Genomic DNA, 230,686 nt, shown 5'->3' on the forward strand with positions numbered 1-230,686 from the left:
AAACCGTCCTGCGTGCCGTCCTCGTCGCACAATCGCAAAGGCTCCGAAGGAACCGTCGCAACAGGACTGTCGCGAACCTCTAATATGAGTTCAACGATTTCGTAACAACTACTTGTTAAACTGTATACTCTCGCCCAAACACTGTCATTGTATGGGTCATCATTTGTATATGGGTCCGGTAAGGGTAGTTGATCCAGGTCGGCATCTATAAAGGTTCCGTGATAGCTCACTGCCAAATCGGGATCGCCCAGGGTTAAATCGGCATCGGCATCCGTCAACATGAAGTCGGTAATACCATCATTGTCGGGATCACACTTCACCAGAGGTGCCGGAGTCATATTTACTGTTATGGGAGGTGCAAATTCTATAAAGACGGTACCTTCGGCCGTACAGACCCCTCCTAGATCGGCTACTAACTGATAAGTTCCAGTCGTAGAAATTGTCAAAGTAGGTCCTGTTTCAGCAGGCACAAAAGGCACGAAAGTTCCAGATCCAGGTGGATCTTCAAAGAACCATTCAAAAGTAGTTCCTCCTGGAGCATCCAAGTCGGGAACAATGGTATAAGGTTGTCCTTCACAACGGGCATTTCCATCAGGAACGGTTAAGTCTACCCCAAGGTCTACACTACCAATATCGAAACTCCCGGCTTCGATAAAAACGGCAGTGTCCAGTGTGCTATCCAAGAAGTCGGCTACTACCAACTTAATGGTATAGGTTTCTCCAGGGATTACGTCTTCCTGAGCCGTAAGCACAACAGTTCTTCCGTTGAAACCGGTATCTCCCATTCCACCACCAACACTATCATAAAATTCAGGAAATGCAAATTCTCCCAAAGTTCCAGCAGCACAGGGACCTTCGTCATGAATGTTGGTTATGGCAGCCGGAATATTGGTTCCAGGCAATAGCGCAATATTTTTTCCTCCTAGGTCTAACGTAAGATCGGGTGTTCCCGGATTTCCATCGTGATCGTAATCGTTCACATTCGGGATACCAGGACCCGTTAATATAAAGGCAAATACATCGGCAAATGTACAGGGGAATTGAGCTCCTGTTTCATATTCTTCAGAAGCCAGAAGGTAATTAAAAGTTAGTGTTGGAACAATGGGAACAAAATTGAAAACAATCTCGGTCGCATTGTTCGTATTTCCTCCAGAGATTAAATCCAATTGAGGATCCCCTGCCCAAGGTGGATTAGAACCTTGCGCGATTGGGCCCAATGGAACAGCCTGAATATCACCACTTAACATGACCACTCCTTCCTCGAACGGGAAGTTGGAAGTTCCTCTGTTAAAAAAGCCAAAGCTATTGAATCCTTCCCCAGAATCTTGACTGTTGTTCGGGGTGGTAATATCGGTCGCCTGGGTACAACTACCAGAGATCAATACATCATTTACCAATTGCTCCACGTTGTACGTTGTATCGTCTACGGTGATTTGGGAAAAGACAATACCATTGAAGAGCAAAACTAGCGGGAGTAATAGTTTCTTCATAAATAGGTCATTAAGTTGCCAAATATATTGAATACATTGGTTTTCTTTCCTAATTTTGCAAAAATATCTGATACCAATGCCTCAATTTAACATTTCCATCCAGCCCACTAACAACGAAAATATTGTTAAATTTATTGTAAATTCTTTCCTAACTCAGGCAAATAGTTACGAATTTGGCAATATTGAAGAGGCTGCACCCAGCCCTTTGGCACAACAATTATTTCACCTTCCCTTTGTAAAAACGGTATATATTTCGCAAAACTTTATTGCTATTGAAAAGTACAATATTGTGAGCTGGGAAGAAGTACAGGATGCGGTTGCAGAAAGCATTGAAACCTATCTGAATTCGGGCGAAGCGGTGGTTCAGGAAGCAGAAACTCCCAAAAAAATTCCTGTAACGATTTATGCGGAAAGCACGCCCAATCCCACCGTGATGAAATTTGTGGCCAACAAGCCCTTGGCCGATGGAGTTTTCGAGTTTAAAAATATTGATGATACCCAAGGGGCACCATTAGCACAAGCCCTTTTCGGATTTCCTTTTGTAAAAGAAATTTTCATTAGTGCCAATTACGTTTCCGTGATGAAATATGACATCGCGGAATGGCAGGAAATCTCTATGGAAGTAAGAGAATTCATACGTGCTTACATTGAAGAGGGAAAACCTGTGTTCAATGACCAGATTCTTTCACAAGCTAAAAATACATCGAGCAACACTTCCGAAACGGCCAATACAACTTCATCTGAAAGAGAACCCATTACCGACATAGAAAAGGAAATAGTCTCTATTTTGGACGAATATGTCCGCCCAGCTGTGGCTGGCGATGGAGGACATATTGCCTTCGATTCCTTTAATGAAGAGACCAAAACAGTTCGTGTTATTTTACAAGGTGCCTGTAGTGGATGCCCATCTTCTACCGTAACCCTAAAAAACGGTATCGAAACCATGCTCCGGGAAATGCTTCAAGGGAAAGTAACTACCGTAGAGGCAGTTAACGGTTAAGCCTAATAATACCCTGTGTGTTTTGGGAAATATTCTGTAACTTAAGCAGTATTATTAACCTTAAACCACAGTAAAATGGCAGTACTAAAAGTTATTGAAGTATTGGCTAATTCTAACGAGAGTTGGGAGGATGCCACGAAGAATGCGGTGAAGCAGGCCGCCAAAAGCATTAAAAACATACGATCGGTATATATAAATGAACAAAATGCTGTTGTAGATGGCGATGATATTGTAGAATACCGCGTAAATGTTAAAATCACCTTCGAAGTAAAGTAACCCTATTTCATTGTTTTTATTTGATACGCTTTTGATGGATCAAAAGCGTATTTTTGTTTTCTAAGACTTTTTCAATGATAAAATACATTGCGTTATTCCTTATTGTCCTTATCACCTCCTGTCAATCTACTAAAAAAGAAAAATTGGAAAATCACCTGTATACAAACGCCTTAGTTAACGAAACCAGCCCTTACTTATTACAACATGCCCATAACCCTGTGAATTGGATGCCTTGGAACGAGACCACATTGGAAAAGGCGAAGACAGAAAATAAATTAATGATTGTAAGTATTGGGTATGCCGCTTGCCATTGGTGTCATGTGATGGAACGCGAAAGCTTTGAAGATTCTACCGTGGCTGCCGTGATGAACAAAAACTTTGTTTCGGTAAAGGTAGATCGTGAAGAACGTCCGGATGTAGATCAGATTTATATTAATGCTGTACAATTAATGACGGGAAGTGCGGGTTGGCCACTTAACGTAATCACCCTACCCGATGGTCGTCCAGTATGGGGAGGCACTTACTTTCCGAAGGAAGATTGGATTCAGGCCATCGATCAGATCCAAACCTTGTACGCAGACGATCCCGATAAACTCCTTGCTTACGCCTCAAGATTGGAAGAGGGCATTAAAAGCATGGACCTCATCACCCTGAATACGGACCAAATGGACTTTGAGGCCTACGACACAAAATCTATCATTGATACCTGGAGTTACCGGTTTGATACCATTCACGGAGGGTTCCGGGGTGCTCCAAAGTTTATGACTCCCAGTAACTGGAATTTTTTGTTGAGACATGCCACTGCTACCCAGAACGAATCTTTGCTTCAACAGGTAGAGTTGTCCCTTGAAAAAATTGCTTTTGGCGGTGTTTACGACCATATAGGGGGTGGTTTTGCACGTTATAGTGTAGACGAAAGATGGCATGTTCCTCACTTTGAAAAAATGCTGTATGATAATGCTCAATTGGCAAGTTTGTACAGTCAAGCCTATGCAGTCACTGGAAACCCACTATACAAAGAAGTGGTAGAAGAGACCCTCACTTTTGTGGAACGTGAAATGACGAATGAAGAAGGTGCCTTTTATTCCTCGTTAGATGCTGACAGTGAAACAGAATCCGGTGAATTGGAAGAGGGAGCTTTTTATATTTATTCGGAAGCAGAATTGAGAACCCAATTGGCGGAAGACTTCTCCCTTTTTGCGGACTACTATAATGTGAATGACTTCGGAAAATGGGAAGAGGAAGGAGCTTATGTCCTTATAAGAAACCAAAATGACGAAAGTTTTATCGCCGAGCACCCCTCTTTGGATATGGAATCTTTATCCCAAAAGAAAAAGGAATGGAAAGCGAAGTTATTGGATTATAGAAACCGTCGTATTCGACCACGATTGGATGATAAGACATTGACCTCTTGGAATGGACTTATGATTAAAGGCTATGTAGATGCCTATAAAGTATTCCAAAACCCATCCTATCTGGAAAAGGCTTTGAAAAACGGTGCTTTTCTAATAGAACATCAACTTCAGGAAAGTGGAGCGCTTTTCCACAGTTATAAAGATGGAAAGAGTACCATAAATGGTTATCTGGAAGACTATGCTGCCGTCTCGGACGCCTTTCTGGCATTGTACGAAGTGACCTTGGACGACCGCTGGCTGCATACTTCTAAGCAATTGGTAGATTATGCTTTCGAAAAGTTCTTTGATGCTGAAAGCGGTATGTTCTATTTCACCTCTAGCGATGATCCAGAAATTGTGACTAGGAATTTCGAATACAGGGACAATGTGATCCCCGCCTCCAATTCCATAATGGCCAAAAACCTATTTGTACTATCACACCATTTCGATGAGAAGAAATACGCTGAGACTTCTCAACAAATGCTCAAAAACATTGCCCATGAGATGGAAAAGTATCCCAGTGGATTTTCGAATTGGCTGGATTTACTAGCCCATTATCAATCTAAATATTACGAAATCGTGGTGGTGGGAACCGAGGCGCAAAGCAAATTGAAAGAGTTAAATAAAAACTACTTGCCCAATACCCTTATTGCGGGAAGCGATACCGCAGGTGAACTTCCATTGCTAAAAGGACGTTTCTTAGATAACAAGACCTTAATTTATGTTTGTGTAAATAACACTTGTAAACTTCCAGTTACTGAAACAGAAGCGGCACTAAAACTGTTAAAATAGTAAACTCATTTCGGGAAAATGGGTTTTAAATTCCCAAGTTCTCATTTTTTACTCATTTTTAACACCTTAATATCCTAGATTTTATATATTCGCAGCTGCCTGTACAAAAGGTACACGCTGCGGTGATTTTTTGAAGTTTTCCCCCGCGTTTATAAACCATGGGTTGTAAAAGTTCGCTGAGCGATCTAACAAACCTATTTTTATCATCCTAATAAATAAATGCTATGAAAAAAGTTTTGGCAGTTTTAACTTTCGCCCTTCTTATTTGCTCCCAATTTGCCTATGGCCAGATGGCCACAGAAGAAACCTCTTCTACCCAATACGTAACGAACAGACCTATTAAAGCCTACCCTACAGTAGAGCGTATTTCTGGATCGCCTTACGAAAACCAAGAATTCGCTATCGGAAACATTCTTAAGGATGGAAAGATCCTTGCTGGAAATATTGCCATTCGCTACAACGCACTTCGCGACGAGATCGAAGTGAAAAGAAAAATAGAAGATCACAATCGTACTGCTCGAGTAATGACAAGGTCTCCTGAAGTCTATGCTAAAATCCTGAACAAATTATTCGTTTTTGTTCCTAATAAAGAAGGTTTAAGTGCTTCGGGATACTTCTTGGTATTACACGAAGGCGAGAAGTACGACTTGTACAAGAAAATAACTAAGGAATATGTTGAAGGGTCCGAATCTATGTCTGGACTTACCCGTGATATTCCTGCCATGTACAAGGAAAAAGAATTCTATTACTTAGCCGATAAGGAAGCCGGAACGATTAAAGCTTTCCCTAAGTCCAGAAATGGTAAATTCAGTTTACTGGGCAAAAAGAAAAAAGAGCTTAAGAAATACGCCAATGAAAACCGTTTGAATGTAAACAAAGAGTACGCATTGGTTAAATTATTAAAGTATTACGAAACGCTATAAGCGTCTCTATTGATAAACCAAGACCGCTATTCTCTCAAGGAATAGCGGTTTTTTTATATCTTGGTTCGAATTAAATCTGTATTGAAATAATGAAAAACCTTTTTTCTTTCTCCTTAATGATCCTAGGACTTCCCCTATGGATGAGCGCCCAAAATGTAAACACCGCAGAAGTTACCTCCAATTCCAATTACACAAGAATGAGTTCCGTTTATGTGGTTGGAGCTGCTAACGAGAATATTGACGATTCTGAAGATGTAAAGGGATCCGCTTACTTATATCCCAATTACAAGTTGGGATCCATCCTGAGAAACGACGAAGTGGTCACTCAAAATGTGGCTATAAAATACAATGTGTACAACGATCTATTTAAAGGGAAAATAAACATGACTGCCCCAGAGGAGCAGGCCCACCAGATCATAAAATCCAAAGAATACAAAATACGTATAGGCAATGAACTTTTTATGCTAGGTGACGACAATACCTATTATCAGGTTTTGTATTGGGGAGACAAGGGAAGCATTCTTAAAAAGCATTCTAAAACCTATTATGAGAGTGTACAGGCTACTACTTCGTTAACACGTACTTCGCCTGCCCGCTACAAGGACAAGCACATATATGTCATGATAGATGCGAGTGGTAACTATAAAGAGGTTCCTTCTTCGAAAAAGAAGTTCCTCAAACTATTTGGAGCGCAACAGGATGACGTGAAAAAATTCGTCAAGGACAATAAAATAAGTCTTTCTAAAGATGAAGGTTTAGCAAAGGTATTCGAATATTATAATAGCCTTTAGGTTATTTCCCAACAATAAAATCCTTTAAGTAATAAGGCTCAAAATAGGCGACATCTTCGAAGTCGCCTTTTTGGTATTTGGCATTTGCGATAGCAGCTATTTGTTGGGCAGACGGTAGTGCATCTACGTCGAAATGGGCATTGGAATGCGTACAGATATTTTTAAACTTCTCTACACCACTTCCCAAAAACGCCACCTTTCCCGAAGCCAGATATTGTTCAAAAGAATGTTCGTCCAGTATCTGGGCCTGAGTTTCCCGAATCTGATTTTTGTCCGTATCGAAAACCGCACTGTACACTTCCATTCTTCGGGCATCTAGCATAGGGATATAAAACATTGCTTCTACCGTAGATTGAGACATTAACGATTCTAAGGTTGCTACAGATAACAGGGGAATGTCTAGGGCAAAGCAAAGTCCCTTCGCAGCAGAAACGCCTATCCTAAGCCCAGTATACGACCCTGGCCCCTTACTAACTGCCACAGCATCCAGGTTCTTTTTTTCCATGCCTCCTTCCGCCAACACTTCTTCTATGAAAACATGAAGCTTTTCGGCATGCGAGTAACCCTTGGTGTTATCTTCCTTTAAAGAAATAACGCTTCCGTTAACCGAAAGCGCCACACTACAATTCGTTGTTGCCGTTTCTATACAAAGTATGTTTGCCATTACTCTTTTGTTTCGTCTTTATCCTCCTTCATTTCCTCCACCCGATCCCCGGATTTCAATGTTTTTGTAACCAAGTTATAGGGGCCTGTAATTACAGTTTGGTCCATGTCCAAACCAGAGGTTATTTCAATATTGTTTTCGTCTTGGATTCCCGTTTCTACCACTTGCAGGCTTGCTTCCTCCCCATCCTTAATAAATACACCTTCAAATTTATCCTCATCAGCCTTGGTTCTAGACTTCGTTTTATTTGCAATAGTATCTGAAGGCAATTTAACTACAATAGCACTAATGGGCACTCCAATAACACCCTCCTTTTTTTCCGTTATGATATCTACCGTAGCTGTCATTCCAGGTCGAAAGGGAGAATAAAATTCGGGTTTGTCCTTGGTAAGATCTCCATACGATTCCGGAAGAATACGCACCTTCACCTTAAAGTTAGTCACCTGATCTACACTAAGAGCCGTTTCGGCAGAATTGGCAATTTCAGTAACGAGTCCTTTGAATTCCCTTTTCAAATAAGCATCCACTTCTACGATGGTAGAATCCCCAATGGCCACCTTTACAATATCGTTCTCATTTACATCTACCTCTACTTCCATATTATCGAGATTGGCCACACGCACAATCTCAGTACCTGCCATTTGAGCCGTCCCTACAACCCGCTCTCCAAGCTCCACAGACAATTTGGAAATGGTTCCGTCCATGGGCGCAAAAATACTGGTTCGGGAGAGATTATCCCGGGATTGTTTTACATTGGCAGCCGCGCTCTGTACATTGAAGTAAGCCGATTGCTGATTGGCCTGTGCCATTTCAAAATCGGCCACAGATTGATCCCACTCGGATTTGGAAATGACCCCTTTTTCAAAAAGGGACTTATTCCGATTGTAATTGAGTTCTGAATTTCTTAGGCTAGCTTCGGACTGTGCCAGCAAGGCCCTTGTATTCTGTAAGGCTGCTTGCGCTTGCGATAAAGCACTTTGAATAAGGTCTGGATTGATCTTCACCAATAGATCTCCCTTCTTCACCTGTTGACCTTCCTTTACGGGTAATTCTATAATTTCCCCAGAAACTTCGGAAGAAAGGGCTACTTCTACTTCGGGCTGGATTTTTCCCGTGGCAGCCACCGTTTCAACAATGGTGATGGGCTCTATTTTGGAAAGTTGGACTTCTTTCGCATCATTCTTTTTGTTTTTCCCAATAAAAAGTAGAGCGGTAATTGCTGCAATACCCAGAAAAACAAAAACAATGTTACGGGTCCGTTTGGTCATGGTTAAAACTTTAAGTCCGTCGCGGGAACTCCAAAGAACAATTCTAACACTTTTAACTTAAATATATAATCGTACTTGGATCTATTCAATTCTATTTGTGCATTGTCGTACCTCAACTTAGATTGGCTGAAATCGAATGCATTGGTTAAACCTACATCGTAACGATCTTTCGCATACTGGTACGCCAATTCCTGAGACTCTGCCGCCTTTTGGGCAGCTTCGAAAGCCTTAAGCGACCCTCTGGCATCTACGTATGCTTGGTATACCGTAGACTCCAAATCCAATTTGGCTTGCTCCAAAAGGAACTCTTGGCGCTTTACGTTTACTTCGCTTCTCTTTACGTTGTTACGTGTAGAAAACCCATTAAAGATAGGCACATTAAGTTGAAATCCATAAGAGATACCGTCGTTTAAGTACAATTGCTCGGAAAAAGGTAATGGGTCCAACTCCCTAGCACCAATAATATTAGGTTCCAAACCGAAAACAGCTTCTCCTGTTCCATCCACTACTCCAATAGGGGTTTCACCTTGCACAATGGGATTATCTCCATCTAAAATGGTTTCGATACCACTGGGAAGGTCGGACTCACGCGTATTGTAATTGAAGAATCCACTTAGGGTAGGATAGTAAGCAGAACGAGCAATTTGAAGATCCTTCTGGGCCAAATCGAAATTCGCCTGAGCAATCTTTACTTCACTTCTGTTTTCTTCGGCAGAAGCGATAATTTCTGCAACGTCCTTAGCCGATATTCCTTCATCAATAATATCGTATCCTTCATCCTCAATATCGAAATTTTCGTAATCCTTGATCAATAACAACTGAGCCAAACTCACCAATGAAATCTCTACCGAATTTTCTGCCAAAGCGATATTCTGCTTTTCAGTAGCATCGGTTGCTTTAATCTCCAAAAGGTCTCCTTCTGGGAGCACCCCAGCATCTACCAATTCCTGGGTACGGGTAATTTGCTCCATGGTCACTCCGTTTTGAGAAATGGCCACCTCCAAATTGGCTTTGTTGGTAAGAACCTGCAAAAAACCATTGGCAACCAATAAGGAAATATCATCTTTCATTTTGGATAGACCATATTCTGATGCCAACTTCGAAATCTTTGCCCGTTGCATGGTCCTTAGGTTGCTTAACCCACTGAAAATATTGACCCCTGCGGTGATGCTGTAAGAGGAGTTTCTGGAAGTCTGATTTTCTAAAACTCCCGTGGTAATATTCTGGGTAAGACCCGTGTTCCACGAATTGGAAGCAGAACCGTTAATGGACGGAAGGTAGTTCCCTAAAGCATCACTTTTGGCAATTTCCGCCAGTTCTACATCCAGTTCACTTTGCTTAATGGAGATGTTGTTATCTAAGGCGTGCTGAACGCATTCCCCTAAAGTCCACTTTTTGGTTTGGGCTTGTACCGTTACGCTAAGGCACAGCAATAGTACTATCAATACAATATTCCTCATGATCGAATCTAATTGTTGGATTTGTCTTTTGATTGTTGAATGTGTTACAAGGTTACCGAATAAACCAAATTAGTTGGCCGCTTCTTCTTCCTCTTCTTCATCATCCTTCTTTATGGGCTCGGTCTTGTTCCATACCTTGATTTCATCTTCTTCCGTAATACCAGACAAGATTTCTATGTTGATTCCGTCCGAGATACCTACTTCTACATCTTTTCTTTCGAACTCCTGCTCGCCTACCAATATCTCTACATAAGGCTTTTGGTCTTTTTTATCGAACTGCAACAAAGCTTCTTTAATGGCAAAGGCACTGTCTTTCTTCTGAAGCACGATAGAAGCATTGGCACTATATCCCGCTCGAATGAAATAGCTCTCATCTAGGTATACTTCACCTTCAATTTTGAACTGAACGGCTCCTTGCTCCTCATTTCCTTTAGGTGCTACGAATCTTAGTTTGGCATCGAACTCCTTATCTTGAATGGCTCCCAAACTCACCTTAAGCGGCATATCAATTTCCAGTTTGCCCACTTCTGCTTCGTCTACCTTTCCTTCAAAAATCATCTTATTAAGATCGGCGATAGTTGCAATGGAAGTTCCTGCATTGAAGTTGTTACTTTCAATTACCTGATCTCCTTCCTTCACAGGAATTTCCAAAATGGTTCCGGCTACTGTTGCCCTAATGTTGGTGTTGGCAGCAGAAGATCCACCTGCAGACCCTACACGAATAATTCGGTAGTCGCTTTGCGCATTGGCTAGTTCCTGCTTGGCTTGATTATAGGACAATTCGAAATTCTGAAATTCGTTCAGTGAAATCACCCCTTTTTCGAAAAGCGCCTTGTTTCTGTTGTACACCACCTGTGCGTTATTCACAGATATTTCAGCATTCTGAACACGACCCCTAGAACTGTTCAAGCTCTGCTCATTAGGAACAACCTTTACTCTAGCAATGAGGTCTCCCGCTTTAATGGAATCTCCTTCTTCCACGAAGATTTCCTCAATGATCCCCGAAATTTGGGGTTTAATTTCTACCTCATCCTCTGGAACTACTTTACCCGTAGCCACCGTTTTTTCCTCGATAGCCGTGTAAAATGCCTTTTCGGTAGTATAGGTTATGGGTGATCTACTATTGGTCTTCCCAAAATAGATAATGGCAAATAGCCCTCCCAGAACTATAAATGCGATAAAAAAGTACTTCAAAAATTTTTTCATTCGTAAATGATTTTGATATGATCAGTTTGGTTATTATTCTTCTCTTAGTGCATCAATAGGCCGTATACTTACTGCCCTTTGAGCGGGTATTAATCCTATAAGTGTTCCTAAAATCACCATAATTAACAGGGCCCCAATTATCATGGGTATAGGAACCGTTGGATTGGTGTAAGGGAAACCATCCTGCCCGGATGTTAGTGCATTGATTACAGCAAGTGTAAATGCGCCAAAAATGATCCCAATAAACCCAGCGATGATCGTTAGAAAAACAGACTCAAGAATGATCTGCCCCCTAACCTCTCTTGGCGTAGCTCCCAATGCTCTGCGTATTCCCAACTCATTGGTGCGTTCTTTTACGGAAATCAGTAAAATATTTCCAATAGCAATTACCCCTGCAATAATGGTAGCTATTCCCACAATTAAGGATAGAAAATTCATTCCCTTAGAAAAGCCCATGATCTTCCCAAAAGCTTCTCCCAAATTAAAGGAACCGAAAGCACGCTCATCTTCAGGATGTGCTTTGTGAATTCTTTTTAAGGATTGTTTAATATCCTTTTCCAAGCCTACAATATCCGCATCGTCATAAGCGGCAATAGCAAACCAGGAAACATTGTCACCCATATTATAGATTTTCCGGTAGGTAGTAAATGGAATGTAGATGGCGCTGTCGTCTTCGAATCCACCACCATCTTCAAACTTCTGCACTCCTACTACTTGAAAATAAATATTATCTATTCTGATATATTGCCCCAAGGGGTTTTCATCCTTTTCAAACAGTTCTTTTTGCACACGCTCCCCAATAACACATACCTTTCGTTCCATCTCGATATCTTCATCATTCAGGAAACGTCCTCCATCGAAGATTTTCTTCTTGGCAATTTTATCGACTACTGGAAAATCCCCAAAAGTAGAATAGTTCCCCGATTTTAATCCTCGGACCACCTGCGCTGGGGCATCACCAAAAATCCCCTTTACATTTCTTGGAGCAATAAATTGAATTTCCGGGTTCTGATTTTCCAAGGCTTCTTTATCTCCTAATTTCAATTGCATGGGCCTTCCGATTTTAAATCCCTCGTAAGGCATGCTGGTACGTTGTGCCCAAACAAACATACTGTTGGTTGCAATATCTTTGAATTCCTTTTCGAAACCGTTGTCCAATCCTTTGGCGGCACCCGAAAGGCCTATGTATACGAAAATTCCCCATGTAACCCCAATTACGGTAATCACTGTTCTCAACTTGTTCTTCCTAATAGAACCGTAAATTTCTTGCCAAGTTTCTCTGTCGAAAATAAATTTCATAACTATTCGTCTCTTAGTGCAACAATCGGTTTTATCCTAGCGGCTCTTCGGGCCGGAATATATCCCGCCACTGCCCCGCAAAAGATTAAGAATAATGTAGCTTTTATAATGGTACTTGTTCCTACATAAGGGTTCTTGATGAAAAAGTCTTCCAGATCGAGACCAATCATATTCAATACCCCCATACCAATGACCAGTCCTACGATTCCAGCAATAGTCGTAATAAAAACAGACTCTTGAAGTACCATTCCTACGATACTTCTTGGAGATGCCCCCATAGCCTTGCGTATACCCAATTCCTTGGTGCGCTCTTTTACAACGAACACCATGATATTGCTAATTCCTATAACTCCAGCCAATAACGTTCCAATGCCCACAAAGGCAACCACCATTTGCAAAATGCTGGCAAACTGTAAGGTTTGCTTAACCCCTTCGGCAGCATTCCGTATGAACATTCCGTTTTGGTCGTCCATGGCAATAATATGCTTGTTACGCATGTACTTGTTTAGGCTGGTTTCAAAAGCTTTGGAACCAGCATATCCAATACTCAATTTAAACCCTACAATAATCTGGTCAACTTTATCGGTATTCTTTTCAATAAGCTGTCGTGTTGTATAGGGCATATAAATGTAGCGCTCTTCATTGTCCCCTCCATCATCCTGAAATACACCTACCACCTTATAAGCGATACCATCTATGTCTAGATATTTCCCTAATGCCCTTTCACCATTTTTGAACAAATCCTTTTCTACCAAGCGACCAATAACCACGTTCTTTGTTTTTCCGAGAATGTCGTTTTCATTGATATAGCGCCCTTCCATGATAATAGTCTTCTCACTGTGTTGGTGGGCTGGGCCTACGGCACGCGTCGTATAAGTGTTGGATTCTCCCTTGTACTTGGCAGTTCCCCCTCTAGAAATCCTAGGAGTGATATACTCCACGTACATAGCAAAGTCCTTTTTAATATCGTCTATATCATCATTTCTGAATTCGATCCTTCTACCCGTAGCAAATCCTTTGTAGGGCTTTGAGGTACGTCCTGGGAACAACCAGATAGTGTTCGTAGCATCATCCACGAAGAACTCCTGAAAGGTGTTTTTTAACCCATTACCAAAACCAAATAATATGGTGAAAATTAGAATCCCAAGAGTAATCGTAAATCCTGATAAGAAGGTACGAAGCCTGTTCTTACCAATAGACTGAAAAATCTCCTGCCAACGATCTCTACTAAACATATTGTTCTGCTCTTACCTGTTCTATGACTTTATCTTCCATGATAACACCATCCTTAAGGTGTACAATGCGTTTGCACATATGGGCAATATCTTCTTCGTGGGTAACTACCAAAATCGTATTCCCTTGATCATTTATCTTCTGAATGAGATCCATTACTTCATACGAAGTTGTTGTATCCAATGCCCCCGTAGGCTCATCGGCTAGAAGTACCTTGGGTTCGGCAGCCATAGCGCGGGCAATGGCCACACGTTGTTTCTGTCCCCCGGAAAGCTCACTGGGTAAGTGGGTAGCCCAATCCCTTAACCCCACTTGTTCTAAATATTTTAAGGCTTTCTCAATCCTTTCCTTTCTTTTAATTCCTTGATAGTACAAAGGAAGGGCAACGTTCTCGGCTGCTGTTTTGTAATTGATAAGATTGAAGGACTGAAACACAAAGCCTAAAAACTTGTTTCGGTACTTGGCAGCTTTGGTCTCGTTCAGGTTCTTTATTTCGACACCGTCCAGGGTATAATCACCGCTGTCCGATTCGTCCAGCATCCCCAATATATTAAGGAGAGTCGATTTACCGGAACCAGAAGAACCCATAATCGCTACGAGTTCACCTTCCTTAACACTGAAATTTATTCCTTTTAACACGTGGAGGGAATTGCTTCCCATCTGATAAGATTTGTGTAAGTCCTTAATTTCTATCATAATGAATATATTCCTATACAAAGTAAAGCGGTTTAAACCGCTATTATGCAAAAATCATGTTAAGACTTACTAGGGTTGGTTAGTGGAAGCCTTTACCATAAGACTTTTTTCTCCCGATTTAGTTACAAAAAATATGTGAAGGAAATGTTAATTTTCTTCTTGGTGCGCTTTTTTCCGCATTCGGTAGATAACATAACCCACGGTTCCTATAAGTAAATAGGGGAATAACATAAGGTAGGCGATCCCGTCATTTATACCTTTAGCGGCATGCCCACCCTCTTCAGATTCCAATACCGCACGGCACATGGCACACTGTGCTTCCGCTGGAAGGGAACACAACAAAACAAGAATAGCAAGGACGACGGCCGATCGTTTCATATTAATAGTAAGGTGAAATCATTAGATATACGATCACTCCCGTTACGGCCACATAAAGCCAAATGGGAAAAGTAATTTTCGCAATCTTCTTATGCTTTTGAAAATTTCCGGTCAAAGCCCTAACATAGGTAATCAACACAAACGGAATGACTCCAACGGATAAAAGGATATGGCTAATTAGGATTACATAGTATACATATTTAATAGCCCCTTCCCCTCCAAAAGGCGTAGATTCTGAAGTCATGTGATAGGCAACGTACATTCCCAAGAACAATACGGAAAGCAAGATACAGAACTTCATCATACGTTCATGAGCCACTCGGTTTCCTTTTTTGATCTGAACCACAGCCAAAATTAGCAGCAACGCTGTTAAACCATTAATGCTTGCATAGATGGGAGGCAAAAAGGTAAGGGGTTCTACATTGGGTATCTTAATCCCAAACAATGCAGCAACAACCAAGGGGATGGCAATGGAGAGTATCCATATCCAAGTATTGTATTTCTTTGTCGAAGTTTGAGCCTGTTCCATCTATTTTAAAAGTTGTTTAATGTCCTCAATAAGCATCTGGATCCCTTCGGTTTCCAATCCGTCGTAATAAATAATAGGATTATTATTATCGTCGTAACGGGACCTTATGTTTCCTTCTTTATCGATCAAGGCAAAATATCCACTATGTTCAAAACCTCCAACATCTTCGGACGCCTCACCTACATATAAATTAAATCCTTCGTTGGCCAATTTGAAAATAGCCTCTTTCTCTCCTGTAAGCATATGCCAATTGGGATTGGTAACCCCATAGCTTTCAGCATACTTACCCAATACCTCTGGGGTGTCGTATTCTGGATCTATAGTAAAGGAGGCAATTCCCAGATTGGGGTTCCCGTAAAATTCGTTCTGAATCTTTACCATGTTCTGATTCATGATCGGGCAAATAGACGGACAGGTAGTAAAGAAGAATTCAACCAAATAGACCTTGCCTTCATAATCAGCATTGGAAATGGTTTTTCCTCTGTGGCTGGTAAAACTGAAATCGGCTACCTTTCCGATCGTTGCCATTTCTGTACCACCAGACATGCGATCCACGATCTTGGGTACGGCCCAAATCCCGAACAACAATATGATAAACGATATGCCTACGTATGAATAGTTCTTCATAAATACATCACTTTAAATGGGTGTCCCGAAATTCATCTTTCCTGTCGGCCTTATACTTTTTTAGGGCCAATCTGTACTCCGCCAAAACGATTTTGATGTCGTCGTCCATCTTATTATTTATCTCGGCATAATCGCTAGCATTAAAGCCGTACATGATCCCATAATCTTCATCGTCGGTTCTGCCGCGAAGGTTCCTTTCCTTGTCTATAATAAAAACAGTGTTGGTCTGCAGTGAAGGAGTAAGCACGGAATTGCTCTTTAGGGAAGCGAAAACTTTTTGCATGTCGGCTTCTGTCCCGATGGCAAATCGCCAATTTTTTGGATTCTCTATTTCGGTAAGCTTTTCCTTAACCTGAAGGGCGGCCTCTTTCTGATCTTCTGAAATGAGCGCTACGAACTGAAATTCGCTAAACTGGTAGTTCTTTTTGTAGATCTTATGGGCCAGGTTAAAGGCATTTGCTTTCTTTCCTTCTACATCATTTCCGAAGAACATCAAAACCGTAATCCTATCTTTTAATTGAAGTGGTTTTCCGTCCAAGCTTTTAAAATCGGACAGTTCGTGCACACCGTACGTAAGAGTGGGTAGCTTTACAAAGTTGTTTTTGCCAGTGGCAAAGAACAGATAAACCGTGATGGGGAGAACAAATAGAATTCCGAGAACAATGAACTTTTTAACCTGCACGAAATAATTTTTTGCAAAAATACGACCCAAACACAGGCTGGGCAATTTTATATCAGTTTTTTAACTAGAAAAGGCGCATAAAAAAACCCTGTCACGGACAGGGTTTCATATATTTTGATGGCATTCAATTAGAAATTGAATTTCACATAATTCGATTTGTACACCTCATAGATATAATCCCCTTCAATTAAAAGGATTAGGATAAGGTAACAGATAAGGAATACTGCCGTCCATACTACCGATCTTCTCAATCCCATCAGCTCATCACGCATGTGCATGAAGTCCCAAGTAATATAGTATGCTTTTACTAGGGTAAGGATGATGAAGATCCAGTTAAGGTACTTCATGGCTAGGAAGCGTTCCTGAATTAAAAACTCCGGTTTTACAATACCCAAATAAACTTCGATGGCAGTAACAAAGCATAGGAAAAAGAAAACTCCCCAAATCTTTGTTACGTTGGATTTAAACTTCCAAAGCCCTCTAAATATTTCTAATTTATGTTCGTGTCCCATTTGTTTTTTTGTTCAAAGATTAAACCAGATAGAAGAAGGTGAATACGAATACCCAAACCAAATCTACAAAGTGCCAATAGAGTCCTACTTTTTCTACCATCTCATAACTCTTTCTCTTTTCGTAGGTTCCAATAATTACGTTGAAGAAGATGATGATATTAATAACTACTCCCGAGAATACGTGGAATCCGTGGAATCCAGTAATGAAGAAGAAGAAGTTAGCGAATAGAGGGTGACCGTACTCATTGTGTTTTAAGTTGGCCCCTTGTACTACCAATTTCCCATCGGCTTTCAACTTCGCCAATCCTACTTCACGACTGTAAATGGCTTTTTCTCCGGGTTTATCTAAGTTAATATATTCTCTTTCCAATCGGGTAATTTCGGCAGCGACCTTAGGGTTATTTTCGGCCTTCTCCCTTAATTTCTCCATGTTCGGCACCAACTCCTGGGAGCGGATCAACAAATTAGGATTTGCCTCGAACCCTTTCAGCACCTCTTGATAACTAACAGTCGTTTGGGTTTCTGGTTCCTGAACATACCAAATTCCATTTTTCTCTTCATGAGTCCCTCTTTCCGTGGGAATAGCGATCGCAAAATCGGTTACCGATGCGCGTTCACCATCTGTATCCAAGAACTGAAGAATCTTTCCTCCTTTGGTTTCTACTGCTCCATAATCCCCTTTAATGAAGGTCGCCCATTCCCAAGCTTGGGAACCAACGAAAACAGCACCTCCAATAATGGTGAAGAACATATACCATATCACTTTCTTCTTCTGCATTCTGTGCCCTGCATCTACCGCAAGTACCATCGTTACAGAAGAGAAGATAAGTACCAAGGTCATGAAAGCTACATAGTACATAGGTGCAGGAACACCGTGCAAGAAAGGAACGTGGGTAAATACCTCATCCGCAATAGGCCAAGCATCTATGAACTTAAATCTGGAAAATCCGTAAGCGGCAATAAAGCCGGAAAAGGTCAATGCATCCGATACAATGAAAAACCACATCATCAGCTTTCCGTAGCTGGCATTGAGTGGACGGTTTCCTCCGCCCCAAGTTTTTCCTTCTGTACCTGTTTTAGCAACAGTAGCTTCCATATAAAGAATTTGGTTTATTTAGTGTGCAAAAATAAGTATAATTTTTATCTAACGAAATAGAAAAACAAAAAGAGATACACCCACAAAAAGTCGATGAAATGCCAAAATGTAGCAGCTAGTTCTATACCAAGGGTTTTCCCGTTTTTGTACTTCTGTTTAAAATGATTATAAATTACGACCAAGAGCGCTATCAACCCAGCAACGACGTGGGCAATATGCACTACAGCGATAATGTAAATGAAACTTCCTTTAATGTTACTCGTTTTACCCGTAAAATTGACTCCCAAATCATTAATCATTTGAACAAACCCTTGAAATTGGAACCAAATGAACAATACCCCAAGGGCAAAAGTGGCACAAAGCAGTGCCATTCCCGTACCGGATTGTTCCTTTTGCACCAATTTCTTGGCGAAATGCATGGTAACACTACTCAACACAATGACAATTAAACTCCAGTAGAACGCTTGGGGAAGCTCGAGATCCTGTAACCAATCCCTTCTGTTCTTACTCACGATATAGGCACTGGTAAATCCGGCAAAGCTCATTCCCAAACTCACCATCCCAAACCAAAGCATCATCTTTTTGGCCCTACGGTGTTTCAATTCTTCAGTTCCTTCGGTATAATCTTTCATTAACGAATAAATTTATCGGCAACATAAATAATCTGCAACAGGGTGATATAGCTCACACTCACCAACATTAACTGGCGAGCCGCTTTGTCGGTCTTTTGGCGGTACAAGCGAAAGGCATAATAGATAAGCCAAATACCCAACCCAAGTATAATAACCCCAGAAACAGGCGTAAGATATAATCTTCCCGTCACTCCCGCTACCGGAATGAGCGAAGCCAAAACGGTCCAGATACAATACAAGATAACTTGAATGGCGGTCCCTCTATCCCTTTTTCCATTGGGCAACATAAAGAACCCTCCCTTTTCATAATCATCGAAAAGGAACCAGCCTATTGCCCAGAAATGAGGAAATTGCCAGAAAAACTGAACCATAAACAGCGTTCCCGGTTCAATTCCAAAATCATTCGTAGCGGCAACCCATCCTAGCATAAAGGGGATAGCTCCGGGAAAGGCCCCCACAAAGACAGAAAGCGGGGTTTTGGTTTTTAACGGGGTATACAAACTCACATACATAAAAATGGAGATGGCCCCAAACATGGCAGTCTTAGGATTAATATAATAGAGGATTGCTATTCCTGCCAGCGTCAATACACTGGCCAATGCAAAGGCGGCGTTCACTTTCATGCGTCCTGCAGGAATAGGCCTGTTCTTGGTCCTGTCCATTAAGGCGTCCAGATCCTTCTCAATGATCTGGTTGTACACATTGGAAGCTCCTACCATGCAGTAACCTCCCAGACACAGTAGCAAAAGCACGTTGAAATCGATTCCATTTTCAACCCCTAAAAGGTATCCGGCTACAGAAGAAAACACCACACTAATGGAAAGTCGCATTTTGGTGATCTCAGTAAAGTTTCTGATTGCTATGGCTGGTATGGATGTAGTCTGTGCTGTGGACAAAAGTGCCTGTTTTTGAAAACGCTGCAAAGATACATCACAACCCCATTTTTCGCAATATATATCTTACATTGTTGGCCTAGTATTTAAGCTATTTTATTAAATTCGCTGATACACTAAAAATAATACCGCATGCGATTTACAATTTTATGGATTTTGGCCCTAGTGGGTTCTTTCGGAATGATGGCACAAAATGTTACGCGCATAAAGGCCAGCGACAGCATCTATATGCTAAAGGGAAAGGGAGGAAACATTGCCGTTAACTTTGGTGACGATGGTGTTTTGGTGATCGATAGCCAATTTGCAGAGGCCACTCCGCAAGTACTTGCTACCATTAGACAGTTAAGCGATAAACCCATTCAATTTTTGGTGAACACCCACCATCATGGAGATCATGTGGGTGGTAATGAAAACTTCAACAAGGAAGGGGCCATTATCTATGCGCACGACAACGTATTAAAGCGGATTCAACAAAAAGATAGACAGGAAGCTTCCAAGGCTGTGGAAAAAGCCTACCAAGATGGATTGGAAAAGGCCCAAAAGGAAAACATGAGCGAAGAAGAGGCAGGGGCAAGTGCCAAACGTTATGCATCGAACATAGAAAAGACCTTTACATTCGACTACATCTCCCCCATGATTACCTTTTCAGAAAATTCCACTTTCTACTACAACGGGGAACAGATTATGCTCATTCATGTGCATAATGCACATACCGATGGGGACACGATGATCTATTTCACAGAAAGTAACGTAATTCACACAGGTGATGCGTACGTTAAAGGCAAGTACCCTTATGTAGACACTAAAAATGGAGGTAGCCTAGATGGTTATATTGCGGGACTTGAAAAAGTAATGCTATTGGCCGATGAGGAGACCGTGATCATCCCTGGACATGGTAGCCTCGCATCCATTAACGATGTGAAGGAGACGCACTCCATGATGAAGTACCTCAAAGACCGGGTAGCTTATTATTATTTAACAGGTAAGACCTTGGAGGAAATCCTTCCCTTAGAAGATGTTGCCAAGACTTTTGACGATAAAGGCTTTGGCGGTGGTTTTATTTCTACCGAAAGCTTTATCAATATGGTGTATGAGGCGGCAAAAAAGAAATACAAAAACAAAAGAGGGAAACCCAATAAATAGACTACACTTTTCTAAGAATTAGAAGTCGTAATACCAATTGAACAAGTCCGTTCTAATCCCGAAGTTCACCCAAGTCGTATTGTTTTGGAACACTGCGCCCGTATCCAATTCTGGACTAAAATCCCTAATGATAAGACTTCCATAAATCTTTAGGTTGGTCGCTGGGTTGATAAGATATCCCGCTTGTATCTCTGCATGGAAGAAATCGGTCGTATTTCCCTGGGCCAATTCGTTTCCGTTATCCGAAATACGATCGTCTTCGGTACCGTAAATGCTTCCCCCATAGAATCGGTCGTCATCGCTAGTATTAAATTCAAAGCCCCGTTTGGCCACGATTACTTTGGCATCCCCAAAGATCCTTCCGTTCTGGTAACGCGCAATCCCAATGAATTCCGAAAAGTTAGCTCCCAAGGTATGGGCCATGGATTGATTGTTATGCCCATAATTTAGCACCACCGTATTGTGGGAATAGGTATAAGGCCTTACTCTATTATACTCTGCCTGAAGATTCAGTCCTTTTAATCCGAAGGCGTCATAATACTTTCCTCCCACTTGATAGCCAATCTTGTTTTTATAACTGCCTTCTCCACCAAAGATGTCCGAAGAGGAGAACTCATCAATAATTAACTGGCTGTACATATTGAAGCGGTTGTTGAATTTGTATTTCGCGCTTAATCCGATAATAGCATTTCCACCGCGAGAACCGGTAGAGAATTCGATGGCACGATAAAAAATCACGGGGTTCAGATAATTGAAGTCGAAGCCCCGATCGTTATCATTTTCCCAGATGACCGATTCGAACAAACCTACATTCAATCGTTTCGTAACGTTAATGCTTAGGTAATGGTTCGCCATATACTTGGTTCGGAAAGAGCCGTCTGCTGTGACCTCACTTCTCACATCCCTTAAGGACATCCAGGTATTGGTATATTTCAATTTCCAAAAGGTCGTATTCAATTTGAAAAAGGGGTAAGGGCTTGCATTGTCACTTAAGAACAATGAACGATATCCATCTCCAATAAAATTCTTTCCATGTCCTAGCTGAAGGTTAAAATGCTCGCTCGGGGAAAAGGAAACATGGCCCGTCGCTATCGGATAATCGTAGGAATCGGTCTTAAATCTTTTGGCAATTCCCCTTCCTGGGATGATAGCAGGGTTCCCGCCATCGGGAGCGCGTGCCTCGGCAAAACGGTTGAAGTAATCTGCAAAGCGTCCCTGACTTTCATACACCACCGCAAAGAAATTGATTTTCTTACCCAATCCTCCTTGCGTATACACCAAACGGGTATTGTTATAGGTATCTATATCGCTATCCGTATCCTTACCCGCCTGCAGGTCTACTCCTGGATCTAACGTAAGCCAGAAGTCCTTTCCTTTTAAGGTTACCATGTGCTCGTTCCACCATTTTCTCCCAAACCAAGTAGATCGGGTTTTGGAAATGGCCGCATTTTCTTCCGCAAAGTTGTAGTACTTGTTTACATCGGCGTACAAAAAAGGTTTTTGCGCCGTATGGTTGTTACTGCCCACCTGATTCAACGCCGGATCGAAAAGCCCATAATTATGGTGCGATAGCGGAATATTAATATAGCTCGTATATTCGTCGTTTTCGTAGGGTAATTTTTCTATGGCATCGTACTCCGGATGCTCTTCGCTTCCTATAACCGCTTTTCTATCTTTTTTGGCGACGGTAGCCGTTTGTGTTGTTTCTACTTGTTCTTCGGCAAAGGTTCCAATAGGCACATTGAAGGTGAAGGTGTATTGCTGGCTCAATACCCGGCCGTTATAAGTTCCCGGTTCAATGATTGGAAAAGTCCCAAACACCCGCTTTACCTCTTCCTTGAGCTCTTCGTAAATGGCATCTATATAGAGCACTTCAAATTTTCCTGTATCGGTTACTTCAAACAGAACACTTACCTCACCTTGGTAGTTGTCTTGAGCAACAATTTCGGGTTCCTGAAAGTTTTCTGAAATGAGCTGTCGTACTTTGTTGTTAAAACACACTTTAAGTGCTCCTACATCTTCACTTTCACAATCGGGAAAAACAGGATACTTTTCGAAAGGGTCCTGCGCCGATACCACTGAACAAAAAAGAAAGGAAAGGATGAGGAGGGCCGGAAATTTCTTCATCGACAAAGGGCGTTTAGTTTGGCGAAAGATACGATTTTTACTATGCCCTTAAAAACAAAACCCGTTTCACTGTGGAAACGGGTTGTGACCTTTTAATATTCGGCTCTAAAGACGATTGGCATTCGGTACATGACCGGAACACTCCTATTTTTATCTTTAGCCGGTTTCATCTGTGGAAGCTTGGACATCACCTTGGTTGCTTCCCCTTCCAAATCCTTCCCTGAAGATCGCGCGAAGATGTTCGCCACATTGCCATTGACATCGATCGTAAATTGCACATTGATACGAAGTGTTTGTCCGGCGTACTTTTCGGAATACTTCTCCGTATCGAATTTTCTTCCCACAAAACCTCTTATCTTGGAAGAGAGGCACTCCAATTGCTCTCTTCTATCGGTTATACCTTCACACCCCGGAAAAACAGGAATCATATCTACATTATTAATTCCGGCAACCATGGGCGTGGTAGGTTCTGCTTTCTTTGTAACAGGAGTTGTAGGAGCCACGGGTGCATCCTTGAGTTCTGAAGAACCCGTATCGGTCTCTACAGTCTTCGCATTGTTATCTACCTCCTTGAATGTAGCCGCCAGTGTCACTTTCTGAATTACAGGACGCTTTTCAACGACGGGTTCCACTTTCTCTGGAATCTTTTCCGGTTCAACGGTATATTCGCCCATGACAAACTCTTCCATTTCAAAGTTGGGTCCCTTATACCCAATCTGTTTAGGTTTGGTTTCCCACTCCATTTCCATGGCTGCAATGGAAAGCAGTAAACTGGCGATGAGACCTATTTGAAAGAAGAGGCCCGAATTCCAGCGAATGTTAATTTGCTTTTTTTGTTCTCTTTTTGAAGGTACCTTTGTTTTGGCACCGTCCGACTTTTTAATAGATGGTAACATAGTGTTTATATTTAAGAGTTATAAAACCTAGTTACACAAGGGTTGTGCCAAAAGGAACCGCCTCCCAATGGGAGGCGGTTTACTTTGTCGTATATCTTAAAAAATACTGTCTAGTTCTCTACTTGGAAAAGAATTGGCAATGCGTACAATACCCCTACTGCTTTTCCACGCTGCTTACCAGGAGTCATCTTAGGTAGTGACTTTACTACTTTGATAGCTTCCTGCTCTAAACGTGGGTGTGGAGCACGTGCTCTTACGTTCACAACATTTCCATTTCTATCTATCTTAAATTGTACGGAGATACGCTGTCTTCCTTCCAATCCAAGGTCGTTAGCCAATTCGGTGTCGAATTTCTTTTGTACAAACTTCTGTACTTTATCCGACATACATTTCTTCTTGGCTTCGTTGTTTCCAGCTTTTTCACAACCAGGATAGATCGGCACATTCTCGATTACCGCGAAAGGTACATCGGCAATTTCTTCCTCTTCTACCTCTTCGATTTCTTCGATCTCAACGATCTCTTCCTCCTGATCGGATTCTGTAGACTCTATAATGGTTTCTTCCACTTCTTCTTCATCCTCTACTACCTCGATAACCTCTGGCGCTGGTGGCGGTGGTGGCGGTGGTGGCGGTGGAGTAATGGTTTGGGTAATTGGGATTTCTTCTTCAAGATCATCACCAACATCCAAAATGTCTCCCGCTAAATTGCTTTTGTCAAATGTCTTGTGTTCAATAACCTGTAAGGAGATAAACATCATTAATGCCAGTCCTGCAAGGAGAAACACGGTATTCCATCGACCCAGGTCTGCTTTCGGATTTTTCTTAGGTTCCATAATAGAGTATTTATGTAGTTGCTAAAATATGTAAAAGGATTTGTTTTTTAAAATGAAAATTTAAGTTTTAAGACTAATTCTTTTTTTCATCATAACGAACACCAAGCAGGCCAGCAAGATACCTACAGCATCGGCTATTGTATCCCATACGTCCGCACTTCGTGATTCAAAAAACCCTCCCTGTAACGCCTCAATTATTATGCCATATAATAGCGCCCAAAATGACACCCAAAACACCCTGTTTTTTCGCAGCCAATGATTCTTCCACGTAATTAAGAGCCACAGGAATGTGAGGATAAAGAAAACCAGTATATGGGCCCACTTATCGCCAAACTCGATTCCCATATCTGGGATGTCCGGAGCGGGCACCATAAACAAAACAGTAAGGATCAGGGTGTAGAGTAGTCCTGAATAAAAAAGGGGCCTAGGCCCCAATAACTTCTTTATAAGCTTGATCATCCAAAAGTTCTTCAAGTTCTTCTGGGTTCGAAATCTTAATCTTGATCATCCAACCTTCTCCATAAGGATCGGAGTTTACCTTTTCGGGTTCCGACTCCAAAGAGTCATTAAATTCTACGACTTCACCGGACAAAGGCATAAAAAGATCGGAAACGGTCTTCACGGCTTCTACCGTACCAAAAACCTCTTCCTTATCTAGGGTTTCATCCAATGTTTCAACTTCAACATATACGATATCTCCCAATTCTCCCTGAGCAAAATCGGTGATTCCAACCGTAGCTACATCACCTTCAATTTTCACCCACTCGTGGTCCTTGGTGTACTTTAATTCTGAGGGTAAGTTCATGAGTGTTTAAATTATCTTAGTTTGTTATTTAGTTTCCAAAATTGTATCGAAGTGTTAATCCACTTCTAATGGTGGTCTGTGGGAATGCTGTAGAAATAGCATACTCCGAGAACGTATGGTCGTAGTAGAACAAGGCCGTTAGGTTTTTGCTCAAGGCATAATCTGCCGAGAATTGCAATCCATAAATAGTCTGTCCTGCCGTTACCTGATTATTGTTAATGTCTAAGTATCGGATAATGGTCTTGTTATCACGAACGGACATATCTAACTTAAAGTTAAGGTCGCTGGTAATGATCTTCTTCTTACCACCAAAATTGGTTCCAATCTTAAGGTCCTTAACTCGGTATCCCAACCCTAGAATGATTTCGTCTCCGATAATTTCCGTAAGGAGGTTGTTAGCAAAACTCAAAGAAAGCGCTCTATCCTTTCTGTACTCCGCCAATATCTTCACAGAGTTCTGCATTTCGAAGTCTACACGAACCAGTGGAGAGAACTGCTCTGTAAGGTTCACGTTGTTCAAGAACGTTTCACTTTTGAAGTTCCCTGCCTGATCCAAGGCTGTAGGATCATTTCTATCAAAATCCAAGTTCGTCTGGAACTGATTTACCGTATACGAGGAACGATATCCATGCTGAATGGAGAATCGCTTAAAGTTCTTTTTGAACCACTTTATATTCATGAGTCCCGTATACTTCAAGTCCCAGTTAGGCATTGGGAAATCCCTGAATAAACCGGTTTTCTCTTTAGAGGCATCACTTCCTTTATATGCCGAAAGGAAGGAAGTCAATAATACATTCTGACTTGTAGGCCCAAATCCAACAGGGAAATTGGTCTCAGGATCGATCGAATACTGATACTCCCCTGGATTTTCGGCCGCAAAATTACGCGCCAAACGATCGGCTACCGTAAATCTATTGTTTCGGAAATCCTCGAACGCATCACTTCCATTCTCATCACTGTTTCCAAAGGCTGTCTTAATAAGCACCGTAGAAATATTGAAGTTACCAAAGGTATTCGGAGTTAAGGAACGATACAGTCCGTCTTCCACAATATAATTCTCGGCATAGTTTTCTGAATAAGCACGGTTACCGTTAATGTCGATCTTAAGGTCGGGGATCAGCTCAATATTGGCTTGATAATCCAACTGTCGACTCTCCACTTCGGTATACTGCTCGTTAAACTCTGGATAAAGGGTTAACCAACCTTTTCGGGCCGCGAGGTCCCTAATCTCCGCCTGACTACCAAACACAAAGCCAGTGGTAGGCTTCAATGTTCCAGCAAAACCAATGGAAGGTGTATAACCCGGTAAGAAAATACCGTTGTTTTCTTGGTAGTTAATTCCCACTTTCTTCACCATAGTAGCCAAGCCAATCAAAGTATTTGCTGCTTTGGCTCCTACACTCAATGAACTGGATGAACTACCAGCATTTTGCCCACCAGTACTTCTATTAATTCTCCCTATTCTGGAAAGCTTATCATTCACTGCTTTTCCAGTTTCAGATTCAGCACTTTCTTCTTTGCCTCCATCTTTACCTCCGCCATCTTTTCCACCACGGCCACCGCCTCGACTGTCTCCGCCACGCTCATTTCCACTACCTGCCCCATTTCTGGCATCACGACCACGTCGTGTACTCTTCTTAATCTTTGTCAACCCAATATAACGATAGAAGTTTTTCATATCGAAGGTAGAGTTGATTCTGTGCGTACTGGCATTCTGAATGGAGTTCCCCAAGTTATATACAATGGGATCTCCATTGTCTTGAGGTATTACAACATTGCTGAAAAGATCACTTCCATCCTGCCATTGGTAATCCCCTTGATAACTATAGGTAGCTCGTATCCACTTTAACCAAGGGAACTTCGCTGTCGGCAAATCGTAATTGATCTGTAACGATTGGAAATGCTGGTTGGGATCTCCAATGTCGAAGAAGCCATCCCAAATACCTACCGAATTATCTGTAATGTAGCTTATACTTCCATCGGCTTGTTGCTCTGGATTAATGTAGTTGGTTACAATTCGGTTGTTAGCCGCATTGAAATTGAAACGCAGCGACTTGGTCAAATTGTAGTTGATCGCGTACTGCCAATCGAACAAGAAGTTACGTTGGTACAAGGTCGGAATACCAATGTTTCCAGGTAATAAATTAAGCTCACGGAACTTCTGCTCGTTGTATTGACGCACAATATTGGAACTTACAGAAATATTAGACGGCAACGGATTAAAGTTCAAATCCTTAAGGAACTGCCAGTATTTACTTCTGAAAATAGAATCGTTTTTCTTGAACGGCTCAATGGATTTTTGAGGGAAGCTATAATCATAGGTAGCTCCTACACGTACATTCTGATCCAGAGATTCTTCAATTTCGAAATCATTATGATCCACTTGATTATAAGAATACGAGAAAGTAAAGTTCTCGATATCGTACGGCATAGGTTTCTTATCTGTAGACGTACGCTCTTTACGAACCCCAATAAAGTTGATACTTTGACGCTTGGTATAATCTACCGCTTGGTCCTTATACGCATCCTTAAGATTTTCGTCCGTCTCATTATCGATACGTGTATCCAATTCTATATCCTGTAATTCAGGGTCGAATTTCGGGGTAATAAATTCTTCTCCAATTCCGTAGTTAAATGGTAGGTTGATTCCCCATTTCTTCGGTAATAATTGACCTAAGTTGAAGTTGGTTACCACATCGTACAAACGGGTATCTTCTAGACTACGTTGATTCGGTCCTTGGTCTATAGAACCAAATCCGATAGTACTAATACTTCCTGTTGCACTTACATTGGCGAAATCGGCAAGGTTGGCATCTACATTGGCTACAGCAGCCCATCCACCTTTATTGTCCAATTCGGAAAGACGCAATTCGTTAAACCATGCTTCTCCACAAATGTTAGAATTGGTACGATTACGAAGACCAATCATGATGACACGTACATTTCCGAAACTTGGATTTCCTTTAATACCGAATCTAAATTTAGGATCGGCATCAATAACTCCTTCGTCTGCATAACGTACACCAGCCGCATCGGCGGGCATCAATCCATCTTGGGTAGAACTTACGGCAATACTCTTCAGTTCCTGAAGTGCCGATAATGGGAACTCCATACGGTTATCACTTGGCCAAACAATTTCGGCATCTGCATCGGTCGGGTTCGGTAAATTAGGTGAAACCTTCAACGGCATTTCAATTTCGTAGAAACTGGTGTTCAAGTCGGTTCCCAATCGGATGAATGCATGCATCTCATCATCTGCCAAACCAAACCCCGATTCTTCATCGGCTTCGGCATGAATGAACATCTCCAAGTTTTTATACTGACGCATATCCACATTAAAGTTCTTGTACACTGCACGGGCATCGTCTGGCTCTAATTCGCAAACGCGAAGTGCCAAAGATTGTTCATCCTGACGGATGATGTTATTATTTTGATTCAATTCCTCACGGAATACCCCTGGAGGAATTACATAATTACTGTTCTGAATAATACCAACCGCTTCGTTTTCGAAAGTGGTGTTATCGTTCTCGTTAGGTTCCAGATTATTCGCCACATCCAAAGAACCAGCATAACGTCTATAGTCACCGCGGAATAGCTCAAGGGTTCCCAAACGAAGTACTGTGGGCTGCTCAAATTCAGACACGAACATACGCATGAAACGGATCGATCTAAAGTCGGCAATACCATTCACCGCTTGAGTCGGTTCATTCAACGGAATACGGAACTGAATCCAACGTACTGGAATTTCATCGTTAGTTTGGGTGGTTACCTGAATTTCCTTAACATCGGTTACATACTGCGTATTATCGGCGTTCATTCCCGGCACTAAGTCAATCTCGTACTGGAAGTAACTATCTACCGTGTTCATGGTATTGTCACGGTTCACATCCTCCACATCGGGCTGGGCATTGTTACCACGATCTGTATTACTTACAGCCTCAGGAGAGTTACCATCCGTACCATTATAACGACGGTAACGATTCAAAATAGAACCGTCTGCTTGAAGGAAATACTGATAGTTATCACGAGCTGGATCTTCTCCAGCGAATCGCGATACAATAGCATTCACATTTGGGAATGCACTGGTGGCCTCAAAGGCATCACTCTTTCCATCGAATCCAACATCCTGATTGGTTCGCTCTTCCCCTAAGGTACTAAAGGTATAGATGAGCGATTGGTTAAGCGGCACTTTAGCGACATTGGTCTCTAAGGTATTTAACGTACCTCCGTCTTCTGGTAATCCGTTCTCATATTGCTTACGACCATCTTTCAGGATATCCTCGGAAACATTACCAAGGTTGAAGGTTAATTTTCCACCCTGATTGGTTCCGGTTTCATCGTAAATAAATGGATCCATTAACCAGAACTGAATGTACTCCACATTAGAGCGCTCAAAATCGGTAGTGGTTAATTGACGCATGATCCCACCAAAGTTTCTTTCCGGGTTTTGAAGCGTATTCAAATCACCCAAATTACTTTCGGTAGATCGGTAGTTATAAGGTCCCCTTTCGTTCGGGTAGTATGCCAAGTCTAAGGTAAATAAAGCTTGCGTCTGCCCCTGAATCAAATCCTGATCTGGGAAGATTTCGTCTCGGAATACCCTTCTGGTGAACGGAGAAGAAAGATCCGTATCCGTTATTCCGTCGGGACGCTGCCCGCTATAGAAAACAGGGTCGATTGTATACCAGTTTAACAAGGCACGACGGTCGTTAGAACCAATCGCATCTACAGGAACTTCTTCTACACCATTGTCTGCTATGCGTCCAAATCCGTTAGGTACACTGGAAAGCGTCCAAGTAAGCGGTGCACTAATATCAATAGCGGTTTGTGCCGCTTCGAAATCATCGATATACGAGGTGGTTTTTCCATCGAAATCGGAAACCCTAGGTGCTCCAGGTAGTAGGTAAGCTGCTTCTGCTCTTACGGCTACATTAGAAGCAACATCGGTGTCGATGTTTGGTAATTTGTTTACCAATCGGGTTAGGAAAGGAACTTCAGTAGAATACTGAAGGTTCAATCCAAACATGGTATTGTTGATAGGCTCTGTATTGAAAGCCGACTTTTGGGTAAGTGGGCGTTCGTTCAAATTCAAGAAAGTACCTCCCAATTGGAAGTTGTTACTGAATCTGTGTTGCACATCGAACCCAGTAAATCTTCGGGTTTGCTGTCCGAACAACGTATTGTTCTCCGTGGTAATATTAATAGGAGTATTCGAATTTTGAAGTGCTGGGTCTAAGATCTGAACACGTCCTAACTGATAGTTTACGGTATAATCTACTCCCTCTACAAGGGTTCTTCCTCCAGCCGTAACGGTTACAGATCCTGGTGGAATGTTAAAGGCTCCAATCGGAATTCCATCGGATCCCGTGGATTTATACGTTCCTCGTAATTGGAATTTGTTCTTATCACTGTCTTCCTGCTCTGCCACAATCTTCGTAGAACGGTACATCGTTCTAAATACATACTTGGCTTGGTTGGCGTTGTAACTGGAAGGTATATCATAGTCCTGACCTCCTCCGGGCGCATCCAGCTTATTAAATAAGAACTCCCCGAATGGCTCAACACTGGTAAAGATGATACGTCCATTTTGCTGATCGACCGTAATGCCGGGATAGAAATCGAAGAAACCGTCTCCCCCGTCTTGTGGGTCATTGTTAAAGTTCAATTGATCTACATTGAACAGTCGTAATAGCACTTCATCGGTAAGCACCTCATCGGGAATATCACCGGGAATTTCTTCCACTGGGAAACCATCACTTCCATCGGCAGGTGTAATGTAGTTTAATGGAGAAGGGTCTGTATACAATATATTCAATCGGAAATCTTCTTGTTCCAATTGGAAAGCACCGATAGGATAGATGTTTTTCATCATGATATCCCAAACTGGCTCATTTACATTGGTGATATTACTTTTTAGAAGTTTTACTACCAAGTTTTGCGGGATCCCGATTTCGTTCTGATCCGGGTCTGGATCAGGATCTGGAATTCCGCCAGGAAGTGGTCCTCCCGTGGCATCTACACCATCGGTAGAAAACTCCCCTACTTGGAACACCCTTCCGTTAACAGTGAACTGGAAAGCCACCCCTAATACCTCATCATTGTTAAGGCGCTGGTTTAGGGAGATATATCCTAATTGGGAATTCAGTTGATATTCATTGGTCTGTAGTCTTCTTGCGTTTTCCAAGGTCACATAATCGATCCCATCGGCCACCTGAACCCCGCTAAAACCATTGGAAACACTAGCGATGTCACGGATCTGCTCCGTAAGAATACTTTGCTCACTGGCATTGTCAATTCCAAAAGGGTTGAAGTCGTTATTGCCGTTATCGGGGAAGGCATTACGCGAAGCATTGATAAATCCACCCGGCACATTATTCAAACCAATATTGGAAATATCGGATTCCCCAATATCCTGAAGTGCGACAATATTACGCACATCGTTGGTCGTATTGTTTCGGTTGGTAATCCAAACTTCGATACGGGTAATCTGAACGTTGGAATTAATGAAAGGATACTGTTGCAATACGCGATCGTAGTTATCCCTAAAGTAATGCGAAAGGAAGAAGTGACGGTTTTCGTCATAGTCCAAAGCAAATAGTTCGTATTCTGTAACGGTCGCTCCTCCTTCGGCCACTACCGAACGGGTTTCCGATCGTTGTTCCGAAAATACTCCGGTAATGGTGGTCTTACCAAATTGCAATTCGGTCTTTACCCCAAAAAGACTCTGCGCTCCCTGAATTAGGGAACTATTCAATGGCATACTTACGTTACCCACTTCAATCTTCTGAATGATATCATCCTCGGTAGGGGTATACTCCAATTTGATGATATTCTGAAAGTCGAAGGTAGACTGCGTATCGTAATTCGCTGTTACCTGAAGTCGTTCTCCCACTTTACCCAATAAACTTAGACTAATTCTCTGATCGAAATCGAAAGAAAGATTACTTCGGTTTCGCGGGGAGAAGGATGGGTTATCCTGTTTCGTGTACAGTATCCCCAAGTCCATTTCTACGGTACCTTGAGGAATTACTTCGATGGTATTTCCGCCAAATACGCTTTCAAAAAAGCTGGAGTTAACGTAAAAAGTAGGTAGTAAATTCTTTTGAGCTTCTTCGGCCCCGTCCTTACGACCATCGGCTGCGTCTATCTTTTCTTTGAAGTACGCCTTCATTTGCTCCTTCATCACCAATTCCTGGTATTCTTCGGGCGTTAGGATTACAGGGTAAGAAATATTGATGTCGCCCAAGGTACGCGTTAAGATGTAACGCTCCGTAATGGGGTCGTACGTGTACAGATTTTGGATGCTATTGGGGTCGGGAAGATCCAAACGGCCCATGGTAGAGCCTGTAGCTGTGGTATCCTGTGAGAATAATTGATTCGTAGTTAGAAGCAATATCCCCAAAATTATAATTTTCGCTAAACTGTATCTCGAATCGTAATGTTTTGTACTCAATTCCTACAAATTTTTTAAGGCCTGTTTAATGATCATTTCCACCGATGCATTTGGATCTTCTTTGATGACCAAATTACAAGCTTTTTCGGCTTGTTTTCTTGCAAAGCCCAAGGTCTCCAATGCAGATAACGCTTCATTCTTATTCGTATTGCTCGAAACGGAAGAAACATCCTCTAAGCCATATACTTTTAAAATCTTATCCTTAATGTCAAGAACTACCCGCTGCGCTGTTTTGGCCCCAATCCCTTTGATGGATTGAATGGTGGCCACGTCTTCGCCGGCGATTGCTTCTTTTACCTGATCTGGACTTAGGGAAGAAAGCATGGTCCTTGCTGTACTTGCCCCAACTCCTGAAACGGAAATTAACAATCTGAATATTTCGCGTTCCAATTGACTGGAAAATCCATACAAAGTATGAGAATCCTCGCGAACCAACAAATGTGTAAACAACTTCACATTTTCGGATTCGGGGAGTTGCGAAAATGTGTGTAACGAAATGTTCAAAAAATAACCCACACCATTGCAGTCTACAACAACACTGGTCGGGTTTTTCTCAACAAGTCTTCCCTGTAAATGGGTAATCATTTGTTAACATCAAGTTAATTGCCCAAATATAGTATAATTATTTGCAAGTGTTAACATCGCAAATATGAAATTAAAACTGTTATTTTTTGCCTTTTTTCGCGGCTTCTTTGGCTCGTTTTTCCTTCTGCTGGGCGTCTACCACGGCGATTGCCGTCATATTTACAATTTCCTCTACGCTAGCGCCTAATTGTAAAATATGGACTGGCTTCTTCATTCCAAGCATAATAGGCCCGATGGACTCCACCCCTTTTTGCTCTTTCAGCGTCTTGTAATTACTGTTGGCAGAATCCAAATTTGGGAAAATGAGGGCATTCACTTTTTTGCCGGCCAACTTGGAAAAAGGGAACTTGCTTTTCATCATTTCCATGTTCAAAGCAAAATCGGTTTGCACTTCTCCATCTACGATCATATCGGGATTGGACTTATGAAGCATAGCTACCGCCTGTCGTACTTTTGCGGCATGTGGATCTTTGGAGGAACCAAAATTGGCATAGGAAATCATAGCAATGACAGGCTCAAGACCAAACATCTTCAACGTATAGTTGGTCATTTGGGCAATATTCGCCAATTCCTTGGCGGTTGGATCAATGTTGATGGAAGAATCCGAAATAAACACAGGCCCTTTTCCGGTAAGCATCAGGTTAGTCGTGGCCACTTTATCCACTCCCTCGAATTTACCAATGGTTTCCAGAACGGGTCGTAACACCGTTGGATAAGCCCGTGCATATCCGGAGATCATCCCATCGGCATCCCCTTCGTTAACCATCATGGCTGCGAAGTAATTCCGTTCACGCATTAATCGTTTGGCGTCGTAATGAGTTACTCCACTGCGCTTGCGTTGTTGCCAATATTGCATGGCGTATTCGTTCCGCTTATCCCGCTGCTCGTCACTCTTAGGATCTAAAATCTCCATTTCTTCTTCGAAATCCAGTTCCCTCATCAATTCTTCGATAACGGCTTTTCTTCCGAGAAGTATAGGAATTGCCACTCCTTCTTCGTGTACAATCTGAGCAGCTTTCAAGACATCCAAATGATCGGCTTCCGCGAATACAATCTTCTTAGGATTGGTTCGCGCACGATCCATAAGCAAGCGTGTAATTTTATTATCGCTTCCCATGCGTTCGCGAAGTTCTTCTTCGTATCGCTCCCAATCTTTAATAGGTTCTGTGGCCACTCCACTTTCCATGGCAGCTTTGGCCACTGCGGGTGGTATCTTCTCGATCAACCGTGGATCGAAAGGCTTAGGGATAATATAGTCGTCCCCAAAGGCCAATTTTGTTTCACTATAGGCAATATTTACTTGTTCCGGCACCGGTTCTTTGGCCAATGCAGCCAACGCTTGCACAGCGGCCATCTTCATCTCTTCGTTAATCTTGGTCGCACGCACATCTAAGGCACCCCTAAAAATGAAAGGGAATCCGAGTACATTGTTCACTTGGTTGGGATGATCGCTTCGCCCCGTAGCCATAATGATATCATCCCTTGTCTTACAGGCCAGTTTATAGCCAATCTCTGGATCGGGATTGGCCATTGCAAAAACGATAGGACGAGCGGCCATGGTGGTAAGCATTTCCGGACTTACGATATCGGCAATGGAAAGCCCCACAAAGACATCGGCATCTTTCATGGCTTCCTTTAAGGTGTCAATCTTTCTGGCTGTAGCGAATTCGGCTTTTTCTTCAGTAAGGGTATCGCGATCCTTTCGGATGACTCCCTTACTATCCAACATCACAATATTTTCGGAACTAGCACCACAGGCTTTGTAAAGGCGCGTACAAGAAACGGCAGCGGCACCCGCACCACTGATCACAATCTTCACCTTAGCGATGTCCTTTTCGGCCAACTCCAAAGCATTCAAAAGCGCGGCAGCAGAAATGATGGCTGTTCCATGCTGATCATCATGCATTACAGGAATATTCAATTCCTCTTTCAGTCTTCTTTCTATTTCAAAAGCTTCGGGCGCTTTAATATCTTCCAAATTAATCCCTCCGAAAGTGGGAGCAATATTCTTCACCGTAGCAATGAACTCATCTACATTTTCGGTGTTCACTTCCACATCGAACACATCGATATCCGCAAAAATCTTGAACAGCAGTCCTTTTCCTTCCATGACCGGTTTGGATGCCTCAGGACCAATATTCCCAAGACCCAATACTGCTGTTCCGTTAGAAATAACAGCTACAAGGTTTCCTTTGTTGGTGTATTTGTAGACATTGTTGGTATCCTTATCTATTTCCAAACAGGGCTCTGCTACCCCGGGAGAGTAGGCCAAGGCCAAATCCCTTTGGGTTGCATATTTCTTGGTGGGAACTACCTGTATCTTACCCGGCTTGGGCTTAGCATGATATAATAGCGCTTCCCGTCTTTTACTTTGCTTACTCATGGAAGTATTTTTAAGACTTACAAAGGTAACTGACCCTTGGAAATAGGGAAAGTTATTTCAAAAAATTTATGTTGCGTTGTAGACCGGAGAATTTGGTACGTTTTACGGCACTTTTTCTGAAGATTTCGCGAAAGACTTCCTCGGTAATTTCCTTCCATTCGCTTCGGGACATGCTTAATAGCTTCGGATTGGGATCGAACAGGGGTTCTTTATGACTTTTACTGAAGCGATTCCAAGGACATACATCTTGGCACACGTCGCAACCAAACATCCAATCATCGAACATGCCCGAGAAATCATTGGGGATTTCATCCTTCAGCTCAATGGTGAAATAAGAAATGCATTTGCTCCCATCTACCACATAGGGTTCAACGATAGCTTGAGTAGGGCAGGCATCGATACAGGCGGTACAACTTCCGCAATGATCCGTGACCGGGGTATCGTATTCCAATTCCAAATCCACGATCAATTCGGCAATGAAATAGAAGGACCCTACTTGTTTGGAAAGTAAATTGGTGTGTTTTCCCATCCACCCCAGACCACTTTTGGCTGCCCAGGCTTTGTCCAATACTGGAGCAGAATCTACAAAAGCCCGGCCATGGACCTCCCCGATTTCGGTTTGGATGCTATGCAATAGTTCTTTCAACTTGTCTTTAATCACAAAGTGGTAATCGGTTCCGTAGGCGTATTTCGAAATCTTATAGCTGTCATCGTGTTGGGTTTCGGAAGGGTAATAATTCAGTAATAAAGAAATCACGCTTTTGGAACCTTCAACCAACAAGGTTGGATCTAAACGCTTGTCGAAATGATTTTCCATATACTTCATCTCGCCGTGCATCCCGTCTTTGAGCCATTGCTCTAATCGAGGGGCTTCTTCTTCCAGAAAGCCTGCTTTACTAATACCACAGGAAAGAAACCCAAGGCGTTTTGCTTCAGATTTTATGAATTTGGTATGTTTCTGTGCGTTTGTGTTCAAGAAATATAACTTGCACCACAAGATAGCACCTTTAGAAAATATTGGACAACAAAAAAGGCGCCTATTGCAGACGCCTTTTTCCCCATGATGTGACTCTAAATTCCTATTGAATCACTAATTTTTGAATGCTGCTGCTCCCTTCTGGGGTGGTAAGCTGCACCAAATAAATTCCTTGTGTAAGTGTAGAAACGTCTAAGCTGCGGTTCTCCTGAATGTTCACGCCCTCCATTACCACCGTTCCATTTAGAGCCAGAATGTTTGCAGTTACTGTGCTGAATCCTTCAGCAACGATTTCTACATTCTCCCTTGCAGGATTTGGAAACATTTGAAAGGCATTTAGATCTTGATCGACCGTGCTCAAAATACTACAGGTAGCATCGGTAAAGGGAACGTAGGTTCCAAAGTCCCAGAATTGATCGAATTGCAAGCAGTAGAAAAATACCTTATCGAAATCCTGAATGTCATTTCCAGCAGGAAGATCGATGGTAAAGGATTTAGCCCCATTTTGAGGCACTGTACTGCTTCCTACCAAACCAAACTGAACGTTTTGCAAACTTGCGATAGGAGTGGTTGTAAGTTGGGCATCACTAAGTCCGCCAGAATTCACTAAGTACGCACGGATATCGGGACCGGCAGCGGTCATGAAATCATCACCCAAATCCAAGGTGACCGAACCGTCTGGGTTAAGGGTTACCTCGACCGTCCCCTCTATATTGTACATAGGAACGCTGGTGTTGTTTCCGAAACCTGTTACTGCCTCAAGGCACTGTGCACTAATAGTGAATGCTGAGAATAATGATAAACCAAAGAGTATTACTTTTTTCATTGTCGTCTTTTTGAATTGTTTGAGGGTTTTGGTCGTAGTAAACCCAAAACATTTCACGACTATGAGAAATTTATGATGTTTCTTTTACTTTTTTACCCGTTTTTCGAAGGTTACATAGGTTTCGAGTGGCTTTAAGGTAATGAGTGGATTCAATTTAATGGACTCTTTTTGTGTTGTAATGGAATGGTGCTTTACCAAATGAGCCACGGCCAATACCATTTCGTATATGGCGAAGCCTAGTCCAATGCACAATCTAGGACCTGCCCCGAAAGGATAGTATACCCCCGCCGTTTTTTTCTTGTTTTCTCCCAAGAAGCGTTCGGGCATAAAACGATCCGGTTCTTCCCAATAATCGGGATGTCTATGTAGTTCATAAAAGGAAATGCCTACCAAGGTGTCTTTTCTAATATGGTAATTGCCCAAGGTGTCGTCTTCCAAATTCTCCCTGTCCGTTATCCAAGCCGGTGGATATAAGCGCATGGATTCATCGATCACTGCTTTGGTGTATTCCAATTTCTGAATTTGTTCGATTGGATTATCGGTTTCTTCCGAAACTTTAATCGCCTCTTCATACACTTTTTGCTGCACTTCGGGATAATTTGCCAACAACCAAGAAGTAAAGGAAAGGGCATTGGCCGTGGTTTCATGACCCGCCACAAATAGAATGGTAATCTCGTCGATGAGTTGTTTAATGGTCATGGGTTCACCTGTATCCTCGTATCGTGTAGCCAGCAACATGTCCAATAGATCGTCGTGATTTTCTTGGGATTGTTTTCGTTCTTCAATAATCTCCCGAAGAATGGCCCTACTTTCCAAGGAAAGATCTAGGTGTTTTTTTACTTGCCCCGTTAAGCGAAACCACCAAGCTTTGTGCGGCAATCTTACTTCTTTTACCAAAAATTCCTGCACTTGTTGAATGATATACTGCAATCGCTCCAGGGTTTCGTCGGCTGCTGAAACGTGGAACAAGGATTTGGCTACGACCTGGAATGCCAATCGGTTCATGATGGGAAAGACATCGGTTTCCTGTTGAAGGGGAAGGGCTTCCAATTCCTTTTCTATGGTTTTTTGCATCAATCCCACCAATTGTTCCATCTTCTTTTTGTGGAAGGCGGGTTGAATTAACCGTCTTTGTTGCAACCAATAGTCTCCGTTAATAGTTAGGAGTCCGTGTCCTAAATATTTAGAGAGGTAATCGGTTTGTATTTTGGACTTGTAATAGTTTTTGTGGTTTTTCCGAAGGATATATTCTACCACTTCCTTATCTCGGGAAAGCAAAAGATACCTTTTTCGATTTAGACGTACCGAAAAGGTGTCTCCATATTTTTCGAAAAAGCGATGGTGAAATGGAATCGGATTTTTACGGATGGCTTCGGCATTCCAGAAGAACTTGAGGATGGACAGAGATTTGGGATAGGTGTATTTTTTGGTTTCTGACATGTATTGTCCGGTCGAGCTCACATGCACAGGAATAGCGGGCCGTAGACCTTCTTTTTAAATTAACACTCCGACAGAACCCTTCGACTGCCTGTCCGTCCGACAGGCGGACGCTCGGGGAGACCTGTCAATTTTTATTAAAACAATCCTCCCTGCGAAGGACCTTTCAGTTTTCCAAGGTGTTTATAGGCATGCTCCGTTACTTCCCTCCCCCTAGGTGTTCTAATAATGAATCCTTGTTGAATGAGAAATGGTTCATATACCTCTTCGATGGTTTCGGCACTTTCGGAAACGGCGGTTGCCAAAGTGGTAATTCCAACTGGGCCACCCTTAAATTTATCGATGATGGTACTCAGAATCTTGTTGTCCATTTCATCCAAACCATGGGCATCTACATTCAGCTGTTGCAGGGCGTACCTTGCAATTTTAATATCTATGGTTCCATCTCCTTTGATCTGGGCAAAATCACGTACCCTTCTCAATAATGCATTGGCAATACGTGGAGTCCCACGACTTCTGCCGGCTACTTCGATGGCTGCTTCCATAGTAATGGGAACATCCAGAATCTTGGCGCTTCGCTGTACGATGGTCGTTAATAGATCGGTAGTATAGTATTGCAGACGGGAAGAAATACCAAAACGTGCTCGCATGGGAGCCGTAAGCAATCCCGATCGGGTGGTAGCCCCAACCAAAGTAAACGGTGCCAAATTAATTTGAACAGTACGCGCATTGGGCCCACTTTCGATCATGATATCGATTTTGTAATCTTCCATGGCCGAGTACAGATATTCTTCCACAATGGGACTTAGTCTGTGGATTTCATCAATGAACAATACATCCCTTTCATCTAAATTGGTAAGCAGTCCAGCTAGATCTCCAGGTTTGTCCAACACTGGCCCAGAAGTAACCCGTATGTTTACATCAAGTTCGTTGGCAAGGATATGCGCCAAAGTGGTTTTTCCCAATCCCGGAGGACCGTGAAAGAGGGTATGGTCTAAAGCTTCATCCCTCATATTGGCAGCCTGTACGAACACCTGCAAATTCTCTAACGCCTGATCCTGCCCCGTGAAGTCATCGAATGATAACGGCCTCAGCTTTTTCTCTATATCCAGTTCTTGAGGGGACAGATGATCTCCCGTGGGATCGAGGTGTTCGTTCATATAACAAATATACGAAGTGTTGGGCACTGTTTCCCTCTCCCAAACAGAAAACCGCACCTTTTACAGTGCGGTTTGCTACAGCAGTTCTCCTCAGACCGCCATAAGCGGTTTGCGTCTAAAAATAATGATCATCTTCCCTATTGAAAATCCCCAATATGGGTTATTTAGCAAAAAGCCGCAGTTGTACCGCGGCTTCTTACACCAATAGGCTCCCCAGCCTGTGATGTTCTAGTATTATGACATAAAAGTAATTTGTAACTATAGGAAAGGCAATACGTAAAAATACGTATTTCGCTATCTGCTGAAGATTATACCTTTACTTCTTTCCACTTTCCTTTTCGGAACCAAATAATCCCAACGACGGCTATCAAGGCTTCGGCTATGGTGATAGCCAACAATACCCCAAGTACCCCCCAGCCAAAATAAATAGCGGCTGCATACGCAAAGGGCAACTGGAAGAGCCAGAAACAGAAGAAATTGATTACCGTAGGTGTCTTGGTATCCCCAGCACCATTGAATGCCTGAATGATCACCATCCCGTAAGCATAGAATACATAGCCTGCTGCAATAATGCGGAGACTGAGTGCTCCATATTTAATCACCTCAGGATTGCTGCTAAAGATTTTAATAATCCAATCTGCAAAGAATAGGTAAAACAGGGATACAAAAATCATAAACCACGCATTGTACTTACCCGTTTTCCAAACGGAAGTTTCTGCTCGATCCGGTTTGCCGGCTCCCAAATTCTGCCCCACAAGGGTGGCAGCGGCGTTACTCATTCCCCATGACGGCATTAACGTAAACATCAATACACGAATGGCAATTGTATATCCTGCCAATACTTCACTTCCGAATTCGGCCATGATACGCATTAAAAACACCCAGCTAGATGTACCAATAATGAACTGCCCTATTCCCCCAAGGGAGACTTTCACCAAATTCATCATAGTGGCAGCACGGATTACAAAATCCTTGAATCCCACCTTGATCTTCGTCCAACCGAAAAACAGAATGAACAACTGAAAGATCACCGCACTTCCTCTTCCTATTGTTGTAGCGATAGCGGCTCCTTTTACCCCAAATGCGGGTACTGGTCCCCACCCAAAGATGAATAATGGATCTAGAACGATATTCAAAAGATTGGAAAAGATAAGTACTTTCATAGCTGCTGAGGCATCTCCTGCCCCTCGAAACACGGCATTGATAAGGAACAGCAACATGATCGTGACATTACCTCCCAAAAGGATTTGGGTATAACCGTAACCTTCGGCCACCAAATCGGGTTCCCCTCCCATGAGTGATAAGATTTCCCTTGGGAACAAAATTCCAATGATGCTTACCACAATGGCAACAGCTACCCCTACAAAAATAGCCTGTACGGCTGCTTGGGAAGCTCCTGGAATATCCTTTTCGCCAATCCTTCGGGCCACAATAGCCGTGGCTCCCATACTTAATCCTATGGCAATGGCATACACAAGTGTGAGTACGGATTCTGTTAAACCAACGGTCGCAATGGCGTTAGCCCCCAAACTGGAAACCCAGTAGGCATCTACCAAGAAAAAGATAGATTCCATCATCATTTCCAACACCATAGGAACAGAGAGCATAAAGACTGCCTTCCGAATGCTTCCAGAAGTAAATTCCTGCTCTTTCCCTGCAATGGCCTTGGGAAGGTGGTGGATTATTTTTTCGAGGACGGTCATAACTGGTTGGTTTAGCGGGGCTAAAGATAACAAAAAACCCTTCCGAGCCAGTCGAAAGGGTTTTTCTATTGAATTTATTTTTCCTTTAGTGATTCATCTCTTCTTCGTTCTCTTGAAGAGGAACATGCTGCGGAGCAAAATCCTGTCCTGGAATCACATAGTCGCTTTCGTCTTTGTTCAGCTTACTGTAGTCATACGCCCAACGGTATACGTGAGGAATAGGACCATCCCAGTTTCCGTGAATGTGCTTCACCTCTGCTGTCCACTCCAGTGTATTAGAATTCCAAGGGTTCTTAGATCCTTTCTTACCGAAGAACATGGACGAGATGAAATTGTACAAGAATAGCACCTGTGCCGCTGCTGCGATGAAGGCAAATACTGTAATCACAACATTCACATCGGTCAAATCATCAAAATATGGGAACGCCGTGTTGGTATAGTAACGTCTTGGTAGACCTGCCATACCGATAAAGTGCATTGGGAAGAATACTCCGTAAGCACCGATTGCTGTTACCCAGAAGTGAATATACCCAAGATTCTTGTTCATCATTCTTCCTTCGAACATTTTTGGGAACCAGTGGTATACCCCAGCGAAAAGTCCGTACAAAGCACTAATACCCATTACCAAGTGGAAGTGAGCCACTACGAAGTAGGTATCGTGTACGTTAATATCTAGAGCACTATCCCCTAATAGGATTCCTGTAAGACCCCCTGTGATGAAGGTAGAAACCAGCCCGATAGAAAACAGCATGGCCGGGTTCATTTGCAGGTTCCCTTTCCAAAGGGTAGTGATATAGTTAAATGCTTTTACTGCAGATGGAATTGCAATCAATAGGGTTGTAAAGGTAAACACAGACCCTAGGAATGGATTCATCCCCGAGATAAACATGTGGTGTCCCCATACAATCGTAGAAAGGAATGCAATTGCCAATATAGATGCCACCATCGCTCGGTAACCGAAGATCGGTTTTCGGGAGTTAGTCGCAATAATTTCTGATGTGATCCCCAATGCAGGTAATAGTACAATATATACCTCTGGGTGACCCAAGAACCAGAAAAGGTGCTCGAAAAGTACAGGAGAACCTCCTTGGTTATGCAATACCTCACCCGCAATGTAAATGTCCGAAAGGAAGAAGGAAGTTCCGAAACTTCGATCCATAATAAGCAATAGTGCTGCAGACAATAGTACCGGGAAAGAAACCACACCAATTACAGCCGTAATGAAAAATGCCCAGATCGTCAATGGAAGTCTAGTCATAGACATTCCCTTGGTTCTAAGGTTCAATACGGTAACGATATAGTTAAGTGATCCTAATAATGAGGAGGCAATAAAGATTGCCATAGAAACCAACCAAAGCGTCATACCCGCACCAGAACCTGGAATGGCTTGTGGCAAAGCACTCAATGGAGGATAAATGGTCCATCCTGCTGATGCAGGACCTGCCTCCACAAACAATGACATCACCATGATCACACTAGATAGGAAGAACAACCAGTAGGATATCATGTTCAGGAATCCTGAAGCCATATCCCTCGCTCCAATCTGTAGTGGAATAAGAAGGTTACTAAAGGTACCACTCAGTCCCGCCGTAAGTACGAAGAATACCATGATGGTTCCGTGAATGGTTACCAATGCCAAGTAGACACTTGGATCCATTACACCACCTTCTCCCCACTTACCTAGAAGAACTTCGTAGATAGTGAATTCTTTATCTGGCCAGGCTAGCTGCAATCTAAAAAGAAGCGACATGGCAATCCCGATGATTCCCATAAACAACCCTGTAATAAGGTATTGCTTAGAGATCATCTTGTGATCCTGACTAAATATATACTTAGTTATAAAAGTCTCTTTGTGATGATGCCCGTGATCGTCGTGGTGATCTACTGCTAAATCGTGTGCGTGTGCTGACATATCTTTCTAAGCTATTTTTTTGTTATTGTTTAAGGGTTTCCGCCAAGGTGGCCTGTTCTGCTATCCAAGCATCATATTCTTCTTGGGTCTCTACGATAATCTTCATTTGCATGTTATAGTGGTTGTTACCACATATCTTATTACAAAGAAGTAAATAATCGAAGGTATAAGGCTCTAGTGGCTCTTCCCCTTTGGCTATTAAAGCCTGACTGTTCTCTCTTCTAATATTGTTGATCTTCGTAACCTTGGCTACGATCTCATCGTTCTCTCTCATTTCCGCAGTTGTCTTGGTAGGTGTGAAAGCGAATTGAGTAATCATACCAGGTACACAGTTCATTTGTGCTCTAAAGTGAGGCATGTAGGCAGAGTGTAGCACATCCTGCGAACGCATCTTGAACAGCACCTTTCTTCCTACAGGCAAGTGTAATTCGTTTACAACGATATCGTCCTGTGCATTCGGATCGGCTGCATCTACCCCCAATTGGTTGGCTCCTTCGATCAAACGAACATTAGCCTCTCCTAGAGTATTATCTTCACCTCCATAACGAGCTCTCCAATCAAACTGATAGGCATACAACTCAACTACCAAAGGATCGTCTTCGGTATCGATGTTCATGATATCGGTCCAAGTGAAAAGTCCGTAGATAATCAATCCCGCCAATACAATTACCGGAATGATCGTCCAGATGAACTCCAATTTATCATTATCGGCAAAGAAAACGGCTCTTTGTCCTTTTCTTCCACGATATTTAAATGCAAAATAGTGAAGCAACCATTGGGTAACAATTCCAACCACGAAGATTAGAATCATGGATATTAACCAAAGTTGATCGATCCCAACACCGTGTTCCGATGCCGATTCTGGCAACATTACATCGCCCCACAACCAAAAACAAACAATGCTGAGTATGTAAATAAAGAGGACAAACCCTAACATGAGCCATCCGTTCATGTTATTGTCCTTGTCATTAGCTACTTCGGAATCTTCTTGTCTGTTCTTGGACAACTGGAATATCTTTCCCATCTGCCAAACAGCAACTCCAAAAAGTATGATTACTAGTACAACTAAAAATGCGGTCATCGTTATCTGTCTTCTTTAATTTAATTAATAATGAAAATGCTTACTCTCCTTCATAAACGGACTTCCTTTCGCCAGTAGCGACTCCTTGGTCAATGCCGTAAATACTACGAATATAAACAGCCCAAAGAAGAATAGTAGGGATCCTAGTTCTGGCAATCCAATGAACCAAGATGTTCCTACAGTACCTGGCATCACCATATTGAACACATCAATGTAGTGTCCTGCCAAGATCACCACCCCAGCCATGATCACGAACCAGTTTACACGCTTGTAATCACTGTTCATAAGAATCAATAATGGGAAGATGAAGTTCATAGCAAGCATTCCGAAGAACGGTAATTTGTAATCTTCTATACGTGTTACGAAATACGTTACTTCTTCTGGGATATTCGCATACCAGATCAACATAAATTGTGAGAACCACAAGTACGTCCAGAAAATACTGAAAGCAAACATGAACTTAGCCAAATCGTGAATGTGGCTATCGTTCACAAATTCTAAATATCCTTGAGATTTTAGGTAAATGGTAATCATCGCGATTACAGTGATAGCACTTACCATCATTCCTGCAAACACATACCATCCAAATAGGGTAGAGAACCAGTGCGGATCGAAACTCATAATCCAATCCCATGACATCATGGATTCTGTGTAGATAAAGAATACCAAGAATCCAGCAGCTAATTTAAAGTTCTTCTTAAACCAACGGTTGTCGGTAGCATTGTCCTGATTCAAAGACCATTTTCTAGAGAAGTAACGGTATGCATTAAATCCTGCTAGGTAGATTACTGCACGGATCAAGAATCCAGTGGTATTTAACCATCCGCTCTTACCGGCAATCAATTTATCGTATTTATCACTTTCAGGATCTATCAATTCTGGTTCCATCCAGTGGAATATGTGGTTTACATGGAATACTGAAAGCAGTAATAGTATCAATATAATTACAGATGCCCATGGCAAATAGGCGGTAATACCTTCCATTACCCTAAAGAGAACGGGAGACCATCCTGCTTGTGAGGCATGTTGTATGGCGTAGAACGCTAAGGTTCCCAATGCGATCATGAAGAAAAAGAACGATGCAATGTAAAGTGCGGACCAAGGTCTGTTTTGCATTTGGTGCAATACATGCTCGTAATGCGCATCGCCTCCGTGAGCGTCATCTGCATGGTCACCTCCATGAGCGTCGGTTGTAGCGTGGCCTCCACCATGTCCATCGCCATGATGGCTCGCCTCAATCTCCTTCACCTTTTCAATGGTTTTAGGAGTTAAAGCATATCCGGTTATAAAACCAATCGCTCCCAACAACATGCAGGCGATTGCGAATATTCTTAATTTATTAGGTAGCTTATACTTATACGTATCCATATCTGTAGCTATTCTCTTTGTTCTTCAGTTAGTGTTGTTCTTCGTTTTCGTGATCGTCACCTTCTTGGGTGTCTCCACCTTCAAGGGTTTCAGTCTCGTCGGTGGCTGCAATACCTCCATCTACATCTTCCGCAGGCGCAACGATTTCTAAAGGAGCTGTTCCTTCCAAAGCCGCTTTCAAATTCATTACGTGCATGGTGATTTGCCAACGCTCTTCTTCATTGGTTTGTGAAGCATACGATCCCATAGAGTTTAGTCCGAACATCTGAACGTGGTATGTTCCACCTTCAGTAATTACCCTTCCTGGATCTGCATAACTTGGTATACCCAATATCTTTTCATTCTTCACTAAGATTCCTTGTCCATCCCCTTTATCTCCGTGACATACGCCACAGTAGATATCGTACATCTCTTTTCCTTTATCCAGGTTCTTTTGAGTAACGGGTAATGGGTTGGTCAATTCCACTTTCGCTAATTCCCTTCCTTCATTGGTATCGGGATAGTCATAAGGCTGCCATCCTCTTGGAATGGAATTTGGAGCAGGAAGCATAGCTTCTGATCCTCCTGTAACATTATCGAACACCTCATACTCACCATAGGTTTCGTAACCTACCGGCTTATACATATTAGGCATGTATTGATAGTTGGGTTTATCGCTATCGAAACACGATACCATCGTGATGGACGCGGAAAACAGAAGTGCTATGGTTAAAATACGTTTCATATTAGTGATCGTCTTCTTTATCGTGTAAACTAATTTCAATGGCACCTGTATCGCTCAAAAATTTGGATACGTCGTCCACATTGTGGTGACCTGCATCGATAGCCATTAGGAAATGGTCATCGGTTGTGCGAACATCAGGATTCTCTGCTTTTTTGAAAGGCCACAACTTGCTACGCATGTAGAAAGTGATAACCATAAGGTGAGCAGCAAAAAATACAGTCATCTCGAACATAATAGGTACGAATGCCGGCATGTTTTCCAAATAACTAAAGCTCGGCTTTCCACCAATGTTCTGGGGCCAGTCCTCGATCATGATATAGTTCATCATGGTAATAGCTACAGCCAAACCTACACATCCGTACATGAAGGAACAGATGGCGATTCGGGTATCTTCCAATCCCATGGCTTTATCGAGCCCGTGCACTGGGAATGGAGTATATACTTCATCAATATGATAGTGCTCCTTACGAACCGCCTTTACCGCGTTCATTAGGATATCATCGTCGTTATAGATAGCGTGAATTACTTTCGAAGCCATACCTTAACTATTTTTAAGTTTAGCAGCCTGTCCAGCCCAGTCGTCGCGCTTGGCACGACCTGGGAACTCTCCAGTGATGCTGTCTAATAAATCGTATTCTCTATCGGTCATTTTACTTACTTGCTCGAAAGTATAAATGCCCAATTGGTGTAATTTTCCTTCCATTTTAGGACCTACACCGCTAATTCTCTTTAAGTCATCGGCCGTTTGCGTATCCGGATCAAAGGTTCCGATACTGCTCAACAACGAATCTGCTTTTGCTGAATGATCTTCTTCTGAAGCTTCCGCACCACCTGATGCTTCTGCTCCTCCAGCCTCTGCTCCACTCACTACAGCTGCTGCACCTTCTGGCATTTCATAATGCTTGGCATCATCTCCTTGCTCAGATCTCAGGTTCTTGTAACGATCTCCAGATGATTTCAAAATCGACTTCACCTCTGCCTGTGCAATTACTGGGAAGGTTCTTGAATACAATAGGAAAAGGACAAAGAAGAATCCAATAGTTCCGATGAAAATTCCGATATCCACAAAGGTTGGGGAGAACATCGTCCAAGAAGATGGAAGGTAATCCCTGTGCAATGAAGTAACGATAATTACAAAACGCTCAAACCACATCCCAATGTTTACTACAATAGAGATGAAGAATGAGAACATGATACTTCTTCTCAATTTAGGGAACCACATAAACTGAGGCGAGAATACGTTACAGGTCATCATCGCCCAGTAAGCCCACCAGTAAGGTCCGGTAGCACGGTTCAAGAATGCGTATTGTTCATATTCCACTCCAGAATACCAAGCAATGAACAGCTCCGTAATATAGGCCACCCCTACAATAGATCCGGTGATCATAATTACGATGTTCATTAATTCGATATGCTGAATGGTAATATAATCTTCTAAGTTGGATACCTTTCTCATAATAATAAGAAGGGTATTTACCATTGCGAATCCAGAGAAAATCGCCCCAGCAACGAAGTACGGTGGGAAGATGGTGGTGTGCCATCCAGGAATTACCGAAGTTGCGAAGTCGAAGGATACAATGGTGTGTACAGAAAGTACCAGTGGTGTTGCCAATCCGGCCAATACCAAGGAAACTTCCTCAAAACGTTGCCAGTCTTTGGCGCGTCCACTCCATCCGAAGGATAGAATGCTATATACTCTTTTGGTAAATGGGGTAATCGCTCTATCACGAATCATCGCGAAGTCAGGAAGTAACCCTGTCCACCAGAATACCAAGGATACCGAAAGATAGGTAGAGATCGCAAATACGTCCCAAAGTAGTGGTGAGTTGAAGTTTACCCAAAGGGATCCGAACTGGTTAGGAATAGGTAGTACCCAGTATGCCAACCATGGACGTCCCATGTGAATGATCGGGAACAATCCCGCCTGAATTACCGAGAAAATGGTCATCGCCTCTGCAGAACGGTTAATTGCCATTCTCCATTTCTGACGGAATAGCAATAGTACCGCCGAAATCAGCGTTCCTGCGTGACCAATACCTACCCACCAAACGAAGTTGGTAATGTCCCAAGCCCAGTTAACGGTCTTGTTTAATCCCCAAACCCCGATACCGGTCGAGATGGTATAAATGATACAACCCAATCCCCATAAAAAGGCAACCAAGGCAATAGAGAATACTATCCACCACTGTTTATTGGCTTTTCCTTCTACGGGAGCTGCTACATCCACAGTAACATCGTGGTAGCTTTTATCTCCTGTAACTAAGGGTCTTCTAATAGGTGCTTCGTAATGCGACGCCATATCTATATATTCAATTTCTTAGTTAGATTATTATGCTTCGTTGGTATTTCTCACTTTGGTTTGGTAGAACACATTAGGTTCGGTTCCAACCGCTTCCAATAGGTGATACATACGTTTGTTTTCTTTCAATTCGAAAATCTCACTGTCGTGATCATTGATATCCCCGAATTGGATAGCTCCTGTCTCACAAGCCGCAGAACACGCTGTCTTAAACTCGTTGGTCTTCACAGGTCTTCCGTCACGCTTGGCATCCAAAATGGTCTTTTGTGTCATTTGGATACACATAGAACATTTTTCCATTACCCCACGGGAACGAACTACTACATCTGGGTTCAATACCATACGTCCTAGATCGTTGTTCATGTTGTAATCGAACTCATCGTTCTCTGCATACAAGAACCAGTTGAAACGACGTACTTTGTACGGACAGTTGTTCGCACAGTAACGGGTTCCTACACAACGATTGTACGCCATGTGGTTTTGTCCTTGACGCCCATGAGAAGTAGCAGCTACTGGACAAACCGTCTCACAAGGAGCGTGGTTACAGTGCTGACACATTACAGGCTGGAAGGCCACTTGCGGATTGGCCGCAGCGCTTTCCATTTCGTTGAATTCGGAAAGGGAACTTCCCAATCCAGAAATATTTTCTTTCTTCTCTAAATCATCTGCGAAGGAATCTTCAGAAGAGTAGTATCTATCGATACGTAGCCAGTGCATATCACGGCTACGACGCATTTCAGACTTACCAACAACAGGTACGTTGTTTTCAGCATGACAAGCAATCACACAAGCTCCACAACCTGTACATGAATTCAAATCGATGGACAAGTTGAAGTGATGCCCAATAGAACGATCGAACTCATCCCAAAGGTCGGCACCCGGATCTGTAACCTTGATTTCCTGGTGATCTTTGGAAACCTTTGGCATCGGGTTCCAAGCATATTCTCCGTGCTTGTCTTTCTTGGTGGTGTTGAAAATTTCCAAGGTGGTTTCGCGAATGATATCACGCCCCATCATGGTATTGTGCAACTGCACACAGGCGAACTCGTGTTCTCCAGAAACTTTTTCTAACGTAACCCCTCCCTGTGTAGTAGAGAAGTTATTATATAATCTATAGGCATTTACACCAGTCTGCATTTCGCTCTGGACAGAATCAGTACGTCCATATCCCAAAGCCAATCCAACGGATCCTTTTGCCTGTCCTGGTTGAATCAAAACAGGAACTCTTTCTATAGTAACCCCTGCCATCTTTACATTTACGTAGCTACCGTTCAATCCTCCGTTGGCTACGTTCCAGTTCTCCAATCCAAGATCTTTGGCATCAGCTGCAGAAACAGTTACGTAGTTATCCCAAGTAGTTCTGGTAATAGGATCTGGCAATTCCTGCAACCAAGGGTTGTTGGCTTGTTGTCCGTCTCCCAGTCCTGTCTTGGTATATAAGGTAAGTTCCATACCACCCTGAGTAGTACTCAACGCTCCATTGGATGTTGAGGACTCAGTAGTTTCGGCAGTATCAGCATCGGTAGTGATTTCTACCGCGCTTTCGTACACACCATCATGCAAAGCTTGGTTCCAAGAACCACCATCGGCTAGGATGGTTCCACTCCACATGTCCTTAATATAATTATAGTAAGAGTCTCCATTTTCGGTCCACTGTACCAAACAATCCTGGAATTGCTGGGTATTGAATAGCGGACGAATTGTTGGTTGCATCAAACTAAATACACCTTTCTTAAGTTGCGCGTCACCCCAAGACTCTAGGTAGTGAGGGGTTGCAGCGACCAATTTTGCTTTGGAAGCCGTCTCATCTTCTTTCATGGCAAATGCCAAAGTGAAGTCAAGATTTTCATAGGCAGCAGCAAACTCACTGTGCGGGAAAGAATACACTGGGTTAACCCCTACCGTGATCAATCCTTTTACGCTTCCGCTTACCACTCCGTTCATTACGTTGGCAACATCGGCTGCATTACCCATAGCCGTCATACGTGGATTTGCAGTATCCATTACTTCACTTCCAACAGACTCATTGTAGTTAAGCACAGCTTCTTGCATTTGTGCATCCTGTACTCCGGTAATGATTACTCCTTTAGCACCTGCCTTCGCCAATTGCGCTTTCGCTTTATTCACAGCTTCAGCAACATTGTCGGCCAAACCAGAAGCACTTCCTCCCATAAGAGCATTAAGCACTTTTGCTTGATCCGATGGAGTAACTGGAACACGCACATCGGCGTTAGCTCCAGAAAGTGTCATATTTGCTTCGAACTGATAGTGCTTGGACATTTTTCCGTCCTTAGGAACACGTCCTTTCGCATATCCTGCTTCGTAACCACCACCTTGCCAGTCACCGATGAAATCGGCACCTACAGAAACGATTACCTCAGCTTTAGAGAAATCGTAGTCCGCAAGGGCTCTAGTTCCATACTTAGCCTGGAAAGCATCCGCAGCAAAGCTGGAAGAAACGGCGTCATAGATTACGTGACGAATGTTCGGATATTTTGCTTTAAAATCGGCAATCAATTGAGACGTAGATGGACTTGCGAACGTCTGGGTCAACAATACTACATCCTGCCCAGCGGTCTCGTTCAACTTCCCAGCGACTGCGGTATGCAATTCGTCCCAAGAAGCATCTTCTCCATTTACTTTGGGTCCTTGCAAGCGATACTGATCGTACATGGAAAGTACAGAAGCATGCACACGGGCATTTACACTACCTCCGTGATTTGCTAGATCATTTCGCTCAATTTTGATAGGACGTCCTTCGCGTGTTTTTACCAAGACATTGGCAAAGTCGAATCCATCTGCAATGGTTGTTGCATAGTAGTTAGCTACTCCAGGAACGATTTCGTCCGGTGCCACTACATAAGGAATGGATTTGATAACAGGACCTTCACAGGCAGCCAAAGAAGCAGCTGCAGTTGTGAATCCAACATATTTTAAGAAATCGCGACGTGTGGTTGAGGAAGCTTCTAACGTTTCTTTGTCGCCCAAGAAATCATCCGTAGGAATGGGCTCTACAAATTCGTTTTGTTTTAGCGTCTCAACAATAGAGCTATTCTCGTTCAGCTCTTCAACACTTTTCCAGTATTTCTTGTTTGATGCCATATTATGATTGTAAAATAATATTCAAGATTAAATTAGTAGTGACACTTTCCACATTCCAAACCACCCATTTCGGCGGCCGTCAAACGCTCTTTTCCATACTTCTTGGAAAGCTCCTCGTGGATTTTCTCGTAGTACTCGTTGTCGGCTACATTAACATTGGTTTCTCTGTGACAGTTAATACACCATCCCATAGTAAGCGGTGCATGCTGCTCTAGAATCTCCATTTCTTCTACCGGTCCGTGACAGGTCTGACACTCTACCCCAGCTACTGTTACGTGCTGTGAGTGGTTGAAGTAAGCAAAGTCTGGCAGGTTGTGGATACGCACCCACTTCACAGGCTTTTCTTCCCCCGTGTAGGATTGCGTTGCTTCATCCCAACCCACGGCAGCGTAGAGTTTTTGGATTTCCGCATTGTAATCCACTCCGTATTCGCTTTGTCCTTCCGCCAAAGTTTCGGCAGCCACCTCACCAATATTTTTATGACAGTTCATACACACGTTCAAGGAAGGAATTCCTGAAGTCTTACTCTTGCGAGCCGAACTGTGACAGTAGTTACAGTCTATTTTATTTACCCCCGCATGGATTCTATGGGAGTAGTGAATGGGTTGTACGGGCGCATAACCCTGATTAACATCTATCTGCGACATCCATCCATAAGCGAAATATCCAGCCGCCAACAACAGGAAGATAGAAGTCGACAATACCAAGAACTGGTTTTCGACAAAGGCCTTCCAGATTGGGGTCGACTTTTCTTTCTCTTCCAATTCCACACCTTGAGCCTCTGCAAATCTTCGCAAGGTCTTGTTCACCAACACCAATACGATGATTAGCATCAAGAACATCAAAGCAAGAATCGCCAAAATGATGTTATTTGAAATTCCGCCACCTCCAGCTGTAGCTGGATCAACGGGTGGTGGAGCAACAGTCTTCTTTTTTGTGTACGTATACGCAATGATATTATCAATATCCTCGTTGGTTAAGGTTGGGAAAGCCGTCATTACGGACTGATTGTACTCATTGAAAAGTTTTACAGCCGTTGCATCTCCAGACTTCACCAATTCCTGGCTATTGCGAATCCACTTGTACAACCACTCACGATCGTACTTATCACCTACTTCGAACAAGGCAGGACCTGTAGCCGGTTTGTATAATTTATGACACGCCGCACAATTGGCCTTAAACAATTTCTCACCCGCAGCCGTATCGACAGCCTGAGTGGGCAGAAAAGAAGTAGAGGCAAAAGCGCTTTGGGAGAAAGAAAACGTTAGCAAAAAAACTAACGCAATAAATGACCATTTTTTGGGTAGATTTCGGTAAGGTACCTTTTCCATACGATCGGTTATATTATTATCCATAAGTTTGGCACGCAATTGGTTATAAAAAGTTGTCAATTCTAACAGATTTTACGTGCCTCAAATAACTGTGCAAAAGTACGCCATAAAGTCGATTTTAGAAATCCAAATGAACTGTTAAACCTAATTTATATAGATTCTAAATAATAAATTGACAACTAAAAAAGTTATTTAGATTTACATTTGCAAAAAAGAAAGAATATGTCTGTGTTTCGAAACCCAAACAAGTATTTGTTTTTTACCCTTTTCGCCGTGGTATTTTCGTTTTCCACTTTGGCACAAACAGCCACGGTAACGGTAAATCAAGATGAAAAAATACCCGAACTCCTAGAACTGAAAAAAGACATGGAGAAGGACAACGAATTGAGCGATGGATATACCATTCAAATCTATTCGGGTTCTTTACGAGGGGCAAACGCCACCATTTCAAAATATCGGAACAAATACGCCCAATGGCCGGCTTCCATAGAATACGAAACACCCAACTACAAAGTATGGGTAGGGAACTATAATTCTCGTATTCAAGCAGATAGAGCATTACTGGAAATCCATCGTAATTTCCCCAATGCACTTAAATTACCTCGAAAACAACAAAAGTAAATTTCAAGGAATCGCTTTCACGGTTCCTACTATTGCATAAAAAAGCTCCCAAATTTGGGAGCTTTTTTTAGTTTATGATATGCCTCTATTCTTAAAGAAGTGGAATATTAAAAACTCCAGAATTCACCGCGATCTGAGAATTATCCACCGGGTTTGTTGCAATAAATGAATAAGTAGCCCTTAGCACGTTAACGCCATTTTCTACCCCTACAGATTCTATAACCAAAGTACCGCTGGTTTCGTACTCTACCACTTCTTCCGCATTGATTATTTCAATAAACTCCATAGTATTGAATGCACTACCGTTATTGAATCCATACGTCCCTTCTACCAAATTGTTTCGGTCTATGGTTAATCCTATTTCATAAGGAGTTTCATTGTACCTCCATTTTGTTTCAATAGAACTTCCACAGCAGCCACCTGTTGTGGCCGATTTGGTACTGTACCATGGTGTCCCGTCGATTGTAGCAGAAACCTCAAGGTTTTCTACCTGAGGCGTCACGATCGTATAAGGAATATTATAGGATCCAGATACAGTAATCGTTGGTGATGTAACATCGAATTCATCTTCATAAAGCAATCCGGAGAACTCCCCAGATATGGTCTGTGCCGACTCATTGATATCTAAAATAGTATAGGAGAATGTGTTATCTGTAAAAAACACAGCAGAACCGTAGGATAGCGGTGTTCCTCCCGTGAGATAATCGATCTGTCCGTAATTCCCCAGTCTATGGAAAGGTAACTCAATAGCTCGACCATCACTTGCCAAACCGATGGCTGTAAAGCTGTCTTCCGAACGTTGACCAATTACGGTAGCAATAGGCACATTTTCACCATCGACCGTGAGTGTAAAGCTGTTTTCTTCTACAGCCGAATTACTATCCCCATCGTCCTTATTACAGGAAACAAAAAGAACAGATAACATCATAAAAACCAATACGTTTTTCTTCATTATATAGGATTATTAAAAAAAGAAACATCAAACGAAGCGAGCCTCATTTGATGTTTTCTTAGGGTTATAAAAATAAATTCTTATAGTTTCTTCTTCACTGCAACTTCTTGGAATGCTTCTAGGATATCGCCTTCCTTGATATCGTTGTAGTTCTTAATCTGCATACCGCAATCGTATCCTTTGGACACTTCCTTCACATCGTCCTTAAATCGCTTCAAGGAAGACAATTCCCCTGTGTATACTACTACACCTTCACGGATAAGTCGGATACCGGAATTTCTAAAGATCTTACCATTGGTTACCATACATCCTGCAATGGTTCCAATTTTGGAGATCTTGAAGGTCTCACGGATTTCGGCAGTACCTGTAATCTCCTCTTTCATTTCTGGAGACAACATTCCTTCCATCGCATCTTTCAGGTCGTTGATAGCATCATAGATAATGGAGTACATTCGGATATCGATTTCCTCCTTATCGGCTACCTGACGCGCATTCCCCATAGGACGTACGTTAAACCCGATTACGATCGCATCGGAAGCGGATGCTAACAACACATCACTTTCGGTAATGGCACCCACTCCTTTATGGATGATATTCACTTGGATTTCTTCCGTAGAAAGTTTCAAGAAGGAATCTGTCAATGCTTCTACAGATCCGTCCACATCCCCTTTCAGGATAATGTTCAACTCCTTGAAGTCTCCCAATGCAATACGACGTCCAATCTCGTCCAGTGTAATGTGACGCTGTGTTCTCACACTCTGCTCACGCTGTAATTGGGTTCGCTTAGTGGCAATATCCTTGGCTTCACGTTCGTCCTCGAATACGTTGAACTTATCACCCGCTTGTGGTGCTCCGTCCAATCCAAGAATGGAAACCGGCGTAGAAGGCCCTGCCTCTTTTATTTTGTTACCACGCTCATCGTGCATGGCTTTTACTTTACCACTGTGTTGACCAGCCAATACATAATCTCCGATCTTCAAGGTACCTCCTTGTACAAGGATGGTAGAAACATATCCACGTCCTTTGTCCAAGAATGCTTCCACAACAGTACCATTGGCAACTTTATTAGGATTGGCTTGCAATTCCAATAATTCAGCTTCTAACAAGACTTTTTCCAAAAGTTCGTTCACCCCTTGTCCGGTTTTTGCCGAAATATCGTGGGATTGGATTTTTCCACCCCAATCTTCTACCAATAGATTCATGGCGGCTAAGCCTTCCTTAATCTTATCTGGATTTGCTGTGGGCTTGTCAATCTTATTAATAGCGAAAACGATAGGCACCCCTGCAGCTTGCGCGTGGGAGATGGCTTCTTTGGTCTGCGGCATGATATCATCATCTGCCGCAACCACGATAATCGCTAAATCGGTAACCTGTGCTCCACGGGCACGCATCGCGGTAAACGCTTCGTGACCCGGTGTATCCAAGAAAGCAATCTTCTGTCCGCTTTCTAGCGTTACCCCATAAGCTCCGATGTGCTGTGTAATACCTCCTGATTCCCCCGCGATCACATTCTCTTCACGAATGTAATCCAGTAGGGACGTTTTTCCGTGGTCTACGTGACCCATTACGGTAACAATCGGTGCTCTTGTCTCTAAATCTTCTGGATTGTCTTCAACCTCCTGAATCGCTTCTTCAATATCCGCAGTAACAAACTCCACAGAGAAGCCAAATTCATCGGACACGATACTTAAGGTCTCTGCATCCAAACGCTGGTTCATGGTCACCATCATCCCTAAGGACATACATGCCGAAATTACCTGCGTTACAGGAACATTCATCATGGTAGCCACCTCACTAACGGTAACAAACTCGGTTACCTTCAGGATTTTGCTTGCTGCATCCAACTGTGCCAGTTCCTCTTCGGTCTTCTGTCTGTGGATATCACGCTTTTCCCTACGGTACTTGGCCGCTTTACCTTTGGAAGATTTTCCTTGCAGCTTCTCTAAGGTTTCCCTTACCTGTTTTTGCACTTCTTCTTCGCTCGGCTCTTCTTTAGGAATATGGGTTCTCCCTTTTCCTTTTCCTCTGTTATCGCGATAATTGTTTCCTCCTTGAGATGGGCCTTTACTAATTCTTCGACGCTTGGTCTTCTTTTCGGCCTTTTGCTTATCGTCCTTTTTAGGATCTTTCTTTTTCTCTGGCTTCTTGAACTTGGAAAGGTCAATTTTGTTCCCTGTAAACTTGGGTCCATCCAGTTTTTTGTACTGGGTTTTTACCTTTTCCGGCTCCTTGGGTGCTTCGGGCTCTTCTTTCTTTGGCGCCTCCTCTTTCTTGGGTGCTTCTTCTTTCTTAGCAACCGGTTCCTTCTTCTTGGCGACCTCCTCCTTCTTCTTCTCTTCCTTCTTTTCCTCCTTAGGAGCCTCTTCCTTTTTCTCTTCTTTAACAGGAGCTTCTTCTACCTTCTCTTCGGGAGCAGCAGGTTCTTCTTTCACCTCTTCTTTCTTCGCCTTCGCACCTTCCAAATCGATTTTACCCACTTGCTTGGGTCCTTCCAGTTTGGCTTCGGCTTTAATTATGCGAGACTCGGACGATTGTTTTTCCTCCAACTCTTTTTCACGTGCCAAACGAAGCTCTTCCTTTTCCTTACGCTTCTCCTCACCAACTTCTTTGGAGGCAACCTTTTTGCTTTTGTCGGTTTGAAATTCATCGAAAAGCACTTGGTATTCCACATCACTAATCTTGGTCGTAGGACGCGCCTCGATATCGTAACCATGTGTTGCTAAATGCTCCACGGCACGATCCAGTGAGATGTTGAACTCCCTTAGTACTTTACTAAGTCTCATTGTTTTTACTTCAGCCATAAACTGCTTTCCTGTTATTCTTTTTTATAAATGAATCGTAAATGTAGTCAAACTTTCGACTACTCTTCAAATTCTTCCTTTAATATGTTGACCACTTCCTGAATGGTCTCTTCTTCTAGGTCGGTACCGTTCACCAAGAAAGAAATGTCTTTTTCCAATACACTCTTGGCAGTATCCAACCCAATTTTCTTGAATTCATTGATGATCCAGTCTTCGATCTCATCGCTAAATTCAGTTAATTCTACATCCTCTTCTGCTCCTTCTCGAAGCACATCTATCTCATATCCCGTTAGTTGCCCGGCCAAACGAATGTTATGACCTCCACGACCAATGGCCTTAGACACCTCTTCCGGTTTTAGGATCACTTCCGCACGCTTGTTTTCATCATCAATATTAATAGATGTTACCTTAGCTGGGCTAAGCGCACGTGTAATGAAAAGGTTAAGGTTGTTGGTATAGTTGATCACATCGATGTTCTCATTACCCAATTCCCTAACGATTCCATGGATTCTCGAACCTTTCATCCCTACACAGGCTCCTACCGGATCGATACGATCGTCATACGAATCTACCGCTACTTTCGCCTTCTCTCCAGGAATACGAACCACCTTCTTCACATTGATCAACCCGTCGAATACTTCTGGAATCTCCTGTTCGAACAATTTCTCCAAGAAGATAGGACTCGCACGGGACATGATAATAGCGGGTTTGTTCCCTTTAAGCTCTACGCTTTCAATAATTCCACGTACATTATCTCCTTTTCTGAAGAAATCTGATGGGATTTGTTTTTCCTTCGGAAGGATGATCTCATTCCCCTCATCATCCAACAAAATCACAGCTCTGTGACGAATGTGATGCACCTCAGCGGTGTAAATATCACCTTCCAACTCCTTGAACTGCTTATAGATATTTGTATTATCGTGTTCGTGTATTTTGGAAATCAGGTTTTGACGCAAGGCCAAAATGGAACGACGTCCCAAGTCGATTAATTTTACTTCTTCCGAAACATCTTCTCCCACCTCAAAGTCGTCCTCAATCTTACGCGCTTCGCTCAAGGAAATCTCCTCATTGGGATCCTCTACTTCACCATCGGCCACAACCACGCGGTTTCTCCAAATCTCCAAATCCCCTTTATCGGGGTTAATAATGATATCGAAATTGTCATCACTTCCATACTTCTTCTTGAGTGCATTTCTAAACACATCCTCCAGGATCGCCATAAGCGTAACCCTGTCTATCATCTTGTCATCCTTGAACTCTGAAAATGATTCGATCAACGCTAAATTTTCCATATCATTCTAAATTAAAATGTTACCATAACTTTTGCTTCTACAATATTTTCGTAAGGCACTATCGCCTCTTTCTGAACGGTTACTTTTCCTTTTCCTACGGGTTTGGGCTCGCGAGCCTTCCACTGCAGGGTGATATTCGCTTCGTCGGCATTCACCAATTCTCCTTCTAAGGTTTCCTCGTCTGTCTTCACCTTGAGCTTACGCCCTACATTCTTCTTGTACTGTCGTACTTGTGAAAGGGGTTCAGACACTCCCGCAGAAAGGACTTCCAAAGAAAAATCCTCTTCCTCCCGATCTAAGTTATGCTCGATGGCACGACTCACGGCAATACAATCTTCAACCTTAACTCCTTGGTCCCCATCTATGATGACCCGTATCTGGTTTTCCGGTCTAAACTCTAGATCGATTAGAAACAAGGAAGGGTTTGCTTCCAGTACTTTTCCTAACAATTCTCTTACTTTCTCCTGCATCGATTTTGGCTATAAAAAGAGGGGACTTCCCGTCCCCTCGCCGTATTGCTCTTAAATTCGGTGCAAATATACTATATTTTTCGAGATAATAAAAACCCATGCGCTCAATATTATTTTGTATTTTAATTGGGCTAATTCCTTCCAATATATGTACTTATGAAACGCATCCTCGTCCCTACCGATTTCTCTGTTCAGGCCGAAAATGCCTTAAAGGTAGCTGCGCAAATTGCTCGTAAAAATAACAGTGAAATTTATTTGGAGCATTCACTCAATTTACCCTCACACATTAACGATGCGGGGCCTGCTGCTGCACTTCCCGAAGCCATTTACTTTATCCGTCTAGCGGAAAAAGAGTTTGAGAAAATCCTTGAGCTACCGTATCTAGAGGATTTAGACATTTACGAAGCCATTGGTCACGGAGAAATTTATGATGATGTAAAACAGACTGTTGAGGAAAAGGACATTGATCTCATCGTTATGGGATCGCATGGATCGAGTGGCTTTAAGGAAATGTTCATTGGGAGCAATGCAGAGAAAGTAGTACGCACTTCGAAAATACCAGTTCTGGTCATTAAGAATGAACACAAAAACTTTGAGGTAAAGGATTTTGTGTTTGCTACCGATTTTTCGGAAGAATGTAGACAGCCATTCGATAAGGCCCAAAAATTTGCGAAAGACGTGGGTGCAAAGCTACATCTCCTCTACATCAACACACCCAGTGGTTTCAAAACTACCACCGAGGCCAATGCCATGATGAATAACTTCATAAAAGGAATGGGCGTAGAAAACTATACGCTTAATATTTACAATGACACCTCGGTCGAAAAAGGCATCCTCGGTTTTGCCCGCGAAAACAATGCCCAGTTGGTAGGGATGAGCACACATGGAAGAAAGGGGATTTCTCATTTCTTTAATGGCAGTATTAGTGAAGACTTGGTAAACCACGCCAAGATGCCTGTGATTACTTTCAAAATTTAACTCTGGAGATAAAAAGGAATTCTTCAACATTATAAAAAACAAAAGGGAGTGCCCAAAAAATACACTCCCTTTTTTTAATGCGCTCCTTGGGGAAATTCACCAATTCGCGACATAAAATCCATTCCGTTTCCAAAAATTGGAACCTAAACCCCCATTTTGGTTCCCATGAGAAGAAAGAAGAAGAGGAAAGGAATGGAATTTTCCTTTTAAAGTTGCAACCCTTTAATCCTATCCAGCGATCATGTATTCACCCATGATCCCGGAACTCCCCTTGATCCGGCATGGATAGGATTAACTGTCTTCATAAACTCTTTGACCTACTTTTGCTCGATTAACAGTTGGGCTGAGGAGAATGCAAACCGGCCAAATCCTTCACAACAAACAAGGGTTGTAACGCAAAATTTCAAAAAACTTAACCAACCTATCTATTAGGCTCTTTGTCTGGAACAAAGGAAGTGCAAATGCTTCCACTGGCAATCCTAAATACGGTTAACGGTCTTTTATATTCCATTAACGGTCGTTATTTTCACTAAACGGTAAATTGGGTTGTTATCGATAAAATAATTGGGTCATGTATTGCCTTCCTCCGTCATCGGCCACAACTCCAATTCCGCAATGCGTATAATTCCCTTCCAACACAATTTTATGGGCAGGACTATTGGACCACGCCACCACAACATCACTGGCCCTTTGATAACCAAAGGCCACATTTTCTCCTACACTTTCGGCTCCTGCATTCTTTAATGCCCTTGTGCGATCGACAAAACCATAGTGGCTTATTCTTCCATCGGTACGCATATGCATACTATGTTGAATGGCCAAAGAAGTGGCGGCGTTGTCGTCCAAATACAATTCGTTCAATCCCTTTTCCCGCCTGTAAGCATTTACGGCCTCCCATAGGGCCATAGCAAATTCTGAATGGTTTTCTTCTAACACTGAAAAGTGAATTTCCACCGTTCCAGTTTCTGTCAATTCTTCTTTAGAACAAGAAGCACATAACATACCAATAATCATCAACAAATAACTCAGCTTTTTCATCTTTAGGGGTTTAGTATTCATGACAAAGCAAGAGCTAAACGCCTAACAATGAATGCGTTATTTGTTCTTCGGTCGTAATCTGAAATTAACGGTCATTATTACCATTTATCGGTTTTCGGGGTGATTTGGTCGATTAATTTTGTTTTCCACTTTCGAAAATGCCCGAAAGGCCCCGTATTCACTGAGTTTATAAAAATTTTAACACATTGATAACCATTTCATTAGTAACAAATTTGAAAAACCATCGTCATTTTGGCATACAACTTGATTTACACTAATCGAACCAATACCAAAATGTGTTATGAGAAGCCAACTAAATGACAATCCGTTCAGAATGCAATTGCAACTTGAAGGTCAGTTTAAGCTTGCACAGGAAATGAAAAATGAAGGTGCCTATAGTGCCGACGAATACCACAGATTGGTGGGTTATTTAACCCGGGACTTTATTTTGCTTCAAAATACAGAACCCGATGTGGCCATGCGATGGGATTTTAGTAACGATCCACTTGGAAAAGTCATGATGGAATTGACGTTGGAAGCCATGAAAAATCAGAATATCGAGAATTTAGGATAAATCAAAGTTTAGTTTAGTTTTTAGTTAAAAAATGGTTCCTTCGGGGGCCATTTTTTCGTTATGTGAAGTACGGGAAACCTTTCCATTCCAAAAATTCATGCGTTACATACCGTAGGTTTTAATTACTTTTAGGGATTCCAAAAAAGAACCTACTGCCATGAAAAGAAGGAACTTTCTAAAAAAAGCAGCCTTAACCTCCCTAACCACTTTGGTAGGTACCGAAATCGTATTTGGGAATTTAATCCCAGAAGGATACAGTCCACTGTTCCTGCAAGACCCCGATCCCTTTAAAATGTTCGATAAGGATACCCGCATGTCGGTTCTTAATGACAAACCTTGGAACATCGAGGCCAAAGCCCACCTACTGGACGAAAAAGTTACCTCAAACAAATTCATGTTCATTCGAAACAACGGTATCATTCCGCAAGACATCGATATAAACAACTGGACGATTACTTTTAAAGGAGAATCGGTGTCCCAAGAAAAAACATATACCCTTAACGAACTCAAGGAAAAATTTACGCAGCATACGTATCAACTTACCCTAGAATGTGGAGGTAATGGACGTAGTGAATTCGATCCTCCCGCCAAGGGAAACCAATGGACCGTAGGAGCCGTAGCCTGTGCTTCCTGGACCGGTGTTCGGCTGCGGGATGTCCTCGAAGATGTAGGCATTAAAGGCAATGCTGTCTATATTGGTTACCATGCGGCCGATACGCATTTAAGTGGCGATCCCAACAAAGAACCTATATCTAGGGGAGTTCCTATGGCAAAGGCCCTTCAGGATGAAACACTGCTCGCTTTTAAAATGAATGGGGAAGATATACCCTTGGCTCACGGATACCCCCTTCGATTGGTCGCTGGCGGATGGCCGGCCTCAGCTTCCGGAAAGTGGGTGAACGGAATAAGTGTTCGGAACAAAGTACACGATGGTAATAAAATGACCGGAACGGCCTACAGAGTCCCTTGCGATCCCGTAGAACCTGGAGCTAAGGTTAAGGATGAGGACATGTGCATTATAGAATCCATGCCCGTGAAATCCTTGATCACCTATCCTCGTACGGGCGCTGTTTTAAGCAACAAAAAGACCTTGGAAATTCGAGGACACGCTTGGGCAGGGGAACTTGAGGTCGCCAAAATGGAGTATTCTATAGACTTTGGGAGTACCTGGAATGCCTGTTCTTTAGAAAAACCCATTAACCGTCTCGCTTGGCAACATTTCTCTGCCAAGGTAACCCTTCCAAAAGAAGGATACTACGAAATCTGGGCAAGGGCTACGGACACGAATGGAAAAAGCCAACCCATGGTATTACCGGGATGGAACCCTAAGGGGTATTTGAATAATGCTTGTCATAGAATTGCAGTGAAAGTAGGATAAATGGATAAGCACGAAGAATTTAAGAAAAGCGTAACGATCATTTACAAAGGGTTTGTGGTCTTCTTTGCCTTTTTCGGAATCATTATCTGCTTCCTCATTTACCTCGTGGTAGACCCTACATTTTCGGCATTCAAATCGGATGAGACCCCTGCTTATACCGTTGCCGAAGACCTAGATGAAGATCGCATTGAAAATGGTATTCATGTACGCACTGGTTTGGTGGAAGCCGAAGGGCTCATGCAAGTAGTGAATAACTGTACGAATTGCCATTCGGCATTATTGGTGACACAAAACAGGATGGACAGCGAACGTTGGGCAGCTACGATCGATTGGATGCAGGAGACTCAGAATCTATGGGATCTTGGCAAAAACGAAGAAATTATCATCAATTATCTGGTGACCAATTATCCAGTTCAGAAAAAAGGACGAAGGCAAAATCTTGAAACAATTGAATGGTATGAACTGGAAGAGTAGCCCCTTAGTTTTCATATGTCTTCTATTCTTTTGCTGCAATGAGAAAGCCGAAGTAAAAGATGAACCCACTACCTCTCAAGTGGAAAACTCCTATTACCGAACCGATCACATCATCGAGGCTCAAGAGTTGGTTTCCACCTTAGACCGACCTCACATTAAGATCATCGACTTCAGAAAAGAGCAAGGCTATAACGATGGGCACATCGACGGAGCCATCAACATTTGGCGCAAGGATATGGAAGATACTTCTTACCCCTACAGCGGAATGATGGCTTCAGAAAAAAGTATTGAAGCACTTTTTCAAAAGCTGGGCATTAAAAACAATGACACACTGGTGGCTTATGACGATAGAGGTTCTTGTGAGGCAGCTAGGTTTTGGTGGGTATTGGGCAACTATGGTTTTAAAAACGTAAAAATCCTGAATGGTGGATTGGATGCTTGGAAGGAAATTGGAGGTGCGATAAGCACACAACCCACAGTCCTAGAAACCTCCTCTTTTACCTTCAAAAATGAAAAAAGCAATACACTTTTCATCAACAAAGACTCCCTTCGATATGTAAGGGCGACCCAAGATCAACTTATTGTGTTGGACACCCGCACCGAAAATGAATTTTCGGGCAAGCGTCAAAAAAAGGGAGCCACAAAAGCCGGGAGAATCCCAGGAAGTGTATTGATAGATTGGGTAGAAGCGGTAGATTTCGATAATAACGGAAAGCTCAAATCTTTGGAGGAACTGAAAGGAATTTACGCAGCTCTTGGCACCGATAAAAATCGGCCGATTGTAGTATATTGTCATTCGGGAGTTCGTTCGGCACATACTACCTTCGTGCTCACCGAATTATTGGGCTATAAAAATGTAAGGAATTATGATGGTTCGTGGACTGAATGGAGTCATATGGAACATTTTCCTGTAGAAACCGACAGTACCACCACCTTATTTCAATAACGCTATGGAAAAATATTTGGATGCTATTGTAAATGCCATTGTAGGAACAGCCGACTGGACTTGGAAGTCGATCATTTTTGAAGTCCCATGGTACAACAATTATTTCTGGGGACTCGTCCTTATTTCCCTGCTTATTTGGGGATTGGAAATTCTCTTCCCTTGGCGAAAGGAACAGTCCATTTTCCGAAAGGATTTTTGGTTGGATGGATTCTATATGTTCTTCAACTTTTTCATTTTCTCCATTGCCATTAGCGGAATCTATAAACTACTTGAGCTTGCCTTTGGCGAAGCCAATATTACCATGACTTCTTTGGCACTGATCGACATGAGTGCCTGGCCCTTGTGGGCACAACTGCTCGTTTTCTTTATCGTATTGGATTTTGTGCAATGGTTCACCCACATTCTATTGCATAAGTATCCCTTCCTTTGGCAATTTCATAAGGTCCACCATAGTGTGAAGGAAATGGGATTTGCCGCACACCTTCGGTATCACTGGATGGAAAATATCCTTTATAAACCCCTAAAAACTTTTGGTGTTATGATATTGGGTGGCTTTGAACCCGAACAGGCTTTCATTGTTCACTTCCTGGCCATTTCCATTGGTCACTTTAACCATTCTAACATCAAGATTACCTGGGGTCCCTTGAAATACCTCATAAACAACCCCGTCATGCACCTCTACCATCATTCCTATGTGTTACCCGAAGGCAAGTATGGCGTCAATTTCGGGATTAGCTTGAGCCTTTGGGACTATATTTTCAAGACCAATTATATCCCTGAAGATAGTGGTACTATTGAATTGGGATTTGAAGGGGATGAGCATTTCCCTAAAGGATTCTGGAAACAGATCATCTACGGATTTAGAAAAGTCAAATAAATGGAAAACCCCCAAACTCCGAAAAGTTTGAGGGCCACCTTAAAATTTATCTAATTCAAGCAATTAAGCCAAATCGTATCGATCTAGGTCCATTACTTTTGCCCAAGCGGCAACAAAGTCATTCACGAATTTGTCGGCACCGTCGTCGGCACCATACACTTCGGCAATAGCTCTTAATTCGGTGTTAGAACCAAATATTAAATCGGCACGTGTTCCTTTAAATTTCACTTCGCCTGTCACACGGTTACGTCCTTCGAAATGCGTATCAGCCTCAGAAGTTGCCTCCCAAGTATAGCTGAAATCCAATAGGTTAGAGAAGAAATCGTTGGAAAGGGTTCCTACATTATCGGTGAACACTCCATTGTCGGAACTATCGTGGTTGGCTCCCAATACGCGAAGTCCTCCAACCAAAACAGTCATCTCTGGAACCGTAAGGGTTAACAGGTTCGCTTTATCTACCAATAAGTCTTCTCCAGCAATGTCAAGATCCGACTTAATATAGTTTCTGAAACCGTCTCCTATAGGTTCTAAGTAACTAAACGATTCTAAATCGGTTTGTTCTTGAGACGCATCCCCTCTTCCTTGGGAAAAAGGCACCGTAACATCATAGCCTCCATTTTTGGCGGCTTCTTCGACCCCAGCATTTCCGGCCAAGACAATTAAGTCTGCCATGGACACTTCCCCACTGAACTCATTTTGAATACCTTCCAAAACATTCAATACTTTCGTTAATTCTTCCGGGTTGTTTACCGCCCAACTACGTTGTGGCTCCAGTCGCAAACGGCCTCCGTTGGCACCTCCGCGCTTATCGGATCCTCTAAAGGTAGAAGCAGAAGCCCAAGCCGTACTTACCATTTGGGATACCGTTAGGCCAGACGCTAAAATCATATTCTTTAAAGAAGCAATATCCGCATCACTCAAGGTATAATTCACTTTTGGAATTGGGTCTTGCCATAGTAATTCTTCACTGGGAACTTCAGGTCCCAAATAACGATCTATGGGTCCCATATCTCTGTGCGTTAATTTGTACCAAGCCCTGGCAAAAGCATCTTCGAAAGCCTTGTGGTCTGTATGGAAACGCTTGGATATTTCTAAATATGCTGGATCTGTTTTCAATGCAATATCCGCCGTGGTCATCATCAACGCTTGCTTTCCATTCGGGTCACTCGCTGTAGGAGCCATTCTGGCATTGGATTCGGCCGTAGGCGTCCATTGGTGTGCTCCCGCTGGGCTTTTTGTCAATTCCCAATCGTAGTTAAGTAGTACATCGAAATAATCGTGATCCCATTGGGTAGGGTTGGGTGTCCATGCCCCTTCAATTCCACTGGTAATGGTGTCTTCTAAAACTCCTGTTCCGTAAGAATTCTTCCATCCCGTGCTCATTTGTTCTATGGGCGCTCCATGCGGTTCTACGCCTACATATTTACCGGGATCGGCTGCACCATGCGCTTTTCCAAAGGTATGTCCTCCAGCGACCAATGCTACAGTTTCTTCATCATTCATGGCCATACGACCAAAGGTTTCCCTTACATCCTTCGCAGAGCCCATAGGATCTGGATTACCGTTAGGGCCCTCAGGATTCACATAAATCCAACCCATCATTACCGCAGCCAGCGGATTCTCTAATTCACCATCTTCGTAACGATCTTCGTTGGCTCCCCATTGGGTTTCACTTCCCCAGTATACATCTTGTTCTGGCTCCCAAATATCTTCGCGTCCACCGGCAAAACCAAAGGTTTTAAAGCCCATAGATTCCAAGGCACAGTTACCTGCCAAAATCATTAGGTCTGCCCAAGAAATCTTACGGCCATATTTTTTCTTAATCGGCCACAAAAGCAATCTGGCTTTATCCAAATTCCCATTGTCTGGCCAGCTGTTGATAGGAGCAAATCTTTGATTACCCCCTCCGGCACCACCACGACCATCACCCACTCTGTAGGTACCCGCACTGTGCCATGCCATGCGGATCATAAATCCACCGTAGTGACCATAATCCGCCGGCCACCAATCTTGTGAATCGGTCATTAAGTCAATAACTTCTTGTTTCAATTGAGCAAAATCCAAACTATTGAAGGCTTCTGCATAATTGAAATCCTCTCCCATGGGATCGGATTTTTCCGAATGTTGACGAAGAATATTCAATTTGAGTTCATTGGGCCACCAATCGCGATTTTTTACACCATCGCCGCCGGTATTTTTATTCGCCCCATTTAGAAAAGGGCACATTTCTGCCCCACCGGACATATTAGAGTGATCGTTATTTCCCATTTTGTGTAAGATTAAGTGGTTATGTTTTCCTCCAAATTTAGAATAATCCTATCTTATTTTGTTTATCGTTCCAATCGATAAAAACTATTAGAAGATTGGTGTGGTTTATCACTTCTTAGGGGTATTAAATTTACTGAAAGTTTTGGAGATTATTCTCATCTATGCCTTTTGAATTTTCTGTCTGTTTTTATAAGAACATGCCCCCTTTCAATTTCCATTCTAATGATGATGAAAACAGCCGACAAGGCATCTACTTCGATGTAAAACCCAAGGCTCTACCTATTCAAAAATTGTTTTAGCGAAAAAAAAATCAAAAATTGAATCCTTCGAATGAAAAAACTTTCTAATTTTACCCCATGATTTTGCAACACTATAAAATAGTGCCCACAAAGCCCGTACGCCGTCGCCGCTAATACTACTACCTAGCAGCCACGAAGTATCACTATTTTATAAAAATCAAATTGTCCACAACTTATTTCATATCACCTTTTACATTCCAAGTTATTTTTTCAAATAACAAAGGTTGTGTACGCCGTATATTCCCCCGTCGCCCGTAAGGGTGCGCTTCTATTCTAGGAACCCTAGGTGAGTCCGGTTCCATTTCTCAATCAACATCATTTCAAGTTTACTTTAAATCATCAAGATAATGGACATCATTATTGCCGATATATCGCATGCCAAGTATGCGGAAATCATTTGCAAAACCATAGAAGAGGCCGCTAACGTTCGGGGAACCGGGATTGCCAAAAGACATCCGGAGTATATCATTAAAAGGATGGAAAACGGTAACGCAGTAATTGCCCTAGATGGAGATGCCTTCGTGGGTTTTTGCTACATCGAAAAATGGGATCATGGCAAATTCGTAGCCAATTCGGGACTCATTGTGCATCCCGATTATCGCGGACAGGGTATTGCCAAACTGATTAAACAGAAAATCTTCGAGCATTCCCGAACCAAATTCAAAAATGCCAAAGTGTTTAGTATTACCACAGGACTGGCCGTCATGAAGATGAACAGCGACCTAGGGTATAAACCCGTCACTTTCTCCGAATTAACCAAGGATCAATCCTTTTGGAAGGGATGCCAAACCTGTAAGAATTACGACGTATTGCAAAGAACCTCGCAAAGCATGTGCCTATGCACGGGCATGTTATACGATCCCAATGCCAAAAACGGTGAGGAGCAAAAAAAGATAAAACCGAAAGTTTTTAAACGATTAAAGAGCATAAAACACCAGCTCTTTCTAAAAAAGAATAAAAAATGAAAAAGCTTGTATTAGCCTACAGTGGAGGTCTGGACACCTCCTACTGCGCTGTATATTTCTCCAAAGACTTAGGGTACGAAGTCCATGCTGTGAGTGTAAACACGGGAGGATTTACGAAAGGGGAAATAAATAACATAGAAGAAAAAGCCTATACCATGGGCGTAGCTTCCTATAAGAACATTGATGCCATTACCAGCTACTACCAAAAGGTGGTAAAGTATCTTATTTATGGCAATGTCTTAAAAAACAATACCTATCCCTTATCGGTAAGTGCCGAAAGAATCATTCAGGCCATGGAAATCATTGCCTATGCTAAAAAGATCAATGCAGATTGTATTGCGCATGGTAGTACGGGAGCAGGAAATGACCAAGTTCGATTCGATGTAATTTTCCAGGCCTTGGCACCCGAGATTGAGATTTTAACGCCCATAAGAGATCAAAAATTAACGAGGCAAGAAGAGATCGAATACCTGAAATCTAAAGGCATTGAATTGTCTTGGGATAAAGCAAAATACTCCATTAACAAAGGACTTTGGGGCACTAGTGTAGGAGGTGCCGAAACCTTAACCTCGCACCTACCCTTGCCAAAAAAAGCCTATCCGTCGCAATTGGAAAAAGAGGGCAATGAAAAAGTAAAGCTCACCTTTTTAAAAGGGGTTCTTACCGCGATAAATGGGAAAGAACAATTACCTCAAGAAAACATCGAAACCCTAAATGATTTGGCCTCTAAATATGCCATTGGCAGGGACATTCATGTCGGGGACACCATTGTAGGCATTAAAGGCAGGGTCGGTTTTGAAGCCGCAGCAGCCAGTATCATTATAAAAGCACATCATCTTTTGGAAAAGCACACCTTAACCAAATGGCAATTGCAGCATAAGGACTATTTATCCAACTGGTATGGCACGCACCTTCATGAAGGTTTGTTTTTGGATCCAGTGATGCGAGATCTAGAAGCCTTTTTGGAAAATAGCCAACAGCATGTTTCTGGAGATGTCATGGTCACTTTGAAGCCCTATCACTTTTCTCTGGATGGCATTACCTCAACCTACGATTTAATGAATTCTAATTTCGGCAGTTACGGAGAAGAAAACAAAGGTTGGACGGCCAATGATGCCAAGGGATTCATCAAAATTTATGGAAATCAAAGTAAAATTTACCAAAGCATAACAGGATGATACAAGTAGGAATTATAGGAGGCGCAGGGTATACTGCGGGAGAATTGATACGAATCTTATTGTTTCATCAATATGTTTCCATCAATTTCGTATACAGCACCTCGAACGCAGGAAATGCGTTGAGTGACGTTCATCAGGATCTCATCGGGTCTACAGATTTGATCTTTACAAACACCATCAACCCTGAGATAGATGTCTTGTTCCTTTGCTTGGGGCATGGAAACTCCAAGGCATTTCTGGCGGAACACAGTTTCTCGTCAGACACCAAAATCATCGATTTAAGTAATGATTTTAGATTGATGGAGGACGCTATCTATCAAGGGAAGCAGTTCGTCTACGGATTGCCGGAATTGCAACAGGAGTACATCCAAAAAGCAGATTATATAGCCAATCCTGGTTGTTTTGCAACGGCCTTACAGCTGGCACTCTTGCCCTTGGCTTTTCACCAGAAGATCGAGGGTGCTATTCATGCAAATGCCGTGACGGGGGCCACTGGAGCCGGAACATCCTTGTCCCCAACGACTCATTTTACATGGAGGGATAATAACTTCTCCCATTACAAGGTCTTCGAACACCAACATTTGGGCGAGATCCATCAGTCCATGGATCAAGTGCAGTCGCGTTTTGATTCAGACATACACTTTATCCCCTGCAGGGGTAATTTTTCAAGGGGAATTTTTGCTACAGTCTATACCCAGTTTGAAGGCAGTTTGGAAGAAGCCCAAACGATGTATAGGGATTATTACCAAGATGCGACTTTCACGCATGTTTCCGATAAACCCCTTCACTTAAAACAGGTAGTGAACACAAACAAATGTTTGCTGCACTTATTCAAACACAAAGATCAACTACTTATTACAAGTTGTATCGACAACTTGGTGAAAGGAGCCTCTGGTCAAGCCGTTCAGAACATGAACTTAATGTTCGGTCTTGAAGAAACGGAAGGATTACAATTAAAAGCAACCTATTTCTAAAATCGATTAAAAATGAATCTATTTAATGTATATCCATTGTTCGATATCACACCCGTAAAAGGGAATGATGTCCACGTTTATGACGAGAAAGGAGCTGAATATCTGGACTTATATGGAGGCCACGCGGTAATTTCTGTTGGGCATTCGCATCCTATCTATGTGAAGAACCTAAGCGATCAATTAAGTAAGTTGGGATTTTACAGCAACTCCATTCAAAACCCTTTACAACAGAGGTTAGCCAACGCTTTGGGAGCATTATCTGGCTGTGAAGACTATCAATTATTTTTGTGCAATTCTGGGGCTGAAGCCAATGAAAATGCTTTAAAATTAGCTTCTTTTCACACAGGCAAAAGCAAGGTGATCGCCTTTAAAAATGGCTTTCACGGAAGAACCTCAGCTGCCGTCGCTGCCACCGACAACCCAAACATTGTTGCACCGATCAATGCCCAACAGGCAGTAGACCTATTGCCCCTTGGGGACTTGGAGGCCTTAGAAAAATCGTTGCAGCACAAGGATGTATGCGCCATCATTGTGGAATGCATCCAAGGGATTGGAGGATTGGATGAAAGCACCACAACATTTTATCAAGGTGTAGCAAAGCTTTCCAAAAAATATGGAGCATTGTTCATTGTGGATGAAGTTCAGTCTGGGTTTGGAAGAACGGGGGATTTCTTTGCCTTTCAGAAGCATGACATCCAACCCGATATTATTTCCATGGCCAAGGGAATGGGAAATGGTTTTCCTGTTGGAGGTATTCTTATTCATCCGGACATAGAAGCCTCTTTTGGCTTATTGGGCACCACCTTTGGCGGAAATCACCTCGCCTGTGCCGCTTCTTTGTCGGTATTGGAAGTTTTGAAACAAGATGAGCTTTTGAAAAATGTGAAAGACATCTCGGATTACTTCTTTAGCAAAGCACAAACCCTTCCCGAGATAAAAAACGTAAAAGGAAGAGGGCTTATGTTGGGATTGGAGTTCGATTTTCCTGTGGCCGATCTCCGAAAAAAACTCATTTACGAGCATCGCATTTTTACGGGAAGTGCCAAAAATCCGAAGCTTCTGCGGATTCTTCCGCCGTTGACCATTCAGAAGAAACACATAGATCACTTTTTTAACGCCTTGAAAAAAGCACTACCATGAAATCCTATATAAACATACACGATTTGGGAACGATTCCCGAAGCCATTGAAAAAGCCATTGCACTGAAAGAAAAGCCACATGCTCATCCTTCGTTGGGAAAGCACAAGACACTGGTCATGCTATTTTTCAACGCTAGTTTACGAACCCGATTAAGCACCGAAAAAGCGGCTCGAAACTTAGGTATGGATGCCATGGTACTAAACCTTAGCGATGCATGGAATCTGGAATATGAGGACGGCAGTATCATGAACCTTAACACCGCAGAACATGTAAAGGAAGCTGCCAAGGTGATTTCGCAGTATGCGGATATCATTGCGATTAGGGCCTTTCCTAGCCTGAGTGACAAACAAAAAGACGAAGCAGAACAGGTGTTGACCAACTTTGCCAAGTATGCCACGGTTCCTGTCGTGAACTTAGAAAGTGCAACGGCACATCCCCTACAGGCCTTTGCCGATGCTATTACCGTAGAAGAATTCAAAATACGAAAGCGACCCAAAGTGGTTTTGTCATGGGCGCCACATCCTAAGGCATTGCCGCAATCGGTAGCGAATTCTTTTGTGCGAATGATGAAGGAACTAGATATAGAATTCTCCATCACGCATCCGGAAGGATATGAGTTGCATCCCAAAATCACGGAAGGGATTCCCGTTCATTACGATCAGGAAGAGGCATTAGAAAATGCCGACTTCGTATACACTAAGAACTGGAGTAGTTATTCGGACTATGGACAAATCCTGTCTACAGATTCCAACTGGATGATTACCCAAAATAAGTTGGGAAAAGCAAAGTTTATGCATTGCCTTCCCGTACGAAGGAATGTAGTGGTGGAAGATGCTGTGTTGGATGGAGAAAATTCCATTGTTATAGAACAAGCCAACAACCGAACCTATGCTGCTCAATTTGTACTTAAGAACATCCTTGAAACTATATCATGAAAACACTGAAAGTTGTAAAAATAGGAGGAAATATCATTGACGATGCCGCAAAACTAAACCCCTTTTTAGCCTCCTTTGCCGCCATAAAGGGTCCAAAAATCCTAGTCCATGGAGGTGGAAAATTAGCGACACAATGGATCGAGAAAATGAATGTCCCCGTTAAAATGATCGATGGCCGAAGAGTGACCAATCTACAAACGCTGGACGTCGTTACCATGATCTATGGTGGGAAAATAAACAAATCCATCGTGGCACAATTACAGGCAAACGATTGCAATGCTTTGGGTTTTTCCGGTGCCGATGGAAATACCATCCTTGCCCAGAAAAGACCGATACGGGATGTAGATTACGGATTTGTGGGTGATATAATCAGGGTAAATACAGAAGTGATAAAGCCATTGCTGTCGCAAGATATTACCCTTGCTTTCTGTGCCCTATCCCATGACGGTAAAGGTCAACTTCTCAATACCAATGCAGATACTATAGCATCAGAGTTAGCCACTGCGTTATCTAAAGATTTTGAGGTGGAACTGTATTACTGTTTTGAGAAGAAAGGAGTCCTTAGAAATGTGGACGATGATGATTCAGTAATCGAATGCATTGACGCATCAGCCTATAAGAACTTGCGCGCGCAGAAAATCATAGCAGACGGAATGATTCCTAAGCTCACCAATTGTTTTGATGCCCTCGATAAAAATGTACATAAGGTTTGCATCGGGAATACTGGTATGTTGTTTCAACCGAATTCAAAATTCACAAACGTAATAAAATGACACAAGAGAAATTAACTCAAAACGCCATATCGCTGCTCAAGCAATTAATCGCGACCCCGTCGTTTTCTTCTGAAGAAGATGGAACTGCCTTACGTATTGAAAAGTGGTTTCAGGCGCACAATGTTGCCTATGAAAGGACACAAAATAATGTTTGGGCCGTAAATATGCACTTCGATCGCAACAAGCCCACATTATTATTGAATTCTCACCACGACACGGTTCGTCCCAATAGTGGGTATACGAAGGATCCCTTCAAAGCAATTGAAGAAAATGGAAAATTGTATGGCCTGGGAAGCAATGATGCCGGAGGTTGTTTGGTTTCCTTGTTGGCTACCTTCATTCATTTTTATTCGAAAGAAGACTTGCGATACAATTTGGTAATGGTGGCCTCTGCTGAAGAAGAAAGTAGCGGGCCGAATGGACTGAATAGCATGCTTTCCGTTATTCCGGACATAGACGTGGCCATTGTTGGGGAACCTACCTTAATGCAATTGGCCGTGGCTGAAAAAGGACTTGTCGTGTTCGATGCCGAAGTACAAGGAACTCCAGGTCATGCTGCACATCCCAATAACGATAACGCCATTTATAACACCATTGAGGTTCTTGAGTGGTTTCAGGAGTATAGATTTGAGAAAACCTCTCCTACGTTGGGTGATGTAAAAATGACGGTGACACAAATTGAAGCAGGGAAACAGCACAATGCGATTCCGGCGAAGGTGAATTTGGTAATAGATGTACGTGTAAATGATCAATATAGCAATTCTGAGATAGCGCATATTTTGGAGAAGGAGTCTCCATGTTCCCCTATCGTTCCCAGAAGCCTTCGATTAAATTCATCTTCCATTCCCCTGGATCATGAATTGGTACAATCTGGAATTTCCTTGGGAAGAAAAACCTATGGCTCGCCTACCTTATCGGACCAATCGGTGCTTCAATGCCCTTCATTAAAAATGGGGCCCGGGGATAGCACACGATCGCATACGGCCGATGAATTTATTTACCTCCGTGAAATCGAAGAGGGCATTGATATATACATTCAGTTATTGGAAAAAATACTATTTAAAAAAGAAGAGAAATGAAACTTTGGGAAAAAGGATTTGAAATAGACAAACAAATTGAACAATTCACCGTCGGGAATGACCGAGAAATAGATCTTCATATTGCAAAGTATGATATTGCAGCCTCCTTGGCCCACGCCAAAATGTTGGGTAAAACGGGTATCATATCTCAAACAGAATCCGAACAACTACAAGAAGGTTTGCTAGCGCTAGCAAAACAGGTGGACTCCAAAACCTTTGTGATTGAGGCACAGTATGAAGATGTGCATTCGAAAATCGAAGCTGAACTAATTCAGAAATATGGCGATGTTGGCAAAAAGATACATACCGCTCGATCCAGAAACGATCAGGTGTTGGTGGCCCTTCAATTGTATTACAAAGAAAACCTGCTTGCCATAAAAACGTTGACCAAAAGCTTCTTCGAAACCTTATTGAATCTTGCCGAAACCCATAAAGATACTTTGTTGCCTGGGTATACACACTTGCAAGTTGCTATGCCGTCTTCCTTCGGACTTTGGTTTTCTGCCTATGCCGAAGTTTTAATCGATGATGTGCAATTACTGAATGCTGCCTTAAGAACGGTAGATCAAAATCCGTTGGGATCGGCGGCTGGGTATGGTAGCTCCTTCTCCATCGACAGGGAATTCACGACGAAAGAAATGGGCTTCCAAACCCTTAAGTACAATGTGGTGGCCGCACAAATGGGTCGGGGGAAAAACGAAAGGACCCTTGCTGCTGTCTTGGGAAGTTTGGCCAATACCCTATCGCGTTTTGCCATGGACATTTGTTTGTATTTGAGTCAGAATTTCGGATTCATTTCCTTTCCAGATACCTTGACCACGGGTAGTAGCATTATGCCTCATAAAAAGAATCCCGATGTGTTTGAACTGATCCGAGGGAAATGCAATAAAATTCAGGCGTTGCAGACCGAAATGATTTTAATTACCAACAATCTTCCCAGTGGGTATCATAGGGACTTTCAGCTATTGAAAGAAAACATGATCGGGGCCATTGAGGAGATGAAAGCCACACTGTCCATATTCAATCATTGTATGCAACAGATTCAGGTTGTTGATATTGATATGAATGACGAAAAGTACAAATACCTTTTCACAGTAGATGCTATCAATTCGCTGGTTGAAAGTGGAACTAGCTTTAGGGAAGCTTATAAAAAAGTAGGAACCCAAATTGAAGAAGGGACCTACCGATCGGGACCTCCGAAAAAGCATACACATATGGGAAGTACTGGGAATCTCTGTTTACAGGAAATTCGTAGGAAATGGGACAAGGTATAAATAGCTGTTAAATTACTCTTAAATGCAAGTATAGCAGCCTTTTAAGCTTGTATAGATGACATTTGGATTGTATATTTGTTTAATAATTTATCATATTACTTAAACAAAATAGTTATGGATTTACTTTTAAGAGCAGAAGAATTCGAAAAAAGAAAAATGAGCCATATGTCTACCAGTGATAGGGTAAAAGCTTCACGAGAGGCAAAAGAATTAGTACTATCCATCAATAAAATCTACAAGGCCACGAAGAATCCCAAATTGATGGATATTATGAAAAGGATTACCGTGAAAAAAAGAAAAATTGAAAAACGCATAAAGGGAATGCCCCTCATTTAGTCTCCCTCTAAGGAAAATTCTAAGGTCATCCTCCTAATCATTCAAGTGGATAGGAGGATTTTTACATATTACCATCTTCAATAGCATGGGCCGAAACTACAATACGTTCCACTATTTCCTTCGCTGTGGTCAGTGTAGATAGGTCGGAATTAATCTTTCCATTTTGTCCGGATTGATGTCCATGGCCTATGAGTTCCATTAAGTAGTACTTTTTACCGTCGTTCAAATCGACCTCAGCTTCGAAAACAATGGAAGGCTGTCCCAATTGTCCCGTCCCATTGTGAAAGACTTCATCGTTTGGAAAGTCAAATTCGGAATAGAATTCATTATCGTCGAACGCCACATTGATCTCAATTCTCAAACGAAATTTAGAACGGTGGTTCGTCGAAGAAATAAGTTTGAAATTATCGGCTATGGTGGCACCGGCAATAGCATCGGGCAAAGGGTCGTTGCTGGGAGGCACGTACATTCCATCCGCATATACCTTCCCTTTTTTATGAGACCAAACCGGAAGGGCATTCACCCTTCTGTAATCCCCGCTTGATTGCTTCTTCTCATCAAAACTCTTAAAATTCTCCTTGCTTCGTCCTCCAAAGAAAAGCCCTCTCGCTGTAGCTTTGGAAACGAACAGGGTTTCCATGTAGTTCCCTTGCATGTCTTCTAACCAAACCGCCATTTGCGGGTGCCAATAATGCTCCCCACGGAGCAAGTCCAATGTTAATTGAACCTCTCCAGAGGCACTCATTTCAATTATCTCGTATTCAGACAGGTTTACTTCCTGTTCCGAATTTGCCTTCAATCGTGCACCATAATCCATCATAGCACCGAACGGTTGTACTTGGAAATAAGCTCCCATTAAAAACAGGGATACGGCCAAGGTAATCAGGACTATCATTTTCCCTTTGCTATATACCTTAAGGGATCGGAGATTGTTTTTTAAGTGAAATAGAATGGCCAACGAAAACAGCACCCCAAAGACCGTATGTATGGTGGCTACCGTACGCGTATATTCGGTAAAATAAGAAAGGAGTCCGGTAATCAATAAAACCACAAAACTCAAGGCGATTGATAGGCTAACGATTTTTCTGAAGGTCATTTTGCTTTGCGATTTACTTTGAAGAAAACAAGGACCCCCAACGGCTCATTGAAGATCCTTGTGGCTTTGATTGAAGAAGCATTATAAATGCCCCATGAGGTCCTGAACTCTTTGCATCAAATACTGAACCTTCTTGGCTTTGTTTTCGGGGAGACTAAGCTTAGGGGCACTATAGGCTGTTCTTTCGGAAAAGGCCTTTTCCACTTTCTGTATTTCTTTGATTAGGATTTCGAGGCTTTCGTCATCGGTTTTGCCTACTATTCCATGAATGTCGTACGACTTGGCATCGAAGGATGGATTTTTCGATTTTTCCATATCGGCCTTTAAGGCAACAAGCTCTGTTCGTAGTTGGGTAATTACCTTGGCTTCTCCATACTTTGTTTTGGCGCCTCTACAGGCCGATGGAGCGCAGCCCGATGTTAGTTCTTTGCCTGCAACGGCTGTGGTACATTCCACCTTAGCTTTGTCACCTCCGGCGTGATGGGCGGCACATTTGGCTTCGTCATGGTTTTCTCCTCCACAACATTGTTTCTGAGCCAGGGCACTGGTTCCGAAAAGTAGAAAAGTTCCGAGTAAGGTCGTAAATAACAAGGATTTAAATTGTGATTTCATGGGTTTCAAATTTTTATGATTCATTGTTGAAGACAAAGTAATGGAAGGCAACTAACACTTTGGGTTATAGGGATGTTATACGAGGTTAAGACGAGGTTAAGATTCTGAATCGTCTTCAAATTATGGCTACATTTGACCCCAATGAAGCATGGAAAATCATACTGGTTAATCATTATCATTTCGGTCTTGCTTTTGAGTCTATTGGCCAATCAGATCGTCTATGTATATAAGGCCGCTATGGAGCAGGAAGCCCATTTTAATGATAAGGCCAATATTGCATTGGCATCTATTGTAGAAGAAGTTTCCGAGAATAACAAAGTATGCAAAACCATGAATTCTTGTATTAAAGGAGGCAAAGTAGGTTTTTGCAGCCTGTCTTTTAAGGACAAAGAGGAATGGCATTTTGTGGATTCCATCGTTCAAAAGAACCTTGCCAAGTCGAATATAGACCTCGCTTACAACTTCGACTTTTGCAGCACCGAACACAAAAGCACACAGCTTCCCGACAATAAAGAAACTTTTAGTAAGAACATAGACAATCGCCAGCAAGAATCTGGGCTTATCATGTATTTGGAATTTCCCAGTAAATCAAAATACGTTCTAAAACAGATGGGGCCTGCCTTTGTCTCTTCCCTACTCATCATCATCTTGCTCACCATTATCTTTATCGTAGTTTTCCGTTTCTACATTCGGGAAAAAAGGAATGCGGAGCGCACCCGGGATTTTTTAAATACCATGACCCACGAATTTAAGACACCGCTCGCCAATATCTCTTTTGCCAATAATATGCTGGCTCGAAGTGCTTCGGAACTGGATACGGAGAAAATCCAAAAGTACACGGAGATCATCCGGTCGGAAAACGACAAAATCGTAAAGAACAGTGAAGACATCCTTGAAATGGCGAGACAGGAGTACGATCTGAGCAAAGTGCAAGAAGAAATCATTAATGTGCATGAGCTCCTTGCAGAGCTTAAAAGCACCTTCTTATCTGCAAATCCAGATATTGCTTTCAACCTAAATTTTAGCGCCCACCAACCTTTTGTTCATGGAAAGATGTCCTTTTTAGGGAATGCGATTTCCAACATCATTGATAATGCAATAAAGTACTCGAAATTGGTTCCGGAAATTCAGATTTCGACTTCCAATGATCCTGACAATGGAGCCCTTCTCATCGCTATTGAAGACAATGGTATTGGCATTCACAAAAAAAACCAGCTAGCCGTTTTCGATAAGTTTTATCGGGTATCTACGGGAGATCAGCATGATGTGAAAGGATTTGGTCTTGGTTTGGCCTATGTAAAACAAATCATTGAGCATATGAAGGGTACAGTTTCCTTGAAAAGCCATGTAGGGAAAGGTTCTGTCTTTACCTTAAAACTTCCTTCTTCCCATGCCTCTTAAATCTAGAATATTGCTGGTTGAAGATGACACCAACCTCGGTTTCATGCTCATGGAATACCTAGAGACCAATGGGTTTGAAACAAAACTATATCGGGATGGGGAATCGGGTTATAGAGCCTATTCGGAAGGAAATTACGACTTGTGTGTTTTAGATCTTATGCTACCTAAAATGGATGGTTTTACCTTGGCACAAAAGATCCGGGAGGATGAAGTAAAAACCCCCATCATCATGCTTACGGCCCGATCCATGGATGAAGACAAAATAAAGGGGTTTAAAATCGGGGTCGATGATTATGTTACGAAACCCTTCAACGAAGAGGAATTGGTGTATCGCATCAATGCTATTCTAAGTAGATATCAACCCGAAGCTCCTTCACACCCCGAGGAATTTTCCATAGGTGGCTTTACCCTTGACACCAGTAGCCTATCCCTGAATGGATTTGGTCTATCCCAAAGATTGACTAAGAAGGAATTCGAGGTTCTGTTATTACTTTGCCTTGAAAAAAACAAGATCGTGAAACGTTCGAAAATACTTGAGGATGTTTGGGGCGAAGACGACTATTTCACAGGACGCAGTCTGGATGTTTTTGTAAGTAAATTGCGGAAGTACCTTCAAAAAGACACTTCTGTTTGTATTGAAACCGTCCCAAATGTGGGGCTTATGCTTAAGACGGAATAAAGAGCCCAAGTCATTTTCCCTCCCGTTAAATATTGAAATTTTCTTCTTCACATTTATAAATACGGAGAGAGAATCTTCCAATTTCAGTTATTTTCGGTATATCATTCAATAATTCAATCATGAAACAAATATTTACTCTATTCATCTTAATCACTTCTTTCGTACTCCATGGTCAAACCTATACCAATGCAGAGAGCGCAGAATACGATCCTGTAAACGATCAATGGCTTGTTTCTAACGGAAGCAACATCATTGCAGACGATGGTAATGGAAATCTCAGTTTTTTTGGCAGTGCTTCGGCCAATACGGGCATGGAAGTACTCAACGGAATTCTATTTGCCGTAGACGGCATGGACATTGCCGGCTATGACCTTGCCACTGCCAATGAAGTCATGCGATTAACCATAACGGGAGCACCTTTTTTAAATGGGTTGACCAATGACGGCAACAGTACTTTATACGTAACGGACTTTACTACTAGGACCATTTATGCTGTAGATGTTTCGGATATTTCGAACCCTTTCTATGTAGAATTCGTTTCGGACACCATTAATGCACCCAATGGAATTATTTATGATGCTGCCAACAATAGACTTATCTATGTATGTTGGGGAACCAATGCGGCCATTCGGGCAGTAGATATCGCTACGCAAGACGTTTCATTAATCATAAATTCTGGTATTACCAATTTAGATGGGATAGATGATGATGCCGAAGGCAATTATTATATCTCTTCATGGACCCCCGATCAAATTATTAAATACAACAGTGATTTTTCGGCCAGTGAAGTGATCCCTACTCCTAGTTTGAATTCTCCCGCAGACATAGGCTATAATCAGGCTACCGATATTATAGCCATCCCCATGTTCACAGACGTCATATTTTATGATAATTCCACCTTGGGGTTGGGTGAAAAAAAAAGTGAGGGATTCTCCATTGTTCCAAATCCCATAGATGCATCCCATAGATTCAGTATAGCACTTGGTGCTTCCCAATTGGAGAAACTAGAGGTTTTCGATATTACCGGAAAGAAAGTTTCCGCCATTAGGTATGAAGAGGACGCTACAGGAATCGTATCCTTTTCTCTTAGGGATCATTCACTAAAAAGTGGTGTCTATATGGTGAAATTGACCACGGAAGAAGGTATCTTTTTTGAAAAACTGGCAGTTAGATAATCTGAATATCAGATGGATGAACTCAAATCTATCTGTATTTCTGAAAAAAATCGAGACCCAGTAAAATTCCCTCAAAAGCGGTTTCGCTGTGATTTTCATCCTTCTGTGAATGGGATAGGACATGCTTAGAATCGGCACCATTATCGATCCAGCCAGCCCATGCGTTCAAAGATGTCCTAATAGGAACTACCTTATCGCCTTCTGAGTGAATGATGAGCAATGCGCTTAATTAAGATTTCGAAAATCATTAGGGCTCAGTCCTGTTTTATTTTTGAATAATCGGCTGAAGTGTTGTGGATATTTGAAACCCAACTCATACGCTATCTCACTAATATTTTTTTGGGGATCAAAAACTTTTTCCTTGGCCACATCGATTAGTTTCCCTTGAATATATTCCTGAGCCGTTCTACCAGTTTCCTTCTTTACCAAATCGCCAAAATAGTTCGGAGATAACCTAAGCTGTTCTGCAAAATGTGTCACCGATGGAAGACCTAATTTCTTCGGTTGGTCCGATGAGAAATATTCATTTAGAAGTACATCAAACTTTTCCAACGATGTAGTATGTGCTACCTCTCGAGTCAAAAATTGACGATCATAAAACCGAAGACAATAATCCAACAATAACTCCAAATTCGCCACAATTAATTTCTTGCTGTGCTTGTCTAAATTCTGTTCTAACTCGAATTGAATTTTTTCGAACAAGCTTAAAATTACCTTTCGCTCTTTAGTTGACAAGTGCAATGCTTCCTTTACCGAGTAAGAAAAGAAGTTATAAGCTTGAATTTTCTTGCCCAAATCCGTTCCCAGCAATAAATCAGGATGAAAGATTATAGCACAACCCTTTGGGACATAGTTTGGGTCTTTTGTTAAACCTACGGTTTGGTTAGGGCCAATAAAAACCATAGTACCTTCGTCATAATCGTAATGTTGCCCTCCATATTTCATTTTACACGCTTTACTATCCTTTAGGAAAACGGCATAACATTCAAATTGCAATCCATCGTACCCATTGTTTGAATACATATCTAAATTCAATTTTGAATAGTCCAAGGTACTGATAAGTGGATGTAAGAGTTCGTAGTTTCTCAAGTTAAAATATGTGCCTACAGAATCGATCTTTAAAATATTTTCCATCACCTTTTCTCTTTCAAGTAAATATAACTTATTCGCTTTCAACAATAAAAACTCAGCGTCCATATCGGTAATATTGGTATAAGTATCCGTAACTTGGGTAACTTTTGCGCCCAAAGAATCTCTTAAATTTGAGATATTGAGAAAACACCATCAACATGAAAGGAAGATTCCTTTATTATTTACTGTTTCTAACCACTGCCTGCTCATTTTATTCGAATGCTCAGAACACCCCTAAAAGCATCACTGCAAAATTCATTCAAGGAGAAATTACACTCGATGGAGAACTCAATGAAGCCATATGGGAAACCACAGATAAGAGCAGTGAGTTCTGGCAATATTTTCCTACAGACAGCATTCCTGCCAAATTCCAAACCACCATTCAGGTAGCTTATAACGAAACCACCTTGTTTGTAGGTATACGTGCAGAAGCACCCAACAGTGAATTCGTTGTAAGTTCGCTAAGAAGGGATTTTAGCGCGATAAGAAACGATAACGTGACGGTACTGTTCGATACCTTTAACGATGGAACCAATGCCTTTGGATTCGGGATCACACCTTTTGGGGTAAGGCGTGAATTCTTGGTCTCCTCTGGAGGTGCAGCCTTTGAGAATTTCAACTTCGCTTGGGACATTAAATGGCAGGGCGAAAGCAAAATGTATGACACCTATTACACGGCCGAAATGGCCATCCCCTTCACGTCACTCAAGTTTGAAGAAGGAGCTAAAAGTTGGCGAATAAAGCCCTACCGATTTAATATTCAATCTAATGAAATAAGTTCATTGGCGAGAGTTCCACAAACTCAGTTATTGGGTGTTCTGGCCTTTTCCGATGAATTGGTTTTCGAAAAACCATTGGGCAAATCGCGAACTCCTTTGGCCATTATTCCTTATGTGAACGGACTGGCACAAAAAGACTTCGAAAATGATGAAGATGACACCCAATTTTCGGTGGGTGGCGATGCCAAAATAGCAATTGGAGACGGCCTAAATTTGGACCTGACCGTAAATCCAGATTTTTCGAACGTAGAAGTAGATGATATTTTCACCAACCTCACTCGTTTTGAATTGCTTCTACCCGAACGGCGCCAGTTCTTTATAGACAATAGCGATCTTTTCGGTTCCTTTGGAAATCTCTTCGGCGAGGCGCGCCCCTTCTTTTCCAGGCGCATTGGCTTGGCTCGGGACGTCGATGACGATTTGATACAGAACGATATTATCGCCGGTGCGCGATTGAGTGGCAAACTTAACGAAGATTGGCGATTGGGCGTTTTGAATATTCAAACCGCTGCGGATGAAGCTAACGAAATTGCTTCGAACAACAACTCGATGATCGCTATTCAGAAGAAAGTGGGGCAACGCTCCAACATTGGAGCTTTTATTGTGAATAGAGAACGGTTTGAAAATTACGATTTTTCGGAGGACGAGGATCGGTACAATCGTGTGTTTGGAATAGACTACAATCTCGCTTCTTCAGATAACACATGGTCTGGACGGTATTATGTACATAAATCCATTAATCCGGACGATAAAGGAGGAAATTTTTCGGCACAAGCCGTTACAACGTTCAATAAAAACAATTGGGTCTTTATCAATGATTGGGTCTATGTGGATGAAGACTTTACAGCCGATTTGGGTTTCGTGCCACGAACGGATTTTTTTAAAGCGGGTAATTCTATACAACGATTTTTGATTCCCAAGAATAGAGCAATTATCAATAGAAACAATATTCGGCTTCTGTCTATCTTCTATTTCAGACCGGGATTGGACTTTAAGCTTTCCGACCATTTACTTAGGGGAACTTGGGAAACCGAGTTTACCAGCAATGCAAGCATCACCGCCAATCTATTCAATCAATATATTTTCTTGACAGAGGATTTTGATCCCACCCGCACTGATGACGGAACGCCCTTACCCGGTAATGAAGGCTATACGTTTAATTATGCCAATATTGAGTTCTCATCCAACAACACCAATTTGTTTACCTATTCTTTGAACACGACAGTAGGTGAATTCTTCAATGGTAATCGATATTCGTTTGGTGGAACACTGGGGTACAGATGGCAGCCTTGGGCACAGTTTTCTATCAATATAAACTACGATGGTATCAAATTACCAGAGCCCTATGAAAGTGCCGATTACTGGCTTATCACTCCAAGGGCAGACGTCACCTTTAATAAGTCTTTGTTCTTTACGGCTCTAGCACAGTATAGTAACCAAAGGGATAATTTTGGGATTAATGCCCGATTACAATGGCGTTTCGCACCACTTTCGGATTTATTCTTGGTGTATAATGACAATTACTTTACCGAAACCTTTGCGCCGCGTTTTCGATCGATCAACCTTAAACTGACATATTGGTTAAATTTATAGGGCAGTGATTTCAACAATTATTGCTTTTTAACGTAAAATAAAACAACTGGATATGAAAACTCTAATTATTGCATTTTTGGTTATTACTTCCGCGTATACTTTTGCTCAAAATTCTGAATACACCGTTTCTTCTTATCAAGACGAAGGCTTTAAAGCGCCAAACACCCATTACATTGGTGAAGCATGGCTAAATCGCTTATTAGAAGCCGACGGTGATTTAAACTATAATATCACAAAGGCAACTTTTAAGGCTAATTCAACCTTAGATTGGCATAAACATTCCTCACCACAAGTACTAATTTATGTTGAAGGGGAAGGATATTATCAGGAAAGGGGGAAAGACCCTATTATTCTTAAAGCTGGAGATGTGATTATGTGTGAAAAAGACACGGAGCATTGGCATGCTTCGACCAAAGAAAGTAATGTCACCTATCTAGCCATATATGGGGGAGAGCAGCCTACTATTTGGACTGAAGTACTTTCTCAGGAATATTACGATCAGGTAGCTGAAAAGCTTAAGAACTGATTTCGTATTCTCAAGTTTTTATTCTTATCGCTCAATCTGGAATTCCTATCCTCACGTTTTAAGACGGCCAAAACCTTAAAAATATTGAGTGATTTCGTGAACTAAAAAAGTCCCGAGCTTTCGCTCGGGACCCGGGCCAATAAAGGCCTCAATCTTAATTAAAAGTCACCTTGTTCAGAGGCTTAATTGTAATACAAATACATTGCGTATTTGTTGGCTAATCAAAATGATCATACTGCAAAGGTCAATCAGAGGCACAACAGCTCTCATTGGCGCAATTACAGTACTTTCTATTATAAAGATGCAATGCCACTAGGACCAACGAGGGAATGTAAATTATTTCCTCAACGATATGGACAAAAGCAAGTTTTTCATTGATAATAACGAAGGCTAAAAATCCCCAACTTAGCCACAACGCATAGCGCATCCAGTTTTTTGATGTGTTTTTTGCAGACCAATAGACTGCAACCATAGAGAGGACTATGAAACCCAGGTCCAGTACACCCCACCAAAAAGGGTGTTCATGGTGTCCGTGTACGTGTCCCGCATGTGCCGCAAACAAAAAAGGCGTGGCCAAACAATGTGCCAAGCACAATGTACTTGCTGTAGAGCCGAGGATATCGGATTTAGCGTTGAAATTGATGGTTTTTAGCATATAAACGAATGTTTTTATTGTAAACCTTTTTAAAAATGATTTTACCCCTGAATTAATTTGTGATTCCTATGGATGTTGCGCGATACCAGGAATCCTAGCCCCAACATTCCCAAGGAAAGCAACAGCAGTGGAAGTACCGCTGCCCTGGTTGCAGGCGATTCTGATTCGAACTGAAACTTGGGTAAATCCTTATAATTACTAGCCGCAAATTCCTCGTTGTTGTACAAGAAGGGCATAAAGTATTCTCTCCATGTTCCAGCGAAGGTTACCACTTGCTTCCGAAAGTTTTCATAATCGGATGTAGAATTACCCGCCAGCTTATTCAGGGACTCCTGCATGGTAAGTGCGGGAGAAATCCATTTCAGCTTTCTGACCAGCCCCTGCTGATTTTGAAGCTGCACTTCATAGGTTTCCACTATGGGGCTCAATTCTTCCCGAATCAATTTTTGAGAAGCCATATAGCGATGGTAGAATCCTCGAGACTGTGTGGTGTCGTTAATGGCATATTCTGGGTGATCGCGCAAAAAGTTATCCAATATTTCATCCTGTCGCTTGGAGACCTCGGTCTTCTTGGTGCGCATTTCGTTGATCATGAGGGTACGGGATGGCATGGGGTACAAGGAATTTCCCAATTGGTTCAATACCGAAGGAACCAACAATACAAAAATTACCCATAGGCCCAGCATGGAAACGGCATTTTTTGCAGAGCTGCCCACCCAAAGATTAATTAGGAATGCCAAGGCAAACCAAAAAAGCATATACGCCAAGGTGAGTCCCAAAAGCGAGAAAAACGCGCTTATTTCTGAAGCGAAATCAACTCCGAAAAGAAGAAAGATAAGCGTCATGGAACCTATGACCAATATGGATAACCAAAAGAAACGTAAACCGAGCTTTTGTAATAACCATTTCTGTATTCCGATAGGTTGCGAAAGTAATAATCGTAGGGACCCACTTTCCTTTTCTGCAGAAAGAACATTGTAGGAAAAGGCAATAATCAATAAAGGCAATAAGTAAACAATTACAAAGGCCAAATCGAAGCTACCAAACAACAACTGCACGGGGCTCGTCATTTCAGTAAAATTCAAAGCATAATCATCGCCTCTCACCTTAGGTTTTACGTAAGGGGTATACAGATCGGATTGTCCTGTAGCAATAAAAGAAAGGGACTGTGGTTCCATGGATGCCACCCTTGGATAGTAATTTCCCACGGCCATAGGACTGGTAGGTATGGTCCACCTAGGGACACTTACCTTGTGCCCTTGGGATACGGAATCCAACAGACTCAACATCATCACATCATTTTCTTCGACCTCGGTTTGGGCCTCGGAAATAACCTCCTTCCGCTTTTCTAACTTCTGCTTACCATTAAGCACCGAAAAACCGAATAGCAACAATAACAATAGACTCAATAATTGAATCCATCGACTCCTCAGGAGTAATTTCAGTTCATATTTAAAATTGTATTTCAGCATGGTTAGATATTTTTAGTGGTAAACAAAAGCAAACTAAAGGAGCCTAAAAGCCAAACCCCTAAAATCAGAATGTTAGAAGAATTTCGATCGATAATAGCGCTCAGTTCCGGAGGGTCATATTCGAAAGCAGGCAACTGCTTCCATAAGTCTGATTCTGCCCGATACCCCCAGTTTCCATATTCTGAATTTTCGGCGAAGTTGTTATTTAAAAATTTCTGGGTAGCGATTCTATAATTCTCTGCAGCATCCGAAAAATCCCAATGCGTTGCATAATCGGTATGTGCAATGGACATGCTCATAAAGCGAGTGGGTAAATACGGTGAGATCACCGCTAAACTTCGGTACACTCCGGATTGTTGTTCAAACTGCTCCTTGAGATAGCTGTAGTGTTTGAAATACACCCTGGCCTCGTGCTCTTCCCCCTTTTGCATGCGATACGCATCAAAATTGAAAGGCAGTTTATGAAGACTGTCTACACCATACTCTTTTAGGACTTCTTCCTGAAGCAGTTTGGCTTCCTTGCTCCATGGATTGTGTCCGTCCAATCCTTCCTTCTTATCCTTGAGTACCATAGCGGCAAACTCCTGTCTAGTAGGATAGGGATGTCTGGTTTCGGCAATGTTGCTAGCTGCTTTGGGTGCTGCTAGACAGGCTAGAATCCATAAGGAAAGGGAAAGTACCAGGGATATCCCCGATTTTTTCACCTTGGCAGAGATAAACAATACCAGATTGATAAAAATGATATAATACCCCATATAAACCAGAAAGAGTCCTATGAGGGAATTCCAACGAAAAACACCAAAATCGTCCAAATTGGAAAGCAGTATTCCAGCTACCAGAAATAAAGCAGCAGTGATAAGAAAAATGGGAAAGAACAGCGCCATCCATTTTCCTAGAATCCATTTCCGTGTGGAAATCCCTTGGCTTTTCAGCAGGGTGAGCGTTCCCATTTCACGTTCTTTGGTAAAACTGTTGTAACCCAAAAGGATGATAAGCAATGGCAAGATGAAAAGGAGAATGAAATCTGGGGTAAGGTCTCCAAATCGCGCCAATCCCGTTTGGTCTGCGGCAGCACTGAATTGGGCTTCATTACGATTGTGAGCTTCCAAAAAAATGGAGGTCCCAGCGTACTTGTCTACTCCTTGGTCTACAAGGGACAAAGGGTATTTCGGTTTAAAGGCATACGTCCCGAAATGAGCAGCAGAATGTGGATTCTTTTCACCTTGATCATCCCAAACAGTTCGTTCAGCAGCCGTGGCGGTTTCGTACTGCTCATTAATGTTCTGATATTGCTTGGCACTTACCCAAATAGCCATCCCTAACAGCAGGACAACTATTATGAAAGACAAACGCACCCGACCGTCACGCAGCAGCTCTTTGGTTTCTTTATTGAATGTTTTTAAAATCATGATACCTTTTCTTTATAGTCCATGGTGTCTAAATACGCCTTCTCCAATTCCGAAAGGGAAATATCATTGGCAGTGAATTGCTGTTTCAACTGGCCGTCTTTCATAATTCCGATATGTGTTGCAACTTCCTTGGCGCGGAATAAATCGTGCGTTGCCATGAGGGTAGCGACCCCCTTTTCCCTTAGTTTTTGAAGTAATTGGCCAAATTCATTACTGGCTTTGGGATCCAAACCAGAAGTAGGCTCATCGAGTAGCAATGCCTTGGCATCTTTAGCCAACGCTATGGCAATCCCTACTTTTTGGCGCATTCCTTTCGAAAAGGTCGAGATACGCTTTCTAAAGGCCTCCTTCTGCAATCCAGCCTCAGCTAGAAATGCTTCCAATTGTGATGTAGAAAGCTTCTTTCCAGCAATCCCTGAGAAATAATCAAGATTTTCCACGGCCGTAAGACTAGGGTAAAGCATTAGATTTTCGGGGATGTATGCCACTACTTTCTTGGTAGCTTTGTTGCTTTCGAATACATTCATCCCATCTATAGAAGCACTTCCCTCTGTGGGTGCAATGAACCCTAGCAGCAGATTAATGGTAGTGGTCTTACCCGCTCCGTTGGCCCCAAGAAGGCAAAATATGTCACCTTCCTTAACGGTGAGGTTAAGTCGATCGAGCGCTACTTGCCCTTCATATCTCTTTGTAAGATTGTTGGTATGTATCATAATGAATTATGGTTAAACTAAAGGCCATTTTGACCTTCAGTGAATTTAAATTGAACCGTTTGGTAAAGGGAAATTAAAAGATGTCTGGGTTATTTAGGGGGTACCAAATACTGCTGAAACAGTACATTGATTTTCTTTGTATAGAAAAACAATTACTTCGAAAAGCACGAAATTGATGTATTCAAACTTGTTGAAACAATGGTAAAGGTCCCCAACGATGGACACTTCTAGTAACCAAAAGAAAAAATCACTTAAACAAGTGGTGGAGGTTTGTTGTAAATGCTTGTAGGCGAAACAATCGTTTCCCTTGGAACATCATAGTGAGGGAGCACCACAAACGAGCAGGGAACTTGTTGCATGGCCACCTCAACATAGGAGGCTCCAGCTAAATCAAGATCATTTTGCTGGGTTTGTATCAAGTCATCACATAACTCACAGGAAATAGGGGTGTCTTCTTCGGCTATATGCTCCAGCGCATGCAGGTCTGCAACTCTCGGAATGAGAAAGACTATTGCAAAAAGTAAAGGGATTATATGTGTTCTTATGCGCTGTTTCACCTTATAAAGGTTTCAAAACCGAAGTCAACTTCCTTCGTGTGTAGTTAGAATATTAATTCGTTAAAAGTACAATTAATTTCCAGCAATAAAACCGTAGGTTCCATAAAAATGAATACCTTTAAATGTTAATTAAATCATAAAAAAATGAGAAGACCAATCACATTATTAATTTTCGTAATGGTATTATCAATGTTTTCCTGCAAGCAAAATCCAGCCGAAACTCCCGAACACAAGGCCATGGTAGAAGAGCATAAAGCCATGGAAGCATCTCACGATGCAATGAGCAAGGAACATGATGCTATGCAAGATGACCATCAAAAGATGATCGATGCACATAAGGGGATTGAGAACGATTCCATTCACATGGCTATGGAAAATCAGCACGGTGCCATTCTTTCCAAACATGCCGAGCTTATGGAAGCACACCAAGCTTTGATTGCAAAACATGCCGAACTAGAAACGAAACATGGAACGGGTGACATGACATTGGAAGAAATGACCGCAGAGCACGCATCCATGAAATCGGAACATGAGACCATGGAGAAAGAGCATCAAAAAATAAAAGAAGACCATGAGCGCATTACCCAGGAAGATGAAAGAATGATGGAAGAGGATAAGGAAAAAGAGGATCAATAAATAAGGTCCCGAAGGAAGAGATGCTATACCTTCCGTGGAGTAAAGACTTAAAAAGAAAAAGCGACTTCAAATTGAAGTCGCTTTTTTGTTGGATTACAATCCCTCCTATTGGATTTGGCAAGCTAGAAGGAATCGAAACCAACTTTCACTACAAGAAAAGTCATGCCTTTGTATTTTCAATTCAATGAATACTTTTCAATACAAATTAGATCTGAATATATGGCTATAAAGGTGTCATCATACCTATCATAAATCCGACCATTTATTTCGAAAGGGAAACGGAAAAAACTACATAGCTGAAGTCGCAATTCCCTTATTCTTTTATTCAAATAATACGACAGGAGAGCGAATTGACGATCCCCTGTTCGCCATGAAAGATCCGAATGTTCCTTTTGTTCCATAATTTCGTTGTAGAAAGTTTCCAGACCCCGAACCCCTGAAAAAAATTGTCCTTCCAATGCATCTAAGATAATTTCATTGTCATTGGAAAGAACAAAAGAGATTTTTCTAATGTTATGTTTTTCAATCAATTCCTTTATGCTTCTCAATGTTTCCAAATTCGAAACAAAAGAATTCCCAAGAGAAGTATAGAAATAATTCTCCTGCCTAAAAGTGTTATTCACCTTGGCTTCCAAGCAATCGGTTGGGCACAAAAGGAAAAGCGTTTTATGCATTAGGCTACGTCATCTGGGTTTGGAAATGGAAAGGAAGAATGATGCAAATCAATTTTTAAGGATCCCCCCATTAATTTATAACCGAACGTATATTCTACTTTCGCTTCATTGCCATCTAAATCGGTGAAAAAATAATTCCCCATTGCGATGGCACGATTATCTTCCAGAATGAAACCTGCATTTTCGAACCTAACCTTGGTCCAAGGTTGTATGGCAAACCCTTTGTCTTCTGCACAAGCTCTATCATCACCTGCAATGAAGTAAGAAAGGGCTTCTGCTTTTGTTGGTCTAAATTGTTGTATAGCGCACTTGGTGGGTTTAAATAGGACAGGGCCTGCTTCAAACGCATAACGTGCATCCAGGAATTCACTCGCATACGCCTCGCATTCGGGTCTGTTGTCTTTTAAGGATCCAATCTTTACCACACCACTTCCCCATTGATTTTGAGCATCTAATACTTGTTCTTTTGTTATCATCTTTACACTATTTGATTATTAATTGTACTTAAAAATTCATCTCGTTTTGCGCCGTTCTCGAAACAACCGCCATATTCTATGGTCGTCGTAAAACTATTTTTGTCCTTTATCCCTCTTGAAGAAACACAAAGGTGCTTGGCAGAAATCATGACAATTACATCTTCCGTTTCCAATGCACTTTGCAGGTCTTTAAGAATTTGCAGCGACAATCGCTCCTGAACCTGGGGACGGTGCGCATAGTAATCGACCAAACGATTTATTTTAGAGAGCCCTATCACCTTGTTTTTGGGAACATAGGCAACGTGCGCGTGCCCTACTATCGGCAAAAAGTGGTGCTCACAGGAAGAATCGATGGTGATGTTCTGTTCAACCAACATTTTACCATACCCATACTTGTTCTCAAATGTTGAAAGTTTTGGCTTGTTCTTCGGGTCAAGGCCATAAAACAGCTCTTTCACATACATCTTGGCAAATCGATAAGGAGTCCCAGACAGACTATCGTCCGACAGATCGAGTCCGAGTTCTTTCATGATCATGGCAAAATGATGTTGAATGCTTTCAATTTTTTCATCATCAGGTTTATCGAATGCATCTGGCAACAGAGGTGTCTCCACGTTATAGGAAATGTGATTATCCCCTATGCTTTCAATTTCTTCATAATTCATAGCTCGGACCGTTGTTATCGGTTATACATTTACTGCCATTCTAAAAGCGAGCAGGTGCATTAAATAATCTAGCGAGGAAAGCCTCCTTTATATATTTCTTAATGCAACTAAGTTGCAAATATAAAAATATGATTTGTCACTGCAACCCAGTTGTAATAACTTTGTGATATGGGAATCATTAGAAAAACGCAATCTGTTGAGATGCTCTTGGCCGAATTTCAAAAAGATGCCAGTGCTATTTCCGTTGTAGCATTGGTGGAGCGCCTGGCTTTACAAATGAACAAAACCACTGTTTATCGAATCTTGGATAGGCTTGAGGACGATGGGGTCGTACATTCTTTCTTAGACAAAAACGGAATTAAATGGTATGCAAAATGCCATAATTGTTCGGTGTCTGGGCATTCGGATACACATCCTCATTTTCAATGCACGAATTGCGGTAAGGTGGATTGTCTCACTGTAGATGTCTCCATTCCCAAAATACCCAATCGTGAAATCACCGTTTCCCAAATTTTGATTCAGGGGAAATGCGAAGCCTGTTTTGGTTAGTGTACGTGGCAGCATGACCTGAACTAGCGTAAAATACCCTTAGGGACATTTGGGATAAGAACGTAATAATTTCTTTGTGTTTTCTAAACATTAGGCAATTTTGTTCGAGTATCTTTATTACAACTATAGACATTCTTAGAATTTAAATTGAGCATTCATGAATAAGCTACTACTCTTCCTAGCATTCTTATTACTTCATACACCCGTCATTTTTTCTCAAGACTTGGTGCAATCGGGGCCCATGGTGGGGTATTCCACAATGCGTGAAGCATTGCTCTGGGTTCAAACGACAGAGACCGCAGCGGTTCACTTTGAGTATTTTGACAAAGAAAATCCTAAAGAGCGTTTCAGTACTGAGAAATATACTACACAGGCCAGATACGGATTTGTAGCAAAGTTAGTCGCTGATCAGATTTTACCTGGAAAAAAATACAGCTATGAATTATACATCAATGGGAAAAAAATTCGGAAGGGCTATCCCATGGAATTCCAATCCCAAACACTTTGGCAATGGCGCACCGACCCTCCAGAGGTGAATTTTGCCGTGGGGAGCTGCAACTATGTTAATGAAGAACGCTTCGACAGACCCGGGAAACCCTATGGAAGTGAGTTCGAAATTTTTGAATCGATTCATGATAAAAGACCCGATTTTATGCTTTGGTTGGGCGATAACACCTATCTGCGCGAGGCGGACTGGAATTCCCGTACTGGATTCCTACATCGTTATACCCACACCCGTTCCCTACCCGAAATGCAACCTTTACTCGCTTCGACCCATCATTACGCTATTTGGGATGATCACGATTACGGCCCCAACGATTCTGATGGCAGCTTTTGGCTGAAGGAAACGGCAGCAGAGATATTTAAGCTATTTTGGGGAAATCCCAATTACGATGTTACCGGTAATGGGGGAATAACGGGTTCCTTTCAATGGGCAGACCTGCAATTCTTCTTGTTGGATAATCGTTACCACAGGACATCCAACCGCAACTTTACGGAGGAACGTGAAATGCTTGGTAAAGCACAAATCGATTGGCTCATCAATGCCCTGGCATCCAGTAGGGCTCCATTTAAGTTTGTAGCCATAGGAGGGCAGGTTTTGAGTACAGAAGCCATGTACGAAAACCATGCAACGTTTTCAAATGAACGAAGATATCTACTTGACAAAATACGCGAAGCAAAGATCGAGGGAGTCATTTTTCTAGATGGTGACAGGCACCATACAGGTCTCAGTGTCATGCAGGAAAGCAGATACGTATATCCTCTATATGATTTGACATGCTCTTCATTAACGGCGGGAGCCTACGATGACAAGGAAAAACTGAACACCAACAAGTTGGAGGAAACCTTGGTAGGACAGCATAATTTTGGGATTTTGAATGTAAGCGGCCCTCGCACCGATCGTGTGCTCAACATTAAAATATTCGATAAGGATGGAAAAGAACTATGGACCAAGGATATCAAGGCAAAAGATTTGAAATATAAAAGGCGATAGGAATGGCTTGAACAATCTTCACAAAGTCCAGAAATAACAAAAACCCCTTAGAATCGTAGGCTCTAGGGGGTTAATTTATTAGCATCCTACTCATGGACCTCCCCTGAAAGAAAACTCCCTGATTCGTGCAAACCAGCGCGTGTTTTGCATTAGAATTACAAAAGCAACACAAAACTTTCGCTTATTATTTAACCAACTAAATACAACTTAGTTGCATTTAGGGATTTTTGTGGTTAGTTTTGCAACAATGTTGCAGTAATAGAATCAAAATATGAATGACAAACTACCGGTAACCGTTTTAAGTGGTTTTCTTGGTGCTGGAAAAACCACTTTACTCAATCATGTGCTACACAACAAAGAAGGTTTAAAAGTAGCTGTCATTGTAAACGACATGAGTGAGGTGAATGTTGATGCGGCGCTGGTAAAAAGTGAAAACACCTTATCCCGAACCGAAGAGAAATTGGTTGAAATGAGCAACGGATGTATTTGCTGTACGCTTCGAGAGGATTTAATGATTGAAGTTGAGCGCTTGGCAAAGGAGAATCGCTTTGATTACTTACTTATTGAAAGCACTGGAATTAGCGAACCGGTCCCTGTTGCCCAAACATTCTCGTTTGTTGATGAAGAAAACGGCATCGACCTATCCCGTTTCAGCTATGTGGACACTATGGTTACCGTAGTAGATGCGTTCAACTTTTTCAAGGACTTCGGAAGCCCCGAAACCCTAATGGACAGGGATCTCACCGATATGGAAGGCGACTACAGAACCATTGTAAATCTGTTGACGGATCAGGTAGAATTTGCCAATATCATTGTTTTGAACAAGGTAGATTTGGTGTCTACAGAGCATTTAAGTTTGCTCAAGGCGACCCTTCAAAAACTAAACCCATCGGCAAAAATCATTGAATCCACCTTCAGCAAGGTCCCACCCGAAAACATTCTCAATACAGGGTTATTTGATTTTGAAGAGGCCGAGCAGAGTGCCGGTTGGATTGAAGAACTGAATAAGGAGGAGCACACTCCAGAGACCGAAGAATATGGAATTTCATCCTTTGTCTATCGCACCAAAAAGCCATTCGACCCAGTACGATTCTGGAATTATGCGCATCATAAATTCCCAGCTAACATTATTCGTAGCAAAGGATTGTTTTGGGTAGCATCCCGCCCAGAGCAAGCATTGATCTGGGGGCAAGCGGGAGGATCGCTACGAACGGACAGTGCTGGTGTATGGTGGAGTAGCATGCCATTCGAAAAGCGAATCGAATTTTTGGGATTCGTAGAAAATCAAAAGCATATTGAATCCGATTGGGATATGGATTTTGGTGACAGAAAGAATGAAATCGTATTCATTGGACAACATATGAATGAAGCTCTTATTAGGTCAGACTTAGATGATTGTTTGGCCACCGACGAAGAGCTGGCCAGACAAAATTGGAAGGAAGGCTATGAAGATCGCTGGCCCATTCAAAGAGCATATCCCTTGAATTAGATACTTTCATTTGAAAAGGAAATATGATAACACACTTAAATTGAACAACTTAAATTTGTATTAAACGATAACAGCCGTTTCTATTTTTAGAATTTGAATTGATGTTTCAACGCATAGGAAAATCCATAACAGCACTATTATTTGTCCTTGCATTTCTATCTCCACAGATTGCAAACCTGCATATGTTGGATCACATTATGGATGGTGATACGCCAACGGTTTGTGAGTTCTACGATATTATATCCACTGCGAACCAACTGGATGTATTTTCTGGAGATCCATTTTCCTTCGATGTAGATCTACAGGATGTACCAAGTTCTTACGTGGTTTTCACCCAATATGATGTACCACACGCAAAAATTGCTTCCCCTACTTCTGTTTACAACAAACCCCCTCCCATTAGTTAGGGAATACCCATCTACACTTTTAGATTCGTAAGGCTATGGTGCGATGTACCAATGCTATTGCTTTATCCATCCTCCAAAACCATGATTATGAACCATTAGGTTTGGCAAAGCAGGATAGGATGTTACGTCAATTTTCCAGAATCTACAACTTCGGTAAGGGGTATTCCTCGTATTCACGGAATGAACAGAGGAACTGAATTCAAGGACTTTAGCAGTCCATAACATCTTACATTTTACACCATGCTAAAAGCAATAAACCTTACCAAAACATATGGTAAGCATCAGGCGCTTAGTCAGCTTAACCTTTCGGTTGATAAAGGCGAGATATTTTGTTTACTAGGTCAAAACGGAGCTGGTAAAACAACAACGATCAACCTATTTTTAGGTTTAATAGGAGCTACCGAAGGCGAAGCTTTAATAGATGGTATTGCTGTTCAACCCAATAACAACAAGACCTCTCAAAAGATCGCTTACATCCCTGAAGTGGTACAACTATACAGCAACCTTTCCGGAATTGAAAACCTAAACTTCTTCAGCAGATTGGCTGGATTTAAATACTCCAACACCGAATTATCGGACCTACTATTAAAGGTGGGGCTACAAGAAACAGCACATCACAATAAGATGTCCTCTTACTCCAAAGGAATGCGGCAAAAAGTAGGAATTGCCATCGCTCTTTCTAAAAATGCGGACTACATTTTTATGGACGAACCTATCTCCGGTTTGGATCCTAAAGCCGCATTGGAGTTTACCAAAATATGTAAGGGACTAAGCGATGAGGGTAAGGCCATTTTCATGGCCACCCATGACATTTTTAACGCGGTAAATGTAGGCACCAAAATCGGCATCATGAAAGAAGGAAAATTGGTTCATACCTCAACCACGGACCAAATTAGTGCCACCGAGTTACAAAATCTATACTTAAAAACCATCTAAACCAGAAAAACAACTATTACAATGAAAATATATAAATCATTAATCACAATATTATGCTTGCTGATAGGCTGCATATCCTTTGCACAGATAGAAGTAAAAGGAAAAGTGGTCGATTCGGAAGCCGCTCCCATTATTGGAGCAACAGTTTCATTACAAAGTTCTGATGATACCAAAGGACTGCTCACCGATGAATACGGAGAATTTAAAATGACCGTTTCTCCCGGGACCTACGCCTTAGAAATTCGTTACTTGGGATTTCAGTCCTATAGCAGCACCATTGAAGTGAGTCCAGGTTCTAACGTTGACGTAGGGACCATTCAATTGAATGAAGGAACAGAACAATTGCAAAGTGTAGAGGTGATTGGACGAGCCAGAACCGACTACAACAGTGATTATTCATTTTCCTCCACCAAAGTTGCGATTAAAAACAAAGAACTACCACAGGCTGTTGCCACGGTTACCAAAGAGCTTATCGATGACCGTTTGGCATTTCAATTACCTGATGCTGTTAAAACCGTAAGTAATGTTTCGGCAACAGGTTTGTACAATCATTACAACATTCGTGGTATTACACAAGCCGATGATGGCCAGGTACTTAATGGAATGCGGACACGTCAATATTACTTTTTACAACCCATTACCTCACATTTAGAACGGGTAGAAGTTATTAAAGGACCCTCTTCAGTAACCTTTTCCAGTGCTGACCCTGGCGGAACGGTAAACATGGTAACCAAAAAACCTTTGGCTGAAAAAAGAAATTCGGTGAGTTTAACCGCAGGAAGTTTCGGAACATTAAGAGCTACAGCCGATTTTACGGGGCCTTTAAACAAGTCTAAAACGTTACTGTATCGTTTCAATACAGCTATTCAAGAAGCAGATTCCTTTAGGGATATCGTAAACAACAATGCTATTTTAATCACCCCTTCCTTAAGTTATATTCCTAATGAAAATACGTCACTCAATGTGGAATTGATTTACAATAATGCAGAAGGCAATTTGGATAGAGGGCAACCCATTTTTGATGCCGTTGATGATGATTATGATCCAAACAGTACACCCATTACTTTGAACCCAGGTGCAATTAATGACTTCTATAAAACCAAAGAGTTAATATTCATGACAAGCTTTAGTAAAAAGTTTACTGAAAACTTTGGTTTCAATGCCCAGTATATGAAACAGACTTGGGACGAAGACTTACAAGAGCATAGAGCAGATGCCTTCCGCCAAGCGTATGATATCGACGGAAATGTGGTTCCTAATCTTATTGCTATGCGATATGCAGAAAGACAACAAAAATGGAATACCGATAACTTTAGTGGATATTTTGATTATAATATCGAATCCGGTAACATAACCAATAAAATATTAGTTGGATTTGATGCATCCCGTTGGGAAAGAAAAATTGGTGGCGCCAATAGCTCAAGGGATTATTTGTTAAACGATGGTACTACGGCAAGATTTAGACCTGGCACAAGCGATCCAAATGATTTTCAACAAACCGAGGATGGCCTATTGGTTCCTGCGGTTGCTCACCTAGATTTAACAAGCCCTTTTAACGGAATTAGAAATACAAATAATTACGTGCTTAGGCAATTTGAGATCCCGGCAAACCTAACCACTTCCAGTGGTATCTATCTTCAAAACCAATTTAAAATTGGAAAATTTTCGGCACTATTCAACTTAAGGTATGAATGGTTCACAGATATTTTTGACTATGAGGGTGAAGAACAAGAATTTAATACCAATGCTTTTGTCCCCAGGATCGGTGTAACCTATGAAGTAACTAATGATATTAGTGCCTATGCTACATATCTGGAAGGATTTCAACCGCATACAAACACGGTTTCGCTAAATCCAACAGCAGAAGGTTTCTTTTGGTCTGCATCACCCGGAAGGTTTGATCCTTTAGAGAGCAGCCTCATAGAAGTTGGTGCCAAAGGAGAATTTTTAAATGGGAGAATATTTGCCAACTTAGCGGTCTTCGATATTTCCCAAAAAAATATCTTACTTGGGGATACCTTCGATATAGACAACTTGACAACACGAGGGGAACAGCGCAGTAGAGGTTTTGAATTGGATGTTTCGGGTTATGTATTACCTAACTTACGTTTAACGGCTTCTTATGGTTATAATGATGCCATTATTGAAGAAGATGCTATCGAGGAATTTGTGGGAGAACGAATAGGGGGAGCTCCCGAACATAATGCCAACTTTTGGGGGAGATACGATTTTAAATCAAACTCGCCATTAAAAGGAATAGGGGTTGGTTTTGGTGCTCAATATGTAGACGAACGATATACATGGTATAATCCAACATATAATACCAATAGAGTGTTGTTGCCCTCCTATACGGTGTTCGAGGGAGCAGTTTTCTATAAGCCAAATAACACCGGTATTCAATTAACACTAAAAGTGAACAATCTATTTGACGAAACTTATTGGTTAGGTGGTCTTAGCCCTAATAGATTAGGACCCGGTGCACCGCGCAATGTATTAATTAACGCTGCTTATAACTTTTAATATATGAAGTGGGCAAATGTTCGGCTATTCGCATTGAATTTTTGGCATAATGCCAAAAAACCCAAAGCTTTTTATCTGCTTTATCTCATTTTTATACTGCTAACGGCCTACGCGGCTGTTAGCGGTATTCAAAATCATGTCGTACAAAATGATATTCGGGAAGAGCATCAAGACATGGCACGACAAAGTTGGGTAAACAATCCTGATAAGCATCCGCATCGAATGGCCCATTTTGGAACATTTGCCTTTCGCAAAAGTCCTCCCCTAGGCATATTCGATTTCGGATTAGAAAGTTTTACGGGAAATACCGTGTTCCTGGAAGCGCATCGACAAAATAGTGTCAATTTTTCCGAAGCAACGTTCTCAACTGGAACCTTACGATTTGGGGAATTAAGCCTAGCGCTACTATTACAATTAGTGCTACCGCTTATTCTCTTCTTTATAGGCTTTTCAAGTATAGCGGGAGATAAACAAAATGGAACCCTAAAGATTCTCCTATCTCAAGGAGCTAATTGGAAAGAAATTCTTTTTGGTAGGACACTTGGGCTATTTGCCATTTCCCTACTCTTTCTTATCCCCATTTTCTTGATAGTTCTTATTGCGATGCTGTTTCTTAACTCTGAAATAGGGCATGATTTCTATTGGGTAAGGTTACTAACGATAGTTTTGGGGTACTCACTATTTCTCTTTGTGGTTTCCGGGATCACTGTGGCTGTATCCGCAAGCAGCAATAGTCCAAAAAATGCATTATTGCGTTTATTGGGAATATGGTTGTTATTGGTTGTGCTTTTACCGAAAACAGCCCAAGCAATGGGAAGCTATTGGCATCCCACACCTACAAAATTAGCCTTCCAATCGGGCATTGAGAAAGAAGTAATTGAATATGGAGACAGTCATAATCCGGATGATCCGCACTATAATAAATTACGGGATTCGGTTTTAGCTGTTCATAATGTAAAAGAGGTAACCGATTTACCTTTTAACTACTCAGGTTTTGTCATGCGGGAAGGTGAAAAGATTACCTCCAAATTGTACAGAAAACACAATGAAGACTTAATAGCCACTTATGAAAAGCAAAACGACATCACTCGCTTTTCATCCTATTTAAATCCTTTTACGGCAATCAAACAACTATCTATGAGTATGGCGGGCACAGATTTTAGGTCGTATATCGATTTTCAGAATCAAGCAGATGACTATCGTTATGAATTGGCGCAAACCATGAATGAGCTACAAATGGAATACATAAGTCCTAAGAAGAAAAGCGGATCTGAAGGGAAAATACATGTTGTAGGACATGAACATTGGAAAGAGTTTCCCGATTTTAATCATCAACCTACTCCCTTTATTCAAACAATGAAAGAGGCGTTACCCGCATTAATTGCAATGCTATTGTGGTTGTTGATTACTGTTGAAATACTATTGTTCACATCTAAAAGAGCTAGGGCGATATGATGAAATTTAAATTATTATTATGGCAATGCATACGATCGAGAGAGGTATGGCTAAGTCTTGTATTAATAGCGCTTTTGGGTATTATTGGCATTCTCATAGGAAGTAAGCACCTATCAAAGCAGCAAGCGGCCATTGCCGAAGTAAAGCAGTATCAGGAACAGCATTTCGATCGCCAGGTTTCCCTTCACAATGAAGATTTGGGCTTGTTGTTGTATTATGCAAAATTCGCTTATATCAAAAACCTAGACCCGTTGGCAGGATTATCCATTGGCCAAACAGACGTGAACCCCACGGTGAAGCGGATTACCATAAAAACGTTTGAAGCCCAGAAATTCGATACCGACTTGGTAAATCCCATGAATCTATTGTCGGGTAACTTGGACCTCTCTTTCGTCATTATTTATCTACTTCCATTACTGGTTATAGTTTTAACGTTTAATGTGATTTCCGAAGAAACAGAAACAGGCACTTGGCAATTAGTCGCCATTCAAGCGAAATCCAAAGTAAGGTTTGTCATCTCAAAGCTTTTAATAAGGTTCTTTCTTCTGTTAATCGTATTGATATTCCTGTTCACCGTTGCCAAAATTGTACTGGGTATTCCGTTAAACATCAACTTCGTATTCCTTTTTTCACTTTCCATTTTATACGCCCTATTTTGGTTCACGCTGTCTTTTTTCGTGATTGTTTTCAAAAGGTCTTCGGGCTTCAACGCCCTTTCGTTATTATCGATTTGGTTAGGATTAATCATATTGCTACCGGCAGGAATCAATGCGTTTATTGCTTCAAAATATCCAGTTCCTGAAGCGTTAAGTACGGCCATTGCCCAAAGAGATGGTTACCACACCAAATGGGATACCGATAAATTGGCGACCATTCAGAAGTTTTACGACCACTACCCTCAATTCGAAAAGTATGGATATCCCACAGATGGATTTAATTGGCTCTGGTATTACGCCATGCAACAAATGGGCGACGATGATTCGAAAAAACAACAGGCTGCCTTAAGTGAGAAGATTACGTTGAGAGAAAAGACCAGCGAAGGAATCGCATCGATCCTTCCGAATATGCATATGCAGCTTGCTTTTAATCGGTTGGCGGGAACCAGTATGAGTCAACACATGAATTATCTAGATGCTACAGATACATTCCATGAAGACTTAAGACTGTTTTTCTATCCGAAAATTTTCGAGGAAAAATATGCCGACACTATCAACTGGGATCAATTCCCTCCAGCATATTATGAGATACAAACGAATAAAGGTTCGTTGAAAATTCTAATCCCACTTTTCATCGCTTCTTTGGTAATGATTTTTATGGCCATACCCATGGCGAGAAGGTTATAAGGGCAATGAGACAATGAGATATATTCCTACGTGGACTATGGCAGAATGCCTACGTTCATGATGGTATCATTCTTATTGATGGGAGGCGTTCCTATCATATAGAGAATCATTCCACTTTGCGGGGCTTTTACCTCCTCCAATCGATTGCCAAAGAAGTCCGTAATATACCCTACCAGCTCTCCAGCTTCAACACGATCACCAGCTTTTTTATCCGTGTAAAATATTCCAGTGGAATTACTCTTTATACTGAATCTTTTGGCTACGATCACCGGGGCGGTTTCTACTTTATTATCTGGATAGTCCATCATTCCCAAATGATCTAACAATAGAAACATTCCCTCTACGATTCGATCGGTTTCTACTTTTCCAGGCACACCAAGTCGACCACACTCAATATCTACGGAAGGGATTCGTCTGTGGAAGGCCTCTTGCGAACAATACACGCTAGGTTTTTCAAGGCGCTCTTCAGGAATATTAAAAATAATGGAGTAATCAAACCCCATGGACAATGCCATGGCACGCCCCTTTTCCGAAACTTCTGGGAGTGCTGTGCTTTGATACCATGCATTATAAGGACGTAGATCTTCCGGTGCATCTCCAGCATGCATATCGACAAAGAAATCGGATTTAGAAATCACCTCATTTGTAATAAGATAGGCTAACCTATCTGTTATGGTTCCGTCCTTACTTCCTGGAAAAGATCGATTCAGGTTTTTGCCGTCCAATGGATTCAGATACGGACTCCTATTCAGAAAAGCCGGTACGTTTGCTACTTGAACCAATAGTATTGTCCCCGATAGTTGTTTAGGGTCGATTTCTTGATTGAGTTGTTGTGCCGCCAGAATTGGAGGATACTCATAACCATGCACTCCCGCAGTAATTCCCAAAACAGGTCCCGATTTTGAACCATGAAATATGGTAACAGGTATTATAGTGCTATCCTTTTCACTTATTACCGGTATTTCAAAATTACTCTTGGTTCCTGGAGGAATCGATTTATTCAAAAAAACAAAAGGATTTTGGGCCTGTGCCAGAGAGGGAATAAATGCAATAACGAACAAAAGGATTTTTGCCTTCAACATATACACAAAGATAGGACATTTCACCCCCTCTTTTCCGTCAAAATTTATCTCACTTTAAATAAACAAAATGGAATAGATTATCGAAACCTAATTTTCCCACTATGCCCCTCTTGAATCTTCGGAAATCAAATATTTTTCAGCCATTCTTTTGATTATAAGGTAAATAGGGGATTTTTCCCCAAGATAATTGGAGTAATTCCCCTGTGTTTGAGTTGGATTTTCAGGGTACTTTCAGGTGTTAAACACAATACAGTCATGGAAGGAAAAAATTATTACAGCAATAGAGCAGATTTCAAGGAAGACATGCGAAGAAAGAAGCATTGGTTTCAAGAACAAAGAGGGATAGCTTCCCGTGAGGATTTTGATGAAAAAATACAGAAAGCGGTCGCCCACATTAAAGAAGCCCGAAAGGTAAAAGGTAAGCCCGTCGATCCCCTAAAAGGTAAATTAGACAAGGATATAAAGTACCTGGGAAAAGTAAAAGGACTATCACTAAAAAAGGTCGAAGTTCCAAAGAAAAAAGATTCTGAAAATTTCGTAAGCCATGGAATAGCGGTTTCTTCCGATTCTAAATTTCTTAAGGGCTCCATTGTTTTTAAGCCTATGAGAGGGAAAAAGAAAGATTATAATTTGCCCACGGCCAAGGTGTTCTATTTTGATGAGAAACAACGACAATGGAACATCATAGATGACTCTGGATACAATGCCAAAGACAACTACTTTTTCTGCAATGTATTTAGACCCGGGGTATATGCAGCAATCGCGCTTCCCTCGGATAAGGAGCAACTACGAAAGATTGCGCTAAGCCGTTTTGCTTTCCTAAACATTAAATTCGGTCAGGATGTGGGCATTGTGGATAGGGCCTCCGATTATTTCGATAAAAAAGTCTTCGATCAGTTGTGCAAACAGGCTGTAAGTCCGGATTTAAGTGTAAAAGACCGGAACGCATATATCAAGGCCAGCAAGAAGGTCCATGTAGAAAGTCTAAAACTAAAGAAAGAATGGCCCGATCAATTTGCCTTTAATGGACAACCCGAATGGCACCTTTTAGAAGATATGCAGGACAATTCCCCTCAGTTCATTCTAGATCTGGAACTCCAAGATATTCTCGATTTATTGCCCTTGCTTACACGCTTGTCAAATCGTGTTGGGAGATGGCATAGCCTAGGTCCTAACAATATTAACGGACGGGTTAAATCGCTTGTCATTCATCCCACCAATGGCAATATTCTCTATGCAGGAGCAGCCAATGGCGGAATTTGGAAGACTACCAATGGGGGCGACTCTTGGAGACATCTTTGGAAATTTGAATCGACCATGGCCGTGGGTAGTCTGGCTATATCTAAAAGTTCTCCAGGAACCCTTTACGCTGCCACTGGGGAGTATACACCGGGTTATGGCCCTAGCTATAGCGGGAAAGGTATTTATAAATCTACAAATAGCGGGGACTCTTGGACCAATATTGCACCCGAAGGTGACGTAGGATCGTTGTGTTCAAAAATTGATATTCACCCCACCAATCCAAATATTGTTTACGTAGCAACCAATTCGGGCGTTTATAAGACAACCAATGGAGGGAGCCATTGGGATAAAGTATTAAACGGTGGAGCCAGCGATCTGGTTTTAGATCCCGATACTCCCGAAACCTTATATGCAGGGATCCGCAATGACGGTCTCTACAAAACGACTAACGGAGGCGACGATTGGGATAAAATAACCGATGACAACGTAATCATACCCATCATTAGTTGGTTGTTTCCACATATAAGAGGCGACTTTCCTCAAGATAATGATGCTGGTTGGATTAAAATAGCCATGGGAAAAAATGGCGTTGGAGGAACAGGCTTTTTGGCAGTTAAATTAGGACAGCGGGGAGAACGCATTTTGACCTCCGGTAATGGTGGCGACACCTGGTTTCCTTTGCCGGGAACCGAAGAGGTTAGGTACAATGAGTGGTGTACGCTTATTGCCGTTCATCCCAATGACCATAAGTGTATCTATGCAGGTGGTGTTGGATTGGATTATACTTTCGATGGCTACAATTTCTCGAATACCAGTGGTACATGGGCAGACCATCATGTAATGGTCTTTCACCCCACCAATGACGATATTTGCTATGTATGTTGTGACGCAGGTGTATATAGATCTGAGGACAAAGGGAGAACGTATACACTTAAGAGCAGGTATCTAAAAGCAGCCCAACTCATGAGTTTGGGCGTGGCCGATACTGGCACATTTGTGGCGGGTTGTGCCACCCAGGATCAAGGTATTATCCAGACGGAAGGAAGTCCCGAATGGGATAATTTTGGTGGTGGTAACGAATGGGGGATGTTTGTGGTGGATCCAAATGACAGTGAGAACATCTTCATTTCCCCAGGTTCGGGTGCATTGCGAAGAAGTACCAATCGTGGAAGGAACTTTACCACGTTACAGAACGGCTTAAGGGATTTTTGGGTCGAGGAAGATCGGGACACCAAATTGGCCAGTTTTAGACATGTAGCAGTTAGACCTGGAAATTCAAACATCGTTATTGGAGTGGCTACACTCAGTGATGAAGAAAAGGATGACGATGGGAATGTAACCAATACGTATCCCACCCAAAGGCGTATATATATAACGATTACCCAAGGCGATAATTGGGCTACAGCATTTGATCTTGAAAGCGACAGAGGCACCTTTGTGGCTTTTGCTCCAAGTGACGGAAATAGGGTATATGTAGCTACAGAAGGAGGTCATATCCATAGAAGTAACACAAGCGGTCTTCTTGGCTGGTCAAAACCGTATGCGGATGCAGATCGACCCCCTGCGGGAATCATTCGATCGATCACTGTAGAACATTCAGATCCCGATACCCTTTATATCACCTATGGAAACATTTATCCCAATGTGTACCGATCGGAAAATGGCGGTGAAACTTGGGAGCCCGTTTCAGGGGATCATTCAACACTTACCTTGCCCGATATTTCAATGAACAGCCTAGTCATAGACCACGAGGATTCGGATGTTTTATATGTTGGTTCCGATGTGGGAGTGTTTCGCAGCAATGATGCCGGATATAGTTGGTACTTCTACAATGATAGTGTAGACGAGTATGATCTACCTATTGTATTGGTAACAAGCTTGGGCATGCACAAATCGACCAATCGCTTGTTTGCCTCCACCATGGGACGTGGGCTCTATTACACGTTTACCTCTGGTTTGGTGAATTTGAGAATAACGGAAATCAGCCATTATTTCAGAGGCTTTAGGTTTAGGGGCATCCAGCGGGTGAAAGTCACGGACGGATCACAAAATTGGATTATGACCCGAAATGAAGTGATTAATCGAATTGAAGCTGGTTCCAATTTCTATACGATAGGTTCGGACGGCAGCCGAGCCGAGGTGATTGTGATGCGACCCGATGCACAGCATCCTTTGGATTATATAAAAACAACACCCGATCATACCCTAGCCGACAATCTCCTTTCATTACCGGAATTCTATTCGTATTGATTTGGCAGTGATTGACCTTATTAAAAACAAAAACCCGAGTCTTCACTCGGGTTTTATACTTCTTATATTGAGAAAACAAGGTGCATTTATTTGATATAGTGAATCTTACACACAACTATATGCGTAAGCTAATCATCCATATATTCAAAAAAGCCTTATATTTATTTCGACCTATAGATTCTATCAAACAGTAATCTATGTACCTTTTCTTTGAAGGACACATAGCATCTGTAGCAATCGAAATTTCCCAAACCTCACCACAACAAACCTTAATAAAATGAAGAACTTATGTTACGGAATTATCTTACCCCACTACTTTTCTTAATTGCCTATACGCTATATGCCACCGATTATCATATTGGCCCCGGGCAACCCTTAACCAATATTTCTGAAGCACCTTGGGATGCCTTGCAAGCCGGTGACCGAATTTATATCCACTGGCGTGACACACCCTACTACGAAAAATGGGTCATAAATGCCCAAGGAACCGAATTAAATAGAATTGAAATTATAGGCGTAGATGGTCCTGAAGGCCAAAAGCCGATCATTGATGGAAACGGAGCCACAACCCCTTTATATTTGGACTACTGGAATGAATCGAGGGGACTTATCAAAATAGGTGGTTCTAGCATCCCGTCTGATGGTTTGCCGAGTTATATCACCATTAGAAATTTAGAGTTAAAATCGGTAAGGCCCGCCTATAGCTTTACGGGAGACAATGGGCAAACCGACACCTATTCCAGTAATGCGGCATCTGTATATATTGAAAAGGGACAGCATATTATCATAGAGGACTGCATTATTCATGATTCTGGAAATGGGATTTTTATTGGTGCAAATGGCGGAGATACACAAGACATTCTAATTGCCAATAATTACATCTATGACAATGGTATTTCGGGAAGCATATTTGAACATAATACCTATACTGAAGCTCTAGGAATTACCTATGAGTACAATAGGTTTGGCCCCTTAAGAGCAGGTGCCCTTGGCAATAATCTTAAAGACAGATCTGCCGGACTTGTAGTTCGATATAATTGGATTGAAAGTGGAAATCGACAATTGGATCTTGTGGATTCCGGATCAGCTGCTTTGTACAATCACCCTTCCTACTCCACTACATATGCTTACGGCAATATCCTTATTGAACCCGATGGAGCGGGAAATTCTCAAATCGCACATTATGGAGGTGATAGTGGAACACAATCTCAATACAGGAAAGGCAACTTTTATTTTTATAACAATACCGTTATTTCCACTAGAAACTCGAATACCACCTTGGTACGGCTTTCTAGCCAAGACGAAACCATGGATGCGTTTAATAACGTAATTTATACTACTAACAGCGGAAGCACCATGGCCATGATTAATGACGCTGGAACCTTTAATCTATATCACAATTGGATAAAAACAAATTGGGTAAATTCTCATAGCGGCTCACCATCGGGTACTGTTAACGACCAGGGCAACAACCTTGATGGAACCGATCCATTATTTACCGATTTGGGAAGTCAAGATTTCAGCTTACAGAATATTTCTCCATTAATTAATGCAGGTACCGATATCCCTGCAATCCATTTACCCGATAACGATTTGTTATATGAATATCTTGTTCATAGTAGCGGTACTGCAAAAAACATTATTGGCAACATAGACATCGGAGCTTTTGAGTACCAAGATCCTTTATCTCTAAATAACTTAGTACGAGAAGACATACAAATCTATCCCAACCCAGTAACGGATGTTTTCCATATAAGCATGGAGCAATCCATGATAAAAGAAGTTAACCTGTTTACTGTTTCTGGAAGGAAGGTACTAACTGCAAGACAAAAGAATCAATTAAATACGGTCGGTCTCAAAAGTGGCATCTATATTTTGAAATTAGAAACCATAGATGGGTCCATAATCAACAGAAAAATTAGTAAGGATTGATTTGCTTGGCCATGTACCCCTAAGAATTATAAAAAAATCGAGCATCTGCTCGGTTTTTTTATGCTGCCCCTCTCAACCTTAGTTATACTTCGATGGACAGGTAAGGCTTGAAGTCAAATAAGAAAGTGAGATAAATTCGCGCTGATATTAAAGCGTCTATAAATTTAACCATTGTTTAAATTCAGCTGCACGATTCTTGCTAATAATAATGTCGGTTTCGGATTCTGGGTTGATCAAAATTTTAAGTTGATTGTTCCCATAGCGCATAATTTTATCGATGGAAGATATGGATATTATGAACTGACGGTTAGCCCTGAAGAAAATTGTTTGGTCCAATTGAGAGAACAACTCGTCCAAACTGGAGTTGGCAGTGGATTTCTTCCCATCTTGGCATATTACATATGTAATGGTATTCTCAGTATAGATATACGAAATTTCTTGGATTGCAATAGGCACAAGTTCATGACGGATATAAGTTAGAATACGCTTTTTGGTATTGGTATCCTCTCCTTGAGCGTCCTCTTCTTGCGTATCTTCGCGTTGATCGATAACACGCTGTTGATATTCGCTTACAGCACTATTAAGTTTGGTTAGGTTAATGACCTCATCCGATAATCTTTCATTCTTCATCTCCAGCATTTTCTCATATCGACTACCGATGATTCTGACCATAATAACGGAGGAAAGTATGAAAATAAACCCCATAACCAGCAGAATATTTAGAAACTTCTTTCTTAAATCCCCAATTTGAGCAGCCAATAGGGACGTATTGGTATGGCCCGCCACAATCCAATCCGAATTTGGGACAGGATAGAGATTTACAATCTCAGAATTGTCTTTCCTCTGAAGTGGTCCATTCTGTATTTCCGCTTCACTTCTCTCCAATAGTTGGTATAATTCGTCGGATGAGACCTCGTCTGAGATCGAATTGATGATAGACTCTTGATGAGACAGTTGTTTTCCAAGTTGCGTTATATTTGGATGACATACTACTTTACCCGACCAATCGAATATAGTCACGAAGCCAGACTCCAAATCGGAGTTTTCAATACTCGCTTGCACTCCAATTAAAATGGAATCTTTTGGTATTCCATGCGATAATTGATTTCCAATTAAAAGCGCCACTTGCTTTACCTCTCTTTTACTAACATCCAATTGTGTGTCAATGACTTTATTCGCGGCTGCATCCACGAAATACCGAATAGCGAACGTAGATATGATAACAAACAACAGAGTAATCGCCACAAAGGTGAACAAGTAGAGTCGGTCTTTTCTCATAATTCCAATTGCAATTAGTCCATTATTGGATGAAGGGGTCTTTTAACAGGATAATAGCAGATTCAAATATAATCAGGAATGTTTTGAATTCAAATTTGCCGGATTTTGAACCTTAAAATCTTCCCTTTTAAAGCCAAAATTTCCTTCTCAGAAACATTTATAGTGTACAAACCCCAATGAATTAGGTATTTCGCACTGTCATCCAAAAACAAGTGGATTTCGAAATTCAAATAAACAAAACAGTTCTATTATGAAGCATATCATTTTCCTTCTCGCAACATTTTTCGTCTTTATTACCACAAGTTGCACTAGTGATAGCGAAGACGACTTGATTGAGGCAGTTGAAAATCAAAACGACACAAATGAGGATCAAAACAGTGACCCAGCAAATTTCGTTACCTATGTTGACGATATTCGGCCCATCCTACAAAGCAGTTGTGTTCGGTGCCATGGAAATCCACCTACTAATGGAGCTCCATTTTCACTTATAAATTATAGCCAGGCAAGTAATCGTTCCAACCAAATTCTTAGTGCAATGTCCAGATCCAATGGTTCACCTGGAGCCATGCCTCCCTCGGGCAGATTGCCCCAATCCACGATAGCTCTTGTAGAGCAATGGATCGCCGACGGTATGCCAGAAAATTAATCTAGAACTTCCTATAAACCAAATATTATATACGATGAAAACAACAAAGAGTTTATTCACAATTCTATTAATAGTCGCAGGATTTACAAGCAAATCTGCCTTAAGTCAAAAATATATTGATACCCAAGGGGCCATAGTTTTTGAGGCTTCCGAAGAACTTTTTGAACCCGTAAAAGCAACCAATAAGACCGTAAGTATGGTGGCAGACATGAGTAAAAATGAAATCGCCGCACTCGCACTTATGAAAGGGTTTCGATTTAAGAATTCGCTCATGGAAGAGCATTTCAACGAAAATTACGTAGAATCGGAAACCTATCCCAAAGCCATCTTCAAAGGGAAGCTAAAGGACTTCAATTTTTCACAATGGCAGGAATCTTCTGCTATGGTCTTGGTAGAAGGGACCCTAAAATTACACGGCGAAGAGAAGGCGATCGAAACTCCTGTTACGCTCACTCGAGATGGAGACACCATTCGTCTTCAAGGATCTTTCAGTGTTACTCCTGCAGATTTTGCGATCGAAATCCCGAAGATCGTTCGTAATAAGATTGCCAAAGAGATAAAGGTTCTACTTGACTTTAATCTCACCAAAAAATGAAAAAAACAATCCCACAAACCTTCTCGGTTTTGATCATTTTAGTCATTTTTTCTGTTGGATTTACCAATAAGCACAACTACTTCCACCAAGAAACCGATAAAATAAAATCTGAGAAATCCATGGAACAATCAAAGGATCCATTACAACATAATGCTGCTCACTTTAATGTGACTCAGAATGACCAAAATGGAACTACAAAACACAACCACAGAAGACGTTAAAATGAAGAAAAAAACCAAAGTTCTAATTTTCATTTCACTGGCAGCAGTTATTACCGCTTTCGCAGTATACCAATACACTTTTAACAGCAGCCATCGTGATATTGCCAGTGAAGCTGCCTTTACTTCCATTACGGCCCAAAGCATGCATCAGGAATTTTCAAGTGATGAAGCCAGTGCTTCCCAAAATTATTTGGATCAGGTGATAGCTATTACGGGAGTCGTTTCAGAAAAGACAAAAGAATCCCTAACTCTCGACAATCTGGTCTATGTAGTCATGTCACAACCCCTTCCTAAAGAGATTGAAGTGGGAACGGAATGGTCCATAAAAGGCAGATGCATAGGGTACGACGGGCTTCTTGAAATGGTAAAAATAGATCAAGCTACCACCATAACTAAAACTGACTAACATGAAATACTTAGTATTTATATTTTCTCTATTAACAGCCGCAGTATCGGCACAGGACGATTTGTTGTCCGAAATAGACTCCGAGCAGATCGAAGATTATAAATCGGCTGCTTTCAAAGGACTTAAAATCGTGAATTTCGAATCTACCAAAATGGTTTCCAAGAAGGAACTCTACTTTGTAGTTTCTCACAGGTTTGGATCTCTTGAAACAGGTTTGAGCGATTTCTTTGGCCTTGATCAGGCAGTAACTCGACTTAATTTGATCTATGGAATTTCCGATGGAGTAAATGTCGGAATATCACGCAGTTCGTTTCAGAAAATATATGAAGCCTCACTCAAGTTACGGCTTGTCCGTGAGCGAAAAGGAGGAGCTCCGTTTACAGTGGTTAGTTCCAGTAATATTTTGATAAATACCGCACTGGACAAAGACTTTTTACCCGGTCTGGAATTTGAAAACCGATTGGGGTATACCACCCAATTACTTATCTCCAAGAAGTTCAACAAAAACTTCTCACTTCAGCTCATGCCTACTTTTTTTCATGATAATTATGTAGCTATAAATGAGCAGGATAATTCTCAGTATGTTATCGGATTTGGAGGAAGGCACAAGCTCACCAAACGAGTGTCTATCAACTTTGATTACGGCTTACATCTTAACCGTGCGGAAACATCACCCTTCAATGATCCGCTCTCTATAGGATTTGATCTTGAAACCGGCGGCCATGTTTTTCAACTCCACTTCACCAACGCCCAACCAATGAATACCAACGGTTTTCTCGGTCAGGGCACTGGCGATTGGGGAGAAGGAGATATTTTCTTTGGATTTAATCTTTCACGCGTTTTTTGATATCATGATAGCAACAACACCCCCTTTTTTAGCTCGCGTTCCGATTGAAACATGGTTTTGTTCCGATGAAAGTGTCGAAATCAAAACTGCCTTAGAAGGCCTTGAAGGAATTGAACGGGTAAGACCTTTTCCACAAGATAAGTTGATCCTGTTTCACTTCTATACCAGTCACGCATTATCATGTGCTCTTAATGCACTTGGAGACCTTGGTTTTGAAGAACTCATTCATTAGCAACACAAAGAATAACAATTTGAATTCTAATTACATAAATAACACAAAAAGAAAAACTAAAATGAAAAAGCTATTTTTATTAACGTTCGCAATTTTTAGCATTATCAGTTGTAGTACAGACGATTCCGATAATGCCGACACCACGAACCCTACTACCGAAGAATTAAATTCGATACGCCTAAGAAATGATTCCAATTTTGGAAATGTATTGACCGATGCAGATGGATTTACCTTATACTTCTTTGCTCCCGACGCAACAGGAGATTCCAATTGCGTTGGAGGCTGCGTTGACGCATGGCCCATCTTTTTCTCAGAAGACCTTACGCTTGATTCAGGCCTGGATCCTGCCGATTTCGATTCAATTACCCGAGGTGATGGTCAAAACCAAACAACTTATAAAGGTTGGCCACTTTACCTATTTGCCAGCGATACGGAAGCCAATCAAATAAACGGTGATGGAGCTGGCGGAGTTTGGTTCGTAGCTAAACCTGATTATTCATTGATGCTGGTAAGAAATCAATTGGTCGGACGCGATGCGGATGGAGTTGTAACCAATCTTACTAGTCAATACGAGCCTGGTGAAGAACAAACATTCTACTTTACGGACGATCGCGGTAACACCTTGTATAGTTTTATTAATGATACCAACGGGGTTAACAATTTCACAGCCGAGGACTTTTCCAATGATGGAGTATGGCCCATTTTTGGCCCCCAAATTGGCGCACTTCCTAGTGTAATGGATGAATCAGAATTCGCGGTTATCGATGTCTTTGGAAGAACACAAATCACTTACCGAGGATGGCCTCTTTATTACTTTGGTGGAGATGAAAACCGAGGTGAAAATTTTGGTGTAGGTTTTCCGCAAGCCGGTATTTGGCCCATACTGAACAATGAAATTGAGGAAGCCCCACAAGACCCAGGCGACATCATAGAGCAGACCTTTCAAGTAACCAACAATGGAGGGATTTCCTATGTTTTCGAATCGTTTGCTGAAGAAAACCCGAATCTTGAATTACAAAGAGGAAAGACCTATGAGTTTGTGATCAATGCTCCAGGACATCCTTTTCTCATTAAAGATGTTCAAGGAACGGGAACCAGCAATACATACAATGATGGAGTTTCAAATAACGGAGCATCCGAAGGTGTGATTAGTTTTACGGTACCTACAGACGCCCCAGACACATTATTTTACAATTGTGAGTTTCATGGTTTAATGACCGGCACAATTTCTATTATCGATTAATTTATAGTTGAGGTTTGTTTGATTAACGGGATCCTAAAGGTCAAATTTTGCATACCTTTAGGGTCCTAAATTTTCTAAAAACAGCAAATTCAATTAATTGGATTAATGGAGTGCTTTAAGAAATAACAGGACATGAAACGCAAAACACTTTTTATCGGAGTCGCTGTAGTCTTTTCACTGCTAACGACAACTACCCTCATTAAGTGCCAACTTGATCCGGATCAAAGAGTAAGCGACGCAAGCACCGTCAACTCAATTCTTGTAGATGAATTAATAACGGACGAAAGCGACAATAGTTCTCATTTAATCGGTGACGTCATTGCCATAAGCGGCTTTGTGGAGGAAGTAAACTACCTAAACAATCGGACAACCATAATAGTAAAGGGCAATAGCACAGGAAAAAAATCTGTGATCTGTGATATGCAGAAAAGTCAAAGAGCGCTTATCGATTCTCTAAAAGTAGGGCAGGCTATTACTGTAAAAGGCATTTTAAAAGGATTTCTTCACGACGTAATTTTATTGAATTGTATAATTTCCTATCCAACCAATCATGATTAAACAATTTTTTGCTTTATTATTGATTGCGACCTCAATGATACCGGATACTAACGAGAAGATTATTGCCCGGCAAGGGAGGGTTTCCTTTTTTTCCTACACTACTGTTGAAAATATTCAAGCCGACAATAACCAAGTACTAAGTATTATCGATATGGAAGATGGGAGTATTGCGGTTAGTATGCTCATGAATGCCTTTGTTTTTGAAAAGGCACTGATGAAGGGACACTTCAATGAAAGCTATGTGGAATCGGATCTTTACCCCAAAGGTGTTTTTGAAGGGAAGATCATAGATTTTGACCCCAATCAACAAGGAGAACAAATTAAAATGATCGAAGGAATCTTCACTATGCATGGTGTACCTAACGAACTTAGCATTAAGACAAAAATTGAAAATAATAACGGCAAATATGTCCTTACAGGAACTTTTGAGACACTTGTTGCAGATTATGACATAAAAATACCTGCCTTGTTATCTGAAAATATCTCCGACCGAATTGAAGTTAACTTCCGATTTGAATTCCAGCCTTATGAGAACTAAGAATATCTTTACCGTTTGCTTACTGCTATTGGGAGTTGTACTTAACTCTAATAGCCAGGATCTTCTAGAAATTCTCGACAATGAGCAAAAAAGTGAAATTGGCTATGTTCCTGCCACTTTTAAAATGACTAGAATTGCCTTTGGGCATTCTACCGAAACACGAAGTAAAGGGGTCCTTGAAGTTTTTGCAGCCAATCGATTTTGGAATACACCAGAACCTAGATCCCAGAGTTTTGCAGCCGATAAACTAAGCACTAGAATCGCCCTCGAGTATGGAATAAGTGACCGATTGTCTATGGGTATAGGCGGTACCACATTTGATGGATTGTTCGATGGATATCTAAAGTATTCTCTCTTTAACCAACAGGGAGGAGATGATCCTTTCCCTTTTAATATTACATTATTCCAAGGCGGAAGTTATAACAGCTCAGGGATACCAAATCCTGCCATAAATGATGACTTCAATGACCGGCTTTCTTTCACCAGCCAAATTCTTATCTCGAGAAGGGTTTCGTCCAATTTTTCTGTTCAAGTTGCACCTACATACGTACATAAGAGCCTTGGGTTAACAACAGAAGATCCAAATAACTTTTTCGCCATGGGTTTTGGTGCCCGATATAAATTAGGACTGCATGTTGCCGTAGTTTCAGAGTATTATGCCACGTTTAATCCAATTGAGTCATTTAACACCTATGGCCCTTTTGCGCTTGGGGTGAATTGGGAACTCAGTGATGTACAATTGCAGTTTATGTTGACGAATGCAGTAAATATGGTTGAAGACACCTTTATCACACAAACCCGTAATAATTTCAATTTCAAGAACCCCAACCTAAACTTCGGTTTTAACGCTACGTATGTGATTCACTTTAACAATGCACTTCGAAACACAAAAAAACGAACAGACAGCAAGTAGGTGGGAATAGCCAAAACCCCAAACTTATCGTACATAGCTCGTTTTACTTGATCCGAAATTTTCCTTTTTAAAGCCATTTTTTCGCTCTAACATAGGTTTTTGCGATTCTTCAGTAGGTTCCATAGTTACTTTGCGTCAGTAATTTAAACATCGTGACTATGAAAACTATCAATGCAATTATCAAGGAATTAAAAAAAGTAATTGAATTTATAAAAGAAATGCCTGCCTCGGCAAGTTATGCCATACACCGCTAGAGAAATATCCCGTCTTACGTTTAAATAATATGACTATGATTACACAACCCATTATTTTGAAAGAACCTAAAGGCAAGTTGATTCATTCTAATCGTGAAAAATTCAAACACCTGAACACTTTACCCGATGCCATCTTCGAAAACATGACTACCGTAGCCAAACATATTTCCAATTCGGCCGGGGCTATTATTGATTTGGCGCATGGCCATAAAAATGCAATTAAATCCCACAGAGGAATCGCTTTTAATGGGCTTGAGGATGAGCTTGAATTTGTATGCTTATGGAACAACAATCCAAATCAACATGTTCTGGTTGAAAGCGCACACAAAAACAAAAGATTTGCGAAAAGCACTTTGCTTTCTAGATATGGCTTAAAATGTTTGGCTGTAATCCCCATATTGGATTCGAGCGGAACTTGCCTTGGGGAGCTAACCATATGTGATATTCAACAAAGACTACTAACCCATGAACAAGAAAACGCTTTATCCAATTTTTCAAAGCAAATCACGGGTTTGTTTGAAGAACGACTTAGAAATTTTGAATTTCAGCAAATCCAAACATCGCTTGAGAAACAAAACAAAAACCTCGAGCAATTTGCTGGTATCGTGTCACATGATTTAAAAACTCCATTAGGCCAAATTGTCAAGTTGATAGAACTTCTTGAAAATGGCATAGACAATAATGACAGTAGTGAGAACCAAGAATATATGCAATACTTAAAGGCAACCTCGCTATCGCTTAGTAGCTACATAGATGAGATTCTTACCTCATGTAAAAAAAACAATATGAAGGAACTCATTGATGTTGTAGAATTGATTGAAAGTCTACAATCCATGTTTAAGGGAGATAAAACCATTTCTATCAACTTTCGGTCTGGGGTCGATAAAATCATTACCCATAAGGCAGCCTTAAAACAAATACTTATCAATTTGCTTTCCAACGCCATAAAACACAACGACAAAAGTCGACCCATTATTAATATTACGCTCGAAAACAATGTGGACTATTATCTGTTCAGGGTTCAAGATAATGGTCCCGGCATTCCAAAAGCCTACCTAGAAACTTTTCCCTCCACCCCCAACCCAGCAACATGCAATGGTAAAAAGCTTGGTATAGAAAGCGGTATGGGATTAACAATTTTTCAGGAATTGGTTCTGAATCTTGGTGGGGAAATTAAGGTGGCATCCAAAAAAGGAGTTGGCAGCATTATTTCCTTTACCGTTGCGAAAGGACATTCCGGACTTACATAAATTCTATTTATGAATGAAGGACAAAACGTTTTGAACTTTTGGGTAGGATCTACATTTTATGACCATCTTTTTGATTGAAACAGAATTAAATAAAAGAAATTGAATGCACAATTGTGCTCGGTTGTATATCATATTGACATCTTTCGCAATTTCTTCCGAACATAAAAAAAGCGAATCGTTCCAATAAGGATTATCAAAATGGATACAAGTAGAAAAATATAGCCCAATTCCCGTAAGTTCTCCAAAGCTTCAATTTTGACTATGGCAAAGCCTGAGCTTATAAGCACAGCGAAGGTTCTAAAATAAGCTAAAAAAGTTCTTTCATTCGCCAATTTACTTCTTACTAATGCTAGATGATCGGTAATTTTTAATTCAGATTTCATTTAGTCACTTTTTATAATTAATCTATCAGGGCGTTTCTACCCACTAAAGTAAATCGTTTTTTAATTTCTTCTTCATTAACAAGGGATTTTGGATCTACATGTAAATAAAAAAACCCTCAGAGCTTGTAAACTCTAAGGGTTTCGTTGTTGGCCCACTAGGGCTCGAACCTAGACTCTTCTGAACCAAAATCAGACGTGTTGCCAGTTACACCATGGGCCAATACCATAATGTGGGCGCAAATTTAAAACATTCTTCGGTACACACAAACAAATTTTCAGAAAAATGACATCCTCTATTCCCTAATTTTCCATAGAAAATTGAAATTTTCGGGTCTAGTCCCAAATTCCACCCTATTTTTCCTCAAATTCCCAACCACTTCACCACCCCTTAGTAAATTTTTATCACTCCGCTTGCCATATAATTAGTAAATTCGCCTCAACCAAAATAAGGAACCCTTCATGAGCGATTTCAATTACAAAAAATGGAACCAGATAATAGGATGGTCCGTTTTTACCATTGCCCTCCTAACCTACTGGCTCACCGTAGAACCCACTGTAAGCTTTTGGGACGCAGGAGAATATATTACCACAGCGAGTAATCTTGAAGTGGGACACCCCCCAGGAGCACCGCTCTATCAGCTGCTTGGAGCCTTCTTTTCCATTTTCGCTATGGACTCCGATAGTATCGCCCTTACCATAAACCTCATGTCGGTTTTTGCCAGTGCATTTACCATACTTTTCATGTTCTGGTCGCTCACCATGTTGCTTACCAACATTGTTTCCAAAAACAGTGAAATCAATAAAAACAATAGTATTGCTATCCTCGGAAGTGCCGCCGTAGGATCATTGGCCTTTACCTTCAGCGATAGCTTTTGGTTCAGTGCGGTCGAAGCCGAGGTATATGCGGCCGCAGCCTGCCTCATGTCCATCATGTTCTATTGCGGACTGCGATGGGAACGTGAAATGTTCACTTCCCGGGGAGATCGTTGGTTAATTCTCATTGCCTTTATCGTGGGGCTTTCCTTTGGGGTTCACTTTATGGCCTTGCTTACTATACCCGCTATCGGGTTTTTGTATTTCTTCAAAAAGTACAAGACCATTACCATTAAAAATTTCATCATCGCAAATATCGTTACCGTAGCTATCCTACTATTCATCTTTAAGCTACTATTGCCGATGACCATGAAGTTCTTCAGTGCGTCAGAATTGTTCTTCGTGAATTCCGTAGGGCTACCGTTTAACTCCGGTACTCTTATTGCCGGAATGCTGTTTATTGCGCTGTTCTATTTTGGCCTTAAGTACACCCGCAAACATGGATATGCTATGTATAACACCTTGTTGCTCTGTGTACTCTTTATTTTCATCGGATTTTCGAGCTGGCTCATGCTACCAATTCGGGCCAATGCGGGAACTGTGATTAATGAGAACAACCCAAACAACGCCAGGGAATTGTTGGCTTATTATAATAGAGAGCAGTACCCAGAAACCCATTTGTTCTATGGACCTCAATTTACAGAGACCTATGTAGGACTGGATGCCCAAAATCCATACAAGGATGACAAACCCAAATACGAAAAAGACCTGAAAACCGGGAAATATGTGGTTGTAAACGAATGGAAAAACGCTGGACAAAACACTGACGATGCCCAAAAAGCGTTTCTTCCTAGGATGTGGAGTTTAGAGCACAATGCCAATTATCTTGAACACACCAACGGTTTGGAGTTCGGTATAAAATATCAATATCGGGGTGAACAACGTTTGGTAGAAGAGGTAAACAAATTTAAACAAGCCCATGCCGAAGGATTGGTAGATGGAGAAGATTACAATGAATTCCTAACACAGTTTGGACCCTTTTTAGATATTAAAAAACCTTCCGCTTGGGACAACCTTACCTTTATGTTTCAACACCAGTTCAGTTATATGTACTGGCGTTATTTTATGTGGAACTTTGTAGGACGGCAAAACGATGTGCAGGGACAAGGAGATAGGCTTAACGGAAATTGGCTCAGCGGGATAAAACCCTTGGACGAATTGCGGTTGGGATCGCAGGAAAACCTTCCTAGCGATATGGCCGATAACAAAGCACGAAACACCTATTTCTTCTTACCCCTTATATTAGGAATCCTAGGACTCGTGTTTCATGCCAAGAACGATTCCAAGAGTTTTTGGGTACTATTGGTACTGTTCCTTTTTACAGGACTCGCCCTTAAGGTGTACCTCAACGAGCGGCCCTACGAACCTAGGGAACGGGATTATGCCCTTGTAGGCTCTTTCTACGTCTTTGCCATGTGGATTGGATACGGAGTATATGCCTTTTATGAAATTATAAAAGAGTATATAAAACCCAAAACCGCTATCCCAGTGGCATTGGGAATTTCCCTTTTAGCAGCTCCTGTGCTTATGGCTACCCAAAACTGGGACGACCACGATCGTTCAGGAAGACGCACCGCCAATTCTATGGGGCGCATGTATCTCGATTCCTGTGCCGAAAACAGCATACTGTTCACCATTGGGGATAACGACACCTTTGCCCTTTGGTACCAGCAAAATATTGAAGAATATCGGCAGGACGTCCGTATCGTCAATACAAGCTTGTTCCAAACGGATTGGTATATCGATGATATGAAGAAAAAGGCATTTACCAGTGACCCCATTCCTTCACAGCTTACCCATGATAAGTATACCTACGGAACGCGGGACGTCATTGCGTTTATGGAAACCAAAGAAGACACCGTCGACATTAAAACATGGATGAATTGGGCCGGAAGTGACAATCCTGCAACCAAAGTAGAACTGAACAGCGGACAATTGATCAGTTCATTCCCTACCAAAGTGATTCGAATTCCCGTGGATAAAGAAGCCGTGCTTAGAAATGGCATAGTGGCACAAAAAGATGCCGACAAAATCGTTCCCTATATAGATATCACCCTAAGAGGAGACTTTGTATATAAGAATCGTTTGCTCATGTTAGATATAATCGCCAACAACAACTGGGAACGCCCTATTTATTTCAGTGGGGGTGCTTTTGGTGATGACGATTACCTTTGGATGAAGGACTATCTACAATTGGATGGAGTCGCCTACAAACTTGTTCCTATCCGCACTCCGGTAGACCCTAGAAACCCGTTCGACATGGGTAGAATAGATGCCGATAAAATGTTCGACGTTGTTATGAGTTGGGACTGGGGGAATAGTGGTAACCCAGACATTTATCACGATACCGAAACACGTAGAAACGGTATTACCTATCGAAGTCATTTGGCCCGCTTGGCCGAAGCCCTTATCAAGGAAGGCAAAAAGGAAAAAGCCGAGCAAGTGCTTGATCTGGCGATGGAAAAAATGCCTGTGACCCTATTCGAATACTATTCGTTGCTAGAACCCTTTGTGCAGCAATATTATGAAATCGATAATAAGGAAAAGGCACGTAAGGTATTTGAAGAAACCTCCAAAAAACATCAAGAATTCCTAGCTTACTATGGTGCAATGACTGTGGGCGAACAAGGCGATATGATCGAGGAAATCTATACCAAGATGAATCAGTATGAAAGTTTGGTCGAATTGGTATATACCTATGACGATTCCGATTATTATCAACAAGAAAAAGAGAAATTCTTAAATCATTTAAATACCTTTAGAGGGTTCTTTGCCCGTTTGGGCATCGATATCGATGAAGAATTCCTTCGCAAGGAAAAACTAACCGAACAATTTTTAGATTCACTGCTAAGGGAGGACAGCTTAAAAGTAGACTCAACCGAATAACATGCGACCATATCGGGTAAAAACGCCAAGCTTCTTACAACGGATATTTCCGAAGCGGGTGTGGCGATTGCCCAATAACAAAAAGGAAGTATACCTTACTTTCGATGATGGTCCCATTCCCGAAGTTACCCCTTGGGTACTGGATACCCTGAAAAAACACCAAGCCAAGGGGACTTTCTTTTGTATTGGAGACAATGCAGTAAAGCACCCGGATGTTTTTCAAAGAATCCTTTCTGAAGGACATAGCGTAGGAAACCATACCTTCAACCATCTCAATGGCTGGAAAACCCCAACCCGGGAATATGTTGAAAATACCGTGAAAGCTGAAGAAACCTTACAGCTAAAGAAATCGAAACTCTTTCGCCCACCCTATGGCAAGATCCGGGTCGAACAATCGAAGGCACTTCGAAACTTAGGCTACCATATCATTATGTGGGATGTACTTAGCGCAGATTTCGACCCTTCGGTTTCAAAAGAACTGTGCTTTCAGAATGTATGCGACCACATGAAACCGGGAAGTATCGTTGTCTTTCACGATAGCCTAAAGGCAGAAGAACGATTAAGGCATGCACTTCCCAAAGTCTTGGAACACATTGATAAAGAAGGATGGAACTGTAATAAAATTGCCTTTTAATTAGTCAATAACCTTTCAATATTGCGTTCTACCAATTCACGGATTACAATGTCGGGCGCTTCCTTTTCTATCACATCTTCATCAAAATTACTATAGCGCAACATGACCGTCTCCCCAAATGTCTCTCTAAGATACTCCCTTAGAAGTGTATTATAAGAATCGCATAACACCAATACCTTAAGCGGTTTTCCCTCGCATACATACCTTCGCTCGTAATTGGAAGGATAGGACGTAAAATAATCGGGAATGGGAAGTTGGGAAGGAATCTTTTTAAAATTAGATTCCTTGGGCTCAAAATAAACGGAGGTTTCATTACTCTCCATTTTCAGCATATCGGTTAAATCACCCAAAGGAAAGGGCCCCGTAGTAACTTTAAAATCATCGAACGCAAGGGGAGTTACTTCAGGAAAGTCTTTTGCTATACGATTTGCAATCGCTTGATAGCCCAAGAAAGCCCCATAATGATTCCAATGCGAATCTGTTTTATAATAAAGCAAGGGACTATGATCTGAGGGCAAATACGAGGACAAATCCAACCAGTTAAGCGAAGTAGGCCGCAATGCAGCATCCAACTGCTCACGTCTGTTTAAGCCATTTGTACGATCTATAGGCAAATATTCTTGGTACACCGTATGTTTATTGGGAGGCATAACTACATAATAGGCAATGTCTCGTTCCTTTAACCAATCCCGTTTACGTCGCAGTCGCTCCACGATTAGATCTACCTCTTCTTGAGTAAAGGCTGAAATCCCTATGGATTCCTTCACGACATTGGAGTAACTATCCCCTAAAAATCGCCACCCGTCGATCCCAGCAACGGTTTTATCGGGAATGGGGTTGGCCTTAAATACATTAGATTGAATACCACTGTAGATATAAAAAACCTCATCCTTGAAAACAAAATCCTGGGTATAAAACTTGTCTAGGTCCCTTCGGAATTGTACTGCACTTCGATAATGGCTTTTGGCTTTATTCAATAAGCCTTTCTCATCCTTCTGTTTCAAAACGTATTGAGGAAGCAGTGTCCCCGAAGCTTTATCCTTCTCCCTATCTGCAACATCCAGCCATTGCACACAGCCCGCACCACCCAGCACGAGTATAAAAAAGGCAACTGTTATGACCCTGTTCATTTCCATATTAAAATCTAAAGTAAATGAAAGGGTTATACGTTTCGGAACCTATATAAACAATGGACAACACAAAAAGGGAACAAAATACAACAGGTCGTAGTAGGGGTATTCTTTCGGGCAATACTTTATCATCAAGAAACTTGTATACGGGCATGGAGAACACTACCGCTACTAGAACAAAAAACAATGTTCGTGGGGTTAGGTGATGGTAAGCGAGGTAGCTATTAAGCGATACCTCTCCGGACGAATACACAAACATTTTCTTGAGGTACAACAGGGCAGTAGAGAGATCGGCTGCCCTAAAGAACACCCAACCTATGATAACCACCAATAGGGTATAAAAATGTTGAATGGGCTTCCAGCGACTCGATAACCAAGCGTCGAACCCAACTCGCTCAATGACAATGAAAACCCCATGAAATAATCCCCAAACCACAAAATTCCAACTAGCTCCGTGCCATAGGCCCGTTACGAAGAAAACGATAAACAAATTCACATAGGTTCGGTACTTTCCGGATCGATTTCCTCCCAATGAAATGTATACATAATCCCTAAACCAAGTGGAAAGCGATATATGCCAGCGGCGCCAGAACTCTTTTATACTTTTTGAAATATAGGGGTAGTTGAAATTTTCCAAGAATTTGAATCCAAACATCCTCCCGAGCCCGATGGCCATGTCGCTATAGCCCGAAAAGTCGAAGTAAATCTGAAAACTGTAGGCTACTATTCCCAACCATGCCATTGGCGTAGACAAATTGCCTATATCTTCTGCAAAAATTCCATCGGCAATAGCGCCAAATGTATTGGCTATAAACACTTTTTTGGATAGCCCAATAATAAATCGCTCGACTCCCTTATGAAAATTAGAGAAAGATATCTCCTTATTGTTTAGTTGATCATTGATATCGGCATACCGAACAATTGGCCCTGCCACCAATTGAGGAAACATGGTTACGTAACAAGCAAAATCGACAAAATTGCGATTCGCGGGCACCTTCCCTCTATAGACATCTATGGTATAGGATAAGGTCTGAAAAGTATAAAAGCTTATCCCAATGGGCAATGCAATGGTAGGCAGGGTATCGAAAAAGTCCCCGGTATAGCCAAATCCGTCTAAAATGGCATGAAAATTATCGAAGGTAAAGTTGAAATACTTAAAGAAGCCAAGGAGTGAAAGGTTGGTGGCAATGGACATTCCCAAACCTAATTTTCGAAATCCCTTTTCAATAAGCTGCCCAGCAAAAAAGTCGACCACTGCGGAGGTGAGCATAATGATCACCAATAATTGCTCTCCCCAGGCATAGAAAAACAAACTGGCCAGAAAAAGTATGAGTGTTTTAAGTCGCTTGGGCGAAATGAAATACGCCGCTAAGACAATGGGCAAAAAAAGAAAAAGAAAAACGGTACTGCTAAAGACCAAAAGCTATGGATTACGCCAAAATGGATTTATACGTACTCTTGAACCAATCCGATGAGTGTATTGGCATCCTGTTCTCCGCTCTGCCTCCACTTCATCTCCCCATTTTTGTAGATCATCAGGGTAGGTAATCCCTTTACCCTAAGGGCTTCGGCAAGCTCGGAGTTTTTATCGATATCAATTTTAATCACACGCGCCTTATCTCCCAGTGCGGCAGCTACATCCCTTAAGACAGGGTGCATATCCTTACAGGCTTGATCCCATTCTGCATAAAAATCCAGCAACACGGGAACATGTGTTTCGATTAATTCGCCAAATTTGGACATAGATATGAATAATTGGTTGATACAAATATAACATTTCCCGCCAATTATGCGGTATTCCGACGCTTTTTCAGGGTAATGACAGATATTTCTGGCCAAATTCCTACACGACCGGGATAGCCGATAAATCCGAAGCCACGATTTACGTTGATAAATTCATTGGCTTCCTTGTAAATCCCTGCCCATTCCTTGTACCGTAGACTTACAGGACTAATCTTAAAGAGTCCCGGAATTTCCACCCCATACTGCATGCCGTGGGTGTGCCCACTTAAAGTGAGATGAAATGGAAAAGGGTGAGGAACCACCTCTGCCCTCCAATGGGAAGGATCATGACTCATCAATATTTTAAATTCATCCTTGGCCACTCCTTGAATGGCCTTTTCAAGATCCCCAGCTTTTTTGAAGCGCCCTGCGCCCCAATTTTCGACCCCGATCAAACGAATCGTTTCTCCATTTCTTTCGAAGGTTCTATTTTCATTCAGCAGCAGATCCCAGCCCATTTCACGCTGTAAGTTCTTTAAGTCTTCGAGGTTCTTTTTCTTCGCTTCTTCAGAATTCCAGGAAACGTAATCCCCGTAGTCGTGATTTCCAAGTACAGAATAGACCCCATCCTTTGCTTTCAGTTTGGAGAAATACTGCTTCCAAGGACCCATTTCCTCCGCAATATTATTTACCAAATCCCCAGTAAACAGGATGATATCGCTTTGTTGTTTGTTAATAAGGTCGATGCCATAGGAAACCTTGTCGGCATTATCGAAACTTCCACTATGCACATCGCTAATTTGGGTAATCGTAAAACCATCGAACGCATCAGGTAGGTCGTCGAACTCCAACGCATACTGCAATACCTTGTAATTATATTTTCCACGAACCATCCCAATAAGCAAGGTAGTAAAGGGAATCGCCGCCAGCCCTAAGGCAATGGTGCTTACGAATTTCCTTCGGGAAGGAAGATGAAAGCTATCGCTAGCTCCACTCACTCTCTGAAAGGTCGCCACAATAAGCCTGACAACATCTTCCCCCAGCATGAAAGCCAATAAGAAGAACTTGGACAAATAGACGGCCACGACTACTCCCATGATATACATTTGCGACGCATTGGCCATACGTACCGACTGTAAGTTCATAGACTGATATATAAATAAGGCCAATACCAACAGGGATCCCGCGATATAGGTCCACATTACCCAAGATTGCTTAAAAAGGGTACGGAACGCCTGAAAAGCGTAGATATCGAAAACCACAAAAATGATAAGTATGGGGATGAGTCTGTTCATTGCAATTCAATTTAGCCAAAGATACAGGGCAATATAAATGCACTCCTAAGACTTTACTTTTTTTTAACGGTTTTCATTATCTTTTGGCTCCAAAAACCTAACATGCTCAGAAACATACTCATTTTCACTTTGCTACTAGCACTTATTGGCTGTAACAAAAAGCAAAGTGACCCTCAACCGGCCCAAAAAGATAAAGCACTCACCTCCTATGTAAACACCTTTATTGGTACAGGCGGTCATGGACATACCTATCCGGGAGCGACCATGCCCTTCGGAATGATGCAACTGAGTCCCGATACCCGACTGGAGGGTTGGGATGGATGCAGTGGCTACCATTACAGTGACAGTTATATCTATGGCTTTTCCCATACCCATTTAAGCGGAACAGGCGTAAGCGACTATGGAGACTTGCTGCTCATGCCTACCTTAGAACCCGAATTGAACAATGGCGCCGACGGGAAAAAAGGTTATCGGGCCCATTTTAAGCACGAGGAAGAATTTGCTTCGCCTGGATTCTATAAAGTACATCTTGACTCTACCAACATCCATGTAGAACTTACGGTGACAAAAAGGGCAGGAATGCATCGCTATGAGTATCCAAATGCTTCAGATCAGTACCTCATCTTGGATATAGAACATAGAGATAAACTTTTAGATGGAAAAATAGAACGAATTTCTGATACTGAAATAAGCGGATACAGATTTTCAAAAGCGTGGGCAACAGATCAAAGGGTATTCTTTTACATTCGATTCTCACATCCATTAATTGGAGATTTGGGGGCCTCCCACCCTCTTCCATACCAAAAGAAAGCCGCATTTCTATTTAATAATCCGAACAATGAACCTGTTTATATTTCTGTGGGAATTTCGGCCGTGGACGAAGAAGGGGCTAAAAAGAATTTAGAGGAAGAAATTGGCTCCAAATCCTTTGAACAACTGAAACAGGAAGCTAACGATGCATGGGAGAAGCAATTGGAAAAAATTGTTATCGAATCCGATGATGAAGACTACAAAACCAATTTCTACACTTCCCTATACCACACCATGATCGCACCCAATCTGTACCAAGATGTGGACGGACGATACCGTGGAATGGATCTGGAAGTGCATGAAACCAATGCTTTCGATTACTATACGGTGTTCTCCTTATGGGATACCTACCGTGCTGCCCATCCCCTTTACACGATTATTGAGCAAGACCGAACCAATGATTTTGTAAATACCATGTTGGCCAAGTATGACGAAGGCGGCATCATGCCCATTTGGGACCTTTCTGCCAATTACACAGGCTGTATGATCGGGTATCATGGCGTTCCGGTAATAGCAGATGCCTACTTAAAGGGAATTCAGGGATACGATACCCAAAAAGCATTGGAAGCTATGAAGCACAGTGCTACCCGAGATCATTTGGGATTGGAATCCTATAAAACTACAGGATTCATCCCTGTGGAAGAAGAAAGTGAAAGTGTTTCCAAGACCTTGGAATATGCCTATGACGATTGGACCATTTCTGAAATGGCCAAAGCCATGGGAGATACAGAAACTGCCAAAGCATACGCCCAACGCGGACAGTATTATAAAAACCTCTACAATCCAGAAACAGGGTTTTTGCAAGGACGCTTCCGAAATACATGGTTCGGCCCTTTCGACCCTTTTGAAGTGAATTTCAATTATACCGAAGCCAATGCGTGGCAATACAGCTTATATGCCCCACAGGATATCTCTGGACTTATGGAACTGATGGGTGGAAAAGATAAATTGGAATCCCACTTGGACCAACTATTTACGGCTAAGTCTGAAACCTCGGGAAGGGATCAGGCGGATATTACAGGACTCATCGGTCAATATGCCCATGGAAATGAGCCTAGCCATCATATGGCTTATCTCTACAATTTTGTGAATAAACCGCACAAAACCCAAGAGAAAGTGCATCAAATCCTTACGGAACTCTATACCAATACGCCTGACGGAATCAGCGGTAATGAAGATTGTGGGCAAATGAGCGCTTGGTACATTTTCAGCAGCCTTGGATTCTATCCTGTGACTCCAGGAAGCAATCAATACATTATTGGAACACCATTGTTTCCAAAAAGCAGTATTCACACAGAAAATGGAAAAACCTTTACCATAGAGGCCAAGGGAATTTCTGAAACCAATAAATACATTGCCTCTGTTCAATTGAATGGAGAACCTTTGAATCGATCCTATCTTTTCCACAAGGAAATCATGGATGGTGGACATTTGGTGTTCGAAATGACTGGGGAGCCTTCCACTTGGGGAACTATGGATGAAGAAGTCCCCGTAACAGAAATCGCCGATGGGAAAATTACATTAGCTCCATTTATCTCAAGTGGTGATGTGGCCTTCAAAAATGAAACAGAGATTTCCCTCAAATCATTGTCTGAAGGCGCTACCGTTTACTACAACATTGATGGGAGTGAATTCCAAGAATATAAGGGTCCATTTACAATTTCAGAAAAGTGCCAGCTCAGCACCTATGCCGAAAAGGATGGGAACCGAAGTAGCACACTCACTACCGAGTTCTACAAGATAGACCCCAATGTGAGCATTACCTTAGAAACTGAATATGCCAATCAGTACAGTGCTGGCGGCAATGATGCCTTAATCGATGGGATTAAGGGTGCCAAGGATTTCAGAACTGGAGCATGGCAAGGATATTCGGATACAGATGTTATTGCCATTGTCGATCTAGGGAGTATTAAGCCCATTGAAACGATCGAAGTGAGTTTCCTTCAGGATCAGAGGAGTTGGATTTTTTACCCCACCGAAGTGGAATGCTTCGTTGCTCCTGGAAAGACCTTCTACAAGAGTCTTCCGAAACAGGTAATCGATGCCGAAACACCTTCAGAAAACAGTGAAATAAAAACCGTTCAATTCAACATGAATGGCTATAGCTCCCGATACATTAAAATCGTGGCCAAGAATCTGGGAGACCTCCCAGAATGGCATTTGGGGCATCCGTACAATGGCAAAGCATGGATCTTTGTCGACGAAATAACCGTAAGATAACAAACCATGAAACGAAGAAAGTTTATTCAGAATACCTCCTTGGGAAGTTTGGGCGTCGTAGCAGGAGCCACCGCATTGGGTTGCAAATCGGAAGTAGAGAAAGACACCTCCATGATCGCTTCCAAAGAACAGAAACCAGCGCCCATGGTGATTGCCACTTGGGATGTTCCCAATGCAGTGAATAAAGCTTGGGAAACATTGCAGGAAAACAAAAGTGCCATCGATGCGATTGAAGCTGGCTGCCGTGTTGAAGAAGCCGATGCGAAAAACCAAAGTGTTGGGTATGGAGGCCGTCCCGATCGCGACGGCAACGTAACCTTGGATGCCTGCATTATGAATAGTGAAGGGGATTACGGATCGGTGGTGTATCTACAAGGAATTAAGCATCCTATATCCGTTGCTAGAAAGGTAATGGAAGAAACCCCGCATGTACTTATGGCGGGTGCAGGCGCACAACAGTTCGCTTTAGAACAGGGATTTGAAAAGGAAAACCTGCTCACGGAACAATCTAAAAAGGAATGGGAGGAGTGGACCAAAACCTCCAACTACGAGCCTGTGATCAATATCGAAAATCACGATACCATAGGTATGTTGGCCATCGACAAGGATGGTAATATTTCTGGAGGCTGTACAACGAGCGGATTGGCCTACAAAATGGCTGGACGGGTTGGTGATTCTCCCATTATTGGTTCTGGATTATTTGTAGATAATGAAATTGGGGCGGCTACCGCTACAGGTATGGGAGAAGAAGTCTTAAAGACTGTAGGTAGTTTCCTTATTGTGGAGCTTATGCGACAGGGAAGGTCCCCCCAAGAAGCCTGCGAAGAAGCGGTGGAGCGTATTGTTACGAAAAACCCGAACTATAAAGATTTTCAGGTAGGCTATATCGCGGTTAACAAGAATGGGGAAACCGGCGCCTATTCCATTCACCCGGGTTTCGTAGCTAGCGAGTATCGCGAAACGGGGAAGAACACCTATGCACCCGGCTCTTTTCTTAAAAATGCGGAATAACCGTACCATTCAGATTTGTAAGGTTATTCTGATTAAATTATGTTAAAATACTGATTATTAAGATGTTAAAATATACGTGATTATACGTATTTTACATATTATTTGCACTTTTTGTCCCGTTAAACCATAATTTTTTTATAGTTTTGAAGTACATAAGTAGGTTGCCCTGCCTATGGGTGGGTCAATCAAATTTGGGGCGAAAAGTCATCACATCCGTGGTGGCTTTTCTATTTCTAAGGTAAAACACCCCACTTCCTTTGCAGAAAACATACATTTTTCTCTTCTCCATGATTTCATAGAGGCCGTTCTTCATTGGGTCCACTACATTTGGAACATCCCAATTCCTCTACCAAAAAATATCTACTTAGCCTGGTTTTTCAATAAGGTTATAATGAGAAAATCAATCGCACTATTAGTAGTCCTTTGTATCAGTTACTCAGGACTATCGCAAGTAGGAATCAATACAACTGCTCCAGAAGCTACCTTAGATATCGTGGCCAGCGACGTCGCCAGCCCTTCTAATGAGGACGGTATACTAATTCCGAGAATCGATGATTTCCCAACCACAGATCCCACAGCGGCACAGGACGGTATGCTTGTTTTCGCTACTGGAAATGGCACCCCCTCCAAAGGGTTTTACTATTGGAATAACAGCTCCACAAGTTGGATTTCCATTACCGGGGTAAGTGGAAGCTTAGACGATGCGTATGACTCGGGAGGCGCTGGCTCTGGGAGAACCATTGTCGCGGATAATGGCGCTGTGGATATTCAGGGAAATGGCGGACTCAGAGTTGAAGACGATATCAATGCAGCGGAAAGCATCGTGCATGATGGCGACGCCGATACTTTCTTAACCTTTACCCCAGATCGAATCCGTTTGGATGCTGGAGGCAGGAACTACATCGACATTCAACACGCAGATACCGAAATCGCCTTTAACGAAGATAGTACTCAAAGCGACTTCCGAATAGAAAGTGGTACCCAGGCAAACATGTTTTTCTTGGATGGAAGCGCAGACGCGATAGGTATTGGTCAAGCTAGTCCAGTGAGTCCCTTGCACGTAGGAATACAAACATCTTGGGACCTTGGGGTAATCAATACAGGACAAGACGGTATTTACTTTAGAGGAAGCGGAGATAATAGCGGGCTAAATGCCATTGGGAGTTCCATAGGATTTGGCCCTCCTACCAATACACGTTCTAACCAAAGGAAAGCCGCCATCGCTTCCATTCAAACAAACAATGATAGTGATCAGGTAGGGCTTGGTTTCTTTGTGCACACTAGTGTCATCAACCTAAGTGACATGGTTGAGGGAATGCGCCTTACCCATGACCGAAAATTGGGCATTAATACCACATCTCCGCAGGCTTCCTTAGATGTGAGAAAGTTCAATAGTAGCACTTCACTTCAACAAACTGATGGGGTGCTCATACCGCAGGGTAATAATTTTCCGTCGACAAACCCAGGATCGACCCAAGATGGTATGCTTGTGTTTATAAATGGAGATGGAACCCCTTCCAAAGGATTTTACTACTGGGACGATGACTCAACAAGCTGGGTTTACCTATTAACTTCATCATTTACTACACCCCCCGCTGCACGAGTCACTGCAGACTTACAAAGTATTGCCGCTTCTACTTCCGAAATTGTTGAGTTCGATACGGAGACATTCGATACTCAAAACAGCTTCGATCCGACATCATTTGCCTATACAGTTCCCGAAGGTGGGATGTATTGGATCAATTTGAATGTTCACAAATCTACTGGAGTTATCGCCAGCACTTTGGTGATCGAAATACACATCAACGGAAGTCTGTATGTGGCTAATGACAATGCTACCCGAAATAGAAACATGAAAACACTGGCTCAACTGGCAACAGGAGACACTATCGAAGTATTTGCCAATAACACTGATTCCAGTGCAATAGATATTGGGTCGAGTACAAATCCGACATATACGTATTTAGAAATTATAAAATCGAACTAATGGAATTTACTATTACCTCAACGTAATAACACAACTCCCTTATAACCAAAAACCTGCTTTCTAACTATGGGAAAAAGGCCACTTGGGGGAGTGGTCTTTTTCGTACCAATACTGTAACGTTTTTGTAATAATCCGATCACACTGATGTTGTACTTTTATATTGTAAACGCGATGATCGGAGTCGTCCATTACAAAAAGTTGAAAAGCCGTTCTGAGGAGAAGCGGCTTTTCTTTTTGTCGTTATTCTGCAAAGACTTTTTCGCCTTTCGTTTCCATTTCCTTGAATTCCTGAACCAGCTTTAAGGCATCCGGAATGACATCACTACATAGGATTATTAATGAGCCTTTTTTAGCATTATTCACAGCGTATGTAATGGCTTCTTTTTCGGAAGGAATGATCGTCGTCTTCTTATTCGGATCTTTTGCGATGATACCATCGTTCAACATCTTAATGAGTTCTTCCTCTGTCTTTCCTCTCAATCTTTTATCCTGGCGGATGATGATTTCGTCGAACATCTCCGCGGCGATCCCACCCATTTCATTATTGTCTTCTACACGTCGATCCCCTATTCCTGCTATAATTCCCACTTTAACGGTGCATTCTAAATTATCGGTAAACTTTTGAAGCGCCCGCATTCCGGCCGGATTGTGAGCATAATCCAATAAAATGGTAAAGTTTTCGAACTTGAAGAGATTCAATCTTCCCGGGGTTTGTGAAGCTGACGGAATGAAGGTCTCAAGACCGGCCTTCATATCTTCAATACTAATACCTCGAACATGAGCGGCCAAGACGGCAGCCAAAACGTTCTGGATCATAAAAGTGGCCTTTCCACCATACGTTAAAGGGATTTTTTCAACCCGCATGATTCGCATTTTCCAAGCTCCACGGCAGATCGTCACAAAGCCATTTTCGTAAATCGCGGTGATCCCTCCTTTTCGTTGCAGCGCTTGTACCCTTGCATTGTTTTCGTCCATTGAGAACAAGGCCAGATTACAATCAATGTTCCGTCTCATCTCATACACCAAATCATCGTCTGCGTTCAAGATAGCATACCCGTCGGGCAATACTGTTTCCGGAACCACTCCCTTCACTCTTGCCAATTGTTCTACGGTATGTATTCCTTTTAGTCCTAAATGATCGGCGGCCACGTTAGTCACCACAGCAACATCACAATTTCCAAAGCCAAGCCCGGCTCGTAGCAGTCCGCCACGTGCACATTCCAACACAGCAAAATTCACAGTAGGATCCTTCAATACAAATTCCGCACTCGCGGGACCCGTACAATCCCCTTGCATTAACAAGCGGTTCTGAATGTAAACCCCATCACTGGTGGTGTAACCAACCCTATATCCTTTCATCTTTGCGATGTGTGCGATAAGCCGGCTGGTAGTAGTCTTTCCGTTGGTACCTGTAATGGCCACGATAGGAATTCTTCCTGTATCCCCTTGCGTGGGGAAAAGCTTATCGACCACTGGAGCTGCTACGTTTCTGGGCAGTCCTGTCGTCGGTGCCAAGTGCATTCTGAATCCAGGGCCCGCATTTACTTCGAGAACGGCACCTCCTGTTTCAGAAAGAGGCTTGGTTATATCACTGGTCATGACATCAATTCCGCAGATATCGAGGTCGATAATTTTGGAGATGCGCTCTGCCATGGATACATTCGCAGGATGTATAATATCGGTCACATCTTCTGCTGTTCCTCCTGTACTTAGATTTGCAGTATCCTTTAGCACAAGCGTTTCACCTTCGGCCAACACGGAATCTTCGGTATAGCCGGCATCTTTTATAATGGTTTTGGTAAGATCGTTAATGGTGATCATGGTAAGGACCTTCTCGTGGCCATATCCTCGTCTTGGGTCTTCATTCACCTTGTCCACCAATTCCTTTACAGTAGATTTCCCGTCACCAACAACATGAGCTGGTGTACGCAATGCAGCCGCCACTAATACATTATTAATGACAAGCAAACGATAATCCTTACCGGTAATGAACTTCTCTACAATAACCCTTCGGGACACTTCCTTAGCGGCATGGAAAGCTACCAAAGCCTCTTCATAATTCTGAATATCCACAGTAATTCCCCTTCCATGATTTCCATCAATAGGCTTTATCACCAAAGGATACCCGACATAATCACAGGCATCTTTCAGACTTCGCTCACGACTAATAATATCTCCCCTCGGAACTTCCACTTCGGCCTGTTCCAACAAGTATTTTGTATCTTCTTTATCGCAGGCCAATTCTACTCCAATACTACTTGTTTCTGAAGTCACGGTAGCCTGAATTCTTTTCTGATTGGCTCCATACCCCAATTGGCACAACGAATATTTATTCAATCGAATCCAAGGAATCCCTCTGCTAGCCGCTTCCTCTACAATAGATCCCGTGCTGGGCCCTAATCGCTGGTCTTCCCTAAGCTCTCTCATTTCTTGAATATCCTCTGCAAGATCATATTCTTCATCAGCAATAAGCGCTTCACAAATGCGAACGGCCGCCTTTGCAGCATAACGTCCTACATCTTCTTCTATGTAGGAAAAGACGACATTATAGACTCCTTCCTCACCATAGCCCCGAGTTCTTCCAAAACCAGTATCCATTCCTGCCAATGTCTGAATCTCTAGAGCAATATGCTCTATGATATGCCCCATCCACGTTCCTTCTTCAACGCGCTGAAAAAATCCCCCTGGTGTTCCAACAGAACAGCGATGCTCATACATGGTAGGAAACATAGCCTCCAGTCGTTCTCGAAATCCCGGGACTTTATTAGAAGGGAATTCTTCCATTTCCTCAAGATCCAGGACCATAACAATCAACTTATGTCTCCTTACAGACCAGTAATTTGGCCCTCTCATCGCATTAATTTCTCTAATCTTCATGTGGTTTTGGTTTTACGGTTATTAATAAGGTAAGAACATAAATATATGATTTTTTTCAGAACAAAAAATGTATTTTTGTGCCTCAGAAAAATGCGTATGAGTACTACAGGAATTCTTATTCCCATAGGTGGAAATGAAGACAAAGGAATTGAGGAACACGAGCAGTATACCCTAGAATTTATTAGCGAAGGAATTCTCTACCATGTTGTAAAAGAGGCAGGTGGAGTTGATATGAATTTTCTTATCGTCCCAACGGCTTCTAGTATACCAGACGAAGTTGGAGCCAATTATTTGGAGGCTTTTACCAAGTTAGGTTGTAAAAATGTTCGTGTTATGGACATTCGCAGCCGCGAAGAAGCGGAAGACCCAAAGAACATTGAACTGGTTAAAAATGCACAATGTGTTATGTTCTCCGGCGGAAATCAGTCCAATATTACGGCAAATATCAAGGATACAACACTACATAAAGTCCTTCAAGAAAAATACGAAACCGAGAAATTTGTGATTGCCGGAACGAGTGCTGGAGCGATGTGTATGTCCCAAGAAATGATTACCGGAGGGAGTGCTCAAGAATCCTTTGTTAAAGGTGCCGTGGGTATGGGAGAAGGAATGAACTTTATTCCCAACCTCATCATCGATTCACATTTTATTCGCCGGGGTCGCTTTGGCCGATTGGCAGAAGCTGTCGCTCAATTCCCACAATTGGTGGGTATTGGTTTGGCGGAAGATACTGGACTTATCGTGAGGGACAATTCTTTTGAAGTGATTGGATCTGGAATGGTAATCATTATCGACGCCCGAAAAACAAAGCACAACAATCATAAAATCCTTGCTGAAGGAACGCCTATGACGCTTACCAATTTAAAAACGCACGTATTGGCCAATGGGGATATCTTTAACATTAAGGAGCGTAAAATAAAGGTGCTGCCTATGGATGCACCCTTTGTCTAATTGCCATAGATCGCAATTACTTCTTCGCCAGTTGATTTTTTGGAACCTCTGTACATCCCCTCTGTATTGAAGGGCATGGCTACGTTACCTTGGGTATCGACGGCGATCAATCCGCCATCGCCACCAATTTCCAGAATTCTTTTTTGGATGACTTCCGAAGCCGCCTGTTCCAGTGACAAGCCTTTGTATTCCATAAGACAGGAAACGTCATAAGCAACGACTCCACGAATGAAAAACTCACCACTTCCCGTGCAACTCACGGCACAGGTTTTATTATTGGCGTAATTCCCAGCACCGATCATAGGGCTATCGCCCACGCGACCCCATTTCTTGTTGGTCATTCCACCAGTTGAAGTAGCTGCTGCTAGATTGCCATGAACATCCAAAGCCACCGCACCTACAGTACCAAACTTACTTTCTTTTTTTACGCTGTGATCCAATTGAAAATCGTCCGTATCCCGAATTTCTTGCCATTGTTCGTATCTAAAGGCATCGTAGAAGTACTCGGGGTTCTCCAATGCATATCCTAAATCCTTTGCAAATCGCATGGCTCCGTCTCCAGCCAGAAAAACATGGTAGCTCTTTTCCATGACATCCCTCGCCAAGGTTACGGGATTCTTTATCCCTGTAATTAAAGAGACCGCTCCCGCCTCCAAGTTGTTACCATCCATGATGGCCGCATCCATTTCATGGGTTCCTTGCGCCGTAAAAACAGAACCTTTTCCCGCATTGAACAAGGGGGAATCCTCCAACTCATTTACAGCAATCTCTACCGCATCCAACGCACTCTTGCCTTGTTCCAAGGCCCGATACCCCGCCTTAAGTGCTGTGGAAAGATCGGCTTTGTACCTTGTTTCCAATTCCTCCGTCATTTGCCCCTTCACCAAGGTTCCTGCTCCTCCATGAATCGCTATCGAAAATTTCCCCATGTTATTTTATTTTGGTCATTCCTTATAACCCATTAAAGGGCGAAAATTACAAATTGTACTTCAAAGGAAGATATCCCAGTTCATTTTTCTTTTTCAACGTAAATTCATATTTCTGAAACGGAATTTCTACATTTGAAGGAAACAGCAGTCCTAATCCTTAGACCCATGCTCAATATCTGGGAAATCATTTTTTTGTTTTTTTCGTTTCAGGCGTTGATTATGGCTGTGTTTTTCTTTTTCAAAAGAAAGGGAGACAAGATTGCCAATCGCATTTTAGGGGTATACCTACTATTTTTCTCCCTCAATATTGCCTATAACGTGCTGTATTGGTCCAAACTTCTCTTTAAAGATGGAAATGTTCATCTCTTTGGTATATTATCCATATTATGGATTTCCTACCCCCCGTTGATTTATCTCTATACCCGGAGGGTGGTCGAAAACAAAAAGTTTAGCTTTAAGGATATTGTTCATGCCATTCCCGTACTGGCTATCATAGGTTTTCATATTCCGTTTTTCATACTATCTACCCAAGAGAAGCAGGAAGCCCTATTTAATGGAACCCTCGGAGCATACATCATCAACTTAAAATACAATTTTGCCATCACCATCCTCTTAATGATTTTCTATGCGGTACTGGCCTTCATCACCTTCAGAAATAAAAAATTAGGATTGAACAAAAACAGATGGATCACCTGGTTGTTAGGTTCGTTTTCCTGTTATGTTATAGCCATGGCAACCTATTTTGTACTGTCGCGCTTGGGACTAATCACTACCGCACACGATTACTTCATCACTTATACCCTCATCTTTTTTATAGGATTGGTTACCTATTTCGGACTTGTACAACCCGATGTGTTCAACGGACTCTCCATGGACAAAGTGCTACCGTTCAAAAAGTATAAAAACACCGGGCTCACCCGAAATCATTCGTTGGAACTTAAAAATGCATTGCTGGAGGTAATGAGAACCAAAAAACCACATTTGGACAGTACTTTACGATTGGACAACTTAGCCGAAATGCTCAATCTATCCAGGCATCATACCTCGCAGATCATTAACGAACATTTTGATACCAACTTTTTCGATTTCATCAACGGTTATAGAATTGAGGAGGCAAAAGATCTTCTGGTTAAAGAGGAAAATCTCAATATCACCGATATCATTTACACGGCTGGGTTTAATAACAGGGCTTCTTTTTACAATACTTTCAAAAAACATACGGGAATGACCCCGAGTCAATTCAAACTAGAGCAACCCTCTCTTTAAGAACGCCTTGTCTATTGTTCCCGACGAATGATTCCTTTTCACTTTGTAAACCTATATAAGGAAAAACAACTTTCGCACCCCATTCATTTTTCTTAGTGGTATAAAATTAAATCACTATGAAAAAATTATACTTTGCAATCCTTTGTATGGCAAGCACCTTTGCTTTTGCCCAAGTAACCGTAAGTACTATCACTTCAGAATTTAATGGAAGCGGAGGGCTTTCCCTTGACGATGAGGGCAACCTTTATATAGGTGATTTCGGCGACTTTTTGGGGATGGCCGATCCGGATGGGCTTCCCAATCACGTTATGAAATTGGATACCGACTTAAATCTTACCCAGTACTCAACCGATTTTATTGGCGCTTCCGGAAATGCTTTTGACAACAGCGGTGTACTACACCAAAGTGACATTCGAGCCAATGGAATTTACAAAATCGTTAATGGCGTGCGCACCTTCGTGACCTCCGATGGCATTGTTGCCCCCGTGGGAATCGTTTTTGACAGTGCTGACAACTTTTATGTATGCAATTGTGGTAACAACACCATTCGAAAAGTAACTCCTGGCGGCGTCTCGACAGCCTTTGCCTCTGGTTCGCAATTTGCGTGTCCCAACGGCATTACAGTAGATGAAAACGACAATCTTTACATATCTAACTTTTCGAACACCAACATCGTTAAAATCACACCTGATGGAAGCACTTCGATTATTGGTAATACAACAGCAGGCAATGGCCATATCGATTATGATCCAGTTACCCGCAACCTCTATATAGCCAGTTATTCAGGACACCAGATCTTTCACCTAAACATAGACACTTTGGTGATGGGAGTCTTGGCGGGAACAGGCGTTCGGGGAAATGATGATGGTGATGGCACATCCGCTACATTTTCAACCCCTAATGGCGTAGCGGTAACCCAAACAGGAGATTCCATTTATATCAACTGTGCTGTACCCCTGAGTGGCGATCTCATCAACCCGCAAATCATTCGATTGATCACTGGGGTTACCTTGGCCGTGGAAGAGAATACTATTGCTTCGTACAAGCACACCTCTTATCCCAATCCCGCCAATAAATCGATCACGGTAGAAGCGCAGATCCCATTGGTCTATTCCAGCCTCACCGTACGTGTCTACACAATTTTGGGGGAATTGTTGGATGAAATGGAGATTGCAAATACCGGGGAAACGATCAGGCAGACCCTAGATATCTCAGCGTATACTTCTGGAAACTATTTTTACACGGCAAGCAATGGTTCAAAACAACTCTTTAACGGAAAGTTTATAAAAGAATAGTCCTTTTTTTACGCCCTAATCACAGAAAAGACCGATAGATGATCGGTCTTTTTTTGTTTTAGGGATCTTACTTCCCTTATCCTTCCAGTACGGGAGACTTCGGGAGAAAATTCAAATAGTAAACGATCGTCAGTAACACTAGAAACACTAGGGGTCGAATCACCTCGGCTAAAGGATCATTCACGATATGGGTGATGATTGCTCCGGCCATAAGGATTGCTAACCCTATAAGTGATAACTTCAAGGTTTTGGGAATTAATAGCAGCACGGCCAAGAGCAATTCTAGCACACCTATGAGGAGATGAAAGCCTTTGGGGTAACCCCAATTTTCAAACATTTGTACTACCGCTTCATGTGCCATTAACTTTCCGGAACTGGCTAGTAAAAAAGCAATTGCGATAAGAATTCGTAAAATCCAACTGATGATTGTTTGTCCTTTTTTCATTATCTTGTTTTTGGTTGAACGAAACTGTAAAAATCACCACGAAATCGGTGGAAAAACATTGGAAAAATGACTGAAACTAAGCTGAAATTCCTACCTCGTGAGTCCATTCCTTTCCATGTATATGCCTTTCACCCGCGTAAAGGAAGCATTACCGGAAATGGACTGGAAGAGATCTTTATGGAACCACGCTTAAAGGATCTATTCCATATTCTGCTACGGAACAAAGACGAAGTCGTAACCCGGGAGGAGCTCATGGAGTTTGTTTGGAAGGACACAGTGGTGACCGAAGATTCCATTTCGAAGGCAGTATCGGACCTCCGTAAGTTTTTTGACAAGCATGAAATCCACTGTGTCGCTATTATGACTGTGATAAAACGGGGATATGCCATGAAGATATTGGAATTACCGAAAAGGGATGGCCCTATACTATCGGGAAAAAACCTGCTGAAATTCGCCATGTACAGCCTTGTGGTCTTTTCGGTTTTGGTCTTGCTTATCCGAGCCCTTCGATATGAGCAATAAGCTTCGAAAAATTTAGAATTGCCTTTCAATAAATTTCTACGCCCCAAGGAAGTTTTGTAGTTTTAGACATTACAATAAAAGCAACCTATGTCCGACCAAAAACGACTCTTTTTAGTAGATGCCTACGCACTCATTTTCCGTGGGTACTACGCCTTCATAAAAAACCCAAGAATCAATTCCAAAGGGACCGACACCTCAGCCATTTTAGGGTTCATGAACTCTTTATTGGATGTTATAAAAAGGGAGCGCCCCGACCATTTGGCTGTGTGTTTCGATAAAGGCGGAAGTGTAGCCCGAAACGAGCTTTTTCCCGAATACAAGGCCAACAGGGATGAAACCCCAGAGGCTATTAAAATTGCGGTACCCTACATTGAAAAGATACTGAACGCCATGAACATCCCAATCATGGTGAAGGAAGGCTTTGAGGCGGACGATATCATAGGAACACTGGCCAAAAAAGCGGAAAAGCAAGGCTATAAGACCTTTATGGTAACCCCAGATAAGGACTTCGCTCAATTGGTTTCAGAAAATATATTCATGTACCGACCCGTATTTGGTGGAGGCTATGAAACTTGGGGCATTCCCGAAGTACAGGCCAAGTTCGAAGTGGAAAATCCTTTACAGGTGATCGACTTTTTGGGAATGATGGGAGACAGTGCCGATAACATCCCGGGATTGCCAGGTGTAGGTGAAAAAACAGCAAAGAAGTTCTTGGCACAGTTTGGTTCTATGGAAGAGCTGCTGGACAATACGGACCAATTAAAAGGGAAGATGAAGGAGAAGGTGGAAGCTTCTAAAGAATTAGGAATGCTTTCCAAGGAATTGGCCCGTATCATGCTGGACGTACCCGTAGAATTCGATGAAAAAGACTTCGAGATGTGCGATCCCGACATTAAAGGGGTTACCGAAGTTTTTGAGGAATTGGAATTCCGTAGGCTTACCGAAAACTTTATGAAGACCTTCGCTCCAGATGCACAGCCTGTTGCTACAACTGGCGCGACCAAAAAGGAAGCACCAAAAACCACAGCCAAGAAAACCACGGCAGGTGCCGGACAGTTCTCTTTATTTGGTGGTGATGGCGAAGCCACAGAAGAAAGTCAGGCATTTAGCTCTAGAAATACCGCCAAAGATATTTCCCACTTCTATCAAACAGTACAACCTGGATTGGGAACCAAATTATTCATGGACCAGCTCATGAAACAATCTTCGGTCTGTTTCGATACCGAAACCACTGGACTCAATCCTATTACAGCCGAATTGGTCGGAGTTGCTTTCTCTTGGGAAGCAGGTAAAGGGTTTTATATTCCCGTTCCTGAAGGAAGGGAAGCCGCTCAAGAAGTTGTAGAAATCCTGAGACCTTTCTTTGAAGATGAAAACATCCAAAAAATTGGACAGAACTTAAAATACGACATCAAAGTACTATCCAAGTATGGCATAACCGTGAAAGGTAAGTTGTTCGATACCATGTTGGCACATTACCTTATTAATCCAGACATGCGGCACAATATGGACGTACTGGCCGAAACCTATCTCAACTATACCCCAATTTCCATTACCGAGCTTATCGGAAAAAAAGGAAAGAATCAGTTGTCCATGAGACAGGTTCCTATGGCCCAGCAAACGGAATATGCAGTAGAAGATGCCGATATAACCCTTCAGCTAAAGGAACATTTTGAAAAGGAATTGGGCGAAGCCAATACCCAGAAACTATTTGATGAAATAGAAGTTCCGCTATTGCGTGTCTTGGCTGATATGGAGTTGGAGGGAATCAATCTGGACAAAGGTTTTTTGGAAAACCTTTCCCAAGAATTGAAAAGTGATATTAAAAAACTGGAAGCCGATATTTACGAATCGGCCGGGGAAGAATTCAATATTGCCTCACCCCGACAATTGGGAGAGATTCTCTTCGGAAAGATGAAATTGGTAGACAAACCAAAAAAGACCAAAACGGGTCAATATTCCACAGCAGAAGATGTGTTGTCCTACTTGGCCAAAGACCATAAAATCATTGCCGATGTATTGGCCTACCGTGGTTTGACCAAGTTGAAATCGACTTACGTAGATGCCTTACCGGAACAGGTGGACGAAAATACCCATCATGTGCATACCGACTATATGCAGACGGTAGCCGCTACAGGACGATTGAGTAGTAACAACCCGAACCTGCAAAACATCCCGATACGAACGGAAAGAGGGCGACAAGTGCGAAAGGCCTTTGTCCCTCGGGATAAGGATCACATCTTATTGGCGGCGGATTACAGTCAGATAGAACTTCGAATCATTGCTGCCCTTAGTGACGAGGAAAACATGATTAAGGCTTTCCAAAATGGAGAAGACATTCACGCTTCCACAGCGGCCAAGGTATTCAACGTGCCTATTGATGAAGTAACCCGCGAGCAGCGAGGCAATGCCAAAACAGTGAACTTTGGGATTATCTATGGCGTATCTGCTTTTGGATTGAGCAACCAAACCGATCTTTCCCGTACCGAAGCCAAGGAGCTGATAGAAACCTATTACAGAACCTACCCCAAGCTTCGAGATTATATGAGCGATCAGGTAGATTTTGCACGGGATAATGGCTATGTACAAACAGTGTTGGGAAGAAGGCGTTACCTAAAGGATATCAATTCCCGAAATGCTGTTGTAAGAGGTGCGGCAGAACGAAATGCCGTGAATGCACCCATTCAAGGAAGTGCAGCCGACATTATTAAGATTGCCATGATCAATATTCACAAGAAATTGGAAGAAGGCGATTTTAAGAGCAAAATGCTATTGCAGGTGCATGATGAATTGGTATTCGATGCCTACAAACCGGAATTGGAAAAACTTCAGAAGATGATCAAGGAGGAAATGGAAAACGCCTATAAAATGAGTGTCCCCCTTGATGTAGAAATAGGTTTGGGTGAGAACTGGTTAGAGGCGCATTAAAAGAGCCGAAAGCAAATTGCCTCCGGCTCACACTTAGTAACTACAACCTAACATTTACATCGGGTTCATACACATGGAATGATCCCGAAATGCAAGTTGTCCTTTTAATGCTGAAAGTCCTTCCCTCTTCAGCATCAATACAAATAAAGGCCAATTATGGCTTCAAAAAAACAAGTATGTGTCGGGATTAATTAATGTTGATTCGACTTTCAAGAATACGAGGTTATGAAATCAATGAAGAGGAGTCGTCCGATCGAACAAAATGTTGAGATTTCCGAACAATGTATCTGTCCTTTGCACACGCAAATCCACCCCTTCGAAGGTATAAGGCCATCGGTATTCCATGCCATCGTTACGGTCAAATAAAACCAGGACATCTCCGTCTTCTGTCCAAATGCCACTACTATATGCATGGGGGAAAAAACAATTAAACTCCAATCCTCCATTCACCTCGGCAACCTCATTGGTTCTATATGAATAGAAAAAATTACTACTTAGATTTAGGGCCCATTCAACGCAATTGGGCAACTCTTCCATTAAATTTGTAGAAGCCACCCCGTCTCCATTAATGTCCATAGGAGTTTCCATTTCGCCCTCTATCATAACATAGCTCCCCTTTAGGGTGACCTTTTGTTTTCCTCTTTGAACATCGTCATTACTACAAGCGAAAAGAAGGAATGGTATTGAAAATAGAAGAAGTCTTTTCATGGAAGGTTGTTTTCTATTCACAAAATAAACATTCTCGTTCATCTTTTGTTGGAAAAGCACCCAATTTTCATAAATATAGACCATCTTGCCCCATTGCGATGGAATATTTATCTTCATCGCAATGAATTCGTATCCATTATACAAGCGCCTTGCTTTCCTATCGGGGCCTCTTTTGTTTGCTATCCTATACTTCTATCCAGGCACAATCGTCTCTTCGGAAATCGATACCGTCGTCGCTGTCGCGGCTTGGATGATCGTTTGGTGGATAAGCGAAGCGGTTTCTATTTCTGTTACGGCCTTATTGCCACTGGCCCTTTTCCCCTTGGTAGGGATTATGGATATTAAATCGGTAGCGGGCAATTACGCCAATCCCATTGTGTATTTATTCTTTGGAGGCTTTGTCATTGCCTTGGCCTTGGAAAAGGTACAACTCCACAAACGAATCGCCCTTTCCATACTGAAGATTACCGGGGTGAAGGCCAACGGAATCATCTTCGGATTTATGTTGGCTACTGCCTTGATGAGTATGTGGATTTCGAACACTGCGAGCACCGTGGTAATGTTGCCCATAGCCGTATCTGTAATCATGCTGTTGATGAATGACCGCGACGGATTCACTAAAAACGATCAGAATTTTGCCTTGGCTATTATGTTGGGGATTGCTTTTTCCGCCAATATTGGTGGAATGGCGACGCTTATTGGCACACCTCCCAATAGTGTGATGTTAGCTTTTCTGAATGAAGAATACCAAATAGACATAGGGTTCTTTCAATGGATGAAAATGGGTGTTCCCTTTGCTGCCGTTATGTTGCTCATTGCCTACGCTTGTATCGTATATATATTCTTTCCGAATCGATTGGAGAAAATCCAATCTTCTGGAGACATCATTTCTAACGAACTGAAAAAGCTCGGACCCATTTCCAAAGACGAAAAAGTGGTACTTGCCATATTCCTTCTTACGGCAATCGCATGGATGTTTCGTGGAAGTTTAAATCAATGGTTCCCCAACCTGAAACTCACCGATACAACCATAAGTATGATAGCTGCCGTTGCTATGTTCGTGGTGCCCCTTAATTTCACAAAAGGAGAATTTCCCTTGCAATGGGAGGATACCCAAAAATTACCTTGGGGCATCCTTGTGCTCTTTGGAGGCGGATTGGCCCTGGCTTCTGGACTCACACAAGCTGGCTTTATCGATCTTATTGGGGATTATATTTCTTCCAAAGTCCATTGGAGCGTTTTTGTTGTCACCGCAGTGCTCATTGGGCTCATGCTTTTCATGACGGAACTCATGAGCAATGTGGCTTTGGTGACCATTCTTGTCCCCTTGGTCGTAGGGATCGCCATTGGCCTCGACACTCCCATTCTGGAGATGGTTATTCCCGTAACCTTGGCTTCCAGTTGCGCATTCATGCTGCCCATGGCGACTCCGCCCAATGCCATCGTGTTTGCCAGTGGACATATAAAGGTGCATCAAATGGCACGTGTTGGTATCGTGCTCAACCTTATTTCCATAGGTCTGCTCATTGCCCTTACCTATTTTATTATCCCAGGATTGTTTTCCTAGAATACCTGAACCAATATTTAGGTCTTACCGCTGTCACCTCGAGCAGACAGAACCCAACAATAAAAAAGCCCCCGAATCGAGGGCTTTCCAAAAATTAACCGATATATGAATACACCGCTCGATGTCGTTCCTTACAGAACGAATCGATAGGTTGCCTTAATCAAAAATGTATTTTGGGGACGGGCACCGAACAACTGATTGTCGATAATTTCACCAAAATCGTTGTTTACATCGCCCAATCCAGTAATTCCTTGCGACCAAACCAAGAAAATTTCAGATCCTGGAATATATTCCCAACGTACTACCAGGTTACTTCGAAACTGCACGAAGGCAAAATCGGGATTCCCGAAAGCATAATCAGTTTCACCATCCCTATCTTCATCCACGAAATAAGCATCGTCTGCTTCACCAAATGAAATCTGGTTATTATCGAACCAAGTTACCCGTTCGTTCAAATCGCTCGCTACAGGATCGTTCACATAATTGAAATTGGAGAACTTCGCCTTAAAAATAAAGGGCTGTCCATAATACTGTATCGTAAGGTTGGGATTAATGTTATAGTTCACCCGAAGTGTAGTACTCAAAGATTCGTTATCGATCTCTCCTAAAATATACCTTGGTGTTCCGTTGAAATCAGTTTCGGTTACGTACTGTGTTTTATTAGGATTTACTTCAAACTCATTGATCAAGGAAAGACTCAATGTATTTAAAGGTTGATAGAAGAATCGAAGCACATATCGCTGGAAAGAGAAGTTGTTCTGCGTCGCACTAGAATACACATATCCTGCGTGCATATTGAACTTTTTTCTAGAATCGGTTCCCGAGAACAAGAACACAAAATTCTCATCATTCCATCGCCATCTAGGACCTCCCCTAAGTACGGTATTACTGAAAATTCTCGGTTTGTGACCAAAACCAGCCTCACTCCACCAGTTATTCTTCCAGTTTACAAATCCATTGATTTCGTACTGAATTCGGTTGTAGTTCCCATCGAAATCATACTGGGTAAACTGATTGACACCTACATTTGCCTGTCGGAACCAGCTCGTAGGTTTATTCCACAGTCGGCGAATATTGGCATACTGGGTTATTTGATCGGCTTGACGCAAAAACCCAATATCGTTCAACTCTAATTCTGGCGAACGGAAATTACCTCCAACATTGTAACGCCAATTTCCACCACCGCCCTTTCCAATCTCGAAACTACCTCCAGTTCCTGTTAGAGAGGTTTTGGTAGGATCTACTTCCACGTGACCCGCATCGGTACGTTGAAAAAGGTGTGTTAACGAACGCTGGGTGGCTTCTATGGCTTCCTCACTTCCATTTACATTACTGAAGGTAAATTTCCCTGTCGCATAATATCTTCTTTCTTTCCAGTTGTGGCGAAAATCGACCCCACCGGTAAAGGCGCTTTCCCGAAGGAAATCCAGATCACCTTCTATATTTCGCTTGGTGAAGGTGGCAATTCCACCCACAAAGCTATTATTGTCGTTAAAGTCTTGCTGCAGTCGCATTACTGAATAGCTGGTAAGGGGTTCTACCAATTCTTCCCGTTCTTCACCCACCTCATCCAGATTATCCAACACGTCCTGTCGATTATCCAATTCAATTTTTGCGTATTCCTTATCGGTGATACTCTGCAAGGCTCCAATGGACAGTCCTTTCTTCGTCTTTCCACTGAATTTGGCCGCTCCCAAAATCGTTGTGTTCACAGGGAAATCTTCGAATTCCCCTTTACCTCCATCGGCCGTGGTGAATCCTTGAGGAGTACGTCCAATACGACGTGAGAAGAAAAGGTTATCCGCTCCACCTCCTACACGAAAATCGAATACATTCTTGTTTTCTACGAAGAAGGGACGGCGTTCCTGAAAGAATATTTCGAATCCGTCTAAAGCAATAGCGCCTGGATCGGCATCTACCTGTCCAAAATCTGGATTCACGGTAAGATCGAGGGTAAGATCGTTTGTGATTCCAATTTTGGCATCCAATCCGCCCGTGAACTTGGTGTCCGATCCATCGCGGAATGGATTCCCAGGTTCTTCCTCGAAGGTATCCAATTGAGCCACCGTATACGGCTGAATCTCCAATTGTTTTTGGGGCTTAATCCCTTTAATTCCCCTTAAAATTCCAAATTCGCTTACCCATCCCGGAGGGTTCGCCGGTAAGGGTTGCCATAACGAACGCTCTTCATTCCTAAAATAACGTCGGGTAGACTGTATCCCCCATTCCTGTTCCTCATCATTCCCAAAACGTAACTGACTAAGGGGAATTCGCATCTCTGCTGTCCAACCATCACTATCGATCGCGGTACTTAAATACCAAATAGGATTCCAACTATCATCGAAATTCCCATTGTTGGAAATGAATTCATCTCCTTTTACCCCAGAAACGGATGCCGTGAAGGAAAACCCACTCCGATCGTCATTATAGCTATCTATATTAATCTCTACCCAATCCCCTGGAAAGTCGTCTCGACGTCCCATCCGTTTTTCTATGGTCGAGGGATCTGCCTGATAGCATTTAAAGGCTACATATAGGTTCTTATCATCGTAGGCAATTTTCATTTTGGTTTGCTCGGTGGGTGCAGTACCAACATCGGGTTGAAACTCGACATAGTCGGTAGTCCACTCCACAACATCCCAAGCCGATTCATCCAAAACCCCATCTATAGTGATTCCAGGGGTTCCTGCAATAGAGGCCGTGGTGTAGGTTCTTTTTTCATAAGAAACTTGTGCTGTTGAATCTTGTGTTGTGGTGTTTTCGGTCTGTGAAAAAGCCAAAATTGGTAGAAGAAAAAGTACCAATAGTGGTAATTTGCTGATAGTCATGGTTGTTAGTCGTTTTGTCTGATTGATGAATTATAGACATAATTTACGCAAGCATGTGACAGATTTCTTTGTTAATTAGCATATGTTTAACTTTTCTGGGGCTTCCTGAGGCCCTTCAAAAAAAGGTCTCCATCTATTGTTATTCAAATAAATAACATTACCTTTGCACCCCTTTTTGAAGGGAAAATCAATGTTTAATTCAACAAGAGACAAAAAACTTATGGATACATTAAGTTACAAAACAGTATCTGCTAACAGCGCCACTGTAAACAAAGAGTGGGTTTTGGTAGATGCGGACGGGCAAGCATTGGGTCGTCTAGCCAGCGAGGTTGCTAAATTGCTTCGCGGTAAACACAAGCCAAACTTTACTCCTCACGTAGACTGTGGTGATAATGTGGTGGTTACTAATGCTGCAAAAATCAAATTATCAGGAAAAAAATGGACCGACAAGGAGTACATCCGTCACACGGGCTACCCGGGTGGACAGCGTTCTTTGACCGCTCAGGAATTGTACGACAAAGATCCTGCTAGATTGGTAGAAAAGGCAGTAAAAGGAATGTTGCCTAAGAACAAATTGGGAGCGGCTCTTTTCAGAAACCTACGTGTATATGTAGGTGCAGAGCACGACCAAGAGGCACAAAAACCAAAAGTAATTAACCTTAACGACAGCAAGTAATGGAGACCATACATAAAATTGGAAGAAGAAAAACCGCTGTTGCCCGTATCTATGTTTCTGAAGGAAAAGGAAACATTACGGTAAACAACCGCGAACTAGATAACTATTTCACAACAGGAACCCTACGTTACAAAGTAAACCAGCCGTTGGCTTTAACCGACAACGAAGGCACTTATGATATTAAAGTAAACGTATACGGTGGAGGAATTACTGGACAGGCAGAAGCAGTTCGCTTGGCCATTTCCCGTGCCCTTTGTGAGATCAACGAAGAATACAGAACTGTATTGAAGCCAGAAGGATTGCTAACAAGAGATCCAAGAATGGTAGAGCGTAAGAAATTCGGACAGAAGAAAGCTCGTAAGAAATTCCAGTTCTCTAAACGTTAATATTTTTCAGCCCTATCGATTGGGTACTTCTATGGAGTGCCCAATCGAAAAAGGCCAAGTTCATATTTTATTAATTAAGCTGTTAGTCTCTTCCCTTGCCGGTTGGGACGTTAGTTTAGCATCTAAATTGCGCCTAGCGTGATTGCTATCTAAACAGAACGTAAACTAAAACAAAATGGCAAACAACAAAGAAGTTAAGGATCTCCTTGACGCAGGTGTTCACTTTGGACACTTAACCCGTAAATGGAACCCAAATATGGCTCCCTATATTTACATGGAGCGTAACGGGATCCACATCATTAACCTTTACAAAACTGCTGCAAAACTTGATGAAGCCAATACGGCCCTTAAGAAGATTGCTGCCAGTGGACGTAAAATCCTTTTCGTAGCTACTAAGAAACAAGCGAAAGATATCGTTGCAGAAAAAGCAAAAGGGGCTAACATGCCTTACATCACCGAAAGATGGCCTGGTGGTATGTTGACCAACTTCGTAACCATTCGTAAAGCGGTTAAGAAAATGACTGCTATCGATAGAATGAAGCAAGATGGTACTTTCAACACCCTTTCTAAGAAAGAGCGTTTGGCTGTAGACCGTACCCGTGCAAAATTGGAAAAGAACCTTGGTTCTATTACCGATATGAGTCGTCTTCCTGGAGCATTGTTCGTGGTAGATACTACTCGTGAGCACATTGCTGTAAAAGAAGCACAGAAATTGAACATTCCGATTTTCGCCATGGTAGACACCAACAGTGATCCTCGCCCGATCGACTACGTGATCCCATCTAACGATGATGCATCAAAGTCTATTGAGAAGATCGTAAGCAGTGTTGCCAACGCCATTTCCGACGGTCTTGCCGAAAGAAAAGCTGGTAAGGAAAGTGGTGGTGATGCTCCTGCAGAGGCTAAAGCTCCAAGAAAAAGAGCAGCCGCTGTTGCAGCAGCGCCGGCAGAAGCTACTAAAGAAGCCGTTGCAACACCGGTAGAAGCAGCTAAAGAAGAAGAATAAATAACAATTCAATAATACTGAAAAGTCGTTTGAATTTATTCTTCGGGAGTACTTTTGAACGACTTTTTACAATTTTCACACATTAAATTAAACACTTACAACGATGGTAAAAATAACCGCCGCACAAGTAAATGAATTAAGAAAGAAAACCGGAGCTGGGATGATGGACTGTAAAAAGGCATTGGTCGAGGCAGAAGGTGATTTCGATAAAGCAATTGAAATCCTACGTAAAAAAGGTCAGAAGATCGCTGAGAAAAGAGCGGACAGAGACTCTAGCGAGGGAGCTGTTATTGCTAAGGTGAACGACGCTGCCAACAAAGGTGTAATCGTTTCCCTAAACTGTGAAACCGATTTCGTTGCCAAAAACGAATCATATGTAGCCATGGCCCGCAAAATGGCCGAGGTAGCTTTAGATACTGCTAGTAAAGAAGAATTCTTGGCTGCAGAATTCGAAGCTGGTATGACTGTTCAGGAAAAATTGACTGAGCAAACGGGTGTTATTGGAGAGAAAATCGAAATCGGTGGATTCGAAACTTTGGAAGCTCCTTTCGTAGGTTCTTACATCCACGGAAACAAGATTGGTGCTTTGGTAGGACTGTCTAACTCTATAGACGAAGCTGCTCAAGTATCTAAGAACATTTCCATGCAGGTAGCTTCTATGGGAGCCACTACGCTTTCTTACAAAGATTTCGATCCTGCTTACGTTGCTTCTGAAACTGAAGCTCGTATTGCTGTAATCGAAAAAGAGAACATTGAATTGGGACGCTTAGGAAAGACTTTGAAGAATGTTCCTCAGTACATTTCAAGAATGCAATTGACCGATGAGGTATTGGCAGCGGCCAAAGCCAATATCGAAGCTCAATTGAAATCTGAAGGAAAGCCAGAGCAAATCTGGGATAAGATCGTTCCTGGTAAATTAGAGCGTTTCATTAGCGACAATACTACTTTGGACCAAGAGCAGTGTCTATTGGACCAAAACTTCATCATGGATGAGAAGCAAAGTGTTGCAGACTATGTTGCCAGCAAAGGCGATGTAGATGTAACTGGATTTAAAAGAGTTTCTTTATCCTAAATTGAATATCACATTTTTGATGAAAACCGCTCAGGAAACTGGGCGGTTTTTTTGTTTTCTCAATATGCTAATCTCACTCAATAGAAATCTCTTCGATTAGCGCTGGCATTGTAATGTAATTTTCTTCCCTCGGAGTTTCAAGCATCTTACATTGAACCTCAGCACACTCCACACCACATCTCCTTAAAATACCCACACGCCCCAATTAAAAGCAGGTGCAACTATATGCGCTTCGTTAGCAATGGACAAACCCCAGTCTAAAGGGTAAAATGGTGAGGCCATTTCAGAATAACCACCCCTCCCTAGGTAACAAAACTTGCACTTCGACTCTTTACACTATAAACCAGACAAGGTATTCGCTTGCCTAGTCAATAAACTTACTATTATGAAACTATTAAAACTTATTATTACATGTTATCTCTTTTTATTTGCCTTTACGGCTAGCTTCAGTCAATCCGACCTCGATTTAAAAAGTGGAAATCCTTTTCTCCTAGACCACATTAGCGGAGTGATTTCTTCCAATGACTATTATTTGTCCGGGTTGGACGGACGGGGCGTTATGGACGATCAATTTCGAGGATTAATTTTCTTGGATCCCGACATCACCTTTGTTAAATCGATCGTAGATCGTGATGATGATGTAGGCCAAACCATAGAACAATTTGATCAATACTTTTGCGGATTTCCCGTAGAAGAGGCTGGCTTTATTCAGTCCATTATCGACTGTGGCGACACCTATGTAACCAACTTTACCGTGCCCAGTGAAAACCTTATTTGTATTCAAAATTGTGAGATTGAAGATGGGAAAAATTTTGTGACAGGTAATGCGGGAGACCCCATTGAGGATATTACATATCTGGAAACCGTATTTTCTCCCAACCCAATAGATATAAATGACCCAAGGGATCCCGAAATCATTCTGGAAGAACAGGAATACTACGTAACCTATGTGTACGAAGCTACTGTTAATCGCTCTATGATGTATTATTATTTTAACTCCTATGATTGCACCATTCAAAAACGAGGTGATCGCGTCAACTCCCATAACTCCCCGGGAACGACTTCTGTCTTTAGCGGAGCCCCTTTCACTTCAGTTACCATAGATGATCAGCATATAGGTGATGATGAATATCGCTTAAATGCTCATGACGGGGGTAAGTGGATAAGAACCTACGATGTAGAGCCTTTAGAGTCTGGATCACCCAGTGGATGGTTCGGACCTCAGAGCTTATACAATCAAGCGGTAGCATTCGATCAAACCGAACTTCCAAATCCATTTGCTAACGATTTTGAGTTGGATTATGTCTATCTTACCAAGACAGGATCGGAAACGCCTTGGGCTTCGGATACCATGAGCCAGAGAGTTGCTTTTGATGGACACATTTTTGCTTGTTCTGTTTGGGATTTTTATAAGGAAAAATTCAACCGATCAGGATCGGGAAATAATGGAAACCCATTATACATTATTTCCGGCTGGAACGCAGCGAACGCCAGTGCCTTTTTACGTCAAAACGCCGATGTTATCGTGACAGGGGTTAGGCCCTCAGCTTTCGATTCATTTAATACAGCAGCAACACTAGGTCATGAATTTACCCATCACGTTATTGATCGGGAAATCAACAATAACATTACTTTACTAAATAGCAATGCTGTATACGAAGGAATTTGCGACATCTTTGGTAATGAGGCACAACTCTACTTTAACGAGAATAATTCTGCAAACATTGGTGCTAACTCATGGATAAGTACGGGAGGCACCTCCTTTGTGGTCAATTTACAATACCCAAAACAAAGTACAGATCCTAAGATAGACCACTATTCAGAGTATACCCCGGGCGCTGATGCGCATATGTCGGCAGGAATCATGACCAAATGGTATTATTTACTCTCTGATGGGGATACCTTTCACGGAATTACAGTTTATGGTATCTCTAGAGAGAAAGCCTTACATATTCTATACGAGACCTTAACAACAGTTTTACCTTCAAACCCGACGTATGTTCAGGCTCGAAATGCCACCGTAAAGACCACTAGAGAACTGTATGGTAGTTGTTCGGATGAATATTTTGCTGTTCTGGCTGCTTGGGCAGCAGTAGGCTTACCATATCTAGGACATTACCAGGGCTACCAAATATCAGGATCCTCATATATCTGTGCCGATAGTGATGGTGGTTTTAACGGCGGAATAAACCTTAATGTTTGTGCTACTACCCTAGATCCAGACAACAATTTTGAATGGGACTATCCCGGTCACTGGAATGTCTCCATAAATGGCCCCAATGACTCGGCGTTCTTAGTTCTTGATTTTGGTGGGATAGACCCGCCAAGTTTACCATGGACCTACAGAATATCAGTAACTACACCCACTGGGTTAAGAATAAACAAGTACATTACGATAAGGGATTGTTCCGGAAATCCTCCATCTGATCCTTGCGACGATGCAGTGGTTACGGCTTTCACGGGCGGTGACGAAGTGCCCGACGCATCGAATACTGCAAATGAAGCTATTTTGGATAATGTCCGATTGTATCCTAACCCTACCCAAGGAATTTTTAGTATCAGTTTTGCCGAAACCCAACCTCTGGCCAGCCTAACTATATACAATATGGAAGGGCGTGAGGTAATGCATCGCCAAATTACCAATACGAAGTCTGAGAACATTGACATTCAAGCTTTGAGTAGTGGTATCTACTTTGTGAAAATAACAACTTCAGAAAATACCCGAGTTTTAAAAGTGGCGAAAGAATAATATTCAGGGTGCCGAGGAACCTCGATACGCGAGAGGTTTCTTTGCTCTAATTTTAGTATACCATTTTTGAAGAAAAATCGCTCAGGAAACTGGGCGGTTTTTCTTTTTCAACCCTTTGATAGGTGCTTACGGCCCTAAATGGAAACCTGCTCTATTATCAATCGCATCCCAATTCTATTTTCTTCTCCAGGAATATCCGGAATCTTTATATCGAACTCGAGCGCATCCCAAACCACAACTCCGGGAATAAGATGATTTATCGTTCCAGGTTGCTCGATCACCTCGGTATTGGGAATCAACTCAGCCCAATAAAGCCTATGAAGACTGTTTTTCCCGTTCGCTTGATCGCCCGGATTTATGTGAATATGGCCTACTTTAATTTTATTTAAAACACTCCCATCGGCGTCTCTTTTTATCACGCTATAGATGTCTATGCTCTTTTCCCTAAGCCCAAGAAGGCGACCGCTTCCCACAAATAATTGAATACTCTTAATCAAGGTTCGTTGCCCAAAGAATCTATATACCAATGGGGATTCGGTATCGGATGGAAAGACCAAATCCGAATTCTTCATGGGGAGGGAAACTACATTGACCCTATGCGGTTCCAAATAGGGAATTCCATTCAGAGCATGCGTAAAATTATATGGGCCACCGGCTCCTCCCATCATCACGTTTTCGAAGGAAATATTTGGAAATGTCTCCCCTTGATTTCCCGACTTAACAAATTCCCAAGTATCAACATCGGTATGAAATCGGAGGTCTTTAAACTTTATAAAATTACCGTTTTGAGGTGCATTGGCAGGATGATTACCAAACCTAAACCTTCCTTCAAAATGACCTCCTTCCATCATTAAACGCAGTCCGTTCGCCCTAAGATGAGCCAACGCACCTTTTGTTTTATACAATTCCCTGCCATCGCCTCCACTAACGCCGCAATCCCTAAAAGTAACCGTTACGGAGATTCTTGTTCCCCAAGCATTGAGTAGAATGGGCACCAAGGGATCGCGGGTAGCACTCCATTCGAATTTTGTATTTCTAAATTGCCAATTGGCGGTAGCACCATACCTCGAGGGTTCACCAGACTTTCCTGGAATGAAATGCAAAAGACAACCATCGATTACAATATTACCATTAGTTACCTGCGTACGACCATGTCCCGCAACATGAAATACTTTCTCAATGCCTCCCCGCCAAGTGCAGTTATCATAGCCATTAATTACTCCTTGTGGGTTTTTTGAATAGACAAATTCTTTACAGTTATCGAAGGTGCAATTGAAACAACTGGTGGTATCTTCATTTTTATCATAGTATATGGGCTCTGGAGGGTTTTTGGAGTCCATTTGCACTGCAAATTGGAAATTCAATATTCTTTGAAAATTTTGAGTACGGCATCGATGCAAGGTGAAATTACGCCCCCCACTTTCACCATTTAGATTAAAGAGATTGATATCCCACTCCTTTTTATCTTTTGGATCCTCTACCTTATGCACAAACATAAGGTCTTCGAAACTAACAGAGTTATAGGTGTGGAAAGAAAACATCGCAGCATCCCCAATCCATTTATCGGGTTTATTGAAGTGTGCCGGATCTATTAGCAAACAACTGGCAAATCTAGACTCCCCCGTCATTTTTAACCCTAGTGCATTTTTGAAAAATATAGGCTTATCGATTCTATAAATGCCTTTTGGTACATGAATATGGCCTACCCCATGTGTTGGGTTGTTTCCACCTCTCGGATCATAGATCAACCGCTTTTTAAGTTCGGCAAAGGCTTTATTGAAGGCTTCGGAGTCATCGACAGAGCCATCTCCCTTGGCTCCAAAATCGAGAATATTAAGAATACTATCGCTCATAGATTATGATTTAAAGATTCCATAAAACTTGATAAAGGTCACATCTTTGGAAGGAACTTTACAGCGTCATAAAACTGGATTTACACAGGGAAAATCACTCAATTTTAACAGGAAAAATGCGCTACTGTCGGATCACAATCATCTAAATCACACAAATGAAAAGGTTATAAATTGGCTCTTCTTCTTAGAATCATTTGGAATCACTCTCACTTTCATCATATTAATCCTCAGCCCCCCTTTATTGTGTTCTAAAAAAGATTAGTTCTATTGATTACAGAATGTTGTTCTGATTTCAATTACCGAATCCCTAATTGGATGTCAAATTTTCGTTATTTTTGCGCCAGCAAATCACCACCATGCAATACAAACGAATCTTACTGAAACTTTCCGGGGAAGCCCTAATGGGAAGTCGGCAATATGGAATTGACCCCGAAAGACTTAAAGAATATGCCCAAGAAATAAAGGAGATCACCGCTAAGGGGGTCGAAGTAGCCATCGTTATCGGTGGTGGAAATATTTTTAGGGGTGTGGCCGGTGCAAGTAAAGGAATGGACCGAGTGCAAGGAGACCACATGGGAATGCTCGCCACTGTAATCAACGGCTTGGCACTGCAAAGCGCCATGGAAGACGAAGGAATTCCTACCCGCTTACAAAGCGCCATTAAGATCAATGAAGTGGCAGAGCCCTTTATTCGTCGTAAAGCCATCCGCCATTTGGAGAAAGGACGCGTTGTTATTTTCGGTGGAGGAACCGGGAACCCTTACTTCACTACCGATAGTGCTGCTGTGTTGCGCGCCATCGAGATTGAAGCCGATGTGATTCTGAAAGGAACCCGTGTGGATGGGATTTACACCAGTGACCCAGAAAAAGACGATAAGGCAACAAAATTCGATTTTATCAGTTTTGATGAAGTATTGAAGAAAGGTTTAAAGGTAATGGATACCACAGCCTTTACACTAAGTCAAGAAAACGAACTACCTATCATCGTGTTCGATATGAACACCAAAGGGAACCTTATGAAGGTAGTTTCTGGTGAAAAAGTAGGTACCAAGGTAAATCTGTAACCGTTCTTTTTTGGAACAATTGTTGCATTTCCGAAGAAAAATTTAAATTTGAGTATGGAAGACGAAATTAAATTTATCATAGACAGCACTAAAGAGGCTATGGGACAGGCACTCGTTCACTTAGAAAGAAAGTTGGCAAACATTCGTGCCGGAAAGGCATCCCCAGCTATGCTTAATGGTGTTATGGTAGACTATTATGGAAGCCCGACACCTTTAAATCAAGTGGCAAACGTGAATACTCCAGATGGGATGACCATCTCCATACAGCCATGGGAAAAAACCATGATCCCCGAAATTGAAAAAGGGATTCACATGGCCAATCTTGGGTTCAATCCCATGAACAACGGAGAAAGTGTCATCATTAACGTACCTCCATTGACCGAAGAACGTCGTCGCGAATTGGCCAAGCAGGCCAAAGCAGAATCGGAAGAGGCAAAGATTGGGGTTCGCAATGACCGAAAAAATGCCAATGACGAAATTAAAGCCTTGGATGTAAGCGACGACATGAAGAAAAACTTGGAAATCGACGTTCAGGAGCTTACCGACACCCATATCAAAAAAATAGATGAAATGTACGCCAAGAAGGAGTCCGAAATCATGACGGTCTAATCGTGGCGAGTTAAACAAAATACAATAAAGCGGCAATTGTGCCGCTTTCTTTATACTTTTAATCCAAATACCTCACATTGCGCATTACCCTCCTTTTTTTGCTGTTTACCATAGGTTTCGCCCAGTATTCCTATGGAGATACTTTTCAGCTAAAGGTGAATGATACTGTAAAGCAGAAAAAGGAAAACCCTTTTAAAACGGGATATTACTCACTTGGGTTTTTCGATGTCGATCTTAGATACTTCATAAAATACAACAACTATGAGTCCTTCCGTCTCGGTACCGGGGGAATTACCAACGAACGCTTATTCGAGAATTTTAAGGTAGGTGGTTACGTTGCCTATGGTTTTAAGGACAAAAACTTTAAGTACAGTATTGGGGGGAACTTACGGTTGCATCCCGAGACCAATACCTGGTGGGATCTGTACTACACCAGTGACATTAGCGAAATTGGAAGCTTTGCCTATTTAACCGATGCACGGGTATATTCGGTTTTTGAACCGAGGCGTATTAACGTAATTCAGTTTTATAAGTACCGAACTTGGCAAAGTAGCCTACAACACGAGTTTTCGCCCAAAATCCTTTCGGAAGTCCGACTTTCGCGCACCAAAATAGATCAGATTGAAGATTATCAATTCGTGAAAGATGGTGAAACCTACAGAAATTACCATACCACAGAAGCTACTTTATCGTTTCGCTTCAGTCCCAAAACGAAATTCGTTACCGTGGACGATGGACGCATTGAGTACTTTGATGGTTTTCCCAAGATCAGTGCCCAAGTAACCCAAGGGATTAAAGATGTGGCAAAAAGCGACTTCAACTACACCAAACTGGGGTTGAAGCTGGATTACTACATAAAAAGAACGGATCTCTCCTCCAGTAACTTTTTGTTGGAAGGAATGGCCGCCTTTGGCGATGTCCCCCTTACCCATTTGTTTCATGCCTATCCCAATGCCCCGACAAAGGATGAGATTTTGCAGCGTTTCTCGGTGGCAGGTACACGTAGCTTCGAGACCATGTATTTTGGGGAGTTCTTTTCGGACCATTTGATTACCTTTCAGGGGAAGCACAGTTTGCGGAGGTTTTACTTTTCAGACAAATTTAAACCCGAACTGGTGTTCATTACCCGCCATGCGTTGGGGAATCTAAACAACCCTGAAGAGCATTTGGGGATTCCTTTTAACACTCTTAACGAACTCTATTCCGAATCGGGATTCGAACTCAATAGAATCCTTTTTGGATTCGGTTTAAGCTTCGCTTATCGATATGGGTTTTACCATTTGCCAGATTTTGAGGACAATATTTCCTTTAAATTCACATTCAACCTAAAAATATAACAGCCTTTTAAGCGTTCAATCCTTGGTATTTTAATACCTTTGCGCGACTTTTAATTATAGGGGTTTGAACAAGCTTTTCAGTATCGGTTTTTGGAGTGCGGTAGCTCGATTTATCCTTCGCAACAGGACCCTTATTATTATTGCCATACTGGGACTCACCGTTTTCATGGCCATGCAGTGGAAACACATGCGTTTCACCTATACTGAGGCCAATCTCCTTCCCGACGACCACGAATTCAACAAAGAATATGTACAGTTCCTAGACACCTTTGGTGAGGAAGGGAACCTGATCATTCTTGGGGTGAAGGATTCTACCCTCTTTGAGCCCGAAGTGTTCAATGCTTGGTCCGCTCTGGCCCAAAAAATTTCCGACTACGATGAAGTAGATATGACCCTTTCCATTGGTGATCTCCAAAAGTTGGAGAAAAGAAAGGATTCTGCCGTTTTCGATTTGGTCCCATTCATTCAAGACTCTTTACCAGACCAGGAAAAACTGGATCGTTATCGCTACGAGCTTTTCAACAAGCTACCTTTTTACAATGGCTTAGTGTACAGTCCCAATAAAAAGTCGGTTCGCACAGCAGTCTATCTAAAAAAAGATATTGTAAACACCCCTGCCAGAAAGAATTTCATTACGGAAGACCTCATTCCACTTATTCAAAAGTTTGAAGCAGAGTCGAAGATCAATGTGTATACCAGTGGAATGCCGTACATACGTACACTAAATTCCCAAAATATTATCGATGAAATCGGGATGTTCATTGGGGCGGCACTCTTAGTGACTTCATTAATCTTCTTTTTCTTTTTCAGATCATTCCGTGCGACCTTCATTTCCATGATCACCGTAATTATTGGGGTAATGTGGGCCTTCGGGGTATTGGGATTACTGAAATACGAGATTACGGTGCTTACGGCGCTTATTCCGCCATTGATTATTGTAATTGGAATTCCCAACTGTATTTTCCTCATCAACAAATACCAGCAGGAAATTAAACTCCATGGGAATCAGGCAAAATCCTTGCAACGTGTTATTACCAAAGTGGGGAATGCTACCCTGATGACCAATGTAACCACGGCCTCGGGATTTGCCACCTTTATCCTTACCAACAGTAAATTGCTTAAAGAATTTGGTATTGTCGCTTCCATTAACATCATTGCCATCTTCCTTTTGAGCCTTTTTATTATACCCATTGTGTATAGTTACATGGCTGTGCCGAAGTACAAGCACTTGAAGCACTTAAATAAACGATGGATCGGCAGTTTTGTAAATTGGATGGAACGCATGGTACGGGAGCATCGCATTGCGATTTACATAGTGACCATTATCATGCTGTGTGCTAGCATTATTGGGATTAACAGCATTAAACTTTCGGGTAGTCTTATCGAGGATATGCCCAAAGGAAAGGAATTCTATAGCGATATCAAGTTTTTTGAAAAGGAATATGAAGGCATTATGCCATTGGAAATCCTTATCGATACCAAGCGTAAAAAAGGAGTCATGAAGTTGGCCACGCTTAAGCGCATGAACGAATTGGAAGAATACATTGACGAAATTCCCGAACTCTCCAAAACCATTTCCGTGGTCAACTTGGTAAAATACTCCAAGCAAGCGTATTACAACAACAATCCGGAATACTATCAGCTACCCAACAGTCAGGAACGTACCTTCATCCTTTCGTATGCCAAGAATAGTGCAAGTAGTACCAATTTACTTTCAAGCTATGTGGATACTACGGGTCAATATGCTAGGATCACCACCTTTATGAAGGATACGCAGACCCAAAGATTTGATAGGATTGAAGAAGACCTTCGCTCGGAGATTGCAAAGATATTCCCAGAAGATCGTTACAATGTTTCCATCACTGGAAAGGCCTTCATTTTTGAAAAAGGAACCAAATACCTAGTAAACAATTTGGTACTGTCCCTTTCCTTGGCCATTTTCCTTATTGCGGTATTCATGGCTTGGATGTTCCGAAACATAAAAATGATCTTGGTATCCCTTATCCCTAACCTGCTCCCCTTGCTTATTACAGCAGGGCTCATGGGATTCTTGGGGGTTCCCATAAAACCTTCTACCATTTTGGTATTTAGTATCGCCTTTGGTATTTCGGTCGATGATACGATCCACTTTCTGGCGAAATACAGACAAGAACTATTGGCAAATAATTGGAAGATAAAACGATCGGTATATGCTGCCCTTAAAGAAACGGGGGTAAGTATGTTCTACACCTCTATTGTTCTTTTCTTCGGGTTCTCGGTATTTACCATTTCCAGTTTTGGCGGGACCGTTGCATTAGGCGCATTGGTATCGGCTACTTTACTGTTTGCCATGCTAGCAAATTTACTACTGCTGCCTTCCCTTTTATTGTCGTTGGAACGCAGTATTGCCAACCAGCAAACCTTCAAAAAACCGGCTTTGGAGATCCTTCCTTCTTCGGAAGAAGATCCCGTCGATTTTCAGAATTAAAAACTATCTTTACGGCCAATTTTAGCTAAGAACAATCAACCTTTTTTCGGCACAAAAATGAAACGAGCGCAACAAAAAGAGATTATCGAACTTATTCAGAGTGAACCTACTGGGGCTTCCGTCTCCATTTCGGGATGGGTAAAGGCTTTTCGCAGTAACCGTTTTATAGCATTAAACGATGGTTCTACCATTAAGAACATACAATGTGTGGTCGATTTCGAGAATTTTGAAGAAGAACTACTTAGAAAGGTAAGCGTAGGTGCTGCCATTCAAGTAGAAGGTTCCTTGGTAGAAAGCCAGGGACAAGGACAAAATGTAGAAATTCAGGTATCGAAGATTGAAGTCCTTGGTGAAGCCAATCCAGAAGAGATAAAGCTTACTATTCTATCCCCGAAACGTCACACCTTAGAAAAGTTGCGGGAAGAAGCCCATTTGCGTGTTCGTACGAATACCTTTGGTGCCGTGATGCGCTTGAGATCCAAACTAGCCTTTGCGGTTCACGAATACTTCCAGAAAAACGGATTCTACTATATGCATGCTCCTTTGATTACAGGGAGTGATGCCGAGGGAGCCGGGGAGATGTTCCGTGTCACCACCTTGGATGCAAAAAATCCTCCATTAAACGAGGAAGGCGATGTAGATTTTCAACAGGATTTCTTCGGAAAGGAAACCAACCTTACAGTTAGTGGACAGTTGGAAGCAGAAACCTATGCCATGGGATTGGGAAAAGTATATACATTCGGACCTACATTTAGAGCCGAAAACTCGAATACATCCCGTCACTTAGCAGAATTCTGGATGATAGAGCCCGAGATGGCTTTCTACGATCTGGATGACAACATGGATCTTGCCGAAGATTTTATTAAATACGTCATTCGATTTGCTTTGGATCACTGCCAAGACGATTTGGAGTTTTTGGAAGGGCGGTTGATTCAGGAAGAAAAAGGCAAGCCCCAAGCGGAGCGGAGCGAAATGACTTTGCGCGAAAAACTCCACTTTGTGGCTGATAATGAGTTTAAGAGAATTTCCTACACGGAAGCTATAGATATCCTTAGAAACTCCAAGCCGAACAAGAAGAAAAAGTTCAAGTTCCCAATCGATCAATGGGGTGCGGACTTGCAAAGTGAGCATGAGCGTTTCTTGGTAGAAAAGCACTTTAAATGTCCAGTGATCCTATTCGATTACCCTGCGGAGATTAAATCATTCTACATGCGTCTTAACGATGATGAAAAGACCGTACGCGCTATGGATGTATTGTTCCCAGGCATTGGTGAAATCGTTGGGGGATCGCAGCGTGAAGAGCGCTATGATGTACTAAAGCAGAAGATGAAGACCATGGATATTCCCGAAGAGGAATTGTATTGGTACCTTGATTTAAGAAAATATGGAACCTGTGTACACAGTGGTTTCGGATTAGGATTTGAACGTTTGGTCCTATTCGTAACTGGAATGGGGAATATTAGGGATGTAATTCCTTATCCAAGGACCCCGGGTAACGCAGAATTCTAAAGACATAAAACCTTCATAAAATCCGATTAAATCCGGCCAGATTTTACCTAATCTAGCTGGATTTTTTTAATTTTAACAGCAAGTAGTCCATCTATGTTAAAACAACAGTTAAATTTTAAATTATCCCAGAAACTCTCGCCCCAACAAATCCAGTTGATGAAGCTGATTCAGCTACCTACACAAGCTTTCGAACAGCGTATATCACAAGAATTGGAGGAAAATCCCGCTTTGGAAGGCGGGAAGGATGAGAAGGATTCCTTGGATGATGAATTTGGCAATGACGAATTCGATGATTTTAACGATTCGGAAACCATAGAAACCGAAATCAACGTAGATGACTATCTGAGCGACGACGAAATTCCCAGTTACAAATTAGCGGCCAATAACTATAGCTCTGATGATGAAGAGAAGCAGACACCCTATGCTTCCGGAACGTCTTTTAATCAGTACTTGCTGCAACAGCTCAACACCTATCGATTGGGGGAACAAGAGAAGGAAATCGCCCAGTTCTTGGTAGGTAGTGTTGATGAGAGCGGATACATACGCAGGGACCTTCAGGATATTGTAGACGATCTGGCCTTTACCCAAAATGTATACACCTCTGAAGAGAAGATTGAAGAAGTACTCGCTGTAGTTCAAGAGTTGGATCCTGCTGGAGTAGCCGCGCGAAACCTTCAGGAGTGCCTTTTACTGCAATTGGACCGCAAGACAGAATCTCCTTCAGTAGCCTTGGCTACGGATATCATTAAGGAAGCATTCGATCACTTCACAAAAAAGCACTATAAGAAGTTGCTTTCCAAATTCGATATTAGTGAAGACGATTTGCGGGATGCTATTTCGGAAATAGAAGGTCTTAACCCTAAACCGGGAGGCACCTATTCTGGCAACACTCGAATGATAGAACATGTGGTGCCGGATTTTGCCATTAAGATCGTGGATGGTGAACTGGAACTTACCTTGAATGGCCGAAATGCACCAGAATTACATGTTTCTAGGGAATACACCAACATGCTGAAAGGGTATAAGGACGCCAAGGACAAATCGAAATCGCAAAAGGATGCCGTGCTTTTCATTAAGCAGAAATTAGATGCCGCTAAATGGTTTATCGATGCCATAAAACAGCGTCAGCAGACACTTTTTGTGACTATGAATACCATCATGCACCATCAGCAAGAATATTTCCTTACAGGGGACGAACGAAAGTTGAAACCCATGATCCTGAAGGATATTGCAGACAAAATAGATATGGATGTTTCTACGGTTTCTAGGGTAGCGAATAGCAAGTATGTAGATACCCCGTACGGAACAAAACTCATAAAGGATTTCTTCAGCGAGTCCATGAAAAACGATCAGGGAGAGGATGTATCCACTAGGGAAATAAAGAAAATCCTAGAAATTACGATTGCTGAAGAAGACAAGAAAAAGCCATTAACCGATGATAAATTGGCTAAGATTTTGAAGGAGAAAGGGTACCCCATTGCCCGTAGAACGGTAGCCAAATATCGTGAACAGTTGGATTTGCCGGTGGCCAGACTCCGAAAAGAAATTTAATGGATCGTTTCCTTCGCTTGGGCGCCTACGTCCTTCATCCCCTTTTAATGCCCATATTGGGTACTGCCATCTATTTCTATATAACGCCTCGGTATATAGATCGGGAAATTATACAATCCAAGCTACTGGCCATATTTATTATAACATTTCTCATTCCCGTTGTCACTTACTTCTTGTTAAAGAATATTGGACTCATTCAAACTTCCCAATTAGAGGATGTACGGGAACGAAAATTTCCACTCATGATCCAATGCCTTTTAATTCTTTTGGTAGTTAAAATGGTATTCGATCCTTACGATACTCCAGAGATGTACTACTTCTATGTGGGTATATTGTTCTCGAGCATTTCGGCCCTTATATTGGTATTGTTCAAAATCAAAGTGAGTTTACACCAAATGGGAGTCGCAGGCCTTACCATGTTTGTGATTGCTTTGAGTATTCACTTTCAAATCAATATGCTGATCTGGATCGGGTTGTTGCTCTTCGGAAATGGTTGGGTGGCCTCTTCCCGTCTTTCTACCTACTCGCATACCGTACCCGAATTGGTACTTGGCTTTTTTGTGGGGGTAGTACCGCAGCTTCTCATGCTGCAGTTCTGGTTATAGGATATAGAATATAATCCCAAGTTTTAGCGTTCTGAAATCGATGGTTTCTCCCGTATTGGTCGTTTGTGCATTGGTGAAATAGGGATTCAAACTATACGAAGTATAGAAATTGAAGGTTCCATAACCAAAGCTGAGATGGGCCGATAAGCGAAGCCTTTCGAATTCTGGGATATCGGTTTGGCTCACTTGATTTCCGTCTTGTTTAAACCGCGCTCGGTACCAATAGGTATATCCTACCCTAAACCCTGTATAAATCCTCCAAAATCGGTATTCTTCGGCGGTAGATGTACGCCAACGAAATTCGAAAGGCAGTTCTACCGTAGCCGTACTAAATCGATTGCTACTATAGTTTATGGTATTGTCGAGTACCCGAAAGATTGTATTCTCGGTCTCGTCTTCCCCGATGAAAAGGGTTTGGCCAAACTGATCGAAATTAAACCCCGCTCCAAGAGCTATCGCCAAATTTCTTCTTTCATTTATAGGCATATCACGAAGGTATCCGAATTCCAGCCCTCCCGACACGCCTTGAAGGTTTACCCCGCTTGGGACACTGGTAAGGAGATTATAGGTAACTCCGATGTACAATTGATCCTCTCGGTATTTATCGTCAATATAGACGTCGGCACCTTCTTCCTCCTGCGCCCAACCCATGCAAGCTTGCAGGGCTATGAACAAAAACAGGAGGTATCTCTTTATGTAGGCCATAGGATAAAGATAGGGATTCTATAAAACAAAAATCGCCTTGAAATATCAAGGCGATTTTTGTCGAAAGTATATAGGAAATTAATTATCTATTTGGTTTCCTGGAGATGTAATGTAAATTACTTTGTACATCTGCAGTTCTCTCAATTCCTGTTTGATATCGGATACCAAACCGGTATTGGTCTCTCCGTCCACTTTAAGTGCCACGTTTACAGAACCTCTAAGCTCTTCCCTTAGCTTATCTCTAGCTTCGGTAAGGGCCGCAGGTAGGTTATCCAAGCTGGTGTATTTATCACCAATCTGGATTTTACCCTCGGTTCCATATTGCTTCGCATAACGAGGACTTGGTTTACCGGCGTATATGAATACGGAACGATCCTTCTGAAGCTTCTCTACCTGATCTCCTTTAGGTAGTTCCTGCTGCACCAAGAGATTGGTATCCCTTAGTACGGTTACTACCATGAAGAAGAACAAAAGCATGAATACAATATCCGGAAGTGAGGCTGTGTTCACTGCGGGTATTTCGCCGCCTTTTTTCTTTTTAAACTTTGACATTTGTTCTAGTTGTTTTTAAGATCCAGCCTGCTTTGGTTCGGCTTCGGATAACTTCAGTGGGATCATACCTTGAATGGTTTTGATCTTTTCCTGGATGTCGTCCTTTCTAGACCCTGTAATTTTACCTTCGTCTATCGCTCTTTTCATTTCGGTGAAATCCCATCCGTACAAACGTTGAGACTCTCTGTTTCGAAGGAAATTATAGGCCGCCACCAATTCATTCTGAACGGCAATATACATTTCATAGGAAGTCAATCGGTCATTCTGAACCGAGATTACCGCCTTATCCGGATTGTCCGATGAATCTGGAAGGCGATTTCCTTTACAATAATTACAGTGCTCTGGAGAACCTGCAGGTGCCCCTCCGTTATCGATAAAATCGATAGCGGCTTGGCGCAGATCCTTAAGCTCCATCAACTCTTCTTCCACCAACAGTTGATCGTTACGGTTCACGTTTACAATAAACAGGTTCTTCTGCTTAATGATTACGTCTTCCGGTACATCGTCCTGTTTTGGCGGTAACTGTCTAGCAATCCCCTTGTCCTTTTCGATGGTAGTAGTTACCAAGAAAAAGATAAGTAGTAGGAATGCTATGTCTGCCATAGATCCCGCATTTACTTCGGGTGTTGATCTTCTACCCATTATTATCTACTTGTTAATTTTCTCACGCTGCCCCATAACATAGCTCCAATGGCTAGGATGGCCAAGAAATAGAAGGCATAGAGACCAGCTCCAACCCATCTTGATCCACTAGCGGAAAGTACTTCTCCTTCCTCTTTCAATGGAGTCTCTACTCCTTGCGCTAATCCGTAGGCGATAGCCACTACGACTAAAAATGCCCCTAAGGAAAGTAGTGTTTTCTTAATGTTCCCTTGGGCAAGACCCTTAAGAACAAAGATCAACACAAACGCAAGTATCAATGCAAACACGACGTATGCTACGTATATATATCCGTCTACCCCTTCTCCGGTTGCCTTAACAACCTCATCTCCTTTGGACAAAATCATTCCAAAGAACACGATACCCACAAGGCAGAGTAGGATAGCGACAATCTTTATTATTTTATGTAATCCCATTGTATCTCTGTTGTTAGATTATTTTTTGTTTTTGTAGTCTACCAACATATCGATCAATGTGATAGAAGCATCTTCCATACTGTTTACGATGCTATCGATTTTCGCGATGATGTAGTTATAGAAAATCTGAAGAATAATCGCTACAATAAGACCGAATACTGTAGTAAGAAGTGCTACTTTAATACCTCCTGCTACCAATGATGGGTTCATATCCCCAGCTGCCTCAATCTTATCGAATGCCTGGATCATACCAATTACCGTTCCCATGAAACCAAGCATCGGTGCCAAGGCGATAAATAAAGATACCCAAGATACATTCTTCTCTAACTGTCCCATTTGAACACCTCCATAAGATACTACTGCTTTCTCAGCGGCATCGATGCTCTCGTTGGCACGGTCAAGACCTTGATAGTAAATAGAAGCAACAGGACCTTTTGTATTTCTACATACTTCCTTAGCAGCTTCGATTCCTCCACTATTTAACGCATCTTCTACATTGTTGGCCAATTTTTGAGTGTTTGTAGTAGATAGGTTTAAGTAGATAATTCTTTCAATAGCAATGGCTAAACCAAGAATTAAACACAATAGTACAATTCCCATAAATCCAGGACCCCCCTCGATAAAACGCTTTTTAAGCTCTTGGTGGAAGCCTTGCTCCTCTGCATCATCGGCAGAAGCATCTTCATCTTGAACTATGGTAACTGTAGATGCCGTAACTAAGGATTGTGCGTTAGTTGGCATGGTTTGAGCAGCTGTTGCATTTGCGTTGGTGGTTCCCGCAAAAATCATGGCTGCAATTGCTAGAATAGAAAATAATTTTTTCATTGCTATCGACTTAAAAGTTTGTTTTTAGTTAAAGGTTTAAAGATATAAAAATAATTAGTTATTGTACAATAATAATAAGATTCTACGGGGTTTCCCACAATATCCTTTCCAAAAATATATTTTAACACAATATCCCCCAATACATTACCCGCAATTTATAAATGAAGAGTCCAAGCGGTAATAAAATGAAGTTTTGCCCTTAACGACCTCAATGAAGAAATACCTACTAATTCAATAACTATATATTAAGGTAAAAAAGCGAAAAAATGTAAGAATATGGAGACAGGAATTTCGAAGGGACGTGCCACTATTTCTCCATCTTCTCTTTGATGACTTCCAACGAGTTTTGATACACTTCTTTCTCAAACCAGAAGCGATAAGTTTTGTTCTTAAGAAGTTCCTCGTGGTTCTCGGTTACAAAATCGGCGATATCCTCTAGACCGTCTTCATCGAACACAACATAATCCAAAGAAGGCTCACTTACCTTTTGGGCCGTATTGGGTTTGAGCTTGAATTTCTTTTCCCTTAGATCTACCAATACAATGGTCTCTACCGAAATGCAGAAGTATCTCGCAATCTCGATAAGCTTTAGGATTCTTGGTTCGCTATTTCCTTCGTATGAATTGATCTTACCTCGGGTAAGTTTGAATAGGGCCCCAAATTCGGTTTGACTTTTTCCTGTTAGCTCGCGTAAATAAAGAAGATTGGACGCTATGTGAGTTTTGGTGTCGATTATTTGGTCAATTTGTTAGGAAATGAATATATTTTTTGCAAACTTTGTTTAGATGAATCATTTTTAAACAATACTTACACAAATATAACACTAAAAAACCTACCCCCACAATAGCTAAACGCCTATGATTACGGAACAAGAAAAGGAGTTAATAAAGCAAGTTATAGGGAAAAGGTCACTATCTGCCATCCATCAGTTTTTTATTGATAACAACATCGTCCGGAAGAACGGCGACCCCTATTCCAAAAGCCATATTTCTAACGTGCTCAACGGCGGTATTTCGCACGATGACATAGAAGATGGCATCGCCATGGCAGCGTTACATTATCATACACTCGCCGAAAGAAAAGCAAATGCCAAAGAGAAACTAATGCAGCAGCTGAAGAAGGAGGAGGGAGAGTGACACTCCTTCGCTGCGCTTCGGAGTGCGAACGGTGATCCCAACATAGAATCTTGCGCAACACAACAAATCGCTACGCGATTTACAGAAAAGCAAAACCCGAAATCCTCAAGCGAGCTTGGACATTTCGGGTTTCTTTTTTTGTTGCAGAGAGGAAGGGATTCGAACCCTCGATACGCTTTTGGCGTATACACACTTTCCAGGCGTGCGCCTTCGACCACTCGGCCACCTCTCTAAGAGTTTTGCCTTTACAGGCAAAAAGGGTCGCAAAAATAACAAAAAAATTATGGTTGAATACAATAAAAGAGAGGATTTCTTACATCATCTCGCCCCGCAATGGAGTTTCGAAAAACATCTTGAAGTTTTCCGCGGGAATTTCCTGCCCTAAGAGATACATCATTTTGGCCAATGCAGCCTCTGTGGTAATATCTTTCCCCGAAATAACCCCTAATTTCTTCAAGCCTACGCTGGTTTCATATAATCCCATAGAAACACTTCCTCCAGAACATTGGGTTACATTTACAATCGGGATATTCCGTTGGTTCACCTCCTTTAACAATTCCAAAAACCAATCTTCACTGGTAACATTACCACTTCCATAGGTTTCCAAAATAAGCCCTTTCATCTTCGAAAAGGAAAACATATGCGCCACCGTATCCCGATCCAATCCCGGAAACATCTTCAATAATACAATATGGGAATCTAAATTCTTGTGCACCTTCAACTTCTTCCTTCGGTTGGGTTGCAACAAGGCGGCCTCATTAATGGCCAAATGCACCCCGCTTTCAGCCAACGGCGGATAGTTGAGTGATGCAAAAGCTTCAAAATGCTCCGCAGTGATCTTAGTAGTTCGGTTGGCTCGGTACAGTTTATATTCAAAATAAAGTCCCACCTCAGCAATTTTAGGACGGCCTTTTTCTTTCAAAGCCGCAATCTGAATGGACGTAATCAGATTTTCCTTGGCATCCGTTCGCAAATCCCCGATGGGTAACTGCGATCCCGTAAAAATGACCGGCTTGGCCAAATTCTGAAGCATAAAACTCAGGGCCGAAGCGGTGTAGGACATCGTATCACTCCCATGCAAAACCACAAAACCATCGAAATCTTCATAAGCATCCTCGATCATCGTCGCAAGATCGGCCCAATACACAGGGCTCATATTAGAACTGTCGATGGGATTTGGGAAACTTTGGGTTTCTATGGCACAATCCAACAACTGAAGTTCTGGGATATGCTTCAACAAATCGTCGAAATTGAAATTCGTCAAGGCTCCGGTTTCAAAGTCCTTGATCATCCCAATGGTTCCACCGGTATAAATCAGTAATATTTTGGGGGTATGGCTCACTTATATTCCAAATACTTCTTTCGAATTTTCTGTCGTAATCCTGGCAATTTCTTCTTCGGGCATACCATAAATACTCGATAACTTCTCACAAACCAAGGCCAGGTAACTGCTTTCATTCCGCTTGCCTCTATAAGGCACAGGCGAAAGATACGGGGAATCTGTTTCCAAAACAATATGCTCTAAAGGGATCTGATTCAGGAACTGATCGATTTTCCCATTCTTAAAGGTCACTACACCTCCAATTCCCAATTTCATATTGAAGCCTATAGCCCGATGTGCCTGTTCTATGGTACCCGTGAAACAGTGAAAAATACCGCGTAACTTTTCGTCCCGTTCGGTTTCCAATACATCAAAAATCTCATCGAAGGCTTCCCGGCAATGAATCACAATGGGCAATCCTAATTGCTTCGCCAATTGTATCTGTCGTTTAAACGCAATCTTCTGGATTTCTAAGGTCGAAGTATCCCAATACAGATCGATCCCTATCTCGCCCACGGCTACAAACTTTCGCTTCTCGAACTCCGCCTCCACATGCGCCAATTCTTCCTCATAATTGTCCTTTACCGAAGTAGGATGCAATCCCATCATGAGGAAAACATGCTCTGGATAGGCATTTTCCAATGCATACATGGACTCCGTATAACCCGAATCGATTGCCGGTATAAAAAATCGTTCGATGCCTAACTCGAAAGCCCTTTTCATCATGGCATCCCGATCCTCATCGAATGCCTCACTGTACAAATGCGTGTGCGTATCTGTTAACATAGCGCAAAACTAGTATTTTGTTATCTATCTTTGTAAAAAAACCGTTGGCAAGTCTCAGAAACTTTCTCGAAGACCAAAATTTTACCAGAATCCCACTCAAAAAATTGAGCACGGGCCACTATAAGGTTACCCTAAAAGTAAATGGAATAAAAGGCGATTTTATCGTGGACACAGGTGCTTCCACGAGTTGCATTGGCCTGCATAGCGCTACTGTCTTTCTTCTGAAGAGCGAAAAAAGCGATATTAAGGCGGCGGGCGCTGGAGCCATTGACATGGAAACGGAAATCACCAAGGAAAATGAATTGAAAATTGGCGATACCACCCTGAAAAAACAGGAGTTCATCCTATTTAACCTTACCCATGTGAACGCCGCATTGAACCAAGTGGAAGAACCTTCGGTAGACGGTATTCTCGGTGCCGATCTCCTAAAAAAACTGAGGGCCGTGATCGACTACGGAAGAAATTGCATTTACATTAAATAAAAGCGCATACAGCCTTTAATTTTTTTATATTTATATTGTTCGAAAATTTTAAGATTTGACCCGCTTACAGGTACTTATAGTATCGGCGCTATTTCTGTGGTGTCCCTCCCTAAAGGCACAGGATATAGAAGCCTACAAAAAGCAAGTAGAAAGCAGCAGTAATCCCCAAGAAAAACTGACTGCTATGGACTCCATTATTAAATGGACACGTCGCGTCGATCCCGATACTTTTTCGGAATACAGCTTAGCATATATTGAGCTGGCCAAGGAAATGGACAGCATAGAAGCCGCTGCCCGTAAACTGATTAATGTAAGCTATACACTTACCAACATAAAGAACGAGCCCCATAAGGTTCTTACACTCATCGATGGCATTCTAGCCAGAAAATACAAGATAAAAGACTCTTACATTGTAGGAAGCCTTCATTTAAAAAGGGGTGCGGCCAACTACCGTTTGGATCTCGAACAAGCAGTTAAAGACTACCAAAATGCCATTGACAATTACAGCGCAAAGGATTCTTTATACGTTGCAGACGCGCACTTGTTTAGTGGACAGGCCTATTCTAATTTGGGCAAATTCGTCCCTGCTGGTGAGAGTTATAAGAAGGCGTATGAGTATTTCGAATCGCTTAAGGATTACGAATACATGTACTATGCCCGCCAAGGGGTGACGGCTATGTTCAGTATGAATGGCTTCTACAAAAAGGCAAAGGAGGAGCGTGAAAAGAACATCGAGAAGATAAAGGAGCTCAATTTGGAGCACCATTTGGTAACCACTTACTACAATCAAGCCTTAGATTATCAAAAACAGGGCAATAAGCAGCTGTATTTGGAAAATCTTCTGAAGGCCGAAGACGCTATTTATGCAGTCCCAGAAGGCAAGGTGAATAACACCAATAAAATATATGTGTATGCGAACCTCGTCGAATATTATGCCGACGCAAATATCATGGGGAAGGCCCAAGCTTATTTGGAAATGTTGGAAGAAAACATAGACCCGGGAACTGAGGATCTGGTAAACATTAGCATGCACAATTTCGCCAAGGCCAACTATCACTTTGCTTTGGGAGAATTTAGCACGGCACTAAAACATGCCAACAAGAAACTGGAAGCGGCAGAGAAACTCAAGTTCGAAGAGGATATCATGAGTGCGCACAAGTTGTTGTCCAAAATTTATGCGGAGAATGACGATTATAAGAACGCTTATGCGAGCAAGAAAAAGTACAACGACATAAAGGATTCCATCTTTAATAAGACAACTTCCAATACGCTCGCGTATTACCAGACTCTTTATGAAACGGAGAAGAAGGAAAACGAGCTCATAGAGAAGAACACCAGCATTCAGTTATTGGAAAAAGACAATGAATCCGCGAAAAGGAGGTCCCTTTACGTAAGTATATTGTTAGTATCCATTTTTGGAATGGTCATCCTTTACAGAAACCGAATGCGCATTAACAACAAAAAGTTATTACAGGAGAAATTCAGTCAGGAGTTACTGGTTTCGCAAGAAGAAGAGCGCAAACGGATTTCCAAGGATTTGCATGATGGATTGGGACAACGTTTGTTGCTTATTAAAAACAAGGTGATTAAAAACGAAGATCCGGAAACCAAGGCCCTAGTAGAAACAGCCATTGAAGAGGTTCGGGGTATTTCACGAAACCTACATCCCTTCCAATTGCAAGAGCTAGGCATTACCAAGGCCATTGAAACGACCATCGATCAAATCGATGAAAATACCACCCTGTTTATCTCTTCTGAAATTGATAATATTGATAACCTTTTCAACAAGAAGCAAGAGGTAAACCTATATAGAATTGTTCAAGAATCCCTGAGTAATATCCTAAAGCATGCCAAGGCCGAAGCCGGAAAAGTGGTTATAAAACGGGAAACTCAATCGGTTAAATTAGTGATTCGTGACAACGGAATTGGCTTCGATTTTTCGCAGAAATTACAAAATCGCCGATCTTTGGGGCTGAAAACATTGTTGGAGCGTACCAAGTTCCTGAAAGGACATATGCGAATTAACTCCAAAAAGAACCATGGTACCATCCTAGAATTTCAATTCCCCATTGCATGAAAAGCAAGTCCATAATCATAGCAGATGACCACCCGCTTCTACTGAAGGGGCTTAGCGACTTTCTACTCGAAAAAGGGTATAATGTTGTAGGCAGTGGTGAAAATGGGCGCGAGGCATTCAACCTCATCAATAGATTGAACCCCGACATTGCTATTTTGGATATACAGATGCCCTTTATGTCCGGTATAGAAATCGCCAAAAAATGCCACAGCAATAGGATCAATACCAAAATCGTCCTTATCACCTTCCACAAGGAAAAAGAACTCTATAAAGAGGCAAAGGATTTGAAAATCTTCGGATACATTCTCAAAGAATTCGCCTTGGAAGAGATTGAGAACTGTATACAGACTGTTTCTGAAGGAAACGCCTACTTCAGTCCTAAAATCAAGGAGCTTTTGGCCGAAGACATGGGAGAAGATGAGGAATTGAAAGTACTTACCCCTTCCGAAAAAAAGATCCTGAAATTAATTGCCAAGGACAAGACCAACAAAGAAATTGCCAACCTGCTTTTCATATCTTACAGAACTGTGGAAAAGCACCGAAGTAATATCATTACCAAACTTAAATTAGAGCCCAAAACCAACAGTCTACTTATCTGGGCCAAAGAGCATCAGGAGAAGCTCCAATAAATTTACGTGTTTGTACGTATTTACTTTCACGATATTATTAGCCATTTTTACATCATGAAAAAGGGGAATATTATGCAGCCAAAGAGGGTGAAGAAGGGAACAGAGAGTAAATGGCTATTTTATTCCATATTGTTGATAGCGATAAGTTTAATCATTTTGAATGTTTTCAACTACATTGTTTCATATTCTTAAGTTAATTTTTATCAACTTCTAACCAAGTTAAATAGAAAAACCAGCCGATTTTGGCTGGTTTTTTGATTTTATGAAGTATCCTTAGAATTACAACTCCAAGGCTTTCTTTATATCATTGTTCATAAGAAGTTCCACAGGGTTTTCCAGTGCTTCCTTTACCGCTACCAAGAACCCTACAGATTCGCGTCCATCGATAATTCTATGATCATAGCTCAAAGCCACAAACATAATTGGTGCAATAACGATTTCCCCATCACGAACAATAGGACGCTCAACAATATTGTGCATTCCCAAGATTCCTGATTGCGGCGGGTTTATGATTGGGGTAGACAACATACTACCAAATACCCCACCATTAGAAATGGTAAAAGTACCTCCGGTCATTTCGTCTACAGTGATTTGTCCATCTCGTGCACGCAATGCCAATCGCTTCACTTCTGCTTCTACTCCTCTAAAAGTTAGATTCTCTGCATTTCTAATTACAGGAACCATTAATCCTTTAGGCCCAGAAACAGCTATGGAGATATCCTTGAAATCGTAAGTGATCTTATAGTCTCCATCGATCATGGAGTTTACATCTGGATAAAGCTCTAAAGCACGTACTACGGCCAAGGTGAAGAAGGACATGAAGCCAAGACTTACGCCGTGTTTCTCTTTGAAAGTCTCCTTGTATTCTTTTCGCAATGCGAAAATAGGACTCATATCCACCTCGTTAAAGGTAGTAAGCATGGCAGTTTCGTTCTTGGCAGAAACCAAACGCTCGGCCACCTTTCTTCGGAGCATGGATAGCTTTTTGCGTTCGCTACCGCGACCTCCATTTCCTGGAGTACCCATAGAAGGAGTGGCTTGCACTGCGTCTTCCTTTGTAATTCTACCATCACGTCCCGTACCCGTGACCGCGGCAGGGTCGATTCCCTTTTCATCCAATATCTTTTTGGCCGCTGGAGAAGGTGTTCCTGTAGCATAGGATTTCTTCTCAGGAGCTTTTGCAGCCTCCTTTTTAGGAGCCTCTTCCTTTTTGGCTTCGGTAGGTTTGTCTGCAGCTGCTCCTTCTGGTTTTGGAGCCTCGGTGTCGATTAAACATACCACCTGTCCAACTGCGACAGCATCTCCCTCTTCCGCTTTCAGGGTAATGATCCCACTGGCCTCAGCGGGCAGTTCCAAAGTAGCCTTATCACTATCCACTTCGGCAATGGCTTGGTCTTTTTCAACATAATCACCATCTTCCACTAGCCATTGTGCGATCTCTACTTCGGTAATGGATTCTCCCGGTGAGGGAACTTTCATTTCTAACATAGTCTTTGTTTTTTCCTAGTTAGGATTTATTTTTTTGGTGTTTCAAAAACACGATCGATTACTTCTTCATGGCGCGCCTTAGAACGAGTACTACTTCCCGCAGCAGGTGCGCTATATACGTTTCGGGAAGCGATTCTTAGCTTCACCGTATCAAAATTCATAAGCATGAATCCCCAGGCTCCCATATTCTTGGGTTCTTCCTGTGCCCATACGTAGTCGGTTACATTAGGGTACAAGGCAATGATTTCTTCCAACTGTTTCTTTGGTAATGGGAATAACTGCTCTATACGCACCAAAGCCACATCGTCACGCTTCGTATCCCTTCTTCTCTTAAGAAGGTCATAATAGAACTTCCCTGTACAGAATACCAAAGATTTCACCTTCTTCTTATCCACTTCCGCATCATCTATGACCTCTTGGAAACTTCCGTTGGCCAATTCTTCTCTGGTAGAAATCACCTCAGGATGACGCAATAAACTCTTGGGAGTAAATACGACCAAAGGCTTTCTGAAATCCCACTTCATCTGTCTACGCAACAAGTGGAAGAAGTTAGCCGGGGTCGTCACATCGGCCATGATCATATTGTCCCTAGAGCACAACTGAAGGTAACGCTCCATACGTGCACTGGAATGCTCAGACCCTTGGCCCTCGTATCCATGTGGCAGTAACATAACCAATCCGTTCTGGGTTTTCCATTTGGCTTCGGCCGCAGAAATATATTGGTCTAACATTATTTGGGCTCCATTGGAGAAGTCACCAAATTGTGCTTCCCAAATTGTGAGGGTTTCGGGCGCTGCCATGGCATATCCATAGTCGAACCCAACCACACCATATTCGCTCAAAAGGGAATTGTAGATGTGCATTTTGCCATCTACATCCAAATTATTGTGAAGATTTACCTCTTCGGCATTTTCTTCAGTCTTTATAATAGCATGTCTGTGAGAGAAGGTTCCCCTTTCCACATCCTGTCCTGTCATTCGTACGTTGAACCCTTCTTCCATCAACGAGGCATAGGCCAATAGTTCGCCCATGGCCCAATCCAATTCGTTGGTCTCATGGTACCGCTTGTGGCGATCGGCTACAATACGCTCTATTTTTCGGATGAATTTCTTATCCGATGGAAGCTGTGTAATCCCAGCAGCGAGGGTATCTAATTTCTTTAAATCGAAAGTCGTGTCTACGGACGCCAGGATATCTTCGGCATTCCCCAATCTGTAAGCATTCCAATCGTCCGCCAATATTTCGGTAATGACGGTTTTGTCTTTTTTACGGGAAGCTTCTAAATCTTCTTCTAAGTCAGCCTTATATTCTGCCTCCAATTGCTTTACATAAGCATCGTCTATAACCCCTTCGGCTTTCAATCGCTCGGCGTAAATATCACGTGGGTTTTTATGTTTGGCAATGGCCTTGTACAACTTAGGTTGAGTGAAACGAGGTTCATCCCCTTCGTTATGACCGTATTTTCTATATCCAAGGACATCGATAAATACATCGCGTCCAAATTCCATTCTAAATTCTAAAGCGAAGGTAAATGCGTGGCAAACAGCCTCGACATCGTCCGCATTTACGTGGAGTACTGGAGAAAGGGTTACTTTTCCTATATCAGTACAGTAGGTAGACGAACGAGCATCTAGATAATTGGTGGTAAATCCAACCTGATTGTTGGCCACCACGTGAATGGTACCTCCCGTTCTATATCCATCCAACTGCGCCATTTGCACTACTTCGTATACTACTCCTTGACCGGCAATAGCAGCATCCCCGTGAATAAGAATAGGCAATATCTTTTTCTCATCGCCTCCCAGCTTATTGTCAAGCTTGGCTCGTGAAATTCCTTCAACTACTGCATTCACCGTTTCCAAGTGGGACGGATTGGGTGCCAAATCCATACGAACCTTCTTCCCTTTGTCAGTTTCACGGAAACTGGTCCAACCCATGTGGTATTTTACGTCACCATCAAAAAGCTCCGCCTCGTCGTATTCCTTACTATCAAATTCGCTAAAAATCGCTTCGGGTGATTTCCCGAATACGTTGGCCAGTACATTCAAACGACCACGGTGTGCCATACCCACCACAAATTGTTCGATGCCTTTTTCGCCTCCGGTTTCAATAAGGGTATCCAATCCTGGGATAATGGCATCTACTCCTTCCACCGAAAAACGTTTTTGCCCTACATATTTAGAATGTAAGAAAGTTTCGAAGGAAAGGGCTTCGTTTAATTTTTTAAGTATGTGTTTCTTTTCTTCGGCGGTGTAACTTGGATGATTGTCATTACTGTTCAACCAATTCTGAATCCACTTCCTCTCTTCGGGATTACGAATGTACATGTACTCCACACCAATGGCATCGCAGTAAATGGCTTCCACATGGTTTACGATTTCACGCAGACTGGTTTTTCCCAATCCCAACACGGAACCGGCTTCAAATTGAGAGTCTAAATCACTCTCCGATAGGCCGAAGTTCTCCAATGCCAGAGAGGGTTCGTATTTTCTACGTGCCCGTACGGGATTTGTTTTGGTAAACAAATGGCCACGGGTACGGTACCCGTCAATCAATTTAATCACCTGAAACTCCTTCAGCACATTCTCGGGAACTACTGCTCCACCTTCTATACCAAGGGCTTCCAACGATCCATTTTCAATACCAAAATCGAATCCCTGAAAGAAAGAACGCCAACTGGGCTCAATACTATCGGGAAATTGAAGGTACTTATCGTAGAGATCGGCTAAATATTCTGGGTGAACTGCATTTAGAAAAGAAAATCTATCCATAATAGGAATTAAAAGGGCCGCTTTTAATAAAACGCTACAAAAATACAACAAATCCCCAAACCAACTTCCGTTATTTGTATATTTATAAGGTATTCTTTGTTAAGTTTCGGTTCTATGAAAACGTCTACTCTTTTGCGCACCTGTTTTTGTACTATTCTCTGTCTATTTTTAAGCATTTCCTTACAAGCACAGGAGGAAGATTACCCTTCTCCTTTTTGGTCTAATGTGCGCTTTGGTGGAGGCATAGGCTTGAGTTTTGCCAATGGATTTTTCAGTGCGACCTTAGCCCCTAGCGCCATTTACGAAGTAAACGAACAATTTGCATTAGGTGTAGGCCTCAATGGAACGTATAACAGTGAAAAGGATTTTTACAGATCCACTATTTTGGGCGGGAGCATTCTTACCTTATATAATGTCATCCCAGAGCTGCAACTTTCTGCAGAATTCGAAGAGTTGAATGTAAATCGCAACTATGAAGATGATTTAGGTTTGCAAGATGAAAACTATTGGTATCCCGCCTTGTTCGTCGGTGCAGGTTTTAGAAGCAACAACTTCACCTTTGGCATAAGATACGATGTGCTTTACGATGAGGAACGTAGCATCTATGCCGACCCATGGGCTCCTTTTGTACGTGTATTTTTTTAAACCGAACGCTTCATAAGCCAAGCGCCGAACGCCCTTAACTTTTCTTTGTTTTCATTTGAAAGTTCGATTCCCTCCAAAACCGTATTGGCTTTTTTGGTGTAGCGCTCTATTTCTTCTTCTGTGGCGTGGGCTGCCCCAGAACTTACATAGATCCCCTTCACAGTTTCAATTTTATCGCTGGGATCTTCCGGAGTAATACTGAATAGGTTTCGAAGTGCCCTACTATCAGAACTACCCTCCAACGCTTTTAAGTATAAAAAGGTCTTTTTATTGGCAATGATATCGCCCCCTACTTGTTTTCCGAAATTTTTGGGATCCCCAAATGCATCCAAGTAATCATCCTGAAGCTGAAAAGCAATTCCCAGATTTCGACCAAACTCGTAGATTCCTTCTTGACAACTCTCCGAAGCGTCGGCTACTATCGCACCCATTTTCATGGCAGCGCCTACCAAAACTGCCGTTTTATAATCGATCATTTTAATGTACTCGGCTATGGTTACATCGTCGCGTTCTTCGAAATCCACGTCGTATTGCTGTCCTTCGCATACTTCGATGGCCGTTTTACTAAAAAGCTTGGCCAGTTTCCGAAACATCTCGGGCTCGTAATCTTCGAACAGGCGGTATGCCAAAATGAGCATGGCATCCCCACTAAGGATTCCTGTGTTTACATCCCACTTTTCATGAACGGTTTCCTTACCTCTTCTCAAGGGAGCATTGTCCATGATATCGTCATGAATGAGGGAAAAGTTGTGAAAAAGCTCTACCGCTAAAGCTGCATTCATGGCCCGATCCCCATTTCCACCAAAAAAATCGGCCGTCATAAGTGTTAAAGTGGGTCGAAGGCGCTTTCCTCCTAATTGTAAAATATACTTAATGGGTTCGTATAATTGAGCGGGTTCCTCCTGACTCACAACCGTTTGAAGCCGATCGGATAGGGATTTTTGGTAGACTTTAAGTAATTCCATTCACAAAATTTGCCGCTAAAATACGGCATGAAAAAGAAACGGTCGTCAAAGAAATGATAAAATGGACAAACGGTAATGCTTTGAAAACTAATTGTTAAATAATTGTAAAAACCTTGGAAACTTTTTTTGTTTCTAAAGTTTCCACTTTATTTTTGCTCTGTTTTTATGAAGAATCAAATCGTACAAACTGCTACCGATCTATTTTTAAATCAGGGATTTAAAAGTATCACCATGGACGACATCGCTCAGACCATGTCCATTTCCAAAAAGACCATTTACAGTCATTTTGCAAATAAAGAGGCCATAGTTGCTGTTGTCGTGGACAATATTTTTGAGGAAGTTTCCCATGGGATCGACTGTATTAGTGACTTGAAGATGAATCCCATCGAAGAGATTTATGAAATCAAGAAGTTGGTCATGCATCATATGCGGAATGAAAAGACCTCTCCTTGGTATCAATTGCGAAAGTACTACCCAAAAATTCACGATTCCATTAAAAAACGACAGTTCAATTATATGCAGGAATGTGTTGTAGATAATTTGAACCGTGGTTTGGAACAGGAACTTTTCCGTGAAAATATAGATGTACAATTCGTATCGCGTATTTATTATATAGGTGTCTCGGGAATCAAGGATAACGATTTGTTTTCTAGCACCATGTTCGATCCTTCCGAATTGTACGGAATGTTTTTGGAATATCACTTACGGGGGATCGTAACGCCCAAAGGACGAAAAATCTTAAATAAAATCATACACTCAAACCAACAATAATGATCAAGAAGTTCTGCCTAATTCTCGTGGTCCTAACAGGATTTCAATTACAAGCGCAAAGCGACTACCGCTTTACCTTGGAAGAAGCCATCTCATTTGCCTTGGATAGTAACTACACCGCCATCAACGCCCGTAGGGACATTGCCAAAGCAATTAAGCAAAAGTGGGAAACCACTGCAACAGGTCTCCCTCAAATAGACGCAGAGGTAGGCTATCAGAATCAGCTAAAGCAACCTGTCACCCTTATCCCTTCGGAGTTTTCTGGAGGTGAGCCGGGTACCTTTACCCCTGTTGTCTTCGGCACTCAGCAACAAGCGAATGCAACGGCTACGCTAACGCAGTTGATTTTTGATGGAAGTTACCTTGTCGGCCTTCAAGCCGCTCGTGCTTTTCTGGATTTTTCAGAAAATGCCAACGAAAAAACAAGGTTGGAAGTTCGCAAAGGGGTGATCAACGCCTATGGAAGTGTCCTTCTTTCTGAAGAATTGCTTTCCATCTTTCAAAAAAACAAGGAAACTGTAGAGAAGAACCTTTTCGAAACCCGCAAGATCTATGAAAACGGATTGGCCGAAGAGGAAGATGTAGAACAGTTGGAAATTACCTTGTTGGATTTGGAAATCAACATTCAGAATACGGAACGCACCTTGGCCATTGCCAAACAGATGTTCAATGTAGCGCTAGGGATCGATATAACCATTCCCACGGTGCTTACCCAGAATCTGGATCAGTTGGCGGAGGAGAACATTCAGTTGAGCTTTATGGATCAATCTTTAAGTGTAGAAGACAATGTGGATTATAAGATTGCGTACAACCTTACAGAGCAGCGTTCCTTGGAGATGAAGTTGGAAAAGAGCCGTGCCCTACCCAGTTTACGAGCTTTTGTAAACTACGGAACCCAAGCGAATAGCAATGAGTTCTCCTTCCTAGATAGCGAGCAACTTTGGTTTCAATCTTCGGTTCTCGGAGTGAATATGACTATCCCTGTTTTTAGTAGTGGAATGCGAAGTGCCAAAACCCAACGAGCAAAAATTGCCTTGGAGCAAGCCGAAACGGAGTTGGAAGAAACTGTTCAAAACATTAAACTGGAACATGATACTGCCAAGAACAATTATCAGTTCAGTATTGATAAATACGACAATGCAAAGAAGAACCTCAACTTGGCAGAGCGTATTGAAAACAAGAACCAGATAAAATTCTCGGAAGGTATTGCTACCAGTTTCGAGTTACGACAAGCACAGCTTCAGCTATATACTGCCCAACAGCAGTACTTTCAATCCATGTTGGACCTCATTAACAGCAAGGCCAACTTGGAAACCGTATTAAACACACCTCAATTAAGAAACTAATCCGAATGATAAAAGTCACTAACATGAAAAAACTCGTCCTATTATTAATCGCAGCCATCACCTTGGCCTCATGTGGAGGGAACAAGGGTGAACAATCTATAGACGACCTTATTGCAGAAGGCAATCTGGAAGCCATCCAGACCCGTCGTGATGCAGTGAAAGCAAAGCAAACCGAAATCCAGGCGGAACTGGACCTTTTGGATGCAAAAATCAGGGAATTGGATAAAAGTGATAATTCCGCTTTGGTGACCACGCATGTCATTTCGGATACCTTGTTTAAGCACTATATTGAAATTCAAGGGAATGTAGAGACCAAGCAAAATGTAATCGTGTATCCGGAATACCAAGGAACCCTTACCCGTGTATTTGTAAAAGAAGGTGATCGAGTAAGCAAGGGACAGACTTTGGCGCGTATCGATGACGGAGGTTTGGGCAGTCAGGTGAGTCAATTGGAAGTACAAGCACAATTGGCAAAGACCACCTATGATCGCCAGAAACGTCTGTGGGAGCAAAAAATTGGAAGTGAGATTCAATACCTACAAGCCAAAACCAATTACGAGTCGGCTCAAAATGCAGTGGACCAATTGAAAAGTCAGTTGGCCAAAACAGCTGTAAGAGCACCTTTTTCTGGAGTGATCGATGATGTGATTACCGATCAAGGGACTGTAGTGGCTCCCGGACAAGGGATTTTTAGGATTGTGAATCTAAAGGACATGTATGTGAAGGCGAGTGTTCCGGAAAGATACCTTTCTACAGTTTCTAAAGGAAAGGATGTTGAAGTGGAGATTCCTATGATTGGAGAGACTATCGACTCTAAAGTACGTCAGACAGGAAACTACATCAACCCCAATAACCGTTCCTTCACGATCGAAGTGGATGTGCCAAATCAAGGCGGTGTCGTGAAACCCAATCTTACAGCAAGGGTTCGCATAAACGATTACACCAACGAAAAGGCATTATTGGTTCCATTAAATGTAATCTCCGAAAATGCGGAAGGAAATCAGTATGTATATACTGCTGCTAAGGACACTACAAACACATCGGAGAATGCAATCGCTACGCGACAGTTCATTACTACTGGGAAAACCCAAGGGGATAAAATTGAAGTGCTCACTGGCTTGAAGGCTGGAGATGCAATTATCGTAGAGGGAGCCCGAAGTGTAAGAGACGGCCAGGAAGTGAAAATTTTAAAGCTATAACCCATGAACGCAAAGAAGAAAAAGCAAGTAGATAAGGAGTTTAGGCTTTCCAGTTGGGCCATCGATAACCCAACGGTGATCTGGGTAATGGTAGCTATCTTCTTTATCCTGGGATTGAGTGCCTATTTTAGTATGCCTCGTGAGAATTTCCCAGAGATTAATGAAACCAAGATCTATATCTCAGTACCCTATCCAGGGAATACCGCAGAGGATATTGAACGGCTTATTGTGGATCCATTGGAGGATAAAATCCGGAACATTTCTAATGTGGTTGAGGTCCTTTCCACATCCTCTGAAGACTATGGAATTATCACGGTTGAATTTGATGAAGACATTACTGTAGAACAGGCCAAAATCAAGGTAAAGGACGAAGTAGATAGTGAAACGGCCAATGAAGACTGGCCTACCTTTAATGGTGCCAAAGTAGAACCGAATGTATTCGACTTAAGCCTTTCCGAGGAAATGCCTATCCTGAATATCAATCTATACGGAGATTACCCTATTGAAAAGTTGAAGGAATATGCCGAATATCTTCAGGATGAAATTGAAGATTTAGATGAGATCAAAGCGGCCGACATTCGCGGAGCTCAGGAAAAGGAGGTTGAAGTAGCTGTAGACATCTATAAAATGATGGCGGCTAAGGTTAGTTTTGATGATGTAATCAACTCCATCAGGAATGAGAATACCACTATGTCTGCCGGTAACCTCATTACCAGTGGGCAACGCCGAACCATCCGTATTTTAGGTGAAGTAGACGATCCTTCCGAATTGGAAAGTTTTGTGGTGAAAAGTGAAAATGGAGATGCTGTATACCTAAAGGATATTGCCCAAGTACGTTTCGAAGAGGAAGACAAAACTACCTATGCTCGTGAAATGGGTGAAAATGTGGTGATGCTGGATGTAAAGAAGCGCTCGGGAAAAAATATGATCGCAGCGGTAGAAAAAATCGATAAAATCTTAGAGGAAGATGCCCCCAAGGTACTTCCTCCCGACTTAACAATTACCAAAGCAAACGATCAATCGGCCAAGACCAATAACCAGGTAAGTGATTTGGTGAACAATATCATCTTCGGGATTATTCTTGTGGTAAGTGTATTGATGTTCTTCCTTGGCTTCCGAAACGCCTTGTTCGTAGGATTTGCGATCCCTATGTCCATGTTCATGAGCTTCATGATTTTAAGTGCAGTTGGATATACCATGAACACCATGATTCTTTTTGCCCTGATTATGGGATTGGGGATGCTGGTGGATAATGGTATTGTGGTAGTGGAAAATGTGTATCGACTCATGGACGAGGAAGGTATGTCCCGTATACAGGCGGCCAAAAAGGGTATTGGGGAAATCGCCTTCCCTATCATCATATCTACATTGACTACGGTAGCGGCCTTTGTACCATTGGGTATGTGGCCTGGGGTGATGGGTGAGTTCATGATTTACTTCCCGATTACCTTATCCGTTGTACTGGGATCATCCCTTTTCGTTGCAATTTTCATCAACTCTATGTTGGTATCCCGTTTTATGGATGTGAGTGAAAAGGTGTTGACGCGCAAGCAATTGATTCGCCTGTCTGCGATTATGGTTCCTATTGGATTGTTCATTGCTTTTATTGGTGGAGCCGTAAGAGGATTGGGAACCTTGATCATTTTTGTAGCGATCATGTTTTGGGTATATCGTTATGGGTTAAAGAAAGCCGCGACTTATTTCCAAAGACGTATTCTATCAAGAATTGAAAAAGCCTACCAACGTTTCTTGACATGGGCTTTGGGTGGGGCACGACCTGTCTTATTTGTAGTTGGTATCGTTGCAATGTTATTTATGGTTTTTGGAGGTTTTGGAGCCTCTGTTGGAAGCGGAAGAACCAAAGTAGAATTCTTCCCGGATAACACCCCGAACCAGATCATTGTATACATTGAATACCCTGAAGGTACCGATATTGAAAAAACCAATGCTATTACCAAGGAGATCGAACAGCGCGTGTACCAAGAGGTAAACAATGGTGAATACATGGAAGGGGAAGATTACAACTTCTTGGTGGAGTCTGCCGTATCCCAAGTGGGAGAAGGTGCAGGAAATCCGCAAACCGATGGAGGAAGCAGCGCCGAGATGCCACACCGCGCCAAAATTACGGCGACCATGCGGGAATATAAATTTCGTAAGGGCAAAGACAGTGAAGAGCTTCGGAAACGTGTACAGGAAGCCTTAAAGGGTATTTATCCTGGTGTAGCTATTTCCGTAGAAAAAGATGCCGTTGGGCCGCCTGCAGGATATCCTATCAATATTGAATTGGAAGGAAACAACTACGAGGAGCTTATCGCCACCGCAGAAGGGATGCGGAACTACATCAATACCAAAAACATTAAGGGTATCGATGAATTGAAAATAGACGTAAATAAAGGGAAACCCTCAATGCAAGTGGTAGTAGACCGTGAAAAGTCTGGAGAGTTAGGTGTTCCCGCGGGACGTGTAGGAAATCAATTGAGAAGATCCCTATTTGGAGAAAAAGCAGGAGTGTATAAAAAGGATGGGGAAGATTACGACATCTATGTGCGTTTCGATCAGAACGAACGTTACGATGCGTCCGCCCTCTTCAACCAGAAAATTACCTTCCGTGATCAAGCTTCCGGAAGAATAAAAGAGGTGCCTGTTTCGGCTGTTGCCAACCAGCGAAATACCTCATCGTTTAGTGCCATTAAACACCGAGATAACAAACGTGTGGTAACGGTTTATTCTGCTCTTGCCCCTGGTTATACGGATGCTGCTGCCATCGTTCGGCAAATTGAAGCTGAGATGGACAACTTCGAAGGAAAATCGGATAGTGTTGAAATTCACTACACGGGACAGATTGAAGAGCAGGAGAAGCAATTCAACTTCTTAATGGGAGCTTTCTTTGCAGGACTTGGTTTGATTTTCTTGATCCTTATTTTCCAGTTCAGTTCCATCTCCAAGCCTACCATTATTATGTTGGCTATTTTCCTAAGCTTTATTGGGGTATTTGGTGGAATATTAATTACTGGAGCTCCTTTCGTAATTATGATGACCATGATGGGAATTATATCCCTAGCGGGTATTGTAGTAAACAACGGGGTGGTACTATTGGATTATACACAACTCCTCATCGATAGAAAGATTGTAGAATTGGATTTACCAGACAATGCCCTATTGACGAAGGATCAGGTAAGAGAGATCATTATTAAAGGAGGACGTGCTCGTTTACGTCCTGTAATCCTAACAGCGATCACTACCGTACTGGGATTGATTCCTTTGGCCATTGGTGTGAACATCGACTTCTTTAGCTTGTTCTCGGAGTTCGATGCGAAGTTCTACCTAGGAGGGGACAATGTGATTTTCTGGGGACCACTGGCCTGGGCCGTAATCTACGGATTGATCATTGCTACCTTCCTTACCTTGATCATCGTGCCCACCTTATTCTTCATTATATACAGAATTAAGATTTGGGTTCGCAGCCTGCGGTCCAAATCGGATGAAAAAGAAATAGATTATAAAGCTGCTGCTTAAAACAAAAAAGCCCTTCCGAAATGGAAGGGCTTTTTTTTATGTAAGAACACGAACACACAATTCTTAGTTCTTCTAATCCAATAGCACTGGCAGCCTTACTTTTAATAAGCCTGTACTTCGGTGTTCTGTTGGCCTCTTGCCATAGCAAGGTCATCAAGTTATGGTCATCGGATAATACACTTATCAGCAACATTCTCTTGGGGAAATCACCTGGGCAAACAAGAAATCCTCTTTTATACCTCCCCTCGATCGTATTCCATCCACTGGATTGCTTGTAGAATCCAAGCCGCTTTCCGGTCATCGAATGAGTATTTAAAGCTACAGTCTGAGCCCTCAATGCAATAGAATTAGGTATACTAAGGTTTAGAAACAAAGAAGCCCTTCCATTTCGGAAGGGCTCTTTTTATGTAAGAAGATATAATTCTTAGTTTTCTTCGGCCAATGGCACAGGAAGTTGATTGAACACCTGATCCCCTGCACGATCTATTGGCAATGTGCCAGAACGACCGTAACGACGCATATCGTACATTCTGTGGTTTTCACACCATAAAGAATAACGTCTTTGGTTCAACATTTCGTTGGTAAGTCCTGCAGCAGAAGTGTCTCCACTGTAGTTTGCAAGGCCTGCAGCATTACGAATAACATTCAACCCATTTTCAGCATTTCCTAGGTTACCTGCCAAAATACTGGCTTCTGCATAGATCAAGACCAACTCCTCGTTTCTAATGAAATCGATAAAGTCAGTACTGGATCCGTACAAACGAGTTTCGTGTGTACCTGTTAAGTCATCCAAAGAAGCCGATGGGTCTGGTCTTGGTGCTGATTTAGCGGCAACTCTTAAATCTCCCGCTTCTGCATCATTGATCCAGCTATCGTGAACGATAATTTGATCACCGTTGTTTTGATCCTCAACCGAAGTAGATGGCAACTTGAACAATCCATTAAGAGCGTCATTTCCTCCTGGAGCAAACAAATGCTTTGGACCATTCGATAAATCTCCGTTCAGGTTAAAGTGTGAACCTCCCAAGGCACTAAGTGCACCTGGACCATCACCCGCATATACTGCTGCCATAGCAGCTACCGCGCGGTTGAACTGACTAAAAGTTCCTGCTGTATCAAATCCATCAAAACCTGCACTTAATGAGAACAAGAACGTACCACTGTTAAGCTCGTTATTAGCTTCATTCAGCATGTTACGGGCAGCGGCTAATACTTCAGCCTCTCCAACAATAGGTCCTAAATTTTCCTCATCTGCAACGTCCACTCTGGCCTGTCCATACGACTTCGCCATTTGGATTAATTCATATGCGATAATGGTTTTAGCAAAACCAAGATATCCATTTCTCTCACCATTGGTGATAGCACTTGTATTATTGGCTGCACTAATTAAAAGGTTAGCATTTTTAATACAACGGTAGCTACCGTTCCACTGTGCTGTACTATAGAAAGAGTTATTATCTAACCCGATTCCATTCTTTCCTAGTAAATCCCCTGTATTACGAGGATCCGCATCGAAAAGATATAATTCTCTCGCCATAGTTCCACTCGCAGTGGTCTCAATGGCAATACCATTACGGGCAGAAGATTCCACTCCAACTACCAATTCATTCAGCTGACCTATGGATGCTTCAGATTGTACACCATCAACACTAGGCCCATTGGGATCTACCACTTCTTCGAAGGTACAGGAAGTTACGAACAACGCTGCGGTTGTCATCCCAACTAATGTTATATTTCTGATTATATTTTTCATATTCATTTTTATTAAAAGTTAACATTAAGGTGGAAATAAACCTGAGTCGCACTCGGGAACGGAGTCACCTCAATACCACTGGATAGTCCCGCACCACCGTTAACAGATGTTTCAGGATCGTAGCTACTGTAGTCTGTAATAGTAAAGATATTTCTACCAGAAACACCCATTCTTACACCTTCAACATTTCCTCCAAACACACTCTCAACAAATTTGCTTGGTACGTTATAGTAAAGGGCAGCTTCACGAAGTCTAATGTAACTAGCATCTTCTATAAAACGAAGTGCATTGGTTGGAGAAGCAAGACGCGCTTGACCTTCTGGAGTTTCCAAATCTTCGGACGTTTGCCCCAAGTCGGTAAGGAATCTAGAAAGGTTAAGGTTATCACCCCCTTCTTTCATTTGGAATAGGAAGGAAAGATCCCAATCCTGGAATAAAGTGATATTATTACTCCAAGCCATTTGGAAATCTGGCTCTACATCACCTACTTGCTGAAGTTCACCATCAATGTTACCTACCAACTGAGTTACTGGCTGACCTTCTTCGATGAAGAATGTTCCAAGACCTGTACCGAAACCAGCACCTGGCTGAGCAAATGCAGGAACGTCCAAACGAGTTACCTCAGACGTGTTCTTGTACCACTGTACTCTTGTATTCCAAGCGAAGTCCTCAGATTGGAAAACATCGGCGGTCACCGCTAATTCAACCCCTGTATTCTTAAGATCTGCAAGGTTTGTTCTTTCCTGTGTAAATCCTGAAGATCCTGGTAATGTTCTTGTCAAGATAAGATCGTCTACTTGCTTGTTATAGTAAGTAGCTTCCAAGTTGATTCTACTATCCAAAACTCCTAAATCCAAACCAAATTCAAACTCACGAGCAGTTTCTGGCTGTACATCTGGATCTCCTTTTAATCCTCCCAATGTTTGACCTGCTGGCCCTCCAATGGTCGTACTCACATAACTGGTGAAGGTAGAACCAAACTGAGCTGGGTTACCTGTTTCTCCGTATGCAGCACGAAGCTTAACTTGATTTAAGGCATCAACAGTCCAAAAATCCATATTGGCTAGGTTCACTGCCAAGGAAGCTTTAGGGAATCCATAGTATTCATTCGGATCTCCATTTCGAGTCGATTTATCTAAACGATATCCAACCGTAGCGATGAATTGATCTTTATAGTTCGCTTCTACTTGACCGAACATACCGAAATCTTGCTCTCTTTGTTTGGTCTGGAAGATAGCTTGTACTGCAGAGTTATCCACATTGGTCTGTCCTGCTAACAATCCAGAACCTGTAGTTAATACATTGTCGAAATCTTGGTAAAGGTATGTCATACCCGCTTGGGTAGTTAAAGCAAGATCTGTACTGGCGTTGTAATTCCAAACCCCGATTGCCTGAGCATTGAATTGGGTGAAATTGTTGTTACCAACAGCAATAAATCCTGGATTATCTGGATCGGGATGTGACTGGTGTGTCTCTGGAACGTATACATACGTTTCGTTGGATAAATAATCTACACCCGCACTTGTAATTAACTTCACACGGTTTTTGTCTGTAGTTAAAATCTTCGTGTTTACAGTTAAACCTTGAATGAAACGGTTGTTAGAATCTTCGTTAATTGCTTTATCCCTTACAAATACTGGGTTACCAGCAAAAGTTGGGTTAAATGGGTAGTTTCCTTGTGCATCTGGGAATAAGTTATTCCAAGGACGCGTAAACGCCAAGTTATAACCATAACTCAAACCACCTTCGTTCTCGTTACCCGTAAAACTACGACTTGAATTACTTCTCACATAATTACTGGTAGAAGTAACATCAAACGTATTAGATATTTTGTGATCAATGTTGGCTCTTAAAGACAAACGATCGAATCCGGTATTCTTAATGATACCTGCTTCGTCACGGAATCCCCCACCTACATAGAACTTGGTTTTTTCATCACCACCAGAAGCACTTAAACGTGTTTCGGTAATAAATCCAGTTTCACCATAGATGATATCTTCGTAATCATACAACTCTCCTCTAGCATTAATAACGGCCTCATACTTTGCTCTTTCGTCTGGTCCAAATACATCTTCTACAGACTGCGCTGTCCAAGGACGTAATCCAAGTGGATTGGCAATTACCTGAATACCTACATCCTGAGCAAAATTGATCTTAGTTTTACCACGACTACCTCTTTTGGTCGTAATGATAATAACCCCTGCGTTACCTCGCTGTCCATAGATAGCTGCAGCAGAAGAACCTTTAAGGATTTCAATATCCTCAATGTCATTCGGATCTAAATCTGCCAAACGGTTAGCGGCATTTTCTTCGTTAGGACGGTTTGCTCCTGAAGCAAAACGAAGACCCGAAGGAATCTCCACATTGTTTACATACACTCCATCCACAATGATAAGTGGCTGGTTATTCCCATTAATGGAAGAAATACCACGAAGACGTAATGCAAATCCACCCCCCGGTGCACCCGAAGAGGCTGTAATGTTAACCCCGGTTACCTTACCGTAAAGTGCTCCATCCACGGTAGTTTGACCTGTTGTCCCAACCAATTCTTCGGCAGAAACTGAGGAAACTGCGTTCGCAGCATTAGCTCGTTTAATGGAGGTACCAAGACCCGTAATAATAACTTCTTCCAATGCTTGGGCAGCTTCGGAAAGGGTTACATCTACAGCGCCCGAAGCAGATACCTGCTGCTCTACCGTAGTATACCCAAGAGATGAGAATTCTAATGTTGCTGGAAACCCAGAAACATCAATAGAATAAGTCCCATCGAAATCTGTTGTGGTACCATTGGTGGTCCCCTTTTCGATCACGTTCGCAAAAGGAACGGGGTCACCATTTTCTGCACTCACTTTTCCAGTCACCGTATTCTGCGCAAATACGAAACAAGGAAAAAGCAATAAAAACAGGAATACCCTGTAATTAAAGTTGGTTTGTTTCATAATTATTAAGTTTTTGTTAATCGTTCGAAAATAGTAGTAATTCTTCACTTAAACCAAAGAAAAACCTATTTTTTTTCAATAGAATCATTCAAAATTACGGTTTCGATTAGAAGGATGTTAATTATGATTTGCTTCTTTTAATAATTACAAGGTTATCCCCGATAATCTTTTTAAATTTGCACCTTCCTTTTTGAAAAGAATAAAATGTATAGAACACACAATAACGGCGAACTTCGTTCCGAACATATAAATGAGACAGTTACACTGTCCGGTTGGGTCCAAAAAACAAGAAATAAAGGGTTCATGATCTGGGTAGATCTAAGGGACCGTTATGGCATTACCCAATTGATATTCGATGAGGAAAGAACCACCCAAGAGGTGATGAAAATAGCCTCAGAATTGGGAAGGGAATTTGTGATACAAGTGACCGGAAAAGTCATAGAAAGGGAGTCTAAAAACCCAAATATGCCTACGGGTGACATCGAAATTTTGGTCTCTGAGCTCATTTTATTGAACGAATCCCTTACACCTCCCTTCACAATTGAAGACGAAACCGATGGTGGAGAAGACGTAAGAATGAAGTACCGTTATCTGGATATTCGCAGAAATCCAGTGCGCGAAAACCTCGTTTTTAGACATACCGTGACCATGGCGGTGCGCAACTATCTTTCTGGAAAGAATTTCGTGGAAGTTGAGACGCCTTACCTCATTAAGTCTACTCCCGAAGGAGCCCGTGACTTTGTGGTGCCAAGTAGAATGAACGAAGGACAGTTCTATGCACTTCCACAATCTCCACAAACCTTTAAGCAACTCTTGATGGTTGGGGGAATGGATCGCTATTTCCAGATTGTAAAGTGTTTCCGCGATGAAGACCTAAGAGCAGACAGACAACCGGAGTTTACCCAGATTGACTGCGAAATGGCCTTTGTAGAGCAAGAGGATATCCTACAAACCTTCGAAGGGCTTACACGCCACCTCCTAAAAGAGATAAAAGGAGTGGAAATAGGTGAATTCCCAAGAATGACCTATGACGATGCCATGCGTACCTATGGAAATGACAAACCGGATATCCGATTTGGAATGAAATTCGGCGAACTCAATGAAGTGGCGCAGCACAGAAATTTCAATGTATTCAACGCTGCTGAATTAGTCGTAGGAATCGCGGTTCCCGGTGCCAATAGTTTTACCCGTAAAGAAATCGACAAATTGATCGATTGGGTAAAACGCCCGCAGATTGGTGCCTTAGGAATGGTTTACTGTAGATGCAACGAAGATGGCACGTATAAATCTTCTGTAGACAAATTCTACGATCAGGAAGATCTTGCCCGTTGGGCGGAAGCAACAGGAGCACAGCCAGGAGATTTAATCTGTGTGCTTTCTGGAGACACCAACAAAGTACGAGCACAACTAAGTGCCTTACGTATGGAATTGGCAGAACGATTGGGACTTCGGAAACCTGATGAATTTGCTCCCCTATGGGTAGTAGATTTCCCATTATTGGAATGGGACGAGGAAACCGAACGATTCCATGCCATGCACCACCCGTTTACTTCGCCAAAACCGGGACAGATGGAATTGCTAAGAACCCAGCCCGGCGATGTAAAGGCCAATGCGTATGACTTGGTTTTAAACGGAAATGAAATTGGAGGAGGTTCCATTCGTATTCACGATAAGGAAATACAAAGCAAAATGTTCGACTATTTAGGCTTTAGCGAAGAAGAGGCCAAAGCGCAATTTGGATTCCTTATGGATGCCTTCCAATATGGAGCGCCTCCCCATGGTGGAATTGCCTTCGGACTTGACCGACTGGTAGCTATTTTGGGCGGACAGGAAACCATCCGCGACTTTATAGCATTCCCTAAGAACAATGCAGGAAGGGATGTCATGATCGATGCCCCTGCTCCTATAGATGAAGCTCAATTACAAGAGCTCAACTTACAATTGAACTTATAAGAGGTAAGCCATGCGAATATTCTTAATTATCATATTTGTAGGAATAGTCGCTACTCTTGGATATGGCTACTACATAAAACCTGAAGACTATAAAACAGGGGAGTTTTGCATCGGGATCTCCGTAGCCGCCCTGTTTTTTGTTTGGATGCCCCTATTTATCTACCATCGCTGGAAGGGTAAAAACGTTAAGGACTATATGCTTACGAAAGAAAACATCGAAAAAATGATGGATGAAGGTGACCAGAAAAAACTGTAAATCAGCCACTTTTTTTAAAATAGTGATATTTTCTTAACATTCGAAAATATAATTAGCGTACCTTTACTCATTATTATTAATTATTATTTTTTACGATGGAAGGAACAGTAAAGTTTTTTAACGAGTCCAAAGGGTATGGCTTTATCACCAACAACGAAACAGGAAAAGACATTTTTGTACACGTTACCGGTCTAAACGGAGAAGCTATAAACGAAGGCGACAAAGTGGAGTATGAGGAAACAGAGGGGAGAAAAGGAATGGTCGCAACGAAAATCAGGGTAGTATACGAATAAGATATAATACGCTTGCCAGACTCAAAGCCCGCTCTCAAAGCGGGTTTTTTAGTTTAAATTCCTTTTTTCAACAAAAAAGCGTTTGAGCAATTGCGCTGCCTCTTCTTCCATAATACCTCCCATCATTTTGGTTTTGGGATGTAATTGCGTTCCCATAACGGTACAACCGCGTTGTTCATCCTTAGCTCCATATACTATTTTTGAAATCTGACTCCAATAAAGGGCTCCCGCACACATTTGACAGGGCTCTAACGTCACATAGAGGGTACAATCTATAAGATACTTTCCACCTATATAATTGGCAGCAGCAGTAATGGCTTGCATCTCGGCATGGGCAGTGACATCGTTTAAGGTTTCGGTAAGATTATGGGCCCTTGCAATAATCTGATTGTTTACCACAATCACAGCTCCTACTGGAACTTCCCCTTTTTCGAAAGCAGCCTCAGCTTCTTGTAAGGCGCGTTTCATAAAATATGCGTCATCGTACGGTTGAATCATGCCAGCAAAGGTACAAATAATGTATACTGAAAAGTTGGGCATTAAAATTGATGCCCCATATCAAAAGGATCAAAATGCGACCATCACTACTTTTCATTTTACTTACTTTCTACAACCTCGCCTTTTCTCAATCTTCTGAAATAGCCCAACAAGGAAAAGACGAAAAAGAGAAAGCCACCATCATTGCATGTGGGCCCTGGAATCCAATGCCGCCACAAGAACCGTATAACATCTACCAGATAGATTCCCTACCCTATTTTAAACACAAACCGCTCCGCTCCAACGATCCCGAAGAATTGCAACTTCAAATCAAGGAATTCATAACCACAAACTTCGACACCTCCATTTTCAACAGCACAAAGTTCTATGGTCGCCAACGAATCATTGTTCGTTTCGTCATTGAAAAAACGGGGGAAGTATCCCAAATCCAAATTCGGGCTCAGTACGATGAAATCGAACACTATACATTGGAAATCATCAACTGCCTCCCAAAATTCGTTCCCGGAAAACTAAAAAATGAAGCAGTAAGTGTTATTTACCCGCTACCCATTTTATTTAATCCGGAGCCAAATTGAAGCAACAAATTGGCAATAGCTGTATCTTTGATACGTGAAAGACAACCTACTTTCTAGAATCCATCTCCCGGAAGATCTTCGAAGCCTAAATCGCAAAGACCTTCCCCAGCTCGCACAGGAGCTCAGGGAGTTTATTATCAATATCGTAGCTGTAAAAGAGGGGCATTTGGGTGCTAGTTTGGGCGTGGTTGAACTTACCATAGCCTTACACTACATTTTTAACACCCCGGAAGACTTATTGGTGTGGGATGTAGGTCATCAAGCCTATGGCCATAAAATTCTAACGGGAAGAAAGGACGTTTTTCACACGAATCGCCAATTGGGAGGCATTAGCGGATTCCCAAAACGGGCCGAAAGTCCCTATGACACTTTTGGAGTCGGTCATAGCAGCACAGCCATATCGGCCACGCTGGGAATGGCGATAGCCGCCCAACTGCAGGGAAATACAAAACGGCAACATATTGCGGTGGTAGGTGATGCCTCTATTGCGAGCGGAATGGCTTTCGAGGCATTAAATCATGCTGGGGTTACCCGAACCAATCTTTTGGTCATCCTTAATGACAATGCGATAGGTATCGACCCCAGCGTAGGAGCCCTTAAGGATTATCTTACCAAAGTAACCTTAGACAATGCACCGGATAGCGACAACATCTTCGAGGCGTTGAATTTCAATTATTCCGGTCCCGTAGACGGTCACAATCTAGAGCAATTACTTTCCGAACTGGAACGCCTAAAGCATGTCGACGGCCCCAAACTACTGCACGTTATCACGAAAAAAGGGAAAGGACTACGACAAGCCGAAGAAGACCAAGTGAAATATCATGCGCCCGGTAAATTCGATGCTAAAACTGGGGATCTCATTCCTAAATCGAGCAACGGTTTACCGCCGAAGTTTCAGGATGTTTTCGGTAAGACGATCGTTGAATTGGCTTCACAAAACGAAAAGATTATGGGGATTACTCCTGCCATGCCCACAGGAAGTTCCTTAAAATATATGATGGAAGCGTTTCCGGATCGGGCATTCGATGTAGGGATTGCAGAACAACATGCCGTTACCCTAGCAGCTGGATTGGCGACACAGGGAATGATCGTCTACTGTAATATCTATTCAACTTTTTTACAGCGCGCCTACGATCAAGTGATTCACGATGTTTGCTTGCAAAACCTCCCGGTTGTTTTCTGTTTGGATCGAGCCGGATTGGTGGGTGAAGACGGAGCCACACATCATGGGATTTTCGATTTGGCCTATCTAAGGTGCATTCCCAACCTTACCATTTGTGCTCCTAGAAATGCCGTAGAACTACGAAATATTCTGTATACCGTACAGTTGGGAATTAACCAACCCATCGCCATACGCTATCCTAGGGGAAGGGGTAAAATCGTGGATTGGAAACAAGAGTTTTCCCCATTGGAACTAGGAAAAGGCGAGCTACTAAAAGGCGGAAGCGACATCGCCCTATTATCCCTAGGATTCATTGCAAATAATGCAACCGAAGCCATTGAAGCATTGAACCCTGCCGTTCAGGATTCCGTTTCCCATTACGACATGCGCTTTTTAAAGCCTTTGGACGAATCCTTATTGCACAGCATTTTCGAATCGCATGCTACGATTGTCACTTTGGAGGACGGCGTAGCCGCTGGAGGGTTTGGGTCGGCCATAGCCGAATTTGCTGCTAAGAACGGCTATAAAAACACCTTGGAAATTGTAGGGTTACCAGACAGCTTTCCAGAACATGGTTCCATACAACAATTGCAAGACCTTACCAGGATATCTTCAGAACACATCCTTTCAACCCTAAAAAAGTACCTATAAAAAAAGGCCTCTCTTTCGAAAGGCCTTTTCTATTTATTCGTTTATAACGATTATCTGATAATCAACTTTGAAGTGTGGGAGTAGTTACCACCATCAATCTTAATTATATAGATACCCGTATTCAAATTCGTAGCATCGATGGAAGCTCTGTTTCCTAACTCAAGATCTTGAGAGAATACTTTTCTTCCATTCATATCGAAGATAGACACTTTAGTAGTACCTAAGCTTACGATAGAGCTAATATTGATCTCACCATTGGATGGGTTCGGAGCGATGTTAAAGTTATTGTCGAAGTTGTTATCTCCTAAACCTCCAGTACACTCAGAAGGCAAGTCGAATGCCTCAGTTCCGTCTACAACCGAACCGGCACTTCCTTGATCTGCACTGGCTCCTAATCCACGATTAGCGAAAACCTCCCAGATTAAACACTGGTTAGCACCCGCATTGGCCAATTGGTCTGCCTGAAGAATTGCATCACGTCCGTCTACGAAACCTGGGCTACATACCTGTAGTTTCATTCCGTCCATTACCAATTGGAAGGCGATATTGTTACCTCCAGTTCCATTATAAATATCTGGATCGAATCCATACTGATCTACAAATGCCCATGTCATATCCCATAGCATGGTTGCCCACACATATCCTACACCGTGAGGAATGGACAATCCGCCAATGTCTCCATAGGTAGCACCGTTTATAGCCATATCTGTACTATAAGCCGTTGGACGAATACCAGCAGGGTTTTGAGAAGCGTAGGATGCTAGACCTCTAATGTCCGCACCTGTATCACCAGTTTGCATAGTCATTACCAATGCAAGGTAGTCACTCCATCCTTCACCCATTTGCTCAGTGTTGTTCAAACAGCTTACGTTAACAGGACCTCCTGTGAAACGGTTGGAAACACCGTGCGCATATTCGTGAATAATGATTTCGTTATCTAGGTCACCATCAACAAATCCTCCAACGTTGGTTCCGTCGATAGTACCGTTTAATGGCCCATTAGCGTTAATGTCTGCAATAATTGCATCTCCAACAGCTTCAGGTACCAAGAAAGCAGGAATGGTTACAGAACCACCATCAGCACCAGGTGCCATTTCGAAAGGATACACAGCTCCACCATCGGTAGGGATATACTTAACAATTACGGCAATAGCTCCTGCGTTTTGAGCATTAAGAGCCTTCGTACCAAACTCACAGGATCCTCTATTCAAGATAGCAATCTTTCCGTTTAAGTCAGTTCCGTTTGTAATCACATCACAAGCATCATTAGGGTCTGAAGAAGTTCCACCACTATCGTCATCGATAACAACAACGATATCTTCAGTTAATGGTGGTACTGGGATCGGCGCACCGAATCCAGCAGCTACACCTTCGTGTGGCCCCGTTAGCGGTCCTTCGTTAATAGTAAGGATATCTCCTGTAATAAGTGCATTCCAAAGGAACATCGTCATTCTTGGGTTAGCACCATCTGGAGGAGTACCGAAAGTTGCATTGTTGAATCCAGATCCATCTTGCGCATCTGCATTTACAGAGTCACTTCCATTTCCTGGGTTCCCGTAGTTATCTTCTTGGAAGTTACCATTCTCTTCGTCGAATCCGTAGTGATATGTAACATCATGACAAACGTTATTCCAGTAGAACAAGTTAGTGATAGCTGCAGATTGGAAATCTACTGGCTGTGCTGGAAGGTTGTAATCGAAATCGAAGATCAAGGAAGCGCCTCCATCGGGAGCGAATCCTGTACCGTCGTTACCGTCGGCATCTTCCTGAGCCCAAACGTTGTTTCCTCTTGTAATAGTAAACTCAGCTCCGTCAACACCATCGGTATCATGCCATCCGAAAGGAGAAGCCGTAGCATCGTCTGGATCCGCCACCAATTCTCCATTGGTAGATCCGTGGTTGTCTGGGTTTCTGAATGGAATTGGGAACACTCGGTATTCTCCTACATCAGCAACCTCTAGATCCATTTGTGGAGCAGCGTTTTTCTTAAATAGGATGCTTTCTACAGGAGCCTCACCAGAATGTGAGTGCTCACCTGGACCGAAATCACAACTTACCACCAAATCCATAGTTTCTAACAACTGTCCGGTAATAGCGTCTACACGAACATTGTAGTAATGACTAGAATCTAACAGGTAAATACTTAAATCCCAAGCTAAACGTACGGTATTGTTCTCCAGCGGTTGATACACCAAAGTAACGGGGATTTCCAGAGAAGAGATTCCTCCACCAGAATACAAATACTTGTTTCCTTCAACATTCAGCAACTCCAATGAAGTAGGAGTGCTTAACGACAATTGAGATACGGCACTGTTAATTGCAGCCTCAGGATCCAATGAAGGACTTGTCGTGTTAACCTTGCTTGCAAGATTTGCTACAAAAGACGGAGTGGCAGCATATACCACTTGTCCGTTTCGTACTGCAAAACTAGAAGTGGAATTGAATACATCGATCCCGCCATACTGCTGGTTAGCATATACATTTTCTAGATTCATGCTTTTGGATGTACCGTGGGACAGAATCGATACCGCTTCCACGTCTTGTGCTGTCAATCCATAAGCGGCACGATTGCTGCTCATGTAAGACTCAATCACAGGCGCGTAGTCTTGAGCTCCTGCTATACCCACCGTAAGGAAGGCAAACAGGTAAAGTAATTTTTTCATAGTCTTTAAGTTTATGATGAACAATTAATTAAGATTGCTTTTTACCTAAGAAAAAAAGGGATTAGGCAAAAAGTTTATAAATATACTACCTTATTTTAATAAAGGTCGTGTATCCATTGAAAATATTACAATTTCCCGCCTATTTTATTGAAAATCTGTAAAGATTTTCCATCGGTCAATTGGGAGATAAAAGAGCACACTTTCATGTTATACATATAGGTATCGTCGGTCGGTTGCCAATCCATACCTGTGCTCTTCAAAATGAGATCGTCGTAATGCCTGTGATTTCCGTTCTTTTTGTTTTCAAAAGCCGTCGTAAAGGCATCCAATAGCGAAGAAAGAATATGATAGCCAGCAATCTCCTTATCGATCACCTCGGCACTCTGATATATCTTTTCAATCGAAATTTTAAGGATATCGCTTATCTGAGCTTGATACTGACTTTTATCCAACAATGCGTGGGAAAATTCCCCTTTTAGGATGGCCTCCTCATTTTCCAGAAAGATGGAAACCGCCTCTTGTATTAAGGTGCTAATAGCCAAAGAACGTAGATATGCCAAGCGATCACTGGCACGCTCCAATTTGTTGTACTTGTCTCGGTTAATGGTATCCTTCACCAATTTTATGAGATACTCCAATGCGAACTCCTCTTCAATCAAACCAAGATTGATTCCATCTTCAAAATCGATAATGGTGTAGCAGATATCGTCGGCTGCCTCTACCAAAAAAGTTAAGGGATGACGCGCATAACGATTCTGCCCATGGGAAATAAGGCCGAGTTCTTCGGCTACTTCTTTAAAGAAAGGTACTTCGCTTTGAAACACCCCATATTTTTTGTCCGCGATATGCTTCGTGGGCTTTTTAGGCAGGGATTCCTTGGGGTACTTCATGAAGGCTCCCAAAGTAGCATAGCTTAATCGCAATCCTCCATCAACACCGTGCTTGCTTTCAGTAAGGATTTTAAACCCATTGGCATTCCCTTCAAAATCGACCAAATCCTGGTATTCCTTTTCTGAAAGTTGCTCTTTAAACCGTTGCCCTTTTCCATTCAGGAAATAGTCACCAATGGCTTTTTCCCCACTATGCCCAAAGGGAGGATTCCCTATATCATGCGCCAAAGCCGCAGCGGCTACGATGGCACCAAAATCATTGAATCGATACCCATGGGTTTCACGTAAGTGCGGGTGACGTTCCAGTAGTTTTTTACCCACGGCCCTTCCCAAAGAGCGGCCTACTACCGAAACTTCCAAACTATGGGTAAGGCGGGTATGCACAAAGGAGGTTTTGGACATGGGGATGACCTGTGTTTTGTCCTGGAGGCTTCTAAAAGCAGAAGAAAAAATGACCCGGTCGTAATCTACTTCGAAACCCAATCGGGTTTCATCCTGTTCTATTCTAAGTCGTTTGTTGGTATCCCCTTGCCGGCGTAGCGAAAGGAGCTGCTCCCATTGCATCATAGTGTTTTCGTTATGGACAGGCAAGATACGAGTTTTACCCTCTTTCGCCAGCACAATTTACAATGTTAAGGACTTAACAATTCCCTAACCTTGAAATGACCTAAGGATAATTTGTCGATAACACAGTCTTTACACTGTCTAAGTTTCTTTGCAGCGAGAAATTTAAATATTCAAATGAGAAATTTATTCCTACTTATAATTTTATCCTTTAGTGCCACAGTAGTAGCACAACAAACAGGCTCCATTGTTGGTAAACTGACCGATAAGGACTACAACAACGAACCCCTTTCATTTGCCAGTATCGTTATAAAAGGGACCAGTAAAGGAACCACTTCGGACTTCGATGGACTATATGCCTTGGAAAATGTTGCTGTGGGCACTTACACGATTCAATTTAGTTTTGTGGGTTACGAAACTGTTGAAATCCCAAATGTAGCGGTGGAAGCTGACAAGGTAACCACGGTAAATGTCCCCATGGGGGCCAGTGCCGCACAGTTGGAGCAAGTAGTTATTAAAACCACAACCCGACGTGAAAGCGTGGAGGCTTTATTGCTGGAACAGAAAAAAGCCGTTTCCATTAAGCAAAGTATTGGTGCCGACGAACTTGCCCGTAAAGGGGTGAGTGATGCTGCAGGTGCAGTTACTCAAATTTCGGGTATCTCCAGACAGGAAGGCGGAAGCAATGTATACGTTCGTGGTTTGGGAGATCGATACCTAAACACTACGTATAACGGCCTATCCCTTCCTTCTAATGATATTGAGAAGAAGAACATGGACCTTAACCTGTTCTCCTCCGATGTTATTCAGAACGTTGCGGTAAGCAAAGCATATTCGGGAGAGTTCTTTGGGGATTTCTCGGCAGGAAACGTAAATATTCTGGCCAAAGATTACGCCGGTAAGGGATTTCTAGACATCAATTTGGGATCCGGGTTTAATTCAAGATCCGTTGGGGAGAACTTCGTTAAAAGCGAAGGAACGGGAAAATTTGGATTCTACAACCGTTATGACAACAATCCCTTTGCCGTAATCCTATCTCATGGAATTGATCCAGAAGATGCAGGAACCCCAGTACGTTTTACCGGAAGCATGTCTGGCGGAACTTCGTTTACATTCAAAAACGATTCTAAGCTAAGCCTTTTCGGAACTGCCTCTTTCGACAATGATTTTGAATATCGCGAAGGGCCTGCAGTAGACTTTACGACCATCGAGAAGAAGCGATTCGATGCTTCCGAGATTTACGAGTATTCTACCACTACAACAGCCATGGCCAATATCATCTACAAGTTTGATAGCGACCATAAATTCAGCTACAACTCTCTTTTCATCAATAGTTCTAGTGACGAGGTTGGATATTTCGGAGTAGACGGGCAGGGAAGAAACCGAGATGCCATCTTAGACACGGATCAAGGTTTCTACCAAATGAACGTACAGTTCGATCAAGACATGATCTTTGTAAACCAATTATTGGGAACCCATAAATTAGACGAAAAACTAACCTTCGATTGGGGTGTTGGATATAATGTAGTTGATTCCCGCCAACCGGATCGTAAGCGTATCAGCTTAGAGCGTTTCGACTTGGCACTGGACAATGATCCTAACACAAACCCATCCTTTTTCAATAATATTCCATTCGATAACCAACGTTATTTCCAAGACATTGACGACAAGGAAATTAATGGACGCTTGAACTTTTCTTATAAAGCTTCGGAAAAGCTGACCCTTAATGCTGGTTATAACGGAAGAACCAAGGAGCGTGAGTTCGAAAACGTTCGTTATGGATATGACTTGATAGAAGCCAATACACCGGTAGAAGATGTAAACAATTTCAATTCTGTATTCACTTTCGAAAACTTGGGAGTGGTTTACAACACTTTTGTATTCAACCCATTGGATCCGGGCAACGGACTTGGAAGTGAAAACTTTCCTGGAAATCCTGAAAACACTTACAAGGGAACCTTAGGGATTCATGCTGCTTTCCTTAGTGCGGAAATCAAACCTGATACTACTTGGACCATCGTTCCCGGAGTTCGCGTAGAGTCTTTGCAACAGGACATCGTATATGACGTAATTAACCTATTACCTACCGATCCTGGATTTAGATCTACCGAGGAAACTTACCTTTTACCTTTTTTGAATATTAAATATGGATTGAACGAGGATCAAAACCTGCGTTTCTCATTTAGCAAAACAGTTTCCTTCCCAGAATTTAAAGAGGTAACCCCATTCGTATACGAGGACGTAACGCAACGTGTGGGTGGTAATCCTGATTTATTGAACGACCCTTCTTTTTCTGAAATCTACAACATCGATCTTAAATACGAATGGTTCTTCGGAAAAGGTGAAATTTTCTCGGCAGCCGCTTTCGCAAAACAGATTAACGATCCTATCAACAAAGTAATTGCCAACGATGCAACAGGAACCCAGCGATTCTTCAGAACTGGAGAAAAGGCAGAAGTACTTGGGGCCGAAATAGAATTAAGAAAAAATCTATTGCTGAATGAAGATGAAAAATCTGAATTGAGTGTTGGGCTTAATGCCACCTATATGTATACCAAGCAGGATTTGAAGAGTTCTCAAGGATTGTTCACAACGACCTTCGAAGAAGGCAGAACTGAAGAGTTGCAAGGTGCTTCGCCATTCATCATTAATGCGGATGTTAACTATAGCCCAACCTTCGGAAAATATAAGCCTACGGCGAACCTGGTATTCTCGTATTTCAGCGACCGTATAGATGCGATTGGATCGGGACAGCTTGGAAACATTATTGAAAAAGCAGTTCCCACGTTGGACTTAGTATGGAAGAATAAAATCGGAGACAACTTTGAAGTGAATGCCAGTGCCAAAAACTTGTTGGATCCGACGATCGAGCGAATTCGAGAAACAGAGGCATTTGGCGATATCGCCCTATCAAGTTATAAACGAGGAATGAACCTCGCACTACAATTGAAATACAAATTTTAAACAAAACTAATATCAATGAAACCTATGAAAACAAGAATTTTATTAGCAAGTTTAGCGATCGCTGGACTCATCTTTACTGGATGTGAAAGCGATGATACCGCTCCCATTGTTATTGAAAACAACCAAGGAGGAAACAACGGTGGTGGTGAAACTCCAGAAGACAACAACATTGGAGGAACCATGACTACCAACCTAACCCTAGAAATTGGTGAAGAGTACAACCTTACCGAAGCCTTGGTCATGACCGAAGGTACTACGCTAACCATTCCTGCAGGTGTTGTGATTAAAGCCAACCCTGGTGCTGGTGTATACATTGCCATCGCGCAAGGTGCTACCATCAACGCCGAGGGGACTTCTAGCAACCCAATTGTTTTAACATCCAATGTGGCCACTCCTGGTGCAGGTGACTGGGGAGGATTAATCGTTTTGGGTAAAGCCCCTATTAACTCCGTGGCTGGAGGAGATGCTACTTCTACCAGCGAAATTGGAGGTCTTCCTTATGGTGGAAGCAACGCAGGCGACAGTTCTGGGACTATTCGATATGTTCGTGTTGAATATTCTGGTGGAGCGGCTGATGCTTCTTCCGAAAACAACGGATTCTCTTTCTACGGAGTTGGAAACGGTACTACTGTTGAGTACATCCAGGCTTTCGAAGGAAAAGATGACGGTATTGAGTTCTTTGGTGGAACGGTAAACGCTTCATTTATTTCTGTTATAGGTTCTCAAGATGATTCTATAGATTGGACAGAAGGTTTCTCTGGAAACTTAACCAACGTATATGTAGAGCACAGAGTTGAGCATGACAAGGCTTTTGAGTGTGACGGTTTTAACACCGACATCGGAAATAACTCAAATCCTGTATTCTGGTCTAACCCAACTGTTACCAACGTAACTGTAGTGGGAAGAGGTTCTGCTACTGGCAACGAAGCAATCCGCTTAAGAGCAGGTACACAGGGTCAGTTCAGCAACGTTTGGATTCAAGGATACGAAGAAGGTTTTGACTTAGACGGTAACACAGGTGAAAGCCCAACAGGTCAAGGAGTTCTTGACGGGGATCTTTTAGCTGCCGATGTAACCTTTACCGACGTAGTATTAAAAATGAAAAACGACACGGAGTTCGTTTTCGGAGAATCAGATTTCATTTCTGGTGACGGAAACGGTACCGGTGCCGATTACGATAGTTGGAATACGGGTTGGACTCGTAACTAACTTTAAATTTCTCAAAATGAAAAGAGCTCCCAATGGGAGCTCTTTTCTATTATATTGAATATAAATGCAGTCTTTTAATTTGTTACCACTCGGGTATCGGTCACTTCCCATGTTTTTACAGCGGTGATCCGTGAATTATCATAGGTAACTTCCTTCTTGGTATCTCCATTGTAAAAGGTCCAAGTTCCCACCTTTTCTCCATTGCTATAGTAGGCTTCGGCGGTCTTGATTCCATGAGTATCATAACTTATCCATTCCCCTTCCAATTTATTATCTTGGGTATAATAACCGGTTTGGGCAACCACACCATTATCATGGTATAGGGTAGCTTCGATAAGATCTCCTTTTTGTTCGTAAGTAGGTTTATGCACTTCTTGGGCAAAAGAAACTGTACCTACTAATAAAATCGCCAATAACATTACTATTTTTTTCATAACTGCATGGATTTAATTAATAATTACATTACAAACATAACTTTAATTTTACACTTAAGCAACTTTTACATAACATTAAGTTAACATTAAATGTTTATTTAATTGATTATTAGACACTTGTAATGTTATGATTTGATAACATTAATCGCCATTACCTTAGTCTTTGTTACCCCATGGGAGTTCATCTGCACTTTATTTCATCCCTCTAATCCAACACATAACATTAACCTAACATAGACCTCGAAAATTAATTTCAAATTTGCCTGTTGGTATAACTTCTCTTTTATGGATAACATATATGTGATTATGCTCATCGCTTTGGCAGTTTTGGCCATTGCAGATTTGGTGGTGGGTGTAAGTAACGATGCAGTTAACTTCCTTAATTCGGCCATAGGATCCAAGGCCATTTCCTTTAGAACCATTATGATTGTTGCCAGTGTGGGTATTGCCTTTGGGGCCTTATCTTCCAGTGGTATGATGGAGGTTGCCCGAAAGGGGATTTTTGTTCCCGGACAGTTCTATTTCGACGAAATCATGATCATATTCATGGCGGTGATGATTACGGACATCCTGCTCTTGGATTTCTTCAATACCTTAGGACTCCCTACCTCAACAACCGTTTCGATCGTTTTCGAATTGCTGGGAGCCGCGGTATGTGTTTCCCTCATAAAGATTAGCGGTAACGGAGATACCATTCTTCAGTTAGGCGAATACATTAACTCTGAAAAAGCCACAGAGATTATACTGGGGATACTGCTCTCGGTGGTCGTAGCATTTACCATAGGGGCGCTTGTACAGTTCGTTTCGCGCTACCTGCTTACCTTCCATTTTGAAAAGAAACCGAGTTGGATGGCAGCTGTCTTTGGCGGATTGGCCATTACCGCGATTTCCTACTTCATCATTATTAAAGGATTAAAGAGTGCCGCTATCCTGCCCGAAAGCTTTAACGCTTGGGCCAAAAACAACCTATGGCAATTTATAGGCATCAATGCTGTAATATGGACAGGTATTTCCGCCTTAGTCATTACGGCCTTTAGAACCAATATTTACAAACTCATTATTATCGTAGGAACCTTTGCATTGGCCATGGCCTTCGCAGGAAATGACTTGGTGAATTTCATCGGGGTGCCTATTGCGGCCCTTAACTCCTACGACAGTTGGATGGCCTCCGGACTCCCTGCTTCCGAATTTAGCATGGAAAGCTTGGCCGATAAAGTACCTACCCAACCCTATTTATTACTATTGGCAGGGATTGTAATGGTACTTACCCTTTGGTTTAGTGAAAAGGCCCGTAGGGTGGTTAAGACTTCGGTAGACCTTTCCAGCCAAGACGAAACCGAAGAACGTTTCCGTGCCAACTGGCTTTCTCAAAATTTAGTGCGCGGCGCCATTGTGCTTAACACCTACTTCCGTTCTTTACTTCCGGCAGGTTCCAAAAGACGTATCACTAATAATTTTACGCCGCTTCCCGCAGCTAAAATAAAGAATGCCGACACCCCTGCTTTCGATATGGTAAGGGCATCCATTAATCTGGTAGTAGCCAGTGTGCTTATTTCAATCGCTACCGGCATGAAATTACCCCTTTCAACTACCTATGTAACCTTTATGGTAGCCATGGGAACTTCTTTAGCGGATCGCGCCTGGGGAAGTGATAGTGCCGTATATCGTGTAGCTGGGGTAATCAGTGTAATCGGAGGATGGTTTATGACAGCCATCACCGCATTTGTAGCAGCTGCTATCATGGCCTTCCTATTGTACAAATTTGGAGGATATGCCCTAGCAGGATTGTTAACCTTGGCTGTATTCCTTATTGTACGCAGCTATGTAAAGGGTACCAAAGACACCAAGGAATTTAAGGAAGAAATTCGATTACAGAAAGCACAAAGCTCTTCCATAAAAGGTATTATCGAAGAAAGTTCTGGTAATGTTTCTATGGTGATGAAAATGGGAAGCAAGTTACTTTCCAACACCTTCAAGCATTTGGCGAAGCAAGATCTTAAAGCACTTAAGAGCGACCGCGAATACAGTAACAAATTGAGCGATGAAATGGATAGTTTAAAGAGCCATGTGTTCTTTTATATTAAGAATCTGGAAGAGGATGCTACACCGGCCAGTAAGTTCTATCTAATGATCCAAGATTCGCTGCAGGACGTTGTACAGTCTTTCCATTATATAACCAAGACCAGCTATAAGCACGTTAAGAACAACCACCGTGGTCTGCGCTACAACCAGATAAAGGACTTAAGTGAAATCGAAACCAGACTCATTACCCTTTTCCAAAAAATAAAGACAGAATTTGACAATCAGACCTTGGACAACCTTCCGAACATCATTGGAGAAAAACAGGACCTTTTGGATTATCTGTCCAACGAAATTGAAAAGCAGATTGAGCGTACCAAAGATCCCGAGGCAAGTGCCAAGAACACTTCCCTATACTTCAGCATTATATTGGAATGTAAAGATCTTGTAGAGGGTATTACGGAGCTTTTGGAACAGTACTACGTGGAACATACGCGCACCAAAAGCGCAGATATCCTGTAAACTCCTAACTAAGAATTAGCTAAATAAAAAGGGAGGCCAATGGCCTCCCTTTTTTCATTTTAACACTTAAAAGTCGACTCCATGGGTAGAGTCTAATTAAGAACCGCACATTAGGCAATCCTCATCGTCCTCAGCTTCTTTGGACTTGGCCAACAACTCCCTCAATTCCTGAGCGGTTAAAGGTTTGTCATTGGCTGCAGAGGTGGCTTGCACCTTCGTTTCGGCCATTGCCGGTGCCGTGGCTGCTGCTGTAGCTGCCACCGGTTCTTTCTTGGTTTCATTCTTTAAGGTGAACTTAATAGCATCTACCGCACTCTTCGTACGCAGGTAGTACATACCTGTTTTTAGTCCGCTCTTCCAAGCGTAGAAATGCATAGATGTTAGCTTCGCCATATTGGCGTTCTCCATAAAGAGATTCAAGGATTGGGACTGATCGATGAAGTATCCTCTGTGACGGGACATATCGATAATATCCTTCATACTCAATTCCCAAACCGTTTTGTATAGGTCCTTCAATTCTTGTGGAATGATATCCACGTGCTGGATGGATCCATTGGCACGCATGATCTCTTCTTTTAGATCATCATTCCAAAGGCCTAGCTTCACCAAGTCTTCCAATAGGTGCTTGTTCACTACGATGAACTCACCAGAAAGTACTCGGCGGGTATAGATATTAGATGTATACGGCTCAAAAGCTTCGTTGTTTCCAAGGATCTGCGACGTAGAAGCTGTAGGCATAGGCGCTACCAACAAAGAGTTACGCACTCCGTGTTTCTTCACATCCTTACGCAGTTTACCCCAGTCCCAACGTCCGCTCAATTCTTCGTCTTTAATGTTCCACAGATTGTGTTGGAATTTACCTTCAGCAATCGGCGAACCTTTATAGGATTCGTACGCACCATCGACTTTGGCCTCTTCCATAGAAGCGGTTACGGCAGCAAAATAGAGCGTTTCAAAAATCTCTTGGTTCAATTTCTTGGCCTCATCGCTAGTAAATGGTAAACGCAGCATGATGAAGGTGTCTGCCAATCCCTGTACCCCCAATCCTACTGGACGGTGACGGAAATTGGAGTTCTCGGCCTCTTTAACCGGATAGTAATTACGATCAATGACTCGGTTCAGGTTCTTGGTTACCCGCTTGGTTACCTTGAACAACTCCTTATGATCGAACTGCCCATTCTTTATAAACATTGGCAGGGCGATGGATGCCAAATTACAAACCGCTACTTCGTCTGGAGAGGTGTATTCCAAGATTTCGGTACAAAGGTTGGAAGAACGGATGGTTCCCAAGTTCTTCTGATTGCTCTTACGGTTGGCCGCATCTTTATAAAGCATGTACGGGGTACCCGTTTCAATTTGAGATTCCAAAATCTTCTCCCAAAGCTCACGAGCCTTGATGGTTTTTCTTCCTTTATCTTCCTTTTCGTACTTAAGGTAAAGTTTCTCGAACTCTTCGCTATGACTGTCGAACAATCCTGGACATTCGTTAGGACACATCAACGTCCAGTCGCCATCTTCCTGAACCCGTTTCATGAACAAGTCTGGAATCCACATGGCGTAGAACAGATCACGGGCACGCATTTCTTCTTTACCATGGTTCTTTTTAAGATCCAAGAAATCGAAAATATCGGCATGCCATGGCTCTACATAAATAGCGAAACTTCCTTTACGCTTTCCACCTCCTTGGTCTACATAACGTGCCGTGTCGTTGAACACACGCAACATAGGCACGATTCCGTTAGAGGTTCCGTTGGTTCCTGCAATATAGGATCCTGTCGCTCTAATGTTGTGGATAGATAGTCCAATTCCCCCAGCGGACTGCGAAATCTTTGCGGTCTGCTTCAAGGTATCGTAAATCCCGTCAATACTATCGTCCTTCATGGTCAATAGGAAACAGGAAGACATTTGTGGCTTAGGCGTTCCACTGTTGAACAAGGTTGGAGTCGCATGGGTGAAGTACTTCTTCGACATCAACTCATACGTTTCCTTGGCCGCTGCCAAATCGTTTAAGTGAATCCCAATGGAAACCCTCATGAGCATGTGCTGAGGCCGCTCAGCAATTTGCCCGTTCAATTTTAATAGATAAGAACGCTCCAGGGTTTTGAATCCGAAATAATCGTATCCGAAATCACGATTATAGATGATGGTAGAATCCAATTCATCTGCATTCTCTTCAATAATTTTGTATACCTCATCACTTAATAGTGGTGCAGGTTTTCCGGTACGCGGATTTACGTACTCATAAAGATCCTTCATCACTTCGGAGAAGGTCTTTTTAGTGTTTTTGTGCAGGTTGGAAACCGAAATCCTTGCTGCCAGTTTTGCATAATCTGGGTGGGATACGGTCATGGTTGCAGCGATCTCTGCAGCCAAGGTATCCAGCTCACTCGTTGTTACCCCATCGTAAAGGCCTTCGATAACTCGCATGGCGACTTTTACCGGATCTACCAAAGGGTTTAGTCCGTAACATAATTTTCGAACTCTGGAGGTGATCTTGTCGAACATTACGGGTTCCTTGCGGCCGTCTCTTTTAACTACGTTCATACTTCTTAAGGTGTGTGTTAGTTGTGTTTTTTAATAAAAATCCTACCTATACAGTCAAAGCTGTATAGTTCTTGTAATTTTTAAAATAAAATCCGCCGTTTGGGGAGCCAGCGGAAGTGCTTTTAAAAGTCTGCGTCGAAACTTATTTTATTCGACTCCTTGTCCTTGTTGGTCACACCCGCTTTTTGGTATTCTGAAACACGCTTTTCAAAGAAGTTGGTCTTTCCTTGAAGCGATATCATATCCATAAAGTCAAATGGATTAGCGGTGTTGTACTCTTTGTCACAACCCAATTCAACGAGTAGGCGGTCGGTGACAAATTCCAAGTATTGGGTCATTAGGTTCGCATTCATTCCTATAAGGCTTACAGGCAATGATTCCGTAATGAATTCCCTTTCAATGTTGAGGGCGTCTACGATGATACCGCGAATACGATCTTTTGGCACTTTGTTCACCAAATGGTGGTTGTGCAAGTGTACCGCAAAGTCACAGTGTACTCCTTCGTCTCGGGAAATTAATTCGTTAGAGAAAGTTAATCCGGGCATTAGGCCACGCTTCTTTAACCAGAAGATGGAACAGAAAGCACCTGAGAAGAAAATTCCTTCTACTGCAGCAAAAGCGATTAATCGCTCTGCAAAACTTGGACTTTCTATCCATTTAAGGGCCCAATCTGCCTTTTTCTTAATGGCAGGGAAATTTTCGATGGCATTAAAAAGCTGATCTTTTTCCTTATCATCTTTCACATAGGTGTCGATAAGCAAGGAATAGGTCTCACTATGGATGTTCTCCATCATGATTTGGAAACCATAAAAGAACTTTGCTTCAGAGTATTGTACTTCGTTCACAAAATTCTCGGCTAGGTTTTCGTTTACGATACCATCACTGGCAGCAAAAAACGCCAAAATGTGTTTAATAAAATAGCGTTCGTCGTCATTTAGCTTGGTGGTCCAATCGGTTAAATCTTGATGTAAATCGATTTCTTCGGCGGTCCAAAAACTGGCTTCCGATTTTTTGTACCATTCCCAAATGTCGTGATGCTGAATGGGAAAGATAACAAAGCGGTCTTTGTTTTCTGCTAAAATGGGTTCTACTGCACTCATGTCCTTCGTTTAAGTTTATTCTGGATTAATTTCTCATTACTAGGGACTAACAAATATGAAAAAAATAGGGAGGAATATTAAAAAAATGGGCTTTGGGTTTTCAACAAAGTTTTCAACATGAAGGCTTTACGATTGTTATTAACATGGTGTTAATATTTTACATTAAAATATTGATAATCAGTATTTTATAATTATTTTTGAATGGTTATGAACAATTTGCAATTTTCCCGTTGATAACCCCAACGGGCACCCATTTTATAGGTGCTCCACAACGTTTTCCTAACGTTTTCGTAACACCAATTTTCAACAAAAAACACGGCTAAAAATTTTTCATTTTTTTCTGAAAAAGGAAGATCGAATTTAAAAAAACAAAAAAACCGAAGGATTTACCCCTCGGTTTATACTTCTTCGATGATCCAATTTCTATCCTAAATCTTCCGGATCCAAATCCTGGATCGCATCCCAAGTTTCATCCATGTCCATATTGAGACCATTTACATGAAAATAGAAACGATCATCCTGCATGAACTGAATCGTACTTCGGTTGTTGCTTTTGCTATATTCCTCTACAGCTTTAACGCCCTTTCGCTCCACCGTTCGTTTGGTTTTGTACTCGGTTTCTTCTTCAAAATCCTGGGAAAACATAATGCGCATGGCAGCGGTCGCAGCCGCTCCCATTTCACCAGCGCCATCGATCACCTGGATCTTAAACTGTTTCGATTTGTCTTCTGAAGCATAGGTTGCCTCTATCGTGGCCAGGTTCATATACGACCCCTGTCCGGCTTTGTACTTGGTTCGCTTCATACCCTTTACCTCATCGGGTAACCAGTCCTTGAATTCTTCATTGGTAAGTGGGGTTATTTCCTTTAACTTCTCTAGGTCCTCTTGCATTTCATTAAGTTCCTTAAAGGCATTTTGGGTATTGGACACATTTTCCCGGGTCTCCTTTATCTTTTCAGAAACGGGATTATCCTTGCACGCCACGAGTAGGGCCAATGCAAAAATGGCTAGCAGTAATCTTTTCATAATCATGTGGTTTAAATTGAAATTCTGTGTCGTAAGGTAATGATCTTCAACAAGATAAAAACAGGGAGAAAGACGGTATTTTTAAGAGGAATTTTACTACAGCTTCGCGGCTACTTTTTCCAATTCACTGTACCAATGCTCCCCAAATTTGCGGATTAGGGCATCCTTTACAAATTTATAGACGGGCACTTTGAGTTCTTGACCCAAGGAACAGGCATCATTGCAAATGGGCCATTTGTGGTAATTAACCGCAGCAAATTCACTGTAATCCTGAACGCGAACAGGATATAGATGACAGGAAATGGGTTTTCTAAAATCGATCTCGCCAGCATTATAGGCATCCTCAATCCCGCAACCCGCTATGCCACTCTCCGAAAAGGTAACGTACACACATTCCTTTCCATCTACCAAAGGGGTTTCCAATTCACCCAAATCGGAAACCACATGGGTTCCTTGCTTTTCGATCCAAGCGATTCCTTCCTTTCTTAGAAAGGGTTTTACTTTTGGGTAAATTTCTTTGAGGATGGCCACTTCTTCCTTAGAGACCGGTGCCCCGGCTTCGCCCGCAATACAGCATTCCCCCTTGCAGGCGCCTAAATTGCAAACAAATTCCTTTTCCAGTAAATCTTCGGATACGATGGTTTTCCCCAGCTGAAACATGCTGCAAATATACTTTGTTTCCGAAGAAATCGATGCAGTTTCTTCCCGCAAAAGTTTACGGTAAATAACCCATTATGGTGTTTTATTGATTAATTTTGCCCCCGTAAAACAACCCTCGTTATGAACTTCAATTTTAAAGAAATAGCCACCGCCACCATGGTACTTTTTGCCGTGATCGATATCGTGGGAAGCATCCCTATTATTATTTCCTTGCGCGAAAAGTCGGGGAAGATTAAAAGTGGACGCGCAAGTATCATTGCCGCCGTAGTGCTTACCATGTTTCTTTTTATTGGAGAAGAGATCTTAAACCTTATTGGTATAAACGTAAACGAATTTGCCGTTGCAGGTGCCTTTATCCTATTTTTCATTGCTTTGGAAATGATCTTGGGCATTCAACTCTTTAAACAAAGCGAGGAAAACCTTTCCATGGCCACCGTATTCCCTATCGCCTTTCCTATCGTAGCGGGACCGGGTAGCTTGACCACTTTGTTATCGCTTAAGGCAGAATATGCTACGGAAAACATCATCATCGCCATCATCGTGAACATTATTATCGTGTATGTGGTATTGAAAACATCGGCCAAGCTACAACGCGTTCTTGGAAAGAACGGAATTGGTATTATTGAAAAGGTGTTTGGAGTAATTCTATTGGCAATAGCCGTAAAACTATTTACCTCGAACATTCAGGAATTGTTCGTGTAACAACTATAAAGACGTATGAAAATCTTTACCTATATATTATTGATCATTGGAGTGGGACTTATCGTGCTAAATGCCACTAAATTGGATTTTTCCGACCTTTTGAAGGGCGATAGCGCTGTTGCCGTGATTGGTATTTTGGCAGCAGCCTGTGCCATCCTACTGGCGTTAATTTTACGCACCTCTGTAAAGATCAAGCAGCGTAAAAAGTAACTACTGAGCGTTGGTGCTTCCTCTTTCCATTTCCAATACTTTGTTGATCATGGCATCGTCCAGATTCAGGAAGTATTCGTAAGCATTAGGACCAAACAATTGCTGGGCAATGTTGGCTTTCAGGGATTGTCTTAGCTCCTTCTCATAACCGCTTATGTCGATCTGAGCTTCTTCCAAACGGGCATAGGAAATAAAGTCCTCGGTAAGGGCTTGGTCCACCTCATAGCTCTCGGTAAATGCCTTTAGGCTAATACCATCGAAATCCGATCGATTGGCTTCTAAATATTCGAAGATGAAGTAGCTCATAAAACCGTTACGGGTTACATATTCTAAGGTCTCGTTTTCTACACTGGTGTCTTTAGGCACGAAAATATCGGGGATAATTCCACCACCACCATATACCACTTTACCCTTTGGAGTAACGAACTTTAGGGAGTCTGCCACCTTAATGCTATCCGAACTGCGCATCTCGCCATTGCGATAGCGGTTTTCGTAATCCCGGTAGTAGTCGCCATTCCCATTTCCATAAGGCCGTTGAATGGACCTTCCTGTGGGTGTATAGTACCTGGCTATGGTTAAACGCACTGCACTTCCATCGCCCAAGGCCATTTCACGCTGGACCAATCCCTTTCCGAAGGATCTACGGCCCACTATGATTCCTTTATCATTGTCCTGTAAAGCCCCAGCTATAATTTCGCTGGCAGAAGCAGAGTTTTCATCAATAAGGACATATAGTTTTCCCCTCTCAAAATCACCTTTTCGGGTGGCGTAGCTTCTATTTTCATCACCATTTTTATTCCGGGTAATGAGCACCAATTTGTCATCCTCCAAGAACTCATCCAAAATACGTTCAGCCGCCGAAATATATCCTCCCGGATTGCCCCGAAGGTCCAACACCAAGGTAGACATACCATCATCGGCCAAATTATCCAGGGCCGACTTAAACTCATTGAAGGTAGTTTCAGAAAAACGATTCACTTTAATATAACCCACCTCATCGGTAAGCTTATAGGAAGCATCTACACTTACAATGGGCACACGTTTCCGTTTCAGGGTAAAATCTAACAAGCCTTCTTCGCCCTTTCGGTATACCTTCAGTTTCACTTTACTGTTTATTTCTCCCTTCAAGTATTTGGAAATGCTGTCCCTGTGGATGTCTTCGCCAAAGAGCTGTTTCCCATCGGCAAAGAGAATACGATCCCCTCCTTTTATGCCTGCGCGCTCGGCTGGACCCCCGGCGATGGCTCGAATTACTGCAATGGAATCGTTATAGGGATAGAAACTCACTCCGATTCCCACGAAATTTCCGCGCATATCATCGGCATTGTCTTCGTATTGATCTACCGGAATGTATACGGAATGCGGATCTAAATTTTCAAGAATGCCATTTACGGTAACATCAACAATGCTATCCGTATTTATCTCGTCCACATATTCGTAGTCGATATAATCGATTAAACGATTGAGTTTGTCCTTTTTAGAATTGGTAGCAAAGATTTTCTCGTTGCTATCGTTAAAGTTCAGTTTCGATCCTAGGAATACCCCAAAGAAAAGGGCGATTCCCAACAATAAAGGTGTGTATTTTTTCGCGTTCCCCATTAATCCAAATCCGGTATGTGTGTTATCTCAACGCCGGCTTTCCCTAAAAATTTTAATCCGCTATCATCTTTGTACGCTTGATGAAACACCACTCGGGAGATCCCCGCCTGATGTATAAGCTTACTGCACTGCTGGCAAGGGGACATTGTAATATACAAGGTCGCACCTTTGCAGGACTGAGTTGAGGAAGCCACTTTAGAAATGGCATTGGCCTCGGCATGGAGGACATACCACTTGGTATAACCTTCCTCATCTTCGCAGATATTTTCGAAACCCGTTGGGGTTCCATTATAGCCATCGCTGATAATCATTTTATCTTTTACGATGAGCGCTCCAACTTGCTTCCGCTTACAGTAAGACAATTTGCTCCATTCGGTTGCCATTCGCAGGTAGGCTACATCGTATTGTTTCTGTTTGTTCTTCGTCATATAGTAAGTAAGCGAATTTAGCAGTTAGTTACAGCCTAGCAAAGTGACTGGATGTTAAATATTTCCGAAATATTCTATGCTCCGCTCTACGGTAAGATAGGCGCTTACCAAGGTTATAAGAATAGCGACCAATCGGATAAGAATAGATCGTTTCCCTTTTAACAGGGAGGTGAACAGTAAACTCACCAAAAGAACCCCTATAACGATGATGATCTGCGCGACTTCAATTCCCAAGGCAAAGGACAATAGGGGAGCAAATCCTCCTTCATCATTTATTTGATTGTAATATCGTCCAAAACCAAAGCCATGGATAATCCCAAAGAGCAAGGTAGTAATCCACAAGACCCAGCTACTGCCATGGGCTGCCAGATCTTTAAAGGAAGCATACAGCACATACAAAGCCGTGGCTAAGATGGTTGCGGGAATGAGCATTTCGACCACCCCGGAACTCAAAGGCAATATTCCTTTGCTAGAAAGATAGAGGGAAATGGTATGTCCCAGCGTGAAGAAAGTAACCAACCCGAGCAGGCGTTTCCAATCCTTTATTTGAAAGGTAATGGCAAGGGCAATGAGGAACAGGGCATGATCATAACCCTCTAAATCAAGCACATGCTCCAACCCCAATTTAAAATACAAAGTAAAATCGTTCATAAAGCTTATTTCCTAACGTTCAAATGAATAAAGACAGCCAAATTAGCCAAACTGCCAAGAATTTCATAACTTTAAATGGATTAAGAAACCTTAACCAATTGCTATGAAGAAATTATTACTCCTATTTATGGTGGGTATGCTTGTACCCCATTGTTACGCACAAGACCAAGAATTATTCGGAACCTGGTACCTATATGAAGTCCTATTAGATGATTTGGATTTCCATTATGTGGTTTCAGAAATCAATCCGCCCATTACCCCACCTCCCATTATGACCATTAATGAGTCACTGGAAATCCATGCGGTTGGGGCCTGTAATACCTACGATGGCACATACAATTATATTCTTGACAACACACTGGCCATCATCACGTCGACACAAACCGATGCAGATTGTGGCATCCCTTATCACAATTCCTTTGAGAATGCTTATTTCAATTACTTATTGCAAGCAGAGCTTTACTATACGATAGAATCTGACGGACAAGGACTTACTCTATACTTTGAGAATCCGTTGATGGGCTTTATGATTTTAAAGAACTATCCCCTTTCTGCAAATGATTATACCCTTAACAGCAGTATTACTCTTCATCCCAATCCTGCTTCGGACCATTTGAATGTCTTACTTCCAAATACAACGATCGAAAAACTCTCTGTATTCAATATCTCTGGACAAAGACTTATAGAACAGACAGGCGAAAGCACCTCCCTCGATGTTTCGGCCCTACCTTCGGGGATGTACTTCCTCGAAATACTCACTCCCGAAGGGAAAGCTTTAAAACGATTCTTAAAATAATAATTACCAACATGCATATTCATCATTACCTAACTCAATTAAAAAACAAGTATTATGAAAAAGATTATTTTATTGATCTCGGCAATGGCACTGTCCGTTTCCGGGCTGGCCCAGCAAGAATTGCTGGACTATGAATGGACACTACATTATATGGTGATAAATGGCGACACCATAGATGTAGCCCAACCACACCCTTCGAACCCTAGTTATCATCCGCAAATCGAATTCACCGAATCTTCGATCGGTTTTGAAGTGTATGCTTATATCAGTTTCAATTATTTCGCAGACGCACTTCCACCCACACCGATTGATGGAACCACGATTGCAATTCAAGGCCCCAGCATTACACTAGGGGATTGTGATTATTGTTTACTCGAAAGTCAATATTTCGGCACCATATTATATGGCGACGGTGCCGCACCAAGGATATACGAGTACGAAATTGTAGATGGCACGGATGGCAACAAAACACTCATCATAAATACCCCCGAGGGAAATTCGGCGGTACACGGAAACTTCATTCTTTCCACAGAGGAGTTCGACAGAAGTAGTATTGCTATTCATCCAAATCCAGCAGGAAATGTGCTGAATATCGATTCCAATCAATGGAGTGTCGAAAAAGTGCAAGTGTTTTCCTTGCTTGGAAAAAGCCTTTTCGAAGAGAAAGTTTTGAATCAAAACAATACGATTGATGTTTCATCGCTAACATCGGGTATTTATTTTGCCCAGTTAACGTTTGAAAATGGACGCAGTTATGTACATAAGTTCATTAAAGATTAGTTGGCTCTCCTACTAGTGAGTCACGTACTGGCCATAAGAACAGGCCACTAAATGATGTATAAAGCATGTCAAGCTTGTTCCGCAGTAATGTGGAACAAGTTTGTTTTATATACAGTCCGTTCTGAATCAGCCACTTCCCATATGCAACCCCATTTGCACCCCTATTATTTTTCTTTTTTACAAAGATTACTCCTATCCTTGCCCTTGAAATAAAGTAGTGATGGTAGGGAAGCACTTCGTTTGAAAAAACTTAAAGGCCAACTATCGCACATTTCACCCCCAAAATGACCCAACCAATTATGAAAAAAAAGCTATTCCTCTGGCTATGGCTAGCAACTGTTTTTTTTGAATTACCCCTAACGGCACATCCTGCAGGCCTAGAAAACAGCGAATTTTCACAACCCAACTTGTTTGCCTCTTTGGTAAAAGGGGAGCGAACAACATCGTTGGCCACCTCTTGGGAAATCAACGAAGCTGGGGTTTCTGTCAACGATCTAATCGTAGTTCCAACCGCTGTATGTTCGGACATAACGGTTTACTTGGATACGAACGGAATGGCCTCCATTACAGCTGCCGATGTTGATGGCGGATCTACTGCTGCCGATGGAATTGCCAGTATTACCATTGATATTACGGATTTCGATTGCAGTAATATCGGAACGAATTCCGTTACACTCACAGTTACCGATGTTAATGGACTTACAGACAGCTGTACGTCCACCGTAACAGTGGAGGACATCATTGGACCCACATTTAGTATCGCTGGGCCGCCAACGGGTATGCCCGCTCCGCCTGCTTCTATATTGAATACGGTTACCGAAGCCCAATTCTTCGGAATCCTTTACGATCTCGACATTCCAACACCCGCAGGATTTACCACGAGTGTTCCTTATACGGTCGACAACTCTGGTCTCACTGGGATCGATCCCGATCGAATCGCCTACTACATGGAACTGGACGGTGAATGGGTATGGGTTTCCATGAATGACTATACAGGAGGTGATTTAACGGCTATGGGAATTCCGAATGCCACTTCCAATCCGGCACGCTATGCAAATATTGTTTCGGATATGAATATCAATTCAAACAGTCCCAATATTACGCCAGCATCCAACATTGACACCGGTAATGTTGAAATGTGGTACCGAAACTATAACGACAATGCCAATCAGAATATTGGGGGTTCAAGTGCTGTCTTCGACTTCGACGACACCTTTAGTAACTCAGGTTCTCATGGTTGTTTTCAAGTTCACAACCACGGGGCGGGAGAGACACTACTTGCCTTCAATCGATTTAATGATGCAGCGGCTAACGTAGATTTGGGAATTGGGAATAGTCCTACCGGAAACCCAGACTACACCTCAGAACAAAATGGTGCTAGCTATACCGACAGAAAGCTTCTCATTCTTGTAAGTGATCCTATTGTACCGACAATCACCGTGCAATTGGATGCTACCGGATTCGCCACCATTACCATAAGTGATTTCTCGGTTTCCGCTACCGACAACTGCGGAACCGCAACACTCAGCCTAAGTCAAACTACATTTAACTGTGGTGATCTAGGATCCAATGAAATCATAATTACGGCAGTAGATGGCCAAGGCAATACAACACCCATAGACGCTATCGTCAATGTAGAAGATATTACACCGCCCGACATAACCTGTCCCGCAGACATTGTTGTAAGCAACGACCCAGGAAGTTGCGACGCCTATGTTACGGTACCCGTCCCGACGATCGCGGACGAATGTGCATCTAATGAAGCCGCCATGAATTTTGATGGGTCTAACGATTACATGCTTTCGTACATCGATGCTACTTCTACCGATTTCACTATGGAAGCATGGTTTAAAGCCAATTCTTCTGTTGGTGGATTTAGAAGTATCATTACTTGGCAAAAAACGGGACGCAATCACGAAACTTCTTTATCGGTAGCTAATACAGGGGTAGTACGTCTAGGGCAATTCGACTATCAACCCCCTGTGCGTTTTCAAGAGATACGGGGAGTCATCAATGTAAGGGATGACCAGTGGCATCATGTAGCCGCTGTGAAATCGGGTAGCGTTTGGACACTTTACGTAGACGGAGTGCTGGATGGCACACTCACACTGAACTCACAAAATTTTTCGGCTACAGGCCTAACCGATTTTAGGGTTGGAAATATCCAATTTAACAATGGTAATAATGGTGAACATTTTAATGGAGATATCGACGAAGTTCGCATCTGGGACATTCCCCTAACACAAGCCGAGATACAGGCCAATATGAATGTATCACTCACGGGAACGGAAACCGGACTCAAAACCCTGTTTAATTTTAATGATGGATTTGCCTGTACGGATAACTCAGGGGTAACTACCATTAACGACCGAGTTTCTGGAGCTGTTGGAACACTTTTCAATTTTAACGGACTGGATGGTTCTTTGGGTTGTGATTCCAACTTCACGGATACCTTACTTCCCCCCACGATAATTACAAACGATAACAACAATACAGAGGACGCCTCTGGCACCTATCCCGTGGGAACTACTACCGTAGAATGGACCATTACAGATCTTACTGGAAATAGCTCTGTGTGTACGGTCGACGTTACTGTCCAAGATACCGAACTGCCCATTGCAGCCTGTCAAGACATTACCATTCAGCTAGATGCTACAGGAATGGCAACAATCACTGGGGCTGACTTGGATAATGGATCTACCGATAATTGTGGCATTGCTAGTACAACATTGGATGTATCGAGCTTCGACTGTAGCAACATCGGTACAAACACAGTGACTATGTCCGTCACCGATGCCAGCGGTAATGTTTCCACATGCAGCTCCATTGTCACTGTAGAAGATACCACAGCACCCAATGCAATATGCCAAGACATCACTATACAGCTGGACGCTTCGGGAGCTGCTTCTATTAGTGCGACCGATATTGACGGAGGCTCTGGCGACAATTGTAGTTTCTCAAGTTCCGTTACACCGAACACATTTTCCTGTGCCAATGTAGGGGTTAATACCGTAACGTACACGCTTACAGATCCCTCCGGAAACACCGCATCCTGTACTGCTTTGGTTACTGTTGAAGATAATATCGGTCCAGCTGTACTCTGTCAGGATATTACCATTCAGTTAGATGCCAGTGGCATGGCAAGTATTGCGGTAACCGATATAGATGGTGGAAGCACAGATGCCTGTGGTATTGCCAGTAGCACTTTAGATATCACCGACTTCGATTGTGACGATGTTGGAACCAATACTGTGACGCTCACTGTAACCGATGTGAACGGCAATGTTTCCAGTTGCACCGCTATCGTCACTGTAGAAGACAACATAGCACCCACCGCCATCTGTCAAGATATTACCGTACAACTAGATGCCAGTGGGATGGCAAGTATCACAGCCAGCGATATCGACAATGGCTCCAATGACATTTGTGGCTTAGGAAGCACCTCCTTAAACATAACCGATTTCACCTGTGCCGATATTGGAACGAATACGGTTACACTAACTGTTACCGACACGAATGGTAATACATCTACTTGTTCCGCTACCGTAACCGTAGAGGATAATGTAGCCCCAACTACAGTGTGCCAAGATATAACAGTACAACTAGATGCTACGGGCACGGCCAGTATCACCGCCGCCGATATAGATGGCGGTAGCTCCGACGCTTGCGGCATTGTCAGTACGACCATAGACATCTTGGACTTTGATTGCGGCGATATTGGGACTAATGCGGTAACCCTCACAATAACCGATGCAAATGGCAATGTCTCCAACTGCGTAGCGCAAGTAACCGTCGAAGATACCATTGTACCTTCCGTATTGTGCCAAGACATAACAGTGCAACTGGATGCGAGTGGTATGGCCAGTATCACCGTTGCCGATGTAAATGGTGGTAGCTCTGATGTCTGCGGAATTGCGAGTACTACCATAGATATTACGGATTTCGACTGTAGCGATGTTGGAACGAATACAGTAACGCTTACTGCAGTGGATGTTAACGGTAACGTGTCTACATGTTTCGCTACAGTGACCGTAGAAGATACTATAGCACCCACTGCATTGTGCCAAGATATCACGGTTCAACTCGATGTGAGTGGTACGGTCAGTATCGCAGCTGCAGATGTGGATGGCGGGAGTACAGATGCCTGCGGTATTGCCAGCACCACTATAGATATTATGAACTTCGATTGCGACGATGTCGGAACGAACACAGTCACGTTCACCGTGGTCGATGCGAACGGAAATGTATCGACCTGTCTTGCCACGGTGACGGTTGAAGACACCACTTCGACCAATGCCCTATGCCAAGATATTACCATACAGTTGGATGCCAATGGCATGGCTAGTATTACGTCCTCAGATGTGGATGGCGGTAGCACAGCGGCCTGTGGCACTGGCACCACTACAATAGATGTCACAGATTTTACTTGTGATGATATTGGTACGAACACGGTTGTACTCACCATAACAGATGAAAGCGGTAATTCATCTTCCTGTGCGGCTACCGTGACTGTTGAGGATACCATAGCTCCAACGGTTCTATGCCAAGACATCACAGTACAATTGGATGCCAATGGCATAGCAAGTATCACTGCTGCCGATATAGATAATGGAAGTACAGATGCTTGTGGCATTACCAGCACCACCATCGATGTCGTAGATTTCAACTGTAATGACATCGGAACGAACACGGTCACGCTCACAGTAACCGATTCAAACGGCAACAGCTCTAATTGTATGGCAACAGTAACAGTAGAAGATGTGACCACACCAACGATTCAGTGCCAAGATATCACTGTGCAGCTAGATGCTTATGGTATGGCTAGTATCACCACGGCCGACGTTGATGGAGGAAGCTCAGATGCTTGCGGCATTGCAAGTACCACTATAGATATTATGGATTTCGATTGTACTAATATTGGAATCAACACTGTGCAATTGACAGTTACAGATAGTAACGGAAATGTTTCTAGCTGCACCTCAACCGTGACCGTAGAGGACACTACAGCACCTAATGTCATTTGTCAAAATATTACGGTAGCACTGGATGCGAACGGAGTTGCCACTATAGACCCTACACTTTTAGATGGAGGCAGTAATGATCTGTGTGGCACCGTGAGCCTCTCACTGGATCGTGATACCTTCGGTTGCCATGATCTTGGCGACAACAGCATCACTTTGTCTGCCACCGATGCGTCTGGCAACGTGAGCACCTGTGTAGCCATAGTTACAGTAGAAGACAATGTAGCGCCTAGGATAAATTGCAGAAACATTACAGTATCATTGGATCAAAATGGATTGGCTTCAATTTCTCCTGAGAATCTTGCCAGTTTCTCCGATAATTGTGGCATTAGTTATGCTTCTCTGGACATTTCTGAATTCGATTGCTCCGATATTGGACTTCCTGTTACAGTACAGTTATGGGTTGAAGACATTAACGGCAATACCTCCTTTTGCACTGTAGATGTAACCGTTATTGATGATCTTCCCCCTAATTTGTATTGCCCTAACGATCCTATTGTTGATCTCCCTGCGGGTGTTTCCGTTTATGAGCTGCCAGATTATGTAGGGATTGGACAGTTCTATGCAGAGGATAATTGTGCAGGAACAGTTAGAACCATCGGTCAGTATCCTCCACCAGGAACTCCACTTACCGAAGGTGTGCATATAGTGTCCATCCTCACCGTGGATAACCAGGGCTACCTAGATCGGTGCACGTTCGATCTTACCTTACGGAATGCAGTTGTTCAGGATGACACACCCAATATCATTGGAAGTCTTGTACTGTATCCTAACCCAACCCGAGATCAATTCTTTTTGTCCAATCAGCTTTCATTAGAATTGGATGATCTTAGAATCTTTGATATAACTGGTAGACTTGTAAAAGAAGTACCTCTTAATGGTACTGGGGTACTAACGCCCATAGATGTAAGTGAATTGGCTTCGGCCACCTACCTTGTGGTAATTAATTCTGGTGACGAACAAATTACAAGACAACTTATTAAAGAATAGTTTTCCCATTCACGAAAATGATAAAAGCCCTTGCGAAAGCAAGGGCTTTTATATTATTCAGCAAGACTCTAGCTCATCATTTAGGCGTAATCAAAAATCTGAATAGTCCTAGCCCCAACTCCTGTCCAAATCCAGAATTCGTGAGCAACACCATTCCCCATTTGCTCTGTGGAATGTATACGAAGAGGCATGAAAATCTCTTGTCATTATTCCCGCCGTGCCCATAAGCCATTCCGAAGGGAAGCGCTCCTTTAAAAAAACCCAAACTCATATGCGAAATACCCTCTGTTTTGTTTGGATTACCATCAGGAAGTTCAATTTGATCTTTTAGAAGTTCGTGATAGGAATTTTCATTCAACCCTTCATTGTTCATTAATGCAATAAGCCAATTGGCGAAATCGGCAGAAGTAGTATGAACACCATAAGCTGCTCCAAACTCCTTATTTCCGTAGTCTTCCAAATCGTTCCATTTTCCATTTTTATACGAATACGCCTTATTGTCCAAGTTACTTTTATTCTGAATGAATTTCGTATGCTGTAAACTAAGAGGGAGGGCTACTTCCTTTTGAAAAATCGCTTCTAGTCCTTGAGCATCCGTCTTCAATATTCCCTGTAATACTAGGGCCAGGTATTGAAAGCCCTCACCCGAGTATTGATAGCCAGTCCCCGGATCGAAATCTATGGTAAGTTCATTCCCCTCCGTATCGGTTCTCCAATTAGGAAAACCCGTCTGATGTGTCAATACCATGCGGGCCGTTATTGTCTTGTAACGAACGTCGTGGGCAATGTCTTCGTAGGGCAAATATTCGAAGAGAGGTTTATCTAAATCCAACAAGCCCTTTTCTACAAATTTCATAACAAAAAAGGAGAACAAGGGTTTAGAAATTGAAGCCCCTTCAAATATCGTCTTGCTGGATACAGGGCTATCCGGACGTGCCATTCCCTTGTTTATTTCGAAGGCTATTTTTCCGTCATTGATTAAGGTTAACGATAAACCAGGGGTATTTGTTCCCTGCATTTGTTGGGCCAAAAAGGCTTCAATTTCTTGGGTTTCTATGGTTGTTCCGATAGGGGTTTTAATAGACTGTGCTCGGCTTTGAGTTAAAGAAATGGAAAGTACGATTGCCAGACTTGAGAATAATTTTATCATCACAAATGTATTTTAGTTACGCAGCAAAGCTCACGAAACAAAGAGGTGCTTACAATGACAAAATGATGAAGCGGGTTAAAATTGGGTTGAAGAGGTCTATCGGTCCAGCCACTTTCTGAAATCGGCCGTGGTTCGACTACTGGTCGTTACCCTTTCCTTGATTCCCCTGAGGCTAATCAACAGTCGATTCTTAAAATGTGCTTCCATTTTGATGATATGTCCCATTTGAACAATCTGACTTCGATTAATACGAAAGAACTGTTCTGGATCCAGTTTTTCGTATATACTTCCAATGCTTTCAGAAAATAAATACGTCCTACCCTCATCATCCTTAAGTTTGCAAAAATCCCCCGCAGCTTCAATAAGTGCCACTTTATTCGCAGGAAGTATGTTTATGCCCTTCGGAGTCTTTATAACAAATTGCTGTTTGTATTGCTGCGCTTTGCGCACCAACGTCTTCTTAAGATGCTGAAAGAGCTCGGGACTCAATTGAGGGGTTGTATTAGGAGCAAAAAGACGTCGGTATTTCGCAATCGCTTGATCTATTTCCTCTTGGCCATAGGGTTTAAGAACATAGGCAATCCCATTGGTCTTGAATGCTTCCAAGAGATATGAATCAAAGGCCGTACAGAACACGATAGGAGCCTCGGGCGTACAGTCCTGGAAAACCTCAAAAGAGTTCCCATCCAAGAGTTGGATATCGGCAAAAATGAGATCATAGGCATCTCCAGTGGTAAGAAAGAATTTCGTCTCTTCTTTGGATCTACCCCAATCATAGGTAAGCTCACCCTGTAAGCAAACACTTAAATAGGTGCGTAATTTTTCAAAAGCCGGAATTTCATCTTCTAGGATTAAAATATGCATGCTAACCTATATTTTATCGAGACGGATTAAAGGAACCTCAACCACAAAAGCATCGGCAGACTCACGAATCAGAACTTCTTTGTCCGACAATAGGGCATAACGCTGTTTTAAGTTCTCCAAGCCCGTGCCCAGTGATTCTTTCGGATCTTTCAATGCAGTTCCTTTGTTATTCTTGATAATGAGTGAATGATCTTGGAGTGTTATACTAGTTCGGATCCCCGAATCATTTATAATTCCATTGTGCTTAACCACATTTTCAATAAGCACTTGTAAGGTTCCTGTTGGCAGATAGCTCCCTTCCCCTTTATGGGCTGATTGATCCTCGAATTGAAAACTATACACCTTACCAAACCGGTATTCAATTAAACGAAAATAGTTTTCAGCCATTTCAAGCTCATCCGACAGGGACGAAAATTCGTTCTCCTTGGACCGAATTAAGAATCGGTACAATGCAGAAAGATGCGCTAGGTATTCTTTTGCCCGTTTGGGATTCGAATCGATGAGTCCGTCGAGCGCATTGAGATTATTGAAAAGAAAATGAGGACTGAATTGGGATTGAAGCAAGCGTAATTCTGTTTCCTTTTGTTGTTTTTTAACGTGGGACAGACTCAACTGATTCTCATAGTACTTCTTGGCAATGATGATTACAAAGGGCACTCCCAGATCGGCCGCGGAATAATAAAAACTATGAACAAATATGTAACCGGTAGAAGGCAAATCTTTCCAACCGTATCCCCGACCGAAATAATCGCGCAGTAAATCTAGGAAGCCTGTGGCGATTAGAGCCAGCGTAGTTAAAACAAAGAACAACCAATATTGCCTTTTTTCGATAATATATTTCT

188 protein-coding genes and 2 tRNA genes (1 of these 190 cut by a window edge) are annotated in these 230,686 nt (G+C 42.1%); 94 read left to right on the top strand and 96 right to left on the bottom strand.

Annotated elements, in window-relative coordinates; all coding sequences use genetic code 11:
* Nucleotides 1-1,490, bottom strand: a 1,490-nt coding sequence (locus POV27_RS17115) for a choice-of-anchor L domain-containing protein (RefSeq protein ID WP_272864012.1), incomplete at its 3' end; no start/stop codon positions are given.
* Nucleotides 1,491-1,566: 76 nt separating this feature from the next.
* On the opposite strand from POV27_RS17115, the gene POV27_RS17120 reads away from it, so the two are divergent.
* The 5 genes from POV27_RS17120 to POV27_RS17140 all read left to right on the top strand — a co-directional run bounded on the left by POV27_RS17120 (nucleotide 1,567) and on the right by POV27_RS17140 (nucleotide 6,666).
* Nucleotides 1,567-2,490: a NifU family protein gene (locus tag POV27_RS17120; RefSeq protein ID WP_272864013.1), complete on the top strand. Its 924-nt coding sequence runs from the start codon at nucleotides 1,567-1,569 to the stop codon at nucleotides 2,488-2,490.
* Nucleotides 2,491-2,565: 75 nt separating this feature from the next.
* Entirely contained in the window at nucleotides 2,566-2,766 is a 201-nt protein-coding gene (locus tag POV27_RS17125) for a dodecin family protein (protein WP_272864014.1), read from the top strand.
* Between the two features lie 74 nt (nucleotides 2,767-2,840).
* Nucleotides 2,841-4,952, top strand: a complete 2,112-nt coding sequence (locus tag POV27_RS17130; protein ID WP_272864015.1) for a thioredoxin domain-containing protein — start codon at nucleotides 2,841-2,843, stop codon at nucleotides 4,950-4,952.
* 224 nt (nucleotides 4,953-5,176) lie between these two features.
* On the top strand, nucleotides 5,177-5,875 hold the full coding sequence (locus POV27_RS17135; RefSeq protein WP_272864016.1) for a hypothetical protein: 699 nt from the start codon (nucleotides 5,177-5,179) through the stop codon (nucleotides 5,873-5,875).
* Between the two features lie 89 nt (nucleotides 5,876-5,964).
* On the top strand, nucleotides 5,965-6,666 hold the full coding sequence (locus POV27_RS17140) for a hypothetical protein (protein WP_272864017.1): 702 nt from the start codon (nucleotides 5,965-5,967) through the stop codon (nucleotides 6,664-6,666).
* A gap of 1 nt (nucleotide 6,667) precedes the next feature.
* Here POV27_RS17140 and tsaB read toward each other — a convergent pair whose 3' ends face one another.
* From tsaB to cyoE, 15 genes are all read right to left on the bottom strand, one after another.
* On the bottom strand, nucleotides 6,668-7,330 hold the full coding sequence (gene tsaB, locus POV27_RS17145; protein WP_272864018.1) for a tRNA (adenosine(37)-N6)-threonylcarbamoyltransferase complex dimerization subunit type 1 TsaB: 663 nt from the start codon (nucleotides 7,328-7,330) through the stop codon (nucleotides 6,668-6,670).
* Nucleotides 7,330-8,598: an efflux RND transporter periplasmic adaptor subunit gene (locus tag POV27_RS17150; RefSeq protein WP_272864019.1), complete on the bottom strand. Its 1,269-nt coding sequence runs from the start codon at nucleotides 8,596-8,598 to the stop codon at nucleotides 7,330-7,332. Before POV27_RS17150 ends, tsaB begins: the two co-directional genes overlap by 1 nt.
* A 2-nt stretch (nucleotides 8,599-8,600) precedes the next feature.
* On the bottom strand, nucleotides 8,601-10,058 hold the full coding sequence (locus tag POV27_RS17155; RefSeq protein WP_272864020.1) for a TolC family protein: 1,458 nt from the start codon (nucleotides 10,056-10,058) through the stop codon (nucleotides 8,601-8,603).
* A 69-nt stretch (nucleotides 10,059-10,127) separates the two neighbouring features.
* Entirely contained in the window at nucleotides 10,128-11,264 is a 1,137-nt protein-coding gene (locus POV27_RS17160; protein WP_272864021.1) for an efflux RND transporter periplasmic adaptor subunit, read from the bottom strand.
* Between the two features lie 33 nt (nucleotides 11,265-11,297).
* A complete protein-coding gene (locus POV27_RS17165; RefSeq protein WP_272864022.1) occupies nucleotides 11,298-12,563 on the bottom strand; it encodes an ABC transporter permease in 1,266 nt (421 codons plus the stop codon).
* A 2-nt stretch (nucleotides 12,564-12,565) separates the two neighbouring features.
* Nucleotides 12,566-13,798, bottom strand: coding sequence for an ABC transporter permease (locus POV27_RS17170; protein WP_272864023.1), 1,233 nt, complete (start codon nucleotides 13,796-13,798; stop codon nucleotides 12,566-12,568).
* Nucleotides 13,791-14,492: an ABC transporter ATP-binding protein gene (locus tag POV27_RS17175; RefSeq protein WP_272864024.1), complete on the bottom strand. Its 702-nt coding sequence runs from the start codon at nucleotides 14,490-14,492 to the stop codon at nucleotides 13,791-13,793. The genes POV27_RS17170 and POV27_RS17175 overlap by 8 nt, the downstream gene beginning before the upstream one ends.
* Before the next feature lie 147 nt (nucleotides 14,493-14,639).
* The gene (locus POV27_RS17180) at nucleotides 14,640-14,870 is read right to left on the bottom strand and encodes a hypothetical protein (protein ID WP_272864025.1); all 231 of its coding nucleotides are present in this window, start codon (nucleotides 14,868-14,870) and stop codon (nucleotides 14,640-14,642) included.
* A 1-nt stretch (nucleotide 14,871) separates the two neighbouring features.
* Nucleotides 14,872-15,399, bottom strand: a complete 528-nt coding sequence (locus POV27_RS17185) for a DUF420 domain-containing protein (protein ID WP_272864026.1) — start codon at nucleotides 15,397-15,399, stop codon at nucleotides 14,872-14,874.
* The gene (locus POV27_RS17190) at nucleotides 15,400-16,026 is read right to left on the bottom strand and encodes an SCO family protein (protein ID WP_272864027.1); all 627 of its coding nucleotides are present in this window, start codon (nucleotides 16,024-16,026) and stop codon (nucleotides 15,400-15,402) included.
* Nucleotides 16,027-16,033: 7 nt separating this feature from the next.
* A complete protein-coding gene (locus POV27_RS17195) occupies nucleotides 16,034-16,708 on the bottom strand; it encodes a hypothetical protein (RefSeq protein WP_272864028.1) in 675 nt (224 codons plus the stop codon).
* A gap of 128 nt (nucleotides 16,709-16,836) precedes the next feature.
* Entirely contained in the window at nucleotides 16,837-17,220 is a 384-nt protein-coding gene (locus POV27_RS17200) for a cytochrome C oxidase subunit IV family protein (protein WP_272864029.1), read from the bottom strand.
* Nucleotides 17,221-17,239: 19 nt separating this feature from the next.
* Nucleotides 17,240-18,316, bottom strand: a complete 1,077-nt coding sequence (locus POV27_RS17205) for a cytochrome c oxidase subunit 3 (protein ID WP_272864030.1) — start codon at nucleotides 18,314-18,316, stop codon at nucleotides 17,240-17,242.
* 44 nt (nucleotides 18,317-18,360) lie between these two features.
* Nucleotides 18,361-18,948 carry a cytochrome c oxidase subunit 3 gene (locus tag POV27_RS17210; RefSeq protein ID WP_272864031.1) on the bottom strand — a complete coding sequence of 196 codons (588 nt, stop codon included), beginning with the start codon at nucleotides 18,946-18,948 and terminating at the stop codon, nucleotides 18,361-18,363.
* Nucleotides 18,948-19,844 (bottom strand): heme o synthase, encoded by an 897-nt coding sequence (gene cyoE, locus POV27_RS17215; RefSeq protein WP_336375844.1) that lies wholly within the window; start codon nucleotides 19,842-19,844, stop codon nucleotides 18,948-18,950. The genes POV27_RS17210 and cyoE overlap by 1 nt, the downstream gene beginning before the upstream one ends.
* Nucleotides 19,845-19,973: 129 nt before the next feature.
* Here cyoE and POV27_RS17220 point away from each other — a divergent pair, with 129 nt between their 5' ends.
* Nucleotides 19,974-20,984 carry an MBL fold metallo-hydrolase gene (locus POV27_RS17220; protein WP_272864032.1) on the top strand — a complete coding sequence of 337 codons (1,011 nt, stop codon included), beginning with the start codon at nucleotides 19,974-19,976 and terminating at the stop codon, nucleotides 20,982-20,984.
* 18 nt (nucleotides 20,985-21,002) lie between these two features.
* Here the strand turns inward: POV27_RS17220 and POV27_RS17225 are convergent, their stop codons facing one another.
* The 21 genes from POV27_RS17225 to POV27_RS17325 form a co-directional block, all read right to left on the bottom strand.
* Nucleotides 21,003-23,111 (bottom strand): gliding motility protein RemB, encoded by a 2,109-nt coding sequence (locus POV27_RS17225; protein WP_272864033.1) that lies wholly within the window; start codon nucleotides 23,109-23,111, stop codon nucleotides 21,003-21,005.
* Nucleotides 23,112-23,203: 92 nt separating this feature from the next.
* The gene (locus tag POV27_RS17230) at nucleotides 23,204-24,007 is read right to left on the bottom strand and encodes an energy transducer TonB (protein ID WP_272864034.1); all 804 of its coding nucleotides are present in this window, start codon (nucleotides 24,005-24,007) and stop codon (nucleotides 23,204-23,206) included.
* 110 nt (nucleotides 24,008-24,117) lie between these two features.
* Nucleotides 24,118-24,840 (bottom strand): energy transducer TonB, encoded by a 723-nt coding sequence (locus POV27_RS17235; protein WP_272864035.1) that lies wholly within the window; start codon nucleotides 24,838-24,840, stop codon nucleotides 24,118-24,120.
* A gap of 60 nt (nucleotides 24,841-24,900) precedes the next feature.
* Nucleotides 24,901-25,299 (bottom strand): VanZ family protein, encoded by a 399-nt coding sequence (locus POV27_RS17240; protein WP_272864036.1) that lies wholly within the window; start codon nucleotides 25,297-25,299, stop codon nucleotides 24,901-24,903.
* On the bottom strand, nucleotides 25,265-25,645 hold the full coding sequence (gene gcvH, locus POV27_RS17245) for a glycine cleavage system protein GcvH (protein ID WP_272864037.1): 381 nt from the start codon (nucleotides 25,643-25,645) through the stop codon (nucleotides 25,265-25,267). Before gcvH ends, POV27_RS17240 begins: the two co-directional genes overlap by 35 nt.
* A 28-nt stretch (nucleotides 25,646-25,673) precedes the next feature.
* Entirely contained in the window at nucleotides 25,674-33,047 is a 7,374-nt protein-coding gene (gene sov / locus POV27_RS17250) for a T9SS outer membrane translocon Sov/SprA (protein WP_272864038.1), read from the bottom strand.
* A gap of 54 nt (nucleotides 33,048-33,101) precedes the next feature.
* Nucleotides 33,102-33,683 (bottom strand): Holliday junction branch migration protein RuvA, encoded by a 582-nt coding sequence (gene ruvA, locus POV27_RS17255; protein WP_272864039.1) that lies wholly within the window; start codon nucleotides 33,681-33,683, stop codon nucleotides 33,102-33,104.
* A gap of 79 nt (nucleotides 33,684-33,762) precedes the next feature.
* Complete coding sequence (locus POV27_RS17260; protein WP_272864040.1) at nucleotides 33,763-36,066, bottom strand: NADP-dependent malic enzyme; 2,304 nt, start codon at nucleotides 36,064-36,066, stop codon at nucleotides 33,763-33,765.
* 52 nt (nucleotides 36,067-36,118) lie between these two features.
* Complete coding sequence (gene queG, locus POV27_RS17265; protein WP_272864041.1) at nucleotides 36,119-37,042, bottom strand: tRNA epoxyqueuosine(34) reductase QueG; 924 nt, start codon at nucleotides 37,040-37,042, stop codon at nucleotides 36,119-36,121.
* Between the two features lie 103 nt (nucleotides 37,043-37,145).
* Complete coding sequence (locus tag POV27_RS17270; protein ID WP_272864042.1) at nucleotides 37,146-37,868, bottom strand: DM13 domain-containing protein; 723 nt, start codon at nucleotides 37,866-37,868, stop codon at nucleotides 37,146-37,148.
* 84 nt (nucleotides 37,869-37,952) lie between these two features.
* Nucleotides 37,953-39,308, bottom strand: coding sequence for a cytochrome P450 (locus tag POV27_RS17275; RefSeq protein WP_272864043.1), 1,356 nt, complete (start codon nucleotides 39,306-39,308; stop codon nucleotides 37,953-37,955).
* Between the two features lie 134 nt (nucleotides 39,309-39,442).
* A complete protein-coding gene (gene ruvB / locus POV27_RS17280; RefSeq protein WP_272864044.1) occupies nucleotides 39,443-40,465 on the bottom strand; it encodes a Holliday junction branch migration DNA helicase RuvB in 1,023 nt (340 codons plus the stop codon).
* A gap of 308 nt (nucleotides 40,466-40,773) precedes the next feature.
* Complete coding sequence (locus tag POV27_RS17285) at nucleotides 40,774-42,168, bottom strand: MATE family efflux transporter (RefSeq protein WP_272864045.1); 1,395 nt, start codon at nucleotides 42,166-42,168, stop codon at nucleotides 40,774-40,776.
* An 85-nt stretch (nucleotides 42,169-42,253) separates the two neighbouring features.
* Nucleotides 42,254-44,080 (bottom strand): cytochrome c oxidase subunit I, encoded by a 1,827-nt coding sequence (locus tag POV27_RS17290; RefSeq protein WP_272864046.1) that lies wholly within the window; start codon nucleotides 44,078-44,080, stop codon nucleotides 42,254-42,256.
* A gap of 22 nt (nucleotides 44,081-44,102) precedes the next feature.
* Nucleotides 44,103-45,161, bottom strand: a complete 1,059-nt coding sequence (locus tag POV27_RS17295) for a cytochrome c oxidase subunit II (RefSeq protein ID WP_272864047.1) — start codon at nucleotides 45,159-45,161, stop codon at nucleotides 44,103-44,105.
* 24 nt (nucleotides 45,162-45,185) lie between these two features.
* Entirely contained in the window at nucleotides 45,186-46,529 is a 1,344-nt protein-coding gene (locus POV27_RS17300) for a quinol:cytochrome C oxidoreductase (RefSeq protein ID WP_272864048.1), read from the bottom strand.
* A 28-nt stretch (nucleotides 46,530-46,557) separates the two neighbouring features.
* Nucleotides 46,558-47,253 (bottom strand): c-type cytochrome, encoded by a 696-nt coding sequence (locus POV27_RS17305; RefSeq protein WP_272864049.1) that lies wholly within the window; start codon nucleotides 47,251-47,253, stop codon nucleotides 46,558-46,560.
* Between the two features lies 1 nt (nucleotide 47,254).
* The gene (locus POV27_RS17310) at nucleotides 47,255-47,791 is read right to left on the bottom strand and encodes a DUF3341 domain-containing protein (protein ID WP_272864050.1); all 537 of its coding nucleotides are present in this window, start codon (nucleotides 47,789-47,791) and stop codon (nucleotides 47,255-47,257) included.
* 3 nt (nucleotides 47,792-47,794) lie between these two features.
* Nucleotides 47,795-49,552: an NrfD/PsrC family molybdoenzyme membrane anchor subunit gene (nrfD, locus tag POV27_RS17315; RefSeq protein WP_272864051.1), complete on the bottom strand. Its 1,758-nt coding sequence runs from the start codon at nucleotides 49,550-49,552 to the stop codon at nucleotides 47,795-47,797.
* A gap of 30 nt (nucleotides 49,553-49,582) precedes the next feature.
* A complete protein-coding gene (locus tag POV27_RS17320) occupies nucleotides 49,583-52,654 on the bottom strand; it encodes a TAT-variant-translocated molybdopterin oxidoreductase (protein WP_272864052.1) in 3,072 nt (1,023 codons plus the stop codon).
* Between the two features lie 32 nt (nucleotides 52,655-52,686).
* Nucleotides 52,687-53,985 carry a c-type cytochrome gene (locus POV27_RS17325; protein ID WP_272864053.1) on the bottom strand — a complete coding sequence of 433 codons (1,299 nt, stop codon included), beginning with the start codon at nucleotides 53,983-53,985 and terminating at the stop codon, nucleotides 52,687-52,689.
* 222 nt (nucleotides 53,986-54,207) lie between these two features.
* Here POV27_RS17325 and POV27_RS17330 point away from each other — a divergent pair, with 222 nt between their 5' ends.
* Nucleotides 54,208-54,606 (top strand): SPOR domain-containing protein, encoded by a 399-nt coding sequence (locus POV27_RS17330; RefSeq protein ID WP_272864054.1) that lies wholly within the window; start codon nucleotides 54,208-54,210, stop codon nucleotides 54,604-54,606.
* A gap of 91 nt (nucleotides 54,607-54,697) precedes the next feature.
* Here POV27_RS17330 and POV27_RS17335 read toward each other — a convergent pair whose 3' ends face one another.
* From POV27_RS17335 to rimP, 4 genes are all read right to left on the bottom strand, one after another.
* Nucleotides 54,698-55,558: a hypothetical protein gene (locus POV27_RS17335; protein ID WP_272864055.1), complete on the bottom strand. Its 861-nt coding sequence runs from the start codon at nucleotides 55,556-55,558 to the stop codon at nucleotides 54,698-54,700.
* Nucleotides 55,559-55,638: 80 nt separating this feature from the next.
* A complete protein-coding gene (infB, locus tag POV27_RS17340) occupies nucleotides 55,639-58,359 on the bottom strand; it encodes a translation initiation factor IF-2 (RefSeq protein WP_272864056.1) in 2,721 nt (906 codons plus the stop codon).
* Between the two features lie 59 nt (nucleotides 58,360-58,418).
* Complete coding sequence (nusA, locus tag POV27_RS17345; protein ID WP_272864057.1) at nucleotides 58,419-59,651, bottom strand: transcription termination factor NusA; 1,233 nt, start codon at nucleotides 59,649-59,651, stop codon at nucleotides 58,419-58,421.
* Nucleotides 59,652-59,662: 11 nt separating this feature from the next.
* Nucleotides 59,663-60,121, bottom strand: a complete 459-nt coding sequence (rimP, locus tag POV27_RS17350; RefSeq protein ID WP_272864058.1) for a ribosome assembly cofactor RimP — start codon at nucleotides 60,119-60,121, stop codon at nucleotides 59,663-59,665.
* 156 nt (nucleotides 60,122-60,277) lie between these two features.
* Here rimP and POV27_RS17355 point away from each other — a divergent pair, with 156 nt between their 5' ends.
* Nucleotides 60,278-61,099 (top strand): universal stress protein, encoded by an 822-nt coding sequence (locus tag POV27_RS17355; RefSeq protein ID WP_272864059.1) that lies wholly within the window; start codon nucleotides 60,278-60,280, stop codon nucleotides 61,097-61,099.
* A gap of 549 nt (nucleotides 61,100-61,648) precedes the next feature.
* Here POV27_RS17355 and POV27_RS17360 read toward each other — a convergent pair.
* Nucleotides 61,649-62,137, bottom strand: a complete 489-nt coding sequence (locus POV27_RS17360; protein WP_272864060.1) for a CAP domain-containing protein — start codon at nucleotides 62,135-62,137, stop codon at nucleotides 61,649-61,651.
* Nucleotides 62,138-62,438: 301 nt separating this feature from the next.
* Between POV27_RS17360 and POV27_RS17365 the strand changes: the two genes are divergently transcribed.
* The 5 genes from POV27_RS17365 to POV27_RS17385 all read left to right on the top strand — a co-directional run bounded on the left by POV27_RS17365 (nucleotide 62,439) and on the right by POV27_RS17385 (nucleotide 66,386).
* Entirely contained in the window at nucleotides 62,439-62,711 is a 273-nt protein-coding gene (locus POV27_RS17365; protein WP_272864061.1) for a hypothetical protein, read from the top strand.
* Nucleotides 62,712-62,868: 157 nt separating this feature from the next.
* Nucleotides 62,869-64,089, top strand: a complete 1,221-nt coding sequence (locus POV27_RS17370) for a sulfite oxidase (protein WP_272864062.1) — start codon at nucleotides 62,869-62,871, stop codon at nucleotides 64,087-64,089.
* Nucleotides 64,090-64,563, top strand: a complete 474-nt coding sequence (locus POV27_RS17375) for a monoheme cytochrome C (protein WP_272864063.1) — start codon at nucleotides 64,090-64,092, stop codon at nucleotides 64,561-64,563.
* Entirely contained in the window at nucleotides 64,547-65,509 is a 963-nt protein-coding gene (locus POV27_RS17380) for a sulfurtransferase (protein ID WP_272864064.1), read from the top strand. Before POV27_RS17375 ends, POV27_RS17380 begins: the two co-directional genes overlap by 17 nt.
* A gap of 4 nt (nucleotides 65,510-65,513) precedes the next feature.
* The gene (locus POV27_RS17385; protein WP_272864065.1) at nucleotides 65,514-66,386 is read left to right on the top strand and encodes a sterol desaturase family protein; all 873 of its coding nucleotides are present in this window, start codon (nucleotides 65,514-65,516) and stop codon (nucleotides 66,384-66,386) included.
* A gap of 63 nt (nucleotides 66,387-66,449) precedes the next feature.
* Here POV27_RS17385 and katG read toward each other — a convergent pair whose 3' ends face one another.
* Nucleotides 66,450-68,654 (bottom strand): catalase/peroxidase HPI, encoded by a 2,205-nt coding sequence (gene katG, locus POV27_RS17390; protein ID WP_272864066.1) that lies wholly within the window; start codon nucleotides 68,652-68,654, stop codon nucleotides 66,450-66,452.
* Between the two features lie 646 nt (nucleotides 68,655-69,300).
* Here katG and POV27_RS17395 point away from each other — a divergent pair.
* The 9 genes from POV27_RS17395 to POV27_RS17435 all read left to right on the top strand — a co-directional run bounded on the left by POV27_RS17395 (nucleotide 69,301) and on the right by POV27_RS17435 (nucleotide 77,607).
* Nucleotides 69,301-69,918 (top strand): GNAT family N-acetyltransferase, encoded by a 618-nt coding sequence (locus tag POV27_RS17395; protein ID WP_272864067.1) that lies wholly within the window; start codon nucleotides 69,301-69,303, stop codon nucleotides 69,916-69,918.
* Entirely contained in the window at nucleotides 69,915-71,096 is a 1,182-nt protein-coding gene (gene argG / locus POV27_RS17400; RefSeq protein ID WP_272864068.1) for an argininosuccinate synthase, read from the top strand. The genes POV27_RS17395 and argG overlap by 4 nt, the downstream gene beginning before the upstream one ends.
* Nucleotides 71,093-72,070 (top strand): N-acetyl-gamma-glutamyl-phosphate reductase, encoded by a 978-nt coding sequence (gene argC, locus POV27_RS17405; protein WP_272864069.1) that lies wholly within the window; start codon nucleotides 71,093-71,095, stop codon nucleotides 72,068-72,070. The genes argG and argC overlap by 4 nt, the downstream gene beginning before the upstream one ends.
* 12 nt (nucleotides 72,071-72,082) lie before the next feature.
* Nucleotides 72,083-73,210, top strand: a complete 1,128-nt coding sequence (locus POV27_RS17410; RefSeq protein WP_272864070.1) for an aspartate aminotransferase family protein — start codon at nucleotides 72,083-72,085, stop codon at nucleotides 73,208-73,210.
* Entirely contained in the window at nucleotides 73,207-74,145 is a 939-nt protein-coding gene (locus POV27_RS17415) for a Rossmann-fold NAD(P)-binding domain-containing protein (RefSeq protein WP_272864071.1), read from the top strand. Before POV27_RS17410 ends, POV27_RS17415 begins: the two co-directional genes overlap by 4 nt.
* On the top strand, nucleotides 74,142-74,918 hold the full coding sequence (argB, locus tag POV27_RS17420; RefSeq protein ID WP_272864072.1) for an acetylglutamate kinase: 777 nt from the start codon (nucleotides 74,142-74,144) through the stop codon (nucleotides 74,916-74,918). Before POV27_RS17415 ends, argB begins: the two co-directional genes overlap by 4 nt.
* Complete coding sequence (locus POV27_RS17425; protein ID WP_272864073.1) at nucleotides 74,915-75,997, top strand: M20 family metallo-hydrolase; 1,083 nt, start codon at nucleotides 74,915-74,917, stop codon at nucleotides 75,995-75,997. Before argB ends, POV27_RS17425 begins: the two co-directional genes overlap by 4 nt.
* Entirely contained in the window at nucleotides 75,994-77,271 is a 1,278-nt protein-coding gene (gene argH, locus POV27_RS17430; RefSeq protein WP_272864074.1) for an argininosuccinate lyase, read from the top strand. Before POV27_RS17425 ends, argH begins: the two co-directional genes overlap by 4 nt.
* Nucleotides 77,272-77,385: 114 nt before the next feature.
* On the top strand, nucleotides 77,386-77,607 hold the full coding sequence (locus POV27_RS17435) for a hypothetical protein (protein WP_272864075.1): 222 nt from the start codon (nucleotides 77,386-77,388) through the stop codon (nucleotides 77,605-77,607).
* 61 nt (nucleotides 77,608-77,668) lie between these two features.
* Here POV27_RS17435 and POV27_RS17440 read toward each other — a convergent pair whose 3' ends face one another.
* Both POV27_RS17440 and POV27_RS17445 read right to left on the bottom strand, forming a co-directional pair.
* Nucleotides 77,669-78,703, bottom strand: coding sequence for a DUF4405 domain-containing protein (locus POV27_RS17440; RefSeq protein ID WP_272864076.1), 1,035 nt, complete (start codon nucleotides 78,701-78,703; stop codon nucleotides 77,669-77,671).
* A gap of 81 nt (nucleotides 78,704-78,784) precedes the next feature.
* Complete coding sequence (locus POV27_RS17445) at nucleotides 78,785-79,315, bottom strand: hypothetical protein (protein WP_272864077.1); 531 nt, start codon at nucleotides 79,313-79,315, stop codon at nucleotides 78,785-78,787.
* A 141-nt stretch (nucleotides 79,316-79,456) separates the two neighbouring features.
* Here POV27_RS17445 and POV27_RS17450 point away from each other — a divergent pair, with 141 nt between their 5' ends.
* From POV27_RS17450 to POV27_RS17460, 3 genes are all read left to right on the top strand, one after another.
* On the top strand, nucleotides 79,457-80,716 hold the full coding sequence (locus POV27_RS17450) for a sensor histidine kinase (RefSeq protein ID WP_272864078.1): 1,260 nt from the start codon (nucleotides 79,457-79,459) through the stop codon (nucleotides 80,714-80,716).
* Nucleotides 80,706-81,395, top strand: a complete 690-nt coding sequence (locus tag POV27_RS17455; RefSeq protein ID WP_272864079.1) for a response regulator transcription factor — start codon at nucleotides 80,706-80,708, stop codon at nucleotides 81,393-81,395. Before POV27_RS17450 ends, POV27_RS17455 begins: the two co-directional genes overlap by 11 nt.
* 119 nt (nucleotides 81,396-81,514) lie before the next feature.
* Complete coding sequence (locus POV27_RS17460) at nucleotides 81,515-82,570, top strand: T9SS type A sorting domain-containing protein (protein ID WP_272864080.1); 1,056 nt, start codon at nucleotides 81,515-81,517, stop codon at nucleotides 82,568-82,570.
* A 225-nt stretch (nucleotides 82,571-82,795) separates the two neighbouring features.
* Here POV27_RS17460 and POV27_RS17465 read toward each other — a convergent pair whose 3' ends face one another.
* A complete protein-coding gene (locus POV27_RS17465; RefSeq protein ID WP_336375845.1) occupies nucleotides 82,796-83,818 on the bottom strand; it encodes a helix-turn-helix domain-containing protein in 1,023 nt (340 codons plus the stop codon).
* Between the two features lie 41 nt (nucleotides 83,819-83,859).
* Here POV27_RS17465 and POV27_RS17470 point away from each other — a divergent pair, with 41 nt between their 5' ends.
* Nucleotides 83,860-86,073 (top strand): DUF5916 domain-containing protein, encoded by a 2,214-nt coding sequence (locus POV27_RS17470; protein ID WP_272864081.1) that lies wholly within the window; start codon nucleotides 83,860-83,862, stop codon nucleotides 86,071-86,073.
* A 52-nt stretch (nucleotides 86,074-86,125) separates the two neighbouring features.
* Nucleotides 86,126-86,599, top strand: a complete 474-nt coding sequence (locus POV27_RS17475; protein WP_272864082.1) for a cupin domain-containing protein — start codon at nucleotides 86,126-86,128, stop codon at nucleotides 86,597-86,599.
* 244 nt (nucleotides 86,600-86,843) lie between these two features.
* Here POV27_RS17475 and POV27_RS17480 read toward each other — a convergent pair whose 3' ends face one another.
* The 5 genes from POV27_RS17480 to POV27_RS17500 all read right to left on the bottom strand — a co-directional run bounded on the left by POV27_RS17480 (nucleotide 86,844) and on the right by POV27_RS17500 (nucleotide 91,405).
* Nucleotides 86,844-87,254, bottom strand: a complete 411-nt coding sequence (locus POV27_RS17480; protein WP_272864083.1) for a MerC domain-containing protein — start codon at nucleotides 87,252-87,254, stop codon at nucleotides 86,844-86,846.
* Between the two features lie 41 nt (nucleotides 87,255-87,295).
* Nucleotides 87,296-88,726 carry a DUF3526 domain-containing protein gene (locus POV27_RS17485; protein WP_272864084.1) on the bottom strand — a complete coding sequence of 477 codons (1,431 nt, stop codon included), beginning with the start codon at nucleotides 88,724-88,726 and terminating at the stop codon, nucleotides 87,296-87,298.
* Between the two features lie 2 nt (nucleotides 88,727-88,728).
* Complete coding sequence (locus POV27_RS17490) at nucleotides 88,729-90,135, bottom strand: ABC transporter permease (RefSeq protein WP_272864085.1); 1,407 nt, start codon at nucleotides 90,133-90,135, stop codon at nucleotides 88,729-88,731.
* A complete protein-coding gene (locus tag POV27_RS17495; RefSeq protein ID WP_272864086.1) occupies nucleotides 90,132-90,848 on the bottom strand; it encodes an ABC transporter ATP-binding protein in 717 nt (238 codons plus the stop codon). The genes POV27_RS17490 and POV27_RS17495 overlap by 4 nt, the downstream gene beginning before the upstream one ends.
* A 251-nt stretch (nucleotides 90,849-91,099) precedes the next feature.
* On the bottom strand, nucleotides 91,100-91,405 hold the full coding sequence (locus POV27_RS17500; protein WP_272864087.1) for a hypothetical protein: 306 nt from the start codon (nucleotides 91,403-91,405) through the stop codon (nucleotides 91,100-91,102).
* A gap of 144 nt (nucleotides 91,406-91,549) precedes the next feature.
* Between POV27_RS17500 and POV27_RS17505 the strand changes: the two genes are divergently transcribed.
* The gene (locus POV27_RS17505; protein ID WP_272864088.1) at nucleotides 91,550-92,041 is read left to right on the top strand and encodes a hypothetical protein; all 492 of its coding nucleotides are present in this window, start codon (nucleotides 91,550-91,552) and stop codon (nucleotides 92,039-92,041) included.
* Between the two features lie 176 nt (nucleotides 92,042-92,217).
* Here POV27_RS17505 and POV27_RS17510 read toward each other — a convergent pair whose 3' ends face one another.
* The 3 genes from POV27_RS17510 to folE are packed head-to-tail and all read right to left on the bottom strand — an operon-like array spanning nucleotide 92,218 to nucleotide 93,856.
* The gene (locus tag POV27_RS17510; RefSeq protein ID WP_272864089.1) at nucleotides 92,218-92,715 is read right to left on the bottom strand and encodes a hypothetical protein; all 498 of its coding nucleotides are present in this window, start codon (nucleotides 92,713-92,715) and stop codon (nucleotides 92,218-92,220) included.
* Nucleotides 92,715-93,191: a hypothetical protein gene (locus POV27_RS17515; protein ID WP_272864090.1), complete on the bottom strand. Its 477-nt coding sequence runs from the start codon at nucleotides 93,189-93,191 to the stop codon at nucleotides 92,715-92,717. Before POV27_RS17515 ends, POV27_RS17510 begins: the two co-directional genes overlap by 1 nt.
* 2 nt (nucleotides 93,192-93,193) lie before the next feature.
* Nucleotides 93,194-93,856: a GTP cyclohydrolase I FolE gene (gene folE, locus POV27_RS17520; protein WP_272864091.1), complete on the bottom strand. Its 663-nt coding sequence runs from the start codon at nucleotides 93,854-93,856 to the stop codon at nucleotides 93,194-93,196.
* A 168-nt stretch (nucleotides 93,857-94,024) separates the two neighbouring features.
* Here folE and POV27_RS17525 point away from each other — a divergent pair, with 168 nt between their 5' ends.
* From POV27_RS17525 to POV27_RS17560, 8 genes are all read left to right on the top strand, one after another.
* Nucleotides 94,025-94,405: a Fur family transcriptional regulator gene (locus tag POV27_RS17525; protein ID WP_272864092.1), complete on the top strand. Its 381-nt coding sequence runs from the start codon at nucleotides 94,025-94,027 to the stop codon at nucleotides 94,403-94,405.
* Between the two features lie 157 nt (nucleotides 94,406-94,562).
* Nucleotides 94,563-95,900 carry an alkaline phosphatase D family protein gene (locus POV27_RS17530; protein WP_272864093.1) on the top strand — a complete coding sequence of 446 codons (1,338 nt, stop codon included), beginning with the start codon at nucleotides 94,563-94,565 and terminating at the stop codon, nucleotides 95,898-95,900.
* Nucleotides 95,901-96,171: 271 nt separating this feature from the next.
* Nucleotides 96,172-97,389 (top strand): GTP-binding protein, encoded by a 1,218-nt coding sequence (locus POV27_RS17535; protein WP_272864094.1) that lies wholly within the window; start codon nucleotides 96,172-96,174, stop codon nucleotides 97,387-97,389.
* A gap of 101 nt (nucleotides 97,390-97,490) precedes the next feature.
* Nucleotides 97,491-97,796 carry a hypothetical protein gene (locus POV27_RS17540; RefSeq protein ID WP_272864095.1) on the top strand — a complete coding sequence of 102 codons (306 nt, stop codon included), beginning with the start codon at nucleotides 97,491-97,493 and terminating at the stop codon, nucleotides 97,794-97,796.
* A gap of 240 nt (nucleotides 97,797-98,036) precedes the next feature.
* Nucleotides 98,037-98,732 (top strand): ABC transporter ATP-binding protein, encoded by a 696-nt coding sequence (locus POV27_RS17545; RefSeq protein ID WP_272864096.1) that lies wholly within the window; start codon nucleotides 98,037-98,039, stop codon nucleotides 98,730-98,732.
* A 21-nt stretch (nucleotides 98,733-98,753) separates the two neighbouring features.
* Entirely contained in the window at nucleotides 98,754-101,252 is a 2,499-nt protein-coding gene (locus tag POV27_RS17550; protein WP_272864097.1) for a TonB-dependent receptor, read from the top strand.
* Between the two features lie 3 nt (nucleotides 101,253-101,255).
* Nucleotides 101,256-102,707: an ABC transporter permease gene (locus POV27_RS17555; protein ID WP_272864098.1), complete on the top strand. Its 1,452-nt coding sequence runs from the start codon at nucleotides 101,256-101,258 to the stop codon at nucleotides 102,705-102,707.
* On the top strand, nucleotides 102,704-104,050 hold the full coding sequence (locus POV27_RS17560; RefSeq protein WP_272864099.1) for a DUF3526 domain-containing protein: 1,347 nt from the start codon (nucleotides 102,704-102,706) through the stop codon (nucleotides 104,048-104,050). The genes POV27_RS17555 and POV27_RS17560 overlap by 4 nt, the downstream gene beginning before the upstream one ends.
* Nucleotides 104,051-104,085: 35 nt before the next feature.
* On the opposite strand, the gene POV27_RS17565 is transcribed toward POV27_RS17560, so the two are convergent.
* On the bottom strand, nucleotides 104,086-105,132 hold the full coding sequence (locus tag POV27_RS17565; RefSeq protein WP_272864100.1) for a succinylglutamate desuccinylase/aspartoacylase family protein: 1,047 nt from the start codon (nucleotides 105,130-105,132) through the stop codon (nucleotides 104,086-104,088).
* 255 nt (nucleotides 105,133-105,387) lie between these two features.
* Here POV27_RS17565 and POV27_RS17570 point away from each other — a divergent pair, with 255 nt between their 5' ends.
* Entirely contained in the window at nucleotides 105,388-108,624 is a 3,237-nt protein-coding gene (locus POV27_RS17570; RefSeq protein WP_272864101.1) for a DUF3892 domain-containing protein, read from the top strand.
* A 288-nt stretch (nucleotides 108,625-108,912) separates the two neighbouring features.
* Complete coding sequence (locus POV27_RS17575; RefSeq protein ID WP_272864102.1) at nucleotides 108,913-110,556, top strand: T9SS type A sorting domain-containing protein; 1,644 nt, start codon at nucleotides 108,913-108,915, stop codon at nucleotides 110,554-110,556.
* A gap of 156 nt (nucleotides 110,557-110,712) precedes the next feature.
* On the opposite strand, the gene POV27_RS17580 is transcribed toward POV27_RS17575, so the two are convergent.
* Nucleotides 110,713-111,834, bottom strand: coding sequence for a LytTR family transcriptional regulator (locus tag POV27_RS17580; RefSeq protein ID WP_272864103.1), 1,122 nt, complete (start codon nucleotides 111,832-111,834; stop codon nucleotides 110,713-110,715).
* 250 nt (nucleotides 111,835-112,084) lie between these two features.
* Between POV27_RS17580 and POV27_RS17585 the strand changes: the two genes are divergently transcribed.
* The 11 genes from POV27_RS17585 (at nucleotide 112,085) to POV27_RS17635 (ending at nucleotide 119,537) form a co-directional block, all read left to right on the top strand.
* Nucleotides 112,085-112,480 (top strand): hypothetical protein, encoded by a 396-nt coding sequence (locus tag POV27_RS17585; protein ID WP_272864104.1) that lies wholly within the window; start codon nucleotides 112,085-112,087, stop codon nucleotides 112,478-112,480.
* A 34-nt stretch (nucleotides 112,481-112,514) separates the two neighbouring features.
* Nucleotides 112,515-113,075: a YceI family protein gene (locus POV27_RS17590; RefSeq protein WP_272864105.1), complete on the top strand. Its 561-nt coding sequence runs from the start codon at nucleotides 112,515-112,517 to the stop codon at nucleotides 113,073-113,075.
* Complete coding sequence (locus POV27_RS17595) at nucleotides 113,072-113,296, top strand: hypothetical protein (protein WP_272864106.1); 225 nt, start codon at nucleotides 113,072-113,074, stop codon at nucleotides 113,294-113,296. The genes POV27_RS17590 and POV27_RS17595 overlap by 4 nt, the downstream gene beginning before the upstream one ends.
* 1 nt (nucleotide 113,297) lies before the next feature.
* Complete coding sequence (locus POV27_RS17600; protein ID WP_272864107.1) at nucleotides 113,298-113,702, top strand: OB-fold protein; 405 nt, start codon at nucleotides 113,298-113,300, stop codon at nucleotides 113,700-113,702.
* A gap of 1 nt (nucleotide 113,703) precedes the next feature.
* Nucleotides 113,704-114,549 (top strand): DUF5777 family beta-barrel protein, encoded by an 846-nt coding sequence (locus POV27_RS17605; protein WP_272864108.1) that lies wholly within the window; start codon nucleotides 113,704-113,706, stop codon nucleotides 114,547-114,549.
* Between the two features lie 4 nt (nucleotides 114,550-114,553).
* Nucleotides 114,554-114,781 (top strand): hypothetical protein, encoded by a 228-nt coding sequence (locus tag POV27_RS17610; protein WP_272864109.1) that lies wholly within the window; start codon nucleotides 114,554-114,556, stop codon nucleotides 114,779-114,781.
* 61 nt (nucleotides 114,782-114,842) lie between these two features.
* Entirely contained in the window at nucleotides 114,843-116,024 is a 1,182-nt protein-coding gene (locus tag POV27_RS17615) for a hypothetical protein (RefSeq protein WP_272864110.1), read from the top strand.
* 132 nt (nucleotides 116,025-116,156) lie between these two features.
* The gene (locus POV27_RS17620; protein ID WP_272864111.1) at nucleotides 116,157-116,582 is read left to right on the top strand and encodes an OB-fold protein; all 426 of its coding nucleotides are present in this window, start codon (nucleotides 116,157-116,159) and stop codon (nucleotides 116,580-116,582) included.
* Nucleotides 116,575-117,120: a YceI family protein gene (locus POV27_RS17625; protein ID WP_272864112.1), complete on the top strand. Its 546-nt coding sequence runs from the start codon at nucleotides 116,575-116,577 to the stop codon at nucleotides 117,118-117,120. Before POV27_RS17620 ends, POV27_RS17625 begins: the two co-directional genes overlap by 8 nt.
* Nucleotides 117,110-118,033 (top strand): DUF5777 family beta-barrel protein, encoded by a 924-nt coding sequence (locus POV27_RS17630; RefSeq protein ID WP_272864113.1) that lies wholly within the window; start codon nucleotides 117,110-117,112, stop codon nucleotides 118,031-118,033. Before POV27_RS17625 ends, POV27_RS17630 begins: the two co-directional genes overlap by 11 nt.
* Before the next feature lie 289 nt (nucleotides 118,034-118,322).
* On the top strand, nucleotides 118,323-119,537 hold the full coding sequence (locus tag POV27_RS17635) for a sensor histidine kinase (RefSeq protein WP_272864114.1): 1,215 nt from the start codon (nucleotides 118,323-118,325) through the stop codon (nucleotides 119,535-119,537).
* A 128-nt stretch (nucleotides 119,538-119,665) separates the two neighbouring features.
* On the opposite strand, the gene POV27_RS17640 is transcribed toward POV27_RS17635, so the two are convergent.
* Together POV27_RS17640 and POV27_RS17645 are read right to left on the bottom strand one after the other, a co-directional pair.
* Nucleotides 119,666-119,920, bottom strand: a complete 255-nt coding sequence (locus POV27_RS17640; RefSeq protein ID WP_272864115.1) for a DUF202 domain-containing protein — start codon at nucleotides 119,918-119,920, stop codon at nucleotides 119,666-119,668.
* Between the two features lie 147 nt (nucleotides 119,921-120,067).
* Nucleotides 120,068-120,140, bottom strand: a tRNA-Gln gene (locus POV27_RS17645).
* Between the two features lie 239 nt (nucleotides 120,141-120,379).
* On the opposite strand from POV27_RS17645, the gene POV27_RS17650 reads away from it, so the two are divergent.
* Together POV27_RS17650 and POV27_RS17655 are read left to right on the top strand one after the other, a co-directional pair.
* On the top strand, nucleotides 120,380-123,679 hold the full coding sequence (locus POV27_RS17650; protein WP_272864116.1) for a glycosyltransferase family 117 protein: 3,300 nt from the start codon (nucleotides 120,380-120,382) through the stop codon (nucleotides 123,677-123,679).
* Nucleotide 123,680: 1 nt separating this feature from the next.
* Entirely contained in the window at nucleotides 123,681-124,313 is a 633-nt protein-coding gene (locus POV27_RS17655; RefSeq protein WP_272864117.1) for a polysaccharide deacetylase family protein, read from the top strand.
* On the opposite strand, the gene POV27_RS17660 is transcribed toward POV27_RS17655, so the two are convergent.
* The 4 genes from POV27_RS17660 to POV27_RS17675 form a co-directional block, all read right to left on the bottom strand.
* Entirely contained in the window at nucleotides 124,310-125,443 is a 1,134-nt protein-coding gene (locus tag POV27_RS17660; protein ID WP_272864118.1) for an alginate O-acetyltransferase AlgX-related protein, read from the bottom strand. The two genes, POV27_RS17655 and POV27_RS17660, sit on opposite strands and share 4 nt — an antisense overlap.
* Before the next feature lie 7 nt (nucleotides 125,444-125,450).
* Nucleotides 125,451-126,827: an MBOAT family O-acyltransferase gene (locus POV27_RS17665; protein WP_272864119.1), complete on the bottom strand. Its 1,377-nt coding sequence runs from the start codon at nucleotides 126,825-126,827 to the stop codon at nucleotides 125,451-125,453.
* Between the two features lie 62 nt (nucleotides 126,828-126,889).
* The gene (locus POV27_RS17670) at nucleotides 126,890-127,186 is read right to left on the bottom strand and encodes a thioredoxin family protein (RefSeq protein ID WP_272864120.1); all 297 of its coding nucleotides are present in this window, start codon (nucleotides 127,184-127,186) and stop codon (nucleotides 126,890-126,892) included.
* A gap of 44 nt (nucleotides 127,187-127,230) precedes the next feature.
* Complete coding sequence (locus POV27_RS17675; RefSeq protein WP_272864121.1) at nucleotides 127,231-128,460, bottom strand: metallophosphoesterase; 1,230 nt, start codon at nucleotides 128,458-128,460, stop codon at nucleotides 127,231-127,233.
* Between the two features lie 102 nt (nucleotides 128,461-128,562).
* On the opposite strand from POV27_RS17675, the gene POV27_RS17680 reads away from it, so the two are divergent.
* The 3 genes from POV27_RS17680 (at nucleotide 128,563) to POV27_RS17690 (ending at nucleotide 134,488) form a co-directional block, all read left to right on the top strand.
* The gene (locus POV27_RS17680) at nucleotides 128,563-131,490 is read left to right on the top strand and encodes a GH92 family glycosyl hydrolase (protein ID WP_272864122.1); all 2,928 of its coding nucleotides are present in this window, start codon (nucleotides 128,563-128,565) and stop codon (nucleotides 131,488-131,490) included.
* A gap of 6 nt (nucleotides 131,491-131,496) precedes the next feature.
* Nucleotides 131,497-132,501 carry a glycosylasparaginase gene (locus POV27_RS17685; RefSeq protein ID WP_272864123.1) on the top strand — a complete coding sequence of 335 codons (1,005 nt, stop codon included), beginning with the start codon at nucleotides 131,497-131,499 and terminating at the stop codon, nucleotides 132,499-132,501.
* Nucleotides 132,502-132,892: 391 nt separating this feature from the next.
* Nucleotides 132,893-134,488, top strand: a complete 1,596-nt coding sequence (locus POV27_RS17690; protein WP_272864124.1) for a C1q-like domain-containing protein — start codon at nucleotides 132,893-132,895, stop codon at nucleotides 134,486-134,488.
* A gap of 240 nt (nucleotides 134,489-134,728) precedes the next feature.
* Here POV27_RS17690 and cphA read toward each other — a convergent pair whose 3' ends face one another.
* Nucleotides 134,729-137,365 carry a cyanophycin synthetase gene (cphA, locus tag POV27_RS17695; RefSeq protein ID WP_272864125.1) on the bottom strand — a complete coding sequence of 879 codons (2,637 nt, stop codon included), beginning with the start codon at nucleotides 137,363-137,365 and terminating at the stop codon, nucleotides 134,729-134,731.
* Nucleotides 137,366-137,461: 96 nt separating this feature from the next.
* Here cphA and POV27_RS17700 point away from each other — a divergent pair, with 96 nt between their 5' ends.
* Entirely contained in the window at nucleotides 137,462-138,316 is an 855-nt protein-coding gene (locus POV27_RS17700) for a cyanophycinase (protein ID WP_272864126.1), read from the top strand.
* Here POV27_RS17700 and POV27_RS17705 read toward each other — a convergent pair.
* A complete protein-coding gene (locus POV27_RS17705; RefSeq protein WP_272864127.1) occupies nucleotides 138,313-139,245 on the bottom strand; it encodes an isoaspartyl peptidase/L-asparaginase family protein in 933 nt (310 codons plus the stop codon). The two genes, POV27_RS17700 and POV27_RS17705, sit on opposite strands and share 4 nt — an antisense overlap.
* A 165-nt stretch (nucleotides 139,246-139,410) precedes the next feature.
* Here POV27_RS17705 and POV27_RS17710 point away from each other — a divergent pair, with 165 nt between their 5' ends.
* Nucleotides 139,411-140,511, top strand: a complete 1,101-nt coding sequence (locus POV27_RS17710; protein WP_272864128.1) for an AraC family transcriptional regulator — start codon at nucleotides 139,411-139,413, stop codon at nucleotides 140,509-140,511.
* Nucleotides 140,512-140,627: 116 nt separating this feature from the next.
* Nucleotides 140,628-141,806, top strand: coding sequence for a T9SS type A sorting domain-containing protein (locus tag POV27_RS17715; RefSeq protein WP_272864129.1), 1,179 nt, complete (start codon nucleotides 140,628-140,630; stop codon nucleotides 141,804-141,806).
* A 76-nt stretch (nucleotides 141,807-141,882) separates the two neighbouring features.
* Here POV27_RS17715 and POV27_RS17720 read toward each other — a convergent pair whose 3' ends face one another.
* The gene (locus POV27_RS17720) at nucleotides 141,883-142,251 is read right to left on the bottom strand and encodes a DoxX family protein (protein ID WP_272864130.1); all 369 of its coding nucleotides are present in this window, start codon (nucleotides 142,249-142,251) and stop codon (nucleotides 141,883-141,885) included.
* A 66-nt stretch (nucleotides 142,252-142,317) separates the two neighbouring features.
* On the opposite strand from POV27_RS17720, the gene POV27_RS17725 reads away from it, so the two are divergent.
* Both POV27_RS17725 and polA read left to right on the top strand, forming a co-directional pair.
* Entirely contained in the window at nucleotides 142,318-142,773 is a 456-nt protein-coding gene (locus POV27_RS17725) for a winged helix-turn-helix domain-containing protein (protein ID WP_272864131.1), read from the top strand.
* A gap of 87 nt (nucleotides 142,774-142,860) precedes the next feature.
* Nucleotides 142,861-145,701, top strand: coding sequence for a DNA polymerase I (gene polA, locus POV27_RS17730; protein ID WP_272864132.1), 2,841 nt, complete (start codon nucleotides 142,861-142,863; stop codon nucleotides 145,699-145,701).
* Nucleotides 145,702-145,932: 231 nt separating this feature from the next.
* Here the strand turns inward: polA and POV27_RS17735 are convergent, their stop codons facing one another.
* Nucleotides 145,933-146,409 carry a hypothetical protein gene (locus POV27_RS17735; protein ID WP_272864133.1) on the bottom strand — a complete coding sequence of 159 codons (477 nt, stop codon included), beginning with the start codon at nucleotides 146,407-146,409 and terminating at the stop codon, nucleotides 145,933-145,935.
* Nucleotides 146,410-146,530: 121 nt separating this feature from the next.
* Between POV27_RS17735 and POV27_RS17740 the strand changes: the two genes are divergently transcribed.
* Entirely contained in the window at nucleotides 146,531-147,976 is a 1,446-nt protein-coding gene (locus tag POV27_RS17740; RefSeq protein ID WP_272864134.1) for an SLC13 family permease, read from the top strand.
* Between the two features lie 131 nt (nucleotides 147,977-148,107).
* Here POV27_RS17740 and POV27_RS17745 read toward each other — a convergent pair whose 3' ends face one another.
* Nucleotides 148,108-150,804 (bottom strand): DUF5916 domain-containing protein, encoded by a 2,697-nt coding sequence (locus tag POV27_RS17745; protein ID WP_272864135.1) that lies wholly within the window; start codon nucleotides 150,802-150,804, stop codon nucleotides 148,108-148,110.
* 220 nt (nucleotides 150,805-151,024) lie between these two features.
* On the opposite strand from POV27_RS17745, the gene rplM reads away from it, so the two are divergent.
* The 5 genes from rplM to POV27_RS17770 all read left to right on the top strand — a co-directional run bounded on the left by rplM (nucleotide 151,025) and on the right by POV27_RS17770 (nucleotide 156,693).
* Nucleotides 151,025-151,480, top strand: a complete 456-nt coding sequence (gene rplM / locus POV27_RS17750; protein WP_272864136.1) for a 50S ribosomal protein L13 — start codon at nucleotides 151,025-151,027, stop codon at nucleotides 151,478-151,480.
* Nucleotides 151,480-151,866, top strand: coding sequence for a 30S ribosomal protein S9 (rpsI, locus tag POV27_RS17755; protein ID WP_272864137.1), 387 nt, complete (start codon nucleotides 151,480-151,482; stop codon nucleotides 151,864-151,866). The genes rplM and rpsI overlap by 1 nt, the downstream gene beginning before the upstream one ends.
* A gap of 175 nt (nucleotides 151,867-152,041) precedes the next feature.
* The gene (gene rpsB / locus POV27_RS17760; RefSeq protein WP_272864138.1) at nucleotides 152,042-152,872 is read left to right on the top strand and encodes a 30S ribosomal protein S2; all 831 of its coding nucleotides are present in this window, start codon (nucleotides 152,042-152,044) and stop codon (nucleotides 152,870-152,872) included.
* A gap of 103 nt (nucleotides 152,873-152,975) precedes the next feature.
* Nucleotides 152,976-153,944, top strand: a complete 969-nt coding sequence (gene tsf / locus POV27_RS17765) for a translation elongation factor Ts (RefSeq protein ID WP_272864139.1) — start codon at nucleotides 152,976-152,978, stop codon at nucleotides 153,942-153,944.
* Between the two features lie 385 nt (nucleotides 153,945-154,329).
* Entirely contained in the window at nucleotides 154,330-156,693 is a 2,364-nt protein-coding gene (locus tag POV27_RS17770) for a M4 family metallopeptidase (RefSeq protein WP_272864140.1), read from the top strand.
* Nucleotides 156,694-156,827: 134 nt separating this feature from the next.
* Here the strand turns inward: POV27_RS17770 and POV27_RS17775 are convergent, their stop codons facing one another.
* Nucleotides 156,828-158,546: a glycosyl hydrolase family 28-related protein gene (locus POV27_RS17775; protein ID WP_272864141.1), complete on the bottom strand. Its 1,719-nt coding sequence runs from the start codon at nucleotides 158,544-158,546 to the stop codon at nucleotides 156,828-156,830.
* 356 nt (nucleotides 158,547-158,902) lie between these two features.
* Between POV27_RS17775 and pyrH the strand changes: the two genes are divergently transcribed.
* The 7 genes from pyrH (at nucleotide 158,903) to POV27_RS17810 (ending at nucleotide 167,688) form a co-directional block, all read left to right on the top strand.
* Nucleotides 158,903-159,610 (top strand): UMP kinase, encoded by a 708-nt coding sequence (pyrH, locus tag POV27_RS17780; protein WP_272864142.1) that lies wholly within the window; start codon nucleotides 158,903-158,905, stop codon nucleotides 159,608-159,610.
* A gap of 54 nt (nucleotides 159,611-159,664) precedes the next feature.
* Nucleotides 159,665-160,219 (top strand): ribosome recycling factor, encoded by a 555-nt coding sequence (gene frr / locus POV27_RS17785; RefSeq protein ID WP_272864143.1) that lies wholly within the window; start codon nucleotides 159,665-159,667, stop codon nucleotides 160,217-160,219.
* Nucleotides 160,220-160,296: 77 nt separating this feature from the next.
* Nucleotides 160,297-161,556, top strand: a complete 1,260-nt coding sequence (locus POV27_RS17790) for a DUF5686 family protein (protein WP_272864144.1) — start codon at nucleotides 160,297-160,299, stop codon at nucleotides 161,554-161,556.
* Between the two features lie 64 nt (nucleotides 161,557-161,620).
* Entirely contained in the window at nucleotides 161,621-164,023 is a 2,403-nt protein-coding gene (locus POV27_RS17795; protein WP_272864145.1) for an efflux RND transporter permease subunit, read from the top strand.
* Between the two features lie 57 nt (nucleotides 164,024-164,080).
* The gene (asnS, locus tag POV27_RS17800) at nucleotides 164,081-165,532 is read left to right on the top strand and encodes an asparagine--tRNA ligase (RefSeq protein ID WP_272864146.1); all 1,452 of its coding nucleotides are present in this window, start codon (nucleotides 164,081-164,083) and stop codon (nucleotides 165,530-165,532) included.
* Nucleotides 165,533-165,625: 93 nt separating this feature from the next.
* On the top strand, nucleotides 165,626-167,083 hold the full coding sequence (gene rpoN / locus POV27_RS17805) for an RNA polymerase factor sigma-54 (protein ID WP_272864147.1): 1,458 nt from the start codon (nucleotides 165,626-165,628) through the stop codon (nucleotides 167,081-167,083).
* The gene (locus POV27_RS17810; protein ID WP_272864148.1) at nucleotides 167,083-167,688 is read left to right on the top strand and encodes a hypothetical protein; all 606 of its coding nucleotides are present in this window, start codon (nucleotides 167,083-167,085) and stop codon (nucleotides 167,686-167,688) included. The genes rpoN and POV27_RS17810 overlap by 1 nt, the downstream gene beginning before the upstream one ends.
* Here POV27_RS17810 and POV27_RS17815 read toward each other — a convergent pair.
* From POV27_RS17815 to POV27_RS17840, 6 genes are all read right to left on the bottom strand, one after another.
* On the bottom strand, nucleotides 167,683-168,393 hold the full coding sequence (locus POV27_RS17815) for an outer membrane beta-barrel protein (RefSeq protein WP_272864149.1): 711 nt from the start codon (nucleotides 168,391-168,393) through the stop codon (nucleotides 167,683-167,685). The genes POV27_RS17810 and POV27_RS17815 overlap by 6 nt on opposite strands.
* A gap of 78 nt (nucleotides 168,394-168,471) precedes the next feature.
* Nucleotides 168,472-168,945, bottom strand: a complete 474-nt coding sequence (locus POV27_RS17820) for an ExbD/TolR family protein (RefSeq protein ID WP_272864150.1) — start codon at nucleotides 168,943-168,945, stop codon at nucleotides 168,472-168,474.
* Between the two features lie 15 nt (nucleotides 168,946-168,960).
* The gene (locus POV27_RS17825; protein ID WP_272864151.1) at nucleotides 168,961-169,587 is read right to left on the bottom strand and encodes an ExbD/TolR family protein; all 627 of its coding nucleotides are present in this window, start codon (nucleotides 169,585-169,587) and stop codon (nucleotides 168,961-168,963) included.
* A 2-nt stretch (nucleotides 169,588-169,589) separates the two neighbouring features.
* Complete coding sequence (locus tag POV27_RS17830; RefSeq protein ID WP_272864152.1) at nucleotides 169,590-170,021, bottom strand: hypothetical protein; 432 nt, start codon at nucleotides 170,019-170,021, stop codon at nucleotides 169,590-169,592.
* Nucleotides 170,022-170,039: 18 nt separating this feature from the next.
* Nucleotides 170,040-170,846, bottom strand: a complete 807-nt coding sequence (locus POV27_RS17835) for a MotA/TolQ/ExbB proton channel family protein (protein WP_272864153.1) — start codon at nucleotides 170,844-170,846, stop codon at nucleotides 170,040-170,042.
* Between the two features lie 307 nt (nucleotides 170,847-171,153).
* Nucleotides 171,154-171,384 carry a hypothetical protein gene (locus POV27_RS17840; protein ID WP_272864154.1) on the bottom strand — a complete coding sequence of 77 codons (231 nt, stop codon included), beginning with the start codon at nucleotides 171,382-171,384 and terminating at the stop codon, nucleotides 171,154-171,156.
* 319 nt (nucleotides 171,385-171,703) lie between these two features.
* On the opposite strand from POV27_RS17840, the gene POV27_RS17845 reads away from it, so the two are divergent.
* Nucleotides 171,704-171,982, top strand: coding sequence for a hypothetical protein (locus POV27_RS17845; RefSeq protein ID WP_272864155.1), 279 nt, complete (start codon nucleotides 171,704-171,706; stop codon nucleotides 171,980-171,982).
* A gap of 144 nt (nucleotides 171,983-172,126) precedes the next feature.
* Here the strand turns inward: POV27_RS17845 and POV27_RS17850 are convergent.
* The 3 genes from POV27_RS17850 to POV27_RS17860 form a co-directional block, all read right to left on the bottom strand.
* A tRNA-Ser gene (locus tag POV27_RS17850) sits at nucleotides 172,127-172,214 on the bottom strand.
* Nucleotides 172,215-172,295: 81 nt separating this feature from the next.
* Nucleotides 172,296-173,324, bottom strand: a complete 1,029-nt coding sequence (locus POV27_RS17855; RefSeq protein ID WP_272864156.1) for an asparaginase — start codon at nucleotides 173,322-173,324, stop codon at nucleotides 172,296-172,298.
* Nucleotides 173,325-174,089, bottom strand: coding sequence for a TatD family hydrolase (locus POV27_RS17860; protein ID WP_272864157.1), 765 nt, complete (start codon nucleotides 174,087-174,089; stop codon nucleotides 173,325-173,327). It lies immediately after the preceding gene.
* Between the two features lie 104 nt (nucleotides 174,090-174,193).
* Here POV27_RS17860 and POV27_RS17865 point away from each other — a divergent pair, with 104 nt between their 5' ends.
* Genes POV27_RS17865 through POV27_RS17875 form a run of 3 tightly spaced genes read left to right on the top strand, consistent with a single transcriptional unit; the run spans nucleotide 174,194 to nucleotide 177,277 of the window.
* Complete coding sequence (locus tag POV27_RS17865) at nucleotides 174,194-174,571, top strand: retropepsin-like aspartic protease family protein (RefSeq protein ID WP_272864158.1); 378 nt, start codon at nucleotides 174,194-174,196, stop codon at nucleotides 174,569-174,571.
* A gap of 55 nt (nucleotides 174,572-174,626) precedes the next feature.
* Entirely contained in the window at nucleotides 174,627-176,648 is a 2,022-nt protein-coding gene (locus POV27_RS17870; protein WP_272864159.1) for a tetratricopeptide repeat-containing sensor histidine kinase, read from the top strand.
* Nucleotides 176,645-177,277, top strand: a complete 633-nt coding sequence (locus tag POV27_RS17875; RefSeq protein WP_272864160.1) for a response regulator — start codon at nucleotides 176,645-176,647, stop codon at nucleotides 177,275-177,277. Before POV27_RS17870 ends, POV27_RS17875 begins: the two co-directional genes overlap by 4 nt.
* A 279-nt stretch (nucleotides 177,278-177,556) precedes the next feature.
* Here the strand turns inward: POV27_RS17875 and odhB are convergent, their stop codons facing one another.
* Both odhB and POV27_RS17885 read right to left on the bottom strand, forming a co-directional pair.
* The gene (gene odhB, locus POV27_RS17880) at nucleotides 177,557-178,765 is read right to left on the bottom strand and encodes a 2-oxoglutarate dehydrogenase complex dihydrolipoyllysine-residue succinyltransferase (RefSeq protein WP_272864161.1); all 1,209 of its coding nucleotides are present in this window, start codon (nucleotides 178,763-178,765) and stop codon (nucleotides 177,557-177,559) included.
* 26 nt (nucleotides 178,766-178,791) lie between these two features.
* Nucleotides 178,792-181,536 (bottom strand): 2-oxoglutarate dehydrogenase E1 component, encoded by a 2,745-nt coding sequence (locus POV27_RS17885; protein ID WP_272864162.1) that lies wholly within the window; start codon nucleotides 181,534-181,536, stop codon nucleotides 178,792-178,794.
* A gap of 114 nt (nucleotides 181,537-181,650) precedes the next feature.
* Between POV27_RS17885 and POV27_RS17890 the strand changes: the two genes are divergently transcribed.
* Nucleotides 181,651-182,181 carry an alpha-ketoglutarate decarboxylase gene (locus POV27_RS17890; protein ID WP_272864163.1) on the top strand — a complete coding sequence of 177 codons (531 nt, stop codon included), beginning with the start codon at nucleotides 181,651-181,653 and terminating at the stop codon, nucleotides 182,179-182,181.
* On the opposite strand, the gene POV27_RS17895 is transcribed toward POV27_RS17890, so the two are convergent.
* Entirely contained in the window at nucleotides 182,178-183,146 is a 969-nt protein-coding gene (locus tag POV27_RS17895; RefSeq protein WP_272864164.1) for a polyprenyl synthetase family protein, read from the bottom strand. The two genes, POV27_RS17890 and POV27_RS17895, sit on opposite strands and share 4 nt — an antisense overlap.
* A 165-nt stretch (nucleotides 183,147-183,311) precedes the next feature.
* On the opposite strand from POV27_RS17895, the gene POV27_RS17900 reads away from it, so the two are divergent.
* From POV27_RS17900 to POV27_RS17915, 4 genes are read left to right on the top strand one after another with little or no spacing between them, the layout of a single operon-like run.
* Entirely contained in the window at nucleotides 183,312-183,917 is a 606-nt protein-coding gene (locus tag POV27_RS17900) for a TetR/AcrR family transcriptional regulator (RefSeq protein WP_272864165.1), read from the top strand.
* Nucleotides 183,917-185,263 (top strand): TolC family protein, encoded by a 1,347-nt coding sequence (locus POV27_RS17905; RefSeq protein ID WP_272864166.1) that lies wholly within the window; start codon nucleotides 183,917-183,919, stop codon nucleotides 185,261-185,263. Before POV27_RS17900 ends, POV27_RS17905 begins: the two co-directional genes overlap by 1 nt.
* 23 nt (nucleotides 185,264-185,286) lie before the next feature.
* Complete coding sequence (locus POV27_RS17910) at nucleotides 185,287-186,462, top strand: efflux RND transporter periplasmic adaptor subunit (RefSeq protein WP_272864167.1); 1,176 nt, start codon at nucleotides 185,287-185,289, stop codon at nucleotides 186,460-186,462.
* Between the two features lie 3 nt (nucleotides 186,463-186,465).
* Nucleotides 186,466-189,978: an efflux RND transporter permease subunit gene (locus POV27_RS17915; RefSeq protein WP_272864168.1), complete on the top strand. Its 3,513-nt coding sequence runs from the start codon at nucleotides 186,466-186,468 to the stop codon at nucleotides 189,976-189,978.
* 424 nt (nucleotides 189,979-190,402) lie between these two features.
* Here POV27_RS17915 and POV27_RS17920 read toward each other — a convergent pair whose 3' ends face one another.
* Together POV27_RS17920 and POV27_RS17925 are read right to left on the bottom strand one after the other, a co-directional pair.
* A complete protein-coding gene (locus tag POV27_RS17920; protein ID WP_272864169.1) occupies nucleotides 190,403-191,731 on the bottom strand; it encodes a RagB/SusD family nutrient uptake outer membrane protein in 1,329 nt (442 codons plus the stop codon).
* Between the two features lie 11 nt (nucleotides 191,732-191,742).
* On the bottom strand, nucleotides 191,743-194,670 hold the full coding sequence (locus POV27_RS17925) for a SusC/RagA family TonB-linked outer membrane protein (RefSeq protein WP_272864170.1): 2,928 nt from the start codon (nucleotides 194,668-194,670) through the stop codon (nucleotides 191,743-191,745).
* A gap of 204 nt (nucleotides 194,671-194,874) precedes the next feature.
* Between POV27_RS17925 and aspS the strand changes: the two genes are divergently transcribed.
* The 3 genes from aspS to POV27_RS17940 all read left to right on the top strand — a co-directional run bounded on the left by aspS (nucleotide 194,875) and on the right by POV27_RS17940 (nucleotide 197,172).
* Nucleotides 194,875-196,623 carry an aspartate--tRNA ligase gene (gene aspS, locus POV27_RS17930; protein ID WP_272864171.1) on the top strand — a complete coding sequence of 583 codons (1,749 nt, stop codon included), beginning with the start codon at nucleotides 194,875-194,877 and terminating at the stop codon, nucleotides 196,621-196,623.
* Nucleotides 196,624-196,633: 10 nt separating this feature from the next.
* On the top strand, nucleotides 196,634-196,879 hold the full coding sequence (locus POV27_RS17935) for a hypothetical protein (RefSeq protein ID WP_272864172.1): 246 nt from the start codon (nucleotides 196,634-196,636) through the stop codon (nucleotides 196,877-196,879).
* A 95-nt stretch (nucleotides 196,880-196,974) separates the two neighbouring features.
* Nucleotides 196,975-197,172 (top strand): cold-shock protein, encoded by a 198-nt coding sequence (locus tag POV27_RS17940; protein WP_272864173.1) that lies wholly within the window; start codon nucleotides 196,975-196,977, stop codon nucleotides 197,170-197,172.
* Between the two features lie 48 nt (nucleotides 197,173-197,220).
* On the opposite strand, the gene POV27_RS17945 is transcribed toward POV27_RS17940, so the two are convergent.
* Nucleotides 197,221-197,670, bottom strand: a complete 450-nt coding sequence (locus tag POV27_RS17945; protein ID WP_272864174.1) for a nucleoside deaminase — start codon at nucleotides 197,668-197,670, stop codon at nucleotides 197,221-197,223.
* Between the two features lie 74 nt (nucleotides 197,671-197,744).
* On the opposite strand from POV27_RS17945, the gene POV27_RS17950 reads away from it, so the two are divergent.
* Entirely contained in the window at nucleotides 197,745-198,245 is a 501-nt protein-coding gene (locus POV27_RS17950) for an energy transducer TonB (RefSeq protein WP_272864175.1), read from the top strand.
* Nucleotides 198,246-198,279: 34 nt separating this feature from the next.
* Nucleotides 198,280-200,058 (top strand): 1-deoxy-D-xylulose-5-phosphate synthase, encoded by a 1,779-nt coding sequence (locus POV27_RS17955; RefSeq protein ID WP_272864176.1) that lies wholly within the window; start codon nucleotides 198,280-198,282, stop codon nucleotides 200,056-200,058.
* Nucleotides 200,059-200,108: 50 nt separating this feature from the next.
* On the opposite strand, the gene POV27_RS17960 is transcribed toward POV27_RS17955, so the two are convergent.
* Nucleotides 200,109-202,721 carry a T9SS-dependent M36 family metallopeptidase gene (locus POV27_RS17960; protein ID WP_272864177.1) on the bottom strand — a complete coding sequence of 871 codons (2,613 nt, stop codon included), beginning with the start codon at nucleotides 202,719-202,721 and terminating at the stop codon, nucleotides 200,109-200,111.
* A 125-nt stretch (nucleotides 202,722-202,846) separates the two neighbouring features.
* Nucleotides 202,847-204,175 (bottom strand): deoxyguanosinetriphosphate triphosphohydrolase, encoded by a 1,329-nt coding sequence (locus tag POV27_RS17965; RefSeq protein ID WP_272864281.1) that lies wholly within the window; start codon nucleotides 204,173-204,175, stop codon nucleotides 202,847-202,849.
* Between the two features lie 177 nt (nucleotides 204,176-204,352).
* Between POV27_RS17965 and POV27_RS17970 the strand changes: the two genes are divergently transcribed.
* Both POV27_RS17970 and POV27_RS17975 read left to right on the top strand, forming a co-directional pair.
* Entirely contained in the window at nucleotides 204,353-207,139 is a 2,787-nt protein-coding gene (locus POV27_RS17970) for a TonB-dependent receptor (RefSeq protein ID WP_272864178.1), read from the top strand.
* Nucleotides 207,140-207,163: 24 nt separating this feature from the next.
* Nucleotides 207,164-208,348: a multidrug transporter gene (locus POV27_RS17975; protein ID WP_272864179.1), complete on the top strand. Its 1,185-nt coding sequence runs from the start codon at nucleotides 207,164-207,166 to the stop codon at nucleotides 208,346-208,348.
* A gap of 74 nt (nucleotides 208,349-208,422) precedes the next feature.
* Here the strand turns inward: POV27_RS17975 and POV27_RS17980 are convergent, their stop codons facing one another.
* Nucleotides 208,423-208,782 (bottom strand): toxin-antitoxin system YwqK family antitoxin, encoded by a 360-nt coding sequence (locus POV27_RS17980; protein ID WP_272864180.1) that lies wholly within the window; start codon nucleotides 208,780-208,782, stop codon nucleotides 208,423-208,425.
* 285 nt (nucleotides 208,783-209,067) lie between these two features.
* Here POV27_RS17980 and POV27_RS17985 point away from each other — a divergent pair, with 285 nt between their 5' ends.
* A complete protein-coding gene (locus POV27_RS17985) occupies nucleotides 209,068-211,323 on the top strand; it encodes an inorganic phosphate transporter (RefSeq protein WP_272864181.1) in 2,256 nt (751 codons plus the stop codon).
* 96 nt (nucleotides 211,324-211,419) lie between these two features.
* Here the strand turns inward: POV27_RS17985 and POV27_RS17990 are convergent, their stop codons facing one another.
* The 4 genes from POV27_RS17990 to POV27_RS18005 all read right to left on the bottom strand — a co-directional run bounded on the left by POV27_RS17990 (nucleotide 211,420) and on the right by POV27_RS18005 (nucleotide 216,653).
* Nucleotides 211,420-213,867 (bottom strand): ribonucleoside-diphosphate reductase subunit alpha, encoded by a 2,448-nt coding sequence (locus POV27_RS17990; RefSeq protein WP_272864182.1) that lies wholly within the window; start codon nucleotides 213,865-213,867, stop codon nucleotides 211,420-211,422.
* A 122-nt stretch (nucleotides 213,868-213,989) separates the two neighbouring features.
* Nucleotides 213,990-214,967, bottom strand: coding sequence for a ribonucleotide-diphosphate reductase subunit beta (locus tag POV27_RS17995; RefSeq protein WP_272864183.1), 978 nt, complete (start codon nucleotides 214,965-214,967; stop codon nucleotides 213,990-213,992).
* Nucleotides 214,968-215,390: 423 nt separating this feature from the next.
* Nucleotides 215,391-215,993: a hypothetical protein gene (locus tag POV27_RS18000; RefSeq protein ID WP_272864184.1), complete on the bottom strand. Its 603-nt coding sequence runs from the start codon at nucleotides 215,991-215,993 to the stop codon at nucleotides 215,391-215,393.
* A gap of 96 nt (nucleotides 215,994-216,089) precedes the next feature.
* A complete protein-coding gene (locus POV27_RS18005) occupies nucleotides 216,090-216,653 on the bottom strand; it encodes a DUF3109 family protein (protein WP_272864185.1) in 564 nt (187 codons plus the stop codon).
* Nucleotides 216,654-216,773: 120 nt separating this feature from the next.
* Here POV27_RS18005 and POV27_RS18010 point away from each other — a divergent pair, with 120 nt between their 5' ends.
* Entirely contained in the window at nucleotides 216,774-217,355 is a 582-nt protein-coding gene (locus POV27_RS18010; RefSeq protein WP_272864186.1) for a MarC family protein, read from the top strand.
* A 15-nt stretch (nucleotides 217,356-217,370) separates the two neighbouring features.
* On the top strand, nucleotides 217,371-217,565 hold the full coding sequence (locus tag POV27_RS18015; RefSeq protein WP_272864187.1) for a hypothetical protein: 195 nt from the start codon (nucleotides 217,371-217,373) through the stop codon (nucleotides 217,563-217,565).
* On the opposite strand, the gene POV27_RS18020 is transcribed toward POV27_RS18015, so the two are convergent.
* Genes POV27_RS18020 through POV27_RS18030 form a run of 3 tightly spaced genes read right to left on the bottom strand, consistent with a single transcriptional unit; the run spans nucleotide 217,566 to nucleotide 220,243 of the window.
* Entirely contained in the window at nucleotides 217,566-219,164 is a 1,599-nt protein-coding gene (locus tag POV27_RS18020) for a S41 family peptidase (protein ID WP_272864188.1), read from the bottom strand.
* Complete coding sequence (locus tag POV27_RS18025) at nucleotides 219,164-219,592, bottom strand: deoxycytidylate deaminase (RefSeq protein ID WP_272864189.1); 429 nt, start codon at nucleotides 219,590-219,592, stop codon at nucleotides 219,164-219,166. The genes POV27_RS18020 and POV27_RS18025 overlap by 1 nt, the downstream gene beginning before the upstream one ends.
* A gap of 54 nt (nucleotides 219,593-219,646) precedes the next feature.
* Nucleotides 219,647-220,243 carry a HupE/UreJ family protein gene (locus POV27_RS18030; RefSeq protein ID WP_272864190.1) on the bottom strand — a complete coding sequence of 199 codons (597 nt, stop codon included), beginning with the start codon at nucleotides 220,241-220,243 and terminating at the stop codon, nucleotides 219,647-219,649.
* A 103-nt stretch (nucleotides 220,244-220,346) separates the two neighbouring features.
* On the opposite strand from POV27_RS18030, the gene POV27_RS18035 reads away from it, so the two are divergent.
* The 3 genes from POV27_RS18035 to POV27_RS18045 all read left to right on the top strand — a co-directional run bounded on the left by POV27_RS18035 (nucleotide 220,347) and on the right by POV27_RS18045 (nucleotide 227,830).
* Nucleotides 220,347-221,039: a T9SS type A sorting domain-containing protein gene (locus POV27_RS18035; protein ID WP_272864191.1), complete on the top strand. Its 693-nt coding sequence runs from the start codon at nucleotides 220,347-220,349 to the stop codon at nucleotides 221,037-221,039.
* A 54-nt stretch (nucleotides 221,040-221,093) separates the two neighbouring features.
* On the top strand, nucleotides 221,094-221,819 hold the full coding sequence (locus POV27_RS18040; RefSeq protein WP_272864192.1) for a T9SS type A sorting domain-containing protein: 726 nt from the start codon (nucleotides 221,094-221,096) through the stop codon (nucleotides 221,817-221,819).
* Nucleotides 221,820-222,118: 299 nt separating this feature from the next.
* The gene (locus POV27_RS18045) at nucleotides 222,119-227,830 is read left to right on the top strand and encodes a T9SS type A sorting domain-containing protein (protein ID WP_272864193.1); all 5,712 of its coding nucleotides are present in this window, start codon (nucleotides 222,119-222,121) and stop codon (nucleotides 227,828-227,830) included.
* A 76-nt stretch (nucleotides 227,831-227,906) separates the two neighbouring features.
* Here POV27_RS18045 and POV27_RS18050 read toward each other — a convergent pair whose 3' ends face one another.
* The 3 genes from POV27_RS18050 to POV27_RS18060 all read right to left on the bottom strand — a co-directional run.
* Nucleotides 227,907-228,980, bottom strand: a complete 1,074-nt coding sequence (locus POV27_RS18050) for a serine hydrolase domain-containing protein (RefSeq protein WP_272864194.1) — start codon at nucleotides 228,978-228,980, stop codon at nucleotides 227,907-227,909.
* 96 nt (nucleotides 228,981-229,076) lie between these two features.
* Nucleotides 229,077-229,844 carry a LytR/AlgR family response regulator transcription factor gene (locus tag POV27_RS18055; protein WP_272864195.1) on the bottom strand — a complete coding sequence of 256 codons (768 nt, stop codon included), beginning with the start codon at nucleotides 229,842-229,844 and terminating at the stop codon, nucleotides 229,077-229,079.
* Nucleotides 229,845-229,850: 6 nt separating this feature from the next.
* On the bottom strand, nucleotides 229,851-230,686 hold the 3' portion of the coding sequence (locus POV27_RS18060) for a sensor histidine kinase (RefSeq protein WP_272864196.1). Its footprint extends 184 nt past the window's final position; only the last 836 of its 1,020 coding nucleotides appear in the window; the start codon falls outside the window, past its right edge; the stop codon is at nucleotides 229,851-229,853.

This window comes from Aureisphaera galaxeae (assembly GCF_028561275.1).
In the GTDB taxonomy this organism is placed as follows: domain Bacteria; phylum Bacteroidota; class Bacteroidia; order Flavobacteriales; family Flavobacteriaceae; genus Aureisphaera; species Aureisphaera galaxeae.

What these genes read in the sequence shown, in the direction of transcription:
- POV27_RS17120 (WP_272864013.1), top strand. Translation starts at nt 1,567, where the DNA reads ATGCCTCAATTTAACATTTCCATCCAGCCCACTAACAACGAAAATATT.
- POV27_RS17125 (WP_272864014.1), top strand. Translation starts at nt 2,566, where the DNA reads ATGGCAGTACTAAAAGTTATTGAAGTATTGGCTAATTCTAACGAGAGT.
- POV27_RS17130 (WP_272864015.1), top strand. Translation starts at nt 2,841, where the DNA reads ATGATAAAATACATTGCGTTATTCCTTATTGTCCTTATCACCTCCTGT.
- POV27_RS17135 (WP_272864016.1), top strand. Translation starts at nt 5,177, where the DNA reads ATGAAAAAAGTTTTGGCAGTTTTAACTTTCGCCCTTCTTATTTGCTCC.
- POV27_RS17140 (WP_272864017.1), top strand. Translation starts at nt 5,965, where the DNA reads ATGAAAAACCTTTTTTCTTTCTCCTTAATGATCCTAGGACTTCCCCTA.
- tsaB (WP_272864018.1), bottom strand. Translation starts at nt 7,330, where the DNA reads ATGGCAAACATACTTTGTATAGAAACGGCAACAACGAATTGTAGTGTG.
- POV27_RS17150 (WP_272864019.1), bottom strand. Translation starts at nt 8,598, where the DNA reads ATGACCAAACGGACCCGTAACATTGTTTTTGTTTTTCTGGGTATTGCA.
- POV27_RS17155 (WP_272864020.1), bottom strand. Translation starts at nt 10,058, where the DNA reads ATGAGGAATATTGTATTGATAGTACTATTGCTGTGCCTTAGCGTAACG.
- POV27_RS17160 (WP_272864021.1), bottom strand. Translation starts at nt 11,264, where the DNA reads ATGAAAAAATTTTTGAAGTACTTTTTTATCGCATTTATAGTTCTGGGA.
- POV27_RS17165 (WP_272864022.1), bottom strand. Translation starts at nt 12,563, where the DNA reads ATGAAATTTATTTTCGACAGAGAAACTTGGCAAGAAATTTACGGTTCT.
- POV27_RS17170 (WP_272864023.1), bottom strand. Translation starts at nt 13,798, where the DNA reads ATGTTTAGTAGAGATCGTTGGCAGGAGATTTTTCAGTCTATTGGTAAG.
- POV27_RS17175 (WP_272864024.1), bottom strand. Translation starts at nt 14,492, where the DNA reads ATGATAGAAATTAAGGACTTACACAAATCTTATCAGATGGGAAGCAAT.
- POV27_RS17180 (WP_272864025.1), bottom strand. Translation starts at nt 14,870, where the DNA reads ATGAAACGATCGGCCGTCGTCCTTGCTATTCTTGTTTTGTTGTGTTCC.
- POV27_RS17185 (WP_272864026.1), bottom strand. Translation starts at nt 15,399, where the DNA reads ATGGAACAGGCTCAAACTTCGACAAAGAAATACAATACTTGGATATGG.
- POV27_RS17190 (WP_272864027.1), bottom strand. Translation starts at nt 16,026, where the DNA reads ATGAAGAACTATTCATACGTAGGCATATCGTTTATCATATTGTTGTTC.
- POV27_RS17200 (WP_272864029.1), bottom strand. Translation starts at nt 17,220, where the DNA reads ATGGGACACGAACATAAATTAGAAATATTTAGAGGGCTTTGGAAGTTT.
- POV27_RS17205 (WP_272864030.1), bottom strand. Translation starts at nt 18,316, where the DNA reads ATGGAAGCTACTGTTGCTAAAACAGGTACAGAAGGAAAAACTTGGGGC.
- POV27_RS17210 (WP_272864031.1), bottom strand. Translation starts at nt 18,948, where the DNA reads ATGAAAGATTATACCGAAGGAACTGAAGAATTGAAACACCGTAGGGCC.
- POV27_RS17220 (WP_272864032.1), top strand. Translation starts at nt 19,974, where the DNA reads ATGCGATTTACAATTTTATGGATTTTGGCCCTAGTGGGTTCTTTCGGA.
- POV27_RS17225 (WP_272864033.1), bottom strand. Translation starts at nt 23,111, where the DNA reads ATGAAGAAATTTCCGGCCCTCCTCATCCTTTCCTTTCTTTTTTGTTCA.
- POV27_RS17230 (WP_272864034.1), bottom strand. Translation starts at nt 24,007, where the DNA reads ATGTTACCATCTATTAAAAAGTCGGACGGTGCCAAAACAAAGGTACCT.
- POV27_RS17235 (WP_272864035.1), bottom strand. Translation starts at nt 24,840, where the DNA reads ATGGAACCTAAGAAAAATCCGAAAGCAGACCTGGGTCGATGGAATACC.
- POV27_RS17240 (WP_272864036.1), bottom strand. Translation starts at nt 25,299, where the DNA reads ATGATCAAGCTTATAAAGAAGTTATTGGGGCCTAGGCCCCTTTTTTAT.
- gcvH (WP_272864037.1), bottom strand. Translation starts at nt 25,645, where the DNA reads ATGAACTTACCCTCAGAATTAAAGTACACCAAGGACCACGAGTGGGTG.
- ruvA (WP_272864039.1), bottom strand. Translation starts at nt 33,683, where the DNA reads ATGATTACCCATTTACAGGGAAGACTTGTTGAGAAAAACCCGACCAGT.
- POV27_RS17260 (WP_272864040.1), bottom strand. Translation starts at nt 36,066, where the DNA reads ATGAGTAAGCAAAGTAAAAGACGGGAAGCGCTATTATATCATGCTAAG.
- POV27_RS17270 (WP_272864042.1), bottom strand. Translation starts at nt 37,868, where the DNA reads ATGAAAAAAGTAATACTCTTTGGTTTATCATTATTCTCAGCATTCACT.
- POV27_RS17275 (WP_272864043.1), bottom strand. Translation starts at nt 39,308, where the DNA reads ATGTCAGAAACCAAAAAATACACCTATCCCAAATCTCTGTCCATCCTC.
- ruvB (WP_272864044.1), bottom strand. Translation starts at nt 40,465, where the DNA reads ATGAACGAACACCTCGATCCCACGGGAGATCATCTGTCCCCTCAAGAA.
- POV27_RS17285 (WP_272864045.1), bottom strand. Translation starts at nt 42,168, where the DNA reads ATGACCGTCCTCGAAAAAATAATCCACCACCTTCCCAAGGCCATTGCA.
- POV27_RS17290 (WP_272864046.1), bottom strand. Translation starts at nt 44,080, where the DNA reads ATGTCAGCACACGCACACGATTTAGCAGTAGATCACCACGACGATCAC.
- POV27_RS17295 (WP_272864047.1), bottom strand. Translation starts at nt 45,161, where the DNA reads ATGACCGCATTTTTAGTTGTACTAGTAATCATACTTTTTGGAGTTGCT.
- POV27_RS17300 (WP_272864048.1), bottom strand. Translation starts at nt 46,529, where the DNA reads ATGGATACGTATAAGTATAAGCTACCTAATAAATTAAGAATATTCGCA.
- POV27_RS17305 (WP_272864049.1), bottom strand. Translation starts at nt 47,253, where the DNA reads ATGAAACGTATTTTAACCATAGCACTTCTGTTTTCCGCGTCCATCACG.
- POV27_RS17310 (WP_272864050.1), bottom strand. Translation starts at nt 47,791, where the DNA reads ATGGCTTCGAAAGTAATTCACGCTATCTATAACGACGATGATATCCTA.
- nrfD (WP_272864051.1), bottom strand. Translation starts at nt 49,552, where the DNA reads ATGGCGTCGCATTACGAAGCACCTATTAGAAGACCCTTAGTTACAGGA.
- POV27_RS17320 (WP_272864052.1), bottom strand. Translation starts at nt 52,654, where the DNA reads ATGGCATCAAACAAGAAATACTGGAAAAGTGTTGAAGAGCTGAACGAG.
- POV27_RS17325 (WP_272864053.1), bottom strand. Translation starts at nt 53,985, where the DNA reads ATGGAAAAGGTACCTTACCGAAATCTACCCAAAAAATGGTCATTTATT.
- POV27_RS17330 (WP_272864054.1), top strand. Translation starts at nt 54,208, where the DNA reads ATGTCTGTGTTTCGAAACCCAAACAAGTATTTGTTTTTTACCCTTTTC.
- POV27_RS17335 (WP_272864055.1), bottom strand. Translation starts at nt 55,558, where the DNA reads ATGAAGAAAAACGTATTGGTTTTTATGATGTTATCTGTTCTTTTTGTT.
- infB (WP_272864056.1), bottom strand. Translation starts at nt 58,359, where the DNA reads ATGGCTGAAGTAAAAACAATGAGACTTAGTAAAGTACTAAGGGAGTTC.
- nusA (WP_272864057.1), bottom strand. Translation starts at nt 59,651, where the DNA reads ATGGAAAATTTAGCGTTGATCGAATCATTTTCAGAGTTCAAGGATGAC.
- rimP (WP_272864058.1), bottom strand. Translation starts at nt 60,121, where the DNA reads ATGCAGGAGAAAGTAAGAGAATTGTTAGGAAAAGTACTGGAAGCAAAC.
- POV27_RS17355 (WP_272864059.1), top strand. Translation starts at nt 60,278, where the DNA reads ATGAAACGCATCCTCGTCCCTACCGATTTCTCTGTTCAGGCCGAAAAT.
- POV27_RS17360 (WP_272864060.1), bottom strand. Translation starts at nt 62,137, where the DNA reads ATGAAAAAGCTGAGTTATTTGTTGATGATTATTGGTATGTTATGTGCT.
- POV27_RS17365 (WP_272864061.1), top strand. Translation starts at nt 62,439, where the DNA reads ATGAGAAGCCAACTAAATGACAATCCGTTCAGAATGCAATTGCAACTT.
- POV27_RS17370 (WP_272864062.1), top strand. Translation starts at nt 62,869, where the DNA reads ATGAAAAGAAGGAACTTTCTAAAAAAAGCAGCCTTAACCTCCCTAACC.
- POV27_RS17375 (WP_272864063.1), top strand. Translation starts at nt 64,090, where the DNA reads ATGGATAAGCACGAAGAATTTAAGAAAAGCGTAACGATCATTTACAAA.
- POV27_RS17380 (WP_272864064.1), top strand. Translation starts at nt 64,547, where the DNA reads ATGAACTGGAAGAGTAGCCCCTTAGTTTTCATATGTCTTCTATTCTTT.
- POV27_RS17385 (WP_272864065.1), top strand. Translation starts at nt 65,514, where the DNA reads ATGGAAAAATATTTGGATGCTATTGTAAATGCCATTGTAGGAACAGCC.
- katG (WP_272864066.1), bottom strand. Translation starts at nt 68,654, where the DNA reads ATGGGAAATAACGATCACTCTAATATGTCCGGTGGGGCAGAAATGTGC.
- POV27_RS17395 (WP_272864067.1), top strand. Translation starts at nt 69,301, where the DNA reads ATGGACATCATTATTGCCGATATATCGCATGCCAAGTATGCGGAAATC.
- argG (WP_272864068.1), top strand. Translation starts at nt 69,915, where the DNA reads ATGAAAAAGCTTGTATTAGCCTACAGTGGAGGTCTGGACACCTCCTAC.
- argC (WP_272864069.1), top strand. Translation starts at nt 71,093, where the DNA reads ATGATACAAGTAGGAATTATAGGAGGCGCAGGGTATACTGCGGGAGAA.
- POV27_RS17410 (WP_272864070.1), top strand. Translation starts at nt 72,083, where the DNA reads ATGAATCTATTTAATGTATATCCATTGTTCGATATCACACCCGTAAAA.
- POV27_RS17415 (WP_272864071.1), top strand. Translation starts at nt 73,207, where the DNA reads ATGAAATCCTATATAAACATACACGATTTGGGAACGATTCCCGAAGCC.
- argB (WP_272864072.1), top strand. Translation starts at nt 74,142, where the DNA reads ATGAAAACACTGAAAGTTGTAAAAATAGGAGGAAATATCATTGACGAT.
- POV27_RS17425 (WP_272864073.1), top strand. Translation starts at nt 74,915, where the DNA reads ATGACACAAGAGAAATTAACTCAAAACGCCATATCGCTGCTCAAGCAA.
- argH (WP_272864074.1), top strand. Translation starts at nt 75,994, where the DNA reads ATGAAACTTTGGGAAAAAGGATTTGAAATAGACAAACAAATTGAACAA.
- POV27_RS17435 (WP_272864075.1), top strand. Translation starts at nt 77,386, where the DNA reads ATGGATTTACTTTTAAGAGCAGAAGAATTCGAAAAAAGAAAAATGAGC.
- POV27_RS17440 (WP_272864076.1), bottom strand. Translation starts at nt 78,703, where the DNA reads ATGACCTTCAGAAAAATCGTTAGCCTATCAATCGCCTTGAGTTTTGTG.
- POV27_RS17445 (WP_272864077.1), bottom strand. Translation starts at nt 79,315, where the DNA reads ATGAAATCACAATTTAAATCCTTGTTATTTACGACCTTACTCGGAACT.
- POV27_RS17450 (WP_272864078.1), top strand. Translation starts at nt 79,457, where the DNA reads ATGAAGCATGGAAAATCATACTGGTTAATCATTATCATTTCGGTCTTG.
- POV27_RS17455 (WP_272864079.1), top strand. Translation starts at nt 80,706, where the DNA reads ATGCCTCTTAAATCTAGAATATTGCTGGTTGAAGATGACACCAACCTC.
- POV27_RS17460 (WP_272864080.1), top strand. Translation starts at nt 81,515, where the DNA reads ATGAAACAAATATTTACTCTATTCATCTTAATCACTTCTTTCGTACTC.
- POV27_RS17470 (WP_272864081.1), top strand. Translation starts at nt 83,860, where the DNA reads ATGAAAGGAAGATTCCTTTATTATTTACTGTTTCTAACCACTGCCTGC.
- POV27_RS17475 (WP_272864082.1), top strand. Translation starts at nt 86,126, where the DNA reads ATGAAAACTCTAATTATTGCATTTTTGGTTATTACTTCCGCGTATACT.
- POV27_RS17480 (WP_272864083.1), bottom strand. Translation starts at nt 87,254, where the DNA reads ATGCTAAAAACCATCAATTTCAACGCTAAATCCGATATCCTCGGCTCT.
- POV27_RS17485 (WP_272864084.1), bottom strand. Translation starts at nt 88,726, where the DNA reads ATGCTGAAATACAATTTTAAATATGAACTGAAATTACTCCTGAGGAGT.
- POV27_RS17490 (WP_272864085.1), bottom strand. Translation starts at nt 90,135, where the DNA reads ATGATTTTAAAAACATTCAATAAAGAAACCAAAGAGCTGCTGCGTGAC.
- POV27_RS17495 (WP_272864086.1), bottom strand. Translation starts at nt 90,848, where the DNA reads ATGATACATACCAACAATCTTACAAAGAGATATGAAGGGCAAGTAGCG.
- POV27_RS17505 (WP_272864088.1), top strand. Translation starts at nt 91,550, where the DNA reads ATGAGAAGACCAATCACATTATTAATTTTCGTAATGGTATTATCAATG.
- POV27_RS17510 (WP_272864089.1), bottom strand. Translation starts at nt 92,715, where the DNA reads ATGCATAAAACGCTTTTCCTTTTGTGCCCAACCGATTGCTTGGAAGCC.
- POV27_RS17515 (WP_272864090.1), bottom strand. Translation starts at nt 93,191, where the DNA reads ATGATAACAAAAGAACAAGTATTAGATGCTCAAAATCAATGGGGAAGT.
- folE (WP_272864091.1), bottom strand. Translation starts at nt 93,856, where the DNA reads ATGAATTATGAAGAAATTGAAAGCATAGGGGATAATCACATTTCCTAT.
- POV27_RS17525 (WP_272864092.1), top strand. Translation starts at nt 94,025, where the DNA reads ATGGGAATCATTAGAAAAACGCAATCTGTTGAGATGCTCTTGGCCGAA.
- POV27_RS17530 (WP_272864093.1), top strand. Translation starts at nt 94,563, where the DNA reads ATGAATAAGCTACTACTCTTCCTAGCATTCTTATTACTTCATACACCC.
- POV27_RS17535 (WP_272864094.1), top strand. Translation starts at nt 96,172, where the DNA reads ATGAATGACAAACTACCGGTAACCGTTTTAAGTGGTTTTCTTGGTGCT.
- POV27_RS17540 (WP_272864095.1), top strand. Translation starts at nt 97,491, where the DNA reads ATGTTTCAACGCATAGGAAAATCCATAACAGCACTATTATTTGTCCTT.
- POV27_RS17545 (WP_272864096.1), top strand. Translation starts at nt 98,037, where the DNA reads ATGCTAAAAGCAATAAACCTTACCAAAACATATGGTAAGCATCAGGCG.
- POV27_RS17550 (WP_272864097.1), top strand. Translation starts at nt 98,754, where the DNA reads ATGAAAATATATAAATCATTAATCACAATATTATGCTTGCTGATAGGC.
- POV27_RS17555 (WP_272864098.1), top strand. Translation starts at nt 101,256, where the DNA reads ATGAAGTGGGCAAATGTTCGGCTATTCGCATTGAATTTTTGGCATAAT.
- POV27_RS17560 (WP_272864099.1), top strand. Translation starts at nt 102,704, where the DNA reads ATGATGAAATTTAAATTATTATTATGGCAATGCATACGATCGAGAGAG.
- POV27_RS17565 (WP_272864100.1), bottom strand. Translation starts at nt 105,132, where the DNA reads ATGTTGAAGGCAAAAATCCTTTTGTTCGTTATTGCATTTATTCCCTCT.
- POV27_RS17570 (WP_272864101.1), top strand. Translation starts at nt 105,388, where the DNA reads ATGGAAGGAAAAAATTATTACAGCAATAGAGCAGATTTCAAGGAAGAC.
- POV27_RS17575 (WP_272864102.1), top strand. Translation starts at nt 108,913, where the DNA reads ATGTTACGGAATTATCTTACCCCACTACTTTTCTTAATTGCCTATACG.
- POV27_RS17580 (WP_272864103.1), bottom strand. Translation starts at nt 111,834, where the DNA reads ATGAGAAAAGACCGACTCTACTTGTTCACCTTTGTGGCGATTACTCTG.
- POV27_RS17585 (WP_272864104.1), top strand. Translation starts at nt 112,085, where the DNA reads ATGAAGCATATCATTTTCCTTCTCGCAACATTTTTCGTCTTTATTACC.
- POV27_RS17590 (WP_272864105.1), top strand. Translation starts at nt 112,515, where the DNA reads ATGAAAACAACAAAGAGTTTATTCACAATTCTATTAATAGTCGCAGGA.
- POV27_RS17595 (WP_272864106.1), top strand. Translation starts at nt 113,072, where the DNA reads ATGAAAAAAACAATCCCACAAACCTTCTCGGTTTTGATCATTTTAGTC.
- POV27_RS17600 (WP_272864107.1), top strand. Translation starts at nt 113,298, where the DNA reads ATGAAGAAAAAAACCAAAGTTCTAATTTTCATTTCACTGGCAGCAGTT.
- POV27_RS17605 (WP_272864108.1), top strand. Translation starts at nt 113,704, where the DNA reads ATGAAATACTTAGTATTTATATTTTCTCTATTAACAGCCGCAGTATCG.
- POV27_RS17610 (WP_272864109.1), top strand. Translation starts at nt 114,554, where the DNA reads ATGATAGCAACAACACCCCCTTTTTTAGCTCGCGTTCCGATTGAAACA.
- POV27_RS17615 (WP_272864110.1), top strand. Translation starts at nt 114,843, where the DNA reads ATGAAAAAGCTATTTTTATTAACGTTCGCAATTTTTAGCATTATCAGT.
- POV27_RS17620 (WP_272864111.1), top strand. Translation starts at nt 116,157, where the DNA reads ATGAAACGCAAAACACTTTTTATCGGAGTCGCTGTAGTCTTTTCACTG.
- POV27_RS17625 (WP_272864112.1), top strand. Translation starts at nt 116,575, where the DNA reads ATGATTAAACAATTTTTTGCTTTATTATTGATTGCGACCTCAATGATA.
- POV27_RS17630 (WP_272864113.1), top strand. Translation starts at nt 117,110, where the DNA reads ATGAGAACTAAGAATATCTTTACCGTTTGCTTACTGCTATTGGGAGTT.
- POV27_RS17635 (WP_272864114.1), top strand. Translation starts at nt 118,323, where the DNA reads ATGATTACACAACCCATTATTTTGAAAGAACCTAAAGGCAAGTTGATT.
- POV27_RS17640 (WP_272864115.1), bottom strand. Translation starts at nt 119,920, where the DNA reads ATGAAATCTGAATTAAAAATTACCGATCATCTAGCATTAGTAAGAAGT.
- POV27_RS17650 (WP_272864116.1), top strand. Translation starts at nt 120,380, where the DNA reads ATGAGCGATTTCAATTACAAAAAATGGAACCAGATAATAGGATGGTCC.
- POV27_RS17655 (WP_272864117.1), top strand. Translation starts at nt 123,681, where the DNA reads ATGCGACCATATCGGGTAAAAACGCCAAGCTTCTTACAACGGATATTT.
- POV27_RS17660 (WP_272864118.1), bottom strand. Translation starts at nt 125,443, where the DNA reads ATGAACAGGGTCATAACAGTTGCCTTTTTTATACTCGTGCTGGGTGGT.
- POV27_RS17670 (WP_272864120.1), bottom strand. Translation starts at nt 127,186, where the DNA reads ATGTCCAAATTTGGCGAATTAATCGAAACACATGTTCCCGTGTTGCTG.
- POV27_RS17675 (WP_272864121.1), bottom strand. Translation starts at nt 128,460, where the DNA reads ATGAACAGACTCATCCCCATACTTATCATTTTTGTGGTTTTCGATATC.
- POV27_RS17680 (WP_272864122.1), top strand. Translation starts at nt 128,563, where the DNA reads ATGCTCAGAAACATACTCATTTTCACTTTGCTACTAGCACTTATTGGC.
- POV27_RS17685 (WP_272864123.1), top strand. Translation starts at nt 131,497, where the DNA reads ATGAAACGAAGAAAGTTTATTCAGAATACCTCCTTGGGAAGTTTGGGC.
- POV27_RS17690 (WP_272864124.1), top strand. Translation starts at nt 132,893, where the DNA reads ATGAGAAAATCAATCGCACTATTAGTAGTCCTTTGTATCAGTTACTCA.
- cphA (WP_272864125.1), bottom strand. Translation starts at nt 137,365, where the DNA reads ATGAAGATTAGAGAAATTAATGCGATGAGAGGGCCAAATTACTGGTCT.
- POV27_RS17700 (WP_272864126.1), top strand. Translation starts at nt 137,462, where the DNA reads ATGAGTACTACAGGAATTCTTATTCCCATAGGTGGAAATGAAGACAAA.
- POV27_RS17705 (WP_272864127.1), bottom strand. Translation starts at nt 139,245, where the DNA reads ATGGGGAAATTTTCGATAGCGATTCATGGAGGAGCAGGAACCTTGGTG.
- POV27_RS17710 (WP_272864128.1), top strand. Translation starts at nt 139,411, where the DNA reads ATGCTCAATATCTGGGAAATCATTTTTTTGTTTTTTTCGTTTCAGGCG.
- POV27_RS17715 (WP_272864129.1), top strand. Translation starts at nt 140,628, where the DNA reads ATGAAAAAATTATACTTTGCAATCCTTTGTATGGCAAGCACCTTTGCT.
- POV27_RS17720 (WP_272864130.1), bottom strand. Translation starts at nt 142,251, where the DNA reads ATGAAAAAAGGACAAACAATCATCAGTTGGATTTTACGAATTCTTATC.
- POV27_RS17725 (WP_272864131.1), top strand. Translation starts at nt 142,318, where the DNA reads ATGACTGAAACTAAGCTGAAATTCCTACCTCGTGAGTCCATTCCTTTC.
- polA (WP_272864132.1), top strand. Translation starts at nt 142,861, where the DNA reads ATGTCCGACCAAAAACGACTCTTTTTAGTAGATGCCTACGCACTCATT.
- POV27_RS17735 (WP_272864133.1), bottom strand. Translation starts at nt 146,409, where the DNA reads ATGAAAAGACTTCTTCTATTTTCAATACCATTCCTTCTTTTCGCTTGT.
- POV27_RS17740 (WP_272864134.1), top strand. Translation starts at nt 146,531, where the DNA reads ATGAATTCGTATCCATTATACAAGCGCCTTGCTTTCCTATCGGGGCCT.
- POV27_RS17745 (WP_272864135.1), bottom strand. Translation starts at nt 150,804, where the DNA reads ATGACTATCAGCAAATTACCACTATTGGTACTTTTTCTTCTACCAATT.
- rplM (WP_272864136.1), top strand. Translation starts at nt 151,025, where the DNA reads ATGGATACATTAAGTTACAAAACAGTATCTGCTAACAGCGCCACTGTA.
- rpsI (WP_272864137.1), top strand. Translation starts at nt 151,480, where the DNA reads ATGGAGACCATACATAAAATTGGAAGAAGAAAAACCGCTGTTGCCCGT.
- rpsB (WP_272864138.1), top strand. Translation starts at nt 152,042, where the DNA reads ATGGCAAACAACAAAGAAGTTAAGGATCTCCTTGACGCAGGTGTTCAC.
- tsf (WP_272864139.1), top strand. Translation starts at nt 152,976, where the DNA reads ATGGTAAAAATAACCGCCGCACAAGTAAATGAATTAAGAAAGAAAACC.
- POV27_RS17770 (WP_272864140.1), top strand. Translation starts at nt 154,330, where the DNA reads ATGAAACTATTAAAACTTATTATTACATGTTATCTCTTTTTATTTGCC.
- POV27_RS17775 (WP_272864141.1), bottom strand. Translation starts at nt 158,546, where the DNA reads ATGAGCGATAGTATTCTTAATATTCTCGATTTTGGAGCCAAGGGAGAT.
- pyrH (WP_272864142.1), top strand. Translation starts at nt 158,903, where the DNA reads ATGCAATACAAACGAATCTTACTGAAACTTTCCGGGGAAGCCCTAATG.
- frr (WP_272864143.1), top strand. Translation starts at nt 159,665, where the DNA reads ATGGAAGACGAAATTAAATTTATCATAGACAGCACTAAAGAGGCTATG.
- asnS (WP_272864146.1), top strand. Translation starts at nt 164,081, where the DNA reads ATGAAACGAGCGCAACAAAAAGAGATTATCGAACTTATTCAGAGTGAA.
- rpoN (WP_272864147.1), top strand. Translation starts at nt 165,626, where the DNA reads ATGTTAAAACAACAGTTAAATTTTAAATTATCCCAGAAACTCTCGCCC.
- POV27_RS17810 (WP_272864148.1), top strand. Translation starts at nt 167,083, where the DNA reads ATGGATCGTTTCCTTCGCTTGGGCGCCTACGTCCTTCATCCCCTTTTA.
- POV27_RS17815 (WP_272864149.1), bottom strand. Translation starts at nt 168,393, where the DNA reads ATGGCCTACATAAAGAGATACCTCCTGTTTTTGTTCATAGCCCTGCAA.
- POV27_RS17820 (WP_272864150.1), bottom strand. Translation starts at nt 168,945, where the DNA reads ATGTCAAAGTTTAAAAAGAAAAAAGGCGGCGAAATACCCGCAGTGAAC.
- POV27_RS17825 (WP_272864151.1), bottom strand. Translation starts at nt 169,587, where the DNA reads ATGGGTAGAAGATCAACACCCGAAGTAAATGCGGGATCTATGGCAGAC.
- POV27_RS17830 (WP_272864152.1), bottom strand. Translation starts at nt 170,021, where the DNA reads ATGGGATTACATAAAATAATAAAGATTGTCGCTATCCTACTCTGCCTT.
- POV27_RS17835 (WP_272864153.1), bottom strand. Translation starts at nt 170,846, where the DNA reads ATGAAAAAATTATTTTCTATTCTAGCAATTGCAGCCATGATTTTTGCG.
- POV27_RS17845 (WP_272864155.1), top strand. Translation starts at nt 171,704, where the DNA reads ATGATTACGGAACAAGAAAAGGAGTTAATAAAGCAAGTTATAGGGAAA.
- POV27_RS17860 (WP_272864157.1), bottom strand. Translation starts at nt 174,089, where the DNA reads ATGTTAACAGATACGCACACGCATTTGTACAGTGAGGCATTCGATGAG.
- POV27_RS17875 (WP_272864160.1), top strand. Translation starts at nt 176,645, where the DNA reads ATGAAAAGCAAGTCCATAATCATAGCAGATGACCACCCGCTTCTACTG.
- odhB (WP_272864161.1), bottom strand. Translation starts at nt 178,765, where the DNA reads ATGTTAGAAATGAAAGTTCCCTCACCGGGAGAATCCATTACCGAAGTA.
- POV27_RS17885 (WP_272864162.1), bottom strand. Translation starts at nt 181,536, where the DNA reads ATGGATAGATTTTCTTTTCTAAATGCAGTTCACCCAGAATATTTAGCC.
- POV27_RS17890 (WP_272864163.1), top strand. Translation starts at nt 181,651, where the DNA reads ATGAAAACGTCTACTCTTTTGCGCACCTGTTTTTGTACTATTCTCTGT.
- POV27_RS17895 (WP_272864164.1), bottom strand. Translation starts at nt 183,146, where the DNA reads ATGGAATTACTTAAAGTCTACCAAAAATCCCTATCCGATCGGCTTCAA.
- POV27_RS17900 (WP_272864165.1), top strand. Translation starts at nt 183,312, where the DNA reads ATGAAGAATCAAATCGTACAAACTGCTACCGATCTATTTTTAAATCAG.
- POV27_RS17905 (WP_272864166.1), top strand. Translation starts at nt 183,917, where the DNA reads ATGATCAAGAAGTTCTGCCTAATTCTCGTGGTCCTAACAGGATTTCAA.
- POV27_RS17910 (WP_272864167.1), top strand. Translation starts at nt 185,287, where the DNA reads ATGAAAAAACTCGTCCTATTATTAATCGCAGCCATCACCTTGGCCTCA.
- POV27_RS17915 (WP_272864168.1), top strand. Translation starts at nt 186,466, where the DNA reads ATGAACGCAAAGAAGAAAAAGCAAGTAGATAAGGAGTTTAGGCTTTCC.
- POV27_RS17920 (WP_272864169.1), bottom strand. Translation starts at nt 191,731, where the DNA reads ATGAAAAATATAATCAGAAATATAACATTAGTTGGGATGACAACCGCA.
- POV27_RS17925 (WP_272864170.1), bottom strand. Translation starts at nt 194,670, where the DNA reads ATGAAACAAACCAACTTTAATTACAGGGTATTCCTGTTTTTATTGCTT.
- aspS (WP_272864171.1), top strand. Translation starts at nt 194,875, where the DNA reads ATGTATAGAACACACAATAACGGCGAACTTCGTTCCGAACATATAAAT.
- POV27_RS17935 (WP_272864172.1), top strand. Translation starts at nt 196,634, where the DNA reads ATGCGAATATTCTTAATTATCATATTTGTAGGAATAGTCGCTACTCTT.
- POV27_RS17940 (WP_272864173.1), top strand. Translation starts at nt 196,975, where the DNA reads ATGGAAGGAACAGTAAAGTTTTTTAACGAGTCCAAAGGGTATGGCTTT.
- POV27_RS17945 (WP_272864174.1), bottom strand. Translation starts at nt 197,670, where the DNA reads ATGATTCAACCGTACGATGACGCATATTTTATGAAACGCGCCTTACAA.
- POV27_RS17950 (WP_272864175.1), top strand. Translation starts at nt 197,745, where the DNA reads ATGCGACCATCACTACTTTTCATTTTACTTACTTTCTACAACCTCGCC.
- POV27_RS17960 (WP_272864177.1), bottom strand. Translation starts at nt 202,721, where the DNA reads ATGAAAAAATTACTTTACCTGTTTGCCTTCCTTACGGTGGGTATAGCA.
- POV27_RS17965 (WP_272864281.1), bottom strand. Translation starts at nt 204,175, where the DNA reads ATGCAATGGGAGCAGCTCCTTTCGCTACGCCGGCAAGGGGATACCAAC.
- POV27_RS17970 (WP_272864178.1), top strand. Translation starts at nt 204,353, where the DNA reads ATGAGAAATTTATTCCTACTTATAATTTTATCCTTTAGTGCCACAGTA.
- POV27_RS17975 (WP_272864179.1), top strand. Translation starts at nt 207,164, where the DNA reads ATGAAAACAAGAATTTTATTAGCAAGTTTAGCGATCGCTGGACTCATC.
- POV27_RS17980 (WP_272864180.1), bottom strand. Translation starts at nt 208,782, where the DNA reads ATGAAAAAAATAGTAATGTTATTGGCGATTTTATTAGTAGGTACAGTT.
- POV27_RS17985 (WP_272864181.1), top strand. Translation starts at nt 209,068, where the DNA reads ATGGATAACATATATGTGATTATGCTCATCGCTTTGGCAGTTTTGGCC.
- POV27_RS17990 (WP_272864182.1), bottom strand. Translation starts at nt 213,867, where the DNA reads ATGAACGTAGTTAAAAGAGACGGCCGCAAGGAACCCGTAATGTTCGAC.
- POV27_RS17995 (WP_272864183.1), bottom strand. Translation starts at nt 214,967, where the DNA reads ATGAGTGCAGTAGAACCCATTTTAGCAGAAAACAAAGACCGCTTTGTT.
- POV27_RS18000 (WP_272864184.1), bottom strand. Translation starts at nt 215,993, where the DNA reads ATGAAAAGATTACTGCTAGCCATTTTTGCATTGGCCCTACTCGTGGCG.
- POV27_RS18005 (WP_272864185.1), bottom strand. Translation starts at nt 216,653, where the DNA reads ATGTTTCAGCTGGGGAAAACCATCGTATCCGAAGATTTACTGGAAAAG.
- POV27_RS18010 (WP_272864186.1), top strand. Translation starts at nt 216,774, where the DNA reads ATGAACTTCAATTTTAAAGAAATAGCCACCGCCACCATGGTACTTTTT.
- POV27_RS18015 (WP_272864187.1), top strand. Translation starts at nt 217,371, where the DNA reads ATGAAAATCTTTACCTATATATTATTGATCATTGGAGTGGGACTTATC.
- POV27_RS18020 (WP_272864188.1), bottom strand. Translation starts at nt 219,164, where the DNA reads ATGGGGAACGCGAAAAAATACACACCTTTATTGTTGGGAATCGCCCTT.
- POV27_RS18025 (WP_272864189.1), bottom strand. Translation starts at nt 219,592, where the DNA reads ATGACGAAGAACAAACAGAAACAATACGATGTAGCCTACCTGCGAATG.
- POV27_RS18030 (WP_272864190.1), bottom strand. Translation starts at nt 220,243, where the DNA reads ATGAACGATTTTACTTTGTATTTTAAATTGGGGTTGGAGCATGTGCTT.
- POV27_RS18035 (WP_272864191.1), top strand. Translation starts at nt 220,347, where the DNA reads ATGAAGAAATTATTACTCCTATTTATGGTGGGTATGCTTGTACCCCAT.
- POV27_RS18040 (WP_272864192.1), top strand. Translation starts at nt 221,094, where the DNA reads ATGAAAAAGATTATTTTATTGATCTCGGCAATGGCACTGTCCGTTTCC.
- POV27_RS18045 (WP_272864193.1), top strand. Translation starts at nt 222,119, where the DNA reads ATGAAAAAAAAGCTATTCCTCTGGCTATGGCTAGCAACTGTTTTTTTT.
- POV27_RS18050 (WP_272864194.1), bottom strand. Translation starts at nt 228,980, where the DNA reads ATGATAAAATTATTCTCAAGTCTGGCAATCGTACTTTCCATTTCTTTA.
- POV27_RS18055 (WP_272864195.1), bottom strand. Translation starts at nt 229,844, where the DNA reads ATGCATATTTTAATCCTAGAAGATGAAATTCCGGCTTTTGAAAAATTA.